At 42.0% G+C, this 162,679-nt stretch carries 155 protein-coding genes, 3 tRNA genes and 1 pseudogene (1 of these 159 running past the window's edge); 118 read left to right on the top strand and 41 right to left on the bottom strand.

Annotated elements, in window-relative coordinates; all coding sequences use genetic code 11:
• Positions 1-168: 168 nt before the first annotated feature.
• The 5 genes and pseudogenes from BXY41_RS16410 to BXY41_RS16390 all read left to right on the top strand — a co-directional run.
• A tRNA-Asn gene (locus tag BXY41_RS16410) sits at positions 169-241 on the top strand.
• A 48-nt stretch (positions 242-289) separates the two neighbouring features.
• Positions 290-361 (top strand) — tRNA-Glu (locus tag BXY41_RS16405).
• A gap of 33 nt (positions 362-394) precedes the next feature.
• A tRNA-Cys gene (locus BXY41_RS16400) sits at positions 395-465 on the top strand.
• Positions 466-993: 528 nt separating this feature from the next.
• Entirely contained in the window at positions 994-1,707 is a 714-nt protein-coding gene (locus BXY41_RS16395) for a hypothetical protein (protein WP_104437933.1), read from the top strand.
• A 171-nt stretch (positions 1,708-1,878) separates the two neighbouring features.
• Positions 1,879-2,290, top strand: a pseudogene (locus tag BXY41_RS16390) (transposase); the annotation flags it as partial.
• A 16-nt stretch (positions 2,291-2,306) separates the two neighbouring features.
• On the opposite strand, the gene BXY41_RS27505 reads toward BXY41_RS16390, so the two are convergent.
• The gene (locus tag BXY41_RS27505) at positions 2,307-2,471 is read right to left on the bottom strand and encodes a YcxB family protein (RefSeq protein WP_170072421.1); all 165 of its coding nucleotides are present in this window, start codon (positions 2,469-2,471) and stop codon (positions 2,307-2,309) included.
• Positions 2,472-2,811: 340 nt separating this feature from the next.
• On the opposite strand from BXY41_RS27505, the gene BXY41_RS16385 reads away from it, so the two are divergent.
• On the top strand, positions 2,812-3,591 hold the full coding sequence (locus BXY41_RS16385) for a PHP domain-containing protein (protein WP_104437932.1): 780 nt from the start codon (positions 2,812-2,814) through the stop codon (positions 3,589-3,591).
• A gap of 45 nt (positions 3,592-3,636) precedes the next feature.
• Here BXY41_RS16385 and BXY41_RS16380 read toward each other — a convergent pair whose 3' ends face one another.
• From BXY41_RS16380 to BXY41_RS16370, 3 genes are read right to left on the bottom strand one after another with little or no spacing between them, the layout of a single operon-like run.
• Positions 3,637-4,185, bottom strand: a complete 549-nt coding sequence (locus BXY41_RS16380) for an NADPH-dependent FMN reductase (protein WP_104437931.1) — start codon at positions 4,183-4,185, stop codon at positions 3,637-3,639.
• Positions 4,186-4,218: 33 nt separating this feature from the next.
• Positions 4,219-4,860, bottom strand: a complete 642-nt coding sequence (locus BXY41_RS16375) for an NAD(P)-dependent oxidoreductase (protein WP_104437930.1) — start codon at positions 4,858-4,860, stop codon at positions 4,219-4,221.
• 32 nt (positions 4,861-4,892) lie between these two features.
• On the bottom strand, positions 4,893-5,300 hold the full coding sequence (locus BXY41_RS16370) for an Rrf2 family transcriptional regulator (RefSeq protein ID WP_104437929.1): 408 nt from the start codon (positions 5,298-5,300) through the stop codon (positions 4,893-4,895).
• A gap of 191 nt (positions 5,301-5,491) precedes the next feature.
• Here BXY41_RS16370 and BXY41_RS16365 point away from each other — a divergent pair, with 191 nt between their 5' ends.
• Together BXY41_RS16365 and BXY41_RS16360 are read left to right on the top strand one after the other, a co-directional pair.
• Positions 5,492-6,193, top strand: coding sequence for a hypothetical protein (locus BXY41_RS16365; protein WP_104437928.1), 702 nt, complete (start codon positions 5,492-5,494; stop codon positions 6,191-6,193).
• Between the two features lie 242 nt (positions 6,194-6,435).
• A complete protein-coding gene (locus BXY41_RS16360) occupies positions 6,436-7,545 on the top strand; it encodes a class I SAM-dependent methyltransferase (protein ID WP_104437927.1) in 1,110 nt (369 codons plus the stop codon).
• Positions 7,546-7,577: 32 nt separating this feature from the next.
• On the opposite strand, the gene BXY41_RS16355 is transcribed toward BXY41_RS16360, so the two are convergent.
• Positions 7,578-8,126 carry a hypothetical protein gene (locus tag BXY41_RS16355; RefSeq protein ID WP_104437926.1) on the bottom strand — a complete coding sequence of 183 codons (549 nt, stop codon included), beginning with the start codon at positions 8,124-8,126 and terminating at the stop codon, positions 7,578-7,580.
• 11 nt (positions 8,127-8,137) lie between these two features.
• Positions 8,138-8,656, bottom strand: a complete 519-nt coding sequence (locus BXY41_RS16350) for a YcxB family protein (RefSeq protein ID WP_104437925.1) — start codon at positions 8,654-8,656, stop codon at positions 8,138-8,140.
• A gap of 250 nt (positions 8,657-8,906) precedes the next feature.
• Between BXY41_RS16350 and BXY41_RS16345 the strand changes: the two genes are divergently transcribed.
• The 15 genes from BXY41_RS16345 (at position 8,907) to BXY41_RS16275 (ending at position 24,616) form a co-directional block, all read left to right on the top strand.
• Positions 8,907-9,098: a hypothetical protein gene (locus BXY41_RS16345; RefSeq protein WP_104437924.1), complete on the top strand. Its 192-nt coding sequence runs from the start codon at positions 8,907-8,909 to the stop codon at positions 9,096-9,098.
• Positions 9,099-9,394: 296 nt separating this feature from the next.
• Positions 9,395-11,071: a peptide ABC transporter substrate-binding protein gene (locus BXY41_RS16340; RefSeq protein ID WP_104437923.1), complete on the top strand. Its 1,677-nt coding sequence runs from the start codon at positions 9,395-9,397 to the stop codon at positions 11,069-11,071.
• 135 nt (positions 11,072-11,206) lie between these two features.
• Positions 11,207-12,145, top strand: a complete 939-nt coding sequence (locus tag BXY41_RS16335; protein WP_104437922.1) for an ABC transporter permease — start codon at positions 11,207-11,209, stop codon at positions 12,143-12,145.
• A gap of 2 nt (positions 12,146-12,147) precedes the next feature.
• On the top strand, positions 12,148-13,053 hold the full coding sequence (locus BXY41_RS16330) for an ABC transporter permease (RefSeq protein ID WP_104437921.1): 906 nt from the start codon (positions 12,148-12,150) through the stop codon (positions 13,051-13,053).
• An 11-nt stretch (positions 13,054-13,064) separates the two neighbouring features.
• The gene (locus BXY41_RS16325; protein WP_104437920.1) at positions 13,065-14,054 is read left to right on the top strand and encodes an ABC transporter ATP-binding protein; all 990 of its coding nucleotides are present in this window, start codon (positions 13,065-13,067) and stop codon (positions 14,052-14,054) included.
• Positions 14,055-14,066: 12 nt separating this feature from the next.
• On the top strand, positions 14,067-15,035 hold the full coding sequence (locus BXY41_RS16320; protein WP_104437919.1) for an ABC transporter ATP-binding protein: 969 nt from the start codon (positions 14,067-14,069) through the stop codon (positions 15,033-15,035).
• Positions 15,036-15,073: 38 nt separating this feature from the next.
• Positions 15,074-15,841, top strand: a complete 768-nt coding sequence (locus BXY41_RS16315; RefSeq protein WP_104437918.1) for a copper homeostasis protein CutC — start codon at positions 15,074-15,076, stop codon at positions 15,839-15,841.
• A complete protein-coding gene (locus BXY41_RS16310; protein WP_104437917.1) occupies positions 15,820-16,581 on the top strand; it encodes a DeoR/GlpR family DNA-binding transcription regulator in 762 nt (253 codons plus the stop codon). Before BXY41_RS16315 ends, BXY41_RS16310 begins: the two co-directional genes overlap by 22 nt.
• A gap of 61 nt (positions 16,582-16,642) precedes the next feature.
• Positions 16,643-19,207, top strand: coding sequence for a transglutaminase-like domain-containing protein (locus BXY41_RS16305; protein WP_104437916.1), 2,565 nt, complete (start codon positions 16,643-16,645; stop codon positions 19,205-19,207).
• Positions 19,208-19,396: 189 nt separating this feature from the next.
• A complete protein-coding gene (locus BXY41_RS16300) occupies positions 19,397-19,705 on the top strand; it encodes a PTS fructose transporter subunit IIB (RefSeq protein WP_104437915.1) in 309 nt (102 codons plus the stop codon).
• A 23-nt stretch (positions 19,706-19,728) separates the two neighbouring features.
• Complete coding sequence (locus BXY41_RS16295; RefSeq protein WP_104437914.1) at positions 19,729-20,835, top strand: PTS fructose transporter subunit IIC; 1,107 nt, start codon at positions 19,729-19,731, stop codon at positions 20,833-20,835.
• 30 nt (positions 20,836-20,865) lie between these two features.
• Complete coding sequence (locus BXY41_RS16290) at positions 20,866-21,750, top strand: class II fructose-bisphosphate aldolase (RefSeq protein ID WP_104437913.1); 885 nt, start codon at positions 20,866-20,868, stop codon at positions 21,748-21,750.
• A gap of 16 nt (positions 21,751-21,766) precedes the next feature.
• Positions 21,767-23,713: a BglG family transcription antiterminator gene (locus BXY41_RS16285; protein ID WP_104437912.1), complete on the top strand. Its 1,947-nt coding sequence runs from the start codon at positions 21,767-21,769 to the stop codon at positions 23,711-23,713.
• Positions 23,714-23,725: 12 nt separating this feature from the next.
• Positions 23,726-24,175 (top strand): PTS sugar transporter subunit IIA, encoded by a 450-nt coding sequence (locus BXY41_RS16280; RefSeq protein ID WP_104437911.1) that lies wholly within the window; start codon positions 23,726-23,728, stop codon positions 24,173-24,175.
• Between the two features lie 36 nt (positions 24,176-24,211).
• The gene (locus BXY41_RS16275; protein WP_341457852.1) at positions 24,212-24,616 is read left to right on the top strand and encodes a cupin domain-containing protein; all 405 of its coding nucleotides are present in this window, start codon (positions 24,212-24,214) and stop codon (positions 24,614-24,616) included.
• A 72-nt stretch (positions 24,617-24,688) separates the two neighbouring features.
• On the opposite strand, the gene BXY41_RS16270 is transcribed toward BXY41_RS16275, so the two are convergent.
• A complete protein-coding gene (locus BXY41_RS16270; protein ID WP_104437910.1) occupies positions 24,689-26,710 on the bottom strand; it encodes a KUP/HAK/KT family potassium transporter in 2,022 nt (673 codons plus the stop codon).
• A 294-nt stretch (positions 26,711-27,004) separates the two neighbouring features.
• Between BXY41_RS16270 and BXY41_RS16265 the strand changes: the two genes are divergently transcribed.
• Both BXY41_RS16265 and BXY41_RS16260 read left to right on the top strand, forming a co-directional pair.
• Positions 27,005-27,973, top strand: a complete 969-nt coding sequence (locus tag BXY41_RS16265) for a phosphotransferase (protein WP_104437909.1) — start codon at positions 27,005-27,007, stop codon at positions 27,971-27,973.
• Between the two features lie 17 nt (positions 27,974-27,990).
• The gene (locus BXY41_RS16260) at positions 27,991-28,809 is read left to right on the top strand and encodes a DUF4037 domain-containing protein (RefSeq protein WP_104437908.1); all 819 of its coding nucleotides are present in this window, start codon (positions 27,991-27,993) and stop codon (positions 28,807-28,809) included.
• Here the strand turns inward: BXY41_RS16260 and BXY41_RS16255 are convergent.
• The 6 genes from BXY41_RS16255 to BXY41_RS16230 form a co-directional block, all read right to left on the bottom strand.
• Positions 28,793-29,254 carry a helix-turn-helix domain-containing protein gene (locus BXY41_RS16255; RefSeq protein WP_104437907.1) on the bottom strand — a complete coding sequence of 154 codons (462 nt, stop codon included), beginning with the start codon at positions 29,252-29,254 and terminating at the stop codon, positions 28,793-28,795. The genes BXY41_RS16260 and BXY41_RS16255 overlap by 17 nt on opposite strands.
• A gap of 163 nt (positions 29,255-29,417) precedes the next feature.
• The gene (locus BXY41_RS16250; RefSeq protein ID WP_104437906.1) at positions 29,418-31,217 is read right to left on the bottom strand and encodes a glycoside hydrolase family 2 protein; all 1,800 of its coding nucleotides are present in this window, start codon (positions 31,215-31,217) and stop codon (positions 29,418-29,420) included.
• Positions 31,218-31,252: 35 nt separating this feature from the next.
• Positions 31,253-32,083, bottom strand: a complete 831-nt coding sequence (locus tag BXY41_RS16245) for a carbohydrate ABC transporter permease (protein WP_104437905.1) — start codon at positions 32,081-32,083, stop codon at positions 31,253-31,255.
• Complete coding sequence (locus tag BXY41_RS16240) at positions 32,073-32,972, bottom strand: carbohydrate ABC transporter permease (RefSeq protein WP_242980221.1); 900 nt, start codon at positions 32,970-32,972, stop codon at positions 32,073-32,075. The genes BXY41_RS16245 and BXY41_RS16240 overlap by 11 nt, the downstream gene beginning before the upstream one ends.
• A gap of 73 nt (positions 32,973-33,045) precedes the next feature.
• Positions 33,046-34,458, bottom strand: a complete 1,413-nt coding sequence (locus BXY41_RS16235) for an extracellular solute-binding protein (RefSeq protein ID WP_104437904.1) — start codon at positions 34,456-34,458, stop codon at positions 33,046-33,048.
• A 334-nt stretch (positions 34,459-34,792) separates the two neighbouring features.
• Complete coding sequence (locus BXY41_RS16230) at positions 34,793-35,713, bottom strand: ArsR/SmtB family transcription factor (protein WP_104437903.1); 921 nt, start codon at positions 35,711-35,713, stop codon at positions 34,793-34,795.
• A gap of 334 nt (positions 35,714-36,047) precedes the next feature.
• On the opposite strand from BXY41_RS16230, the gene BXY41_RS16225 reads away from it, so the two are divergent.
• Entirely contained in the window at positions 36,048-37,040 is a 993-nt protein-coding gene (locus BXY41_RS16225; RefSeq protein WP_341457855.1) for a LacI family DNA-binding transcriptional regulator, read from the top strand.
• A gap of 152 nt (positions 37,041-37,192) precedes the next feature.
• Here BXY41_RS16225 and BXY41_RS16220 read toward each other — a convergent pair whose 3' ends face one another.
• The gene (locus BXY41_RS16220) at positions 37,193-37,543 is read right to left on the bottom strand and encodes a cupin domain-containing protein (protein ID WP_104437901.1); all 351 of its coding nucleotides are present in this window, start codon (positions 37,541-37,543) and stop codon (positions 37,193-37,195) included.
• A gap of 335 nt (positions 37,544-37,878) precedes the next feature.
• Between BXY41_RS16220 and BXY41_RS16215 the strand changes: the two genes are divergently transcribed.
• The 7 genes from BXY41_RS16215 (at position 37,879) to BXY41_RS16185 (ending at position 44,752) form a co-directional block, all read left to right on the top strand.
• Complete coding sequence (locus tag BXY41_RS16215; RefSeq protein WP_104437900.1) at positions 37,879-38,862, top strand: isocitrate lyase/PEP mutase family protein; 984 nt, start codon at positions 37,879-37,881, stop codon at positions 38,860-38,862.
• Between the two features lie 22 nt (positions 38,863-38,884).
• Entirely contained in the window at positions 38,885-39,925 is a 1,041-nt protein-coding gene (locus BXY41_RS16210; protein WP_104437899.1) for an isocitrate lyase/PEP mutase family protein, read from the top strand.
• A 71-nt stretch (positions 39,926-39,996) separates the two neighbouring features.
• On the top strand, positions 39,997-41,391 hold the full coding sequence (locus tag BXY41_RS16205; RefSeq protein ID WP_170072419.1) for an ABC transporter substrate-binding protein: 1,395 nt from the start codon (positions 39,997-39,999) through the stop codon (positions 41,389-41,391).
• Positions 41,392-41,458: 67 nt separating this feature from the next.
• Positions 41,459-42,325: a branched-chain amino acid ABC transporter permease gene (locus BXY41_RS16200; protein ID WP_170072417.1), complete on the top strand. Its 867-nt coding sequence runs from the start codon at positions 41,459-41,461 to the stop codon at positions 42,323-42,325.
• On the top strand, positions 42,325-43,293 hold the full coding sequence (locus tag BXY41_RS16195) for a branched-chain amino acid ABC transporter permease (protein WP_104437896.1): 969 nt from the start codon (positions 42,325-42,327) through the stop codon (positions 43,291-43,293). The genes BXY41_RS16200 and BXY41_RS16195 overlap by 1 nt, the downstream gene beginning before the upstream one ends.
• On the top strand, positions 43,290-44,042 hold the full coding sequence (locus BXY41_RS16190; protein WP_104437950.1) for an ABC transporter ATP-binding protein: 753 nt from the start codon (positions 43,290-43,292) through the stop codon (positions 44,040-44,042). The genes BXY41_RS16195 and BXY41_RS16190 overlap by 4 nt, the downstream gene beginning before the upstream one ends.
• Positions 44,039-44,752, top strand: a complete 714-nt coding sequence (locus tag BXY41_RS16185; protein ID WP_104437895.1) for an ABC transporter ATP-binding protein — start codon at positions 44,039-44,041, stop codon at positions 44,750-44,752. Before BXY41_RS16190 ends, BXY41_RS16185 begins: the two co-directional genes overlap by 4 nt.
• Positions 44,753-44,797: 45 nt before the next feature.
• Here the strand turns inward: BXY41_RS16185 and BXY41_RS16180 are convergent, their stop codons facing one another.
• Positions 44,798-46,153 (bottom strand): APC family permease, encoded by a 1,356-nt coding sequence (locus tag BXY41_RS16180; RefSeq protein WP_104437894.1) that lies wholly within the window; start codon positions 46,151-46,153, stop codon positions 44,798-44,800.
• 150 nt (positions 46,154-46,303) lie between these two features.
• Positions 46,304-46,780 carry a helix-turn-helix domain-containing protein gene (locus BXY41_RS16175; RefSeq protein WP_104437893.1) on the bottom strand — a complete coding sequence of 159 codons (477 nt, stop codon included), beginning with the start codon at positions 46,778-46,780 and terminating at the stop codon, positions 46,304-46,306.
• 152 nt (positions 46,781-46,932) lie between these two features.
• Here BXY41_RS16175 and BXY41_RS16170 point away from each other — a divergent pair, with 152 nt between their 5' ends.
• The 15 genes from BXY41_RS16170 (at position 46,933) to BXY41_RS16100 (ending at position 61,090) form a co-directional block, all read left to right on the top strand.
• A complete protein-coding gene (locus tag BXY41_RS16170) occupies positions 46,933-47,139 on the top strand; it encodes a helix-turn-helix domain-containing protein (protein ID WP_207657081.1) in 207 nt (68 codons plus the stop codon).
• Between the two features lie 333 nt (positions 47,140-47,472).
• Entirely contained in the window at positions 47,473-48,141 is a 669-nt protein-coding gene (locus BXY41_RS16165) for a GntR family transcriptional regulator (RefSeq protein WP_104437892.1), read from the top strand.
• Between the two features lie 405 nt (positions 48,142-48,546).
• Complete coding sequence (locus BXY41_RS16160) at positions 48,547-49,794, top strand: ABC transporter substrate-binding protein (RefSeq protein ID WP_170072415.1); 1,248 nt, start codon at positions 48,547-48,549, stop codon at positions 49,792-49,794.
• 69 nt (positions 49,795-49,863) lie between these two features.
• Positions 49,864-50,736, top strand: a complete 873-nt coding sequence (locus tag BXY41_RS16155) for a branched-chain amino acid ABC transporter permease (protein ID WP_104437890.1) — start codon at positions 49,864-49,866, stop codon at positions 50,734-50,736.
• Between the two features lie 13 nt (positions 50,737-50,749).
• On the top strand, positions 50,750-51,733 hold the full coding sequence (locus BXY41_RS16150) for a branched-chain amino acid ABC transporter permease (protein WP_170072413.1): 984 nt from the start codon (positions 50,750-50,752) through the stop codon (positions 51,731-51,733).
• Positions 51,727-52,479: an ABC transporter ATP-binding protein gene (locus tag BXY41_RS16145; protein WP_104437888.1), complete on the top strand. Its 753-nt coding sequence runs from the start codon at positions 51,727-51,729 to the stop codon at positions 52,477-52,479. Before BXY41_RS16150 ends, BXY41_RS16145 begins: the two co-directional genes overlap by 7 nt.
• Entirely contained in the window at positions 52,479-53,201 is a 723-nt protein-coding gene (locus tag BXY41_RS16140) for an ABC transporter ATP-binding protein (RefSeq protein ID WP_104437887.1), read from the top strand. The genes BXY41_RS16145 and BXY41_RS16140 overlap by 1 nt, the downstream gene beginning before the upstream one ends.
• Before the next feature lie 15 nt (positions 53,202-53,216).
• Positions 53,217-54,500, top strand: a complete 1,284-nt coding sequence (locus tag BXY41_RS16135; RefSeq protein ID WP_104437886.1) for a nickel pincer cofactor-dependent isomerase, group 22 — start codon at positions 53,217-53,219, stop codon at positions 54,498-54,500.
• Positions 54,501-54,527: 27 nt separating this feature from the next.
• Positions 54,528-55,583: a zinc-binding alcohol dehydrogenase family protein gene (locus BXY41_RS16130; protein ID WP_104437885.1), complete on the top strand. Its 1,056-nt coding sequence runs from the start codon at positions 54,528-54,530 to the stop codon at positions 55,581-55,583.
• A gap of 153 nt (positions 55,584-55,736) precedes the next feature.
• On the top strand, positions 55,737-55,943 hold the full coding sequence (locus tag BXY41_RS16125; protein ID WP_341457851.1) for a helix-turn-helix domain-containing protein: 207 nt from the start codon (positions 55,737-55,739) through the stop codon (positions 55,941-55,943).
• Positions 55,944-55,991: 48 nt separating this feature from the next.
• A complete protein-coding gene (locus BXY41_RS16120; RefSeq protein ID WP_104437884.1) occupies positions 55,992-56,732 on the top strand; it encodes a MurR/RpiR family transcriptional regulator in 741 nt (246 codons plus the stop codon).
• A gap of 94 nt (positions 56,733-56,826) precedes the next feature.
• Positions 56,827-57,753, top strand: a complete 927-nt coding sequence (locus BXY41_RS16115; protein ID WP_104437883.1) for a 1-phosphofructokinase family hexose kinase — start codon at positions 56,827-56,829, stop codon at positions 57,751-57,753.
• A complete protein-coding gene (locus BXY41_RS16110; protein WP_104437882.1) occupies positions 57,750-59,570 on the top strand; it encodes a fructose-specific PTS transporter subunit EIIC in 1,821 nt (606 codons plus the stop codon). The genes BXY41_RS16115 and BXY41_RS16110 overlap by 4 nt, the downstream gene beginning before the upstream one ends.
• Before the next feature lie 10 nt (positions 59,571-59,580).
• Positions 59,581-60,432 (top strand): class II fructose-bisphosphate aldolase, encoded by an 852-nt coding sequence (locus BXY41_RS16105; protein ID WP_104437881.1) that lies wholly within the window; start codon positions 59,581-59,583, stop codon positions 60,430-60,432.
• A gap of 103 nt (positions 60,433-60,535) precedes the next feature.
• Entirely contained in the window at positions 60,536-61,090 is a 555-nt protein-coding gene (locus tag BXY41_RS16100; protein WP_104437880.1) for an N-acetyltransferase, read from the top strand.
• Here the strand turns inward: BXY41_RS16100 and BXY41_RS16095 are convergent.
• From BXY41_RS16095 to dpsA, 7 genes are all read right to left on the bottom strand, one after another.
• A complete protein-coding gene (locus BXY41_RS16095) occupies positions 61,081-61,836 on the bottom strand; it encodes an ABC transporter permease (RefSeq protein ID WP_104437879.1) in 756 nt (251 codons plus the stop codon). The genes BXY41_RS16100 and BXY41_RS16095 overlap by 10 nt on opposite strands.
• Before the next feature lie 16 nt (positions 61,837-61,852).
• On the bottom strand, positions 61,853-62,626 hold the full coding sequence (locus BXY41_RS16090) for an ABC transporter permease (RefSeq protein ID WP_104437878.1): 774 nt from the start codon (positions 62,624-62,626) through the stop codon (positions 61,853-61,855).
• Complete coding sequence (locus tag BXY41_RS16085) at positions 62,619-63,542, bottom strand: ABC transporter ATP-binding protein (RefSeq protein ID WP_104437877.1); 924 nt, start codon at positions 63,540-63,542, stop codon at positions 62,619-62,621. The genes BXY41_RS16090 and BXY41_RS16085 overlap by 8 nt, the downstream gene beginning before the upstream one ends.
• Before the next feature lie 74 nt (positions 63,543-63,616).
• Positions 63,617-64,555: a sensor histidine kinase gene (locus BXY41_RS16080; protein ID WP_104437876.1), complete on the bottom strand. Its 939-nt coding sequence runs from the start codon at positions 64,553-64,555 to the stop codon at positions 63,617-63,619.
• Between the two features lie 3 nt (positions 64,556-64,558).
• A complete protein-coding gene (locus tag BXY41_RS16075) occupies positions 64,559-65,254 on the bottom strand; it encodes a response regulator transcription factor (RefSeq protein WP_104437875.1) in 696 nt (231 codons plus the stop codon).
• A 140-nt stretch (positions 65,255-65,394) separates the two neighbouring features.
• Complete coding sequence (locus BXY41_RS16070) at positions 65,395-65,973, bottom strand: dipicolinate synthase subunit B (protein ID WP_104437874.1); 579 nt, start codon at positions 65,971-65,973, stop codon at positions 65,395-65,397.
• 15 nt (positions 65,974-65,988) lie between these two features.
• Positions 65,989-66,831: a dipicolinate synthase subunit DpsA gene (gene dpsA / locus BXY41_RS16065; RefSeq protein ID WP_104437873.1), complete on the bottom strand. Its 843-nt coding sequence runs from the start codon at positions 66,829-66,831 to the stop codon at positions 65,989-65,991.
• 119 nt (positions 66,832-66,950) lie between these two features.
• Here dpsA and dapA point away from each other — a divergent pair, with 119 nt between their 5' ends.
• From dapA to BXY41_RS16025, 8 genes are all read left to right on the top strand, one after another.
• The gene (gene dapA, locus BXY41_RS16060) at positions 66,951-67,841 is read left to right on the top strand and encodes a 4-hydroxy-tetrahydrodipicolinate synthase (protein WP_104437872.1); all 891 of its coding nucleotides are present in this window, start codon (positions 66,951-66,953) and stop codon (positions 67,839-67,841) included.
• 155 nt (positions 67,842-67,996) lie between these two features.
• A complete protein-coding gene (locus BXY41_RS16055) occupies positions 67,997-68,863 on the top strand; it encodes an MBL fold metallo-hydrolase (RefSeq protein WP_104437871.1) in 867 nt (288 codons plus the stop codon).
• A gap of 18 nt (positions 68,864-68,881) precedes the next feature.
• Entirely contained in the window at positions 68,882-70,819 is a 1,938-nt protein-coding gene (locus BXY41_RS16050; protein WP_104437870.1) for a sigma 54-interacting transcriptional regulator, read from the top strand.
• Between the two features lie 196 nt (positions 70,820-71,015).
• Positions 71,016-72,158, top strand: a complete 1,143-nt coding sequence (locus BXY41_RS16045) for an enolase C-terminal domain-like protein (protein ID WP_104437869.1) — start codon at positions 71,016-71,018, stop codon at positions 72,156-72,158.
• A gap of 22 nt (positions 72,159-72,180) precedes the next feature.
• Positions 72,181-73,116, top strand: coding sequence for a carbohydrate ABC transporter permease (locus BXY41_RS16040; RefSeq protein WP_432765521.1), 936 nt, complete (start codon positions 72,181-72,183; stop codon positions 73,114-73,116).
• 5 nt (positions 73,117-73,121) lie between these two features.
• Complete coding sequence (locus BXY41_RS16035) at positions 73,122-73,970, top strand: carbohydrate ABC transporter permease (protein WP_104437867.1); 849 nt, start codon at positions 73,122-73,124, stop codon at positions 73,968-73,970.
• A 28-nt stretch (positions 73,971-73,998) separates the two neighbouring features.
• On the top strand, positions 73,999-75,378 hold the full coding sequence (locus BXY41_RS16030; RefSeq protein WP_104437866.1) for an ABC transporter substrate-binding protein: 1,380 nt from the start codon (positions 73,999-74,001) through the stop codon (positions 75,376-75,378).
• Positions 75,379-75,625: 247 nt separating this feature from the next.
• Entirely contained in the window at positions 75,626-77,647 is a 2,022-nt protein-coding gene (locus BXY41_RS16025) for a methyl-accepting chemotaxis protein (protein ID WP_170072411.1), read from the top strand.
• A 75-nt stretch (positions 77,648-77,722) separates the two neighbouring features.
• On the opposite strand, the gene BXY41_RS16020 is transcribed toward BXY41_RS16025, so the two are convergent.
• On the bottom strand, positions 77,723-77,965 hold the full coding sequence (locus BXY41_RS16020; protein WP_104437864.1) for an HPr family phosphocarrier protein: 243 nt from the start codon (positions 77,963-77,965) through the stop codon (positions 77,723-77,725).
• 187 nt (positions 77,966-78,152) lie between these two features.
• Between BXY41_RS16020 and BXY41_RS16015 the strand changes: the two genes are divergently transcribed.
• The 16 genes from BXY41_RS16015 to BXY41_RS15940 all read left to right on the top strand — a co-directional run bounded on the left by BXY41_RS16015 (position 78,153) and on the right by BXY41_RS15940 (position 88,707).
• A complete protein-coding gene (locus BXY41_RS16015) occupies positions 78,153-79,121 on the top strand; it encodes an AraC family transcriptional regulator (protein ID WP_104437863.1) in 969 nt (322 codons plus the stop codon).
• 93 nt (positions 79,122-79,214) lie between these two features.
• Positions 79,215-79,619 (top strand): hypothetical protein, encoded by a 405-nt coding sequence (locus BXY41_RS16010; RefSeq protein ID WP_104437862.1) that lies wholly within the window; start codon positions 79,215-79,217, stop codon positions 79,617-79,619.
• A 24-nt stretch (positions 79,620-79,643) separates the two neighbouring features.
• On the top strand, positions 79,644-80,564 hold the full coding sequence (locus BXY41_RS16005) for a DUF2156 domain-containing protein (protein ID WP_104437861.1): 921 nt from the start codon (positions 79,644-79,646) through the stop codon (positions 80,562-80,564).
• Positions 80,565-80,567: 3 nt separating this feature from the next.
• Entirely contained in the window at positions 80,568-81,617 is a 1,050-nt protein-coding gene (locus BXY41_RS16000) for a GNAT family N-acetyltransferase (protein ID WP_104437860.1), read from the top strand.
• A 72-nt stretch (positions 81,618-81,689) separates the two neighbouring features.
• Positions 81,690-82,421 carry an NAD-dependent protein deacylase gene (locus tag BXY41_RS15995; RefSeq protein WP_104437859.1) on the top strand — a complete coding sequence of 244 codons (732 nt, stop codon included), beginning with the start codon at positions 81,690-81,692 and terminating at the stop codon, positions 82,419-82,421.
• A gap of 31 nt (positions 82,422-82,452) precedes the next feature.
• On the top strand, positions 82,453-83,442 hold the full coding sequence (locus tag BXY41_RS15990) for an aldo/keto reductase (protein WP_104437947.1): 990 nt from the start codon (positions 82,453-82,455) through the stop codon (positions 83,440-83,442).
• A 47-nt stretch (positions 83,443-83,489) separates the two neighbouring features.
• Positions 83,490-83,687, top strand: coding sequence for a DUF951 domain-containing protein (locus tag BXY41_RS15985; RefSeq protein WP_104437858.1), 198 nt, complete (start codon positions 83,490-83,492; stop codon positions 83,685-83,687).
• A 151-nt stretch (positions 83,688-83,838) separates the two neighbouring features.
• Positions 83,839-84,126 (top strand): 30S ribosomal protein S6, encoded by a 288-nt coding sequence (gene rpsF / locus BXY41_RS15980; RefSeq protein ID WP_104437857.1) that lies wholly within the window; start codon positions 83,839-83,841, stop codon positions 84,124-84,126.
• 22 nt (positions 84,127-84,148) lie between these two features.
• Entirely contained in the window at positions 84,149-84,601 is a 453-nt protein-coding gene (locus tag BXY41_RS15975) for a single-stranded DNA-binding protein (RefSeq protein ID WP_104437856.1), read from the top strand.
• Between the two features lie 20 nt (positions 84,602-84,621).
• Positions 84,622-84,888: a 30S ribosomal protein S18 gene (rpsR, locus tag BXY41_RS15970; RefSeq protein ID WP_097004577.1), complete on the top strand. Its 267-nt coding sequence runs from the start codon at positions 84,622-84,624 to the stop codon at positions 84,886-84,888.
• A gap of 216 nt (positions 84,889-85,104) precedes the next feature.
• Positions 85,105-85,590, top strand: coding sequence for a GNAT family N-acetyltransferase (locus BXY41_RS15965; protein ID WP_104437855.1), 486 nt, complete (start codon positions 85,105-85,107; stop codon positions 85,588-85,590).
• A gap of 131 nt (positions 85,591-85,721) precedes the next feature.
• On the top strand, positions 85,722-86,504 hold the full coding sequence (locus BXY41_RS15960; RefSeq protein ID WP_104437854.1) for a class I SAM-dependent methyltransferase: 783 nt from the start codon (positions 85,722-85,724) through the stop codon (positions 86,502-86,504).
• Between the two features lie 34 nt (positions 86,505-86,538).
• A complete protein-coding gene (locus BXY41_RS15955) occupies positions 86,539-87,021 on the top strand; it encodes a hypothetical protein (RefSeq protein WP_104437853.1) in 483 nt (160 codons plus the stop codon).
• A 52-nt stretch (positions 87,022-87,073) separates the two neighbouring features.
• Positions 87,074-87,835 (top strand): class I SAM-dependent methyltransferase, encoded by a 762-nt coding sequence (locus BXY41_RS15950; protein WP_170072409.1) that lies wholly within the window; start codon positions 87,074-87,076, stop codon positions 87,833-87,835.
• Positions 87,836-87,858: 23 nt separating this feature from the next.
• Entirely contained in the window at positions 87,859-88,257 is a 399-nt protein-coding gene (locus BXY41_RS15945) for a hypothetical protein (RefSeq protein WP_104437851.1), read from the top strand.
• A 30-nt stretch (positions 88,258-88,287) separates the two neighbouring features.
• Positions 88,288-88,707 (top strand): GNAT family N-acetyltransferase, encoded by a 420-nt coding sequence (locus BXY41_RS15940; RefSeq protein WP_104437850.1) that lies wholly within the window; start codon positions 88,288-88,290, stop codon positions 88,705-88,707.
• 29 nt (positions 88,708-88,736) lie between these two features.
• Here BXY41_RS15940 and BXY41_RS15935 read toward each other — a convergent pair whose 3' ends face one another.
• Positions 88,737-89,246 carry an HXXEE domain-containing protein gene (locus BXY41_RS15935; RefSeq protein WP_104437849.1) on the bottom strand — a complete coding sequence of 170 codons (510 nt, stop codon included), beginning with the start codon at positions 89,244-89,246 and terminating at the stop codon, positions 88,737-88,739.
• A gap of 154 nt (positions 89,247-89,400) precedes the next feature.
• Between BXY41_RS15935 and BXY41_RS15930 the strand changes: the two genes are divergently transcribed.
• On the top strand, positions 89,401-89,970 hold the full coding sequence (locus BXY41_RS15930; RefSeq protein ID WP_104437848.1) for a TetR/AcrR family transcriptional regulator: 570 nt from the start codon (positions 89,401-89,403) through the stop codon (positions 89,968-89,970).
• A 62-nt stretch (positions 89,971-90,032) separates the two neighbouring features.
• Here BXY41_RS15930 and BXY41_RS15925 read toward each other — a convergent pair whose 3' ends face one another.
• On the bottom strand, positions 90,033-92,672 hold the full coding sequence (locus BXY41_RS15925; RefSeq protein ID WP_104437847.1) for a calcium-translocating P-type ATPase, PMCA-type: 2,640 nt from the start codon (positions 92,670-92,672) through the stop codon (positions 90,033-90,035).
• Between the two features lie 64 nt (positions 92,673-92,736).
• Entirely contained in the window at positions 92,737-94,521 is a 1,785-nt protein-coding gene (locus BXY41_RS15920; protein WP_104437846.1) for a sigma-54-dependent transcriptional regulator, read from the bottom strand.
• Between the two features lie 241 nt (positions 94,522-94,762).
• On the opposite strand from BXY41_RS15920, the gene BXY41_RS15915 reads away from it, so the two are divergent.
• Positions 94,763-96,031: a four-carbon acid sugar kinase family protein gene (locus BXY41_RS15915; protein WP_104437845.1), complete on the top strand. Its 1,269-nt coding sequence runs from the start codon at positions 94,763-94,765 to the stop codon at positions 96,029-96,031.
• A 71-nt stretch (positions 96,032-96,102) separates the two neighbouring features.
• Here the strand turns inward: BXY41_RS15915 and BXY41_RS15910 are convergent, their stop codons facing one another.
• Positions 96,103-96,972 carry a MurR/RpiR family transcriptional regulator gene (locus BXY41_RS15910; protein ID WP_104437844.1) on the bottom strand — a complete coding sequence of 290 codons (870 nt, stop codon included), beginning with the start codon at positions 96,970-96,972 and terminating at the stop codon, positions 96,103-96,105.
• Between the two features lie 275 nt (positions 96,973-97,247).
• Here BXY41_RS15910 and BXY41_RS15905 point away from each other — a divergent pair, with 275 nt between their 5' ends.
• The 6 genes from BXY41_RS15905 to dagF are packed head-to-tail and all read left to right on the top strand — an operon-like array spanning position 97,248 to position 101,635.
• Positions 97,248-97,664: a PTS sugar transporter subunit IIA gene (locus tag BXY41_RS15905; protein ID WP_170072407.1), complete on the top strand. Its 417-nt coding sequence runs from the start codon at positions 97,248-97,250 to the stop codon at positions 97,662-97,664.
• Between the two features lies 1 nt (position 97,665).
• Positions 97,666-98,157, top strand: a complete 492-nt coding sequence (locus tag BXY41_RS15900; RefSeq protein ID WP_104437842.1) for a PTS sugar transporter subunit IIB — start codon at positions 97,666-97,668, stop codon at positions 98,155-98,157.
• Positions 98,158-98,169: 12 nt separating this feature from the next.
• Positions 98,170-98,919 carry a PTS mannose/fructose/sorbose/N-acetylgalactosamine transporter subunit IIC gene (locus BXY41_RS15895; RefSeq protein WP_104437841.1) on the top strand — a complete coding sequence of 250 codons (750 nt, stop codon included), beginning with the start codon at positions 98,170-98,172 and terminating at the stop codon, positions 98,917-98,919.
• A 1-nt stretch (position 98,920) separates the two neighbouring features.
• Positions 98,921-99,748, top strand: a complete 828-nt coding sequence (locus BXY41_RS15890; RefSeq protein ID WP_104437840.1) for a PTS system mannose/fructose/sorbose family transporter subunit IID — start codon at positions 98,921-98,923, stop codon at positions 99,746-99,748.
• A gap of 18 nt (positions 99,749-99,766) precedes the next feature.
• Positions 99,767-100,897 (top strand): DgaE family pyridoxal phosphate-dependent ammonia lyase, encoded by a 1,131-nt coding sequence (locus BXY41_RS15885; protein WP_104437839.1) that lies wholly within the window; start codon positions 99,767-99,769, stop codon positions 100,895-100,897.
• Positions 100,898-100,900: 3 nt separating this feature from the next.
• Positions 100,901-101,635, top strand: a complete 735-nt coding sequence (dagF, locus tag BXY41_RS15880; RefSeq protein ID WP_104437838.1) for a 2-dehydro-3-deoxy-phosphogluconate aldolase — start codon at positions 100,901-100,903, stop codon at positions 101,633-101,635.
• 49 nt (positions 101,636-101,684) lie between these two features.
• On the opposite strand, the gene BXY41_RS15875 is transcribed toward dagF, so the two are convergent.
• Together BXY41_RS15875 and BXY41_RS15870 are read right to left on the bottom strand one after the other, a co-directional pair.
• Complete coding sequence (locus tag BXY41_RS15875; RefSeq protein ID WP_104437837.1) at positions 101,685-102,425, bottom strand: response regulator transcription factor; 741 nt, start codon at positions 102,423-102,425, stop codon at positions 101,685-101,687.
• Positions 102,422-104,266 (bottom strand): cache domain-containing sensor histidine kinase, encoded by a 1,845-nt coding sequence (locus BXY41_RS15870; protein WP_104437836.1) that lies wholly within the window; start codon positions 104,264-104,266, stop codon positions 102,422-102,424. The genes BXY41_RS15875 and BXY41_RS15870 overlap by 4 nt, the downstream gene beginning before the upstream one ends.
• 149 nt (positions 104,267-104,415) lie before the next feature.
• Between BXY41_RS15870 and BXY41_RS15865 the strand changes: the two genes are divergently transcribed.
• The 4 genes from BXY41_RS15865 to BXY41_RS15850 are packed head-to-tail and all read left to right on the top strand — an operon-like array spanning position 104,416 to position 109,973.
• Entirely contained in the window at positions 104,416-105,774 is a 1,359-nt protein-coding gene (locus BXY41_RS15865; RefSeq protein ID WP_104437835.1) for an ABC transporter substrate-binding protein, read from the top strand.
• A gap of 35 nt (positions 105,775-105,809) precedes the next feature.
• Positions 105,810-106,688, top strand: coding sequence for a carbohydrate ABC transporter permease (locus BXY41_RS15860; protein WP_104437834.1), 879 nt, complete (start codon positions 105,810-105,812; stop codon positions 106,686-106,688).
• Positions 106,688-107,515: a carbohydrate ABC transporter permease gene (locus BXY41_RS15855; protein WP_104437833.1), complete on the top strand. Its 828-nt coding sequence runs from the start codon at positions 106,688-106,690 to the stop codon at positions 107,513-107,515. Before BXY41_RS15860 ends, BXY41_RS15855 begins: the two co-directional genes overlap by 1 nt.
• Before the next feature lie 4 nt (positions 107,516-107,519).
• On the top strand, positions 107,520-109,973 hold the full coding sequence (locus tag BXY41_RS15850) for a glycoside hydrolase family 31 protein (RefSeq protein ID WP_104437832.1): 2,454 nt from the start codon (positions 107,520-107,522) through the stop codon (positions 109,971-109,973).
• Between the two features lie 71 nt (positions 109,974-110,044).
• On the opposite strand, the gene BXY41_RS15845 is transcribed toward BXY41_RS15850, so the two are convergent.
• Complete coding sequence (locus BXY41_RS15845; RefSeq protein ID WP_104437831.1) at positions 110,045-110,803, bottom strand: class I SAM-dependent methyltransferase; 759 nt, start codon at positions 110,801-110,803, stop codon at positions 110,045-110,047.
• Positions 110,804-111,139: 336 nt separating this feature from the next.
• On the opposite strand from BXY41_RS15845, the gene BXY41_RS27500 reads away from it, so the two are divergent.
• From BXY41_RS27500 to BXY41_RS15785, 13 genes are all read left to right on the top strand, one after another.
• Positions 111,140-111,223 carry a CAT RNA binding domain-containing protein gene (locus BXY41_RS27500; RefSeq protein WP_432765520.1) on the top strand — a complete coding sequence of 28 codons (84 nt, stop codon included), beginning with the start codon at positions 111,140-111,142 and terminating at the stop codon, positions 111,221-111,223.
• A 16-nt stretch (positions 111,224-111,239) separates the two neighbouring features.
• Positions 111,240-111,965, top strand: a complete 726-nt coding sequence (locus tag BXY41_RS15840) for a PRD domain-containing protein (RefSeq protein WP_242980219.1) — start codon at positions 111,240-111,242, stop codon at positions 111,963-111,965.
• A gap of 207 nt (positions 111,966-112,172) precedes the next feature.
• Positions 112,173-114,044: a beta-glucoside-specific PTS transporter subunit IIABC gene (locus BXY41_RS15835; protein WP_104437830.1), complete on the top strand. Its 1,872-nt coding sequence runs from the start codon at positions 112,173-112,175 to the stop codon at positions 114,042-114,044.
• Positions 114,045-114,063: 19 nt separating this feature from the next.
• Complete coding sequence (locus BXY41_RS15830) at positions 114,064-115,503, top strand: glycoside hydrolase family 1 protein (RefSeq protein ID WP_104437829.1); 1,440 nt, start codon at positions 114,064-114,066, stop codon at positions 115,501-115,503.
• 21 nt (positions 115,504-115,524) lie between these two features.
• A complete protein-coding gene (locus tag BXY41_RS15825) occupies positions 115,525-117,276 on the top strand; it encodes a carboxylesterase family protein (RefSeq protein ID WP_104437828.1) in 1,752 nt (583 codons plus the stop codon).
• 189 nt (positions 117,277-117,465) lie between these two features.
• Positions 117,466-119,091 (top strand): response regulator transcription factor, encoded by a 1,626-nt coding sequence (locus BXY41_RS15820; protein WP_104437827.1) that lies wholly within the window; start codon positions 117,466-117,468, stop codon positions 119,089-119,091.
• Complete coding sequence (locus BXY41_RS15815; RefSeq protein ID WP_104437826.1) at positions 119,075-120,517, top strand: sensor histidine kinase; 1,443 nt, start codon at positions 119,075-119,077, stop codon at positions 120,515-120,517. Before BXY41_RS15820 ends, BXY41_RS15815 begins: the two co-directional genes overlap by 17 nt.
• A 168-nt stretch (positions 120,518-120,685) precedes the next feature.
• Positions 120,686-121,768, top strand: coding sequence for an ABC transporter substrate-binding protein (locus BXY41_RS15810; RefSeq protein WP_104437825.1), 1,083 nt, complete (start codon positions 120,686-120,688; stop codon positions 121,766-121,768).
• 150 nt (positions 121,769-121,918) lie between these two features.
• On the top strand, positions 121,919-123,439 hold the full coding sequence (locus BXY41_RS15805; RefSeq protein WP_104437824.1) for a sugar ABC transporter ATP-binding protein: 1,521 nt from the start codon (positions 121,919-121,921) through the stop codon (positions 123,437-123,439).
• Positions 123,432-124,487, top strand: a complete 1,056-nt coding sequence (locus BXY41_RS15800) for an ABC transporter permease (RefSeq protein ID WP_104437823.1) — start codon at positions 123,432-123,434, stop codon at positions 124,485-124,487. Before BXY41_RS15805 ends, BXY41_RS15800 begins: the two co-directional genes overlap by 8 nt.
• A complete protein-coding gene (locus BXY41_RS15795; protein WP_104437822.1) occupies positions 124,488-125,504 on the top strand; it encodes an ABC transporter permease subunit in 1,017 nt (338 codons plus the stop codon).
• Positions 125,505-125,687: 183 nt separating this feature from the next.
• Entirely contained in the window at positions 125,688-127,076 is a 1,389-nt protein-coding gene (locus BXY41_RS15790) for an MATE family efflux transporter (RefSeq protein ID WP_104437821.1), read from the top strand.
• A gap of 13 nt (positions 127,077-127,089) precedes the next feature.
• Entirely contained in the window at positions 127,090-128,085 is a 996-nt protein-coding gene (locus tag BXY41_RS15785) for an alpha/beta hydrolase (RefSeq protein WP_242980218.1), read from the top strand.
• Between the two features lie 9 nt (positions 128,086-128,094).
• Here the strand turns inward: BXY41_RS15785 and BXY41_RS15780 are convergent, their stop codons facing one another.
• Both BXY41_RS15780 and BXY41_RS15775 read right to left on the bottom strand, forming a co-directional pair.
• Positions 128,095-128,925, bottom strand: a complete 831-nt coding sequence (locus BXY41_RS15780; RefSeq protein ID WP_104437819.1) for a helix-turn-helix domain-containing protein — start codon at positions 128,923-128,925, stop codon at positions 128,095-128,097.
• 275 nt (positions 128,926-129,200) lie between these two features.
• Complete coding sequence (locus BXY41_RS15775) at positions 129,201-131,702, bottom strand: glycoside hydrolase family 31 protein (RefSeq protein ID WP_104437818.1); 2,502 nt, start codon at positions 131,700-131,702, stop codon at positions 129,201-129,203.
• Positions 131,703-131,970: 268 nt separating this feature from the next.
• Here BXY41_RS15775 and BXY41_RS15770 point away from each other — a divergent pair, with 268 nt between their 5' ends.
• The 15 genes from BXY41_RS15770 to BXY41_RS15700 all read left to right on the top strand — a co-directional run bounded on the left by BXY41_RS15770 (position 131,971) and on the right by BXY41_RS15700 (position 148,902).
• Positions 131,971-132,771: an alpha/beta hydrolase gene (locus BXY41_RS15770; RefSeq protein ID WP_104437817.1), complete on the top strand. Its 801-nt coding sequence runs from the start codon at positions 131,971-131,973 to the stop codon at positions 132,769-132,771.
• Between the two features lie 295 nt (positions 132,772-133,066).
• Positions 133,067-135,274, top strand: a complete 2,208-nt coding sequence (locus tag BXY41_RS15765; protein WP_104437816.1) for a DNA topoisomerase III — start codon at positions 133,067-133,069, stop codon at positions 135,272-135,274.
• Positions 135,275-135,438: 164 nt separating this feature from the next.
• Positions 135,439-136,413 (top strand): LacI family DNA-binding transcriptional regulator, encoded by a 975-nt coding sequence (locus BXY41_RS15760; protein ID WP_104437815.1) that lies wholly within the window; start codon positions 135,439-135,441, stop codon positions 136,411-136,413.
• Positions 136,414-136,465: 52 nt separating this feature from the next.
• Complete coding sequence (locus BXY41_RS15755) at positions 136,466-137,581, top strand: phosphate/phosphite/phosphonate ABC transporter substrate-binding protein (RefSeq protein ID WP_104437814.1); 1,116 nt, start codon at positions 136,466-136,468, stop codon at positions 137,579-137,581.
• Positions 137,582-137,662: 81 nt separating this feature from the next.
• Positions 137,663-138,421: a phosphonate ABC transporter ATP-binding protein gene (gene phnC, locus BXY41_RS15750; RefSeq protein ID WP_104437813.1), complete on the top strand. Its 759-nt coding sequence runs from the start codon at positions 137,663-137,665 to the stop codon at positions 138,419-138,421.
• Positions 138,418-139,239, top strand: a complete 822-nt coding sequence (gene phnE / locus BXY41_RS15745; RefSeq protein ID WP_104437812.1) for a phosphonate ABC transporter, permease protein PhnE — start codon at positions 138,418-138,420, stop codon at positions 139,237-139,239. Before phnC ends, phnE (BXY41_RS15745) begins: the two co-directional genes overlap by 4 nt.
• Before the next feature lie 13 nt (positions 139,240-139,252).
• Positions 139,253-140,062: a phosphonate ABC transporter, permease protein PhnE gene (gene phnE / locus BXY41_RS15740; protein WP_104437811.1), complete on the top strand. Its 810-nt coding sequence runs from the start codon at positions 139,253-139,255 to the stop codon at positions 140,060-140,062.
• Positions 140,063-140,066: 4 nt separating this feature from the next.
• The gene (locus BXY41_RS15735) at positions 140,067-141,596 is read left to right on the top strand and encodes a bifunctional metallophosphatase/5'-nucleotidase (protein ID WP_104437810.1); all 1,530 of its coding nucleotides are present in this window, start codon (positions 140,067-140,069) and stop codon (positions 141,594-141,596) included.
• Between the two features lie 186 nt (positions 141,597-141,782).
• Complete coding sequence (locus tag BXY41_RS15730) at positions 141,783-143,018, top strand: ammonium transporter (protein ID WP_104437809.1); 1,236 nt, start codon at positions 141,783-141,785, stop codon at positions 143,016-143,018.
• A 17-nt stretch (positions 143,019-143,035) separates the two neighbouring features.
• Positions 143,036-143,377 (top strand): P-II family nitrogen regulator, encoded by a 342-nt coding sequence (locus BXY41_RS15725; RefSeq protein WP_104437808.1) that lies wholly within the window; start codon positions 143,036-143,038, stop codon positions 143,375-143,377.
• A 189-nt stretch (positions 143,378-143,566) separates the two neighbouring features.
• On the top strand, positions 143,567-143,971 hold the full coding sequence (locus tag BXY41_RS15720) for a LytR/AlgR family response regulator transcription factor (protein WP_104437946.1): 405 nt from the start codon (positions 143,567-143,569) through the stop codon (positions 143,969-143,971).
• A gap of 112 nt (positions 143,972-144,083) precedes the next feature.
• Positions 144,084-146,144 (top strand): DHH family phosphoesterase, encoded by a 2,061-nt coding sequence (locus BXY41_RS15715; protein ID WP_104437807.1) that lies wholly within the window; start codon positions 144,084-144,086, stop codon positions 146,142-146,144.
• Positions 146,144-146,590, top strand: coding sequence for a 50S ribosomal protein L9 (gene rplI, locus BXY41_RS15710; RefSeq protein ID WP_104437806.1), 447 nt, complete (start codon positions 146,144-146,146; stop codon positions 146,588-146,590). Before BXY41_RS15715 ends, rplI begins: the two co-directional genes overlap by 1 nt.
• 11 nt (positions 146,591-146,601) lie before the next feature.
• Positions 146,602-147,936, top strand: a complete 1,335-nt coding sequence (gene dnaB / locus BXY41_RS15705) for a replicative DNA helicase (RefSeq protein ID WP_104437805.1) — start codon at positions 146,602-146,604, stop codon at positions 147,934-147,936.
• 306 nt (positions 147,937-148,242) lie between these two features.
• Positions 148,243-148,902, top strand: a complete 660-nt coding sequence (locus BXY41_RS15700; RefSeq protein ID WP_104437804.1) for a helix-turn-helix domain-containing protein — start codon at positions 148,243-148,245, stop codon at positions 148,900-148,902.
• Between the two features lie 98 nt (positions 148,903-149,000).
• Here the strand turns inward: BXY41_RS15700 and BXY41_RS15695 are convergent, their stop codons facing one another.
• The 6 genes from BXY41_RS15695 to pflB all read right to left on the bottom strand — a co-directional run bounded on the left by BXY41_RS15695 (position 149,001) and on the right by pflB (position 153,484).
• Positions 149,001-149,717 carry a gamma-glutamyl-gamma-aminobutyrate hydrolase family protein gene (locus tag BXY41_RS15695; protein ID WP_104437803.1) on the bottom strand — a complete coding sequence of 239 codons (717 nt, stop codon included), beginning with the start codon at positions 149,715-149,717 and terminating at the stop codon, positions 149,001-149,003.
• Between the two features lie 103 nt (positions 149,718-149,820).
• Complete coding sequence (gene fdxA / locus BXY41_RS15690) at positions 149,821-149,991, bottom strand: 4Fe-4S ferredoxin (RefSeq protein ID WP_025231031.1); 171 nt, start codon at positions 149,989-149,991, stop codon at positions 149,821-149,823.
• 95 nt (positions 149,992-150,086) lie between these two features.
• Positions 150,087-150,854, bottom strand: a complete 768-nt coding sequence (gene pflA, locus BXY41_RS15685; protein WP_104437802.1) for a pyruvate formate-lyase-activating protein — start codon at positions 150,852-150,854, stop codon at positions 150,087-150,089.
• A 26-nt stretch (positions 150,855-150,880) separates the two neighbouring features.
• Entirely contained in the window at positions 150,881-151,126 is a 246-nt protein-coding gene (gene grcA3 / locus BXY41_RS15680) for an autonomous glycyl radical cofactor GrcA3 (RefSeq protein ID WP_104437801.1), read from the bottom strand.
• A 48-nt stretch (positions 151,127-151,174) separates the two neighbouring features.
• The gene (locus tag BXY41_RS15675; protein WP_104437800.1) at positions 151,175-151,411 is read right to left on the bottom strand and encodes a hypothetical protein; all 237 of its coding nucleotides are present in this window, start codon (positions 151,409-151,411) and stop codon (positions 151,175-151,177) included.
• 12 nt (positions 151,412-151,423) lie between these two features.
• The gene (gene pflB / locus BXY41_RS15670) at positions 151,424-153,484 is read right to left on the bottom strand and encodes a formate C-acetyltransferase (RefSeq protein WP_104437799.1); all 2,061 of its coding nucleotides are present in this window, start codon (positions 153,482-153,484) and stop codon (positions 151,424-151,426) included.
• A 251-nt stretch (positions 153,485-153,735) separates the two neighbouring features.
• Between pflB and BXY41_RS15665 the strand changes: the two genes are divergently transcribed.
• Positions 153,736-153,936, top strand: coding sequence for a DUF1858 domain-containing protein (locus BXY41_RS15665; RefSeq protein ID WP_104437798.1), 201 nt, complete (start codon positions 153,736-153,738; stop codon positions 153,934-153,936).
• 32 nt (positions 153,937-153,968) lie between these two features.
• Here the strand turns inward: BXY41_RS15665 and BXY41_RS15660 are convergent, their stop codons facing one another.
• Both BXY41_RS15660 and BXY41_RS15655 read right to left on the bottom strand, forming a co-directional pair.
• Positions 153,969-154,850, bottom strand: a complete 882-nt coding sequence (locus BXY41_RS15660) for an AraC family transcriptional regulator (RefSeq protein ID WP_104437797.1) — start codon at positions 154,848-154,850, stop codon at positions 153,969-153,971.
• A gap of 89 nt (positions 154,851-154,939) precedes the next feature.
• Positions 154,940-156,262, bottom strand: a complete 1,323-nt coding sequence (locus BXY41_RS15655) for an alpha-glucosidase/alpha-galactosidase (RefSeq protein ID WP_104437796.1) — start codon at positions 156,260-156,262, stop codon at positions 154,940-154,942.
• A 117-nt stretch (positions 156,263-156,379) separates the two neighbouring features.
• Here BXY41_RS15655 and BXY41_RS15650 point away from each other — a divergent pair, with 117 nt between their 5' ends.
• From BXY41_RS15650 to BXY41_RS15630, 5 genes are all read left to right on the top strand, one after another.
• Entirely contained in the window at positions 156,380-157,183 is an 804-nt protein-coding gene (locus BXY41_RS15650; RefSeq protein WP_242980217.1) for an AraC family transcriptional regulator, read from the top strand.
• Positions 157,184-157,330: 147 nt separating this feature from the next.
• Complete coding sequence (locus BXY41_RS15645) at positions 157,331-158,689, top strand: ABC transporter substrate-binding protein (RefSeq protein WP_170072405.1); 1,359 nt, start codon at positions 157,331-157,333, stop codon at positions 158,687-158,689.
• 63 nt (positions 158,690-158,752) lie between these two features.
• Positions 158,753-159,658: a carbohydrate ABC transporter permease gene (locus tag BXY41_RS15640; protein WP_104437795.1), complete on the top strand. Its 906-nt coding sequence runs from the start codon at positions 158,753-158,755 to the stop codon at positions 159,656-159,658.
• Between the two features lie 11 nt (positions 159,659-159,669).
• Positions 159,670-160,500 (top strand): carbohydrate ABC transporter permease, encoded by an 831-nt coding sequence (locus tag BXY41_RS15635; protein ID WP_104437794.1) that lies wholly within the window; start codon positions 159,670-159,672, stop codon positions 160,498-160,500.
• Positions 160,501-160,513: 13 nt separating this feature from the next.
• Positions 160,514-162,679, top strand: the 5' portion of a protein-coding gene (locus tag BXY41_RS15630) for an alpha-galactosidase (RefSeq protein WP_104437793.1). 51 nt of this gene lie beyond the right edge of the window; the window shows 2,166 of its 2,217 coding nt (coding positions 1-2,166); the start codon lies at positions 160,514-160,516; its stop codon lies off the right edge, out of view.

The following is a 162,679-nucleotide window of genomic DNA, read 5'->3' as shown; positions in this document are numbered from 1 at the left end:
AGGTAGATAGGGCAGAGGTGGAAGCATGGTAACATGTGCAGCTGACTGTCACTAATAGGTCGAGGGCTTAACCAGGTTGGTTTAGGTAAGAGGAAAGAACGGATGAAAGATATATAACAATGTGTGGTTTTGAGGGTATATGCCTCAAGGATTGCAGTAATGCAATATTCCTCGATAGCTCAGTCGGTAGAGCAAACGGCTGTTAACCGTTGGGTCGTAGGTTCAAGTCCTACTCGGGGAGTTCGTGATACTCAGCTAGATAGACTGTGAGGAAACGAAATTTAAGTAAGGCCCCATGGTCAAGCGGTTAAGACATCGCCCTTTCACGGCGGTAACACGAGTTCGAATCTCGTTGGGGTCACTGAATGTAAGTAGTTCAGTTTTATAATTTAATGGCGACATAGCCAAGTGGTAAGGCGTGGGTCTGCAACACCCTGATCACCAGTTCAAATCTGGTTGTCGCCTCTTCTAAGAAGTGCTTCAAATCCTTATTTTACAAGGGTTTGAAGCACTTTTTGTTTTATGTTTTTAGTATGCAGATGTATGCAAGGTATTTTGGGTAATCATTAAACAAGGTCATGGCCAAGGTACAATGTTCTAACAAGCACTGTAGGGTAGCTGTTGGAACTCCATTCTTATAAAGCAGGCAAGCCGCTGTAAAGCGGATTTTATGGCTGGTCGAGTCAATGCCAATAAGAATCAGAATAAGCCTTTAGGTGCTTGCTAAATATAATGGAGGTTAGCTGTTCACCATCTCTTATTGAGATAAATTTGCCCTCTTTCAGCAATTTGACAAATTAAGTAGAAATCTAGTTAAACAGCAGGACTAAATATATCGTTTATTGGTTTAAAACAATTCAATGTTAACTTCAATTATATATTACGCTCAGGTTATAAATTTCGTATAGGTTCTCTCATATATTATTATATTGGTTGTATTTAATTAATTTATAAATTATAATAAAAGTATTATTAATAGATAAGGGGAAACGCATGAAAAAGTTTATAGTTATATTGTCTTTCGTGTTCTCGATTTTAGGTTCAATTGTAAGTTATGCTGATGAATGGAGGCAGGACTCTAATGGCTGGCAATATGTTTACAGTGATGGTACTTTTGTAAAAAACAGTTGGCTTAATATATCTGGATCTGGTAAACGTTATCATTTTGATCAAAATGGGTATATGCAATCTGGAATCGTGAATGTGGATGGAAAGGAATACTATTTTAATGATGCGGGAGAACTTCAAAGAAATAGGTTAATACCAGATGGACGTACGTTAGATTATAACGGAGAAATAATTGATAATGTAAATGATGGAATAACGATGCTTATTACGTGGATTTCTGATGTAAAAGTTGGTAATGGTAAAGCTATTAGTGTAGGTATTACGAATTTATGTGATAAAACTATCTCTGTTAAAAATGATTGTCGAATGGTAAGCAATGGAAATGTGTATACCTTATATCTATATGATGCAAATACACATGAATTTTATGAGGAAAAAACCATCAATCCGAAAGAACAGGTTATTATGAATTTTATCGATCATAATAAATCAGAATTTTATATAGATAAAAGTAGCGTTCTTGTGTTGAGAATTGTAATTAATGACAATGAATATACATGTACTGCTGTAGGGCAAAATGAGTATGTCTTACATGCATCGTCAGAGAAACTTAAAGAACTTAATAGAGAAATAAATTAATACCCGTGCTTAAATATAGGTTGAGTATTGTTACTATCTATAATAGTATGATCCGAAGCGTAAAAATATTAAATGTATTAATTGTTTTGAGTTAGTATGGGTGAATAAAATTGAGCATTGATAAAAATGAAATGTTATAAGGGTTTCTGCCGAAAAATACGATGTTCCGGTGATCGCAAAGGGTATCGTTCCGGATTATAGCAGAAATTTTCAAACCACTGCCGGTGAGGTCAAATTGAAGATGCCAATAAAAGACGTTGCGTTTGAAACTGCCATTATTGAGCGTTATCGCTGCAGAGAATGCTCTGTGGAAGAAGCCCTCATTGAAAGGTACCTTGCGGGTGTTTCTGTCCGCCTCGTTGAAGACATTACCCAGGCGTTATGGGGAAACAAGGTTTCACCTGGAACAATAAGCAATCTAAATAAAAAAGTCTATGAACACATTGAAACGTGGAGAAGCCGCAAACTTACCGGTTCTTATCCATATGTCATTGCAGATGGTGTTTACTTAAAACGTAGCTGGAGTGGCGAAACACAAAACATCTCTATCCTTGTTGCCATTGTAGTCAACAAGGAGCATTTCTATTTTTTAAATTCTTTCAAGTCCTCTTTTGACACATTAGATAATGAGTTTTTTTTATAATTACAGGGTTTCCTTCTTTTGCTGCTTTTGTTTTCATAAGGTAAAGATTTTTTGTTTCAATTATTTTAACAAAATCAGAATATGGAATTTTAATATTGATATTGCTTATTGATATAATCAAACCTAAGCTGTTAAATCCTATTTTCTGTATACATATATTCTTTCATACTTTGCATATACCGATTAACATCGAAATTAGGCTGTGGCAATATATTATATAAGCCAATAAAGATAAAAGAATAAAAAAGATTGACACGAATATTGAAGTATGGAACTATAGCTTCAAAGAAATGATCCACAGAATGTACATAAATAACGTCGACTTCTTACTTTCTGGAACACTTTCATCATCTAGTCTAAAACACAGTCGACTTTGTTATATTGATATTATAGATTTAGTTTACGTATTAGTTTTCGTAAAGGTGTTTGCTCTAACAAAATATAGATAAGGAAGTGGTAGTATGGTAGATGGCCATATTCATATTGAACGAGGAGAATATACATATGAATGGATAAATCAATTTGTTAACAAAGCAGTTGAGAAGCAATTAGATGAAATTTGGCTTCTTGAGCATTGCTATCGGTTTGAAGAATTTGTCCCTATGTACGATTCTGTTTGTGCTTATAGCAATTATATAGATACATGGTTTCATAAAAAAGCAGGAGTACTGAAATTGGGAAATTATATGTCACTAATCAAACAAATAAGAAATATTCAATTCCCTGTTAAGATTAAGTTTGGTCTTGAGATATGCTATTTTAAAGAATTTGAAGATCTAGTTGTAGAATTAACTAAAGATAAAGATTTTGATTTTTTGCTGGGCAGTGTTCACTTTGTTGATAATTTTGCCTTTGACCATAAGGCGGAGCATTGGAATGGAATTAATGTTGATGAAATATATCATAGATATTTTGAAACATCTGTTTCACTTGCTCAAAGTGGAATATATGATGGTATAGCTCATCCTGATTCGATTAAACTTTTTGGACATAAGCCATCATATTCTCTAACGGAATATTATACCAGTTTAGCAAAAGAGCTTTTTAAAAATGATATGTACGCTGAACAAAATAGTGGAGTATATCGACGTTGTCCTAATACGGCTACCTTAGGTATGGATAAAGAAATGCTAAAGATAATGAGAAATAACAATGTCAAAATCATTACTGTATCGGATGCACATTGCCCTGAAGATGTTGGTGATAGGATACTAGAACTTAACAATTATATCTGCGATTAAACAAAAACAGAGGGAAACAGCCATGCCGTTTCCCTCCTGTGTAATTTAAGATAATTTTTCGATCCAAGCAGCAAAAGCAGCTAAAAAACCGTTTAAAAATTCTTTGGTACCTTCGTTATTTATCTCCCCATTTTCATCAATCAATGTATGAAAAGAACCAATATACGCTTCTGGCTGAGCGAGGGTTAAAACATTCAGGAAAGCCAGTACCTGTCGTAAATGATGATTTGCGCCAAAACCGCCTATGCCGCCTGGGGACTGGCTGATTACGGCACCTGGCTTGCCGCTCCAGACATTTTCACCATAAGGTCTGGAACCTATGTCAAGAGCATTTTTCAGTGCTGCAGGAATAGAGCGGTTATGCTCTGGTGTAATGAACAGTACGGCGTCTAAATTCTTTACTTCATTTCTAAATACTGTGTATTCATTTAAATCTTCACCATCATAATCCTGATTATAAAGAGGAAGTTTTCCGATATCGATGATTTTAAATGCATAACCTTCCGGCGCGTTATTTTTCACATAGTCTGCAATGCTTCCGGAAAATGAATTCTTTCTCAAACTACCATTAATAATTCCAATTGTCTTGCTCATAAAAAATACCTCCATTTCAAATTTGTTTTCTATTTATTGGTTACATACGGTAAATCTGGTACGAATAAATTGTGGATTTTCTACTTCATCCAAAATGGCAACAGCCATGGTTCCGCTTGTTACAACTGATTTGCCTTCGGAGGAGGTCAGCAGATGATCCTTCCCTAAAACAGGTACCGTCGCTTCTCCTGGGACAAATTCCGCAGATGGGGATACGCCTACCCAGTTTACATTTTCAATGCTTCTCAAGAAGTTAAGGGTTTTATATGCCTCCACAGGAATGGAAATCCAGGGTGCAACGTCAGGGGATGTCTTCAACGTGTCTAGAAACAGCTTGTTGTTTTCATCTAACAGGCTGGCTGCGCCGAGAATAAAAAACAGTCTGGGCCTTTCGGTTTCACGGAAAATATTTACCAGCTTTGCAGCCAGATCCAGGTGTAAATATGCTTTAGCGGGTGCTGTTGCAAAGGCATTTATTATGACATCAAAGCCCTCGAGTTCTGATCTTGTTAGATCAAATACATCTTTTTCAATTACTTTTACTCCGTCTCCCAGTAAAGATACTGCCTTATCCTTATGCCGGACAATTGCAGTCACTTCGTGTCCGCGTAATACACTTTCTTTGAAGAGCGCAGTGCCGGCCATACCGGTTGCACCTATTATTGCAATTTTCATAGTTACTCACATCCTTTCATTTTCTTGTTGTTCTATATGAATTCTTTTATAATGTCAGCCAGGCTAATGGCAGACAACTTTTCCTCTGTTGCTGTTTGTATGTTGTCGTATAGATGTTTTAATGTGACTTCTATCTTTGCCCCTACTGGACAGTTCGGATTGGTGTTGCTATGAATGCTGAATAAATCCTGATGGTCTTCTGTTGCAAAAAAGATATCCAGAAGTGAAATATCTTTTGCGTCTCTGGCAAGACCTGTTACACCAAGTTTCGTACTCGTTTTAATTAACTTTGCTTTTTTTAAACGGCTCATTAAACGTCTGACAAGAGCGGGATTGGTGTTGATGCTGGAAGCGATGTACTCAGACGTGACGGGCTGCCCCTCCATCAGTACAATTACACTCATGATATGAATGCTTACCGATAACTTTGTTGAATACATAAGCACCTCCTTCTGTAACTATTTTAGTTACAAATAAGAACTTTGTCAAGTACTTATTTACCTTTTTTTCTACTATGTTTATTCTGAAGGTTATTTTTACAGAATACAGAGGTCTTTTTACTTGGTAATAATTGTAACTTATTAAATTATATTATATAATAAATCTAATTAATATAAATGGAGGGAAATGTATGAAAAAGTTTATTGTTATGATGTCTTTGGTATTTACAGTATTGGGTTCCATTGTGAGCTATGCTGCCGAATGGAAGCAGGATTCCACCGGATGGCAATATGTGCTCAATGATGGTACGGTATTGAAAGACAATTGGTTTACTGACCCTCAGACGGGTGAACACTATCATTTTGATTCAAATGGGTATATGCAGACTGGAATTGTTAATGTAGAAGGAAAGGATCGCTACTTTAACGATTCAGGAGTACTTTTGGTAAATGGATTAATACCAGATGGACGTATGGCTGATCGCAACGGGGAAATTATTAATGATGTCAATGATGGAGTGACGTTTCTGGTAGTGTGGCTTTATGATACGAAAGTTGGAAATAGTAAAGTTGTCTCTGTAGGTATAAAGAATATAAGTAATAAACCGGTTACAGTCAAAAATAAATGTGATATAACTACAAATGAGAAAACCACTACGTTATCTCTTTATAATTCGGATACACATAGCTTCTATGATGAGAGGACTATTAATACCAATGAGTCGGTTAATATGAGTTTTATTAATCCTGACTTTTCAGAGTTTTACACGGATGAAAGCAGTTCTATCGTATTCCCGGTTCAGATTGATGGAAAAATGTTTTCATGTATTATCGATGAACATGTTGGGGTTATTATGCATAAATCTCAGGAGGAGCTTAATAGTGCTAATTAGTATATTGCTGGTTACTATACAATTTTAAACTGGATGATTGAGTAAAAAAGTTTCTGTAGTTAGAGTGAATATAGAAAAGCATAAGGGTTTCTCCTTCGCGAAAGCAAAGCAGAAACCCTTATGTTTTTTCTGTAATTTGTATTTTTTCTCACTCTATAAGGGAATAGACTCTTATAATGCGTTATTTTAAATTTAAAATTTCCGTGTTAATATTAAGATAATAAGTCCAGGGGGTATGGTATATGAAGCTAATGATTGCAGAGCTTAGAAAAAATAAAGGAGTAAGTCAACAAGAATTGGCAACTGTTATGGGTGTGGCACATCAGACTGTAAGTAAATGGGAGACCAATGTGACGTTTCCTGATATAACGCTGTTACCTCAGTTAGCGAACTACTTTGATGTATCAGTCGATGAGTTGCTGGGTTTAAAGCCATTACCGTCACGAACTTATATTCCTTGTGAAGTGGGGACTAAGAATTACTGGAGTGAACGCCTGAAATATTTGAAAAACACGCGGAATTTTCTCTGGAATAAGGACTACTTGCAATTTTTAATTGAAAAGGTTTGGAAAATTAATGCCCCGATTGATATTTTGGATTGTGGGTGCGGTTATGGTTTTTTAGGAACGATGCTTATGCCACTTATGCCGAAAGGCAGTACTTATACAGGTATTGATCACAGTGAGAACCTTATCAACGAAGGGAGAGGGATTCTTAACACTGATGAGTATGCTGTTCAATTTGTATGTGAAGATGTGTTAACCTATGAGTCTGGAATAAAATATGATTTTGTCATTTCCCAGGCAGTATTAAGACACATTGATAATTCTACTTTATTTCTTAATAAGATGATATCTTTCACAAAAGTTGGAGGCCTCGTTGTATGTGCAGAGATAAACAGAGAATTGGAAAATGTGGGTCTTTATATTCATGGCATGGATTATGATTTTCTGTGCCAATACCCAGGTTTTAGAGATATGTGGAATACACAGTTAAAACGCCAGGGGAGAGATTATTCTGTCGCTCTGAAAATTCCTGAAATGATGAGGGATTCAGGACTAAGGGATATAGATATTAGAATGAGTGATAAGGTAAATTTCATTTCGCCAGAACATGCTGATTATGCTGAAGAGGTGGCAGCATTTATCGATGCTCATGAGCTTTGTGAGTATAAAACTGGTGAACAGCAAGCTCTGGTCGTTGAACGGTTAATGAATCATGGAATGGATAGAAAAGACGCAGAATACTATTGCTATAAACAAAATAAAATCACTGAATTTATCTGCCGCAATCAAAAATCGCTAACTTTTACTCAGTTTTATGGGTTGCATTTTTCCTATGGTATAAAATAATGATTGTTCAGGTTTGAAAATGTATTGCTATATCACAGGAAACCTTTCTTTCTTTGTTTTTTTAATTTAATTTTCCTGGCAGTTTTACATTTCTTTATTATAAAATTCTTCCAATCATCATTGGGGAGATTTTTCAGTGAGTCTTTTGTAACAATTACAGGAATATATGTTTTTGCTTTTATAAGATATAGATTTTTAGTTTCAATAACCTCAACAATGTTGGAATAAGGAATGTTAATACATTTTCCCATATCAGTAAAGGTTAAATTAATGTGGTTTTCGGAAAAGTTAATCCGATATATTGTATTTTCGATATGCATATATCGCTTCATTACTCTCATATATTGATTAACCATAGCAGACACGCTATGTAGATATACCATATATAAAATAAGAGCTAAAAATAGAAAAAAGAAGGACATGATTGGAGAGGCGTTGATAGTTTCATAGATTGATTGGCATAAAAAAACAATAATTATGATTGTAATTAGAGGGCGAATAAAAGGAGGGATAAGATATTTGCCTGCTTCTTTCAGGGCTTCTTTATTAGAAACGCCTACTGCTTCGATCGAATCATTCATTTTTAATCTCCTCATTGTATATGATACAATCTAATTTTATTGTTTTTTTCCATTATATAAACCAACCATTCGTATTTTTCTTCGCTATTAAATAAAGTTTTATATATAGGAAGACACATACTTTCCTGGGTGAATAATGCAATATAATTTTTTGACTCGGCTATCCGATTGATATTTGAATAATTAATATCAAAGCCATTTTCTTCATTTTCTTGGGTTATAGTGATACAATCATTACGAAAGTGCAAATTATAATTAAAACTGGTTTGTTCAGGGCTAATACTTCTGAGAAATTTCTTAATAAATATTTCTCTGCAGATTATTTTTTCGATATATATAAATAACGCCCCTATCAAAAATAGAATTGTTAGAGACTGAATCCTTAATAGAAGAAAGAGAAAAGACAATAATCCAGATATAATCATTGTAATATTAATAAAGCGTGTAAGTGAAGGTGGAAATAAGTACTTTTTCATACTTTTAAGGATTTCTTTGCTAATAGATCCACTTAAAACAAAATCTGACCCCATACTTTCTCCTTTCATTATGCAATTACTTTATAATATATTCTGTGCTACAATAATCATAGCATTGGTTTTATTAGTAAGCAATCTTATATTTATTATAAGGTTAGAATAAGTTCTTTAATAAAATGGGGTGGCAACCAACAGTTTAAGTAATTTAGCGGAAGAATGGCTATACTATAAAATAATGATATGCGTAGAGGCCTTGTTTTAAGTGGGATTGTATAAAATAGATATGTAGGATGGAGGAAGTATAATGAGCGAATACACAAGTGAAGAACTAACAGAAGCACTTCGGGCCATAAATTCCATAATAAGCAAATGCGAAAAAGCACAGGAAAAATTTCCAGAGGGGAATACTCATCATACACTTCTTAAAAATCGTTTAAAGGCGATGTATATTTCAAAAGTATTGATTACGGATGCTATCTCAAGAAATAATAATTAAGCAGATTTTAATCACAGTTTACCATGTGAAATGGAATATGTGAGATAATAGTATGAAAGAACTTAGATTAGTTAAGGGTTTCTCCACCGCGAAAGCAAAGCAGAAACTCTTTTTTTATTGCTCAGACTTTGAAAAACAAGTATTTTAGTTAAGAATTGAAACAATTTAAAACAAGATAAAATAATAAAAAATCTATTGACACAACCACTAGGTATCTGTATAATTTAAATAATTTTATAGGCAAATTGCCATAAATTAAGACGAAACAATAAAAGTAATACAAAAGGAGAGGAAATATGAAAAAAAGTGTATTAGCATTGGGTACCGCTGCGTGTCTGGTAATTGGAGCTCTTTCTGGTTGTGCATTTACCGGAAGCACCGGTGGAACAACTGCTGGTGAGTCTTCCCAGAGTGCAGGTGCAAGTGAATCTGTTTCTGACAAAACTACGGCTCCGGCAGCAGGTAATCAGGTACTTAGCGTTTATGCAAATGCAGAAATCAAGACTCTGGTACAATGGGCAGCTTCTGACAGCCAGTCCTCCATGGTAAATAACAACGCATTTGAGGGTCTGCTTCGCCTGGATGAGAAAAATGAGGCCCAGCCTGCACTTGCAGAAAGTTATGATGTTTCAGATGATAAGCTTACATACACCTTCCATTTAAGAGATGGTTTGCAGTGGAGCGACGGAACTCCTTTAACTGCCAGTGATTTCGTGTTCTCATGGTTAAAGCAGATGAGCGCAGATGCGACTAACGGCTACAGCTTTATTATGACAGATTACATTGTGAATGGTACTGAATACAATGAGGGGAAAGTTAGTGCGGAGGAAGTCGGTGTAAAAGCGGTTGACGACAAGACATTCCAGGTGACCATTAAAGCGCCTACTCCTTATTTTGCACGTTTAACCGTGCTCTGCCAGTTCTTCCCGTTAAATGAGGCATATGTTACCTCAAAGGGTGATCAATATGGTTTAAGTGCGGATAACATGATCTACTGCGGACCTTATACAATTACCAGTTACGATCCGGCGGTTGGTGCTACCCTTAAAAAGAATGACAAGTACTGGGATGCAGCAAACGTTAAAATTGAAAATGCACAGGTAAGAGTTATGAAAGATGCTTCGGCAGCTTTAAATGCTTATCTGGCTAATGAGCTGAGCCAGGTGGCACTGGATTCTTCCAATGTGGCGGCTTATCAGAATAATCCGGAGTTCAAATCGGAAAGCGAGTTCAGAACCGAATATCTGCAGTTTTCTTTAAGCAATCCGGTTATGAAAAACAAAAACATTCGTAAGGCAGTTTCTGCAGCAATTGACCGTGATACTCTGGTTAAGGTGATCCTTGCAGATGGTTCTTCCTCCAGCAACGGTCTTGTAGCAGAAGGTATGTATGGAGACGGAAGTAAGACCTTCCGTGAGCTTAACGGGAATTTATGTCCGTTTAATGCAGAAGAAGCGAAAAAGTATTGGGAAGAGGGATGTAAGGAGTTGGGTGAGACTCCGAAACTGTCACTTCTGGTGCGTGATGATTCTGTGACAAAAGCAGTTGCGACTTACATTCAGAGTGAGTTAAATAAGAATTTAGGTATTGATATTACAATTGATACAAAGACGGTTCAGGCAAGAAATGAATTAATGGATAACGATAATTATATGTTCGCTTCCACTGCATGGGGCGCTGACTATGATGATGCCATGACCTACCTTGATTTATGGACCAATGGTACTCCTTACCGCGGTTCTTATCAGAACGAGAATTACAATAAGCTGATCAACGATGCAAGAGTTGAGACTGATGATGCGAAGCGTCTGAATATGCTGCTGCAGGCGGAGAAACTTCTGGTTGATGAAGATGTGATTGTTGCTCCTTTGTATCACAGAGGATCTGCGACACTGACCAAATCAAATGTGAAAGGACTGGTTAACCATCCCTTCGGACCAGATGTAGAATTTAAGTACGCTTACTTTGAATAATCCGCGGCGGGCAGAGGTTTGCCCTGGCAGCTAGAATGCGGGAAATGAGAGGAGCCGCCCCTTCTTTTTCAATATTGGAGAAGGACGGCTCTTTTTGGAATCTTATGAAAATAGGAATGCAAAGGAGGATACGGCATGATAAAATATATCTGCAAGCGTCTGATTTATCTGGTGCTGACATTATGGGTCATTGTAACGGCGACATTTTTTCTGATGAAAAAGCTTCCCGGCTCTCCTTTTGATGCGGAACGTTTTAATATGATGTCTGCGCAGCAGCAGCATGTTATTTTAGAACAGTATGGATTAAACGAGTCTCTGCCAAAGCAGTATGTAAAGTATATGGGAAATATTCTTCATGGGGATTTCGGAACTTCTTTTACCTATACGGGACAAAAGGTGTCCACTGTAATAGGAGGAAGAATTGGTCCGTCGGCATTGATTGGAATTCAGGCGGTATTGATCGGTTTGGCACTTGGGCTTGTGCTGGGAATTATTGCGGCGTGGAAACACAACAGCGGAATTGACTACTTTACCATGATTGTGGCTGTGCTGGGAGTTTCTGTTCCCAATTTTGTGGCAGCGGCTTTGCTTCAGTATTATGTGGCTTTAAAATGGGGGATTCTTCCGGTTGGCTTCTGGACGGACTGGAGATGTTCCGTTCTCCCTTCTGTTGCCCTGTCCTTTTCTGCAACAGCCATGGTTGCCCGGTTTATCAGGACGGAGATGTTGGAAGTACTGGAACAGGATTATATTATTACTGCAAAGGCAAAGGGTCTGAGCCCTATGAAAGTACTGATGCGGCATGCTGTGAGAAACTCCATCATTCCTGTGGTAACGATTCTTGGACCGATTGTTGTCAATCTTCTGACTGGATCTCTGGCAGTAGAAAATATCTATACCATTCCGGGGATCGGCAGCTTATTTGTGGACAGCATTAAGGCCAATGATTATTCAACTATTATGGGAATTACTATTTTTTACAGCGCTTTCTACATTTTTGTGGTACTGATCGTTGACATCGCGTATTCCCTGATTGATCCAAGAATACGCCTGGCAGCAGGAAAGGAGGCGTGAGTATGGATGAGTTATTTGTAAGGGTTCACGTGGATGAATCCGAAAAGGAACATATCGCCCACCCCAATTTAACCGCATTTCAGGAAGGGTGGCTTCGCTTGAAAAAAAATAAAGCGGCGGTTGCCAGCTTGTTTACCTTAATAGCGATTGGGCTTTTGGCATTACTGGCGCCGGTGTTTTCCGCTTATTCTTATAAAGAAACGAATTATGATATTATTTACCAGATTCCATCCGCTGCACATCTGTTTGGAACAGATCAGTTCGGGCGGGATTTGTGGGTCAGAACCTGGATGGGAACCCGTATATCGTTGCTGATTGCATTTGTGGCTGCATTTTTGGATCTGACGGTTGGAGTGGTTTATGGAGCGGTTTCTGCTCTAATCGGCGGGAAAGTGGATGCAGTTATGCAGAGGTTCATTGAAATACTGGTGGGGATTCCCCATCTGATTATTGTGATTCTTTTGATGATGATTATGCCGGCTGGCATTTGGACCATTGTGGTGGCTCTTTCCATTACCGGATGGGTGAATATGGCACGTCTGGTCCGGGCGGAGATTTTGAAGCTGAAAAACCAGGAGTTTGTGCTGGCAGCCCGTGTTTTGGGGACAAGTACTTCCAGGATTATATGGAAACATCTGATACCCAATACGGTTGGGGTAATTGTGATTAATGCCATGTTCACCATTCCTTCTGCCATATTTACAGAGGCGTTTTTAAGCTTTATTGGTATTGGTATGCAGGAGCCAAAAGCCTCTCTTGGTGTTTTGATCAATAACGGATACCAGGTGCTACGTAATTTTCCCCATGTACTGATCTTCCCTGCCATCGTGATTGTGCTTATTATGGTATGTTTCAGTATTCTTGGTGATGGTCTGCGTGATGCACTGGACCCCAGAATGAGAAAGTAGGTGAATCGTCAGTGAGCAGATTATTAGAAGTGAATCAGTTACGGGTACAGATAGAGACACAGCACGGTACGGTTCAGGCGGTCCGGGGGGTCAGTTTTCATCTGGATGAGCAGGAGACTCTTGCCATTGTAGGGGAATCTGGTTCCGGAAAATCTATTTCCGTAAAAAGTATTATGGGACTGCTTCCTAAAAATGGTAAGATTGTTGAAGGAAGTATTCTCCTGGAAGGAAAGGATCTTGCCAAGTACAGTGAACGGCAGATGCAGTCAGTTAGAGGATCGGATATTTCCATGATATTTCAGGATCCTATGACCTCTTTAAATCCGACTATGACCATTGGAAAGCAGATTGTTGAGGTATTAAAAGAACACCGGAGGGATATGACAAAGGCACAGATGAAGGAGCGTGCTCTTGAACTCATCTCTCTGGTTGGTATTTCCAATCCGGAAGCCAGGTTTGATCAGTATCCACATCAGCTTTCGGGAGGAATGAGACAAAGGGTTGTGATTGCAGTGGCTCTGGCTTGTGATCCCAGGATTTTAATTGCCGATGAACCTACTACAGCCCTGGATGTGACGATTCAGGCTCAGATACTGGACCTGATGAGAGATTTGCAGAAAAAAATCAAAACTTCCATTATTATTATCACTCACAATTTAGGCGTAGTGGCTAATATAGCAGACCGTGTGGCTGTTATGTATGGAGGACAGCTGGTGGAAACCGCTGATGTGAGAGATTTATTTTATGAAACCGCTCACCCGTACACGAAAGGGCTTCTGGCTTCTATACCAAAGGCTTCAGAAAAGGGGAGTGAGCTGACGGCAATTCCGGGAACACCTCCGGATTTGATGGAACCGCCAAAAGGCTGTCCATTTGCAGCCAGATGTACAAAGACCATGGAGGTATGCAGGCAGTATCCTCCTGAGGATATGCTTTGTGGTGAAAACCATCATGTGCGCTGCTGGCTGCTTGATGAGCGGGCGAAGGCTCTCAGGGAATAGGAGGAAATCAGAATGTCGGCGGATAAGAAACCTTTATTAGAAGTAAAACATTTGAAAAAGTATTTTCATGTGGGAAAAAACCAGACCTTAAAAGCGGTGAGAGATATCAGCCTGGATATTTATAAAGGAGAGACACTGGGGCTGGTGGGCGAGAGCGGATGCGGAAAGTCTACGTTTGGACGGACGGTGATCCAGCTGTATGAGCCCACGGAAGGAACGGTGGTTTATGATGGGCAGGTAATTAATAACAGCCTGTCACAGGCGGATCGTCATACATTTACAAGGAAAATGCAGATGATTTTTCAGGATCCTTATGCTTCCTTAAATCCACGTATGAAGGTCATGGATATTATTGCAGAGGGAATGGATGCGCACGGAATCTTTAAGGGACAGGAACGGAAAAAGAAGGTGATTGAGCTTTTGGAAACAGTAGGACTTTCTGAAGAGCATGCAAACCGTTTCCCTCATGAATTTTCTGGCGGACAGCGGCAGAGAGTTGGGATCGCCAGGGCCCTGGCTGTTGATCCGGAGTTTATAATCTGTGATGAGCCCATATCTGCTCTTGATGTTTCCATTCAGGCTCAGGTAATTAATCTGCTGAAGGAGCTGCAGAAGAAGAGAAACCTTACGTATCTCTTTATTGCTCATGATCTTTCCATGGTGAAGCACATCAGTGACCGGATTGGCGTTATGTATCTGGGAAGTATGGTGGAACTGGCGGACAGCGAAACTTTGTTTGATGATCCGGTTCACCCTTATACACAGGCATTGCTTTCTGCAATTCCAATCCCTGATCCGGATGTGGAGAAGAACAGGAACAGAATTATGCTGGAAGGAAGTCTTCCTGATCCCATCCGTTTGACGCAGGGATGTCTCTTTGCCGGACGATGCCCTTATGCGGAAGAACTCTGCAGCAAAAACACACCGGAGATGAAAGAAGTAAGACCGGGACATTTTGCAGCCTGTCATAGAGTGAAATAACAGGATGGCAATGAAAAATAGATTGTTAGGAGAAAATGATGAAAGACTATATCTTGGAGGTCTGTGTGGATTCTGTGGAGTCTGCAATAGCGGCAGTACGGGGAGGAGCCCAAAGACTGGAGCTCTGTGCGAATCTGGTGATTGGAGGAACTACTCCTGGAGTTAGCCAGTTTAAGCAAATACGCAAAGCCTGTGATATTCCCATAAATGTACTGGTTAGGCCCCGGTATGGCGACTTTTTGTATACAGATTATGAGTTCCAGATGATTACTGAGGATGCCCGGATGTTTCGGGAGCTTGGTGCAGATGGTATCGTGGCAGGCTTTTTAAAAGCGGATGGAAATCTTGATGTGGAACGGTTGAAGGTGCTGAAAGAAAAGGTGGGGAACGGCAGTATGACTCTTCACCGTGCTTTCGATGTATGCCGTGATCCATATAAAAGCCTTGAGGAAGCCATAGATGCGGGAGCAGATACCATACTGACCTCAGGGCAGCAGAATACCTGCTTTGAGGGAAGAGAGCTTTTGGGAGAACTGATCCGTAAGGCGGAAGGCAGAATTGATATTATGGCTGGCAGCGGGGTGAATGTGAGTACAATGGCCTGTCTTATGGATGAGATAGGCGCCAGGATTTTTCATATGTCAGGTAAGGAAATCGTGGACAGCGGAATGATTTACCGGAAAGAGAATGTAAGCATGGGAATTCCGGGAATCGGAGAATACGATATCTTCCGCACACGGGAGGAAGAGATACGCCAGGCGAAAAAATTAATGGAGGAAAAAGCATGTTTACGGAAGAACGTTTAGACAGGATATTACAGATTCTTCAGACAGAAGGCATGGTGAAGGTAAAGGATTTAAGCGCCCTTTTTCAGGTGACAGAGGATTGTATACGTAAAGATTTAAAAAGCCTGGAAAATGCCGGTAAGCTGAAACGAACCTATGGGGGAGCTTTATTGTCCCAGGATTATCCATTGAAACGGGATGTAATTGACAGAAGGGATACGAATATTGAGAAAAAGATGTTAATTGCTCAAAAAGCGTTTGATCTTATAAGCGGAAATGAAACCGTTTTTCTGGATATTTCAACTACCAATATTATGGTTGCGGAACTGCTTGCCAAGTCCCATAAGCGGGTAACTGTAGTGACAAATATGATTGACATAATGCAGACTCTGGCAGTAAACCCCAGTATTGTTGCCATCGGAACCGGTGGGATTATGTACCATACGGTAAATGGGTTTATGGGGGCAGCTGCCATTGAGATCATTAAGCAGTATAGTTTCGACCGGGCATTTATCGGGACCTGTGGCCTGGATCTTACGGATAATTCCATTACCACTCTTGGGGTAGAGGATGGGCTCACAAAGAGAGCTGCCATTGCCAGTAGCAGGCATAAGTATCTGGTAATGGAAAAGGATAAATTTTATTTTAATGATTCTTATAAATTTGCCCATTTTGATGACATCGATGGGATTATTACTGATTCAAATCCAGATGAAGCGACGTGCAAACGGCTTTATTCAGCCGGGGTCACCATCCTTTAATGGTTTGACGAAGGCTTTATGGAAGATTACAATGAGATGAATACGCGGAGGAAAATTTGTAATGTTTTCAGAACATTTGCAGAAGTATGCCCAGGAAAAATATGAACTCAGACTTCCCTATTTAAAAGATTTAAAAGAGGAAGTTGAGAAAGCCATGGAAGGCTGTAGTTTTGAAGAACAGGTGCTCATGAAATTTTTGTATGGTACCATGCCGCTTAGGGATGCCGGAGAATATGATTTTAACGTATTCCTGGGATTTGTAAGGCACTCTCTTATGGTTTATGAGCAGATGGAATGGTGCCAGGAGATTCCGGAAGATATCTTTTTACATCATATATTGTATTACCGTGTTAATACGGAAAACATTGAAGACTGCCGAAAGTTTTTTTATGATAAGTTAATTGACCGGGTTAAAGGACTTTCTGTAAAAGATGCAGTTCTGGAAATCAATTACTGGTGTGCAGAAAATGGAACTTATGAGTCTTCCGATAACAGGACCATTTCTCCGGTGACCGTTTATAAATCAGGAAAAGGCAGATGTGGGGAAGAGTCCACCTTTGCGGTTTCAGCTTTCCGGAGTGTGGGAATACCGGCGAGACAGGTATATACACCCAGATGGGCTCATTGTGATGATAATCATGCATGGGTTGAGGTGTTCGTGGATGGAAAATGGCATTTTCTGGGGGCATGTGAACCGGAAGAAGTACTGGATAAGGGCTGGTTTACCAATGCATCTTCCAGGGCATTGCTGGTGCACACCAGAACCTTTTCTGATTATTCTGGTGATTCGGTGAAGGAGTGTCTGGGACAGGAGGATTTGCTGGTTTATTATAATGAAACGGCCACCTATGCCCGGACTAAACTTTATGAAATACAGGTGCTTGATGAGAAGAGCAATCCTGTAGAAAACGCTTCGGTTTCGATTGAAATACTTAATATGGCGGAATATTGCAGCGTGGCTTCCCTGCTGACGGACAATCAGGGTAAGGTGACAATTACCATTGGTCTGGGCGATGTACATGTCTGGGCAGGTAAAGGAAAACTTAGCTGCGAAGCATGGATTTCAATAGAAGATGAGGATCGTACAGTGCTGTATCTGAGGGATGAGAACAGAAAATCCTCTCAGGAAGTCTGGATTGATACAGATGTCAGAGCTCCCAAGGATTATCCGATACATACGTTTAAACTTACCAGAGAGCAAAAAGAAAGAAACAGAGACAGGATTAACAAGGCGAATCAGGTGAGGGAAGAAAGGATTGCAGGATACTTTAGGGAGGACAGCTTTGCAAGTCCTGAGCAGGACCATATTTTAAGATTATCAGCGGGTAATTTTGATGAAATTAACAGGTTTATGAATCAGGATAATAACCCGGACCGGGAAGTTATGCTGGAGAGTCTGACTATTAAGGATTATAAGGATGCCAGTGCGGAGATCCTGGAAAGTCATTTAATTGGAGCGGCTCCCTACCGTAAGACCTGGGAAGATAACAATAAACTGGATGTTTATGCAAAGTATATACTCTGTCCCAGAATATTGCTGGAAGAGATGACGGACTACCGGGGATTTATAGATGGATTCTTTGGTGAGAGTCAAAAGGAAGAATTCCGAAGCAATCCAAGGGCTGTTTGGCGGTACGTGAAGCAAAATATAGGTTTTGAGTCCAGGCTTGATTACAAGACTATTACTTCCACGCCAGTTGGAAGCCTTAAGCTTTTACAGGGTAATCCACTTAGCCAGAAAATATTATTTGTGGCGATCTGCCGCACTTTGGGCATTCCTGCAAGGATTAATTCTGTGAATCTGGAAGCGGAGATATATGAAAACGATGGTTTTGTATCTGTGACTGGAGAGGAAGAAGGAGTAAAGTCACAGATTAGAGAGATTGGAAAACTGTTATTGCACGCAGATATGGATATTGTACCGGTTTATTATCAGACGTGGACCATTGGTATGAAAAAAGATGGACAGTTTGTAACTTTGGATTATACTGGGTTAAAGTTTCATGAAGGCTTTTTGAGTCTCGATTTAGTACCTGGAGAATACCGCCTTATTACTTCCGTCCGCCTTCCAAGCGGAAATCAAAATGCCAGTGAATATTTATTTGAGATAAAAACAGATAAAGTAAAGTCAGTTACCATGCGTCTTCGGACTGGAAGTATGGAAGATATGCTGGTTGACTATGTAATCAATGATTTTGAAGTAGTCATGAGTGATAATATGAGCGGACGTACAGTTTGCGCATCGGAACTTATGGCTGAAAGGGCCAATATACTGGCTGTCTTATCTGAGGGGCAGGAACCCACCGAGCACGTTCTTAACGAAATGCTGGAGCAGAAGGATTCCCTAAATGCTCTGGATGCACAAATTATTTTTCTGCTGCAGAGCGAAGCTTCTTTAAAAAATTTAACGGTGCAAAAGGTTCTCAAGGCAATTCCCGGAATCAAGGTGGGTACCTTTAACTTTGATGAGGGGGTAGAGCCATTGGCTCGTAAAATGTATGTGGACCCTGAAAAGCTTCCGCTTTTAATTGTCACGAATCCGGGGCTGAATGCAATTTATGCATGCAGTGGTTATAATGTGGGGAGTGTGGCACTGATGGAGAAGCTTCTGTGCTTAAGTAAATAATACCTGTTTATAAAAAAGAGGACCGTCCTGAAGGATGGTTCTTTTTTATTGCCGAAAAAAAGCATAACCGGCATTAATCTGGTTAAGGCTTTACTAAAAAGTTACCACAATTGAGGGCATAAGTTCTTTTACACCGGTTAAATAAAGGATGATATTATCATTACAAACAAAAGAACAGGAGGCAGGAAAGTGAAGATAGTAGGAATAACAGCATGTATTGCAGGAATTGCTCATACTTACATTGCAAAAGAGAAGCTGGAGGGTGCAGCCAGGGAAATGGGGGATGAAATTAAGATAGAAACACAGGGATCTATCGGAATTGAAAATGCACTTACACCTGAGGACATTGCCGAAGCAGATGTAGTTATCATTGCTGCAGATATTGGGATTACCAAAGACCGTTTTAAGGGGAAACCGGTGATTGAGATTCCCATCAGTCTTGTTATGAAATCCGCGAAAGGTGTAATAAAGAAAACACACGAAAAATTAGAGAAATAAGTGCAAAAGGAGAGGGTAAGAAAATGAATAGTAAAAAGAATAATATTCAGCGTCATGTTATGACGGGTATATCCTACATGATACCATTTGTTGTTGCAGGCGGTTTGCTGTGTGCACTGGCTAAGGCTTTGGGAGGATATGATATTGGAAATGCGGTAGAGGCAGGGGCGACCCCTTTTAGTAATTTAAACCCGTTTACGTGGCTGGGATTCTGGTGGGGCGTAAATAAGATCGGTACATTTGCAATGGATTTCGCTGTTGCAGTCATGACGGCAGGTGTTGCGTATTCGATTTCAGGACGTCCCGGAATTATGCCTGGTCTGGTTATCGGTTATTGTTCGTCACAGTCCAAGGCAGGCTTTCTGGGCGGATTATTGATGTCCTTTATTATTGGCTCCTTTATTAACTGGATGAAAAAGTGGAGGGTTCCAAAATGGAGCCAGGGCCTTATGCCGGTAATGCTGATTCCTCTTATTTCAACTCTGGTGTGCGGCATGATATTCCTTTGTGTATTCTCAATTCCAATGTCGTTCCTGATGACAAAATTCCAGGCATGGATTATCACATTAAATGGTGGAGCAAAGGGCATAATTGGTGGTGTTATTGGATTCTGTATGGGATTTGACCTGGGTGGTCCTGTGAATAAAACAGCCTCTATGGCAGCAAATGCATTGCTGGCAGACAAGATTATGGGGCCGGCAGCAGCAAAAATCATTGGTGGTATGACACCGCCAATCGGGGCATTTATCTCTACGCTCATTGCAAAGAAAAAGTTTAGTGCAGATCAGCGGGAAGCAGGAAAAGCGGCATTTCCAATGGGATTATGTTTTATTACAGAAGGTGTTTTGCCATTTGCAGCATCAGACCCTCTGCGTTTTATACCGGCATCCGTAATTGGTTCCGCTGTTGCCGGAGCAATTGCCGTAGGATTTGGTTGCGAAAGCCCAGCAGCAGCAGGCGGAATCTTTGTCGTTCCCATGATGAAGAATCCTCTTGTGTTTATCATAGCTCTTATTATAGGTTCTGTACTTACCGGTGTAATTTACGCATTCATTAAGAAACCTTTGGATGAACAGGATACGAGCATAAAAGAAGATGAAGATTTCGATTTTAATATCGAAATACAATAGACGTAAAAGTAAAATGGAGGAATAAGTATTATGTTAACTTCAATGAAAACAATTCTGGATCATGCCCATAAACATCATTATGCGGTAATGGCCATGAACAGTATCAATATGGAGATGGTGAGAGGTGCGATTACAGCAGCCCAGGAAGCCTATTCCCCCATGATTATCCAGTTTGGATGCGGACAGATGAAAAATCATGCGCATGCGGAGGAAATGCTTCCCATGATCAGGGAGCTTGCAGAGAGGGTATCGGTTCCGATTGCATTAAATCTTGATCATGCCACGGATTATCAGATTATTGCAGACTGTATCAACCGGGGATTCACCAATATCATGTTTGATGGTTCGTCCTTATCTTATGAAGATAATATTGAAAGAACCGCAGTGGTGGTGGCAATGGCACATGCAGTGGGCTGTTCCGTAGAGGGAGAATTGGGACATGTTGGTATGGCAGTGGATTCTGATGACACCAATCTGGACCTTTATACGAATCCCCATCAGGCACAGGATTTTGTAAATAGAACTGGTGTTGACGCACTGGCCGTTGCGGTGGGGACCGCCCATGGGGACTACCCTAAAGGTAAGATTCCAAAACTTGACTTTGACCGGTTAAAATTATTAAAGGAAACTGTTGATGTACCCCTGGTACTTCACGGAGGGTCCGGTTCTGGAGAAGAAAATTTAAAAAAGGCCATTGAATGCGGCATTAATAAGGTAAATGTAGCTACTGACGCATTTTCCGCAGGCAAAAAGGCAATGATGGCGGCTCTTGAACGTGAGCCTGATATGGACTATATGCATATGTGTATGGAAGCGGAAAAAGGAATAAAAGAATTTGTAATGCATTATATGGAGATTCTTGGTTCTGCAAACCGATATAAGTTCTTAGATGCCATTGCAACGGGAAATGAATAAATAAAATGGAGAATAAATGAGTAACGCAGGTGAGAAGGCATACTTAAATAAAATACTGAAAGCTCTTTTGGACAATGAAAATATCCCCGTTTCCAGACTGGCTGATCTGCTTGGAGTCTCGGTAAAAACTGCCAGAACCAGGGTGGACCAGGTGGATGAATGGCTGCAGCAAAGGGAACTGGGGCATATAGAGAAGAAACCGGGGCTGGGTGTTTGTCTGTATACTACAAGGCGTACGGAGCTGCTTGCAATGGGGTATTCTCAGAGTACGGAAATAACTGAGGATATGTCAAGGAACAATCAGATGATTGGAATGCTTTTAAAGTATGCCATGGATAAGCCGGTTACTCTGTGGCAGCTGGCAGAACGCCTGTATATGAGTGCGCCTACGGTGTCTGTTCTTGTAAAGTCTGTGGAGGGCTGGTTTCAAAAATATAATATAAAGATTGTGACTGTGCGGGGCAGAGGGATCATGCTTCAGGGTGATGAAAAAACCTACAGGCAGGCCATGGTAAACTATATGGTTTATATTATGCCGGAAATTACGGATGCCCTATTTGAGACTTATGCAGCCGGGGTGAATTATGCAAGGGTAAAGAGTATTATTGTGGATATGGAAAATGCATGGAGAATACAGTTCGCTGAGAATTCATTCCGGACTGCCTGGATTATGGTGTGCCTGTCCATCAAGAGAGCTTCCCACCCTCTGAAACAAGACAAGAGTGAGACGGATGACAGCTTAAGGGATTTTACAGAATATCTGTTTGCTAAATCAATCTATGATAAGGTGAAGTCTGAGTTTTCCATTCAGGGAATGGATGAGGATACTCTGCTGCTTACCTCCATGCTGCTGTCTGCCAGAAAGATTGGAAATGACGGTACAGAAAATATGCGCACAAACCCCAGCTATTTCAATCAGCTGCTGCAGCAGTTTGTGGGAGAAGTGATCAGCACAATTGCCAATGTTTTAAATGATGATTTATCCGAAGATAAAGTGTTGTATAATGGATTGCTCATGCATATGCGTTCTGCTATTTTCAGAATGAAGTATGGTGAGGAGCATCCCGATAATATCAGTAAATTCGTGAAAATAGAGTACAAACAGGTGTATCTGGCAACATGGTCAACAAGCTCTCTTTTTGAATCGTATTACGGGGTGCAGATCACCGAGGATGAAATATCAAACATTGCGCTGTATATACAGTCAGCTCTTGTCCGGAAAACCATACCCATGAAAGCACTATTGGTCAGCAATTCAGGTATGGGGCCTTCCCAGCTTATGATTGATCTGATAAAAAAGAATATTCCTGAGATTATTTTCGTAAAAGCAATCAGTGAACATGACTTTAAGCCGTTTATGTGTGACCGCTATGATGTGGTTTTTACAAATATAAATTTAAAACACAGTCATGACAGAATGATAAGCATTGGACAGGCTCCCACGGATAAAGACATATTTTCTATCAGGGAAGCCGTGACCCGAATTCGTAACAGTAAAGGAAATATGCGTTTTCGGGCTTCCGGCATCTGCCATCAGCTGTTTCGCGCAGGTTATATGCTGGTTCACCCTGCTGTTAAAAATAAAGATGAACTCCTTCGGCTTATGGTGAACCAGCTGCTGGAATCTGGTGATGTATCTGAGGATTATTTAAAAAATGTAATGGACAGGGAGAAAGCAACAACAACTGCTGTTGGGGGAGGCGTAGCAATTCCACACGGTAATAACCAGGCAGTCAATGAATCCAGAGTAGTAGTGGCAGTCTTGGATAAGCCCATCGGGTGGCATGAGGATATGGTAGATGTGGTATTTCTTCTGGCACTTAAAATGGATACGGATCTGCAAAAGGCATGTACTCAGCAGTTTTACAAGGATTTTATTTCCCTGACTGAAAATGATGAGTTTATGAAACAGATACGTCAGGTGAAGACTGGACTGGATTTATACCAGTACTTTATTAAGTAGAGGAGTGAAAATATGGCTGTGAAGGCTATTTTAGATAAAGAAGTTATTGATTTGGATATGGTGGCGGAAGATAAAGAATCTGCCATCCGGTTTCTCTCAAATCTGCTTTATAAAGCAGGATATGTCACTGATATTGATGGATTTGTAAAAGACGTATTTGTAAGAGAAAGGGAAGGAATCACAGGAATTGGAAATCATGTGGCAATTCCTCATGGAAAGTCTGATTTCGTAAAAAAGGTTGGAATCGCCATAGGTAAAACAAAAAATATGATTACATGGGAGTCTTATGATGAACAGCCGGTTCATTATATATTTCTGTTTGCAGTACCGTCTGATAATGAGAATGCAACAGTTCATTTAAAGCTGTTATCGGAACTGGCCGGAAAACTTGGTAATGAGCAGACGATGGAAAAGCTGGAGGCCTGCAAAAACTTTTCTGATCTTACAAAGGCTTTTGAGTAAAAGAAAATACAAGAAGTAATCGGGAATGAGGAACGAATGCAAATGAAAATATCAGAACTGCAGTATGATGGAGAGGCCCTGAAAAGAGTTTATGAAAATCCTCAGTGGACAGTAGGGATCAAGAATTGGAAACCCGCCAATGACATTGAACAGATTGGAAATCTTGAAAGACATAATCGCACAGATGAGCTGTTTGTTTTGCTGAATGGAAGCTGCACTCTTGTCTATGCTACAGAGGAGGGGAATGGCCTGAATCTGAAAATTGTTGAGATGAAGCAACATGCAGTGTATCAGATTCCGCCTGCACTTTGGCATAATACGATTATGACAAAAGAGGCAAAATTACTGCTTATAGAAAATAGTGATACATCTATGGAAAACACAGATTTAAGGGATTTGACAAAAGAAGAGGTATCCTTTCTGAAAAATCAAGTAAAGTAATTACGATACTGGGGAGTATATGTAATGGCGCTGCTTTGTCAATTGACAGGCAGCGCCTTTTTAATTATTTTACTATTTCTTTTTTTCTTTTTTCTGTTCCACTCTTTTTAAAATCACCCGGTTTGAATGTCCAAGGAACATAGGCACTCTTTCAATATAAACATCACTGGTATCAAGTCCGAACCAGTTTGAGGGGGAAGCTGTAAATTTCTGTATAAACAGTTTCGTGTTTAATACGAAAGAGTCCCAGGCGGATAATGTTGCATCATGAGATAAAATCTCCTGGATAAATACAAAACGGAAATCCCCCAGTTTACGGTTTGGAAGAATGGAGTAGCTGTTTGACTGCGGTTCAATCTCCCCGTTCTCAACCATTTCTGTTGATATCTGCCGCAAAAATACATTCAGGTTCTGATCAATACGAAAGCCCAGTTTTAATTGGATTTTTATGATGTTGTTTGTATTGAATTTTTCAACGGTATATTCTGCCTGATAGGGTTCATCAGTTACGTTAACATCTACGAACCAGTAAATATCGGCTTTTTTCGGTCGTTTGTCTAAAAGAAAATATAATATTTTACGTTCAATTTCCTTTGAATTTGGACATTTGCTTAAACATACCAGATTGCTGGCATACTTGGGAACGTCCGGATCCTGACTTAACTGAGTCAGTAATTTTAAATAATTGTCAAGGGGTACAAATTCTTCATAGCGCACCCGGATCACATGAGCTCTGTCCCAGAGATACATAATAAACAAAATAGATACTGCTATGATTATGGCTACAAATCCGCCATGGAAAAATTTAACGATATTCGCAATAAAGAAAGAAATTTCAAAGCTCATGAAGAAAACAAGCATGATGACTGCAAGCAGAATGGGAGTTTTCTTCTTAAGCATATAGTTATACAATAGAACCGTTGTCATGAGCATGGTAACTGTTATTGCAAGACCATAGGCTGACTCCATTTTCTCAGAACTCTGGAAGTATAATACAATTCCAATACAGACAATCCATAAAATCCGGTTGATTGCTGGAATATAAAGCTGTCCCTTGGAGGGGGAGGGGTATATGGTATGGAGTCTGGGAAACAGATTCAGTTTAATTGCTTCTGAAACAAGTGTAAAGGAACCTGATATCAGGGCCTGAGATGCTATGATGGCGGCAAGGGTAGAAATTAGGATGCCGTAAACAAGCATACCGTGGGGAATCATCTGGTAAAATGGATTAATATCTTCTGTCATAGCAAAGACTGGATTGCTTTTTGAAGATAAAATCCATGCACCCTGACCAAAATAGTTGAGTAATAAACATATTTTCACAAATGGCCAGGTAAAGTAAATATTCTTTCTGCCTACGTGTCCCAGATCAGAGTAGAGCGCTTCTGCTCCAGTAGAACACAAGAATATGCTGCCCAGGATAAAGAAACCAAGTTTATTGTCGGGGCTGAAAAGGGTATTAATTGCATAATGAGGTGACAATGCACGCAGCAGAGAAGGATTTTGTGCGAGATTGATCACACCAAAAAAGGCCAGGCTGCAGAACCACAAAAACATGATAGGGCCAAACAGTTTGCCAATGGAATCTGTACCAAGGTGTTGAATAAAAAACAGAATACAGATTATGAAGATAACCAGAGCGATGATATTTCCCTGATTGTCACCAAAAAGCTCGTGAAAGACAGGAAGCAGTTTCAGACCCTCGACAGCGGAAGTCACGGTTACTGCCGGAGTAAGCATACCGTCTGCCAACAGTGCAGAACCTCCGATCATTGCGGGGATAATCAGCCATCTGGAACGGCTTCTGACCAATGTAAAAAGAGAAAAGATACCGCCTTCTCCATTATTGTCAGCTCTTAATGTTATAAATACGTATTTTATGCTTGTTAATATGGTGAGTGTCCAAAATACCAGGGACAGGGTTCCAAGAATAAAATCTTCGGAGACAGTTTGCATACCACCGTTTCCATATAATACAGATTTCATTACGTAAAGCGGTGATGTGCCGATATCTCCATATACAACACCTAATGTTACCAGGATTCCTCCAAGTGTTAATTTAGAAATACTTGATTTCTTCGATATTAATTCCATTTCATCCTCTTTGTTTTATTTATTTTATTTCAAATCAAAAAAACCTTTGCTGTAAAGTAAATACTACAACAAAAGTCTTGTTACTTCCTCACGGCGCTGATTATAGTATGCTTTAATAGCCGGAATAATAATCGTCATGATGCAGCAGCGGATCACATTTCTGTGAACTATGGGGTATTTTACAAAAAACAAAATGGGATGTCAATAAAGGATCCGTTAAGAAAGCTTGAATTCTATTCTGTTTAGTGATAAGTTTGTTACAGAAAAGGGAATATATGGAGAAAGGGAAACGATATGGAAACAGATAAGGTTGAACAGTTCATGAAGTTAAAAACAAAGGTTGTTTTTGGAGACTCTTTTATTCTGAATCGAATGACAAGAATTCTGGGGGGCGCACAAAAGCATACATATCTGGCAGAGACTAAAAGTGGGTTTTGCTTTATTATTTACATATGGGATAAAAGCACTTCGTATTTTACTTATAATGAGGAAAAAGATATTTTTTCATCCAGCAGTTCTATGTTGTTTGAATTAAACAATAATCTGATGTTACAGCATAACGTGCTCACACCAAAGTTATACTTTATGGATAGAAGTAAAGAAGAGCAGGACTATGAATATGCTTTTGCAGAATACATAGATGGAACTGATATGGACCATATTATTTCGCAGCAGGAAGACAGGTTGCCCGGAGTATTAAGTTCTTTAAAAACCAGTATTAACAACCTGCATAAAATAAAGAGTGATTTAGTCGGACAACTAAACCGAATGCAAACGAAAGAATTTGATGTCCTGGAATATTCGCTTAAAGCCGCACAAAAGAATATCGAATATTTAAAGGCAGCAGATGGCAGCAATAAAAAATTGCATATGGGAGTATGGGATAAATTACTCAAACTGTCAAGTGTTATGGTGAAAAGGCAGGAGTATACCTTTATTCATGGCGAGCTGGGACCAAATCATGTTATGGTTGATAACTATGACAATGCTTACTTAATTGACATTGAAGGAGGCAAATATTGTGATTTGGAGGAGGAACTAAGTTTTTTAAATATCCGGTTTGGCAGACTGTTGCAAAATCTGGAAATGGATTTGGATTCGGATCGGATGGAGTTCTATCATATTGGACATTGCCTGAACAATTTGTCAGGAGCGATTCAGTTGAAGCTGAAAGATTATTACGATATGGACGATGTAAATGGAATGATTCATTATTTTAACGGATTGCTTAAAGAGGTAGTGGGGCAGCAGGCGGTTGATTAAGTCGAGAGGAGTTTGATATGAATGTTATGCAGACAAAAGATAGACTTGTGGGTGAGATATCGAAATGTAACGAGGTAAAAGGAATCGCACAGACTGGCGACATAAATGCAATATTGGTTCCCGGGAAAAGTGATATTGATTTGTTTGTCCTTTGTACGGAAATTCCGGAGAAAAAAGAACGGGAACGGATCTATGCTTCCTTTGCTGGAGAATACTCAGAGTGTACCATGAATGTATGCAATGGAGGTATGTGGGGGTATGGGGATATACTGGTTATTGATGAAATAGAAGTTATGCCTATGTATTTTACCGTAAAAGAGATGACGGAGTATTTGGAAGAGACGTTACAGGGGAAACATCTTGGCATGACGGGAGGCTTCTATCCTACGGGAAGATTATCCAGCGTGGAAACCATTCATATCCTATATGAGGAGGATTCTGTCTGGTCAGAGATGAAAGCAATGGTGAAGAAATATCCGCCAGAATTGTTTCATAAACTGTTTCAATACCATATCTCACGTGTACTGAATGAAGAGGATCTGGGCAGAGCCATTTTGAGAAAAGAGGTTCTGTTTTATCATCAGGTGCTGGAAAATTCACTGGATCATCTGCTGCAGGCTCTTTATGCACTGAACCATACATATTTTCCCAGCCGGAAGAGAATTGAAGGATATATCCGGAAGTTTGAAAATAAACCGGAGCATTGTTATGACAGGCTTTTAAGGATTCTTGAACTGGCAGCTTACAGTGATACCATAGAGGAATCAGTAAAGGAACTGGAATTACTGGCTGGTGAAATTGAAAAGGCTAGTTTTTTACTTATTTCCCCAGTTTAGGATGTTTAGATATGTCTATAAAAAAATCATAGACCTTTTTCTTTTCTTCCGCGTTCAACGATAAATAAATTTCAGCCATGGCAGCTATTTTAATGTTGTCGTCAGAGAGGATATTCTTATCGGTGGATTGATATAATTTGTCTGTGTGGTAGTTATAAGCCGTTTCTTTCAGTAATATGTTATCTTCAAACTTAAAGTTATTGTCCTGCTCTATGTCCTTAGCTGTGTTATCAATGTAATAATCAAGGCTTCCTATTAAATATGCCGGGGTTGTTAATAAGATCTCAGCCAGTTTTTCCAGAATGTCTGCAGGAACTTTTCGGATACGGCCGTTTTCATATCTGAAAACAGTAGATCTTGAAATTTTTAAAAGACGTGCCACATCATCTGCGCTTATATTTAATTGTTTCCTTCTTTGCTTAATTCTTTGACCGATTTCTGACATCTTACCACACCTCCTTTTGAATGTATCATATCACTAATGTTGCAAAAACGCAACACATTAAGACGCAAATATGCAATTATCAGGATGGCGTTAATGCAAATCAGGCCTCCTCTCTGTTTAACATATAGAGAGGAGGCCTGATAAAATTTTATTAAAATTCACCCTACCGGAGTTCATCTCTCCAGTATGCCACTTTTCTTTTATTGATTTCTTTAATTACTTCAGGATCTACTTTATAGTTCCTGGCGATGTCCATCAGACCATTGATCTCCTGTTGCACATCTGTAACCTGGGTATAGCAGTAACCGCAAACATAGGGGATTTCTTTTATAGCGGTAGTAATACTGTCGAACCTCTTTAAAAAATCTTCTTTTGTATTGACCTTATTTCCATATCCCCAGCCTTCTTTATCACTGTCAAATGCAATGCCTCCAAATTCACTGATAATCACTGGCTGGCCTTTGTAGGAAAAGCCGTTTGCAAGGGCGGATTTGGAAGTGGAGTGGTAGATCTCGGTTGTCATAATTTCATCCTTATACTGCGTATATCGCTTTTTGAGAATCTCGCCTGCCTCTTCATAATCATGCAGAGTAAGGATATCGGAAACGGTATGTTCCCACCCGTCATTTACGATTACCGGGCGGTGTGGGTCAATGCTCTTGGTCAGGTGATAGATCGCTTCTGTAAAGTGCTGCTGTGTGCTGTCTGTCTCAACCTGCGGTACACCCCAGGATTCGTTTAATGGAGTCCAGGTAATAATGGAGGGGTGATTATAATTCTGTTTTACAATATCAAGCCATTCCCTTGTAAAAAGTTCCACTGCCCTGTCGGAATAAATATAGGCAGCAGGTGCTTCGCTCCAGACCAGCATTCCCTTCACATCACACCAGTAAAGGAATCTTTCATCCTCTGTTTTCTGGTGCTTTCTTAAGCCGTTATAGCCAAGTTCATGAATTTTATCAATATCCTGGATTAATGCTTCCTCATCTGGCGGAGTCAAATGAGATTCTTCCCAATACCCCTGGTCAAGAATCAGCCTTTGATACAGTGGTGCTCCGTTTAGAAGAATGTTAGGACCTTCGATCCGGATCTCACGCATTCCAAAGTAAGAACCAATTTCATCCCACACCTCTCCATTAAACCGGGTACGAAAGCTGATGTCGTAAAGATTTGGTTCGGCAGGAGTCCATGTGCGGATTCCCCAGGGATAGCCTGCCTCTGCAGCCATCAGATCAACGGAAATTTTTGTGGGATTTTTCCCTATGGCTGTCTGAACTTTTGTCACAAATCTGCCGCCAAAGCTTACCAATGCCTCCACTTCCAGTTTTTTTCCGTCTAAAACTTCAGGACAGTCTACCGCATATTCCAGTTCCAGCCTGCCTTCCGGCAGATTCGGAGTCATTTTCACTGAGCGTAAGCTGATACTGGGCACATACTCCAACCATACGGTCTTCCAGATTCCTGTTGTCTGAACATACCAGCAGCCGAAATTCTCGGATATCCAGCGCTGTTTTCCTCTTGGCTGCTGTGCATCGGGATGATCCTCAGCTTTTACGACTACAAGGTTTTCGCCATCGATTATAAGATTTGTAATATCAAAGGAAAAGCGGGAATATCCGCCTTCGTGCATTCCGGCCAGCTGACCATTAATCCACACCTTTGTAAGAAAATCACTTCCCTCAAAATGCAGAATCAGCTTATTGCGTGTTGTTTTCGCTTTGTCAGCCTGAAATGTACGGGCATACCACACATAATGATGCATTTCTTCGTCGTGAATATTACTTTTCTTCGTTTCATAGGTGAAGGGGACATTGATCTCTTTTTCCCTGTGAAAACCCTTATACCAGCCTTCTGCCTCACCTTTGTTGCTGTCGTCAAAGCTAAAGTTCCAGATTCCGTTTAAACTGGCCCAGTCATCTCGGACAAATTGTGGTCTTGGATAATCTTTTTGATAGCATAGCATGAAGTTAATTCTCCTTTATCTGTTTTATACTTATGTCAACCCTTGACGCCGGACATGGTAATTCCCTGCACAATCTGTTTTTCAAAAATCAGATATATGATAATAGCAGGAATTGATGCGATCATATTGGCCGTCATCGGTTTCACATAATCCACGGTGTATGTTCCCGCAAAAATGGGGATTCCCACAGGCAATGTAAATTTACTGCTGTCCATAGAACAGAGTAAGGGCCAGAGATAGTTATTCCAGCTCCCTATAAATGCAAAGATACTAATGGTTGAAAGGACTGCCTTTGACAGCGGCATGACGATTCTGGCAAAAATCGTGATTTCCCCGGCGCCGTCTATTCTTGCGGCTTCAATCAGGGAATCAGGAATACCTTTAAAAAAAGTAACCATGATAATCAAATTCATGGAAACTGCCACAGATGGCAGAAGCAGACCTGCATAAGTATCAATCAGATGAATATTGTTTGCAGTAATAAACAACGGAACAATGGTGGCCTCTCCTGGAACCATGAGCCCCAGTAAAAAGTAAAAGAACAGTTTGTTTCTCCCCATAAATTTGATTTTAGACAGAGCATAAGCAGCCATGGCGGAGAAGAGAAGGGTTAAAACTGTAACAAGAACTGCAACTACCACGGAATTAAGAAGCCACTTGGCAACATCTGAGCCAATAATCAGATCCAGATAATTTCCAAAGGTGTATGGGGGAGAAAACCAGCTGACTACGCTTTTTATCTGCTTTCCTTCATATTGCAGGGATACAAAGAAAGCCCAGATCACAGGAGCCAGAAAAATAATAGCCAGTCCGGCTGACAAAACGGTCAAAATAAGACTTCCGGCTTTTGCTTTTTTACGCTTCATCTTTTTGTTCCCCCTTTTTCTGAATTGCCTTCTGAATCAGGGTACACACTACCAGAATAGCAAACAATACATATGACATGGCAGCCGCATATCCCATATTATTTTTGGTAAAGCCCGTTTCATAAATATACTGGATCAATGGTTTGGTGCTTCCCGCGGGGCCTCCGGCCGTGATCAGCTGAATCTGACCGAATACTTTAAAGCTTGCAATAATTTGCAGCATTACGATTAAATACGTGGTAGGTTTTAGAAGCGGGAGGACGATGGAGAATAATTGCTGCCTTTTTGCAGCCCCGTCGATTTCCGCAGCTTCGTATATTTCAGGGGAGATATCCTGCAAAGCTGATAAATACAGCAGCATGGAAAAACCGACCGTCCACCATACGGTCATTATGGTTACCACCGCCCATGCATGATTTGTATCAATCAGCCACTGGATTTCCGCCCCTGATTTTAAGAGACCGGTCAAATGAAGAATCCCATTTACAAAACCCATATAGGGCGCAAACATGTATTTGGCAATAAAGGATGCAACTGAAACTGAGATAATGCTTGGAAGATAAAATGCGATTCTTAATCCACGTCTGATCTTTACCGGCCGATTGGCAAACAGGGCAAGTATCAGAGCCATAATGACCAGAAATGGAACGGAAAGTGCAACAAATATAATCGTATGTTTCAGTGCATCAATAAATTTTTGATCCGATAAAAACTTAATATAGTTATCCAGTCCTACGAATTTTACCTTCCCCATTAAGGACCATTTATGTAAACTTACATACAGCCCCTGAATGACCGGCCAAATAGTAAAAACTGTATATAAGGCCAAAAAAGGAAAGCATAATCCAAGACCTGTCGCCATATCTCTTATTTTTCTGCTTCTGCTCAAGGTATAAGTCCTCCCATTTATACAAACCGCCTTGTTCAGAGGGGGAAATAATCCCCCCTCTGCTTACCTGTTATTACGGAAGATTTGATTCAAGCTCATCGTAAAGAGTGTCAATGCCGGAATTGGCATCACCCTTTCCTGTCCAGATCGTATCAAGGCTGTCAATCATGCCTTTCTTCATTCCGTTAAAAGTCGATACCTTAGCGGGAAGAACCGCTTTCTCAACTTCGGACATGTAACTGCTTCTGTATGGAAGTGCCTTATATTCATCGCTTGCAAGAACTTCTTTGCATGCCGGAATCTGACCGGAGCCAGCCCAGGTAACGCCGCCTTTCATGGACGCTGATACCATGAATTCCACAGCAGCCTTGCTGTCCGCCTCATTCCTTGCTTTCTTTGTTGGAAGAATGAAGGTATGGGAGTCTGCCCAGCAATTATCCGTATCAAAGAGCTTAGGAAATGGTACTGGTATAAAGTTTAAGTTATCTGTCTGTTCAAAGGCTCCAACGGCCCAGGTTCCGCCAATGCAGATTCCTGCTTTGCCGCTCTGGAAAAATTTCTGGTGGTCATCAATTCCTTCTTTAACATAACCTTTGTCATAAAGTCCCTTTACAAACTCTGCTGCCTTAACGGCCTTTTCCTTATCAAGAGTCACCTTTTTGCCGTCATCGCTGACAAGAGGAGTACCTCCCATCTGGAAATAGGACGCCCACCATAAGCGGTAAGGGTCATCTCCGTTGCTGGTAAGAGCGATTACGGAGCCATCTGCTGGAATCACAGATTTTATTTTCTCGCAGACAGCATAAAAATCATCAGCGCTTTTGATATCGACTCCACCGCTTCCGTTTAAAGCTACTCCTGCCTGTTCTAATATATTCTTATTAAAATACATAATCTCTGCGTGAGTGTCCAGCGGCACTGCGTATACCTCTCCGTCAAATGTAACAGCATCAATGGAAGCCTGAGAATAATGCTGGCTCAGATCGATTCCCAACTCATTAAGATAGGGAGTGATCGGTTGCACGACGCCATCTTCCACTAACTGAGGCAGGGAAGAAGCATGGGATATACCAATATCAGGACCTTTATCAGCAGCAACAGCCGTCTGAAGCTTGGTATAATAGTCTGCCCATACCAACATGATGGATTGTACCTGCTTCGTAGGACTGGTACCATTGTAATCTTCAATCATCTTTGACATAAAGCCGCCGTCGCCTCCGCTGAATAAGGACCACATCACCAGCTTGTTGGCGTCCACTGCGACTTTTTCCGGATTGTTAACCGTTCCGTCGTCGTTGACATTCTTTGTTTCTTCTGCAGCAGCTGACGTTTCCCCTGACGCAGTTTCTTTGCTTTCCTGTGTACCTTTTGTTTCCTGAGTACTTCCGGCAGTCTGGGTTGATGTGGTTCCTGTACAACCAGACATTGCTGACATAACCAGTGCGGCGGCACCTAAGGCAGCCATCCATTTTTTGCTTCTTCTCATAATTACCTCCTTATTTTGTTTGAATGCTTGCACCATAAACCAGTACGCTGCCACTCTGATAAGGTTAAATTAATAACAGCAATACTGATATAATAAGCAAACAATACACCTTTTTATTGTGTAAGTCAATATATTATATTGATAAATATTAATATATTTGTGTATATTTTATATTTACAACAGTAATAATGTTATAATGCGATTTTATTTTCATTAAAAAAATAGAGTTTCTGTTATAACCATCTATTTCTGTTTTCCGGATATAAGACAATAAAAAACAACCATCTGGAAACAAACATATTTTCCAGACAGTTGTCTTGTTTTTTTGTTATAATTAATATTCTATCTCCATTAATATATCCCTGGGATAATCGCCAAAGGTCTTGCCAAAAAGATTAAAGCCGCCTTCATACCTGGCGTTTTTCTTGTTTCCTATGGTCATTGCAACAAATGGTTTTTCAGGAATTGCAATATCGCTGAGTCTGACTTTTGAAGCCTGTTCTCCATTGATATATGTTCCGTCTCTCCTGATTTCCCACTTTACCCAGATGCCATATTGCGTGGAACCGTTGGGCCAGAGCGGAGGCGTAAGTCTTCCTCTTCTGGAACCAAAATCTCCTGGGCAGCGCCAGGTGGCACATTCGATGCCGTTTACCCACAGGGTAATGTCAGATTTCCAGTCTTCGGCATAACCAGGAGCTTCCGAACATATCTCCATGGCAAATGACAGGCACACAGGAAGTCTGCCGGCCGGCAGCTGATTGGGGAATTTATATTGTACATATCCCTTTGATGTCCATAAAAGTCCGGCATTCATCCGTTCTGGCAGATAAAAGCTGTACTCCTTATCTTCCATTCCAACAACACCACTGGGTGTATATAACCCGCAGGTAGGGAAGATGCTGCAATCTACAAATGAGCCCACCGGCATCTCAATACTGACTATCTGGTTAATCTGACTGCTTCTTGGAAGAAAACAAAGATTGGCATAATCCTGTTTCCGGCTGCAGACTTTCATGGTTCCGTGGCTCCCTGGCTGCTCCTCCATGCGGATTAAGTCTGCGGCCTCGAGCAGCTTTAGATGAAATGCGGTGCTGGACTGTGGGAGCTCAAGAGCTTCCGCTATCTGGCTTATGGAATAATTGTCCTGATACAACAGCTTAATAATCTCTAACCGGACAGGAGAGGAAATCGCCTTGCCGAATTCACAGATTTCCTTGATATTTTCCAGGGTAAAATCCTTGATTTTTGCCATAATAACACCCTCCTTCCTTTTTCAAAACCTTATATGTACTTTCCGGATCTTTGTATTTGGTATTTATAATACTCTATCTTTAGGGAAGCTGTCAATCCTGCCGGATTCCCTTTTGAAGAACTTATTTCACCCAACAAAGCATTCTGAGTCCAGGCATAGCCACGATGCTTTCGTATAGGAGGGGAAGCATATTTCTGAATGAATAACGTAACTGAAAGTTGCAATAAATGTTGCAGAAGTTGCAGAATTGATGTATACTAATACAACAAACAATAAAAATGGTTGTCTGATTTTCAATTTACAGAAGATTCAGGAGTAAAAGGAGGGGGCTGTAATTACAATCTATGATATCGCTGCACTGACCGGAGTATCACCAAGCACGGTTTCCCGTGCTCTGAACGATAAACCGGGAGTCAGCAGGAAAAAGCGTGAATTAATCCAGAAGGTATTGGAGGAAAACAATTATATTCCAGATGAAAATGCCCGCAGTCTGGTAACGCAGCGGACGCGCATGGTAGGTATTGTGACGGATGATCTGGATTCCCAGCATCAGAATGAGGCAATTGCCCGGTGTCAGAATGAGCTGATCCTCAATGGCTATCAGTGTATGACAAGATATACTGGGAAAGAGCCCGATTCCATGGGGAAAGCCATAGCGGAACTGAGGCTTCGAAAGGTAGAGGGCGTACTTTTAATCGGTCTCTCGTTTGTGGAGCATGACCGGCTGGAAAAACTGATTCAGAGGTGGCTGCCGGATGTACCGGTGCTTCTGGTCTACCAGAATGAACGGGTTAATATGGAAAATGTATACTGTATTGGAGCTAATGAGAAACGGGGATTTCGGTGCTGTGTGGAACAGCTTGTGGAGCGTGGGCGCAGAAACCTGGCACTTATTATTGAAAAAAACCGGGCGAGCCAGCCTAAGATACAGTCGTATTTTGAGGCGGCCGCAGAGGAACATCCTGATGTTCAATACAACGTTTATACCGGAGTCGATCCCTGCGTGGGCGCTGATGAAGTGGTGACCCGCATTCTGAAAGAAAGGCCGGAGACAGACGGTGTTCTCTGTGTTCAGGACAGGCTGGCCATTGAGGTGATGTACGCTTTTATGGAACAGGGAAAGAGAGTTCCTGAAGATATTTCTATCATAGGAGAGGGGAATTCTGAACTCTGTGAAGTAAGCCGGCCCAGGCTGACTTCTCTGGATACAATGGTAACGGTATCTACCATGATGTCTGTCCGGATACTGGTAGATGTGATGGAAGGAAGGGCTCAAACCCATAAAATTACCCTGGATATGGAACTGGTGAAGCGGCAGAGCCTGTAGATCCGGAATTTAGGGGAGACTTAAAAATAGAAATCCGTGAAAAAAGGTCTGTTGGCAAACAGTGGAATCAGTTTGCCAACAGACCTTTTTACTGTGTAAAGCTTAGTTGCAAATGTATGAATAAGACCGTTACAGTTATATGCAGACTGGAATTATTCGTATAGAATCAGTGCAATCATTTCGATTGGTTCCTCTCCGATGCAGGCAATTCCGTGTCCTTCTCCAGGAGCGCAGTATGCTACGTCACCTGCGTTTAAAGTGGTAAACGTACCGTTGTCGTTATATCTCCCGGACCCGCTTAAAATATAATAAGTTTCACTATCACCATTATGCAGGTGATAGCCGATTTCTGAGCCTGGCCAGACGGTGGTATGGCCAAAAACCCGTCCCTTCCGGCTCATTTCTTCTGGACCGTTTAACAGGCTGCGCACCGTGATTTCGCCTGTTCCGTCAAATGGGGCCGGCTTACGTATGGATTCTTTCTCTTCATTTCTTCGTATCATTTTCAAATCTCCTTTCATAAAACGCAACAAAAAAATAATAAAGCTGTAAAATAATTTAAAAAATATAGAAATCGATTGCATATATACAATTTGAGTTTATCATACATAATAAACAAATTCATTAGATATAATGCATAAAAAATAAACGATTATATTGTAAAAATAGTCAAAAAGAATGCTTTGATAACAGAAGACATTGACGTTTATGATAAAAAATGCTATTCTGTAATTGCAACAAACATGAAATAAACTGCAACTTTGGTTTCTTGGTTGCAACAAGCGGAGCAAACCGCTGAAAAATAAGCAAGCAACAGAGAAAAAGAGGAGATAGCAAGATGGCAAGTAAAAAAAACTTACGTCAGATTTTGGATGAAAGCAAAGAGTGTTTCTTAGTGCCCTGCGTATATGACTGCGCTTCCAATCATGCAGTGGAGATGTGCGGATTCCCGGTAAGCCTTCTGTCGGGTGGAGAGGTTTCCATTTCATTGAACGGTGTAATTGACTACGGATTTACTAATTTAAGTGACCTGGAGAGGGTAGTAAGCAGAGTGGCTCAGACTTCTTCCATTCCGCTGATTGCTGACATCGAAGATGGTTTTGGCGGACCTCTGGCAGTGTACCGTTCAGCAAGAATTCTTTCAGCAGCAGGTGCGGCAGCAATTCAGCTGGAAGATTCCGCTGATATGGAAGAAACAACAAAGATTCTTCCCCGGGATAAGTATATTGCCAAGGTACGTGCGGCGCTGGCAGGTCTGGAAGGAACAGATTGTCTGCTGATTGCCCGCAGCAATGCAGATCCGGCAGATCCCGTGCAGATGAAGGAAGGCTGTGAGCGTTTGCAGGAAGCCATCAACATTGGCAAAGAGATGGGACAGTATGTAATTGCGATGATGGTGCTGGTTGGAGACCTTGAGCAGGCAGCTCAGATGGCAGAAATCGTCACCGGACCCAAGATTTTTGCAGATGTGCGGGCTTATAAAGGAGAGGATGGACATTATCACCCGTCAGTTACGATGGAAGACCTGACTCCCCTTGGTTTTAAGATGTGCAGCAGCCATTATACCATGAAGGCAGCAATGGAGGGTATGCTTGAGCATGGACTGGTAAACTACAAGAATCAGAGTGTAACCTATTCCTTTGAAACTGCACCGGCTTCCGGGATTGAAAGTTTCTCCTGTTCCGGTATGTATGATCCACAGGCATATCTTGCATTGGAAAACAGTTTTACGCAGGGTAATAAACAATACACAATAGTAGGGCATCAGGTAGAGGATTATCCGGAAGGATTCGTAAGGCCGGATATTAAGGATCGCCTGTAAAACCAGAAAGGAGGTTGCAGCAATGAGTTTACCTTACATTCTGACACCAGACAGGAAGGAGCCTGCGTCAGACCGGCTTAGAAAACTGATAGCAAAAGATCAGGTTTTGATTGTACCTGAATTGCATGACTGCCTGTCTGCAAGAGCCGCTGAGATGAACGGTTTTGAAGTGATTATGGTTTCCAGCGGCGATCTGGCTTGTGCGTTGACTGGTATCCCTGATTTGCAGCTCCTGTCAATTGATGATTTTGTCCGGGTAACAGAGCAGATCACCCGTATGACCCCCATGCCATTAATTATCGATGCAGATGACGGTTTTGGACTTGGACGGGCGCTGAATGCCCAGTATGGCTGTATGCGTATTATGCAGGCCGGAGCAGCAGGAGTTCTGGTTACGGACACATCAGAACTGGCAAGAAAGGGACAGCTTTCCATATCAGATGCCGTCCTGCGGTTTAAAGCAGCCAGAGCCGGGCTGAATGCAAACGGGCATAATGGCTTTTTAATTGCCCGCTGTGACAGCGATCTGATTCACGACTTCGCTGCTGCCGTTAACAGGTGTGCGGCTTACATAGACGCCGGTGCCGATATGCTTTGCATTCTGTGGATGCATAAGATTCCGGACAGAAAGAAAAAGCTTCTCATGTGCCGAAAATTGCGGGATGCATTAAACGCAAGAGGGTCCAGGTATGAGAATTTCCCCATGTGGTATCCGGATCTTTGTGGAAAAGCTCATGATCCGGAGGAGGTATCTGTGGATGAATTAAAGGAGCTGGGAGTATATAAACTGGCAGGTGTTCATTACAGTGCTCACGCAGCTATGCTTGCCATGCTTGATGTGGGACGTCATGTAATGAAAGATCAGAATAATGATTATGTAGATTATCATTTTGATGAAACCGGTTATAAGACCTTTACTACAATGAGCATGTTCGGACTTACTGACAGCAGCTGGGTAGAGGCTGAGAATTCTTTTGTAAGAGAACCGCGGGATTCTGTGGCACAGCGCAATGCGGATTATTTCGTACGAGAGGATGATGTTCATAATCCGGATGAGCAGTAATATATAATTGTTTCTTTGGGAAATTAATTAAAAGGAAGAAGTATAAGGAAATGTATTGGAGGAAAAATCATATGAAAAAAATAATCTCTTTGGCGTTGGCAGCCTCGATGATGGCTTCTATGACGGCATGTACCGGTACAGTAGACTCCGGTTCCTCAACTACGGCGGCATCTTCAGCGGGGGCACCTGCAACGGCAGCAGCAACTACAGCAGCAACTACAGCAGCAGGGGAAAGTCAAAGCACCAGCGCATCTGGTGGAAATAACGGTAAAACTATAAAAATCGGTGTTCTGACTGACCGCTCCTCCGCAGCGGCAGCTACCGTAACCTGGGCGGAAGCTGGAGCCATATTGGCTATGGAAGAGGCCAATGAAGCGGGAGGATTAAATGGAATCCCATTTGAACTGGTGTATCGGGATACGGCAAGTGACTCAGCAAATGTAGCGCAGAAAGCTACCGAGCTGGTTAATGAGGGGTGTATTGCCATTCTGGGACCTAAGTCAGATGGAGAAGCTCCAACCGGTGCGACCTGGGCAGATGAGAATAAGTTTCCTATGGTGACTCCCTGCACCATGAATACCCGTGTAACGGTAGAAAACGCTTCGAAATATATGTTTTCCTGCGGATTCGTGGCATGGCCCATTGCTAAGATGAATGCGAAATACGCTGCTGATAAGGGGTATCAGAGTGCATTCTTTATTGGCAATGACGGCGGAGCTTCCGGTGACAGCCGCGATTTTTTCTACAGAGAGCTGGGAGATGGTTTTAAAAACCTGGGTTCCAATCAGGTATCCAGTAACTCCACTGAATTCTCCACTATCATTTCCTCGGTAGTTGGCAAGAACCCTGATGTAATCATTGGAGCTGTTGCAGGTCCGAACTTTGTTTCCCTTGTAAATCAGGGTACCCAGTTTGGATTGTGGGACAACTGTGATTATCTTGGATGGTATACCTGCGATTCCACTAATACAACAGCTTTGGCAGAGAGCGGAAATTATCCATACGGCAAAGTACATGGGGTGCAGTTATGGCCATTCTGGCTTGACGAGATCGAGGGAAATGCTGAATTTGCCATAAAATATTCTGAGATCGGACAGAAATATTATAATAAAGAGATCGGACCTTCCGATATGGGCTATACCTGGTATGTAGGCATCAAAGCAATTACAGAGGCTGCCAAGACAACTGCCGGCGACTTATCTCCGGAAGCAATGACCAACGCGCTTAGCACCGTACACTTCAGCACTCTTTACGGCAAAGATTTATATTTCCGCGATTTCGATCATTTAATGGCTCATGCTTATTATTATGTGACTGCGATTAAAGATCCTACCAATAAATGGGCAATTCCTGTTGGCGATATCTATGCAGTATATCAGGGAAATGAGATGCTGCCATCGAAGGAAGACGTTCAGAAATATGCGCAGGAAAATGGATACACCTTTACTGATTTAAGTACCAAGTAAATCCGTTCCCATCAGGCGGCAGAATAGAATGGCCTGCCGCCTGTTTTATCATACTGGAGGATATCTAATGACCGTATCATTCTTTTTTCAAACTCTCATCTCCGGCATCAGCAATGGAATGGTTTCCTACCTGATGATTGCCGGTGTTTCGCTGATTATCAGCGGCATGAGCATGGTTAATTTCGGTCAGGGGGCATTTTATGTTCTTGGAACCTATTTAACCTATACCATAGCTGCTAAAATTGGTTTTGTTCCGTCGCTCATTCTGGTGCCCATTCTTGTGGCTGGAATCGGATATTTTGTGGAGAAGGCTACCAGACCTCTGTTTGGCAAGGATATGCTGTATATTATGCTGCTGACATATGGCGTAGCGTATATGCTATGCGATATTATTGTTATGTTCTGGGGGTATAGCATCCGGCTGCTGTCTCTGCCTGCTTTCCTAAATGGAGGCGTTAAAATTGTGGGGATTAAATTCCCGGTATATTATATTTTCGAAATTGTTATATCAGGAATAACTGCCTTCGCGTTCTGGTTAATGATCAATAAGACCAAACTGGGTATGCTGACCCGTGCCATTATCAGCGACCGCCCCATGGTCGCCAACTTAGGCGTCAATGTAAACCAGATGTTTAGTGTCCTGTTTATGATCGGAATTGGCATAGCGGGACTGGGTGGCGTTTTAAATGCCCCTGTTACCGGAATGAGTCCTAAGGAAGGATTGTCTATTTTTGGTAATGTCATGCCAATTCTCTGCATCGGCGGTCTGCGTAATATGGATGGCTGTCTGCCTGCCGCCCTGCTGGTTGGTCTGGTCAATGCGTTTGGAGCAGTCTATCTGCCGCAGTATTACAATGTACTGCCCGCTGCTTTAATGGTAATCTGCATGTTCATTAATCCAAAAGGTATTTTTACCAGGAGGGAGGGACGCTGATGAAAGCATGGAAATCACTTTCAAAGATAAAACAGGATGCCATAGTGGGAGCAGTGCTTGTCATAACGATTTTTGCATATTCCCTCTTTGCATCTGATTCGGTGCTTGATTTTATGAGCCGTACTGTAATCATGATGCTTTTTGCCTCCGCTTTAAATATTATTCTGGGCTTCGGAGGCCTGCGGCCTTTGGGTATGGCCACTTACTTTGGTATGGGTTCTTATGTTTATGTCATTATGTGCGTGAGAGGGGGTCTGGACCGCACCCTGGCAATTGTGGCAGCAATTGTTATATCCATGGCGATATCTCTGTTTATTAATGTAATATGTCTGCGGGCCAACGACGATCTCACCTTTGCTTTTGTAAGCATGGGTATCAATACCTTATTGTATACAATGGTATTTAAAATCCAGTACGTGGGCTCTGATACCGGACTGACCGGCAATGTGCGCCTTCCTTTTGCCAGCAGCCCAAGCGGCAACTTTTACTTATGCTTTTTTGTCTGTGTGATCTGTATTGTTTTGATTTACCTGTTTTTCCACAGCCCCTTTGCCACTGTTTTAAAAGGGAGCCGTGATAATTTAGAAAGGCTTACCTTTATTGGAATGAATACCATGCATGTAAGGCTGTGTGCCTGTATGGTCTCCAGTTTTTTTGTAACCATTGCCGGCATTCTCTACGCAATGAGAAATATGGGAGCTTTCCCGGTTATGTTTTCTACCAATACCTCTACAGAGGGACTGGTCATGTGCCTGATTGGAGGTATGTACAGCTTCTTTGGACCTATTTTAGGAGCGGTCATCGTTACGTTTATATCGACGCAGTTATCCATTCTTACTAACTATTATCAGTTTGTACTGGGGGCGATCATTGTGCTTTGCGTGCTGTTTCTACAGGGAGGCCTTCTGCGCGATAAAGTGACAAAGGAACTTAATGAGCCTGCAAAAAAGGGGGCTGTTAAAAAATGAGTGAACCTATTTTAAAAGTTGAGAATTTAAACCGTTATTTCGGAGCACTTCACGCCACCCGCAATGTTTCTTTTGAAATCATGGAGGGAGAGGTACGTGCCATTATCGGACCCAATGGGGCTGGAAAAAGTACATTGATGGATCTGATTACCAACCGGACTGTACCAAGCAGCGGAAAGGTTTTATTCCGGGGAGACGATATTACCGGCTTGTCTCCTGATAAAATCGTTCATAAGGGAATGACCAAGTGCTTCCAGATTTCCAAACTGTTCACCAGCCTGACTGTATATGAAAATGTGCAGATTGCCAGGATTGAGATGAATAAGAAAACATTCAGTTTATTTCCCGTCCATGATCGTTACTTAAAGGAAGAAGTAAAACGGTATCTGTCCCTGGTAGGTCTGGAAAGTAAAATGAATGAAGTAGCAGCTTATCTTTCCTATGGAGATCAGAGGCGACTGGATATCGCCATAGCACTTGCCATGGATCCAAAGCTCTTAATTCTGGACGAGCCGGCGGCAGGTGTAGCCCGGGAAGAGGCTTATACACTGATGCAGCTGATCCGGAAGCTGGCGGAGGAACGCAATATGACCATTATTTTCATCGAACACGATATGGATATTGTATTTAACTATGCGGATGTTATCTCCGTACTTCGGGATGGTGAGCTGATTGCCAGCGGGACGCCGGAGGAAATTAAGGAAAATCAGTATGTACAGGAAGCTTATTTGGGAGGTGGCGAATCGTGATACTTGAATTAAAGGATGTTCACGGCTATTATGATAAAAGCCATATCTTAAACGGAGTCACCCTGTCAGTGGGACAGGGAACTTCCGTATGCCTGCTGGGAAGAAACGGTGTGGGAAAATCCACTACCATGAAAACAATTATGGGAATGCTTAACCCCAAGGAACATTGTAAAACCGAAGGAAGTATGAAGTTTGACGGCAAAGAACTGGCAGGTATGAAAAGTCATTCCATAGCCAGACTGGGAATCGCCTACGTGCCCCAGGGAAGGCATATTTTCCCCACGTTATCTACGGAAGAGAACTTAAAAGTGGCAGCCCGTACAGGCGTTGACGGCAGCAGCAAATGGAATCTGGAAACAGTCTATACATTCTTCCCACGCCTGGAGGAACGAAAGGATTCAAAGGGTGATAAGCTTTCAGGAGGGGAAAAGCAGATGCTGGCAGTAGCCAGAGGGCTGATGCAGAATCCTAAAATGATGCTTTTGGATGAAATAACAGAAGGGCTGGCACCAATAATTGTGGATCAGCTGGCTTCTATGGTACAAAATCTGGTTGCTGAGGGAGTAACAATTCTGATAGCGGAACAGAATGTAAAGTTTGCCATGAAGGTCAGCAGCGACTGCTATATTCTGGAACGAGGCGCCATTGTTCATCATCAGGCGACCAATGAACTGACGGCAGAGACAAGGAAGAAGTATTTGGGACTATAAAAGAAAAGGGCTGGAATCCTCTTGCGGGATACCAGCCCTGAATTTTTATTTGTTCACTGTCTCTGACCGATGTAAAATCAAAGCACTAAATATCATAACAACAAAAAATACTATAAGAAAAGCAACCACAGCCATTCCGTGGGCAAACCATGCGGCAATAATCATAAATACACAGCCTGCAAGGGATAAACAGGGCATTAAGATACGATTAAAGAAGTTAAGTCCTTTGCTCTTTACCATGAACATAATAAAGATTGGAACGTATAACGCATAAACTGTCACAATCGGTAGTTCAGAAGAATCAAAAGTGAAAAATCCAAACCAGCTGGCAGTCAGATTTGCTCCGTAGAAATAGAACAGCCAGATGCCGCAAAGAAATAACCCTAAAATAGCTGAATTAACAGGCATGTTGGTCATGGAATCTACCTGACTGAATACCTTGGGTTTTGGTCCCAGGCCCCTGGCAGCAAGAGAATAAATTCCCCGGGTGCAGCCAAGCATCAGCCCGTTTAATGTGCCCAGACAAGAGATAATTACAAATACAAATAACAGATTTCCGCCTATTGAGGTGAAAACAGTCTGGAATGCCAGCTTGGCCCCAGCCTCACCACCTGCCATGATTATTTCATTTTTAACGGTTCCCGCCAGTCCGATGTAATACAGGATATACGCCGCCATAGTAATTAAAGTACCAGAAATTAAGGCAAGAGGCAGATTTCTTTTTGCATTTCTAAGTTCTGCATTGATACAGGTTGCAATGATCCAGCCCTCGTAGGCGAAGCTGGCTGCAACAACAGCTGTAAACAGCCCGTTGGCGGTGCTGGCAGATACGGTATGGGTAAAATTATAAGCAGTCATTCCGTTGCGAAGTCCTGTAAAGGTCCCCACAATTGCCATAAGGAATAAAGGAATGAGCTTAATGACAGTCGTGCTCACCTGAAATTTTCCTGCTAAAACAGGGGATAGCGCGTTGATTGTAAAGCTGGAAATCAGATAAAGACAGGCGATGGTCATACATTCTCCGCCGGTAATGGAAAAACCGAAGATGACACAGGTATACCGGGCGGATACCCATGCAAGGACAGAAGTAATGGTAGGGTAGTAAATAATTGCCATAAAACTTCCTACAAAATAGGCATATTTTTTTCCTACGGTTGCTTCAGCGTAATCCACAATACCGTTAATGTACTGATATTTCGTAGCCATAACAGAAAATGTGTACGCACAGGAAATCATAATAATACCGCCGACGATCCAGGCCAGAATTCCCTGCTTTAAATTTCCCCCTGTTGCAGTCAGAATCTTTTCGGCTTTAAAAAATACACCGCTTCCTATCACGATGCCGACTACCATCGCAATGGCTGTAAATAGTCCATACTTTTTTTCTAATTTTGATTCCATAGTTCAACTGTTCCTGCTTTTCTATAGTATTGTTTGTATAAAAAAATCCTTTTTATTTTATCATAAAATGAAATACAAATCAGCAAGATTTTATTACCAGACGCAAGAATTTTTACTGGTAAAAAATCCTTAAGAAACAGCAGGATTAAGTCATGACTTTCGGTACTTTGGCTGTTCGGATAAATCCACCATATAATCGTTGGCTTTTCTCTTACCGGAATCAGTCAGAGTCAGATAGATCTTTACCATGGCAGTGATCTTATCTCTGTCGTCCGGATCGGCGCTGTTAATCATGGCGCCTAAGCTGTCATTGGTGTGATATCCTTTTCCCTCATCTTCATGGAAAAAATCTTCGCTTCCGCTTGCAGACCGATGAATCCATGGGGAAGCATCTGTGCCGGAATCCGGGTATTCAAAACAGTCATCCTGCCAGCCCATTAAATAAGCAGGGGTAGTTCTGAGAATAACCGCCAGCTTTTCTAAAACATTAGCAGGAACTTTTTCTATTTGTCCGTTCTCATATCTGAATATGGTAGACCGTGAAACGCCTAACTCAGCGGCTACATCATCAGCACTCATTTCTAATTGTTTTCTTCTTTCTTTAATTCTCTGACCAGTGATTGACATGTCCCTACCTCCTGTAAATATCATACCATTGATGTTGCAAAAATGCAACACTTGTGCCCCCCGGGGTGACTTGTATATTGACATTTTATTTTTTATAGGCTATTCTTATGACATAATAGTGGCATAAATGCAACTGAAAAGAGGTGAATTATTTGAATATATACATGCTAAAAGATAAGATAGCGGATTCCGGATTGACTCAGGAATCGATTGCAGACGCTATGGGTATCAGCAGATGTACTTTTTACCGTAAGATGAAAAAAGAAGGAAATACTTTTACCGTACAGGAAATGAACAGAATGATAAAGTTCATATCTTTGACAAAAGAAGAAGCAGCTAAAATTTTTTTACTCCATTAGTAACATAAACGCGATAATATTACATAGATGGCCCAGTCAATTTGCAGATGCGGTGTTTGGTACAGTCAGGCACAGCATCTGCAGTTTTATTGTTGTCATTTGGGCAGAGGTTGGTCAGTAATTTCTATATTTAACGCTAATAACTCCATATAAATTGTGTTAATGTCAAAATTGAATCATATTGTTACATAATTATCGAAATAAGTGTTGACAATTCAATAATTAATGAAATAAACTAGAGACGGGCAAACTAAAATTCTGAAGTTTGCTTCGTGATTATGGTGACAGAGGGAATTTGTTTGACTTGAAACATCATAGCAGAAGGGGGCAGAAATGGATAAATCGGTAAAAGAAGACAAATTTTCAAATGCCTATGAATATATAAAAAATAAGATTATACTGGGCGAATATCTTCCTTTGCAAGATATTTCTGATATGGAGTTACAGAAAGAATTAGGCATGAGCAGGACTCCCATCCGCGAAGCAATTCAAAGATTGGAAAAGGATTCATTTGTTAAAATATATCCGCGAAAAGGAACTTTAGTTGGAGAAATCGATTATAATCTGGTCAATGCAATTTATGAGGTGCGTTTACTGAATGAGCCGTACATAGCGGTAGAGTGTTATAACAGATTAAGCAAGGAATGGCTTAAAAAAATGTACGATTCCTTTCAGAATCCACCTGAGTTTAAGGATCATGAAGAATATGTGAAATACTACACCAGGTTGGACGATTGTTTACATAATACGGTTATCTCTCAGTCTCAAAATAGCTTTTTGAAAGAGTTGCTGAATGTGGTGGCGGATCATAGTAACAGAATACGGGTATATTGCGCAAAGGTTAACTTAAACTATACACTTTCCATTGAGGAGCATCTGGAAATTTTAGATTCAATGCTTTGCAATAATGATGCAGATGTTCTTGAAAATTATAAAATGCATATTAGAAATTCCTGGAATAATGCAATGGATTTAATTTTCCCTAAAAAATCAATATTGTAATATTATAAAATAGATGAATACGTTAAATTAATATTGAATGCTGAGAATATGCTAAAAAAGCACATTTTCAGCATTCTTTTTTTTGCATGCAGAAAATGTATTTACTGCAAAAATAAATGGCATAAAAAATAAAAAAATAAAATGTTTCAAATATGCAAATATACTAATCAAATATTATACAATTAAGAAAAATTATATAAAATATACAGAAAATAGCTTGACTATGAGCCTTTGTTAGTATATTATGTGGCTATATTTGAACTGATATATTAGTTAAATATAAGTGAAATAACAGGTGAATAAAAGAGGAATTTTGATTTTCCCGATTTATGAAAGTCAGGAGAAGGGGCTTTCAGTTAACCACGATATCTTTTTAAGATAATAATAAAAATGGAGGAAGTAAAAATGAAAAAGCAGTTATCTAAAATTCTTGCACTGGGTTTAAGTTTAACAATGTTCTTAACCGCATGCGGAGCTGGAAAAACAAGTACAAAGACGGAAGAAACCACGACGGGTGCAGCTGTTTCGGAGAGCACAACTGGCACTGCTGAGGCGGGTGAGGTTTTTGTAATAGGAAATCCCCAGCCCTTGACCGGTGTCAATGCACAGGTCGGAGAATCTGCCAATATGGCAGCTGAACTGGCTGTTAAGGTAATTAATAAGGAGGGCGGTTTTAATGGGGTACCCATTAAGCTTGTGAATTATGATGATCAGGGTTCTCCCGAGGAAGCAGTTAAGATTGCCAATAAGATGATTCAGGTAGATAAGGTGGATGCCATCCTGGGATCATTAACAAGCAGCAACGTACTTGCAGCAGGTGGAATCTATAACGAAGCCAAAATTCCTACTATTGGAACAGGAAACAGTCCTACATGGATGCAGCAGGGATGGGAATATGTTTTCCGTGCAGGATTAAACACCGCTCTTTCCATGCCTCATGTCACGGAGAAGATGCTGAATTTAGATGTTAAAAAGGTAGCGGTATTCCGCGGTCTTGATGATGCTGCAAAAACCAGTGCTGAAACGTTTATAGAGGAAGCAAAAAAGGCGGGAATTGAAGTTACTACCATTGAAAGCTACACAGAGGGGGATACAGATTTCTCCGGTCAGGTGGCTAAGATGATTAATTCTAAACCAGATGCAGTATTCTGCTCTACCAATGGTCCGACTCAGGCAATTTTTGCAAAGCAGCTGCGGCAGCTTGGATTTAATAAACTCTGCTTTAACCGTGAGGGAATTCCGGTTGACACAATTAATGTGGCTGGGGATGCGGTCAACAACTGGGTATTTGCTTATCCATACGTGGTATACAGCAGTGTAGAAGAAGCGAAAGATCCTGAAATGAAGGAATTTTTAGAGCTTTACTATCAAGCGTATGGTGTAATGCCGTTCCATGACTGCGCATACAGAAGCTGGGATGCGATGATGGTATTCTGGGAGGCGTCGAAAATAGCAGGAAGCAATGATAAGGAAGCAATCAAAGATGCAATCAGCAAGATCAAGGATTTTAAATCTCTTGGAGGAATGCTGGATTTCACTGACGGAACCAGGGAAGGACTTCATACTCTCAACGATTACATTATTATTGATGGAAAATACTTAGACTTTAATGAGTGGATTAAGGCAGGAAATATTACTAAACTGGCAGAGTAATAAAACATATAGTATGGTCCGCCTATATCCGGTCAGGTGGAATATAGGCGGTTACCTTGGAGGTAAGAAATGATAATACAAATTCTTGTTTCAGGTCTTGTGCTGGGCTGCGTTTATGGACTGATTGCCCTGGGCTACAGTCTGATTTACAAAGCTTCAGGAATGCTTAACTTTACACAGGGCGATATTCTTACATTAGGCGCGTTTCTGGGATATACCTTTTATGGGGTTTTTCATATTCCCTTTATTCTTACAGTAATTATTGTTTTTATTATTATGCTGGGGTTTGGAATGGTTTTGGAGAAGGGCATCATCAGCAAGCTTGTTGCAAAGGGAACCTTGCCGATCTATACGGTACTGGCTACCATTGCGGTTTCCTATATCATTCAGAACGGATCTATGCTGGTATGGGGGACCCAGTCCATTAACTTTCCAAGAATATTTCATGTTACCAATATAAGAATTCTTGGTGTAAACATTCAGACAGAAGCCTTTGTCTGCATTTTAGTTTCTATGATATGTATGGTTTCTCTTCATATTTTTATGAAGCATACCAGGTTTGGGACTTCCATGAGAGCCGCTGCCATGGACCCGCTGGCTGCCAGAAGTCTTGGAATCAATGTATCTCTTGCCACGGGGCTTACCTGGGGAATTTCTGCAGCAGTGGCTGCGCTTGCAGGTATGCTCATCGGACCACTTTACGGGGTATATACAACCCTGGGTGCGACCATTGGCAGAAAAGGTTTTGCCAGTGCAGTAATGGGAGGTTACGGTAATATGTACGGTGCCATGCTTGGAGGTGCGATTCTTGGATTGGTGGAAACGTTTACTTCCGCTTATATTTCCTCCTCATATAAAGATCTGGTGGCTTATATCCTGCTTATTACGTTTTTGTTTATTAAGCCCACTGGTATTTTTAATGAGCGGGCAATTCAGGATTAGGGAGGAGAATGGAATGAATCTACGATTAAAAAATGCGATTTCAAACAGAAAAAAAGACTTAATAATTCTTTTGGTCCTCTTATTGATGCCTGTGTTTCTCAATGTGATACATTTTGAGTATGCATTTACAATTGTGAGCTTTATCTTTATTTACATCATAGCAGTGTCGGGTCTGGACATTGTGTTCGGTTATAGCGGCCAGATATCGCTGGGTCATGCAGCCTTTTTTGCAATCGGGGCTTATGGATCTGCGATTCTACATAAATACACCCATATTCCGGTGATTCTTACCATGATAATTGCTGCTTTTCTGGCAGCTGTTATCGGTGCAGGTCTGGCTTATCCTGCATCCAAGCTGGTTTTTCATTTCCTTTCCCTGGCAACAATTGCCTTCGGAGAGATCGTGTATCAGTTGGTTGCTCAGTCTCCCTATGAGATCACGGGCAATTTTACAGGATTTTTTACAGAATCGGTAAGCATTTTTGGATATAAACTGAATACCTACAGCAAGTTTTATTATTTTGGACTGATCAGTGTGCTTGTTTTTCTGCTTATGAAAAACAATCTGATAAAATCCAAAGTTGGACGGGCTTTTATAGCAATCAGAGAGAATTCCCATGCAGCGGATGGAATGGGAATCAATGTCCGGAACTATAAAATACTGGCATTTGCCATCAGCGCATTTTTTACAGCCTTTTCCGGTGGGATGTATGCTCACTGCGTGAAGTTCATCAGCCCGGACACATTTATGTACAAGCAGTCCGTTATGTTTCTTACCATGCTTTTGTTTGGCGGAACGGCTTCCCGCTTCGGTCCCATTTTTGGCGCAGTATCGGTACTTATATTAAACGAGGCGCTCCGTGCTACGGAAAAGTATCAGCTGTTAATTTATGGTGTTTTGCTGTTAATTGTAATTGTTGTGCTGCCAGGAGGCCTTTATGGGGCATATCAGGACGTTGCAGTAAAATTCAGAAAGAAAGGAGTAAATAAATGCTGAAGGTCAAAAACGTAACCTTAAGGTTTGGCGGTCTGGTGGCGAATAATGACGTTTCCATGGAAGTAAGAGATGGAAAAATCACTGGCCTTATTGGTCCAAACGGTGCGGGTAAAACAACTTTTTTCAACTGCATCAGCGGTGTTTATACTCCAAATGAAGGAAAGATAATATTTGAAGGAAAAGAAATTCAGGGCTATCGCCCTTATCAGATCAATAAAGCAGGAATCAGCCGTACCTATCAGATTATCAATCTGTTTAAAAAAATGAAAGTATATGAAAATGTAATCGTAGGAATGCATTCCAGACTGAATTCCAGCGTTACAGATTCTCTTTTTAAGACAAAAAAAGAAAGAGAAGAGGAGAAGAAGGCTTATGAAAAGGCTTTGAAATTGCTGGATTTCGTAGGGCTTCTGGAATTGAAGGATGAACCGGCAGGATCCCTTTCCTATGGAAAACAGAGGCTTCTTGAGATCTGTCGTGCCCTGGCAAGCGATCCTAAGATATTGCTTCTTGATGAGCCGGCTGCAGGAATGAATGCCACAGAGAAGAATGAGCTTGATGTGCTGTGCAAGAGAATAGTGGAAAGAGGGATAAGCATTCTGATCATAGAACATGATATGAAGCTGATGATGGGGCTTGCTGATTATATGTATGTATTAAACTATGGTAAGCTGCTTGCAGAAGGCGCGCCCTCGGAAATCCAGAACAATCCTGCCGTAATTGAAGCTTACCTGGGAGGTGAATAATGGGAAAACATTTATTGGAATTGAAAAACCTTCAGTATTCTTATGGAAATATTAAAGTGGTTCATGGGATTGACCTCTATGTGGATGAGGGTGAGATTGTAACCATAATCGGTGCCAACGGAGCTGGAAAAACAACAACCCTTCAGACTGTTTCGGGACTGACGGCACCATCTGGTGTAAAAGGGGAAATCCTTTTTGATGGCAGGAACATTGGAAGAACCAGAGGGCATTTAATTGCAGGTCAGGGTCTGGTGCAGGTTTTAGAGGGAAGACATGTTTTTTCAAAGCTTACTGTTGCAGAGAATATTCAGATGGGAACCTATATTCGTAAGGATAAAGCGAATATTAACAAGGATATTGATCATGTATATGAAATGTTTCCAAGATTGTATGAACGAAGAACCCAGCTTGCGGGCACTCTCTCCGGAGGAGAGCAGCAGATGCTGGCAATCGGCCGCGCCCTGCTGTGCAATCCCAGAATGATTTTGCTGGATGAGCCTTCACTGGGACTGGCACCTATCATAATAAAAGAAATTTTCGAATCCATTGTTCGTATTAACAAGCAGGGAACTTCCGTTCTGTTTGTGGAGCAGAATTCAAAAATAGCTTTGAATGTGGCGGATCGGGGTTATGTGATGCAGAATGGAGAAATCATTCTTCACGACACCAGTGTGAATCTGCTTCAGAATGAAGAGGTTAAAAAAGCTTATTTAGGTGAATAAAGGGGGGGTATTAACATGAGAGAAAGACCTTTTGTGGCTGAATTGGTAAAGAATGTAACGGTGCCCAGAATGTTCCGGGTCCGTCAGATATTTCCCCGTAATAAAATCGAACCAGAAGAGATACCTGGCATAATAAAGAAACTGCTTTCAGAAGAAAAGTTCTCTTCCCAGATTAAACCGGGAATGAAAATTGCGATTACGGCAGGCTCCAGGGGAATTGCAAACAACGCATTGACCACAAAGTGCATTGCAGATTTTATTAAATCAAAAGGTGCACAACCCTTTGTAGTTCCTGCCATGGGAAGCCATGGGGGGAGTACCGCTGCGGGGCAGAGGGAGATTCTAAGGGGCTATGGAATTACTGAAGAATATCTCCAGTGCCCCATCCTTTCTTCAATGGAGGTAAAGAAAATTGGAGTGAATGAAGAGGGAAAGGATGTTTACATAGATAAATACGCAGCGGAATCCGATGGCATTGTCATTGGCTGCAGAATCAAACCTCATACGGCGTTCCGGGGTCCCTACGAAAGCGGAATTATGAAAATGATGGCAATTGGATTGGGAAAACAGTATGGGGCTGAGGTTTGCCATGAAGCAGGATTTAAACATATGGCAAAAAATGTGCCTTTGTTCGGAAAGGCCATAATCAGGCATGCTCCTGTCTTATTTGCAGTTCCGACCATAGAAAATGCCTACGATGAGACCTGTAAGATCGTAGCGGTAAATGCAGATGAGATTGAGGAAATGGAGCCAGCCCTTTTAAAGGAAGCCGCCTCCTATATGGCAAGAATTCTGGTGGACTCCTGTGATGTTTTAATTGTTGATGAGATAGGAAAAAACTATAGCGGTGACGGAATGGATCCCAATATAACCGGAACCTTTTGCTCTCCTTATGCCACTGGCGGGATAGCTGCCCAAAGGGTTGTGGTTCTGGATTTAAGTAAAGAAACCCACGGAAACGGCATTGGATTAGGATTCTCCAGTGCTACCACAAAACGTGTTTTTGATAAACTGGATTTAGCCTCCATGTATCCAAATGCAATCACCTGCACTGTGCTTGGAGGAGTCCGGATTCCAATTATAATGGAAAGTGATAGGGAAGCAATTCAGGTTTGCATTAAAAGCTGCAACGAAATTGACAAGACCCGGCCAAGAGTTGTCAGAATTCCCAACAGCCTCCATCTGGAGCATATTATGCTTTCCGAGGATTACTTAGAGGAAATTAAGGGAATGGAAACAATTGAGATAGAATCTGAGCCAATGGATCTGCCTTTTGATGAGGATGGAATGCTTTGGTAGGTTCTGAAAATAAGGAGAAGTGACAAAATGAAAGCAATTTATATAGTGGAACCTGGAAAGGTGGAAGTGAAAGAGGTTGAAAAACCAGTAAGAAAGCCGGGAGAGGCATTACTGAAAATTTTATATGGAGGTATTTGCGGAAGCGATCTGGGTTCTTACCGGGGAACATTTGCGTATTTTGATTATCCAAGAATTCCAGGCCATGAGTTTAGTGCAGAGATTATTGAAATTGATGAAGACAATGAATATGGTTTGAAAAAGGGAATGATTGTTACCTGTAACCCCTATTTTAACTGTGATGCCTGCTACAGCTGTGAAAAGGGGCTTGTTAATGCCTGCATGGATAACCACACCATGGGCTGCCAGACGGATGGTGCCTTCTGTCAATACATCACCATGCCTTTGGAACGGATATTTGATGGAAAAGGACTTTCTCCCAGGGTGCTGACGGCCATTGAACCCTTCTGTATCGGTTATCATGGGATACAGCGTGCAGGAATTAAGCCGGGAGATAAAGTGCTGGTGGTAGGGTCTGGAACCATCGGCGTTCTGGCTGCAATTGCCGCAAAGGCTCTGGGAGGCCAGGTTTACATATCAGATGTGGCAAAGGAAAAGCTTGATTATGCAATGGAACATTTTGATTTTGCGGGAACTATCTTAAATGACAGCCCTCATGCACTTCTTCAGGCGGCCAGAGAGATCACTGGCAGTATTACAATTAACGGCAATGAAGCAGTTTATGGATTTGATGTATGCATTGAGGCGGTAGGTCAGCCCTCCACCTTTCAGGATTGTATCGAGGCCGCAGCATTTGGTGGAAAAGTGGTTATTATTGGTGTTGGTAAAAAAAATCTGGACTTCAATTTTACGATGATTCAGAAGAAGGAGCTGAATGTCTATGGCAGCCGGAATGCTATGAATAAGGATTTTATAGAATTAATTGATCTGGTAAAAGACGGCGGAGTCGATTTGGATCAGGTAATTACCCATGAATATCCTTATGAGGAAGGGGCAAAGGCCTTTGAGGATTTCAGCAGCAATGGTGCGCATATGCTAAAGGTACTTTTGGATTTTACAAAGTAACTGATTGTCAGGAATACGTTCGGATTGATGAAAAAACGATTCAATCCGAACGTTTCTTTTGATGTTAATTTTATTCATATTGACTTTTCATTTTCAATGAGCTATTCTAATATTGTGTAGTAGCATAAATGCAACTGGGGAGGGGTGAGTTATTTGAATATACAAAAGTTAAAAGGAAAGATGGCTGAGTCTGGAATTACCCAGGAGGCAATCGCTGATGCCATCGGAATGAGCAGATGTACATTTTACCGGAAGATGAAACGAAGGGGAGATACGTTTACTGTGGAAGAGATGAACAAAATTGTAAAGATAATACCTCTGAGCAGAGAGGAGGCTATCACTATTTTTTTTACCCTGTGAGTTGCATGAATGCGACTGAATGAACGGAGCAGGGGATGGAGGTCAATTATGATTATTCCGCTTGATACGAATATTATAGGGAATTTAACAAAGACAGAACGTGAAATTATAAATTACATAAACGGCCATGAAGGAACACTTGCGGGAATGTCGATTGTTGATATTGCATTTGAGACATTTTCATCACCATCCACCGTTTCGAGGGCGATTCGTAAATGCGGGCTGAATGGATTTAATGAACTGAGATACCGCTCAGGACATAAAGCAAAGAGTGAAGAGATTCAGAACATCAATGAACTTTTTAATAAAACACTGATCGAGGCACAGGCTGTGCATGAGCGCATCTCACTTACTGATATACTGGCAGTTATTGAATGCCTGAAAGATGCACATCAGATTTCTGTATTTGCAAGAGGACTGACTACTTATGTTGGTCAGGAGTTTTCCTTAAAGTTACAGCTTCTTGGTTATGATGTTTTCTTTTCCGATGATCCCAACATCATGAGAGTGAAAGCGTCCAAGATGAAAGAAAAGGATATTTTATTTATTCTGTCATTAAACGGCCAGACACCGGAACTGATTCTGGCAGCTGCCACAGCCAGTCAGAAAGGAAACTGTGTGATATCCTGCTGCTGCAATCCGCAGTCCGAGTTAATTTCATACAGTAACATTGCCCTTGTAGGATATAAGCATGCTCACCAGGCGATTAAGGAATTTGAGGTGTCTTCAAGAATCGCTCTTTATATGATCTGCAGAATTATCATTGACTATATTTCGGAGTCTGTCTAAGACTCCTTTTTCATAACCTGAAAAGATTTTCATGGCAAACTTCTCTATAATGACAGATGAGCAGAGATTTTCATAAAAGGAGAGGTGGAATAAAGTGATCTATACATTGACGGCAAACCCGGCGATTGATATGAATATCTCGTCTAATGGAATTATGGGAAAGGTGGTTAATCGGACGTTTGATGCTGTTTATACACCCAACGGAAAGGGATTAAACGTCAGCTACTGTTTAAACAGGTTTGAAACACAGTCCGCTGTTCTTGGCTTTTTCGGCGGTTTCTCCGGGCGGTATATTGTTGAGGAGACCCGGAAGATGGGAATATTGGTATATCCGGTCTGGGTGGAGGATACAACCAGAATCAATATCTTTTTAAATGACAGGACTGAGGAATACAAATTTGTCAATGAAGGGTCTTATGTTTCTCAAAAGAAGCAGAGAGAGTTGTGCAGGCTTATGGAAACTCTTGAGGATATGGATACGCTGATTGTCAGCGGAAGCCTGCCAAAAGGGCTGACAGATTCTTTTTATGATGAGGTTCTGGATATCTGCAGGAAGAAGCAGGCGGCTGTTATTTTGGACATCAGTTCTCCTTATCTTAAAAATCTGATGAGGACCAGGCCGTATCTTATCAAACCCAACGATGAGGAGATTAAGGATATCTTCGGAATCGTAATGAGAGATGAGGCTGATATCAAAGATGTGCTTCAGGACCTCCATGAAGGGGGAGCAAAAAATATTCTTTTAACTTTGGGAGAGCGGGGATCGTATTTTTACAACGGAAGTGATTTATACCATGCAGGGGCCAGGAAGATAGAACTGGTCAGTTCAGCCTGTGCCGGTGATGCGGCACTTGCAGGTTTTTTAAGTATATGGCTGAAACAGCCAGATGAGATTGAGAAGGCATTAAAGCGTTCCGCAGCGGTAGGTGCCAATGTGGCAGAAAGCAGCGGGCTTGGTTTAATGGATAAAGTTGAGAACTATGCAAAAGAAATTTTAGTGAGAAAGGTGGAGGGAGTATGAAATTACTTGGGGTAACAGGCTGTCCTACGGGAATTGCCCACACGTTTATGGCAGAAAAGGCTTTAAAAGTGGCAGCAGGAAAACTGGGGTGTCAGATCAAAGTGGAAACCAACGGAGCCATCGGGGTTGAGAATGCTTTAACGGAATCTGATATCAAAGGAGCAGATGCCATAATTGTTGCCAGCGATAAAAGTGTGGATCTGGATCGTTTTAACGGCAAGCCGGTTTTGGAGGTGTCGGTGGGAGACGGGGTCAGCAAGGCAGAGGAACTGGTTCAGGCATGTCTCGATGGGAAAGTGCCTGTGAGGAGAGGGGCGGTCATTCAAAATCTTAATCCCGGTCAGAACCAGAATGCCGCACGTCAGATCTATAAGCATCTGATGAACGGTGTTTCTCATATGCTACCCCTTGTGGTAGCAGGAGGTGTACTGATTGCCATTTCATTTCTGTGGGGGATTTATTCCTTTGATCCGGCATCGGATCAGTATAACCCGGTGGCTGCCATGATAAAGTCAGTGGGCGGTTATTCCATGGGACTGATGGTAACAGTTCTCAGCGGGTTTATCGCCCAGTCCATTGGCGGACGCCCGGGGCTTTTGGCAGGTCTGGTGGGAGGAGCCATTGCAGCTGGTACTGATGCGGGATTTCTTGGAGGAATCGTGGCAGGCTTTTTATCCGGTTATCTTTCCCAGGGGGTCGTCCGTTCATTAAGAAGACTTCCCAGGCAGCTGGAGGGGCTAAAGTCCATCTTTATTGTACCAATTGTAACAATTGGTGGAGTGGGAATCCTGATGATGCTGTTCGCCCAGCCATGTGCGGCTCTTAATCAGTGGATGATGGCAGCATTGTCAAAGATACAGAATACCAGTCCGGTTCTGTTGGGAATTGTAATTGGCTGTATGTGTGCATTTGATATGGGAGGACCGGTTAATAAAGCTGCTTATGTAACGGGTACGGTTCTTCTTGGACAGGGGAATTACTATTTTATGGCAGGTGTTTCCGCCGCATGCATTACGCCTCCTCTGGTTCTGGCTATTGCAGCTACCATCAGGAGAAACCGTTTTTCGGAGGAAGACCGGACGGCGGCATTGGTTAATTATGTTCTTGGTTTTACTCATATTACAGAAGGGGCAATACCTTTTGCGGCAAAAAATCCGTTAAAAGTCATTCCCATTCTTATGTTGAGTTCTTCCATTTCCGCAATTACTACCTATTTGATGAAGGTTGAAGTTCCTGCACCTCATGGCGGCTTTCTGATACTGGGTCTGGTTAATAAACCGGTTGTATGGGTTATATGTATTTTGCTTGGTTCTTTTGTAGGGGCTGTGCTTTATATTTTAGTGACTCCTGTTGCAAAAAAGAAGACTGCTTTACCTGAAGATTTATTAAAAGAAGAAACCGTTTGCCTTTTCCTTGAAAATACTGGAAAAGAGGAAGTCATTGATGAAATGGTGGCAATGCTTTATGCAGATGGGGTTTTACAGGATGCAGAAGCGTTTAAAAAAGAGATCATAAAGCGGGAAAAGATTTCTTCTACGGCATTTGGAAACGGTATTGCAATTCCCCATGGAAAATCCCCGGCCGTTCGTATGCCCAGAGTAGCAGTTGGATTATCAAAGAAGGGAATTTCATTTGATTCTTCCGATGGGGAACCGGTATATGCGGTATTTATGATTGCTGTGGGAGAGAATGAAGATGAAGTTCATTTAAAACTCCTTTCCGCTCTTTCCAAAAAGCTTATGAATCCCGGGTTTTTGTCCAGGCTGAGAGAATGTACGGGGAAGGATCAGATGATACGGCTGATTACAGAAGAATAGGAGAAAAAAGATGCCATTAGTTACTTCAAAAGGAATGCTGCTTGATGCACAGAAAGGAAATTATGCTGTTGGAGCTTTTAACGTAGAAAATATGGAGATGGTCATGGCAGTAGTGGAAGCTGCCCAGGAGATGCAGTCGCCTGTCATTTTACAGACAACACCGTCTACCGTCAGATATGCAGGTTTCAATCTTTACTATGCCAACGTAAAGGCGGTGGCGGAGAGAGCTACTGTCCCGGTTGCTTTGCACCTGGATCATGGAAGCAGCTTTGAACTGGCAGTTCAGGCATTACGGGAAGGGTATACCTCTATTATGATTGATGGTTCACAATTACCATGGGAGGAGAACACAGGACTGACCAGACGGGTTGTAGAGACATGCCGCCCCTGCCGGGTTCCGGTTGAGGCGGAGCTGGGATGTGTGGGAGGTAAGGAGGATGACAGGAGCAGCAGGAATTCCGGTCTTACTTCTCCGGCTCAGGCAGCAGAATTTGTAGAGAAAACCGGAATTGATTTTCTGGCAGTGGCAATTGGAACTTCACACGGAGTATATAAGGGAGCACCCCGCATTCGTCTGGATCTGCTGGGAGAAATTAAAAAATATGTATCTGTTCCCCTGGTACTTCATGGAACATCTGGCGTAGAAGATGAGGTCGTCAGAAGCTGCATTCAGGAAGGCATCTGTAAGGTGAATTACGCCACGGATTTAAGGATTGCGTTCAGTGATGGGATAAAAAGGATTCTGAATGAAGACAGTTCCGTGATAGATCCGAAAATTTACGGGAAAATGGGGAAAGAACTGGTAAAACGCTATGTACAGGATAAGATCTGGGTATGCAAAAGCAGTGGAAGAGGCTTCTGAATAACGATGCTGCAAAAAGAAACCCAGAAAGAATAATTACCCGGACTGTCTATATAATGGTAGAAATAGAAGGAATCCAGACCGTAGCTGGTAAGGAGGAAACATGAAATTATCTGAAGATCTGAGTGGCGAAGGGTATACAATAGAACCAGTTGCCGAAGAGGACCTGGAACAGTATATTAAAATAAGGAAAGAATTTTTAAAACCATTTGTAGATCAGTATTATGGTGGCTGGGTTGAAGAGATACAAATGATTATTGCTGACGACCTGTTTCACAGATCCAGAAAAGATGCCTGTTTTTGGAGCGTCAGGTTAAATGGGATAATCACAGGGTTCTTAACATATAAGGAACGGCCGGACCAGATAACTGATGTCTCTGTAACATTGTCTGAGTCCGGTCATGGTAAGAAACTATTAGATGATTTTCTTGATTTTATTACTCAGTTATCCGATGAGACTAAAAAACCTGTTTTACTAACGGTTTATCAGTCAGCTCCTTTTGCAGAACTCTATAGGGAGCATGGATTTACCATTTACGGCACATCAAGAACCCACTACCTCATGAGTTATAACATCGAGGATACCAGCGGTATGGGGGATTATAAAAATCGTATTTTTGCAGAAGGATTTCGGAAATGCGTGCAGGATCATATGTGAGCGTTTTCAGAATAACACATGTTAATAAGCAGATTCGTTAACAAAAGTAAGATTGCCATCGTAATCAGTGAAATGGCAAAACTACCTGATCCAGATGTATTCATGTACTGGTTTGTATCAAATCTGATTATGGTAAGCCCGGATAATATGGGGTATATACTGCGTAGTGTGGCATTTTTTACAAACATAGAGAAGTAGCCAAAAAGGAAAGATACAACCACCCCACCCATGAAGGCATCTTGTTTTTTGCTGGTAAAAACAATAATGGGAAGTACTGAAATATAGGTACAGAGAGAAATGACTGTCATTTGCTCAAAGCCTTTTAATAAAACGGTGAGATCAGGTACTGTTAAACCTGTTATGAATCCCACAATTAGTGTTATAAAACAACTGTAATAACCCAATAAAATACTTATTATGCCCATCGCAATCAGCTTTCCATATAGTAACTGGGGAAAGCTGATTGGGATTGTAAAAAGATTTTTTAATGTATCTTCTTTGTATTCCCGGTTAATGAGATAACCTCCGATCAGAGTGAAGATTACAGGCATAAATATGGTAGTGCTATTCCATACGGTATGATTGAAAAGGGTGGCAAAATCAAAATTTCTAATCTGTTTTTCCGGAATGGCGACTTTCTGTGTAAATATAGAAAGAATGGATGGAAAGGTCATGCCAATCATACCAATAAGTAAGATATGTAAACGCTTTAATTTAATAAATTCCGCTTTTATTATGCGAATCATTTCCAATTCTCCTCTCTTAATATTCTCTTTTGTCATAGATTTGTATGATACAAATTATGCAAATCATGGCTTCAAGAAGAACCACAGAAAAGCATATAGGTGTAGAAATAAAGTAATTACTGAGACGTTGATAAAATGTGGTCTGTATCACTCCGGTTGGTGTGTAGAACTGATATAGCCATCGGAAAATAATAGGCACAGGCATTAGCGTTCCAGCATTCAAACCAAGCGGACGCATCATGATCAGGTCACTGAAATGCATGGCGTAATTGATCAGTGTGTAGAAGAAGACCATAATAACAGACAGAATATAATTCTTGTTAAACCAGACAACCAGGACAATGCATGGCAGAGAAGCAGACCACATTAATAAACCGGTTGATGCAGTTAGACAGAATTGGAAAAACGGTTTGGTAACTGGTATGTTTTGTGAAATAACAAATAAGGTACTGACGAAAAAACCTGTAATTTGAAATGCAATTGAAAATATCAGTAATACCAGAAGCTTTACAAGTACCAGTTTCTTTTTTGATATGGGAATACAAAGCAGATTTTTAAGTGTATGATTATCCTGTTCTGTAAAAAACAAGTTTGCTGCTAAAAGTATGAGTAAAGGCATTAAAATTAAAAAAGCATTGTCTTCCCTGACTCCGGATTGGATATCTGCAAAATCAGAATCAGATAAAAGTATTGCGTTAAAAATGGGGAATATAAACGCAGACAGCATACCAAATATAAAAAGCCGCTTTCTTTTAAATTTTAACAACTCTGCATACAAAAGATTAGCCAATTCCTTCACCTCCTGTTATTCTCCGGAAGTAGTCTTCCAGGCTGTTTTCGCAGGTGCGTGCTTCTGAAACCTCTAATCCATTTTCTACGAATGTACGATTTAATAAAGCAGCAGGCAGATGATCCTCATATATCCGAAGGCTGTTGCCTTGTTCTACGATAAAATTTTTTGTGTTAAAATTTTTTTCCAGAATTCTGGCAGCCTGAAAAGGATCTGAAATGATAAAATGCAGGTATTTTTCGTTTTTTTCTTCCAGATTAACCAGACTTTCCTGTTCCAGCAGAACCCCATGATGGATAATTCCAATGTCATCCGCAAGTAAAGATATCTCTGATAAAATATGGCTGGAGATAAGGATTGTTTTCTTTTTAATGCTGCTCAGCTCACGGATAAAAGAGCGCATTTCGGCAATTCCGATAGGGTCAAGCCCATTCACCGGCTCGTCTAAAATCAGGAGCTCCGGATCATGCATAATTGCCAGTGCAATAGCAAGACGCTGTTTCATGCCCAGTGAGTATTGTGTGAACAGTTTTTTATCACCATAAGGCAATCCTACTGTCTCCAAAGAATTTTGTATTGCATCGCGGGTGGGAGTGCCCCTCAGTAATGAAAAGATTTTCAGGTTTTCGGTACCAGTCAGATTTGGATAAAAGCCGGGAGCTTCTATCATGCTTCCGATCCGGGGCAATATTTTTTTTGCATCCTTTTTTATATTCTTTCCAAATATACGTATTTCTCCGGAAGTAGGATTTGTCAGATTTAAAAGCAGTTTCATTGTTGTAGTCTTACCAGCTCCGTTCCGCCCTAACAAACCATAAATACGTCCTTGCCTTACCTGGAGATTTAAGTTATTAACACTTTTCTGCTCACCATACTGTTTTGTAAGATTAATTGTCTCAATGATCATATCACTCAAATCAGATTACCTCCTTTTCTCATTGAAACCATTCTAAACCAGAAACCTTGCATGAACCTTGCCGGAACCTTGCATTAATCTTGCAAATGTAGTTCAGCAGCTGGAAAATGAATAATAAACTCACTATAAATGCCTGGTTCGCTCTGCACATCTATGATACCATTCATTTTTTCAGTAAGTTGTCTAACAATGAATAATCCAAGACCACTGCCTTTGTCAGAACGTCCCTTATCACATTTGTATAAACGATCAAAAATATGATCTAAGTCAGCTGGAGCAATTCCAATTCCGTTGTCCAGAATACGAATGATACCAGCTGCTTTTTTTATGTACATTTGAATTGTTATTTTGTCTGCATGGCTGTGGCTGATTACATTTTGGATCAGATTATTGATAATCCGTTGGTAACCGTCAGGGTCAGCGTTTATGAAAACAGGCTGTTCTGGTATCTCTATTTCATATTGAAGCTGATTCTCTTCAAAGACAGGTATCCAGTTCTTTAAGATATTACGTGTCAGTTCTGCCAGCTCAATTTTTTCTGCAGTCAACGTAAAATCGCCGGAGTTTAACTTAAAACAGTCAAATAACTGGTCAATATAGTTCTTTAGACTATGTGCTTTCAATCGGGCTGTTTCCATGTAGTCCGCCTGTTCTTCATGACCGGCAATTCCTTTTTTTATCGCATCTAAATATCCGATCAGAGTGGTTAAAGGAGTTCTTACATCATGGGACAAGCTGGTCATAAGCTGTCTGTTTGCTTCATCTGCTGCCTTGAGTTTATAGATCTGTTCCTCGTAACAATATACAATTCCATTTAGCTGATAGGAAAGTTCAGCGGTCAGATCATTATGGACAGCCAGAATTTTACGGTTACCATTTCCGCCCTGAATATCTGATAATGCTGCTGTTATTTCTTTTAATTGCTTCCTGACTGAAAGTAACTTAAAATAACAGAAAAATGCAAAAGAAAGTGATAAACACAGAAGGAGGCTTAAAATAAGTATCACAACCATTTTTTATACCTCCTTATTAAAGCGATAGCCGATTCCTTTAATAGTCTGAATGTAAAAGGGAGTACCTGGATCTGGTTCTATCTTTTTACGGAGGCGGCTGATAATCGCCATGATATTGCTGTCATCATAGACGTACGCTTCTTTCCATACCGCTTCATATATCTGCTGTTTTGTTAAGATCCTGCCCTGGTTTCTGGCACAGTAAAGCAGAAGATCAAATTCCTTAGGAGGCAGTTCAAAGGTTCCATTTTGAGTTGTAACACTTCTGTTGTCAAAATCGATACTCATTCCCTTATATATGAGGGGATGGGATCTGTCCTGTATTTCATTGAAACGGGTGTATCTGCGAACCAGTGAAATAATCCGGGCAATTAATTCTTCCATATTGAAGGGTTTTGCCAGATAATCGTCAGCACCGGAACGAAGACCATATATTTTTGAAGTGGAGTCATCTTTCGCAGTCAGCATAAGGATAGGGATATTGCTTTTACTGCGTATTTTATCCAATGTTTGAAATCCATTCATTCCATGCATCATCACATCCAGCAGAATAAGATGGTATTTCTTTTTTTCAAGCATTTCCAGGCCGTTTAAGCCTGAGTGACAATAATCTGCACTTATTCCTTCTTTTGCAGCGCATTGTTTGATTAAAACACATAAATCTTTATCATCGTCTATTATTAATATATGGCAATCCACGTTTCTCCCCCTTAAACCAATGCATGATCAGATCCATCTTTTTTGCTTTCAGTGTAAACGGATGTGCGGATAAATTCAAGAGATTTGACTGAATAGATACAAAAACCTCCCCCGATAAAAATGGGGGAGGACGTGTCTTTTTAAATAATCACTGGCTGAATCTGCCTTCCATCCAGTGCATATTCCAGTGTCTTACTGATTAATTCGGTTCGGGCAATCATGGAATTAGGTTTTTTCACCGGATTATCCTGGCCAAAAGGCACAAAGTAAATATTTTTCACATTGTAGAGTGTGCCGATATTTTTAAAATTCATCCCAAGAGCATCATTGGTGGATAGAGAGATAACCAGAGGTTTCTCATTTCTTAAATGTGCTTTTGCAGCCATAAGAACTGGTGAATCGGTAATTCCGTTTGCCAGCTTTGCCAGTGTGTTGCCGGTGCAGGGAGCAATCAGAAGAATATCTAAATATCCCTTTGGCCCAATGGGCTCTGCTTCTTCCAGCCGGAGTATTGGCTTATTTCCTGCTATTTCAGTAATTCGTTCCATATATTCTTTTGTGCTGCCAAACCGGGAGTCTGTGGTCTGGACGTTGGAAGAGAAAATGGGATAGATATCTGCCCCTTCATCTGCAAGAACTTTTATTTCTTCTTCTATTTTGTCAAAAGTACAAAAGGACCCGGTAATTGCCAGGCCTACTTTCTTTCCTTCCAGTTTCATAATGCACTCCTTTGCCTAAACAGTTTGAGATAAACAGGTGAGAATTGCTTCATACAGAATTTTCGCCGAGGTTTCGGGAGCATAGATTCCAGGGAGGCCAAGGCTAAGCTTTGCACGGATTCCCTGCTGCCTGCAGGCTTCAAAGTCCACACCACCTGGGGCGGAGGCAATATCGATAATGGTTGCCTGCCGGGAGGCCAGGGAGACAAGTTTCTCATCAATGACCAGTGCTGGTATGGTGTTGAAGATATAATCATATCTGCCTATTTCTTTTTCTAAATCACTTAATAAAATCGTTTCAAACCCCATGGCTGATGCAAGAGCCAGCTGGTTTGCTTTTCTTCCTGCTATGGTGATTGTAAGGTCGAGGCCTTTTAGCTTAAGTGCCAGGGTTTTGGCACATCTTCCGAAACCGGTAATCAGGCATTTGCTCTGATGGAGACAGCCCGGGCTTAACCGTATGGCCTCCGCAATGGCGCCTTCTGCAGTTGCAATGGTGTTTTTTATGGTGACATCTTCCATATCCATATAGTCGAAGCAGCCAATTTCATTTTTTCTGGCATATTCTTTTACGTATGCCGGAATATTGCCTCCAAACAGGATATGGTCAGAGGTAAGATGGCTTAAGAGATTGCCAATTCCAAGGTCGTTCATTTCATGGGCAGAAAACAGGCTGATTTTATCCTTGGTAAACGGGATAGGACAGAGAATGATATTGCAGGTTTCCATGGCTTCCTTCAGTGAGAAGTCAGGGTCGTCTCCGTCAGAATGAAGAACAGTAAAAAAGCCGTTTTCAGTTAAAATGCGGCTTAAATAAAGCTGTCTTGAGTCGCCGCCTAATAGAAGAAATTTATGCATACGGTCATCACTCCTTATACTGGTTTATATGATAAAAAAAATGATTTGTGTATGGTACCATCTGGGAATGTTTGTCATATTTCTGTTAGTATGAACCTATTTTTTAGGAATGAATGTCTATGAATGATGGGATTTTTAAAGGCTCTGCTACAGCCATTGTTACACCCATGGATAAACATGGGAATTTGGACCTTGTGGCTATGGAGCGGCTGTTGAAATTTCAGCTGGAAAATGGTACAGATGCAATTCTTGTAAACGGAACAACGGGAGAATCTTCAACACTGGAAGAGAAGGAAAAGACAGATCTGCTGGAATTTGTGGTTCATTATGTAAACCACAGGGTTCCTGTGATTATGGGAACGGGGAGCAATTCCACCTCAAACTCAGTAAGGCTTTCCAGAAAGGCGCAATCACTTGGAGCATCAGCGCTTTTGCTGGTCACACCGTACTATAACAAGACATCCCAGCATGGACTGGTGGAGCATTTTAATACAATAGCAGACCGGGTGGATATTCCAATTATTTTGTACAATGTTCCCACACGTACAGGGGTCAATATTGAACCTGAAACTTATTTAAAGCTTTCTGAACATCCCAATATAAGAGCTGTGAAGGAGGCTGGCGGAAATATTTCCCATATTGCAAAAGTTGCGGCTCTGTGCGGAGACCGGCTGGATCTCTATTCGGGAAATGATGATCAGACTGTACCGATTATGTCTCTTGGAGGGATGGGCGTGATTTCGGTCCTGGCCAACATTATGCCCCAGGAGATGCACACCATGTGTGAGTTGTTTTTTGAGGGACAGGTGAAAAAGAGCAGAGATATGCAGTTAGAGTTATTACGCATTATGAATGCCATGTTTATGGATGTAAATCCTGTACCGGTGAAAGCGGCTTTATCAATACTGGGACTGTGTGAGGAAAAATACAGACTGCCTCTGGTTCCGTTAAAAGAAGCAGATAAAGAAAAATTGAGTGATATCATGGAATCTTATTTTAGTCATATTTAATACCTGATAAATAAAAGAAGCGCTTTATAAATACAAAATCTATGAAGCGCTTCTTTTTATACATAAAAAGACCAAGCTGCTAAAAGTGGCAAATAGAGTTGCAATTTGGATTTCTCTGTAAGATAATAAAAGCAAATTTTATAGGAGTTGGTTAAATGCTAGTGTCTAAATATGAATTTAATGTTAAAACCAGAGAAGATTTCTATATGTACCCGGAAAAATATCGTGTGAAACCATTTCGGATATATGGAAACCTGTATTACACAGGTAATAAAAGTGTTGGCTCCCATTTGATTGATACAGGAGAAGGGTTGATACTCGTTGATACCACCTATCCAACAACGGTGGCCATGCTGGTTCAGTCTATATGGGAATTAGGGTTTAATCCCAAAGACATCCGTTATATCCTCCATACCCATGGTCACTTTGATCATATAGGAGGAACGGCTTTTCTCAAAGAACTTTCCGGGGCGAAAACCTGTCTGGGAGAGGGAGACGCAGTCATGTTTCGTGAAAGACCGGAGCTGGTGTTAACACGTGACTGCGGATGCAGCTATTTCAAGCCTTTTGAGCCTGATTTGATTATGAAGGATGGAGATATTATTACCCTTGGAAACACCAGTATCCGGATAATTTCTACTCCCGGACATTCAGATGGGGTAATTTCTTTCTTTTTCGAAACTGAGGAAAATGGGGTCCGGATGACTGCAGGTATGCACGGCGGAGCAGGGCTAAATACTTTATGCAGAACGTTTATCCAGCGCTTTGACAGAAAGCAGTGCAGGGAAGAATTTCTGAAAGGGATAGAACGGGTATATGAGGAGCCTGTTGATATCATGCTGGGGAATCACGCGGGTCATAACCGTACAGTGGAGAAACGGCAGTTAATGATACAGGAGCCGGAAGGAGCCAATCCATTTATAGATCCATCTGAGTGGAAACGTTATCTGGATTCTATAAAGAAACGGTATGAGATCATGCTGGAGGAAGAGGAAGCAGGGACTGATTTAATAGAAATGTAAGAAAGATGGTGGATTGAAATGTCCGGAATTGCATTATTTGTGCCAAGCGATGAGATGTATGAGCAGGCGAAGGGGATACTGAGAGAAAAAGACAATCATGTTACCATAGTAAAAAGAATCCGGGTGGAGGAAGCGGTAACAGAAGCGCAAAAGGCTATCTCAGAGGGTGTAAATATTATCATAGCAAGAGGCAGACAGGCAGCGGAGATCCGTCGCCATACCAATGTAGCAGTAGCTGAAATTGTAATGACAGCACAAGAACTTGGACTTCTGGTGATCCGGGCAAAAAGCATTGTGGAGAAAGAGTGCCCCAGGATCGGAATTTTTGGCTGGGGTGATATGCTGTGTGATACAACATACTTTAACCAGTTATACCACATTGATTTAAAACGGTATATTTTAAAAGATTTCAATGAATGGCGAAATACCATTGAAGAGGCAGGAAAGGATGGACTGGATATCATTATCGGAGGTCAGTCAGCGTTAGATGGGGCATATCAGATGGGAATCCCCGGCCTTTATATGTCATCTACCGGAGAAGCCATACGGGTGGCACTTAAAAATGCAGAATCTCTTTACTATATGTCAGAAATTGAACAGCATAATTATGCCCAATTTTCAACGGTTCTGGACAGCGCATTTAATGGTATTATCAAAATCAGTGTGGCAGGAAAGATTCTGGTAATGAATCGTGCTATGGAGCAAATACTTGGATGCAGCTCGGAGCGATGTGTAGGGAAACCAGTAACCAGTTTTTTAAAAGATCTTGAAGAAACAGTATTAAATCAGATTCTGACAGGCAGTCTGGAAAACTATTCTACATTTCTGACGCTGCTTGATCAATCCATCGTCGTTTCTATGGAGCCAATCGTTGTGGGAACCCGTATTGACGGTGCAATTATTTCCTGCAACCGTTTAAAGCGGCTTGATATGAATGATAAAGACGTTATGAAGGAACAGTATTTAAGGGGATATGTGGCTTATGGCACCTTTGATGACATCAGCAAGAATTTGAAAGATATGCATAAAATTGTGGAATTGGCGAAATTATATGCTCAGTCTTCCAGCCCCATGCTGATTGAAGCGATATCGGGTCCGGAGCTGGAAGCAATTACTCAGGGAATACATAATTACAGCATGAGAAAGAATGGACCCTTCATTGTAATTAATATGGCAGGATTAACAGAGGACCAGCAGACGAGGACTCTGTTTGGCAGCAAAAGAGAAGGACAGGGTGAAGATGAACCCGGAGCCCTTGCACAAGCCAATCACGGCACACTGGTGATTCAAAGTATAGACAAGCTGACTCTTCAGGCCCAGTACAATCTCATTCGTGCGATTCGGACAAAACGCTTAATCAGGGGAAACCGGATTGAAGATACTCTCATGATTGATACAAGAATTATTGCATGTACGGCAAAGAATCTGACTCAGCTGCGCAGTGAGTTCAAGTTTCGGTCTGATTTGTATTTTACCCTGAAATCTCTGCGTTTAAAGATCCCAAATTTAAAAGACAGAAGAGAAGATGTGGAGTATTTACTGGATCTGTATACCAGAAAATATATGGAGCAGTATTCCAGGTATCATGTAATGGCCCCCGGTGTTAAACAGGTCCTTTTAAATTACCCATGGGAGGGAAATAGTATTCAGCTGGAAGCATTCTGCGAGAGAATGATTCTGACAGTAGGGAAACGTACCATTACAGAGGCATATGTCAGAGATTTACTTGATGAACTCTATCACCGGGATACCAGTATTTATGCGGTTTCATTGGAAGAAGAGGAAAAAATGGAGCAATGGAGTCCTGCGGGAACAGCGGAAAACCCGGAACGCACACTTATTAAATCAATACTAAACAAGTATAACGGGAACCGTACCTTAACTGCCAGAGAACTGAATATCAGCACAACCACATTATGGAGAAAAATAAAAAAATTGGAAATTATTGAAAAATAATCTTGCGCTCCATTGCAAAATGTAATGATTTTGCAATGCATTAACTACATTTGAAATAAATATTAAGCAATATGAAATGCATGCACAAAACGTAAATTGCGCATGCATTTTCTGTGTTAATGTGTCAATTGTTTGGGGAGTGGGATGACGTTATACTGTGATAAGAATTTCAAGGCAAGTTATAACGGAGGCGCATATGAATATTACATTTCAATTTCAAGACAACATTCAATTTGTAAAAGCAGTTTATTATAATTTTCACCCGATTCCATTGCCAAAACCTTTTAAGGATGGGACTGGCGGAATGGGTAAATATGCACCTGAGCAGGGTTGCATTGAGCTTTATGATTCAGAAGGGGCTTGCGCTCATCTTTGTGTTGGAAGAAGCTTTGTAAAAAATATTCTTCCAATGATCCTGGATGGACAGACAAGAACCTACAGCCAATGGAGAGATACTCTTTACTGGAAAATTAGAAATTCCGGATTTCAAAGTGGTCAGGCGGTGGAAGTGGGCCAGCTGGATCTAATGATGCTGGATATTCTTGCACAAAGAGCCGGTAAACCCCTGCACCGGTTCCTTGGGGCTGAAAAAGACTGGGCAGCTGCTTATAAAGGAGGCGGATCTCTGCTTCTGGAAGACGAAGAGCTGACAGATGATATGGTCAGGTATGTACACGAGGGATATCAGACGGTGAAATTCAAGGTGGGCAGCAGTGACGGAAAGGATATGGAGCGTGATATACGCAGACTTAGAAAGGTGAGGGAAGCTGTGGGTTCCAAAATTGGGATTGCAGTGGATGCCAATCAGCGCTGGAATGTAGAAGAAGCATATCGTTTTGCAAAATTGGCGGAGCCTTATGAACTGGCATGGTTTGAAGAACCGATACACGCTCACGATATGAATGGAATTAAAGAACTTAAGGAGTTGGGAGTTTCTATGCCGCTGGCATTTGGAGAATCAATGAGAATTTATTATGCTTATGAAACCTATGCCGAAAAAGGGGTGGATCATCTGCAGCCTTCCATAGGACGGATGAGCCGAATCGATGATATTCTGAAGATCCGGGATTTAGCCAGAAGGAAAGGAATCACGTTCTCATCCGGAGGAAGAATTTATTTGAATGCTATTTTCGGTTGCCTGTATGGGGAAGATGAAATGATTGAATATCATGAGCCGATCAGCAAGCCGGTGGGTAAATATACCCTGTTCCAACCGGAGGAAAAGAACGGAAGATTTTATTGTCAGCCTGACCTGCCTGGAAATCCACAGCGCATGGATCTTGAAAAACTGGAAAAGGACGGGCTTCTGGAAAGTAAAAAAATATTCTATACAGAATAAGACTATGGTTGTGGGAGGGACAATTTTGGAAAAAAATAACAGAAGAAATCTCCGGGTATCAAAATATAAAAATCCCAGGGATTTTATAAAAAAGAACTTTGGTTTTTTATTTATACTGCCCTGGTGGATTGGTTTTGCCATCTTTAAATTTTATCCGTTTATGGCATCGTTTATTTACAGCTTTCATGAATACAATCTGTTTCGGACAGCTGCATTCGTGGGACTGGAAAATTATAAGGCGATACTTCAGGATAAGCTGACCATGACTGCGTTTGGACAGACATTTAAGTATGCGTTTTTAACAGTTCCGCTGGAACTTTCTTTCGCCTTGTTTATCGCATACATTTTGAATTTTAAAATAAGAGGAGTCAATTTTTTCAGAACTGCTTATTACATACCCTCTATTTTAGGCGGTTCCGTATCCATTGCAGTCTTATGGAGATTTCTCTTTAAGACGGAAGGTCTGATCAATATGATATCTGCAAAATTAGGAGTGGAACCTTTTAACTGGCTTGGAGACACCAGGGGCGCATTTTTTGTTATTGTGCTTCTGCGTATCTGGCAGTTTGGCTCTCCAATGGTCATTTTTCTGGCTGCACTAAAAGGGGTGTCTGCGGATCTGTATGAGGCGGCGTCTATTGATGGAGCTGGAAAATGGAGACAGTTTTTTAATATTACAGTACCTCTTATCACGCCGGTAATATTTTATAATTTTGTAACACAGCTTTGTCACAAATTTCAGGAATTTAACGGTCCGTTTATTATAACAAGAGGAGGTCCTCTTCGGTCCACGACTCTGGTATCTCTGCTGGTTTACAATAATGCGTTTAAAAGCTATGAAATGGGAATGGCAAGCGCCATTGCATGGCTGCTGTTTTTAATTATCACCACATTCACTATAATTGCTTTTGTCAGTCAGAAGTACTGGGTATATTACAGCGATGAGGATGGGAGGTAAGAATAATGACAAGAGAAAAGAGAGACAGAATTAACACATTTCTTCGATACCTGATCCTGATATTAGTAGGTACTGTAATGGTTTATCCATTAATCTGGATGGTGGGTGCTTCATTTAAAACCAATGCAGAGATCTTCTCAAGTATAGGATTTATTCCAAAATCGCCTACTGTGGAGGGGTATGTACGAGGCTTTAAGGGCTATGAAGGAATGACTCTGCTATTTTTTATGTGGAACACTTATAGATTTGTTCTTCCTAAAGTTGCCGTTACTGTATTTTCAGCAGTTTTTACAGCATACGGTTTTGCGAGGTTTCAATTTATCGGTAAAAAGTTTTCCTTTGCAGTGCTATTATCTACGTTATTTTTACCTCAGGTTGTACTTAATGTTCCGCAGTATATATTGTTTAACCAAATTGGATGGCTGGATTCTTATCTGCCCCTGATTATTCCCTCGCTATTTGCAGGGGACACCTATTTTGTATATATGCTGATCCAGTTTCTCAGAGGGATTCCGAAAGAACTGGAAGAGGCGGCGAAAATAGACGGCTGCAATGTAATACAGACACTGTGGTATGTAATTGTACCAATGCTGAAGCCTTCCATTGTATCCTGCGCTTTGTTTCAGTTCATGTGGGCTTCCAATGACTTTATGGGGCCGCTGATTTATGTCAATACAGTAGCAAAATATCCGGTTTCCATTTTCCTGCGTATGTCAATGGATGCAGATGTGGGATTTGAATGGAATCGGGTTCTGGCAATGTCGCTGATAGCGATTATTCCGTCATTAGCAGTATTTTTTATTGCTCAGAATTCTTTTGTAGATGGAATTGCAGCAGGCGGGGTAAAAGGTTAAAAATAGATTTTTTTGGAGGAGGAGAAACATGAAGAAAAACAATTGGAAACAGACGGCGGTATTTGCTTTATCCGGTTTATTGGCAGTATCTCTTGCAGGCTGCATGCCGACAGAGAGCAGTAAACCCCAGGGGGAGACAACCGTATCAGAAACACAGGCAGCGAGCCAGGGAGCAGCGGAGTCTGCAAAAGCGGAAGGGCTTAAAGTAAATACAACAGATCCCATAACTCTTCGTATGAACTGGTGGGGGGGAGACAGCAGGCATCAGGCAACACTGGAAGGAATCAAGGCATTTGAGGCAAAGTATCCGAACATAAAAGTAGAAGCAGAATACGAATCGTTTACAGGCCACGAGGAAAAGGTCGCACTGGCTCTGAAATCAGGCTCAGCAGCAGATGTGGTTCAGCTGAATATGGACTGGGTATTTAATTATTCGCCGGACGGAAGCCTTTTTTATGATTTAAACAAGGTTTCAGATATTATTGATTTAAAAGCATATGATAAATCAGATCTGGATTATTATACAACGAATGGAGTTTTGCAGGCGTTACCGGCAAGCAATACGGGGCGTGTATTTTTCTGGAATACCACAAGGCTGAAAGATGTGGGGGTAGAAATTCCTAAGAATTTAGATGAACTGTATGCCGTTGGAGAAGCTTTTGCAGCTTATAAAGATGGTACCTACTATCCAATTATATTAAATGAACTGGACCGCATGACATTGATGGTTTATTATCTGCAGTGCAAATACGGAAAGCCATGGGTAGAAAACTATCAGCTGCAATACAGTAAGGAAGAGATCCAGGAAGGATTGGAGTGGATCAGCTTATTGGAAGAAAAGCATGTAATTCCCACATTGGAGGTTCTTGCGGGCGATGGTTCAGAATTGGTTGATACAAACCAGCGATGGATTGACGGGCATTATGCAGGTATGTATATTTGGGACAGCAACTTAAAGAAATACCAGGAAGCAGCTCCTGGATTTGAATTTGAGGTAGGAGATTATATTAATATGGGAGATTACAAAGGTGGCATGACAAAAGCCTCCATGGTGTTCGCAATCCCCAAAACTTCAAAATATCCGGCAGAGTCAGCTGCACTGATCCAGTTCCTTTTTGGTGATCCGGAAGGGGCAAAGATCCTTGGAGATACCAGAGGAGTGCCAGCAAACAAAAATGGACTTGCATCTCTTGATTTATCCAACAGCCTGGCAGCAATAGCAAATAAAAAAGTTATGGAATGGACTGCTTTTAAGTTTGACCCTGTATTTGAACGATCTGCACTTAAGAATCCAGACGGTACTTATTATATGGGTATGCAGATGCTCAGTTACAAACAGGATGATGCAGCAGGAGTTGCAGAATATTTGGTTAACGACATCAATAAACAGTTAGAATCAGCAAAATAATCTGATTACTATCTGGTGACTTCCATCTTTGAGTATTTTCCGGGAATCCCTCTCTTACACTCAAAAGACTTTGTAAACTAAGAGACTGCAGGCAGTTATACTGGTACAGTGATTGGTTTGTAATTATCACGCGGAATAATTAAATTAAGCAAATACTTTTGTTTGTAAACAGATTATCCTTCTTCTTGCTATCCCATTATCTCCATGCTATATTAAAGTATAAATTTTAAAGGGAGAAAGGATGTCTATGATGAACAAGAGAAAAAAACGCATATTTACAAAGCTGCTTTTCGGTATTTCTGCTCCAGTCATAGTAATATTAATTTTATCAGGGTTCCTGATTACTATGCAGGTAGGAAAAAGCATGGAACATCAGTCTATGGAAAATCTTAATTCGGCATCCTTAGCGGCGGCAAATCAGGTGGACTCTTTCCTGACTTTTTACCTGGCTGAGATGAAGAGTGCTGCGGCAAGCCAGCAGGTGGAAGAGTATCTGAAGAATGCGACTGGAAATGTCAGAATGCCTGACAGCAAGGGATATCCGGAGATTAAGAAAACCCTGGACAAGATACAGGCAACGGATAAGGATAACATTCTTGCTGCATGGGTTGCAGATCTGGATTTAAGTCAGGTAACCCAGTCGGACAACTTTACATCCGAAGACGGCTGGGATATCTCAAGCAGGCCCTGGTACCGGGCGATGGAACTGGATCACCCAATTTTGACGGAACCATATGTGGATGCCAGTACCGGACAGGTCATTGTCAGTGCCGTTTGTGGCGTATTTGACAGCAGCACTGGAAAACCCCTTGGTGTGATGGGGCTGGATATTAAGCTGTCCCAGCTTGTGACTATTATGAGTAATTACAAAATCGGGACAGGCGGATTTGTGGTTCTTGCCACTGAGGGAGGACAAATTGTTTATCACCCCAACAATGATATGATTCAGAAGAATGTTTCGGAAGTCGAGATATCTGATAATATTAAACAGGCCATAACCGGACAGGCAGCAGGAAGCTATACATACTCCATGAATAAGGAAAATTATTTCGGTGCAGTAAATAAGGTGGGAAATTCCGGCTGGCTTGTGCTCTCCAGTATACCCAGATCAGAAGTCCTTGCTTCCCGAACGGCTGTGACTGTCACAATTGTCTCTGTCTTTTTACTGGGATCGGTACTACTGGTTCTTTTAATTATTCTCATTTCCAGACGGTTGACCAAACCTCTTAAAAATTTATCCAATGTTGCAGAACAGATTGCGGAGGGTAAACTGGATCTGGCTATGGAGAACTTTGATAATGATGAGATTGGTATGGTCGCTGCTTCATTGGGCAATACCGTATTACAGCTGAAAGATTATGTAAATTATATCGATGAAATTACTTCGGTTCTCAACCAGATTGCAGACAAGAATCTTGCGTTCCGGCTGGAATATGATTACAAAGGGAATTTTGAGAAGGTTAAGAATGCCCTGCTTAAAATCAGCAGTACCTTAACCTTAACCATGGAGAGAATTGTAAATGCTTCGGAACAGGTCGCTTATGGATCACAGAATATAAGCGGAAGTTCACAGGCACTTGCTCAGGGAGCAACAGAGCAGGCCAGTGCAGTAGAAGAGCTGGCTGCCACCATCAATGACATCTCCCATAACATTGATAAAAACGCCCAGGATTCCACCAGTGCCAATGAACAGGCGGTGGTAGCCACTGGTGAGCTGGAAACCAGCAGCAGACACATGGAGGCTCTGGTTAATGCCATGGAGGAGATTAGTGAGAATTCCAGGGAGATCAGTAAGATTATTAAGACCATTGAAGATATTGCATTTCAGACCAATATCCTTGCACTCAATGCGGCTGTGGAAGCAGCCAGGGCAGGAGAAGCGGGAAAAGGATTTGCTGTAGTCGCAGATGAGGTCCGCAATCTGGCGTCAAAAAGCTCAGAAGCGGCTCAGAATACCACACACCTGATTGAGAACTCCATTCAGTCAGTTATGAATGGCTCCGGCCTGGTAAAAGACGCAGCAGAGTCTCTTTCCACGGCAGTTGTAAGCACCCGTTCCGTATCTGAGATGATAGAACGGATCTCAGAAGCCTCTGTCAGACAGTCGGAAGCAATCCGTCAGGTCACTGCAGGTATCGACCAGATCTCAGCAGTAGTACAGACCAACTCCGCAACTGCAGAGGAAAGTGCGGCTGCCAGCAAAGAGCTGTCTGATATGGCTGCAGTATTAAAAGAACTGGTAGATGAATTTCAATTAAATCGTAATTAATTTAAATAAGAGGCTGACGAAAACTAACAGATCATAGTTAGTTTTTGGAGGCCTCTTTTTGCTTTTATGTAGTGGTTATGCAGTTTTTTGATTTACCAGAAATGGTGATAACGATTCCAAAACATCGTCATGGTTGTTATTGTAAATGATCAGTTCAAGATCGCAATCAGACCAGATGGTCATGATGCCTAAAATAGATTTGGCGTCAATAACAATACTTCCTTTGCAAATGTCCATATCGCATTCAAAATGATTCGTCACTTTAACAAAAGCGGCAGCTTCTTCCATGTTAGCCAAACGTATTGGATACTTTTTCATAATGTCTTACCTCTTAGTAATTATAATGATTGTACAAAAATTAATACATAGCTAGATTATAGGACCAGTCTCATAAATAAGCTATGTCTAAATTTGTATAAAAACCGTCTTTTCTTGCAAATAATGTCATTGTGGTGATATAATTAATCGGGGGAAGAGCGAGTGGGTTTGCCGTTTGGAGGAAAATATGAATGAAGAACTTCTGAAATTTTTGAGGAAGACATCGGAAGAGAAAAACGGTATTATCAAGGATGCATCTTCAATTTTAACATACTATGTAAGAGATCTGGATAGCAGTGTAGTGGATAAGGATCTGATTATAGAAGAGGGCAGTATGATGGGACTTTATTGCCAGCCTCGCCATATAGCAATTCCGGATCATAGTCATAATTATGTAGAGCTTGTTTATATGTACAGTGGCAGTGCTGTCCAGATTATTAATAAAACCGAAAGGATTAAACTGGATACCAGTGACCTTCTCCTGCTGAGAGAGGGTACCAGTCATGCCATAGAGCCTTTAGGGGAAGATGATATTGCGATTCATTTTTTTCTGAAGCCGGAGTTTTTCTCCCATCCATCTCTTATTACAGAGGACGGGGGGATCTTAAGGCATTTTATTGCAGGAGCAGTATCTGAGAATCATTCGGTGGCGGATTATCTCCATTTCCGGCTGCAGGATATTTTACCTGCAAAGAACCTGTTAGAGAATATGATCTGGTCTCTGATGGTGGAAAAAAAGTGCAGGCAGGAGATTAATCAGGCTACCATGTCCATGTTAATTATGGAACTGCTTCATGATGCCGATAAGGTGGAATCCCATGATACGACACAGTATGAAGAGCAGATTGCCCTGACGGCGTATCAGTATCTGGAAAATCATTATACCACGGCTACACTGGAGGAATTTTCTTTAAAGGTCATGCAGCCGACCTATTATGTCAGCCGCCTGTTTAAGCGGTACTATCAGATGACTTTTACAGAATGCTTACAGTTGATCCGTCTTTGCAGGGCAGCGAACTGCCTTACCTCATCCAACAAATCAGTGGAAGAAATCATACAGGAAATCGGTTATGAGAACAGCAGTTATTTTCACCGGATTTTTAAAGAACGCTATGGTCTGACGCCGAAGCAGTACCGGGATAAGTCCAGGGATTAATTCTGAAAAGATTATGAAATATATGCTCATAACATTGACTTTGGCTGGATAGGTTATTATAGTTAAGGCAAAGAAAAGGGGCGATTATACAGCATGAATCAAATGAGAGAACAATTTATTCGATTTATGACGGGAAGATATGGCGCTGATAAATTGGGAAAATTTTTAACAGCGACGGCATTTATTTTATTTGTTGCAGGTCTGTTTATAAAGAGTCCCTGGGTGGATCTCATAGCAGTGGCAGTCCTGTTAGTAAGCTACTACCGTATGTTTTCAAGAAATATCAGGAGACGCTTTGATGAAAATCAGAAATTTGAGCGGTTTTGTTTTGCTATTGCAGAAACATTTCGCAAATGGCGTTTCCGGCTGCAGCAGAGCATGAAGTTTCACATTTACAAGTGCCCGGGCTGCGGACAAAAAATCAGGGTGCCAAGGGGAAAAGGAAAAATAAAGATTCATTGTCCCAAGTGTAATACTGATTTTATTAAGAAAAGCTAGTGATAAAAATAGAAGGGAACAATTATGAATTTACAATTTAAGCCAATTGAGGCAAGTGATGTTGAAAAGATAACTCCGTTTTATGCCCTGCGGCCAAATAAGACCTGTGATAGTGTATATCTGGATTGTTTTATCTGGAGAGAATACTACCATGTGAAGTACGCAATCAGTGACAATAAATCATTGCAGTTTCTGATGGAAAAGGATGGCCAGCCCTTTACCGCGATGCCTATGTGCAGGGAAGAAGATCTTCCTTACTATTTCAATGAAATGAAAGAATACTTTAATGAGGTTTTAAAAAAGCCACTTCGAATCTCTCTGGCAGATGAGGCGGCAATTGAGTATTTAAAGCTGGATCCCGATCAGTTTGAAGTGAAAGAGGTAGAAGATTTAAAGGATTATCTCTATGACGCTCAATCATTAAGGACACTTTCCGGAAAGAAGCTTCACAAAAAGAAGAATCATTTAAACTCCTTTTTGAAAGAATATGAGGGAAGATATGAGTACCGGACCCTATGTTGTTCAGACAGGGACAGCGTGGTGGAATTCTTAAATGAGTGGTGGGAGAACAAGGTAGAGGCTGCGGAGTTTACCCGTCAGCTGGATTATGAAGTGATGGGAATTCACAGCATACTAAAAAACTGTTCTTTCTTAAATGTAAGAATGGCAGGAGTTTTTATAGACGGAATGTTAAAGGCATTTACCATAGGCAGCTACAACCCCTTTGAAAAAATGGCTGTTATTCATATTGAGAAGGCAGATCCAAATATTAAGGGCCTTTACCAGTTTATTAACCAGCAGTTTGTTACCCATGCTTATCCGGAAGAACTGATCTTGGTGAACCGGGAAGATGATGTGGGAATGGAAGGCTTAAGAAAAGCGAAGATGTCTTATTATCCCGTTGATTTTGCAAGAAAATACTCAGTGGTACAGAAGGGTTTCTAAACTATGGTACGGTATTTGAAGCAGGAAGAAAAAAGTGAAAGCCGGGCGTTATGGGAAAAAGTTTTCTCTGAGGATTCCAAGAGCTTTCTGGATTATTATTATTCGGACAGAGTCCGCAAGAATAAGATTTTAACTGCATGGAGCGGAGATCAGCCGGCTGCCATGCTCCATCGCAATCCCTATGAAGTGGTGGTAAAAGACCGCATATGGAAGGTGGATTATATTGCCGGAGTGGCTACTGATCCAGATTTCCGCCATCAGGGTTATATGAGAAGACTGCTTGCCCGGTGTTTTTCAGATATGTATATGGAACGTATGGAGTTTTGCTTTTTGGTTCCGGTTGATCCTGCTATTTATCATCCCTTTGATTTTACCTATATCTGTGATCTTCCAAAGCGGGTACTTAACGAAAAGGGAAGAACCCGGTTAAGCCGCCGTGCATTTATGGAACGGTCTGATGACTGCAAGGAGACTGCCAGGTTCGTTGGCCGCCAACTGGAAAAAAAATATGAGGTGTACGCTCACAGAGATGAGGAGTATTACCGGAATTTATGCAGAGAAGTAAGAAGCGACAGGGGAGACATGATTCTTCTTTTTACCAGAGATGAAAGAGAACGGCTTGCCGGTGTATGGGCTTATTACGGAGAACTTGCAGAAAATCAGCGGGAGCTGATTGTTCTTCCCGATTATGGTAAGGAAGTGGGTAATGCAAGACCGGCTGTAATGGGGCGTATCATTCATCTGGAGCAGTTTATCTCCGTGATCAGGCTGAAAGAGGATTGCCCTGTCAGTGAGATGGAATTATTTATTGAAGTTAAGGATGATTTTATACGACAAAACAACGGTGTTTTTCGCTGGAAGCTTACAAAAGATGGTTCCACGATGACTCTGGTGTCAGATAGTAATAAGATAAAACCTCATCTGGTTATGGGGATCAGCGAACTGACTTCCTGGCTTTTCGGCTATGGAAAGCCGGAGGTTCCAGAAAACCGGCAAACCATGGCAGACCGGATAAGACCTTTAAATGGAGTGTTTTTCGATGAAATAACCTGATTTTATAATTATGAAAATCAGTTACGGGCGGGTTCAGCTGAATCCGCCCCTGCATGTTGGAGGGATAAGTCGATGAATGAACGAAGTCTGTTAAAGGACTGGATCATGGAGAGCCAGAATATTGTATTTTTCGGCGGAGCGGGAGTATCAACAGAAAGCAATATTCCCGATTTCAGAGGCGTTGACGGGTTGTACCATCAGGAGTATGAGTATCCTCCTGAGACTATTATCAGTCACAGTTTTTACCGGTCCAAACCAAAGGAATTTTATCGTTTTTATAAAAATAAGATGTTATTTCCGGACGCAAAACCCAACCCGGCTCATCTGGCTCTTGCAAAGCTGGAAGAGATGGGGAAATTAAAAGCGGTTATTACTCAGAATATCGACGGACTTCATCAGGCAGCAGGGAGTAAGTCTGTGCTTGAGCTTCATGGATCTGTAAGGAGAAATCATTGCACCCGGTGTATGAAGTTTTTTTCATTGGAAGAGATGATCTCTTCCATGGGGGAGGACGGGATTCCAAGGTGTACATGCGGCGGGATGATTAAACCGGATGTGGTCTTATATGAGGAAAGTCTGGATGAAAGTGTGCTAAGTAAGTCGGTCGCTTACATCTCTCAGGCGGATTTACTCATCATAGGAGGGACTTCGCTGACTGTCTATCCGGCGGCCGGACTGATTGATTATTACCGAGGCAGCAAAATGGTGCTTATTAACAAAACCGTTACACCAATGGATGAGAAAGCCAATCTGGTGATCAGCGGCAGCATCGGGGAAGTGCTCCATGATGCAGTGGGAGTCTGAAGCGGTTCAGGATAAGAAGGAGAGCAAAACGATGTATCAGGCAGCAGAAAACAGATATGACACAATGAAGTACAAGCGTTGCGGAAGAAGCGGAATCATGCTTCCCATGGTATCTCTGGGATTATGGCAGAATTTTGGACTGGAAAAACCGGTATCGGAACAGGGAGAAATTCTTTTAAGTGCATTTGATATGGGAATCACCCATTTTGACCTGGCTAATAATTACGGGTTTCCTGCACCTGGAAAAGCGGAAGAGAATTTTGGAACAGTTTTAAAGAGTGATCTGCTTCCCTATCGGGAAGAGCTGATTATCTCTACAAAAGCCGGATATGATATGTGGCCTGGTCCCTATGGAAACTGGGGTTCCAGAAAGTATTTAATGTCCAGTCTGGATCAAAGTTTAAAACGTATGGGGCTTGAATATGTGGATATATTCTATCATCACAGACCGGACCCGGAAACTCCTTTGGAGGAGACCATGGGGGCTTTGGCAGATATTGTAAAACAGGGAAAAGCTCTTTATGCTGGAATCTCTAATTATGGTGAGCAGGAAGCGGTAAAAGCCATCTCCATGTTAAGAGACCTGGGAGTTCCGTGTCTCATTGACCAGCCAAGATACAACATGCTGGAACGGGGAGCGGAAGATGGTTTGTTTGGAGCACTGCTGGAACAGGGAACCGGGTGCATCTGCTACAGCCCTCTTGCGCAGGGAGCTTTGACAAACCGGTATTTAAATGGTGTTCCGGCTGATTCCAGGGCTGCCAGAAAGGGAACTACCATTGGCGGACGTTATCTGACTGAGGAACGGCTTGAGCAGATCAGACGCCTTGATGAGCTGGCTGGAAAAAGAGGACAGACACTGGCACAGATGGCACTTTCCTGGGTTCTTCGGGAACCGGCTGTGACCTCAGTGTTAATAGGAGCAAGCAGCGTAAAGCAGCTGGAAGATAATGCAGCGTGCCTGGAGAATCTGTCTTTTACCCAACAGGAACTGAAAGAAATCGATATTATTTTAAAATAGCGTCTTATTTGAAAGAGAAAATAAAACGTACGGGACAGGTGTATGATATGATCTATGAAGTTGGAGATGTTGTAAAATTAAAAAAGCAGCATCCATGTGGAAGCCAGGAATGGGAAATTCTGCGTGTTGGAGCTGATTTTCGTTTAAAATGCACGGGATGCGGCCATCAGATTATGGTACCCAGGAAGCTGGTGGAGAAGAATACCAGAGGATTAAAGGGAAAAGATGGGCAGCCAAAATCATAAAATCCCTATTATATAAGAAAAAAGTGATAAAAGTGGGAAAAGGACTTGCTTTTATCATAAATTTCCGGTATAATACTGTACCGTGACATATATTAATCCTTGCTCCTGAAACTGAAGTCAGGGGCCAGAGACCACAAGGAGGTAAACAAGCATGAACAAATATGAATTAACAATTGTTCTGAACGCAAAGCTCGAAGATGAAGAGAGAGCAGCTGCCATGGAAAAGATTAATGGTTACATTACTCGTTTCGGCGGAACTGTAACTGGCGTTGATGAATGGGGTAAGAAGAGATTAGCTTACGAAATTCAGAAAATGAAAGAAGGATTCTACTACTTCATCAAATTTGATGGCGCGTCCAATACACCGAACGAATTAGAAGAAAACGTTCGTATTATGGAGCCGGTTATCAGATACTTATGCGTGAAACAAGAAGCATAATAGATAAAGAAAGCGTGATCGTATGAACAGAGTAATCCTTATGGGCAGATTGACCCGTGATCCAGAAGTAAGATATTCCCAGGGCGAGCGTGCTATGGCCATCGCAAGGTATACCCTTGCTGTTGATCGCAGAAGCCGCAGAAGTCAGGACGGCAATGAGCAGACCGCTGATTTTATCAATTGCGTTGCATTTGACAAAGCAGGTGAGTTTGCAGAGAAGTATTTCCGTCAGGGTATGAGAGTACTGATTTCCGGAAGGATCCAGACTGGAAGTTATACGAATAAAGACGGCGTAAAAGTATATACAACAGATATCGTTGTAGAAGATCAGGAATTCGCAGACAGCAAGGGCGGTGCTCCAGGCGAAGGCGGCGGCTATCAGCCAACCTCCAGACCAGCTCCCTCCAGTGCAATCGGCGATGGATTTATGAATATCCCGGATGGAGTCGAAGACGAAGGACTTCCATTCAACTAAATCTAACAGGAGGTATCCCAATGGCATTTAACAGGAATGATAAAGCTGATGGCGCTAAGATGAGAAGAGGCGGCATGCGCAGAAGAAAAAAAGTATGCGTATTCTGCGGCGAGAAGAATGGCGTTATCGATTATAAAGATGTAAATAAATTAAAAAGATACGTGTCTGAAAGAGGAAAAATTCTTCCCAGACGTATCACTGGCAACTGTGCTAAGCATCAGAGAGCACTGACTGTTGCTATTAAGAGAGCTAGACATATCGCTCTTATGCCTTACACTATGGAGTAAATCCTTATTTGATAAGGGTTTGCGGATAGGGTAAAGGAGTTTTACTCAAAATTTACTCAAATCGGGATGATTTTTTCAGTGGTATATTGGCTGGGAAGAGAGTTTCGTGATATAGAAAGACTTCACATGAGAATGTGGGGTCTTTTTTTGTAAGTTTTATTATGGTATATTATATAGTATTAGTTGATTCACCATATATGTAATCGGAGGTGCAGTATGATAAAACCTATTGAAAAAGATGATCTAATTAATTGTCTAAACATATTTCATCAAGGCTATGAAACTGTTGCGATTGAGTTTGGTCTGACGGAAGAAAACTGCCCTGATAGAGGCCGTGCAAGTTTACCGTATGAAAAGTTGTTGACAGAGTTTGAAGACAGTACATTGATGTTCGGGTATTTACATAATGATAAACTTATTGGTTTTATGGGTATGAAAATGTGTGATGACGACATTTGCAAGTTAGATGATATTATTATTCTTCCTGAATTCAGGAGAAAAGGTTACGGTAAAGAACTTCTTATTTTTTGTAAACAAAAGGCAAAAGAACTGGGTGCTAATAAAATTACGTTGGGAATGATAGATGACAATAAATGTCTGAGAAAGTGGTACGAAGATAATGGCTTTATAAATATGGGATATAAAAAGTATGATGGTGCACCATTTACAGTTGGTTATATGGAATATATAGTATTAACCTGATATGATTGCATCTTAATTCAACACCATTATTGTGAATTTATTAAGTTAAGGTAGATAATGAACTTTTAAACTCAGAGCTACAAATCAGGGTGCAGTATTATACTTTAGATCAATTATATGGAGGGAATATTATGGCAGTGATTCAAGGATTGGAATGGACCTTTAATACAGTGGCAGAAAAATATGAAAAATTGCGTCCAGGATATGTACCAGAGTTATATAAAGATATTTTCAGTTATATTCCAATTAATCAATCCAGTAATGTTGTGGAAGTTGGAATTGGAGGAGGTCAGGCGACATTACCAATATTGAAAACGGGCTGTAACCTGACAGCTGTGGAATATGGTGCTGAACTGGCTGAGCAATGTCGTAATAAATTTAAGGAATACCCAAATTTTTCTGCCATAACAGCAAAGTTTGAGGACTTTAAATGTGAAGACAATACATGTGATTTAATATATTCTGCATCAGCATTTCACTGGATACCAGAGCAAGTTGGATATAAGAAAGTTTTTGCACTATTAAAAAGTGGTGGTGTATTTGCGCGCTTTGCCAACCATCCTTATAAGGATAAGGGGAGAGAGGAAATACATAATGCTATTCAAAAGGTTTATTCTGTATACATGCCCGGGACATTTAGCGATAATGAATATAGCGAAAATGCAGCAAAAGAACGTGCTAATATAGCAAGTCAATACGGCTTTGTTGACATAAGTTATAAATTATATCATAGAACAAGAACTTTTACTTCGAAAGAATATACATCTCTTCTCGGTACTTACTCTGATCATATAGCAATTGAAGAAAGCATAAGAGCAAAGTTCTTTTCAGAGATTGAAACGGCAATAGACAATCTGGGTGGTATAATTACAATCTACGATACCATAGATTTGCAGCTTGCAAGAAAGCCGTAGGGTTATTAGCGTATATAAACAAAGAGGGGAACAAATGAATATGGAAATAAATACATCAGCAAAAGAAACGGTAGATTCTTTAAAGAAAATATTTGATAAACACAAAAATGACCGTATTTGTATCATGGCTACTACTTGTTGCGGAAAGTCTACATTGCATGAGCTGATTCCAGAGACTGTGGATATGGATGATGAATTGTGGCCTCAATTAACCGAAGAAGAGGAAGCACATTTATGCCAGAAACCATGGACGAAAGAAATTGGTGACTTTGCAGGCAGGCTGGTCAGAGAGAGGGTAACGGTGAAGCCCGGACACCCATTATTCACGTTAATACTATTGGATTGCGAAGTGCTGGTATATCTTGATATAAGTGATGAACTGCTTGCAGAACATTGTAAAAAAAGACAAGCTGATTTTCAGGATGCGAAAAATATTAATGATGCGATAAAAAATACGTGGAATAAACAGCGGGAAATGAATGATCGAGTATGCTACTATTTGAAAATCACAGAGTGATATGAAATTTAGCGTTTTGGCTAAAACAAAAAGTGAATTAGGGGGAGGGGTTATGGAACGCGAAATTATAAATTATTATAAAGCATACGATGAAGATGGCAGGCTTTTTCGAAACAATAGCCATAAGATAGAATGGCTGACCAGTATGCATTATTTAAAGAAGTTTATTAAAGAAGGTGCTTTTCTATTAGATGGTTGTGCAGGGACTGGAAACTATGCGTTTCCTTTGGCTGAATCGGGATATGAGGTTATTGCAGGGGATATCGTTCCTGGTAATATTGATATTATTCGGGAGAAGCAAAAGAATAGTCCTGTATTAAAAGATATTTATGTTGGGAATATGCTGGATCTTTCAAGGTTTAGTGATGAAAATTTCGATGCAGTACTATGTATGGGAGCGTTTTATCATGTTGATGATGAGATAAGATCGGGTATCATGAAAGAATGTCTGCGTGTGTTAAAACCAGGTGGATTGTTGGTTATTTCCTACATCAATACAATGGCTGGAGTTATTGTTGGGCTTGATGATAAGTTAAATAACATGGATCAGGCGGACAAATGGTTTGAAAACAGGACTACAGATGGGGTGTTCCTGTATATGACGCCTTATGAAATAGAGAAAATGGCATTGAGTTTTCATATGGAAATTGTTTGCCATCTTGCCGTTGATGGAATAAATTATTTACTTTCTGATAAAATTAATGCTGCTGATGAGGAAAATTTTAATAAGTGGTATCAATTTCATTTGAAAACCTGTGAAGATAAAAGTTTGTTAGGATATAGCTTACATAGCATGATAATATTGAGAAAGTAAGTTACTTGAAAAGGAGCGGGATTATGACAAGTATTTATTATCAGGCAAATAGAAACTACCCTCTTACCCAGTCAGAGCAGGAGAAGATTAATCAGATTTTAAAAGAATGCGAAGAAAATTATCCCTTCCCGGAAAGAGGCGAGACGCTGTGCCAGTACTCCTATGATCTGGCTGAACCCACATGCATCTTTTCTGGTGCTGTCAAGCTTCCATATCCGTGTGATGATAGTGATGATATGAATGATGAAATAGTGGAAATGCAGACAGAAGCATTATTCTTTTTCATAGAGTGGCTGACTTCCCTTCGAAGAGTGATTCCAGATGCGATATGGGAGGCTTCATTAGAAGATGTGGAGTTTATATGGGACGAAGAGAATGGATACCGGTTAATGACAAATGAAGAATATGAGGATTATTGCTGATAGATAACAGGAGGCGGTGTAAAGATTCCTATGGTGAGTATAAGATATGTACAGGAAGAAGATAGAAATTTCTGGCTAAAGCTTGATAGGCATTTGCAGACGACTGAATTTGAAAAAAAGATCAGGGATAAAATGGGGTATGTTCTGTTAGAAGATCATATTCCGTATGGCTTGTTGAGATACAATCTTTTTTGGGATAATACTCCATTTTGTACAATGCTCTATGTTGACTCTGATACTCGGGGCAGGGGCTATGGAAATAAGCTGATGAATTTTTGGGAAAATGATATGAAGTCAATGGGATATGGTATGCTGATGACGTCTACCCAGGTGGATGAGGATGCCCAGTACTTCTATAGAAAATTAGGGTATCAGGATAGCGGCGGATTAATTATTAATATCCCGGGATATGAGCAGCCCATGGAAATGTTTTTGATTAAAAAAATATAGTTTGGGCTGCATCATATATTTATATCCGATTATCCAACAAGTCTTGCCAGCTGATGCATGTTCTTGTGAAGAATTTTAACATTTCCAAATGCAAAAACCAGGCCGATAGTAACCCAAAGTGCGATCTCAATTGCTGAGTAATTTAAGATCCTTTGCGCAAGAATCAGGATGTAGAAACAGGGGAACAGGGTCAGCCATGCGGTCACCTCGCCAGGCACGTAATGCCGGTAAGATAAGGGTAGCAGGATAATATGAAATAGAACCAGATGAATGATATTTGCTGTCAGCAGACCATACCATAATCCATAAAAACCGGTGATGTTTCCCAGTAAAGTGGCAGACATCCACAAAATAAGTTCTTCAAATACCCCAACGGAAAAAGCTGCTGTGTTGTTAGTGTCACCAAAAGGTGTGATTGGAAGAGGAATCAATTGTCTTAATCCTTTTTTACACCACTGTTTCGCTTTCATAATCTCTTCCATATCATGCACAATAAATAATAACGGAAATAGCCAGGTAAACCATCTTAATTCATTCATAATTGAATCTCTCCTTTTTGATTTTATTTTAATTATATGGCGAAAAGTTTCAATCAACAGAATTTTATTTGTTATATAAATAAGCTATAATAAGATACAGAATGTTGCTTATCTATATTGAATGTACTAAAATGTTGCCTGGAAAGGAGTACTCATGAACCAGAATGATTTGCGCGTGAGAAAAACCAGAAAAAACATTGAAAATTCGTTTATCTCGTTGTTGAAAGAAAAGGATTTTCATAAAATAACGGTTCAGGATATTCTTGACCGTGCATTAATTAACCGTTCTACATTCTACAAGCATTATATGGATAAATATCAGCTGGCTGAAACTCTTTGCAACGGCATATTTGATGTATTAAAAGTGGGAGTTATGGACAGACTTGAATGCGATAAAATGGAAGATGCCATTATGGTGATTAAACCAATGTATCAGATTCTATCTGACCGGAGAGAAGAAATTCTGGCACTTTTTGAAATACATACAGAAACCATTCACTTATATGAGGATATGTACAATTTCCTGCAAGAGAGCTTTTATGAGAGACAGTTAAAGACAAATAAAAAGTCCATAGAACTATTGGATTATTTGTCAAATCAATATGCGTCACTTGTGCTGACTGCAATGAAATGGTGCCTGAAAAATGATGGATATGAGGAGCTGACCAGACATACTCAGCTTTTTATGTATCTGGCAAAGGTATTTAACTATTCCGGAGAGTAAATAGTAAGGCCGCCAGATTCATCTGTTTCTTACTAGGAACAGATGAATCCGACGGCCTGCTATTATCTGCGTTTCATTAATTTTACGATTTCCATAATCGGTATGATTGAGACTGCAATCAGCACAGCCACGACATATTCCAGAAGTGAGATATGCTCAAAGGAAAATGCTCTTCTTAAAAAGGGAACGTATATAACTGCGGTTGTTAAAATAAATGACATCAGCAGGGAACCATTTAAAAAGCTGTTCTTTGTTTTTAAATGAAAGATGGAACGAGTTCTGGAACGCATATTAAACGAATGGAACATCTCAAGGAGAGATAATGTCAGGAAAGCCATCGTCATGCCGTCTGCGCTTTGGGCGATTTCCCAAACACCACTTTCCACATAATGACCTACGAAGTATGCGATCAAGGTCAGGAGTGCAATGACAAAACCCTGTAAAGCGATTTCAACACCAACGCCATCAGAAAAAATACTGTCTTTTGGGTCTCTGGGGGCTCGTTTCATAATATCTGCTTCTTCCGCTTCCATACCCAGACCAATAGCCGGGAAACAGTCCGTGATCAGGTTGATCCAAAGCAAATGTACCGGTTTTAAAATGGTAAAGCCAATGAGACTTGCTACAAATACTGCAATTACCTCTGCCAGGTTAGAGGAAAGCAGGAACTGGATTGCTTTTCGTATATTGTCATAGATCCTTCGGCCTTCGGCAACCGCTGCAACAATGGTGGCAAAATTGTCGTCAGCCAGAACCATATCTGCAACATCTTTTGTTACGTCAGTTCCTGTGATTCCCATTCCCACACCAATATCGGCTTCTTTAATGGCTGGGGCATCGTTGACTCCATCTCCAGTCATGGCAGTTACTTTAGAGAGCTTCTTCCATGTCTTTACAATACGGACTTTGTGCTCTGGCTGTACCCGCGCATAGACCGAAAAGCTGGTAATCTTTTTCTCCAGTTCCTCATCCGATAATTTTTCCAGTTCCGCGCCGGTGATAGCCATGCTCTCATTTTCAAGAATGCCCAGCTCCTTTGCTATGGCTACAGCAGTATCTTTGTGATCGCCTGTAATCATAATGGGGCGGATACTGGCATTCTGGCATTCCTTAATCGCCGCCTTTACTTCAGGACGGACTGGATCAATCATGCCGGAGAGCCCAAGGTAGATCAGATCATTCTCCAGTGCTTCAGGTGCCAGGTCATGGGGAGACTGATCCCAGTTTCGTATGGATGCGCATAAAACCCGGAGTGCCCGGTCTGCCATTGCTTTGTTAGCTTTCATGATATCATGGCGGATATCATCTGTCATGGCTACGATGTTTCCTTTTAAAAACGCATGGCTGCAGCGTTTTAATACCTCGTCTGGTGCGCCCTTGGTAAACTGGATTATCGAGCCGTCCTTCTTTTTGTGCACCGTTGACATCATTTTTCTTACGGAATCAAAAGGTGCCTCTCCGATTCTTTCATAATCTTTTGCAAGTTCCGGCTTTGATAAGTTGTTTTTATACGCGTCATTTACCAAAGCGCATTCCGTAGGTTCTCCTACCGCCTGAAGGCTGTCCGGGTCAAGGACTGCATCGGAACACAGTGCCATTGCCGTCATAAGAAGGGGTTCGTCTGAAGTGGAGTGCTCTACCACCGTCATTTTGTTTTGTGTTAAGGTTCCGGTTTTGTCAGAGCAGATGATCTGGGTGCAGCCTAAGGTTTCAACTGCTGTCAGCTTTCTGACAATCGCGTGCTTACGGGACATTTTAGTCACGCCAATGGATAAAAGAATGGTTACCACCGCTGCCAGACCCTCCGGTATTGCAGCAACAGCAAGTGAAACAGCAATCATAAAGGTATCAATCAGTTCTTCCAGATGAATGCCGTTACCGGAAACGCCAATTCGAATAATGTTTACAGCAAACATTAAGGCGCAGATCCCCAGAACCATAATGGACAACACCTTGGAGAGCTGATTCAGCTTGATCTGAAGGGGTGTTTCTTCATCTTTTGCAGTATTTAAGGCATCGGCAATATGACCGATCTCCGTCTCCATTCCTGTGTAGCAGACGATTGCCTTACCCCGGCCATATACAATTGTAGAACCGGTATAAATCATATTTTTTCTGTCTGCCAGGGCCACTTCACCTTTTCCGGTTTCTAACACATCGCTATGCTTGGAAACTGAAACCGATTCGCCTGTCAGTGCGGCTTCTTCTGCCTTTAGACTTGCGCTTTCCAATAATCTGGAATCGGCGGGAACGGAATCTCCGGCTTCCAAAGCAATGATGTCGCCAGGAACAAGCTGCTCGGAGCGGATAACTTCAAGCTTGCCGTTTCGAAAGACTTTTGATGTGGCAGCCGTCATCTCCTGAAGAGATGCAATGGCAGATTCGGCTTTGGATTCCTGGTAGACACCAAGAATTGCATTAATCACCACCACAATCAGGATAATGACAGTATCGATCATGCTTTCTCCTGCATAGATGGATGTGGCTCCCGAAACTACTGCAGCAGCAATCAGTACAATTGTCATAAAGTTGGCCAGTTCTTTTAAAAATTTCATCAAAAGACTTGTTTTTTTACCCTCTTTTAATTTGTTTAAGCCGTACTTCTCCTGACGTTCCCGAACCTGGGCTTCTGAAAGTCCATGAGGAGATGAATCAAGCTGTTTTATAACTTCATTGGATTCCAATAAGTATTCTTTTTGCATTGTTTTTCTCCTATATTGTTTATGTCTTGCTAATCAATGATAGTTAGTGTATCCCTTTTTTTCTTTAATTATCAGAGTTAATCAGTCTCCATAGGGTTGTTCTGCTGATTCCCAGACTTTTGGCGGCTTTTGTGTGGTTTCCATTCTGCGTATCCAATACAATGAGCGCTACTTCCCGGTTAATTTTATTCAGTGGCTGAGATAAATTCAGCATATTCATATAACCATTTGCGGAGGCGGAGGTAAGAGTCACTTCCTTGTGCAATACTTCTTTTACTTCTTCGATTCCAATATATGGTCCCTGGGACAGGACAAAAAGATTATTCATAACCCTGCTGAACTGCATAAAGTTATAGGGCCAGTGATAGCGCTGTAATTCTTCCATGGCATCTGGTGAAAAACCCAGAACCTGTTTATCATTTTCCATATTCAGCTGATTTAAATAGAGATTTGCAATCGGCTCAATCCGGGATACATCTGCTCTGAGTGTGGGGAGCGTAAAAACAAATAATTTCAGCCGGTTAATAAATTCCATGGAGCCAGAATCTGTAATGCCGTAGGAGTTACAGAGAAAGGAGATAAGAAGCCGGTTCCGTTTGCAGGCATCCGTATCGATTATATTGATCCAAAGCTGTCTCTGCCGTTCTTCGCTTAATAAATTCATATTCTTTATAAAGATGGTGCTCCCGCTGCTGCAGAGGGGGGAATTGTGGTGACTGGTTAAATATTCCCACACCTTTTCATTTAATAAGCTGCAGTCTATTTCAATAAATGGCTGATCTTTAACGGAGCTGCGCAGATAGATGGCTTTTGCAATCTGCTCCTTTCCCGTGCCTTCCTCTCCGGTAATGATGACCGGATATAAATCCTTGTTGACCTGATCAATGGTATTGTAAAATTGGGCGAAAAAATTAGTGACGCTGTATATGCTTTCATAAAACTCTTTCTCAATCTCTCTCTGGTTGCTGTATTGGATGCCGCTTTTTGCACCGTTTGAAGGAGCTTTGTTTACGGTAATGTAAAAGGCAATATAACCGGTTCCTGCAGAAAGCAGGCGCTGAGCCTGTACAGAGTAAATCAGGTTGTTTTTCCTGAAAATTAAATTGCGCTTTTCATCCAGAGGTATATTGTTAATTTCCAAGTGCAGAGAATCGATAATTGTTGTATCAGTTTCTGATATGGTTGAAAAGATCAGCTTCCCGTCATTGTCGAAAACAACGGTACGCATATCTCTTAGCTTTACAAGGCTCCTGAAAAAATTATTTTCACTTCTTAGCTGAGTGTAGTACCTGCAATACTCAAGTGCAGCATGGAGGGCAACCCGTATGCTTTCCACTCCTGAGGTAAGAAGAAATGCATCCATTCCAAGGTTTCTCGCCGTTGTATAAGTAATCATATCACAGAGTATTGCTTCATAACCAAGAGCTGAAATATGTTTTAGTATTGGTAAAGCCTCTTCTGTTGAGTTGATGGAAAAAACATCAATGGGATAGGGAAGAACCTCTTTTAGAAACTGACTTTGCTCTGTTATACTGGAGAAACCGGCAATGGCAACTTTTTTCGTGTCTGCATTGGAGAGCTTTAACGTACGAAGTATGTCGTATGCCGATGTATGGATTTCAATAACAGGCAGAGAGATGGATTGCCGCAATAGCTTTGCTGTACCTCCACGGGAAATAACCACATCATAATTCTCATAAAAATTACTTTGGGCAATTTCCACACCTTTTTTTAGATCGCCCACCAGGATGTTCAATTCGACGCTGGGATATTCCTCTGCAAGCTTTGACATAATAGATTTCATACCTTCATAAGGTGCAATTGCCAGAATTCGTATCTTATCAGACATGGGTATCCTCCTTATCCTATAACGTTCTCATTTGAAACACAAATCTGAGATTCATTATACCATAATTTGTACTGTTTTTATATATTTATAAAAAATGTATACATTTACTAGAAATAATATTGATTCTTTTTCCGGGTGTTTCATATATAAACCAAAACAGCCTCTGGGTTTATTCTCTTAAAATCGATTGTATGGTATCATAAGAACCTGATCATTCCAAAATACTGAAAAAGGTAGAAATATGATTAAATTATTGATAATATCGGATGACTTCACAGGAGCACTGGATACGGGCGTTCAGCTTTCAGCTGACGGGGCAGCTACCTATGTGACTCTGGATTCTGAATTTAATATGTCCGATTTTGCTCAGGATATTGATGTTCTGGTTATTAATACAGAGACCCGCCATTTGGACCGGGAACAGGCATATAAAACGGTGTTTTCCATAACCCAGCGGGCGATAGATGCCGGAATTCCCTATGTATATAAGAAAACAGACTCTGTGCTTCGGGGTAATATCGGAGCGGAGCTTGCTGCTGTACTTAATGCCAGTGGTCATAAACAGATTCATTTTATTCCTGCTTATCCTGAGATGGGCAGGATAACAAAAAACGGAGTCCATTATGCAGATGGTGTACCAATAGCGGAAAGTATTTTTGGGAATGATCCGTTTGATCCGGTTCTTTATTCCCATATTCCGAGTATTATATCTTCACAGACTTTGATTCCAACACATGTAATTCATCATTGCGAAGATGAAGAATGGAAGAATAAGGAAGGGATTCTGATACACGATTCAGGCACATCCAAGGATATGGAAAGGATCGCCCGTACGCTTATGACAGGAACGGCTTCCTGCTTGCTGGCAGGCTGCGCAGGGTTTGCGGCTCTCCTTCCTAAAATGCTGGGTATTCAGGGCAGAAAGCCGGTAACTCCAGTTTTATTGCCTCATATGTTCATCGCCTGTGCAAGTATCCATCCAGTATCATTAGCCCAGTGCGCGGATGCCACTCGAAAAGGTGTACCCCAGTACATTCTGACGCCAAAAGAAAAGCTTGACCGTTCCTGGATCGGAAGCGGGTCTGACAATGCTCTGGTAAATAAAATTTTGCGTTCCTGTAAGGAGAATCCGGTTGTTATCTTAAATGCTAACGGCCGAGGTGAACCGGAGGCCACTTATCAATATGCAAAAGAAAATGGGATTACACAGGAACAACTTCGGACAGAGATTGTTTCTGTCATGGGATATATGATCGAAGCCTTGTTAGATAAGGAACTGGATGCTACTGCATTTCTTATGGGAGGTGATCTCCTTTATCAGTTTGCAAAGCAGACAGGTATGAAAGCTATTTCTCCCATCTGTGAATTAGAGAAAGGAGTCGTGCTCTCGGAAGCTCTTTATAAAGGGAAAAACATAAAATTAATTTCAAAATCTGGTGGATTTGGACAGGAATCACTTTTTACGGATTTATCAAAGATCCTAATAAGGGCTATTACTGACCAAGGCTGAAAAGAGCCCGCGGTTTTACGGAAACTTAAATTCCTGTAAAATCACGGGCTCTTTTTAAAATGCAAGTAAGGTTAGAGAAGATCCATGAATTTTTGAAGACCATCTCTGGTATCATCGCTGTTTAATCTGGAATAAGATGCAGCCTTTTGAAAAAACTGGAAAGATTTTACATCCTCAGACAGGAAATTATGGAATAACATATCAAATAGAACCAGTATCAGAATTTCCCTTGTTATGGTGTTGCTGCTAAAAAGCAGGTCTGTCTTTGGAATCACCAGTGTGATATTTGCATAGGGAGAGCAGAGAGACTTCTCATAATTGGTAATGAGAAGGACGCTGCTGCCATTTTTATTTAAATCGGCCAGTATGGAAGCCAGCTGTTTGTGATTGCCGGAGAGCGATATGGTGATAAAGAGATCGGTCTCCTGAGAGAGACTTTGATATAACTTCAGTGTATCATAGTTGGTAAGTGCCTGTACGGTAAGACCTAGTGTCATAAATTTATGGGCAATTATCTCCGCTATATTCTGATTAAAATTCAGTCCGATAATAAAGATCCGCCGTGATTTTAACATCAATTCTCTGGTGTGGTTGATGTCTGCCGGATTGGTTAAATGAAACAGGCTGTCCAGAAGCATCTTGTAGTCATTAAGAAGGGCGGAATAGTCGGAATGGTTTACGGAGGAAGAACTTTTGTCGATTTCTTTCTGCATCGTATATTTTAATTCATTCAGACCGGAGTATCCTACTTTTTGAGCGAAACGGATGATGCTGGCATCAGATGTTCCGATCTCCTTTGCCAGTTCCTGAGCGCTGAGTTCAATGAATTTCAGGGTAGATTTTTTAATGTATTGTACAATTTTCCAGTCTGTTTTGGTGAACTGGTTGGACATGCCGTCTATACGTGCCATTAAGGTGAAAAGTTCATAGTTTTCTGTCATTTGAAATACAGCCTTCCTTTCAATCTTCCCGGAAAAGGGAAGCCGTTTTGTTATTTCTGTAGCAGTTATGTAGTGAATTTCAAATTAAGTATATCATAATTCTGATTTATAATTCAATATTCCTTGATTAAAAAAGTTATAATTACAAAAAAGTAGCAAAATACATAATTAAAACTGTGAAAATAATATAAATACAATATTGACATGAAAAATGTAGTATGCTACAATTCGGATGACTAAAAGATATACAAAACTGATGAATGAGGAGGTACGAGATGGAGAAACCGCAGATTTTGCTCTTAACTCACGGAGGATGGGGAAAGGCGCTGACGGAAAGTCTGAAAATGATTATGGGAAGCGTTGATTTTGTTCATGAAATCCCGCTTTTGCCGGAGGTTACGTTTGCAGAGTATTACGCCAAGGTGGATGAATATGCAGCCGGGATGCCGGAGAAGTCCCTGATTTTTACGGATGTATTTGGCGGGACAACCACCAATGCAGGTGCTAAAATCGGACGGGAGCGGAATATTAAGGTGGTTTCGGGACTGAATGCGCCGCTTATGATTGAAGCCTGTACCCAGATCCAGTACACCGGAGATTGTAATTTTGATGTAGTTTTGCAGCAGGGGCAGTCATCGATCATTGATGTGATCGGTGAGGTCACTAAGTCAATGGAAAAAAAGGAGAGTTAAAATGGCAGAGGTTGTATTATGCAGAATTGACAGCAGGCTGATTCATGGACAGGTTATGACCAAATGGGTGAATCAGTCACAGGCCAATCGGATTGTTGTAGTAAGCGACAGTCTGGCTGCGGATGAGTTTATGCTTGAGATTTACTTAATGTCTGCACCGGCGGGGGTTAAGGTTGAGTGTTTAAGCAGAGCAGACGCGGTAAAGAATTGGAATGAAGACCAGTTTGGCAGCGGCCGGGTACTTTTACTGCTTCCGGATTTAGCAAGCATGAAGGAAGTATATGAAGGAGGAATTAAGGTCACTGATATTCAGGTAGGAGGGCTGGGGGGAGCTCCTAACCGGAAAGTGGTGTTTCAAAATATCACTTTAGATGATGCAGATGTGGAAAAGTTGATTTCGTTACAGGAGGCAGGAGTAAATATTATCTTCCAGACAATTCCGGAAGATGTACCGCAGGATTTTCACACCATTTTAAAAAAATACAATAACTAAGGAGAGTATGATATGAGTGTGTTGATGTTAGCTGTATGTATGGGGTTTTATTATTGGTTCTGCCGTTTGAGATTTGGGTATACCTTTTCTTCCATGCTTCTTCAGCCAGTTGTCATTGGTGTTTTTGTAGGGCTTCTCACGGGAAACATGCCTCTGGCCATGAAGATTGGTGCAGGACTTCAGCTGGTTTATTTAGGGGTTACATCCACTCCCGGCGGCAATGTGCCAAGTGATCCTGCTCTTGCAGGATGTATTGCAATTCCTCTTGGAGTAATGTCCAATATGTCTCCTGAGGTAGCAATTGCTCTGGCAATACCATTTGGAGTCATTGGAGTATTTGTGGATCAGTTGAGAAGAAGTACCAATGCAGTCTGGGTTCATATGGCAGACCGCTATGCGGAAAAAGCAGATACAAAAGGGATTTTAAGGGCAGCGTTTCTTTACCCGGCTATCGCAGGACTGGTAATTCGTTTCCCAATCGTTTTTGCAATTGACTTTTTTGGTGTAACAGCAGTAGAGAAGCTGATCGCAGTTCTTCCTCAGTGGCTGATGCATTCCTTTGAAATCATGGGCGGAATTCTTCCGGCTCTTGGTTTTGCCATTACCTTATCCGTAATTGGAAAGAAGTCACTGATACCGTTCTTTATAACAGGATTTTTCGCAGTTATGTACTTAAAACTTGATACCATGGCTGTAGCAATTTTTGCAACCTGCGTTGCATTGTTGTTAGGTTTATTCCAGTTAAAGGAGGAGGCGATTTAAAATGGGAGAGCAGACACAGGTAAAAAAACTGAATAAAAAAGATATTACAAAATCCATGTGGATCTATTATGCCGGCGCGGAACTTTCCAATTCCTATGAACGTCTGCAGAGTCTTGTATTCTGTGCGTCCATGACACCGGTTTTAAAGAAGCTGTATGATACCGATGAGGAACTGAGTGCAGCCTTAAAACGTCACCTGGTTTTCTTTAACACGGAAGGAATCTTCGGAGCCATCATTCAGGGAATTGCCATTTCCATGGAGGAACAAAAGGCCAATGGAGAGAACGTAACAGATGAGGCAATTACTGGTATTAAAACCGGACTGATGGGACCGCTTGCAGGAATGGGAGATGCAATTGTATGGGCAGCAATCATGCCAATCATCATTTCCATCTTTTTACCTTTTGCAAGCAGCGGTTCTGCACTGGGAGGCATTATGCCGCTGATCCTGTATCCGGCCATTACCATTGCAATTGCTTACTGGCTGATTCATAATGGCTATACATTAGGAAAAAAGTCTGTGGTATCACTGCTTCATGGCGGCAAGATGAAATCCATTATTTTTACAGCAAATGTCATCGGTCTTACCATGATGGGGGCATTATCCGCAAGCTACGTCACCATATCAACACCTTTGAAGTTTGGTTTTTCCAGCGGAACGCAGATTGTGGTACAGGACATACTGAATACGGTAGCACCAGGTCTGCTTCCTCTGGCAGCCGTGTTTATCATCTATTTTTATCTTAGAAAGAAAGGACCGTATTACAACAGAATCCTGCTTACAGTCGTGGCAGTATCTGTCATTACTTCTCTGCTTGGAATTCTGTAATGGTCTTAAGGAGTAATCATGGAAAATATATACAGTAAAAGCGGTCTTCAGGCCGTGATTAATGCTTCCGGAAGAATGACAAAGCTGGGTGTTTCCACCATATCGAAAGGTGTGGGGGAAACACTGGTGGAGGCAGCCGGCAACTATGTGGTAATTGACGATCTTTATGTCTATGCAGGCAGGAGAATCGGAGAGCTTATCGGAACTGCTGATGCCTGTGTTACATCCAGTGCCTCTGCCGGAATCGCACTGGCAGTTGCTTCTTTAATCTGCGAAGGAAATTTACAGAAAGTAAAGCACCTTTATGACCTTCTGCCTTCTGTTACGAAAAGGGAAGTTATTATTTTAAAGGGGCATAACGTGGACTTTGGGGCACCGGTTGCAGAGATGGTACAGATTGCCGGAGGGAAAATCGTTGAAGCGGGATATGCCAACGGAGCTTCTGTAGAAGATATTGAGCAGGCAGTAACAAAGGATACGCTGGCAATTCTTTTTGTCAAATCCCATCACTGTGTTCAAAAGGAAATGCCAGAAGCCAGATCTGTGATTGAGCTGGCAGAACGTCTTGGGATTCCATGTATCGTGGATGCGGCAGCAGAAGAAGATTTAAACATCTATGCAGCCATGGGTGCGGACTTTGTATGCTACAGCGGTGCAAAAGCCATTGAAGGCCCAACCAGCGGTTTTGTTGCCTGTAAAACAAAGGAACTGGCAGATAACATGAGACTCCAGTACAAAGGGATCGGCAGAGCCATGAAGGTAGGAAAAGAGTGCACCATGGGACTTATAACGGCAGTGGAAGAATACGTTGCCGGAGGAAAGACAAGTCCTGTCTCCAAAGAAGAGCTGGAACGGTTTGCAGCATGTGTAGGGGAGATACCAGGCTGCAAAACATCAATTATTAAGGATGAGGCAGGAAGAGATATATTCCGCTGTAAAATTGATTTTAATCCCCAGCAATACGGGATGAATGCCAAAGACGTGGTAAGAGAGCTGCAACGGGGAGATGTAGCCATCTTTACCAGAGATTATCAGGCAAATATCGGTTCCATCGCAATTGATCCCAGGCCTTTAAACAGTGAGAAAGAACTGGAAATCATTGAACAGAGGCTTAAAGAGATTCACAAATCAGTAAATGGAGGGAAATAGAAGATGGAAGGATTAAATTTTTACAAAGGAAGAGTCTGTTTAAACTGCCTGACTAATTCCGTTGATAATGCCAAGGCAATTTATGAGGCTGCCGAGGGTCATGTTGCAGTCGGGATTTTGTCGGCAAATTATCCGAATGTGGAACATGCAGTGGAGGATATGAAACGATATCAGGAAGCGGTAGACAATAATATTTCCGTTGGTCTGGGTGCAGGTAACCCCGGACAATGGAAAGCAGTTGCAGAAATATCCGGACAGATTAAGCCAAAACACATCAATCAGACCTTTACGGCAGGCGGATATACCAGAGCCAAAACGGGAGAGGGACCATTTTTAAATTCCATGGTTGCACCCTGTGGTAAAGCAGGTTATGTTAAAATCTCAACGGGTCCGCTTTGTAAGGATATGGAACCGGCAATCGTTCCGGTTAAAACTGCAATTGCAATGGCAAAGGAGCAGGGAGCCGATTCCTTAAAGTACTTTCCCATGGGCGGCCTGAAGGTAAAAGAAGAGTTTGAAGCAGTTGCCACAGCCTGCGCAGAGAGCGGATTCGGGCTGGAGCCAACCGGAGGAATTGATCTTGATAATTTTTCCCAGATCTTAAAAATCGCGGTTGATGCAGGAGTGGAACACATCATTCCTCATGTATATTCTTCGATTATTGAGAAAGAAACGGGAGCAACGAGAATATCCGATGTTGTGAAACTTTATGATATGATTCGTGAGATTTTAGATTAAATAAAAGCTGTTTTCCTGTCTGTGAGGCGGGAGAACAGCTTTTTTAGTTTCATTCATTTCTGTATTCACTGGGACTGATCCCATAAACATGCTTAAAAGTTTTGCTGAAATGAAATGGGTCAAGGTAACCGGTCAGCTGGCTTATATCCGCAATGGACAGATCCGGATTGCGCAAAAGCTGCCTTGCAATATTCAATCTGTAGTTTCTTAAATATTTGGAAGGTGTAATCTCTGTGTATTTGAAAAATATTTTGCTCAAATAAGGCACAGAAAAACCAAATTCAGAAGCCAGTGTAGTGAAATCAATCTGAGTCTGATAATTCTTGTGAATGTATTCTTTTATCAGTTCCACGATTTCTTTTGCCCTGTTTGAGGAATGAAGGAGTGTAACGGAGTCAAATCGGTCCAGGGCAGCCAGTAACTTGGTTTCCAGGGCAGCCAGTGTCTTTTCCAGTTCGTCATAATTGACTGGCTTCAGTAAATAATTGCTCACCTCGTACCGGAGTGCTTCCTTCGCGTATTCAAAATCTGTATATCCGCTGATAATCACACATAAGATAAACGGATATTTTTCGTGTATATTTCTTACTAACTCAAGTCCATCCATTTCCGGCATCCGTATGTCTGTGAAAATTACATTGGGCAGATGTTCTTTCGCCATATTTAGTCCTTCCAGACCATTGGTTGCAATGGCTGTCACCTCAAAAGCGGGATTTAACTGTTCGATTCTTCTGGCTATATTTCTGGCAATTAAGGCTTCATCTTCAACAATTAAAACAGAATATTTCAAGGGATCATTCCTCCTATGACAACAATGGCTCCATGGGGTACATTGTTGCTCAGTCTAAATATATGATTGCCGTGGTAGAGAATTTTAAAACGAATGTAAATATTCATCAGACCCATCCCGTCTATTTCCAGATTGGGCAGAACGCCGTTTTTCTCTATCAGGTTAATCTGGTTTTGCAGTTTTTCCAGGTCTTCACTGGAAAAGCCAGGGCCATTGTCCCGGATCTGCAGCTCCCAATAGGTGTTGGTCATAATACCAAGAATTTTCACATTCCATGGTGGACTTGACTTGGTTGAATATTTGATGGCATTTTCCACGATTAACTGGAGGCAGAGTTTTGGAAGCCGGACCTGATGCATTTTTTCCGGTATGTCAAATTCGAATTGAAGAGAGTCACAGTACCTCACCTTCATGCATTCCAGATAATCACTGGTATGGTCAAGCTCATCTTTTAAAAGAACCAGCTGTTCGCTGTCGGAGGAGATATAACGCAGGATTCTGGAAATGGTCTGACACATAAGAATAATCTCGCTGTTCATGTTCTCGTCCGCCATTGCCTGTATGGTTGCCAGAGAATTGTAAAGGAAATGAGGGTTCATCTGCGCCTGCAGCGCCAGCATTTTTGATTGCATGTCACTGTTTTGAAGCTGAAGTTCCCGTTCCATTGATTTCCTTGCTTTTCTCTGCATTTTTAACAGAGCCTGATATAAGGTGTTCACTTCTGTGATGCCAATTTCCATGTCCTCAAATTCCGTTGTGTCTTTTTCTTCCCCTGTCAGCTGGAATGCACGTACCTGATGGTAGATCTTATAAAGCGGAGTGGCAATTCTGCGTGAAATCAGATAAGACACCATAACGGTTATGAGCATGACGGTAAACAGAAGAATAAAAGCTGTGTTTAAGTATTGATGAACCGGCTGCATCAGCATACGGTTATCAATAACAAGTGCTGTAGTAAAACCGGTATAGTCAGATGAAGAAAAAATGATGTATTTATTCTGGGATTTTAAATATATAGGATTTACCCCGGAGCTTTTGGCGGGGGTGTTTTGCTGGGTCTGTATCAGTTTGTAATAGCTGTCTGGTGTTCCGGAGCTGTCAGTCGTATAGATGGTCTTCCCTTCCGGACTGAAAATGTATACATCTTCCTGATACGGGCTGTTAAAGGTATTTACTGTATTTGCTATACTTTTAAAGGATTTCTTTACCTCTACAATCCCCTGCGGGACATTGAGCGGGCTGTAATACAAGCGGCAGAGTGATATAAAATAATTATCACCCGAATACGAATAAAAGCGACCGAGAGTGTCGTCTTTATCACAGTAAATAAATTTCTTTCCCTTCGCCTCAACCACCTTACTGCACCAGTCTTTTTCACTCACCCGCTCCTTTGATGCATGATTATCAAGGCCCACTCCAAATTTACCGTAATCAAGGGAATAAAGGTAAGTCTGATCGGCAGGAGAATTGGGACCGATCATGGCGATAATCAGGTCAAACAGGATTTTCGTGTTATTAATATTTTCATAAATCTCATTTGAACTTAAGGTGTTGTCCTGATAATTGATGTAGATACCAAATTTCTCTTTGATCAGGTTGGAATAAATGATATTCTGAGATACAGTATCAAGGTCGTGTATGACGGAATCAAAGCTGCCCATAATCATGGCAGCATTATTCTGAAGGGAAGAAAAGGCATTTACCTTGATCTTGCCGGTTTCACTAAAAACTGTGTGAACCGTAAATGCCAGGATTACTGCAATGAATAAAGCAGTATAGGGAAGAAAAAGTGTTGACATTATGCTGCGTTTTTTAATTATCTTTGTTTTATTCGCTGCCATTTTAAGCCCTTCCTTCCTGCGGTTTGTTCTGTTGGTTAAAAATATACATGAAAACAGATCAAAATGTTCATTCAAAAATGTCTATATTACACTATATAATACAGATAACATGATAAAAGTCAACATTTAATTTTGGGGAGGTATTTTTTATGAAGTTAAAAAAGTTAGCTGCATTCAGTCTGGCTCTTGTCGCTGCCCTTTCATTTTCAGGCTGTTCAAAAGAGGAAAGTGCTCCGCAGAAAAGTTCGGCTGCAGGAGAAAGCACGTCTGCGGAAGCGAAGACATCTGCTGCGTCGGAAAAAGGTGGAGTTACGCTTTCTTTTATGGCCAGCCAGGACTGGATTCAGGATGCAGAAATTGAACTGTCCAAGAAATTCACGCAGGAAACAGGAATCAAGGTTGATTATCAGATTATTCCATCGGACCAGTATGTGAATCTTCTGATGACAAAGTTAAACACCGGGGAGTGTACGGATATTTTCGGAGCACAGAGCGGTAAATTTGATATTAAAGCACAGATCAATGTGGAAAAAAATGCGGTGGATTTAACCAAAACCTCATGGGGAAGCCAGGTGGAACCATTGGTGGCTGATCAGTTGTCTGTAGACGGAAAGCTTTATGGTCAGCCGATACAGGACGTATCTTCTGTATGGGCAATCGGTTATAACAAACAGATTTTCAAAAAGCTGAATCTGGAGATTCCCAAAGATTATGCAAGCTTCCAAAACGTGTGCGATACCATTAAGGCAGCAGGAATTACTCCGATTTATGAGTGTGTGTCAGATGGCTGGCATCATACATTATGGCTGCCTGAGGCAGGTGTTGAGGCTGAAACAGCAGAACCTGGAATCGTTGATAAATGGAACAGCAACCAGGCGCCTTTCAAAGGAAATGCAACCCTGATGACAATTCTGGACCAGATAAATGACATGGTTGCCAAAGGTTACTGGGGAGAAGACTATATGTCCAATACTTATGCTGATTCAGCAAAAAACATTGCATCCGGTAAATATGCAATGACAGTTGCAAACCAGGGATTCGGAGTGGAAGTAAATAAGGTTAATTCTGAGATTGCGGTGGATGACATTGGCTATTTCGTAATTCCGCTGGCTGACAATCAGACATTAAACGTGAACCCGGCAGGTCCTGCAAGATTTATATTCAGCGGTTCCAAGCATGCAGCTGAAGCACAGCAGTACTTAGAATTCCTTGCTAAGGAAGAAAATCTTAAGTACCTGACTGAAAATGTAGGTAAGTTCAACAAACTGCCATTTAACAACGCCCCCAGCATGTATACGGATACGATTCAGGATTTTTATAACAGATATGATAAAAAGGGTACTGTAATTCAGACAGCTGTAAAATATGTAAATCCACAGTGGAGTGAGATGGGAGCAAACCTGTCAGCCATGATTGTGGGAGAAATGACCCCGGAGGAAGTTCTGGCATCCATTGATGAAGTGAGAGCACAGCAGGCAAAGGCAGCAGGCGATCCCGCCTGGAAATGACAGCATGGAAGATCAGTTGAAAGAGAGTGAATACAATGAATAGAAAAAAGATATATCCTACGTGGTTTGCAGCTGGGGCATTGCTCCTGTATTCGGTGTTATTTGTCCTTCCGGGAGTGATTGGAATCGGTTATTCTTTTACAGACTGGTCATCTTATTCAGATCAGCTGAAATTTGTGGGGCTGGAAAATTTTAAGACTGTATTTTCCGCTGACGGAAATTATCTAAAGATTATGAAAAACACTCTGGTATTCACTCTTGGAACAACTGTTATAAAAAATATACTGGGACTTGCGCTTGCAGTTCTGCTTACAAAGTCCATTCGCTTTTTGAATTTTCACCGGGGTGTTATGTTTATGCCCTCTGTATTATCCACTCTGATACTGGGTATGATTTTCACTTCTATTTTAAATCCGTCAACCGGATTATTAAACACATTTTTCAAAGGTATCGGCCTTGTTGGTCTTGCAAAACCCTGGCTTACAAGTCCCGCATACGCATTTAAGTCGGTAATGGCAGTAGATATCTGGCGGGGTACGGGATACATTATGACGATTTTAATTGCCGGAATCCTGTCTATCTCTTCGGATTATTATGAGGCTTGCAGTATCGACGGTGCCTCCGGCTGGCAGAAATTCCGGTTTATCACGCTGCCGCTGCTTTTACCAACTCTGGCGACAACTACTGTTTTAAATGTGATCTACGGTCTTAAGGTCTTTGACATGATCTATGCATTAACAAATGGCGGTCCGGGAAAGGCTACCACAGAGGTTCTTTATACAGCAGTATTTAAAAAATTCGGCACTGGTCAATATGCCATAGGTACGGCTCTTTCATCCGTTATGTTTTTATTTATGGTGTTTATCGGATTCTTTATGATCCGTCTGATGACGAAAGACGAGGTGCAGGAATAATGAAAGCAAAAAAGAAAGCCGCAGCTGCAGCAGTAAATGCAGCTGCGTGGATTATAACAGCAATATGCCTTGTTCCCATGCTTTTAATATTGTTAAATTCTTTTAAAGACAGTCTGGGAGCGTCGGAGATGAATCTGAAGTTTCCGGCACTTCCCTTACAGTGGAATAATTTTCTGGTAGTAATTGAAAAGGGAAAGCTTCTTACCTCATTTATGAACAGCTGTATCTATTCCGTAGTCAGTGTGTTCCTGTGTACCTTGCTTGCATCAATGGCTTCTTATGTATTCTCAAGGAACCGTTCCAAATTAAACCGTTTTCTCTATCTTTACATGGTACTCGGTATCACCATGCCAGTTAACTATGTGGCATTGACAAAAGTTATGATGTTCCTTACACTAAATAATACAAGACTTGGAATTGTGCTTTTGTATACGGCAATGCAGCTGCCATTTTCAGTATTTCTGATTCATGGCTTTGTGGCAAAGCTGCCGGCAGAACTTGATGAAGCCGCCGTAATTGATGGATGCTCACCGGTGAGACTGTTTGTATCAGTCATTCTTCCGCTATTAAAGCCTGCGATTGCCACAGTGATTGTGCTGACCTTTTTAAATACCTGGAATGAATTTGTTTCACCACTGTATTTTTTAAGCAGTTCTTCAAAATGGCCAATGACATTGTCCGTATATAATTTTTTTGGTATGTATTTTAAAGACTGGAATCTGGTTTGTGCAGATATTCTGCTGACCAGCCTTCCGGTAATCCTGGTATATTTGCTGGGACAGAAATATATTGTATCCGGTATGACGGCCGGAGCAGTGAAAGGATAAGGGTATGTCAGAGAATAAAAGCGGGGCGGTTGTGATCGAAGCAGGGGGAGTGACCCTGACTTATGGGAATATTGCATCAGATATTATCCATTGCAGTTGCAGCAAAGATGGGAGAAAGCAGGTAACTTCCCCTCTTGGAATCCATCTGCCGGAGCAGGGAAAACTGGATTACGAGAGTACAGAATCCGTTTGTCTGCTGGGAAATGGGCGGATGAATGCGAAGGTTGACATAAAAACTGGGGCGGTATGCTGGACTCTTGCCGATACGGGGAAGCTGCTTTTTGAGGAAGCCGGAAGGGAACTGGAGGAGATTCCTGTTTTTCGCTATACAGTAGGTGGAGAAAGTGCTGATGTTTCACGGGTAAAAACTGTGGATGGAGAGAGAAACTTTGTAAATAATCTGGTTTCTCAAAAGGTGCGGACTGCTTACCGGGGAAAATTGTATTTTAAATGGCAGGATAAGGAACGAATTCATGGCCTGGGACAGGGAGAGGAAGGTATCTATAATTATAGAGGAACTACTCAGTATCTGTACCAGCATAACATGAGGAGTCCGATCCCATTTTTCGTATCAGACCAGGGCTACGGCATATTATTTGACTGCGGGTCTTTGATGACGTTCAATGATGATTGCCGGGGATCTTACGTCTATTTGGATACCATTGATCAGCTTTCCTACTATATTATACAGGGCAATAATCTGGATGAAATAATTTCAGGTGTCAGAAGGCTGACCGGTCAGGCCCCCATGCTGCCCAAGTGGTCTTTTGGGTATATTCAGTCAAAAGAAGCCTATCATACCCAGGAAGAACTCATTGCTGTAGTAAATGAATACAGAAAAAGGAAAATTCCAATAGACGGAATTGTACAGGATTGGAATACCTGGGAGAATGGAAAATGGGGGAATAAGATTCTTGATAAAACCCGTTATCCGGATTTTAAGGCAGCAATAGAAGAGCTTCACAGGAAACACGTTCATGTAATGGTTTCTGTATGGCCCAATATGAGTTCTGACGGAGAAAATTACGAGGAGTTTAAAAAAGAGAATCTCCTTTTAAATGATTTCTCCACCTATGACGCGTTTAACCCTGAAGGAAGAAATATGTATTGGAAGCAGCTTGATCAGGAACTTTTTTCGGCAGGTGTGGATGCGTGGTGGTGTGATTCCACAGAGCCGTTTAGCGGACCTGACTGGAGAGGCAGCTATAAAAAGGAGCCATGGGAGCGTTATCTGATTGTTGGAGAAGAACATAAGAAATATTTAGACCCAGGGGAAGCAAATCTGTACGGTGCCGTTCATGCCGGAGGAATCTATGAGAATCAGAGAAACAGCTGTGAGGATAAACGGGTATTAAATCTCACCCGTTCCGGCTATGCAGGTTCACAGGCTTATGGCACTGTACTCTGGTCAGGGGATATCTGTGCAACATGGGAAACATTTCGAAAGCAGATCCGGGAAGGGCTTAATTTTTGCATGAGCGGGCATCCTTACTGGACTTTAGACGCAGGCGGATTCTTTGTGGTAAAGGACAACTGGAAAAAGCGTGGCTGTGGCTGTCATAATGATCCCGAACCTAAATGGTTCTGGCAGGGCGGATATGAACTGGGAACAGAAGACAGGGCGTACCGGGAGCTTTACGTCAGATGGATGCAGTTTAGCTTATTTCTTCCTATGTTCCGTTCTCATGGAACTGATACTCCAAGAGAGATCTGGAATTTCGGAGAGCCTGGAACTATGTTTTATGATGCACTGGAGAAATGTATCCGTCTGAGATATCAGCTTTTGCCATACACCTATTCTCTGGCAGGAAAGGTGGCGCTTCATGATTACACCATGTTCCGCAGCCTTCTGTTTGACTTTCCGGAAGATGAAACTGCCTGTGAATTGGGATCCCAGTTCATGTATGGGGACTCTCTGCTGGTTTGTCCTGTTACAGATCCCATGTATTATGAGTCGGAAAACCGCAGCTTAGAGACGAAGAAACAGTGGAACTGTTATCTCCCCTCTGGAGTAAGCTGGTATGATTTTCAGTCCGGTGAGAAATACGAAGGCGGGCAGTGGGTTACAGTGGAAGCCATTCTTGACCAGATACCGGTATTTGTACGGGAAGGTGGGATTATCCCCATGGAGCAGGGGCTAGAGTATACCTTAGAATCCGTAAATACCCCATTTGAATTCCATATATATGAAGGAAAAGATGGAGCTTTTGAACTGTATGAAGATGCAGGAGATGGGTATGAATATGAGAGCGGAACGTATAACCTGATTCCGGTTTCATGGAACGATGCTGAGAAAGAGTTGTGTGTGGGTGAAAGCAGCTTTGTATTTGATCAATCCATATCCGGGCGGATCTGTGTCGTTCATACTTCATCAGGAAAAATGAAAACCTTCTCTTATAATGGTAAAGAGATAAAAGTTAAAATGCAGGATACAGATTCTGAGGATGAAACCTGCTGAAATAATATGGGAAAAACCGGAGACATGCACTTTGTTCACGTGTACAAGTCTCAGGTTTTTATAATGATTTTTTATGATTTAATAGAATATACCATTAGTTGAAGCTCTTTTGAAGTTTCTGGTTTTCCATAATAATTGGAATAGGTTTGCATTATCTTCATATTTCTGGCCTCTAAAATTCCATCCAGTTCTTCATGAGAATAGAGCCGGATTGTGTCACCACGGAGGATTTCCGGTTTAACCAGGGGGTCTCCATAAGAAATAGTTTTACCCCCATAAAGCATAATTTTCTTTTCCGGGTTCCATTCAAAACTGGATAGAGAAAGAGCGTTCTCACCTGCTTCCCAACTGGTGGCTGGAAAATGTAATTCTGCATATTCCGCATTACACAAATCCATAAAGTGTTTACCACCGGGTTTTAATGCATCTGCTATCACATCAAAAATCTTTAAATTTTCACTATCGTTTTCCAGATAACCAATGGCACCATCTGCTAAGTTTAAGACAACATCAAACTCCTGATTAAATTTAAGATTACGAATATCTGAAAGTATGAACCGGGCGTTTAAACCCTCTTTCTTTGCTGTAATTTCTGCATCTGTGATATAATCTTTGGTAATATCCACTCCGACAACCTGAAATCCTCTTCTTGAGAGTTCCAGACTGTGCCTTCCAAACCCACAGGCCAGATCAAGGATTCGTTGATCTTTTCTTAAGTCTAATGTTTTAATAATAAAATCAATTTGCTGTTTTGTGTCCTCCACCCATGAATGATTTTTTATATCCAGGCTCCATATTTTTTTATACCAGTCTGATTCTTTTGCTACCATCTATAGTTCCTCCAAATTTTTAATTGCCGGCATCATTATTTTAATTTAAAAAATAGAAAATTAGTAGACTTGAATTAAAAAATATGGTATGATGGATAATAGAGTGCGGCTATATATAGAATACTTGTATTGTGCATTTTCGACAAAAACATACAGGAATTTTATCAGATTTGTATATAGATCTCCATAGGTATCCATGATATACTGTACCTAGAAAATAGATGTGTAGTTTGTGACTGGTAAGGCAGGCAAGATCTACAGGGTTAATATCACATGTTAACAGTATGTGGTAAGTGGTCCTGATGGCTTGTCTATTTTTTTTATCTGAAGGGGCTTATGAAGATAGAGAAGGTTCTGAATAATAATATGGTATTAGCTTATAATACTGAGGGAAAAGAGGAAAGCAATCGGCTTTGGTAAGAAAAAAGGCGATGAAGTGGACCACAAACTGGTAGAGCGTGTGTTTATTCAGAATGATAAGCGTGACGCCCGTCATTTTGAAGAATATTTTGCAAAACTTCCTCAGGAATATTGGGAGATCAGCGAGCAGACTGCTGATTATGCAAAGAATGAGTTTGGCATGCAGCTGGATTCCAGGATCATACTGACGATCTGTGATCATATCGCAGGTGCGGTTGAGCGTTATAAAGAAGGGGTTATCCTTCGAAACGCCATGCTATGGGAAGGAAAGCGGTTTTATCCCAGTGAATTTAAGGTGGGTCAGTATGCGGTTGATTTAATCCAAAGAAGGCTTAATATTTCCATGGAAGAGGATGAAGCCATGTTTCTGGCATTTCATTTTGTCTATGGACAGAACAAAAAGCAGGAGCCTGACAATCTGGAATTAATAACAGGCATTATCCGTGACATAGTGGATATTGTCGAAGCTGCTTATCAGGTAAAACTAAATACGGAAACCTGGGATTACAGGCGTTTCGTAACACACATTCGATTTTTTGCACAGCGTATGCTGCAAAACAAGCAGTACGAATCTACAGATGATGAGTGGTATCAGCTTTTGAAGGATAAATACCGCAAATCATACAACTGCATTGTTAAAATAGCTGATTATATTCATGACCGGTACTATTATGAGATGGACCGGGAAGAGATGATGTATCTGATGATTCATATAGAAAAAGTGACGAGAGAACTGACTTAGTTTTTTAGAGCACTGTTAAAACAGAAAGATGGGATTGTTACCGGACTCTATTGTCTGGGCAGGACCCTGCACATAAGCGGCTGCGGATGATTATCAGGCAGTCAGCTTTTAGCAGGGTCTTTTTTTGTAACTTTTTTGAATGATAAGGCGTAACAGACACCTTTTCAGATAGACAATAAAAATAACCTTATAAAGGGGGATCATTTTATGGCATTAGATTATGCTAAAACCGCAGAGACAATCTTAAATAAAGTCGGCGGAGAAAAAAATGTAACAGGACTGACACACTGCATGACACGTCTGCGGTTTGTATTGAAAGATTCAGCAACTCCGAAAGATGCAGAAGTTGAAAAAATTCCAGGAGTCATCCGGGTAATTCGCCAGGGCGGACAATATCAGGTGGTAATTGGAAATGAAGTCAGCAATGTTTACAAAGAGATGTTAAAACTGGGTCATTTTGAAGAGAGTACAGGCTCAGCGGAAGGCGGTTCCAAGGAGAACTTATTTTCAAGGCTTTCCGGTTTTATTGCGGGCTGTATGACGCCGCTTCTTCCTGCCATGCTTGGCTGTGGTATGATTAAGGTAGTTCTGACACTTCTTACTACGTTTAGTCTGATTGACAAAACAGGTAGCACTTATGTGATTTTAAATGCAGCAGGAGATGCATTCTTCTATTACATGCCAATATTGCTTGCCATGACAACAGCAAAACGCCTTGGCTCAAATATATACCTTGCGATGGTAGTTGCTGCATTAATGATTCATCCAGATATCACAGCACTTTTGGCTAATGGTAATACCACATATTTCGGATTACCGGTAACGGCAGCCTCTTATCCTTCATCTGTACTTCCGGTATTGCTGATTGTACCGCTTATGGGTTATGTAGAGCGATTTGCAGATAAAGTCTGCCCAAGCCTGGTTAAAGTATTTTTAAAGCCTTTACTTGTTATTTTTATTACGATTCCTATTGCTCTCATTGTAGTTGGACCAATCGGAAGCATACTTGGAAATTACCTGGCTTCTGGTATTAATTTATTATACAGTAAGGCAGGATGGCTCGCAATAATGATTCTTTCTGCAGGTATGCCGTTTATCGTTATGACAGGTATGCATTATGCATTAATTCCAATTGCATTAACCGGTCTTTCCAGTCTGGGATTTGATGCAATCTTAATTATTACCATGTTCTGTTCTAACTTAGCTCAGGGTGGTGCGTCTTTAGCAGTTGCAGTACGCACGAAAGACAAAGATGCAAAATCTACAGCATCTGCTTCAGGTATTTCTGCAATTATAGCCGGTGTAACAGAACCCGCTATGTATGGTGTTACATTAAAATATAAGACTCCAATGATTGCTGCTGTAATTGGTGCCGGAGCCGCTGGTCTTTATGCAGGAATCATGCATCTGGTAGCTTATTCCATGGGAGGATCACCATCCGGATTATCTTTAATTCAGATGATTGGCGGAACAGGATTTGGTAACTTATTAAATGGTGTGGTAACTCTTATAATATCACTGGTTGTTTCCTTTGTTATGACCTTAGTTCTTTATAAGCCGGAAGTAAAAGAAGAATCACCGGAAGAAGTTGTTGAGATTCCTGTTCCGGAGAAGAGGACACTGGTAGAAACTATTGAACTGGCAAGCCCATTAAGCGGAGATGTAATTCCTTTGAGCCAGGTAGAGGATGCAGTATTTGCCGGCGGTGTTTTAGGCGAAGGTCTGGCAATTATACCTTCTGAAGGAAAAGTATATGCTCCTGCAGATGGGATCATCAGTGCTGTTGTTGATTCCAAACATGCAGTAGGAATTACTACAGATACAGGAGTTGAAATTCTGATTCATGTAGGTCTTGATACCGTTCAGCTGGGTGGAGAAGGCTTCACACTCCACTGCAAGGCTGGAGACAAAGTGAAAAAAGGCAGCCTCCTTCTGGAATTTGATATGAATAAGATTAAAGAAGCTGGTTTCCCGGTTACCACTCCGGTTCTGGTATCCAATATGGTAAACTTTGTCAGCCTGAAGACCACCGATAAAAAACAGGTGAAAACAGGTGAAACTTTATTAACAATTGTCTAATAAATGAAAGAGGTGTAAGATGTCTGTATTTTCTGATAACTTTTTGTGGGGAGGCGCGGTAGCAGCCAACCAGTGTGAGGGTGCCTGGGATGTAGACGGGAAGGGAATCTCTGCTTCCGATGTATGTACAGGAGGTTCCCATACTAGATCCAAGCGGATCACAAGGACCTTAGAGCCTGACACCTTCTACCCAAGCCATGAAGCCATTGATTTTTATCATCACTATAAAGAAGATATTGCTCTGTTTGCAGAGATGGGATTTAAAGTATTTCGTTTCTCCATTGCCTGGACCAGGATTTTTCCTACAGGCATGGAGGAAACTCCAAATGAAGAAGGACTTGCTTTCTATGACCGTGTGATTGATGAATGCAGAAGTCATAACATTGAGCCTCTCATTACCATCTCTCACTATGAGATGCCATTTGCACTGACAGAAAAGTACAACGGCTGGTCCTCCAGAGAGTGCATCGATTTATTCGTGAGATATGCCAAGACGCTGTTTAAGCGCTATAAAGGAAAGGTGAAGTACTGGCTGACATTCAATGAAATTAATGCCGGAACAATGCCTATGGGAGGTTTCCTCTCTCTTGGTATTTTAAATGAAGGAACGACTGATTTCACCAATCAGGTTGATGATCCTCAGCTTCGCTTCCAGGGTCTGCATCATCAGTTTGTTGCCAGCGCCCTTGCTGTGAAGGCAGGCCATGAGATTGATCCTGACTGTAAAATCGGCTGTATGATCTGCCACATTACCACCTATCCAATGACCTGCAATCCCGATGATATTCTGGAAGCCCAGAAAAGAAACCAGATCTTAAATCAGTTCTGCGGAGATGTTCAGGTGCGTGGTGAGTATCCTAAGTTCATGGATCGATATTTCAAAGATAACGGTCTTGAAATCAAGATGGAACCAGGTGATTTAGAGATTATCAAAGATGGCTGCGTGGATTATTATACATTCAGCTACTATATGTCCAACTGTGCTTCCGCTGATCCGGATCTTGAAAAAACCTCCGGCAACTTAATGGGCGGAGCCAGGAACCCCTATCTGGAAGCAAGTGACTGGGGCTGGCAGATTGATCCCAAGGGTCTGCGTTATACATTAAATGAGCTTTATGGCCGCTATGAGATACCCCTTATGGTAGTGGAAAACGGTCTGGGTGCCTACGATAAAAAGGAAGAAGACGGAAGCATTCAGGATGATTACAGAATCAGCTATTTAAAGAAACATATCGAGCAGATGCGTGAAGCAGTTGCCGACGGTGTGGATTTAATGGGATATACGCCATGGGGATGCATTGATCTGGTCAGCGCTTCTACGGGAGAAATGGCAAAACGCTACGGTTTCATCTATGTTGAGAAATACGATGACGGAACTGGAGATTTATCCAGAAAGAAGAAAAAATCCTTTGACTGGTATAAAAAAGTAATTGAATCCAATGGAGAAGTATTAGATTAATATAACTGGGGAGTTATTTATATGAAAAAAAGAGGTTTGGCAGCCGGTCTTGTTTTAATGACCATGATTATGGCATCGGGTTGTGGCAGTGCGGCAAAGACAGAAACAACTGCTTTGCAGACAACAACTGAAACAACGGACGCAGCTGCGGAAGCAGCACCCGTTTCGTCAGACGATACAAAAGATGGGGCCGCAGTGGTTTCTACCACATACGGTCCCGTAAAAGGGGTACAGGAAGGGGAGCTCCTGACCTGGTACGGAATTCCATACGGAAAGGCACCGGTGGGTGAATTAAGGTGGCAGGCGCCAGCTGCACCGGCTGCCTGGACGGAGGAATTAAATTGTACCGAAGCATCACAGCCTGCGCTTCAGCTTTCAGGAACTGAGGTAAAGGGAAGTGAGGATTGTTTAAAGCTTGATGTATATGCAAAAGAGGGAAGTAAAAAGCTTCCTGTGCTTGTATTTATACACGGAGGCAATAATCAGACCGGTAAAGCGGGAGAAATTCCCGGAGCTGATCTGGTAAAGAATGATAACTGCGTTTATGTTTCAGTGGATTACCGTCTCGGGCTTTTGGGATTTAACTGCCTGCCGGCATTAACCGGCGGAGAGAATGGAACCGGAAACTTTGCCATGCTTGACATCGCCTATGCCCTTGACTGGGTTAAGGATAACATTGAAGCATTCGGCGGAGATCCGGGTAATATTACTATTTCCGGATTTTCAGCAGGAGGCCGTGATGTTATGGCAATGCTGATCAGTCCTCAGTTTAAGGGGAAATTTCAGAAAGCCATTGCTTTCAGCGGAGGTATGACCACAGCTTCAGAAGAGTTAAGTGGGAAAAAGATTGCAAAAGCCATAGCGCCTCTTGCTGTCGAGGATAAAAAGGCAGCAGATGAAAACGCTGCTTATCAGTGGCTGATGACAGATTCCGCTGATGTTAAGGAATACCTTTATTCCATATCAGCAGAACGTCTGGTTCCTCTTATGGGAAATGCGGCTATCCGTATGAGTGTATTCCCTCATCTTTATGAGGATGGAGTGGTCATTCCGAAAAACGGATTTGATACGGAAAATTATAACAGCGTTCCGCTCATGATGCTTACGGGAAGCTCTGAGTTTTCCATGTTCTGTCTGGGAGATGGATATTTTAAGAGTGATGACATGGCAGGATATTCAGAGGATGAGATTAAGGCGGCCAAAGCATTTGCCAGCAAATACGGAAGTGATATGTACCGGATCTTTAATGCTCAGGAAAGTGCGGTGAAGATGTCTGATCATTATCAGTCTGATATTTATATCTGTCAGGTTAATTACGGCAGTGATCAGTCTACAGTCAAAGATTTAGGTGACTATGGTGCATTCCATGGCATTTTCGTTCCCATGCTTTCTGCCAGACACAATTATCTTGAGTTTTTCCCGGATGCATTTGGTAAGGCAGGCTATCAGGCAATGGCGAAGCAGTACAACAGTTATCTGGCAAACTTTTTACAATCAGGAGATCCAAATGGTGACGGGCTGGCAGCATGGAGCAGCTGGAAACCGGATAAAAAAGTGTCCATGGTATTTGATGGGACACAAACCGATGCAGTTGTAGAAGAAAAAGATGTAACAGCCACCTATGAGAATATTATGAAAGCCATGGATCAGGATACCAGTGTTTCCGCTGAGATTAAGGATAAAATGATCAAAAATATTCTGAACGGACGGTGGTTCAGCCGCGAATTAGATGAACATTACGGCAATAAAAGCCTTTGGAGTGACGTAGAATAGGTGTTTAAAAAGAGATTTGTAATTCCTGAAAAACCAGGAGTTACGAATCTCTTTTTTTGTGGTACTATATGGGGAGAGGTATGTTTTTTTACGAATGAAAATGAAGCGGCGGAAATTATTCTCTTATATTTCCATAGAGGATTTTATATAATCGAATCATAGAAATGCGGCTGACAGGGGGAATCAGACATGGTTAAGATATTTCTTGCAGAGGATGAAAAAATTGTCCGTGAAGGAATTAAAAACGGAATTGCCTGGGAAAAATATGGGTTTGAATTTGCCGGGGAAGCACCGGATGGAGAGTTGGCTTATCCCATGATATTAAAATCGAAGCCGGATATACTGCTTACGGATATCCGGATGCCTTTTATGGATGGACTGGAACTGGCGGAGATGGCGAAACGGGCTTTACCGGATATACATATTATGTTTTTCAGCGGATACGATGATTTTGAGTACGCCAAACGGGCGATTAAGATTGGAGCTGCGGATTATCTCTTAAAGCCGGTGAGCAGCAGTCAGCTTTTAGAAGCGTTGGAACGAATGAGTGAGACAATCATGCAGGAAAAAAGCGAGAAGGGATATAAGCAGGAATTTTTAAAGCAGCAGGAAGAACGAAAGCAGATGGACCGGGACCGGTTATTTGATAGTATCGTATCAGGGAAGCTGGGACTTTCTGAGCTGCTTCGAAAAGGTCAGGAGCACAATCTTTCTTTATCTGCCCCTATGTACAATCTCATTTTGTTTCAGGCAAAAGGAGCGGAGAGCCAGGATCAGTACTCGGATGAGAATGTACTGTTTGATAAGAGACTGAAGGAAGAACTGGAAGGAAGAGCTGATATCATCGGATTTAACCGGCTTTCAGAAGGGTATGGCTTTCTGATTATGGGAGAAGAATCGGATATGGAACGGAAGGTAACATATTATTCGGAGATTCTCATACGTCTGGCGGAATCATTTCCTGAGATGGAGTATTTTGGAGGGATCGGGACTCCGGTGTGCAGACTCAGTGAGATCCGCACTTCCTTTAAAGCAGCAAGCAGGGCTTATGCCTGCCGTTATATGCTGGACCGCAACCAGATTCTAACGGCGGAGGCGGCAGTGCGGATTCATAATGATACGGGAAGTATCAGCCTGGAGGGAATTGATATCACCAAGTTAAGTCGTGACATTATTCCCAACTTCTTAAAGAACGGATCAGTCCCTGAGGTGAAGTATTTCGTTGAGGAATATATGGAAGCCTGCGGGAATAACATTAATTCACTGATTTTCAGGCAGTACATCCTGATGGATGTGTATCTGGCAGTAATTGGGTTTGTGTCTCAGCTAGGCTTTGAGCCGGAACAGGTTTTAAAGGAGTTTGGAGATGCAAAGACCATGCAGCCCTGTGTGAACTCCATGGAATCTGCAGTTAAGTATACCAGGGAGATCCTTGCTAAGGCAATTGGTTTTCGAACCACCTGTTCTCAGAAAAAGTACCGTCTGGTTCTTGAAAAGGCAGTGGATTATATAGCAGCCCACTATCAGGATGAAGATATTTCATTAAATGCTGTGGCGTCGGCAGTCAATATCAGCCCCAATCATTTCAGTACCATCTTCAGTCAGGAGATGGAAATTACGTTTGTGGAGTACTTAACAAAGGTGCGCATGGATGCTGCCAGGGAATTACTGTTGAAAACGGATTTAAGGACTTCAGAAATCGGATATCAGGTGGGATATAAGGATCCCCATTATTTCAGTTACCTGTTTAAGAAGATTCACGGAATCACACCGAAGGCGTTTCGGTCAGGGGGAGAAAATGAAGTACAAAAGTGATTCAATAAAGGCGAAAATAAAAAACATGCAGGCAATTTTATTTATCCCGGTCATCATTATGATTGGGATATTGCTATATACCATGGAATGGCAGAATCAACAGTATCGTCAGAGTATACGTAACCTTACAATGGCAACAGAATTTAATTTTGATTTTAAATCCAACATTGATTATAAGATGTACCGGATTGTTATCGGAGCAGACACCTTTGAATCCTTAAACCCGTATGAGGATCTGGAAAATTCCAAAAAGATCTTTTTGGAGCTGAAAGACACCACTCCCCAGGATACCAGCAAAAAGGGGCTGGATGGGATTGTAGTTTTAATCGGAATGCTGGAAAAACGAATTGAGGATATTCAGACCAGCAACATCATCGGGGATTATGACCGGAACATGGCACGTCTTGATCAGGATATCTATGCGATTACTGATTTAATCCAGGAGTCCATGTCTGATTATATCTATAATGAGACAAAGACTCTGGAGTCTGTTCGCCAGAAGCTTGACACCCAGACAAGGCAGGTCATTGCTCTTTGCATTGTGATTGCTTCTTATCTTATTGTCTTTTTACTTGCCTCTTTTTCTTCCTTTGGAAAAAGAATTACAAAACCCATTGAGGAACTATGTGAATATACCATGAAGCTGGCAGACGGGAACCTGGAAGTCAGCGCGCCAAAAAGCAATATCAGGGAGCTAAAGGTTTTAGGGGAACAGTATGACCAGATGGTAATCCGGATTGGAGAACTGATCCAGCACATAAAGGAAGAACAGGAGTTAAAGAGAAAAACAGAACTGAAGCTGCTTCAGGCTCAGATCAATCCTCATTTTCTCTATAATACGTTAGATACCATTGTCTGGCTGGCCGAGGGAAAGCAGCATCAGGAGGTGGTGGAGATGATTACTGCACTGTCTTCTTTTTTAAGAATCGGTTTGAACAACGGACGGGATTTTATTACGATTAAAGAGGAAGCAGAGCATATAAAAAGTTATCTTTTAATCCAGCATTTCCGCTACGAGGACATTATGGATTATGAGATTGATTTTGAAGAACGGATCCGGGATTATTCCATATTAAAACTTACCCTGCAGCCCATTGTGGAAAATGCACTTTACCATGGAATAAAGAATTGCAGGAAAAAAGGATTCTTACGGATCAGCGGCTGGCAGGAGAATGAAGATATTCTTTTAAAGGTAGAGGATAACGGAATTGGAATGAAACCGGATGAGGTAAGAAAAATGGAGCATCAGATTGCCGGCGGCAGCAAAGCGGATTTTCACGTAGGGGAAGGCTTTGGAATTGCCAATGTGGCAGAGCGGATCCGGCTGAATTTTGGTGAGGCATATGGACTTACCATTGAAAGCGAGTACGGAGTCGGAACGGCTGTTACGGTGAGGATTCCGGCAGTAAGATGGGGAAATATATAAAAAAATCAACTTTTATCCGAAAAAAATCAACTTAATTTCTGGAATACATGGAAATAGCGTAAGAAACTTAACCCTTTGCAAAAGATATTGTATTGAGAAATCAGGGGGATGGGTCTATGATACAGGTAGTTACTTAATAGTGAGTTATTCTTATTGGAGGGAACGGATATGAAGAAAAGAGTTTTAAGCTTTCTGACAGCTGCGGTTATGACAACCGCCATGATTTTATCCGGTTGCAGCGGATCTCAGACAGCCGCAACCACAGCAGCACCTGCTGCTACAGAGAAAAAAGCAGAGACAACGGAAGCAGCAAAAACGGAAGCAGCAACTACCACAGCAGCACCTGCTGAGAAAAAGGAGATCGTAGTGGGATTCTCTCAGGTTGGTGCAGAGTCTGACTGGAGAACGGCCAATACCGAATCCATGAAGTCAACGTTTACAGAAGCAAACGGTTACAAGCTGATTTTTGATGATGCACAGCAGAAACAGGAAAATCAGTTAAAGGCAGTTCGTAACTTTATTCAGCAGGATGTTGATTATATCGTTATCGCACCAGTTACAGAAACTGGCTGGGATACCGTTTTACAGGAAGCTAAGGACGCAGGCATACCGGTTATCATCGTTGACCGTATGATTAATGTATCTGATGATTCCTTATATACTGCATGGGTTGGTTCCAACTTCCTTCAGGAAGGTTATGATGCAGTAGCATGGCTTGATGATTATTTAAAGAAGAATAATAAAGCAGACAGTGACATCAATATCGTTACTCTTCAGGGTACCATCGGTTCTTCCGCACAGATTGGACGTACCAACGGCGTGGAAGAGAAGATGAAAGATCATCCGAAGTGGAAGATGTTAGAGCGTCAGACTGGTGAATTTACACAGGCAAAGGGTCAGGAAGTTATGGAATCCTTCTTAAAGACCTATAAAGATATCAATGTTGTAATTGCTGAGAACGACAACATGGCATTTGGTGCGATTGATGCAATCAAGGCAGCAGGAAAGACTTGCGGACCGAAGGGCGATATCATCATCATTTCCTTTGATGCAGTTTCTGCAGCATTTGACTCCATGATCGCAGGAGATATGAACGTTTCCGTAGAGTGTAATCCTCTTCACGGTCCTCGTGTAGCTGAGATCATTCAGAAGCTGGAGAAGGGCGAAAAAGTTGATAAGATTGCATATGTAAAGGAAGGCGTATTCCCGGCAGATACAGCAGCAGCTGAAAAACCAAAGAGACAGTATTAATTGGTTGGGACTAAGGCGCTGAAAGCAGAATGATAGCCAGAGAAACAGGTGCAGGGAATGGAGGACGGGGTCAGTCCTCCTCCAGGCACCTTTTTTAATCTCCTGACATGCAGTGAAAAGCAGAAAAAGTGGAGAAAAAGGAGGGATCTTATGCCCAATGAGATAGTACTTAGCATGAAAAACATATCGAAGACATTTCCCGGGGTACGTGCCTTAGACCATGTGGATTTTACCTTAAGAAGCGGGGAGATCCATGCTCTTATGGGAGAAAACGGAGCAGGTAAGTCAACGCTCATAAAGGTTTTGACCGGGGTAGAAGAATTTGAATCAGGTGAGATAAAAATTGAAGGCGAAAGTCAGATGATTATTAACCATTCTCCCCAGGAAGCCCAGGAGCATGGAATCAGTACCGTATATCAGGAAGTAAATCTCTGTCCCAATTTATCGGTGGCTGAGAACCTGTTTATCGGAAGGGAACCAAAGAGGGCAGGTCTCATCGACTGGAAGACCATGAACCGGAAAGCGGCTGAGCTTCTTTCCAAACTTGATATGAACATTGATGTAACAAAGGCACTGGAGAATTACTCCATTGCACTGCAGCAGATGATAGCCATAGCAAGAGCTGTGGATATGTCAGCAAAAGTTCTGATTCTTGATGAACCTACCTCCTCCTTAGATGACAATGAGGTAGAAAAGCTGTTCCGGTTAATGAAGCGTCTGAAAGCAGACGGAGTGGGAATCATCTTTGTTACTCATTTTCTCGAGCAGGTTTATGAAGTCTGCGATAAGATAACCGTACTTAGAAACGGCGGTCTGGTAGGTGAATATGAAGTAGAAAAGCTTCCCAGAGTACAGCTGGTGGCCAAGATGATGGGTAAGGATTTCGACGATCTGGAAGCCATTAAAAAAGAAGGAAAAACTGCTGGAAAATCCAGTGAGGCAGTCATTGATGCCAAAGGAATCGGCAGGCAGGGAACCATAAAACCCTATGATTTGCAGATTTATAAGGGCGAAGTAATCGGGCTGACCGGACTTCTTGGTTCGGGCCGTTCAGAACTTGCAAGAAGTCTGTACGGGGCTGATAAACCGGATAGCGGAGAGCTGAAGGTCAATGGAAAAACCGTGGTTCTCCATACTCCCCTGGACGCCATGATGGCTGGTATGGCATATCTGCCGGAGAATCGGAAAGAGGAAGGAATTGTTGCTGATTTATCGGTAAGGGAGAATTTAATTCTGGCTCTTCAGGCTAAGAGAGGCATGTTCCATCCAATTGGAAGCAAAGAACAGGAGGAACTGGCTAACAAGTATGTGAAGCTGCTTCAGATTAAGACCGCAAGTTTGGATACTCCCGTAAGAAGTTTAAGCGGAGGAAACCAGCAGAAGGTAATTCTGGGAAGGTGGCTTCTCACAGATCCTGATTTTCTGATTCTTGATGAACCGACCAGAGGAATTGATGTTGGTACTAAGACTGAGATTCAGAAACTGGTGGTCCAGCTGGCAAAAGAGGGTGTTACTGTTATGTTTATCTCCTCTGAAATTGAGGAGATGATCCGTACCTGCAGCCGGATGGCAGTATTAAGAGACCGGGAGAAGGTTTCTGAGCTTATGGAGGATGAACTTGATCAGAACCATATCATGAAGGCGATTGCAGGAGGTGGAACAGATGAATAAGGGAAAGGCATTTATGAAAAGACTGACAGGATACCGCTTGTTTCTGCCCCTCTTCTGTCTGGTGCTTGTTCTGTTTTCCAATTTGATTAAGACTCCCAGCTTCTTTGAGGTAACGATTAAAAACGGCGTTCTCTATGGATATATTATTGACGTAATTAATCGTGCCAGCGATCTGGTTATTCTGGCTGTTGGAATGACTTTGGTAGTTGCTGCCTCAGGTGGTACTGATATCTCAGTGGGCGCTGTCATGTCAGTGGCGGGAGCGGTGTGCTGCTTCATTCTTTCAGGAGGGCAGCAGTCTGTAAATGAGTTTGTGAATCCTTATATTCTGGGGGTACTGGCAGCTATTCTTGCAGGAATTTTATGCGGCTGCTTTAATGGTTTCCTTGTAGCAAAGCTTAAGATCCAGCCCATGGTGGCAACTTTGATTTTATTTACCGCCGGACGGGGAATTGCACAGCTGATTACAAAAGGTCAGATCACCTATATCCGTGTGGAATCCTATAAGATGCTGGGATCAAGCATTCCAGGCATCCCCATTCCCACTCCCGTGTTTGTGGCTCTGATTGTGGTGCTTCTCACCTATGTTCTGTTAAAGAAGACCACATTGGGACTTTATATTCAGACTGTGGGAATTAATGCGAAGGCTTCCAAGCTGATGGGAATTAAGTCTGCTATGATTATTTTCCTTTCTTATGTTTTCTGCGGTCTCTGCGCCGGTATATCCGGGCTTGTGGCCTCTTCCAGAATCTATTCTGCCGATGCCAACAACATTGGACTGAATCTGGAATTAGATGCCATTCTTGCAGTGGCACTTGGAGGAAACAGCCTTGCAGGCGGAAAATTTTCACTGTTAGGAAGCGTCATCGGAGCTTACACCATTCAGGCGCTGAGCACCACTCTTTATGCCATGGGTGTTTCACCAGACCAGATTCCGGTATATAAAGCGGTTGTAGTTGTTGTAATTGTAGCGTTACAGTCAACTGAGTTAAAGCGTATGGTGAGTAAACTGCAGATGAACGTTAAGTCAGGAAAGAAGGTGGCATAAATGAAGAAGAGGGAAAAAATTGATGGAAAGGTTTTTTTACTGATTATCACCATCGTTCTCTTTTTGGTGATGTATGCAGCCGGTCTGATTATATTCAAAAGCAAAGGGTTTGCAAAGCCTCAGGTATTTTTGAACCTGTTTATATCTAATGCCGGCCTGATCGTAATTGCAGCGGGTATGACAATGGTTATGATAACCGGTGGCATTGATATTTCGGTTGGTTCCGTTGTAGCCCTGACCTGCATGATGCTTGCATGGATGATGGAAATTAAGGGAATGGGAGCTGTTCCTGCTCTTGTAATCGTTCTGATTATGGGGATTGTGTTTGGTCTGGTACAGGGTTTTTTAATCGCATATTTAAAGCTTCAGCCCTTTATTGTCACACTGGCGGGAATGTTCTTTGCAAGAGGTATGACCGCCATTATCAGCCAGGAAATGATCAGCATTAAAAATGAAATGTTTTTAAAATGGGCAAAGAGCAAAATTAATTTAACCTTTTTAGGCGGTACCGTAAACAAAAAAGGTGTGGTGAATTATTCATTTATTTATCCCAGTGTAATCATTGCACTGATCGTTCTGATCGGCATATTTGTTCTTTTAAAGTTTACCAAGTTTGGAAGAACTATTTATGCGGTAGGCGGAAATGAACAGTCAGCCCTGATGATGGGATTAAATGTCAGACGGACCAAGCTGCTTGTATATGTGATTAATGGTTTTTTATGCTCGCTGGGCGGATTCTTATTCGCATTAAATACCTGCGCAGGCTTTGTTGAACAGGCAAAGGGCTTTGAAATGGAGGCCATCGCCTCGGCAGTAATTGGAGGAACCCTGCTTACCGGAGGGGTAGGCAACGTGTTCGGCAGCCTGTTTGGAGTTTTAATTAAAGGAACAATTGAAACCTTTATTACATTCCAGGGTACGCTATCTTCCTGGTGGACCAAGATAACAATTGCAGCACTGCTTGCATTCTTTATTATTCTTCAGAGCCTGTTTGCAAAGGCAAAGGAAAAACATTAAACAGATTGATTGGAAGCCGGAGGAGTTTATGATTCCCACGGCTTCTTTTTTCTTTCTGTATTGTACTTGCGTTTGGTTCTTTGATTGATTATAATCGAGTAAGACTGTTTTTTTATAAACAGAAAATCAATCTGGCAAAAACGGAGGTAATACAGAAAAAGTACGCTTTTACTGGAAAAAAGTATGAAAAAATTTATAGGAAACAAAGCGTTTTATAAGATGGTACTGGCCATTGCGATCCCCATTATGATCCAGAACGGAATTACTAATTTTGTCAGTCTGCTTGATAACATCATGGTGGGAATGGTGGGTACCGGGGAGATGTCGGGAGTTGCGATTGTAAACCAGCTGATATTTGTTTTTAATGTCAGTGTGTTCGGTATCGTCTCAGGTGCGGGTATCTTTGGAGCCCAGTTTTATGGCTGTGGAAAGCATGACGGAGTAAGACATACCTTCCGGTTTAAATTTTTATGCTGTCTGTTCCTGGCAGCTGCGGCAGCCGTCATATTCTATTTTTTCGGAGATAACTTAATTTACATGTACCTTCATGGAGAAGAAAGCGGCGGAGATCTTACAATTGCTCTTACCAATGGCCGCAAATACATGCTTGTTATGATGGTGGGGCTCTTGCCCTTTGCCATTGAGCAGGCATATACCAGTACTCTTCGTGAATGCGGGGAAACTGTGATTCCCATGAAGGCAGGAATTGTTGCAGTGCTGGTTAATCTGGTTTTTAACTATATTCTTATCTTTGGTAAATTCGGCGCACCCGTTCTTGGAGTGGTGGGCGCAGGAATTGCTACAGTTTTGGCACGGTATATTGAGACAGCAATCGTAATAGTCTGGACCCATAAGCATAAAGAACGTTTTCCATTTATCGAGGGTGCATATAAGAGCATGCATATACCAGCGGGCCTGGTCGGCAAAATCTTTGTGAAGGGTACACCTTTGATTGTAAACGAAGCTTTGTGGGCAAGCGGAGTGGCAATGTTAATGCAATGCTACTCTGTCAGAGGACTGACTGCTGTGGCGGGATTAAATATTTCCAACACCATTGGCAATGTGTTTAATGTGGTTTATCTGGCTCTTGGAGTGTCTGTTTCCATTATTGTAGGTCAGCTCCTGGGTGCCGGAAAGATGGAGGAAGCAAGAGAGACAGATACCAAACTCATCGTATTCTCCGTTGCATCCTGCGCTGTAATGGGTACAATCCTGGCAATTGTAGCACCTCTGTTCCCGATGATTTATAATACAACCGATGAAGTGAAACACTTGGCAGTTCAGTTTATCCGGATTCTGGCGTTTATTATGCCAATGAATGCATTTATGAATGTATCTTATTTTACACTGCGTTCTGGAGGAAAAACGGTTGTAACCTTTTTCTTTGACAGTGTATTTATGTGGGTGGCTAGTATACCGGTAGCGTATCTGTTGAGCCGATACACCCAGATCCCCATTGTTCCGCTTTATTTTATGTGCCAGATGGTAGATATTATTAAATGTATCATCGGTTTTGTTCTGGTAAAGAAAGGGGTATGGATTCAGAATATCGTTCTGGATCATGAGGCATAAGAGAGGAGAAGGTATGATGTTTGAGTCGGTTTCCGTTGATACAACCATAGAAGAACTTTGCACAAAAAAAGAGCTTTCCCAGTTTTCTGATTATTTTTTCACCCATATGACAGAGGATGTATGGAAGCGCAGAATTGGTGATTATGGAAATGAGCGTTGTGGGCTACTGCCTGCGATAAAGCGGATTTATGAGGTAATGGATGAAAACAGCCAGGTAATCTACGATGTTTATCCAAAAGAGGAATGGGAAAAAGAACCGGATAAGGAACAGGTCAAACTGATTCATATGCCCGGAGACCCGGATAAGCCCTTTGTGCTTGTGTGTCCCGGCGGGGGGTATGCAAGGGAATGGGTACTGGTTGAAGGCTATCCCATTGCCCAGCAGTTAAATCGAATGGGGTATTCTGCATTTATCTTAATTTACCGGACAGGTCAGAAGAACCTTCTTCCCAAACCTGTGGAGGATACAGCGGCGGCTCTTAAATTTCTTGATGCCAATCGGGACAAGTTTCAAATCAGAATGGAAGGCTATGCAGTGGCGGGATTTTCCGCAGGAGGCCATCTGGCAGCTGTATGGGGTACAAAAGAGAAGGGATATGGGGCCTATGACATTCATAAGCCTGGTGCCCTGTTTCTCGGCTATCCCAGTATCTCAACGGTTCAGTTTTTAAAAGATATGGAGCGGGCTTCTGATTCTGAGCGGGCAGCAGCCGTGAAGTATTTAGAACGGATCGGAGGGGAGAATTTTACAAAAGAAGGGCTGGCGGAGTACAGTGTGGAATACCTTATGGATCAGAGTTATCCTCCCTGCTATCTGGTTCACAGCAAGGATGACCCAGTGGTTAATATTGAAGCCAGCTACTTAATGGAAGAACAGCTAAAGTGCTTTAAGGTCCCTCACAGAGTGCGGTTTATGGAGCATGGCGGACACAGCTTCGGTCTTGGAAACGGGACGGAACTTGATGGCTGGCTGGCAGACGCCGTCAGTTTCTGGGAAGAGGTACGTTAAGGACTCTCCTTATTGCCCTGTTTTTTTCTGATCAGCATACTGCTTTCTGTTTTTAGAAGGTGACATGCCGATTATGGACTTAAATACACGGTTAAAATGGGTTACATTGGAAAATCCCACCTCTTTGCTGATATCTGTGATTGTCCTGTTTGTCTCCATAAAAAGCCTTTGAGCATGGATGATGCGGATGTGATTGATATACTGGATTATGGTGCTGTTTGTGTAGCGCTTAAACTCCCGGCATAAGTAATAAGGGCTTAAATAAAAGCGGGAGGCCAGATCCTCCAGGGTGATGTTTTCCGAAGAATGGCTGTGAAGGTAGTGAAGAATTTCCGTAATGCGGCTCCGGTTTTCCGGGGCTGCTTTTTCATCCGCTCTTCTGGCAATTTTAATTAATAGGAGATTGAGCAGCATCTTCATGGCATCAGAATGAAACCCTTCCCCATCGCCCTGTTCTTTTAAAATATCGTTTAACAGAAGGTGAACGGACTGGCTGGCTTTTGTATCAAACCGGTATACTCCGGCTGACTGGCTGAGAGTGTGGAGAACTTCCGGCACAATGACTGTTTCTGGGGAAAAATAGACCAGAACCCGTTTAAAGGGAACATCATTATCTCCATAGGAATGGTGCATGGAGTAGGGGGGAAAGATAATAAATTCCCCTGAGTTTAAGGAATAAATATTATCGTCCACCATATGATATCGTTTTCCATATTCCAGATAATATATTTCGAAATATTCGTGATAATGGGATTTGGCCATATTATCGTTCACGCCCTGAATCCGCTCACTGGCGATCATCTGGCCTCCTGCCATAATAAAACTTGCTGTATCAATCAAGATCGTACCTCCATGGGTATAACTGGCTTCATTATAACGTTTTAATGACCGGATATCAATATAGGATTAATGAGAAATGCTCTCAGTAAATGTTCTTGCTTTTTCTTAGCTCCTGTGATATCATGAACTTAGTTAGCAATAACTAACTACATGTGAATATTCTATACATCAGACTAACCCTCTGAGATTATCCTTCATTGACCCGTGAGGGATCATGACTCCTACAAAAAACCCGCCCCTGTAACCGCATGACAGGGACGGGCTTTTTGGTTTTATTACATTCCGATCATATCAAACTGCTGGAATGAAATCACAAGTCTGCAGTCTTTTTTAGGATTCGGATATTTAATCTGAACGGACTTTAATGTCTGGCTGTAATACCAGCCGCAGTCTGCTGCTTCAAATTTTTTCCGATACAGGAAATGGGGGAGTTCTTCACCGTCTAATGTAATCCAGAATGGAGCCTTGTCTCTGCGGATTACATCTAAATAAATGCTTTCAACCGTAGTCTGATAGCTGCCCTCCTGCTTAAATTCCAAAACGGTTTGTTCACCAGAAGTCATAATAAGTTGGGTCTTTAAATAATCTCCGTTCTGATAATTTAATGTAGTGCCGTCATCCTCGTAGAGTGTAAAGGAATTGTCTTTGCCAGCAGCAAGAAGCAGATGGATACCGGTAACCGATTCGGTAGTTAAGTTATTCATCTGGTTGGCTGCCATAGGAATGATTGCACCTTCCCGTACAAAGAGTGGAATACTTGCCATTGTTACCGGGAACTCAATGGTTTGTCCGCCCTCGAATCGTTCTCTGGTATAGAAATCATAGAACGTCTCCCCCTCGGGCAGATAGACGCTTCTTGTAAGAGCACCTTTTTCCACAATATTTGCTACCAGCAGAGAATCTCCGATCATAAAATCAATGCCCTCTTCATAGCAGGCAGGGTCATTCTGGAATGCGCTGCACATCGGTTCCATAATGGGTAATCCGGTTTCGTGGGCACGTTCCATAAGAGAGTACAGGTAAGGGATCAGTCTGTAGCGGAATTTGATGGCATCCCGGATATATCCGGTGTGATTTCCGTACATCCAGGGTTCTGTTACCGTATTATCTGTATTTACGGAGTGTACGGAAAATCTTGGCTGGAAAATGCCGTTTTGAATCCATCGGACCATCAGCTCTGCCTCCGGAGAGGTACCGTAAAAACCGCCAATGTCACAGCCCTGATTTGCCACGCCGCTTAAACTCATGCCCAGTATGGTTGCAATGTTATATTTTAGTGAATCCCAGCAGGTTAAGTTATCGCCAGCCCAGGTCTGAGCGTAGCGCTGGATTCCGCTGTGTCCGGACCGGCATACAATGAATGGTCTGGTGTTGTCAAAGGTTTCATGAATGGCCTCATCGGTGATCTGGCACATGATGTTGGACATTACGGATTTTAACTGACCGATAGTGCCGCCCTTGCCTTCAAAATCACAGCGGCAGTCTTTGTCCACCATACTGTCATATTCACAGTTATCGTTCCACACCGAGCAGGTTCCCATTTCCAGAACATTTTCCTTTAACATTTCTTTCCATACGCTGCGGGTTACAGGTTTGGTGAAATCAGCAAAAACTCCTTTGCCGCCCCACCAGGTACCGATACCGGGCTCGTCGCTCTGACTGTCTTTTACAAAGATATCTTTTGCTTTCATCTGTTCCAGATTGGGGTGGGAAAGAAGAATTCCGGGTTTTACGTTTGGAGATACGGTAATTCCTCTTTTTTTCATCTGTGCAAAGAAGTCTCTGGGGTTCTTAAAGCGTTTTTCATTCCAGGTAAATACACAGCGTTTTACACCCTGCTGGGTGTCCTGAGAGGTGTAACCGGAGGAAAGCTGGAAACCATCCACCGGGATATCCTCTTCTTTGGTTGTGTCAATAAACTCTGTGATTGCGTCATCACAGTCAGCTTCCAGCTCGGGATAATACATGGACGAGCCAAGATATCCAAGCGCATACCGGGGAAGCATGGCGGATTTTCCGGTAAGATCGGTATACCGGGAAACAACTTCACGAATAGAAGGACCGGAAATGAGGAATAAATCGATATCACCGCCGTCAGTACGATACCGGCTGTGAGGTTTCCAGTAATTACTCTTTTCTCTGCCCATATCAAAATCGCATTCATAAGTATTATGATAGAAATATCCCACTGCTTTTTTGGAACTGCGGTTTAATTTGATGTAAAACGGAATGTGCTTATACAGGGAATCTGTTTCCTTTGGGTTATAACCCATGGCATCCTTGGGGCTCATGGATAGGAACTTCTGGGCTTTATTCCACTGCCCGCTCTTTTCTCCGAATCCATAGAAGCAGTCCTGGGGTGAAATTTCGCTGGTGTGAATCCGGCGATGATTGCTGTCCTCTAAATATCCAAGGTCTACAATATCAGAATGAAGGCAGGTACCTTCTTTATCATAAACACAGATACGGAATGGATCTTTTTCTATAACAACCTTTAACTGGGACCCGGTTAAAATGGCCTGTCCCTCGGTCTGACTGAGACTTGCAGTGGCTGGTACAACCCGCTTTCTCTGTCCTTTTAAAAGCCCGTCCATGCGGTCCTCCCATGCAGTCATAACCAGACTGTAGGATTCTTCCGCAAAATCACCGTCAAATCCGGCTCGGATTCTTAAAATGGTTTCGGTTAAAAACTGTACCCGGATTTCGATGGAATTGGTGATAATTTTAAAATAACCTTCCATCTCCTTTACTTCATTCACGTTTGTACATAGCTTCATAAGGCATATACTCCTTTACTGTAATTCTAAAACAGGTTTGTGATATAATCATAAAGAAAACGCCAATTAAATACTAGACTAAAATTGCAGACTGTCAGTCAAAACTATACATATCTTGCACTCTTTCAGAGGGAAATATGCCGGATACAGACGTAAACCTGGGAATAAAAGAGCAAAATAGGTATAGGATATATCAAAAAAGTGCAATTTTTGTCTAGTACTGAAAAGCAAAGACGAATATAATGAAGGAAAAAAGGAGGATTCGACCATGGCCAGTATGAATTGTCATTATTATAGTTATTCTTTGGGACATACCGTGGACGTCAACGTATTTGTACCAACACCAGAGGGAAATGAGCAGATCACCAGTGAATCAGCAAAGAAAGCATTTCCTTATGAAAAAGGTCTGCCAGTCTTATATCTGCTTCATGGAGCGTTTGGAGATTACAGCTCCTGGATGCGTTTTTCCAACATCGAGCGTTATGCTCAGAAGCATTGCTGTGTGGTAGTGATGGCTTCAGCGGAAAATAGCTTTTATCAGGATATGTATCATGGAAACCGTTACTTCACCTTCTTTTCAGAAGAACTTCCTGGATTTATTAAAAGTATTTTTCCGGTTTCCAAAAGACGGGAGGATACCTTTGTAGCAGGACTGTCCATGGGAGGCTATGGAGCTTGGTTTTTGGGATTGTCAAAACCGGAGCAGTATGCCAAGGCTGCCAGTATGTCTGGTGCGCTTAATATTGTAAAAACCTTTGAGCAAATTAAAAATGGTTCCATTGATGGTCCGTTCCCATGGAAAAATATTTTTGAAAATCCGGATGAGATTGCTGGAAGCAGTGCAGATCTGATGGTACTGTATGATCGATGCGTAAAAGAAGGAATCGTACCGGAGCTTTATCAGGCATGCGGAACGGAAGATTTCCTTTATGAAATGAATAAAGAAGTAAAGAAAACAATGGAAGAAAAGGGGGCCCATGTTATTTATGAGGAAGGACCGGGCAATCATAACTGGGATTTCTGGGATCAGTACATCAAGAATGTCCTGCAATGGATGATACCGGTTTAGTTGAGAATTCTTTCCTAAAAAGGGGGCTTGTTTTTTCAAAAACCTTGTGATATTATTATGACAGTTAGTTAATCCTAACTACGTGTGAATATTCTAACATCAGACTAACCCTCTGATTGCATCCTTCATTTGACCCGTGAGGGATCATGACTCCTACGAAAAAGCCGTACCTGTTACCGCATGACAGTACGGCTTTTTTGGTGTAATTCCGTAAATGTCTTTGAAGCATGCCGCCAGTTGTCATAATTCTTCCTATGAGCTATAATAAAGATAGAAATGCCATTGGAGGAATAGAATGAAATCTTTAATTATAGCAGAGAAACCGTCCGTCGCCCGGGATATTGCCCGGGTGCTTCACTGTACAAAGAATCAGGGAGGTGTTCTGGAAGGGAACGCTTATGTAATTACCTGGGGGTTAGGCCATTTAGTCACCCTGGCAGATCCGGAGGATTACGATCCAAAATATAAGGAATGGAAGATGGAAGATCTTCCCATGATGCCGGATCAGTTCCGGCTTGAGGTAATCAAACAGACCGGAAAGCAGTACAGTGTGGTGAAAAAGCAGATTCACAGAAGTGATGTGGGAGAAATCATTATTGCAACCGATGCAGGACGGGAAGGGGAACTGGTAGCCCGCCTGATTCTGGAAAAAGCAGGAAACAAAAAGCCAATCAAACGGCTCTGGATCTCTTCTGTTACTGATAAAGCCATTAAAGAAGGCTTTGCCCGTTTAAAGAACGGACATGAATACGATAATCTCTACGATGCAGCCATGTGCCGTGCAGAAGCGGACTGGCTGGTGGGAATCAATGCAACCAGAGCGCTGACCTGCAAATACAATGCCCAGTTAAGCTGCGGACGTGTTCAGACTCCTACCCTGGCAATGATTGCAAGGAGAGAAGAAGAGATTAAAAATTTTGTGCCAAAGTCCTATTATGGTATAACAGCAAAGGCTTCCCAGCCGGCATTGACATTTATCTGGCGGGATGAAAAGTCCAAAAGTTACCGTTCTTTTGACCGGGAACGTTTAGAAGGACTGGTTAAGCAGATGGATAACGGGAAGGATGGGGTAATTACCGAGGTAAAAAGTACTCCGAAAAAGAGCTTTGCGCCCCAGCTGTATGACTTGACGGAGCTTCAAAGAGAGGCAAACCGGAAGTTTAATTATTCAGCGAAAGAAACCCTGAATATTATGCAGAGGCTGTACGAGAATCATAAAGTGCTGACCTACCCAAGAACAGACTCCCGGTATTTAAGCTCTGATATTGTGCCTTCAATCAAAGAGAGGCTGGAAGCCTGCGGTGTGGGTCCTTACAGAAAGCTTGCAGGGAAACTGCATAATGTGAAGATTGAAGCAAAGCCCTATTTCGTAGATGATAAAAAAGTTTCCGATCATCATGCAATCATTCCCACAGAACAGTTTGTCCAGCTGGATCATATGACCATTGATGAGAGAAGGGTCTATGACCTGGTAGTCAGAAGATTTCTGGCAGTTTTATATCCCCCGTTTGAATATGAACAGACTGAACTTGAGGTTCTGATAGGGGGAGAAAGCCTGGTTGCCAGAGGGAAAACGGTAAAGGCAGCCGGATGGAAAGAAGTCTATGAATCTCCGGACGAAGACGAGGATGAAGAAGCGGAAGTAAAAGAACAGACTCTTCCTTCTGTGAAAAAGGGCGATCCGGTAAAAGGCTTTACGCTGCTGCAGACGGAAGGAAAGACAAAGCCGCCGGCTCCATTTAATGAGGCAACCCTCCTTTCAGCCATGGAAAACCCTGTCTCCTATCTGGAGACAAAGGACCGGGATATGGCAAAGACCCTGGGAGAAACCGGAGGTCTGGGAACTGTGGCAACCAGAGCGGATATTATAGAAAAACTATTTTCCAGCTTTCTTCTCGAGAAAAAAGGAAAAGACATTTACCTGACATCAAAGGCAAAGCAGCTTCTGACTCTGGTTCCGGAGGATTTAAAAAAACCGGAGCTGACTGCTGACTGGGAGATGAAACTGTCTTCTATCGCAGCCGGAAAATTAAAGCGCGGCTCTTTTATGAAGGACATCAGACTGTACTCAGAAGAATTAATTCAGATGATCAAAACCGGAGAAGGAAATTTTCGTCATGATAATCTGACCAATACCAAATGTCCCGTTTGCGGAAAGCGGATGCTTTCTGTCAAAGGAAAAAACAGTGAGATGTTAGTCTGTCAGGACCGGGAATGCGGACACCGGGAAGTGGTTTCAAGAACCAGCAATGCCAGATGTCCGGTCTGCCATAAAAAGCTGGAACTGAAAGGAAAAGGGGACGGACAGATCTTTGTCTGCAGATGCGGTTATAAAGAAAAGCTGACTGCCTTTAAAGAACGCCGGACCAAAGAGGGGGCCGGAGTCTCCAAGAAAGATGTGGCAAAATATTTAAATAAGCAGAAAAATGAGGCCGCTGAGCCCATCAATTCTCCGTTTGCAGATGCGTTTGCAAAGCTGAATTTAGGAGGAGAAAAAGACTGACAGGGTACCTGGATGCCGGAAGGAAACTTTAATTTCTTTCCGGTATTTCTAATTATGCAAAGTTTTTGATATACTTTGGTAAAAGTTTAGTAAAAATTTACTATTTAGATTGACGGTGGCATGGACTGTTATTATAATGAATTTGAAAGGTGAGGATATAGATTATGGCTACGATTAAAGAGATTTCAAAGCTTGCGGGTGTTTCAGCCGCTGCAGTGTCCCGGGTGTTGAACCAGGATGATACCATTGCGGTGAGCCCGGAGGTAAAAAAGAGGATATTTAAAATTGCCCACGAATTAAAATATGTCCCACCCAGAATGCGTCACGCGCAGAAAAAGAAGGAAATTGTCATAGGAGTGGCTGACTGGCACATTATCCGTATGGACAGAACCAATATCAGGCTATCCTCCCTGGACTTAATTGTAAAGTCCATGTCTGGAAAGCAGGAAGTGAAATTCTGCCGTCTCGATAAGAATCAGCCGGGTCAGTATGACGGGATTATGGCTTTCGGTGTTTTTTCCCAGGATGAGATGGAGTTTTTAAGAATGCAGAGTTATAACATTGTATTTATTAACTCGGATCCCAAGAATTATGAGTATGACAGCATTGTTATGGATTTTACAAAGGGAATCTGTGAGATGCTGGATTATCTTATGGTGCGGAAAAAGTACCGTTCTGTCGGCTTTATAGGCGGTCTTTATGAAGAAGGACAGGTAAAGATCGGTTACCGGAGACTGGAAGGAATCCGGGATTCCTTTATGGAGAGCGGATATTATGCGGAAGAGAATTTCTACATAGGCGAAATCAGCCGGGAAAGCGGCTATGAGCTGGCAAAGAAAGCCATTTTATCGGGTCATCTTCCCGAAGCGGTTCTTTTAGGAAGTGAAGAAGTTGCAGAAGGAGCATTGGAAGCATTTCAGGATGCAGGACTTCGTGTGCCAAAGGATATTGCGGTGGTGATCTACAAGGATATTGAGACCATTGAGTCCAAATGGCCCACCTATACCAAAGTCCGTATGTTTCCTGATATTGTATGGCAGACTGCCATCAAGCTTTTGCTGGAACAGATTACAGAAGGCCGGAAAGACAATATGACAATTTATCTTCCCACCAAGCTGGAGGTGGGAGACAGCGCGTAATGCCTCATGATCCCAAGAAAAAACCGATGAATCACACGAAAAGGAGAGCAGTATGAAAAAATCAGTTTCTGTATTAATGGCAGCAGCACTCTGTGCATCAATGATTGGCGGATGTTCTGGTGCAGGTAAGACCGCAGCACCGGCAGAGACAACCGCAGCAGGGACAGAAAGCACTTCTTCTGCAGCAGGAGCAACAACCGCGGCGGAGACAAAGGCAGAGAATAAGAAGATTGATAAGCTGAATGTTTATTTTGTACCTTCCAGAGAGCCACAGGAAATCGTCACCGCTACAGAGCCTTTAAAGGGTCTGTTAAAGACAGAACTGGGCAAAGAGGGCTATGATATCGGCGAAGTGGTAATTACGGTTGGAACCAGCTATGAAGCAGTGGGCGAAGCACTTTCTGCAGGTACTGCAGACATCGGTTTTATTCCAGGAGGAACTTACGTCCTTTATGATGATGGAGCAGAAGTACTTCTGACTGCAACCAGAGATGGTCTGAGCAAGAATTCCGATAGTGCAAAGGATTGGAATGACGGCAAGGCAACTGAGGCAGCCACAAATCAGGCAACTTCTTACCGGGCTCTGATCATTGCAGGACCTTCTGAAAAGGGAAAAGCTCTGGCAGAAAAGATTAATGGCGGACAAGCACTGACCTTTGAAGATTTAGACGGTGTAAACTGGAGCGTAATGTCCTCTTCCTCGTCAGCAGGATATATTTACCCATCTTTATGGCTTCAGAAGAACTTTGAGAAAAATATTTTAAATCTTTCCCATGCAGTTCAGTCTGATTCTTATGGAAGCGCATTTGCCAGACTGGCTTCTGGTCAGGTAGACGTTTTATGTACATACGCAGATGCACGCAGGGATTATGAGGAAAAATGGAAATCAGAGTATGGCAGAACCGGTTCCATCTGGGAAGAGACCAATGTCATTGGTGTAACCCCTCCAATCTTCAATGATACAGTCAGTGTAAGCAAGACTTCCAAGATCATGGATGACAGTTTTAAGAAAGCAGTCCAGACTGCTATGATCAACATCGGAAATACGGATGAAGGCAAGAAAGTGATTGCTATCTACAGCCACAAGGGTTATCAGGCGGCTAAGAGCTCCGATTACGATGATGAACGTGCAGCACAGAAGATGATCAAGGAATTAAATGCCAAATAAATAATATAAAACAGGCTGCGGAGGCGACGTGATCGGAAGAAAAGGCGCGCCTCCGTTTTTTTCTGGGAAATGAGGGTATGTATGATTGAATTTAATCAGGTGGGTAAAACCTATTCCAACGGCTTTCAGGCTTTAAAAGACGTTAATTTAAAGATTGAGCAGGGAGAATTTGTGGCCATAATCGGTTTATCCGGCGCTGGTAAATCAACACTTTTAAGAACCATTAACCGAATGCATGACATAACAGAAGGGACTCTTACTGTAGACGGAGTCAATGTTATGGAATTAAGGGGAAAGGCGCTGCGCCGTTTCCGCCGCAGAATTGGTATGATCTTCCAGTCCTTCAATCTGGTGACCAGAACCCGGGTAATTAACAACGTTCTCATGTCAAAGGTACCGGATCTTCCGTTTTTTAAGGCTCTCTTTGGAATCTTTCCCAAAAAGGATAAGCTGGAAGCGTTAGAGGCACTTGATAAAGTGGGAATCTTAGACAAGGCATTTGTCCGGGCAGACCAGCTTTCCGGAGGACAGCAGCAGCGAGTTGCTCTTGCAAGAACTCTGGCTCAGAACCCTCAGATTATTCTGGCCGATGAGCCGGTTGCTTCTCTGGATCCGGTTACGGCAAAGCAGGTTATGGGTGATTTTCTAAGGATCAACAAGGAGATGAACATCACCATTCTCTTAAACATTCATCATGTGGACCTGGCACTGCAATATGCAGGCCGTGTGGTTGGAATCCGGGCAGGCAGGATTGTCTATGATGGCCCGGCTTCCGAAGTTACCCAGGAAATTCTTGATGAAATCTATGAAGGTAAAACAGAAGAGGAGGCAGTGGGATGAGCGTTTATGACAAGATATTTCCGCCGAAAAAAATGGTTCTTTCAAACGGAAAAACAGTCTTAAAGCCAGCATCCAGACTCCCTCTTATTGCACTGATTCTGGTACTTTTCACTGCACTATCCGTTAAGATTACAGGATTTGATTTAGGAGTTTTAAAGGAGCGGGGCAGCCAGTTTTTCGTCATTCTTGGAATGATGGCTCCTCCCGAATGGGGCTACAGCACCCAGGTCTGGAAACCGTTATTTGATACCTTAAAGATGTCACTTCTTGGAACCGTAATTGGTGCTGTCACTGTGATCCCCTTTGCCATGGCAGCTTCCACGAATATTGTTAAAAACAACGCAGCAGTTGGTATTATGAGGCTGTTTTTAAGTATTGTGAGAACGCTCCCGACTCTGGTTACTGCGTTGATTGCTACCTACGTTTTTGGACTGGGTACACTGGCAGGAACCACTGCCATTGCCGTGTTCACATTTGCTTATATGGGAAAGATTCTTTACGAAGAAATTGAGACAGCTGATATGGGCGCATTTGAAGCAATGGAAGCCATTGGAGCTACCAAGGTCCGGGCATTTGTCCGCGCCATTATTCCCCAGGTACTCCCATCCTATATATCAAACGGGTTATTCTGCTTTGAGGGAAATGTACGTTATGCTGCCATTCTGGGTTATGTAGGGGCAGGCGGTCTGGGTTTGATTTTAAATGAGAAGCTGGGCTGGAGAGAGTATCCCAGTGTAGGTATGATACTCATTATGCTGTTTGTTACTGTATTTTTCATAGAAACGGTGAGCCGTTACTGCCGCCGGAAACTGGTATAGGAGGCGACAAACTATGAATAAACAGATTGAAAAGGCTTATGAAGAACGTCCCAGAAACACCGTGTATCAGATTACAGTATCTGCCATTGTTCTCGCACTCCTTATCTGGTCCGGATCGGCAGTGGATGTATCCAAAACCGGTCTTTCCGGAGTACAGATTGCTGGAAATATTTTAAGCGGTATCTTTCATCCGGACAGGAAGCTTTTGTTTAATTTAACCCTTCAGGGAGTGCCTTATCTGCTTTTGGAGACTGTCTGCATCGCATTTTTAGGCACGATTGTGGGAGCGTTTCTGGCAATCCCCCTGTCTTTTTTATCCGCATCTAATTTAATGCCCGCTCCCATTGCTTATGTGACACGTCTGGTGATTATGGCGGTGCGGACCATTCCTGCTTTTGTATATGGACTGATGTTTATCCGGGTCAGCGGGCCGGGAGCGTTTACAGGCCTTCTCACCATGTCGGTCTGTTCCATCGGAATGGTTTCCAAGATGTACATAGAGGCCATAGAGGATCTGGATACCAGAATTCTGGAATCGTTGGATGCATGCGGCTGCAACACGTTTCAGAAGATCCGGTATGGAATTTTGCCTCAGCTGATTCCAAACTTTGCTTCAACGGTGATATACCGGTTTGATATTAACTTAAGAGATGCCACAGTTCTTGGTCTGGTTGGAGCAGGAGGTATTGGAGCTCCATTAATCTTTGCCATGAATGCCTACCGGTGGAATGAGGCAGGTGCTATTCTGGTAGGGCTCATCCTTCTGGTTCTGATCGTGGAATATATTTCCACCAGAATCAGGGTGAAGCTGGCAAGGGGGTAACTGATTGAAAAGAAATGCAAAAATTTATTATACTTCGGATGTTCATGGCTATCTGTTTCCCACCAGTTATGGGGATAAGACGGAACGCCCCATGGGACTATTAAACTGTATTTCCAATTTTGAAAAGGATGGGAATGCACTGATTTTTGATGGGGGAGATACCATATCAGGCTCCCCCATGGCGGCTTTTATCACAGAGCAGGCGGGAGAAATATTAGAAAGTGAACCATTGGCGCAGGTGTACAATGCGGCTTTCTATGACGCAGTCGTACCTGGAAATCACGATTTTAACTTTGGTTATGACCGGCTGGCGGGCTATATGAAAAAACTAAATGCGGTCTGCCTTTGTGCCAATGCTAATGACTTAAAAGGGCACACAGGAATTACCTCCAGTTATATCTTTAATTTGAAGAACGGGCTTCGTCTGGGAGTTACCGGTATTGTTACAGATTACGTAAATGTATGGGAAAACCCAAAACACCTGGAGCAAATCCAGATTACGGATGCATTTGCTGCAGCAAAGAACGAACTGGAACATCTGAAAAAGGAATCAGACATTACGGTCTGCATCTATCATGGCGGTTATGAATGTGACTTAGAGACCGGAGCATTGCTGACATCTGGCAATGAAAATATCGGATACCGGATTTTAAAAGAGCTTGATTACGATTTATTGCTAACGGCTCACCAGCATATGACAGTTAAGGGCAGAGACTGCTTTGGAACCCACACACTGCAGCTGACTGCCAATGCTGTTCAGTATGCCTGCATTGAACTGGAATACGAAGATGGAGCCTGCACAGTTACTTCCTCCATATTGCCAGCAGGAGCCTGCCACAACAGGGAACCTTATGAATCATTGCTTCCGTTGGAGGGACAGGTTCAAAACTGGCTGGATCTTGAAATCGGAAGCTTAAAGGAAGCCATACCTGAAAAAGAGAAGCTTGATATGGCGCTTAATGGAAGTCAGGTGGCAGACTTTTTTAATCAGATACAGATGGAGTATACCAAAGCTGATATTTCCTGCATCGGATTGGGCAATAATCCCATTGCTCTTCCAGCACAAGTTACCATGCGGGATCTTGTAAGAGTTTATCCTTTCTCCAACACTCTGGTGGTACTGGAGGTTACCCAGGAAGTATTAAAGCAGGCGCTGGAACGCTGTGGAGAATACTTCACTTTGAATCATGGAATGGTTGAGATATCAGAAGTATTCCTAAAACCTAAGGTAGAGCATTATAACTATGACTATTTTGCCGGGATTACTTATGAGATTGATCTGGAAAGACCAGTAGGAGACAGAGTGGTAAGGATTCTTTTTCATGGTGAACCAATTGGGAACCGGAAGCTGAAGCTGTGTATGAGCGATTACCGTGCAAGCGGAACAGGAGGTTATGAGGTTTACAAACAGTGCCCCGTGTTAGAGCGATTTGGCACAGATGTTCCCCAACTTGCGCTGGAGTATTTAAAGAATCACCCTCATACGGAGATAAGGCGATGTGGCGGTCTGGCTTTGTATAACTCCAGGTTATGAAAATAGAGATTTCATAAAAATACCAATCTAACTTTAATAATTTACTTGACAAAACTAAAATCATGTATTAGTCTAGCATTGTAATTTATATAATTAACTTTAAGGCAAAGAAGCCATAATCAGTGCAGAGACGCACACGATTATGGCTTAATTTTTTTGCTCAAAATTAACGGAAGAGGTGTTTTTATGGATCATGGAGATATTTCTTGGATGCTGATCAGCTCCGCTCTTGTACTTCTTATGACCCCGGGACTTGCATTTTTTTATGGGGGTATGGTTAAACGGAAAAGTGTTGTAAACATGATCATGTCTTCTGCTATTATGATGGGAATCGGATCCATTATGTGGGTTCTGGTTGGTTTTTCCCTGTCCTTTAGCGGAGATGTTGGAGGCGTCATTGGGAATCTTAACTGGTTCGGACTTCGTTTCGATACCTTAACCGATGTGACACTTCCTTACCCCAATACACTAATATTTGCTATTTTTCAAATGATGTTTGCAGTTATCGCTCCGGCACTGATCACAGGTGCGGTTGCAGAGCGCATGAAGTTTTCCTCTCTGGTAATTTTTATGGTACTTTGGTCTCTTCTCATTTATTATCCCCTGGCCCATATGGTGTGGGGAGGCGGACTGCTCTTTCAAATGGGCTCTGTGGACTTTGCCGGAGGTGACGTGGTACACATCAGTTCTGGTGTGAGCGCACTGGTTCTGTCTATCATACTTGGAAAACGTAAGAATCTCGGTAAAGCACCTTATCATCCCCACAATGTTCCCTTTGTGTTTCTGGGAGCCGCCCTTTTGTGGTTCGGCTGGTTTGGTTTCAACGCAGGAAGCGCTCTGGGAGCCAATGAGCTGGCGGCTCATGCTTTTATGACAACAAATACAGCGGCAGCTTCTGCCATGCTTTCCTGGGTACTGATTGAGGTAATAAAAAATGGCAAGCCTACTCTGGTGGGAACGTCAACAGGATTAGTAATTGGCCTTGTGGCAATCACACCAGGAGCTGGTTTCGTTCCAATCTGGGCATCAGTCATAATCGGAGCTCTGGTAAGCCCCATCTGTTATTTCTTCATTACCAGGGTGAAACCAAGATTTCAGTATGATGATGCTCTTGATGTATTTGGCTGTCATGGAATTGGCGGGATCTGGGGAGGAATTGCAACCGGCATCTTTGCAGACAAAGGCATAAATCCAGCGTTGCCATACAATGGACTGATTTACGGTGAAATTCAGTTATTCCTTCGCCAGACTGGTGCAATTGTAATTACGATCCTGATTGCAGTGGCAGGTACTCTGATTGCTGCAGGAATTGCGTCTGCCATTACCAAAGGAATAAAAGTTTCAGGAAGAGCCGAAATGACAGGACTTGATACCTCAGAGCATGGGGAGACTGCTTATCCTGCATTTAATGGTATGGATTAAGGAAGGGGGATTATAACGTGAAGAAAATTGAAGCATTTATCCGTCCGGAAAAACTGGAAGATATCAAGGAAATTATGGACGAATTGAAATTAAACGGGCTCAGTATTATGCAGGTGATGGGCTGCGGAAACCAGAAGGGCTGGACGGAGTTTGTACGTGGAGCAGAGGTGGATTATAATTTCCTTACTAAAATAAAAATAGAATTATTTGTGACCGATGACCAGTCAGAGGCTGTGATATCAGCAATTACCAGACGTGCTTATACCGGAGAGTATGGTGACGGCAAGATTTTTATATCGGATATACAGGATGCCATCAGAATCCGCACTGGTGAGCGGGGAGATGACGCAATTAAATAGTTGATTTTATAAGGCAGTAAAGCTGGATTTTTCCGGTTTTACTGCCTTTTTTTGTTAGAAACATTTTTTTATGGGAATGAATATGATAGATCGGGGCATATGCCCATTGAATTAAAACCGGATAATCGTTATAATTATCATATTTCCATAACGATTAAAAGAAATTATAAAAGAACCAGCGGAGGAGTTATGAGCATCAGGGTTGTAGTTGTAGATAATTCAGAGGAACTATTGGTGAAATTAACGGGTATTTTAAAAGATATGAGTGAAATTGAATTGTGCGGAAGCTTTCCGGAGGCCATTACAGCAATGCAGTATATAAAGGGAAATCCGGTAGATCTGGTTTTTTCGGATATTGTCATGCCGGATATCAGTGGTATTACACTGGCTTCCAAGCTTTACGAACTCCCTGACCCGCCAGAAGTTGTGCTTCTGTCCGGAATCCCGGGATTTTCACTGGAAGCATTTAAAATTCGTGTATTTGCGTTTATTGTAAAGCCATACACAAGGGCACAGATCAGTAAGGTAATACGCTTATATAAGGAAAAAAGGTCAGGGGCAGAGACCGACAGTACGGCTGAAATAGCCAGATAGACTTAGGGGTTCGTGTCTTCCCCGTTTTTGCTTTTTAATGGACGAACCCTATATCCTATGTTATAATAGGAAGATAGTGAAAAAAGAACCTTTTTTCCATAAGGAGTTAAATATGAAAGAGAAGTTTAAAATAAAGGGACAGCTGGGAATCTACATGCAATGGCCTCTTTACTTAACCGGGCTGTTAATTGTTGCCAATACAGTGATCGGTGCAGTAAGCGCAAAAGCAGGGATTATTATGGCTCTGTTTACGCTGATGTATGCAGGTATCGCCTTCTGGCTTTCTTTTTATAGAAAGAAACGTCTGTTAAGCGGTCTTGTGGAATTCTCGGCAGAGTACTCCTGGATGCAGAAGAAGCTCCTCAATGATCTTGAGATTCCTTACGCAATTGCAGATGAAAGCGGGAGAATTCTATGGGGGAATGACGAATTTTCCGTGGTTCTGGGAGAAGAGAAGCACATCAGGGCATCGAGGAAGAATTTAACCGGTATATTTCCTGAGATTACCAAAGATGTGCTAAAGCTGGCAGATGGTGCTGTAACACTTCATGGAGTATGCAATGACAGGAAGTATCAGATTCAGCTTAAAGCAGTGCATATGAACGATGCATCGGAACTGATGAGCGAGACAGAAGGAATGAATGATGCAGAACAGACGCTGCTGGCAGTTTATTTATTTGATGAAACAGAGATTCTCACATATAAGCAGATGGTAGATGACCAGAAGATGGTTGCAGGTCTTATTTATCTGGATAACTACGATGAGGCGTTGGAAAGCGTAGAAGAAGTACGCCGCTCTCTTTTAACAGCACTCATTGACCGGAAGATCACAAAGTACATCACCACTATGAATGGAATTGTAAAAAAACTGGAGAAAGATAAGTACTTTATTGCCATCAAGCAGTGTTACATTGCAGAACTGAAAGAAAACCGTTTTTCCATTCTGGAAGAAGTTAAGACCGTCAATATTGGCAATGAAATGTCGGTTACATTAAGTATTGGTCTTGGAATGAACGGTGACAGCTACTATAAGAATTTAGATTTTGCAAGAATTGCCATTGATATGGCACTTGGGCGCGGCGGCGACCAGGCAGTGATTAAAGATGGAGAACGAATCCAGTACTTTGGAGGAAAAGCTCCCCAGGTGGAGAAGACAACCCGTGTAAAGGCCCGCGTAAAGGCACATGCACTGCGGGAACTGATGGAGACAAAGGACCGGATCTTAATTATGGGACACCGCCTGACCGATATTGATTCCTTTGGCGCTGCCGTTGGAATCTACCGGATTGCCACTGCTATGGATAAAAAGGCTAATATTGTTATTAATGAAGTCACCACATCTGTCCGTCCCATGAAGGACCGGTTCGTGGGAAATCCGGATTATCCGGAGGATTTATTTTTAAAAGGTGATGCAGCAGCCAGTCTGGTTGACGCCAATACTCTGCTTGTTGTAGTAGATGTGAACCGGCCAAGCATTACCGATGAACCCCAGCTTCTTCGTATGGTGAAAACCATCGTGGTTCTGGATCATCACAGACAGAGCAGTGAGATCATTGATAATGCGGTTTTATCCTATGTAGAGCCGTATGCATCCTCCGCCTGTGAGATGGTAGCTGAGGTGCTTCAGTACATTGCCGATGGAATTAAGATCAAATCTGCGGAAGCGGATGCTCTATATGCAGGAATTGTAATCGATACCCATAATTTCACCAATCAGACAGGTGTGAGAACCTTTGAAGCGGCAGCTTTCTTAAGAAGGAACGGTGCAGATGTTGTCCGTGTCAGGAAGCTGTTCCGGGATGATCTCGATGATTATAAGGCGAAAGCGGAAGCAGTCAGAGAGGCTGAGATCTTTGAAGGAAACTTTGCTATCAGCACATGCCCCTCAGAGGGAATCGACAGCCCAACCGTAGTAGGTGCACAGGCAGCCAATGAACTGTTAGATATATCGGGTATTAAGGCCTCTGTGGTTATGACAGAGTATAATAATACGGTATATTTAAGCGCCCGTTCCATTGACGAAGTCAATGTTCAGGTGATGATGGAGAAGCTTGGCGGCGGCGGACACAGAACCATTGCAGGTGCCCAGCTTGCCGGTGTAAGCATAGAAGAAGCAAGAAACCAGGTAAAAGCGGTTATTAAAGAGATGTTAGAGAAGGGAGACATATCATAATGGATATTGTATTATTAGAAGATGTAAAAGCACTGGGAAAAAAGGGACAGATCGTTAAGGTCAATGACGGATATGCAAGAAATTTCATTCTCCCGAAAAAACTGGGAATGGAAGCAAATACAAAAAATTTAAACGACTTAAAGCTTCAGAAAGCCAATGAAGCAAAGATCGCAGCAGATCAGCTGGAAGCAGCAAAAGAGCTGGGTAAGAAGATAGAAGAAGCTTCCATTACTCTTACAATCCGTGCAGGGGAAGGCGGAAGAGCATTTGGTTCCGTTTCCGGTAAGGAGATTGCCCAGGCGATCACAAGCCAGCTTGGATTAGATATTGATAAGAAGAAACTGGTTCTTCCTGAACCGTTAAAGACGTTTGGTACCCATGAGGTTCCGGTTAAGCTTCATAAGGAAGTAACTGCGAAATTAAATGTTAAGGTAATAGAGAGCTAGGAGGCACAGATATGGATGAGGCCCTGATCAAACGGATACTCCCTCACAGCATTGAGGCCGAGCAGTCCGTCATCGGATCCATGCTGATGGATCGGGATGCGATCATTGCTGCTTCCGAGATCGTTACAGCAGGAGATTTTTATCAGCACCAGTATGGCGTCATGTTTGAGGCCATGCTGGAGCTTTTTAATGAGAATCTGCCGGTGGACTTAATCACTTTGCAGAACCGTTTAAAAGAAAAAGACGTTCCCCCTGAGGTATCCAGCCTGGAATTTGTAAGAGACATCATTACAACGGTTCCAACCTCTGCGAATGTAAGGTCCTATGCTAAAATAGTAAGGGACAAGGCTGTATTAAGGCGTCTGATTAAGATAAACGAGGATATAGCCAATACCTGTTATGCAGGAAAGGAACCCCTGGAGGATATTCTGGCTAATACAGAGAAAACCATATTTAACTTACTCCAGAATCGTAATTCCGGAGATTTCGTACCCATTCGCCAGGTAGCCATGAATGTACTGGAGAAAATTGAGGAAGCCTCCAAGAATCAGGGAACCGTAACAGGAGTTCCAACCGGTTTTATTGATCTGGATTATAAGACTTCCGGACTTCAGCCGTCTGATTTCGTTCTGATCGCGGCCCGTCCTTCTATGGGTAAGACTGCATTTGTATTGAATCTGGTAGATCATATAGCCGTGAAGAAGGGGCTTCCAGCCATGGTATTCAGTCTGGAGATGTCAAAGGAGCAGTTAGTAAACCGTATGCTGGCCATGGAGTCCAATGTAGATTCCCAGAAGTTAAGGACAGGAACGTTATCGGACAGTGACTGGGATGCGGTAGTGGAAGGAATCGGGGTAATCGGAAATTCCAAGTTAATTATCGATGACACCCCTGGAATTTCAATTATGGAGCTGCGTTCCAGGTGCAGGAAGATGAAGTTAGAATACGGGTTAAGCGTAGTGATTATTGACTACTTACAGTTGATGAGCGGAAGCGGAAAAGGCGGAGAGAATCGTCAGCAGGAGATTTCCGAGATCTCCCGATCATTAAAAGCCCTTGCAAGAGAGTTAAGTGCGCCGGTAATAGCGCTATCCCAGTTGAGTAGAGCCTGTGAGACAAGGCCGGATCATCGGCCGATGTTGTCGGATCTTAGAGAGTCGGGAGCGATCGAGCAGGATGCCGATGTGGTTATGTTTTTGTATCGAGATGATTATTATAATAAAGATACTGATATGCCGAATATTGCGGAAGTTATTATAGCGAAGCAGAGAAATGGTCCGATAGGGACGGTAAATCTGGTTTGGAGACCGGAGTATACGAAGTTCGCAAACATGGCCCGGCAATGAGCAGGATAGAAAAAGGGGTAGCCCCTCTGGGAAAAACAAATGCATTTGTTTTTCCCAGAGGGGCTACCCCTTTTTCTATGGAGCGAACGCTCCCCATCTGGTAGAAAAATTGTTCCACAATTTTTCTACCAGATGGCTCCTGCGGATACCTGACCTCTCAACCTATCTTTTCCTCACCCCCCTCGAAAAATCCCCGCCTCCCATAAAAAAAATTTCAACATCTTATTCATAATCCGTATCATACCCGCATAAGATATAAATAGTAAGGTTATGAAAACTAAACGAACCAAAGGAGAGGATATAGCTATGGCTGAGATACATTACTTAATATCGGATGCATCAAAAAAGGTTGATGTAGAATCCCATGTCCTTAGATACTGGGAGGACGAGCTAGAGTTAAACATTCCCAGGAATGAAATGGGACACCGGTATTACACCGAAGCACACATCCGTTTATTCAAGCAGATCAAGGACTTAAAGGAAAAGGGATATCAGTTAAAAGCCATTAAGACAGCGCTTGAAAAAGTCATTGGGGACGGAAAGGATCCGGTTATACCTGATGAGTTATTGGAGGGGCAGATGACCCAGGAATTAAAAGACAGTGGATTAGCCGGAGAAGACGGCGAGTCAGGCCTGGAGGTACATAACACAGCACAGGTCTCTATTGCACAGGGAAAGATGGAACAGTTTCAGGAAATCATGAATCACATCATTGGACGTGCGTTGGAGTTAAATAATGAGCAGTTGAGCCAGGACGTCAGCAGTCTGGTCAATGACAAGGTCATTAAGGAAATGGAGTACTTAATGAACCTGAAGGAAGAAAAAGAAGAAGAGCGCTACAAACAGTTGGACGAGCTGCTTCGTACCTATCAGAAAGATAACAAAGGCCGTGCAGAAGCTGCAGCATCCAAGATCCCCTTCTTTAACCGCAAAAAGAAATTTGGTCGAAACGGAAAAAAGTTATAGCATTCTCTCACTTTCAGATAAAAAGAGCCCAGAAGCGGCTCAGGCAAAAAATCCGCAGTTGCCACTGAGAGTGTAAACTGCGGATTTTTTAAAACGTCTTAATTCTCAGAGCAAGCTTCTACAAACCTCTTAAAAAGCCGAAAAACTTCCTCATTCTTTTCCCACAAATATTCCGGATGCCACTGAACTCCCACAAAGAATGGGTATCCAGGCATTTCCACCCCCTCAATCAAACCATCCGGAGAGTAAGCCGATGCAACCAGTCCCTGCCCCAAATCCTTTACGACCTGATGATGCATGCTGTTAACCCGTAATGTATCCATACCAGCGATTTCCCTTAGCATGGTTCCCTTTTCCAAAGAAACCGTATGGCTGGGCATATGATATGCAAATGGCTGAGTATGTGCGATAGGAAAATCCGATTTTGTCATAGAAAAGATATCCTGCCAGATCGTTCCGCCCATAGCGATATTCAACACCTGAACCCCTCTGCATATCCCAAGAACCGGTTTTTGCTTTTCCAGAACATATGGCAGAAGCCCAATCTCCATCCGATCCCTTGCCTCTGATACATTGCCGCAATGTACCTGAGTTTCCTCACCAAACAAAAACGGATGAACATCCGGTCCTCCAGTAAACAAAAAACCATCCAACTCATCAGCCAACTGCTTCAGTTCTTCCTCATCAGCCTCCAGCGGCATAACAACCGGAATCCCCCCCGCAGCCTTTAACGCACGTAAATAGGTAGGTCTCATCTTAATATCATTGTTATCCGTATCGTGGGCAGGCGTCAATCCTATCAGCGGTTTTCTCATACTAACTTCCTTTCACAACTAACATAAGTGATAATTAATAGATATGGAAATCAATAACAAAATGCCCCTCCCTTACGGAAGAGGCATATATGTATTCAAATAATTAAGCTTCAGAAATAGCTCCTGTTGGGCATACGCCTTCACATGCGCCGCAATCGATACAAGCATCTGCATCAATAACAAACTGAGAATCACCCTGGCTGATAGCGCTTACTGGGCATTCGCCTTCGCATGAACCGCAACTAACACAAGCGTCACTAATAACACGTGCCATGATAAATAACCTCCTTATATTCTATACATTTTTCTATATTTTATACTATTAATAAAATTTAATCAAGTAGAAAATGTAACAATTAATGTTTAATTTTAGGAGCAATAGGGATCAGGCGCATCAGTCCGGGCATCCCTGATTCCGGTAAGAATAACCTTCTTAGCCGATAGAGCATCTTCCTTTGATAAAGGTGGAACGCCTTTCAGCGGATAATCCATCCCCATACTTTCATATTTCACCTTTCCCATATCATGATAGGGAAGGACATCAAGGGCCTTCACGTTTTTTAACTGTCCGATAAAGCGACCAAGATGGTATAAATCTGCGGCTTCGTCTGTGATGCCGGGCACCACCACATGGCGAATCCAGACAGGAATTTCTTTTTCATCAAGATAGCGGGCAAAATCCAGGATAGCTGCATTGGAATGACCAGTTAAGGGTTTGTGCCTGATATCATTAATCTGCTTGATATCCAGCATGACCAGACTGGTTGAAGCAAGAAGACGGTCTACTTTCCTTAAATATTCTTCATTGCCTCTATTAAATGTTATTCCAGAGGTATCCAGACAGGTATGAATATCCTTTTTTCTTGCTGCTTCAAACAGCTGGGTAAGAAAATCCAGCTGCATCAGCGGCTCACCGCCTGTGGCTGTGATACCTCCGCCCCGGTAAAAATGCCGGGACGACTCATATTGCTTTAATATTTCCTCAACTGTCATCAGGCTGCCGCCTGCCAGCTCCCAGGTATCCGGGTTATGGCAGTACTGGCAGCGCATGGGGCAGCCCTGAAAAAACACCACCATGCGCACGCCTGGACCGTCGACGGTACCAAAACTTTCAATGGAATGGATACGTCCTGTCATAAGTGCACCGCCTTCTTTTCTGATTGTTACATATTGCTGTGGAATGTACGGGAGATAACCTCATCCTGCTGTTCTTTTGAAAGCTTGATAAAGTTAACTGCATAACCGGACACACGAACGGTCAGCTGAGGATAGTTCTCCGGATGCTTTTGTGCGTCCAGAAGAGTATCCTTTGTAAAAACATTGACATTTAAGTGATGTCCGCCTTCTTCTACATAGCCATCTAATAAGTTCACGAGATTGTCGATTTGAGATTCACTGATATTTGCCATTGCATTATCCTCCTTATGTGTTTTCGTTCATTTGGTATTCCTGACTGTTTATTGGTCATCCTCTTCCCGGTCCATGCCCTGAAACAGGGTAGGAACGCGGCAGGCTACATCGCCTTCGGCACAGTCAGGAGAATTAGTTGTCGTTACTGTCTTCGCCATAGTCTTATGGGCGTTTACGGTACCGTCCTCAGCTACAAGGATATTCATATGACCGCCGTTGTTGGTCATAAAGGAATCCAGCATTGAAACGATATCATCAATTTGTTTTTCATTGGGATCTGCCATAACAGCCACTCCTTACTTCTGATCCTCGCTTAAAGCCAGCTCAAGATCCACTTCCAAGTCTCCGGTGAAGATCTTATCCTCTTTGCCAAGAGCTCCCGGTACGATTGAGAAGGTGTTGGAGATACCATCCTGAGCATCCTTAAATGGAAGCTTGGCTACTGATGCCAGAGATGCGACTGCACCATGAGTATCTCTTCTGTGCATTGGGTTTGCACCTGGTGCAAACGCTTCACCCTTCTTACGTCCGTCAGGAGTTGCTCCTGTGTTTTTACCATATACTACGTTGGAAGTAATTGTCAAGATGGAAGTTGTTGCAATACCTCCGCGGTAAGTGTGATTTGACTTCACAAAGTTCATGAAGGTGTGTACCAGATCATTTGCAATCTGATCCACGCGGTCATCGTTGTTTCCGTATTTCGGGAAATCTCCCTCAATTTCATAATCCACAACAATGCCATTCTCATCACGGATTGCTTTCACCTTAGCGTATTTAATAGCGGAAAGTGAGTCAGCCACAACGGAAAGACCAGCAATTCCGGTTGCAAACCAACGGGTTACTTTTTTATCATGAAGAGCCATCTGAATGCGCTCATAACTGTATTTGTCATGCATATAGTGAATGATGTTTAATGCATTTACATAAACATTTGCAAGCCACTGCATCATGTCCTTATAAGCATCCATTACTTCATCATAATCTAAGTACTCAGAAGTAATAGGACGATATTTCGGTCCGATCTGTTTCTTTGTGATTTCATCCACACCGCCGTTGATGGCATATAAAAGACATTTTGCCAGGTTGGCACGTGCTCCGAATAACTGCATTTCCTTTCCGACTCTCATGGAAGATACACAGCATGCGATGGCATAGTCATCACCGTGGGTAACTCTCATTAAATCATCATTCTCATACTGAATAGAAGAAGATGCGATGGAAGTCTTAGCGCAGAAACGTTTAAAGTTATCAGGAAGCTTTGTGGACCAGAGAACTGTTAAATTAGGTTCTGGTGCAGTGCCTAAGTTCTCAAGTGTATGAAGGTAACGGAAAGACATCTTTGTTACAAGAGGACGTCCGTCAATACCCACACCACCGATAGACTCGGTTACCCAGGTAGGATCTCCTGAGAAAAGCTCATTGTATTCTGGTGTACGTGCAAACTTCACAAGACGAAGCTTCATAATGAAGTGATCAACAAATTCCTGAACTTCTTCTTCTGTGTAAGTGCCTTCTTCCAAATCTCTCTGAGCATAAATATCAATGAAAGTAGAAGTACGTCCAAGGGACATGGCAGCACCGTTCTGCTCCTTAACTGCAGCCAAGTAAGCCAGGTAAGTCCACTGAATTGCTTCCTTCACATTCATAGCAGGTTTAGAAATATCAAATCCATAAATAGATCCAAGTTTCTTTAATTCCTTTAAAGCACGGATCTGCTCGGATAATTCTTCTCTTTCACGGATTATTTCAGAATACATGGTAGAACGAGTTGTGTCCTTCTGTTCTTCCTTGTCTTCAATCAGACGGTCGATTCCGTAAAGAGCGACTCTTCTGTAATCACCGATAATACGTCCGCGGCCGTAAGCATCTGGAAGTCCGGTGATGATGTGGCTGGAACGGCAGTTACGCATTTCTTCTGTATAAGCATCAAAAACGCCTGCATTGTGTGTCTTTCTGTGAATGCTGAAAAATTCCTTTATTTCCGGATCAATGGTATAACCATTGTCTGCACATGCCTTTTCTGCCATTCGGATACCGCCGTAAGGCTGCAGGGAACGTTTAAAAGGCTTATCTGTCTGAAATCCAACAATTGTTTCTTTGTCCTTGTCTAAATATCCCGGGCCATGAGAAGTAATCGTGGAAACCAGCTTTGTATCCATATCAAGGACACCGCCTGCTTCACGCTCCTGTTTGCTTAATTCCATAACCTGTGCCCACAGTTCCTCTGTCTTTTTGGTCGGTCCTGCAAGGAAAGTATCATCCCCATCATAAGGGGTATAGTTCTTCTGAATAAAGTCTCTGACGTTAATCTCGTGTTCCCAAATGCCGTTGTTAAAAGCTCTCCATTCCGGTCTCATTTGTTTGTACCTCCATAAAAAATCTTTATAATAAGTGTCCATAATAAATAAATGTCATCAAAGGTTATAATTCCTACGACCTTTGTATGAATACATTATATATGAATACTGTATACAATGTCAATAGCGCTTATTGATAAATTTTTCTATAAGGGTTTCAAAGAAAAAAGGAAATGAAACCCTTGCTAATTGCATGAAAAAGTATTATATTATAAAAACAGTATGTACAATTTTATAAGGAGGGATACAAGATGCAGATTGATAAAAATATGCTGATCGGAGCATTACTCGAGATGGATGACAACGTTGCACCCATGCTTATGCGTGCAGGTATGCATTGTCTTGGCTGCCCGGCATCTCAGGGAGAGTCTTTAGAGGAAGCTTGTCAGGTTCATGGAATTGACTGTGATGTTCTGGTTTCTCAGATTAATGAAGTCTTAGCAGACAGATAGAGTAAAAGGAGGCGATCCCTGGATCTGCCTCCTTATTTTTCACACTTTAAATCTTTTTTCTCTTCCCGGTAATGTCTGGGACTCACACCATATTCCTGTTTGAATATCTTTGAAAAGGTCAGCGGATTATCATAACCGATGCTGGTGGCAATTTCCTGTATGGATCTGCAGGAGCCGGCAAGTTCCTGGGCAGCAATGTTTAAACGGAATCTCATTAAGTACTCCTGAGGAGAAACTTCCAGCTTCTTTTTAAAAATTGATGTTAAATAAGAGCGGTTAATCCCGATATAATCTGCAATATCCTGAACTTTAATGCGGTCATAGTTCATCTTTATATACTGAAGTGCATAATCCACATAAGTATCAATGGAATAGTCATACTGATTCCTGCTTGTACGCAGGCTGCTTTGTGTCTCAATCAGCGTGGACAGGATCTCATACAGATATCCCACACGCTTAATTTCATTGGCAAAGGTCAGCTGGTTGGTGTCCAGCATCTTCTGTATCATGGGAAGATAGCACCGGTTGGGGATCTGGGAATGAATGGCACAATGATCGTTTAACAGACCTGCATAACCTAAATAGGTTTCTGCCATGGTACCGTCAAAGGTGATCCACATATACTCCCATGGGTTTTCATAGTCTGCATGATATTGAATCGGCTGTCCTTTTGGTATCAGAAATATATCATCAGCTGCCAGCTCATAATGAGTGCCTCCCGTCTCCAGAACACCCGCTCCTCCTAAAACAAAGTGAAGGTGATATTCGTTGGGAATCTTGTGATTGTACGTATATCCGGGAGGACACTGCTGAATGCCGCAGTGAACCAGATACAAATCATTGGTTTGACGCTTGATATTTCTTAAACAACGGAATCCCGCCACACTTTTATAACTCGTCTGTTTTTCAGTCAAAGCTATGCCCCCTCAATCGGATACTGATTATTCATATCTATTATACAGGAAGCGGTTTTTACATGCAAATCTTATTTCAGGAAGAAATATCATCGGTACATACTCATAAAGTCACCGTGCGCATCAATCAGTTCATCCACCATGGCGCGGATATCCCGGATACTAAGTTCGGCGCTGGTATGGGGATCCAGCATGGCAGCCTGGTAGATCATTTCCCTGTTTCTGGTTCTTGCCGCTTCCACGGTGATCAGCTGAGGATTAATATTTGTCATATTCATGGCAGCCAGCTGAACTGGAAGACGGCCCACATGGCAGGGAGTAATACCGCTTCCATCCACCAGACAGGGAACTTCCACACATGCATCAGAAGGGAGATTTTCAATCAGCCCCTGATTTAAAACATTTCCCCCGATTTTATAAGGCCGATTGGTTATGATCGCCTCCATAATATAAGAAGCATATTCCAGAGAACGGGTATGAGTAATAGCTCCGTTATTTAAAATGGATTTTTTCTCTTCTTCCCATTCATTAATCTGCTTAATGCAGCGTCTGGGATATTCATTTAAAGGAATATTAAATTCTTCAATCAGCTGGGGGTAGCGTGATTTAATAAACAGGGAGTTATACTCAGCATTGTGCTCGCTGGATTCTGTACAATAATAGCCCAGATTCCGTATGTATTCAAAGCGTACCATATCCTTGTGCCCGCCAGCCTGATTCATCTCAAAAGCCTTCTGCCGGATGGCCGGATAGAGATCTTCACCGTTCCTGTCATGAATATTTAAAAGCCAGGCCATATGATTAATTCCGGCAATCAGCTCTGTACGTCCTTCCAGGCGGTCTTCCATTCCCAGTTCTTTTAACAGATTTTCCGAACAGACCTGTACGCTGTGACACAGACCAATGGTTTTAACTGAGGTGTACCGCTGCATAAAACCAGTCAGGATTGCCATAGGATTAGTATAGTTTAAAAACCAGGCATTGGGACATACCTCCTCCATATCTCTGGCAAAATCCTCCATAACAGGAATTGTCCTCAACCCCCGCATGATCCCGCCGATTCCCAAAGTGTCTGCAATGGTCTGGCGCAGGCCGTATTTTTCCGGTATTTCAAAGTCGGTGATGGTGCATGGGTCATATCCACCAACCTGGATTGCATTTACCACGAAGGTGGCACCAGACAAAGCTTCTTTTCTGTTTTCCGGTCCTAAATAAGTGTGGATATCTGCCCTGCCTTCATTTACATTTTTGTTGATTGCACTTAAAATAAGCTGTGAGTCCATTAGTCTTACGGGATCAATATCATACAGGGCAATTTCGGCATCCCGCAGTGCAGGTGTACACATGCAGTCACCCAGGACATTCCTTGCAAATATCGTACTTCCAGCTCCCATAAAAGTTATTTTAATCATCGTTTTTCCTCCTTGTTTTTCTTGTCTGCCTATTAAGGTTATTGTATAATCACAGCAGATAAAAAGATAGGAAGTTTGTTTCTAAAAATTGTCATTTTGTTGCATGGAGGTTTTATAATGAATCAATCAGCAAGGGAACTGACCATCTATTACTGCGGGCACGAGAAGTGTGCGCCCGGTCATTTTTTCGGACCAGCCGTCCGCAAGCACTATCTCCTTCATGTTATATTGAAGGGAAAGGGGATTTACCGGATTGCTGACAAAGAATACAGGCTTTCAACAGGGGAGGCTTTTTTGATTAAGCCCCAGGAAGTAACGTATTATCAGGCGGATGACAAAGACCCATGGGAATATGCCTGGGTGGCATTTTCCGGAAATGAGGCAGAACGTCTGGTTTACGAATACCGCAAAGAGGAAACGGGATACAGCTATCGTTTTATAAATGGGAGCCAGTGGAGGGAGATTATACTGGAACTTGTAAACGCTTTTTACAGCACAGCCCATAACATGGACGAGATGAGGGGGTATCTTTATCTTTTGTTTTCCCGTTTTCCAGGTAATACAAAAGAGTCAGATCTATATGAAAAAAGTTATCTTGAGCAGGCGGAAACTTATATCCGGCATAATTACAGCTATCCCATACAGATTTCGGATGTGGCAAGGTTTATTGGCATTGACCGTACCTATCTTTACCGGATATTTATGAAGCACAAAGGGGTATCTCCCAAGTGCTATCTGACCCAGTACCGGGTGTTTGAAGCAAAGCGGCTTTTAGAGGATACCTCATTAAGTATAACGGAAACCGCCCTTTCCTGTGGCTTCCACGATGCCTCGGTTTTCTGCAAATGTTTTCAAAAAGCAGAGGGAGAATCTCCGCTCCGTCACAGGAAGCAATATCACGAGGCTGATAAAAGAATGTAACAAAACACCATATAAAAATCACATTAATCTATGTAAAATTAACAAAGAACCGATTATAATTAGGTTCATAATAACAAAAAGCAACAAAAATGTACTGGGTATAATTTTTGCAACTATTGAAAGTGACAAATTATGGGAGGTAACAAAATGAAACGGAGATGGGGATTACCAGCAGCAATGGCAGTAATTGCAGCAACCGCACTGATTGGATGTACGGGCCAGCAAAACAGCGGCCAGGCAACAACTGCAGGAACGCAGGAGACCAAGCAGGAATCAAAGCAGGAATCATCAAGCGCGGCAGAAACAGAGAAGGAAAAAGGCGGCTCTTCCGGAACACTGACTGTAGCGATCTGGGATAAAAACCAGGAACCAGGTCTGACAAAGATCATGGCTGATTTTACAAAAGAAACTGGAATTAAAACACAGATACAGGTAACACCATGGGATCAGTACTGGACCATGCTGGAAGCAGGTGCTACGGGAGGTTCTCTTCCTGATGTATTCTGGATGCATTCCAATGAGATCGCACGGTACTCAGAATATGAGATGCTTTTGGATTTAACAGACCGGATCAAAGCAAGTAAAACCCTTGAGATGGATAAATTTCCAAAAGAGATTGTAAACATCTATAACTGGCAGGGAACCAAGCAGTATGCAGTACCAAAAGACATCGACACAATCGCTCTCTGGTATAACAAAACCATGTTTGATGCAGCTGGTATTTCTTACCCAAGCAAGGACTGGACCTGGGATGATTTTGCAGATGCAGCGAAAAAGCTTACCAAGGCAGATGGCAGCCAGTATGGATTTGCAATTAATCCCACCAACGATCAGGCAGGCTGGTGCAACCCGGTTTACGATATGGGCGGATACGTAATCAGCGAGGACAAAAAGTCTTCCGGATTTACACAGCCTGGAACCATAAAGGCTCTGACATTCCTTACCGACCTTATGAAAGAAGGCTATGCTCCTCCTTATGAGGTAATTGCAGAGAATAAGGAAGAAGCGTTATTTGAAGCAGGCAAGGTAGCCATGATTACCCAGGGCTCCTGGATGCTTTCCGAACTTTGCAACAATGATTACGTAAAAGCAAACTGTGATATTGCAGTTCTTCCAAAGGATAAAACCACAGGAAGACGTGCGTCTATCTATAATGGTCTTGGCTGGGCAGCCTCTGCCAATACCTCTATGCCGGAAGAAGCCTGGAAACTCATTGAATACATGGGTTCCAAAGAAGCTCAGCAGAAACAGTCTGACCTTGGTATCGTAATTTCTGCTTATCAGGGAACCACAGCTAACTGGGTTAAGGCATACCCCAGCTTTAATTTACAGGCATATCTGGATATGATGGATGATCTGGTTATTCGTCCATACTCCAAATCAACGGTTGCATGGACCAACATGATTCATGAAAAACTGATTGATGCATGGACTGGAAAGAAGAGTGTAGAGGATGTCTGCAAGGATATTGATAAGGAAATGAATGCCATGCTGGCGGAAGAATAAGTATGGTCGGGGAGGCAGATATAACGGATGCCTCCCCTTTTAACGAATTTGCGGAGGGACTGCATGAACAGAGAAAAAACGGTATCAAGACGGGAAAAAAGTGAATTTTTGTGGGGCTGGCTGTTTCTGCTGCCTACCATGACAGGCCTCATAATTTTGAATATTATACCAATCTTTCAGACAATCTATCAAAGTTTCTTTAAAACCGGAGCCTTTGGTAAAGGAAATGTATTCATAGGGCTTGGAAACTACAGCAAGCTTTTGCAGGACGGCACAGTCTGGCAGGCTCTTTGGAATACCTTTAAGTATGCGCTTGTGGAAGTACCTTTTTCCATTGCCATTGCGCTGGTACTTGCTGTTATACTGAACGGAAAAATAAAAGGCCGTTCAATCTGGAGGACTATTTATTTTCTGCCAATGGTTGCTGCTCCAGCAGCGGTAGCCATGGTCTGGAGATGGCTTTATAATTCAGAATTTGGTTTGATTAACCACCTTTTAAACCGAATCGGGCTTTCCTCTGTGAACTGGATTTCAGATCCTGGAATTGCTTATATTTCCGTAGCAATCGTGGGAATCTGGTCGGTAATCGGATACAACATGGTTCTGTTTTTTGCCGGTCTTCAGGAGATCCCCAGAGATTATTATGAAGCAGCGGAAATTGACGGAGCCGGAGGTGTAAAACAGTTTTTCTACATCACCCTTCCCCTGATTTCCCCCACCATGTTTTTCGTGACTGTGACCAGAGTAATTGGAGCCATGCAGGTATTTGACAGCATTTACATGATGATGGAAAAATCCAATCCGGCACTGGTAAAAACTCAGTCTCTGGTTTATCTTTTCTATAAATATTCCTTTGTTGAGGGAAACAAAGGATATGGTTCCGCCATTGTCATGCTGTTGCTTTTAGTAATCCTGCTCATTACGGTAATCCAGCTTCTTTGTCAGAAGAAGTGGGTTAATTACAACTAAGGGGGAGAATGATGGATAAGAATAGAAAATTTAAGTCAGTACTGCAATACTTTGTGCTTGCAGTGGGCTCTGTTGTTATGCTGGTTCCTTTCTTATGGATGATACTTACGGCTTTTAAAACGGCGTCCGAGGCAACGCAGATGAATCCATTTATTATCTTTCCTTCTGTCTGGAGAAAAGATGCATTTTTATCTGTAATGAGTAAAATGAATTTTTTGAAGCTGTACTATAATACACTGGTTCTTATTATCGAACGTGTAGTCTGTGCAGTGCTTACAGCTACCATGGCAGGATATGCCTTTGGAAGGCTTCATTTCAAAGGAAAGAATCTTGCATTTTCCCTGGTATTATTCCAGATGATGGTTCCATCCCAGATATTTATTATTCCTCAATATCTGATGGTGGGCAGGCTGGGCCTGTTAAATACCTCCTTTGGTCTCCTCTTCCCGGGACTGGTTACAGCCTTTGGAACCTTTCTGCTTCGTCAGGCCTATATGGGGCTTCCGGCATCATTAGAGGAAGCAGCCAGACTTGATGGCTGCAACATCGGTCAGGCATTTTTATATGTAATGGCGCCGCTTACGAAATCATCTATGGTAGCGCTTGGAATATTCACCGCATTGTTTGCTTTTAAGGAACTGATGTGGCCATTAGTCGTCAATACAGAACAAAATACCATGCCGCTTTCTGCAGCACTTGCAAAGCTGCAGGGTCAGTTTGTGACCAACTATCCGGAACTTATGGCAGCTTCTTTGCTGGCCTGTATTCCCATGGTTATCATTTACCTGATTTTCCAGAAACAGTTTATTGAAGGAATTGCAACATCAGGAGGAAAATTATAAAGGAGTTTACACTATGCCAATCATTTATCATCAACAAGCAAAAGAGTTTCATCTGTATAACCAGTCTGTCAGTTATATTATTCAGATTATGGGAAACGGCCAGCTGGGCAATCTGTATTATGGGAAACGAATCAGGGACCGGGAGTCTTTTGAGTATCTTTTCGAAACAGGTGAGCGTCCCCATGCTGCAATCAGCTGCCCTTATCCCGTTAATTTATGCCTGCAGTATACAAAACAGGAGTATCCGGCTTATGGAACCGGAGATTACCGGTACGGTGCGTACAGTGTCAGACAGGAGAACGGCAGCAGGACTACAAACTTTACTTATGCCGATCATAAGATTTGTAACGGCAAGCCTACCATTGAACCTCTTCCTTCTACCTATACGGAAGATGATTCAGAAGCATGTACGTTAACAATCCGGCTTCATGATGATCTCATTGATACTGACCTGATCCTCACATATACCATATATGAAGAGCGTCCGGTGATAACGAGGAATGTCTGTTTTACACATAACGGATCAGAAGATATTGTGCTGTTAAATGCCATGAGTGCTGCGGTGGATTTACCGGAATCAAACTATGATATGATTCATTTATCAGGTGCATGGTCCAGGGAGCGGTATGTAAAGCGGCGGCCGCTGGAGCAGGGGATTCAGTCTGTCTACAGTATGCGTGGGATCAGCAGCGCGGAACATAATCCCTTTCTGGCGCTGGCGGAAAAAAACGCCACAGAAGGAAGTGGAACTGTTTACGGATTCAGTCTGGTCTACAGCGGAAGCTTTCTTGCCCAGGCAGAGGTCTGCTCTCATGATACAACCAGGGTTTTAATGGGAATTCATCCGGATACCTTTGAATGGCCTTTAAAAACCGGGGAATCATTTCAGACACCGGAGCTTGTTATGGTATACAGCGATCAGGGACTGTCTTACATGAGTCAGGTATACCACCGGCTTTACAGAACAAGACTTGCCAGAGGATACTGGAGAGACCGGGAGCGGCCTGTACTTTTAAACAACTGGGAAGCTACCTATATGAATTTCGACGAAGAGAAGATTCTTTCCATTGCAAGAAAAGCAAAGGAAACAGGGGTAGAGCTGTTTGTGCTGGATGACGGCTGGTTTGGCGACCGCAGCGACGATGACCGCAGTCTGGGGGACTGGTATGTCAATAAGGAAAAACTTCCGGGAGGCATATCCGGGTTGTCAGAGAAGATCGAAGCCATGGGGCTTAAGTTCGGTTTATGGATCGAACCGGAGATGGTCAATAAAAACAGCAGATTCTATGAGGCTCATCCAGACTGGATAATATCCGCTCCAGGGCGTTATGAAACACCCAGCAGACAGCAGCATGTGCTGGACTTTTCCAGAAGTGAAATTGTGGATTCCGTTTACCAGATGTTAAAAGATGTGATAGAAGGCGCAAAAATATCTTATATTAAATGGGACATGAACCGTTATATTACAGAATGCTTTTCACGGGGGGCAGGTAAGGATGAGCAGGGAATGGTAATGCATAAATACATTCTTGGAGTTTATGATCTTTACAGCCGCTTAATTCATGATTTTCCACAGATTTTGTTTGAGTCCTGTGCCAGCGGAGGAGCCAGATTTGATCCGGGATTGCTTTATTATGCACCTCAGGCGTGGTGCAGCGATAATACAGATGCCATCGACCGGTTGAAAATTCAGTATGGTACCAGCATGGTCTACCCTGTATCCAGTATTGGAGCTCATATATCAGCTGTTCCAAATCACCAGATTCACCGGATTACGCCTTTAAAAACAAGAGGCAATGCAGCCTTCTTTGGAGCCTTTGGATATGAGCTTGATTTAAATCATTTAAGTGAGGAAGAAGTGCAGCTGGTAAAAGAGCAGATTGATATTTATAAAAAGAATCGGAAACTTTTGCACCAGGGTACCTTTTACCGGCTTAAAAGTCCCTTTGAGGGAAATGATACTGCCTGGATGGTAGTTTCTGAGGACCAGAAGCAGGCGATTGCCGCTTATTATCAGACCTTAAATCCAGCTAATGCAGGATGGCTTAGACTAAAATTTGCCGGACTTGGTGAAGATGTGCTTTATCAAGTGACTGTTGAAGGCGAAACAGGGGAATATTATGGAAGTGAGCTGATGCACGCGGGACTTCCCATAAACAGAAACCGTTTCTTTAAGGAA

The organism is Lacrimispora xylanisolvens, from assembly GCF_002934545.1.
GTDB classification, from domain to species: Bacteria; Bacillota; Clostridia; order Lachnospirales; family Lachnospiraceae; genus Lacrimispora; species Lacrimispora xylanisolvens.
The sequence above is the reverse complement of the archived record's forward strand: the minus strand, read 5'-3'. Positions and strand labels throughout refer to the sequence as shown.

Excerpts from the sequence above, each read along its gene's own strand:
- BXY41_RS16395 (WP_104437933.1), top strand. The coding sequence starts at position 994 with ATGAAAAAGTTTATAGTTATATTGTCTTTCGTGTTCTCGATTTTAGGT.
- BXY41_RS16385 (WP_104437932.1), top strand. The coding sequence starts at position 2,812 with ATGGTAGATGGCCATATTCATATTGAACGAGGAGAATATACATATGAA.
- BXY41_RS16380 (WP_104437931.1), bottom strand. The coding sequence starts at position 4,185 with ATGAGCAAGACAATTGGAATTATTAATGGTAGTTTGAGAAAGAATTCA.
- BXY41_RS16375 (WP_104437930.1), bottom strand. The coding sequence starts at position 4,860 with ATGAAAATTGCAATAATAGGTGCAACCGGTATGGCCGGCACTGCGCTC.
- BXY41_RS16370 (WP_104437929.1), bottom strand. The coding sequence starts at position 5,300 with ATGTATTCAACAAAGTTATCGGTAAGCATTCATATCATGAGTGTAATT.
- BXY41_RS16365 (WP_104437928.1), top strand. The coding sequence starts at position 5,492 with ATGAAAAAGTTTATTGTTATGATGTCTTTGGTATTTACAGTATTGGGT.
- BXY41_RS16360 (WP_104437927.1), top strand. The coding sequence starts at position 6,436 with ATGAAGCTAATGATTGCAGAGCTTAGAAAAAATAAAGGAGTAAGTCAA.
- BXY41_RS16355 (WP_104437926.1), bottom strand. The coding sequence starts at position 8,126 with ATGAATGATTCGATCGAAGCAGTAGGCGTTTCTAATAAAGAAGCCCTG.
- BXY41_RS16350 (WP_104437925.1), bottom strand. The coding sequence starts at position 8,656 with ATGGGGTCAGATTTTGTTTTAAGTGGATCTATTAGCAAAGAAATCCTT.
- BXY41_RS16345 (WP_104437924.1), top strand. The coding sequence starts at position 8,907 with ATGAGCGAATACACAAGTGAAGAACTAACAGAAGCACTTCGGGCCATA.
- BXY41_RS16340 (WP_104437923.1), top strand. The coding sequence starts at position 9,395 with ATGAAAAAAAGTGTATTAGCATTGGGTACCGCTGCGTGTCTGGTAATT.
- BXY41_RS16335 (WP_104437922.1), top strand. The coding sequence starts at position 11,207 with ATGATAAAATATATCTGCAAGCGTCTGATTTATCTGGTGCTGACATTA.
- BXY41_RS16330 (WP_104437921.1), top strand. The coding sequence starts at position 12,148 with ATGGATGAGTTATTTGTAAGGGTTCACGTGGATGAATCCGAAAAGGAA.
- BXY41_RS16320 (WP_104437919.1), top strand. The coding sequence starts at position 14,067 with ATGTCGGCGGATAAGAAACCTTTATTAGAAGTAAAACATTTGAAAAAG.
- BXY41_RS16315 (WP_104437918.1), top strand. The coding sequence starts at position 15,074 with ATGAAAGACTATATCTTGGAGGTCTGTGTGGATTCTGTGGAGTCTGCA.
- BXY41_RS16310 (WP_104437917.1), top strand. The coding sequence starts at position 15,820 with ATGTTTACGGAAGAACGTTTAGACAGGATATTACAGATTCTTCAGACA.
- BXY41_RS16305 (WP_104437916.1), top strand. The coding sequence starts at position 16,643 with ATGTTTTCAGAACATTTGCAGAAGTATGCCCAGGAAAAATATGAACTC.
- BXY41_RS16295 (WP_104437914.1), top strand. The coding sequence starts at position 19,729 with ATGAATAGTAAAAAGAATAATATTCAGCGTCATGTTATGACGGGTATA.
- BXY41_RS16290 (WP_104437913.1), top strand. The coding sequence starts at position 20,866 with ATGTTAACTTCAATGAAAACAATTCTGGATCATGCCCATAAACATCAT.
- BXY41_RS16285 (WP_104437912.1), top strand. The coding sequence starts at position 21,767 with ATGAGTAACGCAGGTGAGAAGGCATACTTAAATAAAATACTGAAAGCT.
- BXY41_RS16280 (WP_104437911.1), top strand. The coding sequence starts at position 23,726 with ATGGCTGTGAAGGCTATTTTAGATAAAGAAGTTATTGATTTGGATATG.
- BXY41_RS16275 (WP_341457852.1), top strand. The coding sequence starts at position 24,212 with ATGCAAATGAAAATATCAGAACTGCAGTATGATGGAGAGGCCCTGAAA.
- BXY41_RS16270 (WP_104437910.1), bottom strand. The coding sequence starts at position 26,710 with ATGGAATTAATATCGAAGAAATCAAGTATTTCTAAATTAACACTTGGA.
- BXY41_RS16265 (WP_104437909.1), top strand. The coding sequence starts at position 27,005 with ATGGAAACAGATAAGGTTGAACAGTTCATGAAGTTAAAAACAAAGGTT.
- BXY41_RS16260 (WP_104437908.1), top strand. The coding sequence starts at position 27,991 with ATGAATGTTATGCAGACAAAAGATAGACTTGTGGGTGAGATATCGAAA.
- BXY41_RS16255 (WP_104437907.1), bottom strand. The coding sequence starts at position 29,254 with ATGTCAGAAATCGGTCAAAGAATTAAGCAAAGAAGGAAACAATTAAAT.
- BXY41_RS16250 (WP_104437906.1), bottom strand. The coding sequence starts at position 31,217 with ATGCTATGCTATCAAAAAGATTATCCAAGACCACAATTTGTCCGAGAT.
- BXY41_RS16245 (WP_104437905.1), bottom strand. The coding sequence starts at position 32,083 with ATGAAGCGTAAAAAAGCAAAAGCCGGAAGTCTTATTTTGACCGTTTTG.
- BXY41_RS16235 (WP_104437904.1), bottom strand. The coding sequence starts at position 34,458 with ATGAGAAGAAGCAAAAAATGGATGGCTGCCTTAGGTGCCGCCGCACTG.
- BXY41_RS16230 (WP_104437903.1), bottom strand. The coding sequence starts at position 35,713 with ATGGCAAAAATCAAGGATTTTACCCTGGAAAATATCAAGGAAATCTGT.
- BXY41_RS16220 (WP_104437901.1), bottom strand. The coding sequence starts at position 37,543 with ATGATACGAAGAAATGAAGAGAAAGAATCCATACGTAAGCCGGCCCCA.
- BXY41_RS16215 (WP_104437900.1), top strand. The coding sequence starts at position 37,879 with ATGGCAAGTAAAAAAAACTTACGTCAGATTTTGGATGAAAGCAAAGAG.
- BXY41_RS16210 (WP_104437899.1), top strand. The coding sequence starts at position 38,885 with ATGAGTTTACCTTACATTCTGACACCAGACAGGAAGGAGCCTGCGTCA.
- BXY41_RS16205 (WP_170072419.1), top strand. The coding sequence starts at position 39,997 with ATGAAAAAAATAATCTCTTTGGCGTTGGCAGCCTCGATGATGGCTTCT.
- BXY41_RS16200 (WP_170072417.1), top strand. The coding sequence starts at position 41,459 with ATGACCGTATCATTCTTTTTTCAAACTCTCATCTCCGGCATCAGCAAT.
- BXY41_RS16195 (WP_104437896.1), top strand. The coding sequence starts at position 42,325 with ATGAAAGCATGGAAATCACTTTCAAAGATAAAACAGGATGCCATAGTG.
- BXY41_RS16190 (WP_104437950.1), top strand. The coding sequence starts at position 43,290 with ATGAGTGAACCTATTTTAAAAGTTGAGAATTTAAACCGTTATTTCGGA.
- BXY41_RS16180 (WP_104437894.1), bottom strand. The coding sequence starts at position 46,153 with ATGGAATCAAAATTAGAAAAAAAGTATGGACTATTTACAGCCATTGCG.
- BXY41_RS16175 (WP_104437893.1), bottom strand. The coding sequence starts at position 46,780 with ATGTCAATCACTGGTCAGAGAATTAAAGAAAGAAGAAAACAATTAGAA.
- BXY41_RS16165 (WP_104437892.1), top strand. The coding sequence starts at position 47,473 with ATGGATAAATCGGTAAAAGAAGACAAATTTTCAAATGCCTATGAATAT.
- BXY41_RS16160 (WP_170072415.1), top strand. The coding sequence starts at position 48,547 with ATGAAAAAGCAGTTATCTAAAATTCTTGCACTGGGTTTAAGTTTAACA.
- BXY41_RS16155 (WP_104437890.1), top strand. The coding sequence starts at position 49,864 with ATGATAATACAAATTCTTGTTTCAGGTCTTGTGCTGGGCTGCGTTTAT.
- BXY41_RS16150 (WP_170072413.1), top strand. The coding sequence starts at position 50,750 with ATGAATCTACGATTAAAAAATGCGATTTCAAACAGAAAAAAAGACTTA.
- BXY41_RS16145 (WP_104437888.1), top strand. The coding sequence starts at position 51,727 with ATGCTGAAGGTCAAAAACGTAACCTTAAGGTTTGGCGGTCTGGTGGCG.
- BXY41_RS16140 (WP_104437887.1), top strand. The coding sequence starts at position 52,479 with ATGGGAAAACATTTATTGGAATTGAAAAACCTTCAGTATTCTTATGGA.
- BXY41_RS16135 (WP_104437886.1), top strand. The coding sequence starts at position 53,217 with ATGAGAGAAAGACCTTTTGTGGCTGAATTGGTAAAGAATGTAACGGTG.
- BXY41_RS16130 (WP_104437885.1), top strand. The coding sequence starts at position 54,528 with ATGAAAGCAATTTATATAGTGGAACCTGGAAAGGTGGAAGTGAAAGAG.
- BXY41_RS16120 (WP_104437884.1), top strand. The coding sequence starts at position 55,992 with ATGATTATTCCGCTTGATACGAATATTATAGGGAATTTAACAAAGACA.
- BXY41_RS16110 (WP_104437882.1), top strand. The coding sequence starts at position 57,750 with ATGAAATTACTTGGGGTAACAGGCTGTCCTACGGGAATTGCCCACACG.
- BXY41_RS16105 (WP_104437881.1), top strand. The coding sequence starts at position 59,581 with ATGCCATTAGTTACTTCAAAAGGAATGCTGCTTGATGCACAGAAAGGA.
- BXY41_RS16100 (WP_104437880.1), top strand. The coding sequence starts at position 60,536 with ATGAAATTATCTGAAGATCTGAGTGGCGAAGGGTATACAATAGAACCA.
- BXY41_RS16095 (WP_104437879.1), bottom strand. The coding sequence starts at position 61,836 with ATGATTCGCATAATAAAAGCGGAATTTATTAAATTAAAGCGTTTACAT.
- BXY41_RS16080 (WP_104437876.1), bottom strand. The coding sequence starts at position 64,555 with ATGGTTGTGATACTTATTTTAAGCCTCCTTCTGTGTTTATCACTTTCT.
- BXY41_RS16070 (WP_104437874.1), bottom strand. The coding sequence starts at position 65,973 with ATGAAACTGGAAGGAAAGAAAGTAGGCCTGGCAATTACCGGGTCCTTT.
- dpsA (WP_104437873.1), bottom strand. The coding sequence starts at position 66,831 with ATGCATAAATTTCTTCTATTAGGCGGCGACTCAAGACAGCTTTATTTA.
- dapA (WP_104437872.1), top strand. The coding sequence starts at position 66,951 with ATGAATGATGGGATTTTTAAAGGCTCTGCTACAGCCATTGTTACACCC.
- BXY41_RS16055 (WP_104437871.1), top strand. The coding sequence starts at position 67,997 with ATGCTAGTGTCTAAATATGAATTTAATGTTAAAACCAGAGAAGATTTC.
- BXY41_RS16050 (WP_104437870.1), top strand. The coding sequence starts at position 68,882 with ATGTCCGGAATTGCATTATTTGTGCCAAGCGATGAGATGTATGAGCAG.
- BXY41_RS16045 (WP_104437869.1), top strand. The coding sequence starts at position 71,016 with ATGAATATTACATTTCAATTTCAAGACAACATTCAATTTGTAAAAGCA.
- BXY41_RS16035 (WP_104437867.1), top strand. The coding sequence starts at position 73,122 with ATGACAAGAGAAAAGAGAGACAGAATTAACACATTTCTTCGATACCTG.
- BXY41_RS16030 (WP_104437866.1), top strand. The coding sequence starts at position 73,999 with ATGAAGAAAAACAATTGGAAACAGACGGCGGTATTTGCTTTATCCGGT.
- BXY41_RS16025 (WP_170072411.1), top strand. The coding sequence starts at position 75,626 with ATGATGAACAAGAGAAAAAAACGCATATTTACAAAGCTGCTTTTCGGT.
- BXY41_RS16020 (WP_104437864.1), bottom strand. The coding sequence starts at position 77,965 with ATGAAAAAGTATCCAATACGTTTGGCTAACATGGAAGAAGCTGCCGCT.
- BXY41_RS16015 (WP_104437863.1), top strand. The coding sequence starts at position 78,153 with ATGAATGAAGAACTTCTGAAATTTTTGAGGAAGACATCGGAAGAGAAA.
- BXY41_RS16010 (WP_104437862.1), top strand. The coding sequence starts at position 79,215 with ATGAATCAAATGAGAGAACAATTTATTCGATTTATGACGGGAAGATAT.
- BXY41_RS16005 (WP_104437861.1), top strand. The coding sequence starts at position 79,644 with ATGAATTTACAATTTAAGCCAATTGAGGCAAGTGATGTTGAAAAGATA.
- BXY41_RS16000 (WP_104437860.1), top strand. The coding sequence starts at position 80,568 with ATGGTACGGTATTTGAAGCAGGAAGAAAAAAGTGAAAGCCGGGCGTTA.
- BXY41_RS15995 (WP_104437859.1), top strand. The coding sequence starts at position 81,690 with ATGAATGAACGAAGTCTGTTAAAGGACTGGATCATGGAGAGCCAGAAT.
- BXY41_RS15990 (WP_104437947.1), top strand. The coding sequence starts at position 82,453 with ATGTATCAGGCAGCAGAAAACAGATATGACACAATGAAGTACAAGCGT.
- BXY41_RS15985 (WP_104437858.1), top strand. The coding sequence starts at position 83,490 with ATGATCTATGAAGTTGGAGATGTTGTAAAATTAAAAAAGCAGCATCCA.
- rpsF (WP_104437857.1), top strand. The coding sequence starts at position 83,839 with ATGAACAAATATGAATTAACAATTGTTCTGAACGCAAAGCTCGAAGAT.
- BXY41_RS15975 (WP_104437856.1), top strand. The coding sequence starts at position 84,149 with ATGAACAGAGTAATCCTTATGGGCAGATTGACCCGTGATCCAGAAGTA.
- rpsR (WP_097004577.1), top strand. The coding sequence starts at position 84,622 with ATGGCATTTAACAGGAATGATAAAGCTGATGGCGCTAAGATGAGAAGA.
- BXY41_RS15965 (WP_104437855.1), top strand. The coding sequence starts at position 85,105 with ATGATAAAACCTATTGAAAAAGATGATCTAATTAATTGTCTAAACATA.
- BXY41_RS15960 (WP_104437854.1), top strand. The coding sequence starts at position 85,722 with ATGGCAGTGATTCAAGGATTGGAATGGACCTTTAATACAGTGGCAGAA.
- BXY41_RS15955 (WP_104437853.1), top strand. The coding sequence starts at position 86,539 with ATGAATATGGAAATAAATACATCAGCAAAAGAAACGGTAGATTCTTTA.
- BXY41_RS15950 (WP_170072409.1), top strand. The coding sequence starts at position 87,074 with ATGGAACGCGAAATTATAAATTATTATAAAGCATACGATGAAGATGGC.
- BXY41_RS15945 (WP_104437851.1), top strand. The coding sequence starts at position 87,859 with ATGACAAGTATTTATTATCAGGCAAATAGAAACTACCCTCTTACCCAG.
- BXY41_RS15940 (WP_104437850.1), top strand. The coding sequence starts at position 88,288 with ATGGTGAGTATAAGATATGTACAGGAAGAAGATAGAAATTTCTGGCTA.
- BXY41_RS15935 (WP_104437849.1), bottom strand. The coding sequence starts at position 89,246 with ATGAATGAATTAAGATGGTTTACCTGGCTATTTCCGTTATTATTTATT.
- BXY41_RS15930 (WP_104437848.1), top strand. The coding sequence starts at position 89,401 with ATGAACCAGAATGATTTGCGCGTGAGAAAAACCAGAAAAAACATTGAA.
- BXY41_RS15925 (WP_104437847.1), bottom strand. The coding sequence starts at position 92,672 with ATGCAAAAAGAATACTTATTGGAATCCAATGAAGTTATAAAACAGCTT.
- BXY41_RS15920 (WP_104437846.1), bottom strand. The coding sequence starts at position 94,521 with ATGTCTGATAAGATACGAATTCTGGCAATTGCACCTTATGAAGGTATG.
- BXY41_RS15915 (WP_104437845.1), top strand. The coding sequence starts at position 94,763 with ATGATTAAATTATTGATAATATCGGATGACTTCACAGGAGCACTGGAT.
- BXY41_RS15910 (WP_104437844.1), bottom strand. The coding sequence starts at position 96,972 with ATGACAGAAAACTATGAACTTTTCACCTTAATGGCACGTATAGACGGC.
- BXY41_RS15905 (WP_170072407.1), top strand. The coding sequence starts at position 97,248 with ATGGAGAAACCGCAGATTTTGCTCTTAACTCACGGAGGATGGGGAAAG.
- BXY41_RS15900 (WP_104437842.1), top strand. The coding sequence starts at position 97,666 with ATGGCAGAGGTTGTATTATGCAGAATTGACAGCAGGCTGATTCATGGA.
- BXY41_RS15895 (WP_104437841.1), top strand. The coding sequence starts at position 98,170 with ATGAGTGTGTTGATGTTAGCTGTATGTATGGGGTTTTATTATTGGTTC.
- BXY41_RS15890 (WP_104437840.1), top strand. The coding sequence starts at position 98,921 with ATGGGAGAGCAGACACAGGTAAAAAAACTGAATAAAAAAGATATTACA.
- BXY41_RS15885 (WP_104437839.1), top strand. The coding sequence starts at position 99,767 with ATGGAAAATATATACAGTAAAAGCGGTCTTCAGGCCGTGATTAATGCT.
- dagF (WP_104437838.1), top strand. The coding sequence starts at position 100,901 with ATGGAAGGATTAAATTTTTACAAAGGAAGAGTCTGTTTAAACTGCCTG.
- BXY41_RS15870 (WP_104437836.1), bottom strand. The coding sequence starts at position 104,266 with ATGGCAGCGAATAAAACAAAGATAATTAAAAAACGCAGCATAATGTCA.
- BXY41_RS15865 (WP_104437835.1), top strand. The coding sequence starts at position 104,416 with ATGAAGTTAAAAAAGTTAGCTGCATTCAGTCTGGCTCTTGTCGCTGCC.
- BXY41_RS15860 (WP_104437834.1), top strand. The coding sequence starts at position 105,810 with ATGAATAGAAAAAAGATATATCCTACGTGGTTTGCAGCTGGGGCATTG.
- BXY41_RS15855 (WP_104437833.1), top strand. The coding sequence starts at position 106,688 with ATGAAAGCAAAAAAGAAAGCCGCAGCTGCAGCAGTAAATGCAGCTGCG.
- BXY41_RS15850 (WP_104437832.1), top strand. The coding sequence starts at position 107,520 with ATGTCAGAGAATAAAAGCGGGGCGGTTGTGATCGAAGCAGGGGGAGTG.
- BXY41_RS15845 (WP_104437831.1), bottom strand. The coding sequence starts at position 110,803 with ATGGTAGCAAAAGAATCAGACTGGTATAAAAAAATATGGAGCCTGGAT.
- BXY41_RS27500 (WP_432765520.1), top strand. The coding sequence starts at position 111,140 with ATGAAGATAGAGAAGGTTCTGAATAATAATATGGTATTAGCTTATAAT.
- BXY41_RS15835 (WP_104437830.1), top strand. The coding sequence starts at position 112,173 with ATGGCATTAGATTATGCTAAAACCGCAGAGACAATCTTAAATAAAGTC.
- BXY41_RS15830 (WP_104437829.1), top strand. The coding sequence starts at position 114,064 with ATGTCTGTATTTTCTGATAACTTTTTGTGGGGAGGCGCGGTAGCAGCC.
- BXY41_RS15825 (WP_104437828.1), top strand. The coding sequence starts at position 115,525 with ATGAAAAAAAGAGGTTTGGCAGCCGGTCTTGTTTTAATGACCATGATT.
- BXY41_RS15820 (WP_104437827.1), top strand. The coding sequence starts at position 117,466 with ATGGTTAAGATATTTCTTGCAGAGGATGAAAAAATTGTCCGTGAAGGA.
- BXY41_RS15815 (WP_104437826.1), top strand. The coding sequence starts at position 119,075 with ATGAAGTACAAAAGTGATTCAATAAAGGCGAAAATAAAAAACATGCAG.
- BXY41_RS15810 (WP_104437825.1), top strand. The coding sequence starts at position 120,686 with ATGAAGAAAAGAGTTTTAAGCTTTCTGACAGCTGCGGTTATGACAACC.
- BXY41_RS15805 (WP_104437824.1), top strand. The coding sequence starts at position 121,919 with ATGCCCAATGAGATAGTACTTAGCATGAAAAACATATCGAAGACATTT.
- BXY41_RS15800 (WP_104437823.1), top strand. The coding sequence starts at position 123,432 with ATGAATAAGGGAAAGGCATTTATGAAAAGACTGACAGGATACCGCTTG.
- BXY41_RS15795 (WP_104437822.1), top strand. The coding sequence starts at position 124,488 with ATGAAGAAGAGGGAAAAAATTGATGGAAAGGTTTTTTTACTGATTATC.
- BXY41_RS15790 (WP_104437821.1), top strand. The coding sequence starts at position 125,688 with ATGAAAAAATTTATAGGAAACAAAGCGTTTTATAAGATGGTACTGGCC.
- BXY41_RS15785 (WP_242980218.1), top strand. The coding sequence starts at position 127,090 with ATGATGTTTGAGTCGGTTTCCGTTGATACAACCATAGAAGAACTTTGC.
- BXY41_RS15775 (WP_104437818.1), bottom strand. The coding sequence starts at position 131,702 with ATGAAGCTATGTACAAACGTGAATGAAGTAAAGGAGATGGAAGGTTAT.
- BXY41_RS15770 (WP_104437817.1), top strand. The coding sequence starts at position 131,971 with ATGGCCAGTATGAATTGTCATTATTATAGTTATTCTTTGGGACATACC.
- BXY41_RS15765 (WP_104437816.1), top strand. The coding sequence starts at position 133,067 with ATGAAATCTTTAATTATAGCAGAGAAACCGTCCGTCGCCCGGGATATT.
- BXY41_RS15760 (WP_104437815.1), top strand. The coding sequence starts at position 135,439 with ATGGCTACGATTAAAGAGATTTCAAAGCTTGCGGGTGTTTCAGCCGCT.
- BXY41_RS15755 (WP_104437814.1), top strand. The coding sequence starts at position 136,466 with ATGAAAAAATCAGTTTCTGTATTAATGGCAGCAGCACTCTGTGCATCA.
- phnC (WP_104437813.1), top strand. The coding sequence starts at position 137,663 with ATGATTGAATTTAATCAGGTGGGTAAAACCTATTCCAACGGCTTTCAG.
- phnE (WP_104437812.1), top strand. The coding sequence starts at position 138,418 with ATGAGCGTTTATGACAAGATATTTCCGCCGAAAAAAATGGTTCTTTCA.
- phnE (WP_104437811.1), top strand. The coding sequence starts at position 139,253 with ATGAATAAACAGATTGAAAAGGCTTATGAAGAACGTCCCAGAAACACC.
- BXY41_RS15730 (WP_104437809.1), top strand. The coding sequence starts at position 141,783 with ATGGATCATGGAGATATTTCTTGGATGCTGATCAGCTCCGCTCTTGTA.
- BXY41_RS15720 (WP_104437946.1), top strand. The coding sequence starts at position 143,567 with ATGAGCATCAGGGTTGTAGTTGTAGATAATTCAGAGGAACTATTGGTG.
- BXY41_RS15715 (WP_104437807.1), top strand. The coding sequence starts at position 144,084 with ATGAAAGAGAAGTTTAAAATAAAGGGACAGCTGGGAATCTACATGCAA.
- rplI (WP_104437806.1), top strand. The coding sequence starts at position 146,144 with ATGGATATTGTATTATTAGAAGATGTAAAAGCACTGGGAAAAAAGGGA.
- dnaB (WP_104437805.1), top strand. The coding sequence starts at position 146,602 with ATGGATGAGGCCCTGATCAAACGGATACTCCCTCACAGCATTGAGGCC.
- BXY41_RS15700 (WP_104437804.1), top strand. The coding sequence starts at position 148,243 with ATGGCTGAGATACATTACTTAATATCGGATGCATCAAAAAAGGTTGAT.
- BXY41_RS15695 (WP_104437803.1), bottom strand. The coding sequence starts at position 149,717 with ATGAGAAAACCGCTGATAGGATTGACGCCTGCCCACGATACGGATAAC.
- fdxA (WP_025231031.1), bottom strand. The coding sequence starts at position 149,991 with ATGGCACGTGTTATTAGTGACGCTTGTGTTAGTTGCGGTTCATGCGAA.
- pflA (WP_104437802.1), bottom strand. The coding sequence starts at position 150,854 with ATGACAGGACGTATCCATTCCATTGAAAGTTTTGGTACCGTCGACGGT.
- grcA3 (WP_104437801.1), bottom strand. The coding sequence starts at position 151,126 with ATGGCAAATATCAGTGAATCTCAAATCGACAATCTCGTGAACTTATTA.
- BXY41_RS15675 (WP_104437800.1), bottom strand. The coding sequence starts at position 151,411 with ATGGCAGATCCCAATGAAAAACAAATTGATGATATCGTTTCAATGCTG.
- pflB (WP_104437799.1), bottom strand. The coding sequence starts at position 153,484 with ATGAGACCGGAATGGAGAGCTTTTAACAACGGCATTTGGGAACACGAG.
- BXY41_RS15665 (WP_104437798.1), top strand. The coding sequence starts at position 153,736 with ATGCAGATTGATAAAAATATGCTGATCGGAGCATTACTCGAGATGGAT.
- BXY41_RS15655 (WP_104437796.1), bottom strand. The coding sequence starts at position 156,262 with ATGATTAAAATAACTTTTATGGGAGCTGGAAGTACGATATTTGCAAGG.
- BXY41_RS15650 (WP_242980217.1), top strand. The coding sequence starts at position 156,380 with ATGAATCAATCAGCAAGGGAACTGACCATCTATTACTGCGGGCACGAG.
- BXY41_RS15645 (WP_170072405.1), top strand. The coding sequence starts at position 157,331 with ATGAAACGGAGATGGGGATTACCAGCAGCAATGGCAGTAATTGCAGCA.
- BXY41_RS15640 (WP_104437795.1), top strand. The coding sequence starts at position 158,753 with ATGAACAGAGAAAAAACGGTATCAAGACGGGAAAAAAGTGAATTTTTG.
- BXY41_RS15635 (WP_104437794.1), top strand. The coding sequence starts at position 159,670 with ATGGATAAGAATAGAAAATTTAAGTCAGTACTGCAATACTTTGTGCTT.